Here is a 227061-nt window from a genome sequence, read left to right as displayed (position 1 = left end):
TGTCGACTTGCCAGCGCCGGTCGGGCCGAACATGAAGGTATGGCCCAGGTCCCGCACATGCAGGTTCAGGCGGAACGGTGTGGCACCGCTGGTCACGCAGTGCATCAGCGCTGGCGACAGGGGCGGGTAGAGCGGGCAGGGCGCATCGGCACTGCCGGTCCAGATGCTGCTGGTAGGCAGCAGGTCGGCCAGGTTGAGGGTGTTGATCAGTGGCCGCCGCACGTTTTCCACGCCGTGCCCAGGCAGGCTGCCAAGGTAGGCGTCGAGCGTGTTGATCGATTCGATGCGGGCGGCAAAGCCCATGCGCTCAATGGCTTTCTCGACCTTGCGGGCAGCTTCTTCCAGCTGGGCACGGTCCTCATTCATGAGCACCACCACACTGGTGTAGTACCCCTGCGCAACCAGGCCGCTATTGACTTCGGCAATCGCGTCGGCGGCGTCCTGCACCATGGCCAGGGCGTCCTGGTCGATGTTGCCATTGTTGGTATTGAATACCTGGTCGAAGAAGCCGCGCACTTTCTGCTTCCACTTCTTGCGGTACTTTTCCAGGTGCTGGACCGCCTCATGGGTGTCCATGAAAATGAAGCGGCTGGACCAGCGGTATTCGCAAGGCAGTTCAGCCAGCGCCGCGAGAATGCCGGGGGCTGACTCCAGCGGGAACCCTTCGATGGCCACTACCTGGACGAAGTTGCGACCAATTTTGGGTACTACGCCCCCCCAAAGTTCCTTGCCGCCGATGACAGCATCCAGGTACATCGGGTTGCTTGGCAGCAGGACCGGCTGGCTTACACCAGTGACACAGAACTGCACCCAGCTGAGCAGGTCGTCATGGGTGATCTCGGCACCTTCCTCGGTGACCATGCGGTTGCCTTTCAGGCGCGTCAACTTGAGCACCGAGGAAAGGCTGCCTTCAACGCCGAGACAGTCACGCTTGAATTGCTCGATCAGGTTACGTGTACGAGCCTTGGCGTCTGGCGGCGCAGTGTCGTCGTCGAACATCAGTTCAACGAATTTCTGTTGCGCCAGCATCGGTGGGAAATAGGTGAGGGTCAGCACGAAGTAACCTTCGTACATGGTCCCTAGCGATTCGAAGTACGCACGGCGTTCTTCGTCGATGGCTGCAGTCAGGCTGTCAGCGAAGTGCGAGACACCTTTCGCAGAGTAGTTCGACGCCGGACGGCGTACCGCATCGACGTGGATCATCCAGCCGTTACCCAGGCCGGCCAAGGCCTGGTTGATGCGCAGCGAAACCAGTTCGCGCTGCGCTTCGGTGCTGCTGGCGTTGTCATCACCGCGGTACAGCCAGGCGGCCATGAAGGCGCCGTTCTTGCCCACGATAACGCCATCGTCGACCATCGCCGCATGGTTTAGCAGGTCGGCGAGGCCAGCGTCTTTCGAGCGATGCTTCTTCAGCTTGAGTTCGGCATCCACCTGCAGCAAGCGCTGAACCAGCAGCAGTACCAGCAAAGCACCGAGGGCAGCGATGGCATACGCAATACCTTCGATCATTTGTATTGACTTCCCTGACTTGGAGGATTGTCCCTGAACGGCGTGCTACGCGCCGGGTAATAGGACTTGTAGCGGCGATGGCGCAGGTAGACGTGACGCATCTTCGGGTCGGCCTTGGCCATGACGCGGAGCACGAACAGGGCACCGAACCACAGCACCAGGCCGACCACGGTTGCCCGAACTTCCTGGGCACTGAAGATCAGCGCGAAGGCGAGCAACCCGGAAAACATCACCAGCTCGCGATCCCCGCCCATGAACAGGTTGTCCCGGTTTCCGGCCCGCCGGATGGGAATCGTGCGCAGGGTCATGGTTCAGACCTGACCTTGCACCGGACCATACTGCGGCAGCAGCTGCGCCAGCTCGGCGCTGGTGCCGAAGAAGGTGGTCATGATGTTGTTGGCGCCAACGATAAGTGCCATTACCAGCACCAGGAAGATCAACGTACGGAAGAAGCCATTGAGGTCACCGCCGAAGATCAGGACGCCCCCCGCGACCACAATGCCGATGATCGACAGGGCGAAAGCAACAGGGCCGGTAACCGATTGACGCAGAGAGGTCAGCCAGCTCTCATAGGGCAACGAACCACCGGTGCTGGAAGAGGCGAAGGCGTTTTCCGGAGCCACCATCACAGCCAGCATCAGGAAGCTGAAGGCCAGGTAACCGAAGGTTTGGGCGTTGAAGCGGAACAGCGAGGTACTGGCTTGCATGTGCGATATTTTCCTTAAAGGTTGCGCATGAGGTAACGGCCGTTTTCGTACCCGGAAACCTCGAGGATCTCCTGGACGCGACGGCCTTCTGGGGTTCTGGCGATGGAAATGACGACATGAACCGCTTCGCCAATCAGCGGCTCGATCTCGGCTGGGGCCGATTTGTTGCGGGAAACCAGGGACTTCAGACGGGTCAGCCCCTCGCTGGCGCTGTTGGCATGCAAAGTAGCCGCGCCACCGGGGTGGCCGGTGTTCCAGGCATCGATCAGGTCAAGCGCCTCTTCGCCACGCACTTCACCGACCAGGATGCGATCGGGGCGCATGCGCAGGGACGTTTTGAGCAGGTGGGTCATGCTCACGTCCACGGTGGTGTGGTACTGCACGAAATTCTTCGCCGCGCATTGAATCTCGCCGGTGTCCTCGATGATGAACACGCGCTCGCTGGGGAACTCGACGACCATTTCGTTGATCACCGCGTTGACCAAGGTGGTCTTGCCGGTACCGGTACCACCGATCACCAGGATGTTGCGGTGCTCGCGGATGGCGCGCTTGATCGCATCGCACTGGGCAGGCGTCATGATCGACGATTCGACGTACTGGTCGAGGGTGTAGATGGCCACTGCCTTCTTGCGGATGGCGAAAGTGGCTGCGCGCACGACCGGCGGCAGCTGGCCGGCGAAGCGCGAGCCGTCCAGCGGCCATTCGCCTTCGAGCAGTGGCTTGCTGCGGGTCACTTCCTTGCCATGGAAGCCGGCCACCGTCTTGATGATGGACTCGGCCTGCGCCGGGCGCAGGTCGCCAATGTGCTTCATCGGCTGGCCCAGCTGCTCGAGCCAGAGTTTGCCGTCACCATTGCACATCAGCTCGACGGTCTGAGGGTCGTTGAGCGCATCGATGATGAGCGGGCCGGCATCGCGCTCCAGCTTTTTCCTGGCGCGATCTTTCAAGCTGGCAGTTTCTGCAGTTTCCACACTTAATCGTCCATGAAAATGATGCCCGCCCCCATTCATGGGAAGGGCATTAAAGCTCCCTGCTGCAGCTCATCGAACTTGAGTGAATCGAAGCCTTCTTGGCTCCATCGAACTGGCGACCGAGCAAAAAATTCGCTGATCAATGAGCGGCCATTTAGAAAGGCGCGGAGATTACCGGAGCGAATTTTCCTACACAATTAGTACCAAAATGCCACCACGCTGCCCCACCAAGACCGCTCTGAAAGGGCTCAAAACCAAGGTTCTAGCGCTCTGTCGCATCAATTCGTAATGAAATTGCCTTCACGTTTTGCTAGAAAAACATGACGCAGTTCACATTTAACCGCGACGTATTCTTACCTGACTTGCGCATGAACTCGAGCAGTTCACCAATCAAGGTCATATTGTGATCACGCGTAACTGTTCAAAGATCAACAACCCATCAGAGCAATGGCAACTGGCCACCTGGAGGACTGAACTTCGTACAGTCAAGTACTTGGGAATCTCGCCCTTCGAAATCCAGTTTGCGCATGGTCTTGGCGAAGCGTTGAGCCAGCAATTCGGCAAATACCCCTTCACCGCGCATGCGCACACCAAACCGGCTGTCATACAGCTCGCCACCGCGGCTCTGGCGGATCAGGCTCAACACATGCGCCGCCCGCTGCGGGTAATGGTCCTGCAGCCATTGCTCGAACAACGGCGCCACCTCCAGCGGCAGGCGCAACATCATGTAGGCCGCGCTCTGCGCGCCAGCCTCCCTGGCCGCCTCCAGCAGGCGCTCCAGTTCACTGTCGTTGATCATTGGAATCATCGGCGAACACAACACGCCCACTGGCACCCCCGCCTCGCGCAACACGCGGATCGCTCGCAAGCGCGCCTTGGGTGACGCCGCACGCGGTTCCAGTACCCGTTTCAGGTCATCGTCCAGCGTGGTCAGGCTGATCATCACCCGCGCCAGGCGCTGGCGGGCCATCTCGGCCAGCAGGTCAAGGTCGCGCAATACCAGCGAACCCTTGGTGACGATGGTCACCGGGTGGCGAAAACGCAGCAGCACTTCGAGCAGGCGCCGGGTCAGCAGTTGCTCCCGCTCGATCGGCTGGTACGGGTCGGTATTGGAGCCCAGGTTGATCGGTGCACACACGTAACCCGGTTTGCTCAGTTGTTGCGCGAGCACCTCGGCGGCATTGGTCTTGGCAATCAGCTTGGTCTCGAAATCCAGGCCGGGGGAAAGGTCCCAGTAGGCGTGGGAAGGGCGGGCATAGCAGTAAATGCAACCATGCTCGCAGCCACGGTAAGGGTTGATGGAGCGGTCGAAGGGCAAGTCGGGCGAGGTGTTGCGGCTGATCACCGACTTGGCCATCTCTACCCGTACCTCGGTGCCCTGGGTTTGCGGTACCTCCTGGTACCAGCCGTCATCCTCCGCCACAGAATGGCTGGGGGCAAAACGGTTGTGCGGATTGTGCGCCGTGCCACGGCCCTTGTGTGGTACTGGTGGAATCATGGCTCACCCCAAATACTGTATTCATATACAGTATCGTGCATGCCTGATTCTTTCCAGCACCTCCGGTCAGCGGCCCCTCACTTCAGCCCGTGCCAACGCAGGTAAGGCAGCTGGCTCGCTTGCCGGCCAAGGAAAACCTCGATGCCTTCACGCAACGGGCGCGATGCTCCCGGGGCAAGCAGCGTCTCCTGCAGCGCCCTGCCTGTGGCCCGATCCAGCAGGCCTTGGGCCTCGAAGCGGGTGAACAGGTCGAAGGCGTGCACATCTGACCATAGATAGGCGTAATAGCCGGCGTCGTAGCCGTTCACCAGATGGTCGAAGGCATGCGCCGGGTGTTCGAAGTCGGCCAGGGGCCAGTAGCCACAACACTCACGGGCGTCGCCCAGGCGCTGCTCAAGGGACCGGCCATCATTCGGCGTGCCATGCAGGTCCAGGTCGAACAGTGCCAGGCTCAGATCGCGCGCGGTTTCCTCCACGCCTTGCTGCCGCAAGCGACGCAGGCACTCATCGACCCGCGCCCGGGTAAGCTGGCTGCCATCGCGCTGGTGCGACGAGATCGCCACCAGGTAATCCGCGTCCCAGACCCAGCGCTCGAACAGCTTGCCGAACAACTCCACGCCATCGGTGCCGAGTTCGGTGACGTTGGACATCACGTGGTTGGTCGTGCGCACCAGCAAGTGGTGCAAGGCATGGCCAAACTCATGGAACAGCTTGCGCAGTGACAGATGGTCCAGCAACGGCTGGCTACCCGGCAGCGCTGCTGGCACGTCGCTGTAGACCACCACCGAGGCCGCCTGGTAGATCCCCTCGGCATCGACCCGGCGGTTGCGAATGTAGGTAGTGAACACCGAGTCAGGCTGCTTGCCGGCATGCTGTACGGCGTCCAGGTAGAGGAAACCGATCAAGGCGTTGTCCTGCCACACCTCGAACGGTTGCACACTGTCATCCCAGGTTGCCAGCGGCCTGGCCTGCAGCGTCACGCCAAACAGCTTCTCCGCCAGTTGCTGCAACGCGCCTACCACAGCATTCAGCGGGAAGTATTCGCGCAAGGCTTCGGTGGAAAGCACCGAGCGCGACGAGGCCTGCAGGTAGGCAATGTCCCAGGGTTGGACGTTCCCCAGCCCCTTGGCTGCGGCCTGGCGCTGCATATCTGCGCGCCGCTGCAACATGGCCGGCCGTACATGGTCGGCCAGGTCATGAAGAAAGCCGTGCACCTGGGCAACCGAACCCGCGCTCTTCACATGCAGGCTCTGCTCCAGATGGCTGGCAAAGCCGAGCAGGTGGGCCTTTTCTTCCAGCAGCCTCGCCAGTTGCTCCAGGTGCGAGCGGTTGTCCTGCTGCAGGCCAAGGCCGACGCCTCGGGTGTTATAAGCCCGGTACACACGCTCACGCAGCTGCCGGTTGTCAGCATGCTTGAGCACGGCATCGGTGGTCACGCTTTCACACGCAATCAACCAGCCGGGTTTACCCGACTCCCGTGCCCTTGTAGCCAGCTCGTCACGGATACGTTGAGGTACACCGCTCAGTTCGGATTCATCCGTGACGCTCAGCCCTGGCCGGTTGATGTTGCTGCGAAACGCCTCGCGCGCAGCGCTAATCTGTTTCAGGAGTTCGGCCAGGCGTACCTTGCCTGCAGGGGCGAGCGATGCACCACTGGCGGTGAACTTGTCCAGATGCCAGCGCAACGTGGCGCGTTTCTGGGCATCCAGTTGCTTGCCGATGTCGCTGTTGGCCAAGCGCTCATACAGGGCCTGCAGTGCGGCGTTGGTGAACTTCTGTTCGAACCGCTCCGTGGCCTTGGCGAAGAACTCGATAATGGCCGCGGCCCAGGCTTCATCCCGATCAACCAATGGCGAGGCAGCGTACAACACCGCCAGCAGCTGGCTATCCAGCCCGTCCACCGCCAGCACCATGTCATCCCAGGTTGGCATGGCCTGCTGATCGAGGAGGATGCGTTCGATGCCTTGCTCGTGCGCCAACAGCACGTGTTCAAAGGCAACTTGCATGTTTTCAATGGTGATCGCCGGATAATCGACGGGGATATGGCTATTTTGCAGAAGTGGGTTGTCCATGGCGCAACACCTTGCTCGTAGAAAAGAGCAGGCGAGCTTGCATGGCCAGCGTGCAGCAGGTGGCCTGACTATCTACCACCCGGGCACGGCGCCCGGGCGGCACGACGGCTTTATTCAGCCGGCTTCTTCAGCTTCGGGTTGGGGAAGAACTGCACCGTCTGTACCTTGGCCGGCGCGGCTTTCGGTTCCAGATGGTTGACCCGGGTGCCGAGTTCCTTCGGCACCGACAAGCCCTGCTCGTTGAGGGTGTCGGTAAAGCCGCAGGCCACGCACTCGCGGTGTGGTACGCCGTCTTCGTTCCACATCATCAACTTGTCGCTCTCGCTGCACGCCGGGCATACCGCCCCGGCAATGAAGCGTTTCTTGGTCTTGTTCACGGCTACCTCGCTCATGCTGCAGCGTCCTCGCTCAGGCCACTATGGCGCAGCAAGGCATCAATGGAAGGCTCACGGCCACGGAAGTCGACGAACAGCTCCATCGGCTCGCGCGAGCCACCGCGTGCCAGTATCGCCTCGCGGAAGGCGCGACCGGTCTCGGCGTTCAGCACGCCTTCTTCCTCGAAGCGCGAGAAGGCGTCAGCCGACAGTACCTCGGCCCATTTGTAGCTGTAGTAGCCCGCCGCGTAACCACCAGCAAAGATGTGCGCAAAGCTGTTGGGGAAGCGGTTGTACGCCGGTGGGCGTATGACCGACACCTCGTCGCGTACGCCTTCGAGCACCTGCAGCACGCTGCGGCCGTCACCATGGGTGGCATGCAGCTCGAAGTCGAACAGCGAGAACTCCAGCTGACGCACCATCATCATGCCCGACTGGAAGTTCTTCGCCGCCAGCATCTTGTCCAGCAGGTCCTGGGGCAGGGGTGCGCCGGTTTCGTAGTGGGCGGAGATCAGGGCCAGGCCTTCCGGCTCCCAGCACCAGTTTTCCATGAACTGGCTCGGCAGTTCGACCGCGTCCCAGGCCACGCCGTTGATGCCGGATACACCAGCATGCTCGATGCGGGTCAGCATGTGGTGCAGGCCATGGCCGAACTCATGGAACAAGGTGGTGACTTCATCGTGGGTCAACAGCGCCGGCTTGCCGGGCGCGGCCGGGGTGAAGTTGCACACAAGGTTGGCCACCGGGCTCTGCAGCTGGCCAGCTGCGGTGCGGCGACGGTCACGCGCGCCATCCATCCAGGCGCCGCCACGCTTGTTGGCGCGGGCGTAGAGGTCGAAGAAGAAGCGGCCGACGTGCTGGCCGTTTTCCTTGATCTCGAACAGGCGCACGTCCGGGTGCCAGCTGTCGAAGCCCTTGAGCTCGGCGATTTCGATACCGTACAGGCGCTGCACGATGCTGAACAGGCCGTTCAACACCTTGTCGATCGGGAAGTAGGCGCGCAGCGCTTCCTGCGACACGCTGTAGCGCTGCTCGCGCAGCTTCTCGCCGAAGTAGCCGGCGTCCCAGCTGGCCAGCTCAGGGCAGCCCTGCTCCGCGGCGTAGGCCTTGAGCTGCTCCAGATCCAGGGCAGCGAACGGCTTGGAACGCTTGGCCAGGTCGCGCAGGAAACTCAGCACCTGGTCGCTGGACTCGGCCATCTTGGTGGCCAGGCTCAGCTCGGCGTAGTTCTTGTAGCCCAGCAGTTCGGCCAGCTCCTGGCGCAGGCCGAGGATTTCCTGCATCACCGGGCCGTTGTCGAACTGGCCAGCATTCGGGCCCTGGTCCGAGGCACGGGTGCAGTAGGCGGCGTAAAGCTCTTCGCGCAGGGCACGGTCGCTGGCGTAGGTCATTACCGCGTAGTAGCTGGGGAATTCCAGGGTGATCAGCCAGCCGTCGAGGCCCTTGGCCTGGGCGGCGGCGGCCATCTGCGCCTTGGCCGAATCGGTCAGGCCGGCCAGCGCGGCTTCGTCGGTAACGTGCTTGGTCCAGGCCTGGGTGGCGTCGAGCAGCTGGTTGGAGAAACGGCTGCCCAGCTCGCTGAGCTTGCTCTGCACTTCGGCGTAGCGCTGCTGTTTATCAGCCGGCAGGTCGATACCCGACAGGCGGAAGTCACGCAGGGCATGCTCGAGGATAGTCTTTTGCGCCGCGTCGAAGCCGGCGGCCTCCGGGCTGTCGATCAGCGCCTGGTAGGCTTCGAACAGCGCACGGTTCTGGCCCAGTTCGGTAGAGTAGGCGCTCAGCGCCGGCAGGCACGACTCGTAGGCTTCGCGCAGTTCCGCGCTGTTGCACACCGCATTGAGGTGGCTGACCGGGCTCCAGGCGGCGCCCAGGCGGTCGTTCAGTTCGTCCATGGCCAGCACCAGGCCGGCCCAGGTCGGGTTCTTGCCCTGCTTTTCGAGGATCTCGGCAATGGCTTTACGGTTGTCGGCCAGGATCGCTTCGATCGCCGGCAACACGTGTTCGGCACGGATTTGCGAGAAGGGCGGCAGATCGTAGGACTGCAGAAGCGGGTTGTTCGCACTCACGGTTTGGATACCTTGGCAGAAGAAACACTGCCCCATCTTAATTACAATCGACGCCGACCGCAGCAGGCAGCCTGCCTATCGGCACAGATGAGAGACGCTATCATGGCCATCCGAAGCTTCCAGCAACACACTCCGAAAGTTGGGCCCAGGGCCTTCGTCGACCGGTCGGCGGTAGTGCTGGGCGACGTGGAAATCGGTGAAGACAGCTCGGTCTGGCCGTTGACCGTGGTACGCGGCGACATGCACCGCATCCGCATCGGCGCGCGCACCAGCGTGCAGGACGGCAGCGTGCTGCACATCACCCACGCAGGTCCCTTCAACCCGGACGGTTTCCCGCTGATCATCGGCGACGAAGTGACCATCGGCCACAAGGTCATGCTGCATGGCTGCACCCTGGGCAACCGCATCCTGGTCGGCATGGGCAGCACCATCATGGACGGCGCCATCGTCGAGGACGAAGTGATCATTGGCGCCGGTAGCCTGGTGCCGCCAGGCAAGCGCCTGGCCAGTGGCTACCTGTACATGGGCAGCCCGGTGAAACAGGCCCGGCTGCTGAACGACCAGGAACACGCATTCTTCGCCTACAGCGCCAGCAACTACGTGAAGCTCAAGGACCAGCACCTGGCCGAAGGCTACGACCAACCTGAATGACCGCATTCGCGGGTAAACCCGCTCCCACAGGTACGGCGCCGGCCTTAGGCCCTGTGATATCCCTGTGGGAGCGGGTTTACCCGCGAAGAAGACCACGCAGCACTCAAGTGGAACTCAGTAAATGCACCAGCAAAACATCCTGTTCGACCTCGACGGCACCCTGACCGACCCTCGCCTGGGCATCACCCGCTCGATCCAGTACGCCCTGGCCAAACTGGGCATCGACGAGCCGGACCTCACCCGCCTCGAACACTTCATCGGCCCACCCCTGCTGCAGGCCTTCATGCAGTTCTACAGCTTCGACGAAGCCAAGGCCTGGGATGCGGTGAACTTCTATAGGGAACGCTTCAGCGTCACCGGCCTGTACGAAAACCTGGTGTTCGACGGTGTACCGGAGCTGCTCGAGGCCCTGAACGGCCAAGGCCGCACGCTGTACATCGCCACCTCCAAGCCGTGGGAGTTCGCCCGTGAAATCGCCCGGCACTTCGCCTTTGACCACCACTTCAAGGTGATCTACGGCAGTGAGCTGGACGGCACGCGCACCAACAAAGTCGAGCTGATTCGCCATCTGCTTGATGAAGAAGGGCTGGACCCGGCGCAGACCCTGATGATCGGCGACCGCAAGCATGACCTGATCGGTGCGCGCAGCAATGGTTTGCAGGCAGTGGCGGTGGGGTATGGGTTTGGTAGCCAGGAGGAGTTGATGGCGGAAGAACCGGCATTCCACTTTGCTACCTTGGCCGAGATGCATCAGGCATTTCTCAAGGCTTGATGGCCATTGGGGCTGCCTCGCAGCCCCAAAATCTCACCGGCTAACCATCAAGCGCCGCAACGCCGCCTTCCTCTCTTCGATCGGCAACCGCCCCAACTGCTCCACCCTCTGATAAAACCGCGCCCAATCCCCACCTACTTCGCGGAACACCGCCGCAAACGCCGGCACCCACTGGTCATACAGCCCGAACGGCAACAACTTGGCATTGTTCATCGGCCCATACATCCAGGCGTCATAACGCTTGTCGCCCCCCCACTGGCCATCCCGCAGCTGCCGGTATTCACGCCGCAAGCGCTCAAACTCCTCCTGCTTGGCCGCCCGCTTCTGCACATCATCCAGAGGCCCGGCATATATCGCCTGCAGCCGCTCGCGGCTGGCCAGCACCAACCGAATGAACTGCTCACGCTGCTGCCCCTGCTTCCCCCCAACCGCAGCAAGCCCACGCGCCACGCGCCATTGCCGCGTGCCTTCCTGCTCGACGAAGGAGGCAAACGACTCGTTGAACTCGGTGTCGTCCTGCACATAGAAGCGCTGGTGGGCGAGCTCATGGAAGATCAGCGTGGCCAGGCGCTCGTCGCTCCAGCCCACCATCGACGACAGGATCGGGTCGTCGAACCAGCCCAGGGTCGAATAGGCCTCCACACCGCCCACGTATGCATCCATGCCTTCCTGGCGCATCAACGCCGCCGCCCCACGCGCTGCGCCTTGCTGGTAATAGCCGCGATAGGCCACACACCCCGCGATCGGGAAGCAGTGAGTCACCGGCTGCAACGACAGCTCGGGGGTGGCGAACACATTCCACACCACGTAGGGCCGGCCAAGGTCGGCATACACCCGGTAGCTGCGGTTGTCCGGCAGCTTCAGCTGCTGGCTGGCAAATACCCGTGCCTGACTGGCATGTTCCAGGCGCGCGCGCAATTGCGCGGAGGTGGCCGGGTCGGCCACTACCTGCTCCACCGGCTGCCGTGCGCGCAGCAGCTGCCACTGGCCCTCGGCCAACTGCCCATAGTAGGCGGCGCTGCTGCAACCGTTCAGCAGGAGCACCGCCAGCAGCGGAACCAAACGGGTGAAAACAAGGTCGAGTGGCCCAGGACCTGAGCGCTGCATAAGAATAAGTCGAAGCATCCGGGACTGTCTGACTCGCTCAAGGCCGATTCACTCCAAGACTATCTCGCCAAGGGGGCGTTTCGCCATGCGTGCACTATTGGTCATCGGCTCACTGCTGTTGATATCCGCCTGTTCGACCTTGCCAGACCCAGACCCGAACCAGGCCTGGATCGACCTCACGCCCTACGACAACACCTCGCTGCACGCCGTGCAGGTAGATGAACGCGACTGGGCCGACAGCCGCTATTTCGAAGTACAGCCCGGCAGCCACGAGCTGACCGTGCGCTACCAGTTTCCGGTTACTCCCAGCAATATCGGCCCAGTCAAGGAGCCGTTGTGGCGTGATTGCCAGGTCAAGCTGACCTTCAAGGATTTCAGTGCCGGCCAGCGCTACCAGATGCAGGCTGGCAGCATCGGTTTCCGCCCCTGGATCAAACTCTACGACCATCAGCAGAAACTGGTTGGCCAGGGCTTGCCTGCAGGCTGCCAGCGCACCTGAACCGCACAAACGGCGCTATGCTTGTAGCGTGTAAACCGCAAGTGGAGACTTGCCATGCGCCAGCCCATGATGCTGATCGCCCTCAGTGCACTGGGGGCCTGCGCTAGCCCCTTGCCCCCCGTCGACCCCAAACAGGCCTGGGTCGACCTGTACACCATGACTCCCGGCAGGACGATCATGGCCGACCGCCTCGATGGCCAGCGCCTGGAGGATGGCCGTTACTTCCAGGTGACGCCGGGCAAGCACGAACTGGTAGTGCGCTTCGATTATGAGATCTACGGGGGCGGCCCCATGACCCAACCCAGGGACCGTACCTGCTACCTGACCGTACGCTTTGACAACTTCCGGGCCGGTGAACGCTACCGCCTGGAGGCTCGGGCGCCGGTGATGGAGCCGCAGGTGCTGCTGTATGACGGCAGCCGCAAGGTAGTGGTGAACGAGCCTAGCGAGGTGTTCTGCATTCCGTGACCTGGGGCTGCCTTGCAGCCCCGGGCTCTAGAACTTACTGATCATTCTTCTGATAAATGATCTTCTTGGATCCACCATCGCAGGTCCCGACGACCATGTTCTGGTCCTTGACCTCGCTGTTGGGCACGATTTCCAGGGTATAGGACGAAACCCCTTGGGCCTGGATCTTGGCCTCGATCTCGGCTTTGAGCTCCTCGCACGGCTTGACCGCCGCCAGCGCAGATGTGGCGACCAGGGAAGCCAACACGGCGAATGCTACGCGAATCATGAAACGGCTCCTGAAAGGGCAGCGTGCTGCCGACGCTGTTTAGACTACAGCAAACCGCTCTCATTGCACCGATTCCCTCAATCAGAGGCCAGCCGCCTACGGCAAGTTCATAATCGCAAGGCGAGCATTGAATCCGTCGAATGTGCCCATACAGAGTTGAAAAGGCCTATGGCCAAACACCTTTGCGGAGGCTCCATGACGCAGCTGCGTGACCTGAAGATTTCCACCCTCGACCTGGTACCGGTACGCGCCGACGCCGGCCCTGCGCAGTCGCTGCGCAACTCGCTGGACCTGGCGCAGCACGTCGAGCGCTTTGGCTACAACCGCTTCTGGGTGGCCGAGCACCACAACATGGACGGCATCGCCAGTTCGGCGACTGCGGTGCTGATCGGCTACCTGGCCGGTGGTACCTCGACCATTCGCGTGGGCTCTGGCGGGGTCATGCTGCCCAACCATGCGCCGCTGGTGATCGCCGAGCAGTTCGGCACCCTGGCCAGCCTGTACCCGGGGCGCATCGACCTTGGCCTGGGCCGCGCGCCGGGTTCCGACCAGATGACCGCCTACGCCCTGCGCCGCGACCGCGCCGGCGGCCCGGATGACTTCCCGGACGATGTCGAGGAACTGTCACGCTACCTCGGCCCGCGTACTGATGATCAAAAAGTGATCGCAGTGCCAGGGCACGACACCGAGGTGCCGATGTGGCTGCTCGGCTCCAGCCTGTTCAGCGCCCAACTGGCCGGCATGCGCGGCATGCCTTACGCCTTCGCCTCGCACTTTGCGCCGCGCTACATGCACGAAGCGATCCGCGTGTACCGCAACCACTTCAAGCCCTCCACCATGCTGGACAGGCCGTATGTGATGCTGGGCATCCCAATGGTGGTGGCGCAAACCGATGAAAAGGCCGAGTACCTGGCCACTTCGGTGTACCAGCGCATCCTCGCCCTAATTCGCGGGCAGAGCCTGATGCAGAAGCCGCCGGTGGAAAGCATGGATGGGCTGTGGCTACCCCATGAGCGGGATGCGGTGGGCAGCTTCCTCGGCCTGGCGATGATCGGCAGCCCGCAGAAGGTGCGGGCCAAGGTGGAAGTGCTGCTGGAGCAGACCGGCGCCGATGAGCTGATCTTTACCTGTGATCTGTATGAGCATGCGGACCGGATCCGGTCCTATGAACTGATGGCGCAGGCTCTCAAGACTGAGTGACCTTCTTCGCGGGTAAACCCGCTCCCACAGGGGTATCACAGGGCCTGAGACCGGCACCGTACCTGTGGGAGCGGGTTCACCCGCGAAGAATCCAACCCGTTAACCGCGACGGTACACAATTTCCTTGGTACCAGCCTCGCAACTACCAATTACCTTGCCTGCCGGGTCGCCCTTGTCGACGATCTCCAGCTTGTAGCCGGTGACCCCCTTGGCATCCAGCTTCGCCGCAATCTCCGCCTTGAGCTCCTCGCACGGCTTGCCCGCTGCCAGTGCACCACCCGCCAGGGTCATCAGGCCCAGCGCCAGAATCAGTTTGTTCATCACTCGCTTTCCTTGTGCAGATGAAATCAGAAAGGGCGCCCGCCAAGGCGCCCCCTTCCTGAATACCCCATCATGCCGGGCTCATCCAGCCCGACGGTGTTTCAGCTGTTGGCAATACGGAAGCCGACCTTCAGCGTGACCTGGAAGTGCGCCGCCTTGTTGTCACGGATATGACCACGGGTATCTATCACCTCGAACCACTCCAGGTGCTTGATGCTCTTGCCGGCTTCGGCCAGGGCATTGTTGATCGCCTCTTCGATGCTGGTGGTCGACGACCCCACCAGTTCGATCTTCTTGTAAGTGTGATGGTCGGTCATGAGCGCTCTCCTTGGATAACGGTGAGATTCAGCCTAGCAGCGCAGGCCGGGTTTACCTGCGAGCTGTCACCGCTGGTGAAAATTCGATCGCACTTTCGCTTCACCAGGCAGTCGCAACCTCTACAGCCCACAACGCGAAGGAGAGTCAACATGCACCGCAATTCGCTGCGTAAAACGTCCCTGGAAAGCATGGAAGCCGAAATCGAGAGCCTTCTGAAGACCCTGGAGAACCTCAAGCATGATGCTTCCGAAGAATCCCAGAAGTCGGTGAAGGCCATCCGCAGCAACGCCGAAAGCGCCCTCCGCCATTCCCGTAGCCTGCTGAGCGATGCCTACGAAGAAGTGAAACACCGTACCCGCCAGACCGGCATCGCCACCCGTGATTACGCTCAGGAACACCCCTACACCACGGCGGGTGTTGCTATTGGTGCACTGGGCCTTCTGGCAGCCTACCTGCTGTGCAAGCGCAACTAGACTAGGCGCCCTGCCGCGCCAGCTCCGCCCGTAACCACTGCGCCAGCTGCTCGGCGCGCCCGTCCGCGGCGCGCCGGGGCACCCACAGTGCCAGCGCTGCCGGGGTAGGTGAAAAGCCCCACGGCGCACTCAAACGGCCCGCCCGCAGGTCATCGGCAACCAGCGGCTGCGGTGCAATCGCCACACCCAGCCCGGCCACGGCCGCTTCCAGCAGGTAATACAGGTGCTCGAAAGCCTGGCCATAGTGGAGGGCCGCCGGCTCCAACCCCTGCTCCAGCGCCCAGGTCGGCCAGGCCTGCGGGCGCGAGGTGGTGTGTAGCAAGGCCTCGCCCAGCAAGGCCTTGGCCGGTGCGCCCTGCAAGCGCTCGAAACCGGCGAAATGCGGGCTGAGCACCGGCCCGATGCGTTCCTCGGCCAGCACATGCACCTGCATGTCCGCCGGCCACGGTGGCTCGGCATATACCAACAGCGCATCCAGCCCCGGCCGCCGCGGGTCGAGGTCGCCTTCGCCCGCCGACAGGTGCAGGCGCAGTTCTGGCAAGTCCGCCTGCAGCCGCCCCAACCGCGGGATGAACCAGCGCGCCAGCAGGCTGCCCGAGCAGCCCAGCACGAACGGCGCCTCGCTGACATCGTGGCTGAGCTCGGCACACACGCTGCGCAGCCGGTCGAAGGCTTCGCCACTGGCATCGCGCAGACGCACGCCGGCATCTGTGAGTTTGATGCCGCGCCCGTCCTTGACGAACAGCGCTACGCCCAGGTGCTCTTCGAGTACCTTGATCTGCCGGCTGACGGCGCCATGGGTGACGTGCAGCGCTTCGGCCGCCTGGCTGACGCTATTGAGCCGTGCGGTGGCCTCGAAGGCCCGCAGGGCGTTGAGGGGAGGGAGGTCGTGGGCCATATTACCTGTGAGTTTTTCTGACAAGTTTGCGCAATCTTATCGGTTTTCAGCCGGGCTTGCCGTGGTTAGAGTAAAGCCCATCACTCATCCATTACGCCCTGGAGCGCCCCATGACCCAGTCCCAATACCGCCCCGGCCCCGACGCCAACGGCCTGTTCGGCTCGTTCGGCGGCCGCTACGTGGCCGAAACCCTGATGCCACTGGTGCTGGACCTGGCCCGCGAATACGAAGCGGCCAAGGCAGACCCCAAGTTCCTTGAAGAGCTGGCCTACTTCCAGCGCGACTACATCGGCCGCCCCAACCCACTGTACTTCGCCGAGCGCCTGACCGAGCACTGCGGTGGCGCGAAGATCTTCTTCAAGCGTGAAGAGCTCAACCACACCGGCGCGCACAAGGTGAACAACTGCATCGGCCAGGTGCTGCTGGCCAAGCGCATGGGCAAGAAGCGCCTGATCGCCGAAACCGGCGCCGGCATGCACGGTGTGGCCACTGCCACCGTTGCCGCGCGCTTCGGCCTGCCTTGCGTGATCTACATGGGCGCCACCGACATCGAGCGCCAGCAGGCCAACGTGTTCCGCATGAAGCTGCTGGGCGCCGAGATCGTCCCGGTCACCGCCGGCACCGGCACCCTGAAGGACGCCATGAACGAGGCCCTGCGCGACTGGGTCACCAACGTCGACGACACCTTCTACCTGATCGGCACCGTGGCCGGCCCGCACCCGTACCCGGCCATGGTCCGCGACTTCCAGTCGATCATCGGCAAGGAAACCCGCGCCCAGCTGCAGGAGAAGGAAGGCCGCCTGCCAGACAGCCTGGTAGCCTGCGTCGGCGGCGGCTCCAATGCCATGGGCCTGTTCCATGAGTTCCTCGAAGAGCCAAGCGTGCAGATCATCGGCGTCGAAGCCGGTGGCCACGGCGTGCACACCGACAAGCACGCCGCCAGCCTGAACGGTGGCGTACCGGGCGTGCTGCACGGCAACCGCACCTACCTGCTGCAGGACGAAGACGGCCAGATCACCGACGCCCACTCGATTTCCGCCGGCCTGGACTACCCGGGCATCGGCCCGGAGCACGCCTACCTGCACGAAGTGAAGCGGGTCGAGTACGTCAGCATCACCGACGACGAAGCGCTGGATGCGTTCCACGCCACCTGCCGCCTGGAAGGCATCATCCCGGCCCTGGAAAGCTCCCACGCCCTGGCCGAGGCAATCAAGCGCGCACCGAAGCTGCCCAAGGACCACCTGATGGTCGTGTGCCTGTCGGGCCGCGGCGACAAAGACATGCAAACCGTCATGAACCACATGGCCGCCCAGGAGAAACAGGCATGAGCCGTCTTGAACAACGCTTCGCCGAGCTGAAGGCCGAAGGCCGCTCGGCACTGGTCACCTTCGTCACCGCGGGCGACCCGGGCTATGACGCCTCGCTGCAGATCCTCAAGGGCCTGCCGGCAGCCGGTGCCGACGTGATCGAACTGGGCATGCCGTTCACCGACCCGATGGCCGACGGCGTGGCCATCCAGCTGGCCACCCTGCGTGCTCTGGAAGCTGGCCAGACGCTGGCCAAGACCCTGCAGATGGTTCGCGAATTCCGTGTGGATAACCAGACCACACCGATCGTACTGATGGGCTACTACAACCCGATCCACCGCTTTGGCGTGGAAAAGTTCGTGGCCGAAGCCAAGCAAGCCGGCGTCGATGGCCTGATCATCGTCGACCTGCCGCCCGAGCATGATGCCGAGCTGGCGACCCCGGCCCAGGCCGCGGGTATCGACTTCATCCGCCTGACCACCCCGACCACCGACGACGCGCGCCTGCCGCGCGTGCTGGAGCGCAGCTCCGGGTTCGTCTACTACGTGTCGGTGGCCGGTGTGACCGGTGCTGGCTCGGCGACCACCGAGCACGTGACCGAAGCCATTGCCCGCCTGCGTCGGCATACTGATCTGCCGATCAGCGTTGGCTTTGGCATTCGTACGCCGGAGCAGGCTGCGGCCATTGCCCGCCTGTCGGACGGCGTGGTGGTGGGCTCGGCGCTGGTGGACAAGATTGCCCAGGCCAAGAGTGCCGAGCAGGCGGTGAACGATGTGCTGAGCCTGTGCTCGGCACTGGCTGACGGGGTGCGCGGCGCCCGCCGCTGATCCGCGTCGCCATCTTCGCGGGCACGCCTGCTCCCACAGGGACTACACAGATGCTGAAAACTGTGGAGGACCTGTGGGAGCGGGCGTGCCCGCGAAGAGGCCAGCACAGGCAATACAAAACTATCCCCCGAAAATCGACAAATCCAGCGACCGCACAGCCCCCATCCAGATCGCATGGTCCCGGTGGTCTGCCAGTTCATCCCCGGTCAGCGGGTGCATGAACACCACCAACCCCTTCCGATACAACGCCAACCAAGGCAACACCACCCCCACTACCTCCGGCCCGAACGCCAGCTGGCAGCTCCAGTCCGGGTGCGGCCCGACCGGTTGCTGGTGCATGCGCCCCATGGTCACGGGGAATAACCGCGAGGCCTCCTCGCACAGTTCACGGGCCTGCTCCATGGTCGCTGCGTCATAGTAGACGTGGGCGTGGTAACCCTTGATCCTCTGCACGATAACTCCTGATTGTGGTCCAATCATCACCACCAGCAAGGGGAGTGATGCCGTGAAAAACGCCGAAACCCCAGTATTCAAACTGGTCCTGTTCGGGCCTGAAAGCAGCCTGGGCAAGGCCCTGATGGTAGAGCTGCTGTCACGCCAGCACGAAGTCACCGCCGTGGTAGACGACCTCAACCGCCATGCCGCGCGCCCGGGCCTGCATTTCAAGATAGGCGGGCTGAGCGATGCCGACCAGGCGGAGCAGGGCGCGGCAGGCGGTTCGGCGGTCATTGCCCTGTTGTCGGCGCTGGCGCCGGGCGATCTGCCCGGGCAAGCCCGCATGAGCGAAGCGCTGGTGGCGGGGCTGAAGCGTACGACTATACGCCGGCTGTTGCTGGTGGGCGATTTCGATGTGCTGGATGAGCCGGGCAAGTACAGCGAGGCAGAGCGGGAATGTGTGGATCAGGTGGTCGACGGGTTACAGCGCAGTGCGTTGCGCTGGACCCTGATCAATGCACCACAAGAGGTCCCTGGGTTGGGGATGGAGCATTTTCGCAGCACCGAAGGTACGCTGGAGCCGGGGTTGGCTGAGCCGTTGCGGCGCCTGGCCAGGGTCGCGGCGGGGATGGTGGATATGCTGGAGCTGGATTTGCACCGGGGCGAGCATCTGAACTTCGTGGTCTAGATTGCCGGCGATGGACCGCAAAGCGGCCCCGGGGATGTCACAGGCTGCGCTCGCGCTCCAGCCAATCCACAAACCGCTGGATCAACGCCCCACGCCGCTTGCGTGGCGGCAACACCGCGTAATACCCGCGCGCCGAACGCAAACTCCCCTCCAACGGCCGGCACAACAACCCTTGCTCCACCAACCCATCCACCAGGTGCCCCCAGCCAATCGCCACCCCTTGCCCGGCAATCGCCGCCTGGATCAGCAACGTATAATTATCGAACCGCAACTGCCCCGCCGGCGGCGGGCTGGCCACGCCAAACCCGCGAAACACCCCCGCCCAGTCAAACCAGCGGCTAGCCTGCTCGCCCTTCAAATGCAGCAAGGGCAATCGTTGCAAAGCCACGGCTGACAAGGGTTTGCCATGAATCAGCCGGGGGCTGCATACCGGGAAGACTTCCTCATCGAACAGCCAGCGGCTCTCGCCCTGGTGAAAGCGCCCGTCGCCAAACAGCACCGCCACGTCGATGTCCGGGCGCAACATGCCCTGGCTGCGCTCACCGGTCACCAGGCTCACGTCCACTTGTGGATAAGCCTCGTGAAAACGCTGTAGCCGTGGCATCAGCCAGAACGCCGCAAAGGCGAAGTCGGTAGCCACCTGCAGCACTTCGCGCTGGCCACGCCCACTGGCCTGGGCAATACCGTCCTCCATGGCCTGCAGGCCCTGATGCACCTGTTCGAACAGCACCTGGCCAGCCTCGGTCAGTTCGATACCCCGGTAAATGCGATCGAACAACCGCGTGCCCAACTGTGCCTCCAGGCGTTTGACTTGCTGGCTCACCGCCGGCTGCGTGGTGCCCAGCTCCAGCGCCGCGGCGGTAAAGCCACGCAAGCGTGCAGCGGCCTCGAACACGCGCAAGGTATCCAGCGACAGCTCGGCAAGGTGCTCAAACATAAGCGCAACTAATCCCAGTCATTGCCCGCCATGGGCTTTACCCATGTTATCCACAGTCGCATCTTGGTAGGCAAGCGGTTCGCATAACCCTCAACGATGGAAGCCACCATGACGCGCCCGAATATCCTGTTCATCATGGCCGACCAGATGGCCGCGCCCTTGCTGCCGATCTACGCCCCTTCGCCGATCCAGATGCCGCACCTGAGCCGCCTTGCCGAACAGGCGGTGGTGTTCGACTCGGCCTACTGCAACAGCCCGTTGTGCGCGCCGTCGCGCTTCACCCTGGTCAGCGGCCAGTTGCCCAGCCGCATCGGCGCCTACGACAATGCCGCCGACTTCCCCGCCGATGTGCCGACCTACGCCCATTACCTGCGCCGCCTGGGTTACCGCACCGCGCTGTCGGGCAAGATGCACTTCTGCGGCCCGGACCAGTTGCATGGCTACGAAGAACGCCTGACCAGCGACATCTATCCGGCCGACTACGGCTGGGCGGTGAACTGGGATGAGCCAGACGTGCGCCCTAGCTGGTACCACAACATGTCCTCGGTGCTGCAGGCCGGCCCGTGCGTGCGCACCAACCAGCTGGATTTCGACGAAGAAGTGGTGTTCAAGGCGCGCCAGTATCTTTACGACCATGTGCGCGAGAACGATGGCCGGCCGTTCTGCCTGACCGTGTCGATGACTCACCCGCACGACCCGTACACCATCCCCAGGCGCTATTGGGATCGCTACGAGGGTGTGGATATCCCCATGCCCCGCGCCGAACTCGGCCAGGCAGAACTCGACCCGCACTCGCAGCGCCTGCTGAAGGTCTACGACCTGTGGAACAAGCCGCTGCCTGTGGACAAGGTCCGTGACGCACGCCGTGCCTACTTCGGCGCCTGCAGCTACATCGACGACAACATCGGCCTGCTGCTGCAGACCCTGGAGGAATGCAACCTGGCCGACGACACCCTGATCGTGTTCTCCGGCGACCATGGTGACATGCTTGGCGAGCGCGGCCTCTGGTACAAGATGCACTGGTTCGAGATGTCGGCACGGGTGCCGCTGCTGGTGCACGCGCCGAAGCGCTTCGCGCCAGCCCGGGTCAGCGCCTCGGTGTCGACCTGCGACCTGCTGCCGACCCTGGTCGAACTGGCTGGCGGCGCTGTGGATAACCACCTGCACCTGGATGGCCGCTCGCTGGTCGGCCACCTGCAAGGGCAGGGCGGCCATGACGAAGTGATCGGCGAATACATGGCCGAAGGCACCGTCGGCCCGCTGATGATGATCCGCCGCGGGCCGTACAAGTTCGTGTACAGCGAAGACGACCCGTGCCTACTCTACGACCTGGGCCGCGACCCGCACGAGCGGGAGAACCTCACCGGCAGCCCGGAGCACCAGGCGCTGCTGCAGGCATTTGTCGATGAAGCACAGCAGCGCTGGGATATCCCCAGCTTGCGCCAGCAGGTACTGACCAGCCAGCGGCGGCGCCGTCTGGTGGCCGAGGCGCTGGCCATCGGCAAGCTGAAAAGCTGGGACCATCAACCGCTGGTGGACGCCAGCCAACAGTACATGCGCAACCATATCGATCTCGACGACCTCGAGCGCAAGGCACGTTATCCACAGCCCGCCCCCCTGGATTGAGAAGAGAGGCCGCCATGCACAAGTTCTCCCCCGCCGTGTTCGCCCTGGCCCTGACCCTGGGCACCGCAACGGCCCACGCCGCCGACAGCGACGCGCAATGCAGCACCGTGAAGATGGCCGACCCCGGCTGGAGCGATATCGCTTCCACCAACGCCGTGGCCCGCCTGCTCCTGGAAGGCCTGGGTTACCAGGTGAAGGTCGACAGCCTGGCCGTGCCGATCATCTACGGCGGCCTCAAGGACGGCCGGGTCGATGCCTTCCTCGGCAACTGGATGCCGGCGCAACAGGGCTTCCATGACAAGTTCATCGCCAATGGCGATGTGCTGCAACTGGCGCGCAACCTGGAAGGAACCGAATTCACCCTGGCAGTGCCCGACTATGTGTGGAATGCCGGGGTGAAGGACTTCGCCGACCTGCAGAAACACGCCGATCAGTTCGACAAGAAGCTGTACGGGATTGGCTCCGGGGCACCCGCCAACCTGTCGTTGAAGGAAATCATCGACAAGAATGTATTCAACCTTGGCCAGTGGAAGCTGGTGGAGTCCAGCGAGCAGGCGATGCTTGCGCAAGTCGACCGGGCGGTGAAGAAACAGCAGTTCATCACCTTCCTCGGCTGGACGCCGCACCCGATGAACGTGAAGCTGAGGATGCATTACCTGAGCGGCGGGGAGAAGTGGTTTGGCAGCAAGGGCGAGGTGTATACCCTGACCCGCAAGGGTTATCCACAAGCCTGCCCGAATGCAGCCAAGCTGCTGGGTAACCTGAAGTTCACACTGGACATGGAAAACAGCATCATGGCCGAGGTTGTGGACAAGAAGATCAGCTTCGATGATGCGGCCAAGGCCTGGGTGAAGGCACATCCCGAGTTGCTGGAAGGGTGGTTGGCCGGGGTGACTACCAAGGCCGATGGCAATGCCCTGGAGGCCGTCAAAGCCAAACTGTAATCTCACAAGCAACACGCCATCCCTGTGGGAGCGGGCATGCCCGCGAAAAAGCCACCGCGGTGGATGGCACCGGCTTTGCCGGTGTTCGCGGGCATGCCCGCTCCCACAGAGTCCGCATTACATTAAGGATTGTGGATAACCCATGCATCGCCTCACTCACCTGCTGCCCTTCCTCACCTGGCTGCCCCGCCAATCGGGCCGCAGCCTGCGCCAGGACCTGCTGGTGGGCCTGAGCGGCGCAATCCTCGCCCTGCCGCAATCCATCGCCTACGCCCTGATCGCCGGCCTGCCCGCCGAATACGGCCTGTACGCCGCCATCGTGCCAGTGCTGATCGCCTGCCTGTGGGGCTCGTCCTGGCACCTGATCTGCGGCCCGACCGCCGCCATCTCCATCGTCCTCTACGCCAGCATCAGCCCGCTGGCCGTGGCCGGCAGCGCCGACTACGTCACCCTGGTGCTGCTGTTGACCTTCCTCGGCGGCATCTTTCAGTTGCTGCTGGGGCTTTTGCGCTTCGGCGCACTGGTCAATTTCGTCTCACATTCCGTGGTGCTCGGCTTCACCCTGGGCGCCGCTGTCGTCATCGCCCTGGGCCAGTTGCCCAACCTGCTGGGCATGGACCTGCCCAGCCAGGCCACGGCGCTGAAGACCGTGCAGGACCTGGCCAGCCATGCCGGCGAGGTCGACCTGCCTTCCTTGATTCTGGGTCTGGCCACAGTGGCGATCGGCGTGGCCTTCAAAGTCTGGCGCCCACGCTGGCCCAGCCTGTTGATAAGTCTGATTTTGGTGAGCCTGCTGGCCTGGTTGCTGCCCGGGTTCTTTGGCCATGTGCCGCGTGTGCCGGCATTCACCGGGCAGCTGCCACCCTTCAGCCCGCTGCCCTTGCTGGATGTGGAACTGATCCTGCGCCTGCTGCCCAGTGCAGTGGCGGTGGGCATGCTCGGGCTGGTCACGAGCTTGTCGATTGCCCGCTCGTTGTCGGCACGTTCGGAACAGTTGATCGACGCAGATCAGGAAATACGCGCACAGGGCCTGTCAAACATCGTCGGTGCGTTTTTTTCCGGTTACCTGTCTTCCGGCTCCTTCACCCGCTCCGGGCTGAGCTACGACGCCGGCGCCCGCTCGCCCATGGCCGGGGTATTCTCGGCGCTGTGGGTGGCGGTGTTTGCCGTTGCCGGAGCCGGGCTGATCGCGCACCTGCCGATTCCGGCCATGGCCGGCAGCATCCTGTTGATCTGCTGGGGATTGGTGGACCACCGGGGGATTCGCGCGCTGTTCCGGGTGAGCCGCTCGGAGTTTCTGGTAATGGCACTGACGGCGGCGGCGACCTTGTTGCTGGAATTGCAGACGGCGATCTATGCCGGGGTGCTGGCGTCGCTGTTCTTCTATCTGAAGCGCACGTCACGGCCACGGGTACAGCAGAGCCGTGAAGGTGATGCGGATATATTGCGGGTGGGCGGTTCGATCTTCTTTGGTGCGGCGCATTACCTGCAGGTGCGCTTGCAGCGCTGCCAGGGGCCGCATGTGGTGATCGATGCGCGGCAGGTGAACTTCATCGATTACTCGGGTGTGGATATGTTGCACCGTGAGGCGCGGCGGTTGCGGCGGGCGGGGGGGAGTCTGACCCTGCACCGGGCCAGGCCGCAGGTGATCGAGGAATTGCAGAAGCTGGAAGGGGTGGAGATGTGTCCGATCCGGTTTGAGGAGTGATAGCTGAGATCCTGGGGCTGCTTTGCAGCCCATCGCGACACAAGGCCGCTCCCACAGATCCAATGTGGGAGCGGCCTTGTGTCGCGAAAGGGCCGCAAAGCGGCCCCGACAATCTCAGCCCCGAGCCAGCTGCCGGCGCAACTCTGCCAAAACCGGCGCCGTATCCGGCCGTACCCCACGCCAGATAAAGAAGGCTTCAGCCGCCTGCTCAGCCAGCATCCCCAACCCATCCAGCACCTTGGCCGCCCCCAGCTTCTCAGCCCACTGGCAAAACGGCGTCGGCTCCTTGCCATACATCATGTCGTAGCAAACCGTGCGCCCGGCCTCGACCAGGCTGTCGGCAATCGGCGGCAACTCACCGGCCAGGCTCGCCGAAGTGGCGTTGATGATCACATCCACCGGCTCCTGCAACCAGGCAAACCCGCTGGCTACCACCGGCCCCAGTTCATCGAACTCACGCGCCAGCTGTTCGGCCTTCTCCACAGTCCTGTTGGCAATCACCAGCGACTGCGGCTTGTGCGCCAGAATCGGCTCCAGCACGCCACGCACGGCGCCACCGGCCCCCAGGATCAGAATGCGTTTGCCCGCCAGCTCGACCCCGGCATTCACCGTGAGGTCGCGCACCAGACCAGCGCCATCGGTGTTGTCGCCCTGCAGGGTGCCATCGGCCAACTTGCTCAGCGTGTTCACCGCACCCGCGCGCCGGGCACGCGGAGTCAGGCTATCGCACAGGCGGTAGGCCTCTTCCTTGAACGGCACGGTGACGTTGCCGCCGCGGCCTTGCTTGAAGAAGCCGCGTGCGCAGTCGCTGAACTCGTCCAGCGGCGCCAGCAGCGTGGCGTACTCCAGGTCCTGGCCGGTCTGTTCGGCGAACAGGCGATGGATCAGCGGCGACTTGCTGTGGCCGATAGGGTTACCAAAAACGACGTACTGGTCCATGACGGCTCCTTGATTATCCACAGGCTTATTGGCCGAGCCAGTCGCGGTCCTGCAGGAAGTACTCGGTCAGGCGCGCTTCTTCGCTACCGGGCGCGGCCTTCCAGTCGTAGCCCCAGCGCACCTGCGGCGGTAGCGACATGAGGATGGACTCGGTGCGGCCACCGGACTGCAGGCCAAACAGGGTGCCACGGTCGTAGACCAGGTTGAACTCCACGTAGCGGCCACGGCGGAATTCCTGGAACTCGCGCTGCTGCGGCGTGTAGGGCGTGTCCTTGCGACGCTGGACAATTGGCAGGTAGGCGTTGATGTAGGCATCGCCGATGGCGCGGATGAAGGCGAAGCAGGTGTCGAAGTCCCACTCGTTCAGGTCATCGAAGAACAGGCCACCAATGCCGCGTGGCTCGCCACGGTGCTTGAGGTGGAAGTAGCGGTCGCACCAGGCCTTGTAGCGCGGGTACACGTCGGCGCCGAACGGCGCGCAGGCCTGCTCGGCCACGCGGTGCCAGTGGATGCAGTCTTCTTCATTGCCGTAGTACGGAGTCAGGTCGAAGCCGCCGCCGAACCACCAGACAGCCTCTTCACCTTCCTTTTCGGCGATGAAGAAACGCACGTTGGCGTGGGAAGTGGGCACATGCGGGTTGTGCGGATGGATCACCAGCGACACGCCCAGGGCCTCGAAGCCACGGCCCGCCAGCTCGGGGCGGTGGGCACTGGCCGACGGCGGCAGACCGGCGCCGAACACATGGGAGAAGTTGACCCCGCCTTTCTCGATCACCTTGCCGTCGCCGATCACCCGCGTGCGGCCCCCGCCACCGGCCTCGCGCCCCCAGGCGTCCTCGACGAAGCGGGCGCCGCCGTCTTCTGTTTCGAGGGCAGAGCAGATGCGATCTTGCAGGTCGAGCAGGTAGGCTTTCACGGCCTCGGTGCGGCTAGTCATCGGGTCACCAGGAACGGGCAGGGAAGAATTCGCCGCGTAGCATACCACCGCCAGCCCACGCGCCGCAGTTGACGGCGATCATGCAAAGGCGTCCGATAGAAGGCCTTTCCCGATCACGACGACAGGAGTGCGAGATGGCCAAGCGTATCCAGTTCAGCCAGCATGGCGGCCCGGAAGTGCTGCAGTTTGTGGAATTCGAACCAGCCCCACCCGGGCCACAGCAGGTACGTGTGCGTAACCATGCGATCGGCCTGAACTTCATCGATACCTACTTCCGCAGCGGGCTGTATGCGCCGCCATCCCTGCCTTCGGGGCTGGGCACTGAAGCGGCTGGCGTGGTCGAGGCCGTGGGCGAAGGCGTGACCCGGCTGAAAGTGGGTGACCGTGTGGCCCATGCCGGCGGCCCGCTGGGCGCGTACAGCGAGGTGCATACGCTGCCGGAAGCCAACCTGGTGAAGCTGCCCGACAACATCAGCTTCGAGCAGGCAGCGGCGGTAATGCTCAAGGGTTTGACCGTGCAGTACCTGCTGAAGCAGACCTATGAGGTGAAGGCGGGTGACGTCATCCTGTTCCACGCAGCAGCTGGCGGCGTGGGTTCGTTGGCGTGCCAGTGGGCCAAGGCCTTGGGCGCCAAGCTGATCGGGACCGTGAGCTCTGCCGAGAAGGCCGAGCGGGCCAAGGCGCTGGGGGCGTGGGCGACCATCGACTACAGCCATGAGGACGTGGTCAAGCGGGTGCTGGAGCTGACCGACGGCAAGAAATGCCCGGTGGTGTATGACGGTGTGGGTGCCGACACCTGGCTGACCTCGCTGGACTGCCTGCAGCCTCGTGGGCTCATGGTGAGCTTTGGTAATGCCTCAGGCGCGGTGAGCGGGGTGAACCTGGGAATTCTGGCGCAGAAGGGTTCGCTGTATGTGACCCGACCGACGTTGGCGAGCTATGCCAACAATGCCGAGAATACCCAGGCCATGGCCGATGACCTGTTTGCGATGATTGGTAGTGGGAAACTGGTAGTGGATATCCAGCAGCGGTATCCGCTGAGTGAGGCGGCCAAGGCGCAGAGCGAGTTGTCGGCACGGCGTACGGTGGGGTCGACGGTTCTCTTACCTTGAGAGAAGTAGAATTCGGCTTATCAAGCCTATATATAAAATAAGAATTTTGGCAGTGGTATTGCTGCGTTTGATCGTTAAAACAGGCGAGCGGAGCAATACCATTGCCTTAATTCTTTGTCAAGAAAGCGTCACAACAATAATCAGGCGAACGCAAATTTCAGATAATAGCCTTCAGATCTCTTTTACACCCAGGGCGCACTTATAAGTACTTCCCGCTCCAACCATTACAGTCTTACCAGAAACCACGTAATTTTTTCCAGAAACATTTAAGTTAGAGTCTTTTTCTAGATGCTTGAACAGGAATTCCGCATCATTGACCGGAAGCGGCGTCCCTGGTACTCCACCACTCAACACCAGCACACTATATTCATAATTCATTTCAAAACGCCTCAGTTGTAAGTGCAGGTCAACTGTGTCTAATAAAACAAAACCAAACAACTGGCATTTTTAATAGTTCTCTATTTTCAAGTATTGTGTTAGCACAGAGTCAATACAGTTTGCCGATAGCAGCTAGGGAGTCGGCGCGCTGTGAGTGAGTCGAGCAAATTGGCGCATAGGGGTGAACTAGTACAATGATTTTTCCATCGCCGGATCGGTCAGCGAAAACCAGTTCAAAGGATGTATCCGGTCGTACACCGCGGTGAATGGCACCGGCTTTGCCGGTGTTCGCGGGTCAACCCGCTCCCACAGGTACTGCGTCGGCGTTGAATACGGCGCTATCCCTGTGGGAGCGGGCATGCCCGCGAACACGGGCGCAGCCCGTGCCAGGCACCGCGTTGGATTCTTCGCGGGCTCGCCCGCTCCCACAGGAGGTCCCGGCCAGGCCTGTGGGTATGAGTTAGCCTGGCCGAACGACTTCGCCTGTGGCCAGGTTGCGAATCACACTCGGGTTCTTCCTTCCACCCAAGGCCCCGCCCAGTACCAGATCCAGCTGCCCATGGAAGTATTGCTCCACCCGCAACCGGGTCTTCGCCGCCGGGCGCCCGCCCGGGTTGCACGAGGTGGAAATCAACGGCCCCACCAACGCGCACAGCTCACGCACCACCGGATGGTCGCTGACCCGCAACGCAACGGTGTCATGCTCCCCGGTCACCCACTCGGGCAACAGGTCCTGGTGCGGCACCAGCCAAGTGTTCGGCCCCGGCCAGGTGCTGCCCATGCGATCAATCCAGTCCTCGGGGAAATCCTCGAACAAAAAGTCAAACTGGCGGATATTGTCGGCGACCAGGATCAGGCCTTTATCCACAGGCCGGGACTTCAGCGCCAGCAGGCGATACACCGCGTCCTCGTTCCACGGGTCGCAGCCCAGGCCCCAGACCGCTTCCGTCGGGTAGGCAATCACTGCGCCCGCCCGGATCTCACGTGCGGCTTGTTGCACACGAAAACTGCTCACCATTTCTGTTACTCCGCCTAAATACCTTGCTGGTGAGCAGTGTACTTAGCCCGCGCGGGCAAACCAACGCCCGGCTTCATTGCTGACCCGGCCTTCCAGTTCTAGCTCGGTCAGCTGTGCCAGCACATCGGCCAACGGCTGCTCGCTGCAGTGGGCCAGGCTTTCGCTGGTCTGCGGCGCGGCATGCAGCAGGGCAAGCAGGGGATGGTCGAATTTGTCCACAACCGCAGGCGGCAGGTTCTGCCAGCCCTGCAGGCTTTCCGGATCTGTTCCACGCTCTCCACCAGCAGCGCACCGTCACGGATCAACTGGTGGCAACCCTTGGCCCCGGGGTGGTGAATGGAGCCCGGTATGGCATACACCTCGCGGCCTTGCTCGGCGGCCAGGCGTGCGGTGATCAGCGAACCACTGGCCAGGCTGGCCTCGACCACCAGCACGCCCAGCGACAGGCCACTGATGATGCGATTGCGCCGGGGGAAGTTGCCGGGCAGAGGCCCGGCATCCAGCGGGTACTCGGAAACCAGCGCGCCGCCATTGTCGATCATCGCTTGCGCAAGCGACTTGTGGCGCTGTGGATAAAGTTTTTGCAACCCCGTGCCGAGCACGCCAATCGTGCCGCCACCTGCCTGCAGTGCGGCCCGATGAGCGGCACCGTCGATGCCCACGGCCAAGCCGCTGGTGATGGTGAAACCCGCCTGCGCAAGGTAACGGGAAAATGCCGCAGCGGTGTCGAGCGCCGGGGGTGAAGCACGTCTGCTGCCCACAATTGCCAGCTGCGGGCGCTCGAGCAAGGCCGGGTCGCCAGCGACGAAAAGCAGCGGTGGGGCATCGTCGATTTCCGCCAATAGTGGCGGGTAGCCAGGGCCGTCCCACATCAGTAAATGTTGGCCCGGACGCTCTAGCCAGGCCATTGCGGCCAGTGCACCTTGACGTACTTCGGCACTGCGGCGGGCATCGATGGTGGCCTGTGGTATGCCCAATGCGCGCCAGGCGCCGGCCGGTGCGCACAGTGCCGACGAGGCACTGCCAAAGGCCTCCAGCAAGGTGCTAAAGCGACGCAATCCTGCTTCCGGCAGCCGGTGCAGGCGTAATCGCGCCTCCAGTTCGGCAGGCGGAAGAGGCGACGAATGGTAGGTCTGCATACGGATCATCCTTGATCGAAATGGGGCCATCGGCGTGGCACAAGCTGTGGATAACTTTGTTGATAACGCTTTGACAACCTGTCCATCGAATGGGCTATAAGCAGCCCTTGGAAACCCTAGCCGAGCTTTGCCAGGTGCTGAAATCCCCGTTTCCCTTTATTATGTGTGCTCAGTTTTCAACCGAACGCACAGTGACTGCCTGACCTTATGGCCATCTTGAACATTCTCGAATTCCCGGACCCGCGCCTGCGCACCATCGCCAAACCGGTGACGGAGTTCGACGACGCCCTGCGTCAGCTGATCGACGACATGTTTGAAACCATGTACGAAGCCCCTGGCATCGGCCTGGCGGCCACCCAGGTCAACGTGCACAAGCAGGTCGTGGTCATGGACCTCAGTGAAGACCGCAGCGAGCCGCGCGTCTTCATCAACCCCACGGTCGAAGAGCTGACCCATGACATGGGCCAGTACCAGGAAGGCTGCCTGTCGGTACCTGGCTTCTACGAGAACGTCGACCGCCCGCTGCGTGTACGGGTCAAGGCCCAGGACCGCGACGGCAAACCGTACGAGCTGGAATGCGAAGGCCTGCTGGCGGTGTGCGTGCAGCACGAATTCGATCACCTCAACGGCAAGCTGTTCGTCGACTACCTGTCGCAGCTCAAGCGCGACCGGATCAAGAAGAAGCTGGAAAAGCAGCACCGCCAGCAAGCCTGATCCCCACCTTCCAGAAGGCTTGCTCCGGCAAGCCTTTTTCTTTTTTGAAGCGAGAACTCCATGCGCATCGTCTTTGCAGGCACTCCAGAGTTTGCCGCCGAACACCTCAAGGCCTTGCTCGACAGCCCCTACGAGATCGTGGCCGTCTACACCCAGCCCGACCGCCCAGCCGGCCGCGGCCAAAAGCTGATGCCGAGCCCGGTCAAGCAACTGGCTGTGGCCCATGACATCCCGGTGTTCCAGCCGCCGACCCTGCGCAACGCCGAAGCCCAGGCCGAACTGGCCGCGCTGCAGCCGGACCTGATGGTGGTGGTCGCCTATGGCCTGATCCTGCCGCAAGTGGTGCTGGATATCCCGCGCCTGGGCTGCATCAACAGCCACGCCTCGCTGCTGCCACGCTGGCGCGGTGCCGCACCGATCCAGCGCGCCGTGGAAGCCGGCGACGCCGAGAGCGGTGTGACCGTGATGCGCATGGAAGCAGGCCTGGACACCGGCCCGATGCTGCTCAAGGTAGCCACCCCGATCAGCGCCGAAGACACCGGCGGCAGCCTGCACGACCGCCTCGCACAAATGGGCCCGCCGGCTGTAGTCCAGGCCATCGCCGGCCTGGCCGACGGTTCGCTGCACGGTGAAGTGCAGGACGATACCCTGGCCACCTATGCGCACAAGCTGAACAAGGACGAGGCGCGTATCGACTGGAGCCGCCCGGCCGTCGAACTGGAGCGCTTGATCCGTGCCTTCAACCCGTGGCCGGTGTGCCACAGCACTCTCGATGGCGAAAGCGTGAAAGTGCTGGCCGCCAACTTGTCCACAGCGGCAGGGGCCCCCGGCGAGATCCTCTCCGCCAGCAAGGACGGCCTGGTGGTCGCCTGCGGTGACCAGGCGCTGAGCCTGACCCGCCTGCAACTGCCTGGCGGCAAGGCGCTGAACTTCAGTGACCTGTTCAACAGCCGCCGCGAGAAATTCGCCAGCGGCAAGGTGCTGGGCCAATGAACCCTCGCCTCGCCGCCGCCCGTGCCCTTGCCGCTGTGCTCAGCGGCAAGGCCTCGCTGAACAGCTCGCTGCCGGCGCAACTGGACAAGGTCGATGAACGCGACCGCGGCCTGACCCAGGACCTGGCGTTCGGCACCGCGCGCTGGCAACCACGCCTCGACCTGCTGGCCGCGCAGTTGCTACAGAAGCCGTTCAAGGCAGCCGATGCCGATGTGCAGGCGCTGCTGCTGGTCGGCCTGTACCAGCTGTTCTACAGCCGTATCCCGGCCCACGCCGCCATCGGCGAGACCGTCGGCTGCGCCGACAAGCTGAAGAAGCCGTGGGCCAAGGGCCTGCTCAATGCCGTGCTGCGTCGCGCCCAACGCGAAGGCGAAGAGTTGCTGGCCGGCATGGAGCGCGACCCGGTGGTACGCACTGCCCACCCGCGCTGGCTACAGAAGTCGCTCAAAGCCTTCTGGCCGGAGCAATGGGAGGCCATCTGCGCCGCCAACAATGCCCACCCGCCGATGATCCTGCGGGTCAACCGCCGCCACCACAGCCGCGACGCCTACCTGGCACTGCTGGCCGAAGCGGGCGTTGGCGCCAGTGCCTGCCAGTACAGCCGTGACGGCATCGTGCTGGCCGAAGCCTGCGACGTGCGCGGCCTGCCAGGCTTTGCCGAAGGCTGGGTGAGCGTGCAGGACGAAGCCGCGCAGCTGTCCGCCGACCTGCTGGAGCTGGCCCCCGGCCAGCGCGTGCTCGACGCCTGCTGTGCACCGGGCGGCAAGACCTGCCACCTGCTGGAAGCCGAAGCCGGCCTGGCCCACGTGGTGGCCATCGACCTCGAAGCCAAGCGCCTGACCCGTGTGCGCGAGAACCTCGACCGCTTGCAGCTGGACGCCGAGCTGATTGCCTGCGATGCCCGCGACACTGCCAGCTGGTGGGACGGCAAGCCGTTCCAGCGCATCCTCCTCGACGCACCATGCTCGGCCACCGGCGTGATCCGCCGCCACCCGGACATCAAGCTGACCCGTCAGGCCGACGACATCCCTGCCCTGGCCACGCTGCAAGGCGAGCTGCTCGATGCCCTGTGGCCGACCCTGGAAGTGGGCGGCATGCTGCTGTACGCCACCTGCTCCAGCCTGCCGACCGAGAACACCGAAGTGATCGACGCCTTCCTCGCCCGCACCCCGGGCGCCCGTGAACTGGACCTGGCCACCGAAGCCGGCCTGCGCCAGCCCCACGGCCGCCAGTTGCTGGCCCAGGAGGGCGGCCACGACGGTTTCTACTATGCCAAGCTGATCAAGATCGCCGCCTCGCGCGGATAAGAACAAAAGGTAGGGAGTAGCGGATGAAGATCATCATCCTCGGCGCAGGCCAGGTAGGCGGTACGCTGGCTGAGCACCTGGCCAGCGAAGCCAACGACATCACCGTGGTCGACACCGATGGCGACCGCCTGCGCGACCTGGGGGACCGCCTGGACATCCGCACCGTGCAAGGCCGCGGCTCGCTGCCTACTGTGCTGCGCCAGGCCGGTGCCGACGACGCCGACATGCTGGTGGCGGTAACCAACAGTGACGAGACCAACATGGTCGCCTGCCAGGTGGCCTATTCGCTGTTCCACACCCCGACCAAGATCGCCCGGGTGCGCGAGTCGGCCTACCTGACCCGCGAAGAGCTGTTCGACAACGACCATATCCCGGTCGATGTGCTGATCAGCCCCGAGCAGGTGGTGACCAACTACATCAAGCGCCTGATCGAGCACCCGGGCTCGCTGCAGGTGATCGACTTCGCCGAAGGCAAGGCCCAGCTGGTGGCAGTGAAGGCGTACTACGGTGGCCCGCTGGTGGGCCAGCAACTGCGCCAGATCCGCGCGCACATGCCCAACGTCGACACCCGCGTGGCGGCCATCTTCCGCCGCGACCGCCCCATCACCCCGCGGGGCGACACGGTGATCGAAGCCGACGACGAAGTGTTCTTCATCGCCGCGAAGAAGGACATACGCGCGGTGATGGGCGAGCTGCGCCGCATCGACGAAACCAACAAGCGCGTGGTCATCGCCGGTGGCGGGCAGATCGGCGAACGCCTGGCCGAGGCCATCGAAAGCCGTTACCAGGTGAAGATCATCGAGATGAGCCCGGCCCGTTGCCGACACCTCTCCGACACCCTGGAAAGCACCGTGGTGCTGCAGGGCAGCGCCTCGGACAAGGACCTGATGCTCGAGGAGAACATCGCCGATGCCGACATCTTCCTGGCCCTGACCAACGACGACGAAGCCAACATCATGTCGTCGCTGCTGGCCAAGCGCCTGGGTGCGCGCAAGGTGATGACCATCATCAACAACCCGGCCTATGTCGACCTGGTGCAGGGTGGTGACATCGACATCGCCATCAGCCCGCAGTTGGCGACCATCGGCACCCTGCTGGCGCACGTGCGCCGTGGCGACATCGTCAGCGTGCACTCGCTGCGCCGCGGCGCGGCCGAGGCTATCGAAGCGGTGGCGCACGGGGATTCGAAGTCGAGCAAGGTGGTCGGCAAGGCGATCGAAGACATCGCCCTGCCGCCGGGCACTACCATCGGCGCGATCATTCGTGACGAAGAGGTGATGATCGCCCACGATGACACCATGATCGAGTCGGGCGACCATGTGATCCTGTTCGTTGTGGATAAAAAGCATATTCGGGATGTGGAGAAGCTGTTCCACGTCGGCTTGAGTTTCTTCTAGGAGCACAGGGCATGCGCGAATCGCTGGAGAAAATGCTGGCCAAGGGTGTGGATAACCCGTTGCTGAGGTTCGGGCTGGGCAAGGCCTGGCTGGATGAAGGCAATGGCGCTGAAGCGGCGGTGCATCTGGCGCGCTGCGTGGAACAGGACCCGAAGTACTCGGCGGCGTGGAAGCTGCTGGGCAAGGCGCATCAGCTGCAGGGTGACCTGGCGGCGGCGCGCAAGGCCTGGGAGGAGGGGATCGTCGCGGCGCAGGCCCATGGCGACAAGCAGGCCGAGAAAGAGATGACCGTGTTCCTGAAGAAGCTCAACAAGACATCAGGTTGACGCGATCCCTGTGGGAGCGGGTTCACCCGCGAATGCGATGCTGGATTCACCGACGCATTCGCGGGTAAACCCGCTCCCACAGGGGGACAGTGAAACAATCAATACCAGCGCGGCTCGCCAGCCGGGCGTTTCTTGAAGCGCTTCATGCTCCACATGTACTGGCTGGGGTACTCGCGCACATAGCGCTCGACCACCTTGCTCATTGCCGCCGCCGACACCGTCACGTCGGTGCTGTACATCTCTTCCGGCGCCGCCTCCAGAAACACCTTGAAGCCCGAACCATCCGGCAGCCGCAGGGCATGCAGGAACACCCCCACCGCCTTGCCCCCGGCCAGCATGTTCGGCACGAACTTGCTGGTCAGCGCCTGGGTGCCCAGGAACGGTACGAACACCCCCGCCGACTCCGCCGGCTCCGGGTCGGCAGGAATACCCACCTGGCCACCACGGCGCACTTCCTTGATCACGCTGAGGATGCCTTCCTTGGTCGAAGGCGCCACGCGGTTGCCCATCTGCACGCGCTGCTCGCGCAGCAGGTCATCCACCGCCTTCAGCTTCGGCGGGCGGTAGAAGATGATCGGTTTGCACTGGTTGCAGTAGAAGTGGTTCAGCACCTCCCAGTTGCCCAGGTGGCTGGTGATACCGACCACACCCTTGCCCGAAGCCAGGGCCTGCTCCAGCACTTCCAGGCCGTGCACTTCCTTGACCAGCTCCAGCGAGCGCTGCGGCGGCCAGATCCAGGCACAGGCACTTTCGACGAAGGATTTACCGATATCCTTCAACGCGCGACCCACCAGTTGCTCGCGTTCGACCGGGTCCATCTCCGGGAAGCATTTGGCCAGGTTGATACGCACGACATTGCGCGAGCCGTTGGGGATCTTCCACATCAGCCAGCCGATACCGGCGCCGACGCGCTGCACAGCGCCCCAGGGCAGCTTGGCAAACAGACGCAGCACCCCGACCATCAGGGCGCCCTTGAACTTTTCCACAGGCGAATTCCTTATTTCAGCAAGGCGCGCATTGTAACCCCTCAGCGCAACAAGGCGGCGTAGCGATCGCAATCGGTGGTGTGGTCCATGACCATGCCGGTGGCCTGCATGAAGGCGTAGCAGATGGTCGGGCCGACGAAGGTGAAGCCGGCTTTCTGCAGGGCTTTGCTCATTGCCTTGGCTTCATCGGTAACCGCTGGCACCTCGCTGCGCCCCGTGAAGTGGTTGATCTTCGGCGCCCCACCAACAAACGACCACAGCCATTCGACGGGGTTATCCACAGCCAGCCAGGCCTGCGCGTTACGCCTGGCAGCCTTGAGCTTGAGGCGGTTGCGGATGATACCGGCATCCTGCATCAGCTCCTCGATGCGTTCGTCGCTCATGACGGCGAGTTTCACCGGATCGAAGCCGTGCATCACCTCGCGATAACGCTCGCGTTTGCGCAATACGGTGATCCACGACAGCCCCGCCTGGAACCCTTCGAGCAAAAGCATCTCGAACAGCAACGCCGGGTCACGCTGTGGCGTTCCCCATTCCTGGTCATGGTAGGCCTGGTACAACGGATCGTCGGTACACCAAAAGCAGCGTGGCATAAGGCTCCAATGAGTAGAGGGCGAGGCGAATCAGGTTATACTCCCGCTCTTTACATCCGCATCCCCAGATACAGGTGAATTTCGTGAGCCAGCCTACGCCAGCCGTGCGTACCTTCCAAGACCTGATCCTCGCCCTGCAGAACTACTGGGCCGAGCAAGGTTGTGTGGTGCTTCAGCCCTACGATATGGAAGTAGGCGCCGGCACTTTCCACACCGCTACATTCCTGCGCGCCGTGGGTCCAGAAACCTGGAACGCCGCCTATGTGCAGCCTAGCCGTCGCCCTGCCGACGGGCGGTATGGCGAAAACCCCAACCGCCTGCAGCACTACTACCAGTTCCAGGTGGTACTCAAGCCCAACCCGGCCAACTTCCAGGAGCTGTACCTCGGCTCGCTGAAAGCCATCGGCCTGGATCCGCTGGTCCACGACATTCGCTTCGTCGAAGACAACTGGGAATCGCCGACCCTCGGCGCCTGGGGTCTGGGTTGGGAAATCTGGCTCAACGGCATGGAAGTCACCCAGTTCACCTACTTCCAGCAGGTAGGCGGCATCGAGTGCTACCCGGTCACCGGTGAAATCACCTACGGCCTCGAACGCCTGGCCATGTACATCCAGGGCGTCGACTCGGTGTACGACCTGGTGTGGGCCGACGGCCCGTTCGGCAAGGTCACCTACGGTGACGTGTTCCACCAGAACGAGGTGGAGCAGTCGACCTACAACTTCGAACACGCCAACGTCGAGAAGCTGTTCGAACTGTTCGACTTCTACGAAAGCGAAGCCAACCGCCTGATCAAGCTTGAGCTGCCGCTGCCGACTTATGAAATGGTCCTGAAGGCCTCGCACACCTTCAACCTGCTGGACGCCCGCCGCGCCATCTCGGTAACCGAGCGCCAGCGCTACATCCTGCGTGTACGTACCCTGGCCCGGGACGTGGCGCAAAGCTATCTGCAAGCCCGTGCACGCCTGGGCTTCCCAATGGCTACCCCTGAACTGCGTGACGAAGTGTTGGCTAAGCTGGAGGCTGCACAATGAGTGCTCAAGATTTCCTGGTAGAACTGGGCACCGAAGAGCTGCCACCCAAGGCCCTCGCCAGCCTCGGCGAAGCTTTCCTGGCCGGTATCGAGAAAGGCCTGCAGGCCGCTGGCCTGAACTACACCGGCAAGCAGGTATACGCCGCGCCGCGTCGCCTGGCCGTGCTGATCCGCCAGCTGGACGTGCAGCAGCCTGACCGCAGCATCAACATCGACGGCCCGCCCCTGCAGGCTGCTTTCAAAGACGGCGAGCCGACCCAGGCTGCCTTGGGCTTTGCCAAGAAATGCGGTGTGGAGCTGTCGGAAATCGACCAGAGCGGCCCCAAGCTGCGCTTCTCCCAGCACATCCCGGGCAAGGCCACCGCTGGCCTGCTGCCGACCATCGTCGAAGATTCGCTCAACGACCTGCCGATCCCCAAGCGCATGCGCTGGGCGGCCAGCCGTGAAGAGTTCGTGCGCCCGACCCAATGGCTGGTGATGCTGCTGGGCGACCAGGTGGTCGACTGCACCATCCTGTCGCAGAAGGCCGGCCGTGAATCCCGTGGCCACCGCTTCCACCACCCGGAAAACGTGGTCATCACCACCCCGGCCAACTACGTCGAAGACCTGCGCAAAGCGTACGTGCTGGCCGACTTCGCCGAGCGCCGCGAGCTGATCAGCAAACGTACCGCCGAGCTGGCCATGCAGCAGGAAGGCACAGCCATCGTGCCACCGGCGCTGCTGGACGAAGTGACCGCGCTGGTGGAGTGGCCAGTGCCGCTGGTGTGCTCGTTCGAGGAGCGTTTCCTCGAAGTGCCGCAGGAAGCCCTGATCACCACCATGCAGGACAACCAGAAGTACTTCTGCCTGCTGGACAGCGAAGGCAAGCTGCTGCCGCGCTTCATCACCGTGGCCAACGTCGAAAGCCGTGACCCGAAGCAGATCGTGCAAGGCAACGAGAAGGTCGTGCGCCCACGCCTGACCGATGCCGAGTTCTTCTTCAAGCAGGACAAGAAGCAGCCGCTGGAAACCTTCAACGAGCGCCTGAAGAACGTGGTGTTCCAGGCTCAGCTGGGCACCGTGTACGACAAGGCCGAGCGCGTTTCCCGGCTGGCCGCCTTCATCGCCCCGCTGATTGGCGGCGACGCCCAGCGCGCCGGCCGTGCCGGCCTGCTGTCGAAGTGCGACCTGGCCACCGAGATGGTCGGCGAATTCCCTGAGATGCAGGGTGTTGCCGGTTACTACTACGCGCTCAACGACGGTGAGCCGGAAGACGTGGCCCTGGCCCTGAACGAGCAGTACATGCCGCGCGGTGCTGGCGCCGAGCTGCCGCAGACCCTCACCGGTGCTGCCGTGGCCATCGCCGACAAGCTCGACACCCTGGTCGGCATCTTCGGCATCGGCATGCTGCCGACCGGCAGCAAGGACCCGTACGCCCTGCGCCGTGCTGCCCTGGGCGTGCTGCGTATCCTGATCGAGAAGCAACTGGACCTGGACCTGACCGGCGCGGTCGAGTTCGCAGTCAAGCAGTTCGGTGCCAAGGTCAAGGCCGCCGGCCTGGCCGAGCAGGTACTGGAGTTCATCTTCGACCGCCTGCGTGCACGCTACGAAGACGAAGGCATCGACGTGGCCACCTACCTGTCGGTACGTGCCCTGCAGCCAGGTTCTGCCCTGGACTTCGACCAGCGCGTGCAGGCTGTACAAGCCTTCCGCAAGCTGCCGGAAGCCGAGGCCCTGGCCGCGGTGAACAAGCGCGTGTCGAACCTGCTGAGCAAGGCCGAAGGCGCCATCGCCGATCACGTCGAGCCGAAGTACTTCGACAATGCCAACGAGTTCTCCCTGTACTCGGCCATCCAGCAGGCCGACCAGGCCGTGCAACCGATGGCAGCTGCACGCCAGTACAGTGAATCGCTGGCCCGCCTGGCAGCCCTGCGTGACCCGGTCGACGCCTTCTTCGAGGCAGTGATGGTCAACGCCGAGGACGCCAAGGTACGCGCCAACCGTTATGCCCTGCTCAGCCGCCTGCGCGGCCTGTTCCTGGGCGTGGCCGACATTTCGCTGCTGGGGTAAGCCTTGAAACTGCTGATTCTCGACCGTGACGGAGTCATCAACTACGACTCCGACGCCTACATCAAGACGCTGGACGAGTGGGTACCGATCCCTGGCTCGGTCGAAGCGATCGCGCAGTTGAGCAAGGCGGGCTGGACGGTGGCCGTTGCCACCAACCAGTCCGGCATTGCCCGTGGCTACTATGCGCTGGCAACCCTCGAAGCCATGCACGCGCGCCTGCGCGCGCTGGTGGCCGAGCAGGGTGGCGAGGTGGGTCACATCGTGTATTGCCCGCACGGGCCGGACGAAGGCTGCGATTGCCGCAAGCCCAAGCCTGGCATGCTGCGGGCGATTGCCGAGCATTACCAGGTCGGCCTGGAAGGCGTCTGGTTCGTTGGCGACAGCAAAGGTGACCTGGAGGCCGCCCTGGCCGTCGGTGCACAACCCGTGCTGGTGAAAACCGGCAAGGGCGAGCGGACCCTGGAAAAAGGCGTCCCGGAAACTACACTGATTTTCGACGATCTGGCAGCTATCGCCAGAGAACTAATTTAAACAGTGCGCCTTCGGGCGCATTTTTCTCAGGCGGGCATGCCCCGCAATGGTACAAGCCACTATGTCGATCCTGCAGGCGATCAGAATCTTTCTTTTTTACCTGCTGCTGGGCACCAGTTCGCTGCTGTGGTGCTCGCTGAGCTTCTTCGTCGCGCCGTTCCTGTCGTTCCCCAAGCGCTACAAGTTCATCAACGTGTACTGGTGCCGTTGCGCGTTGTTCCTGGTGCGCACCATCCTGGGTATCGACTACAAGGTCACTGGCGCCGAGAACGTGCCTGATGAGCCTTGCGTGATCCTGTCCAACCACCAGAGCACCTGGGAAACCTTCTTCCTTTCCCAGTACTTTTCGCCGCTGAGCCAGGTGCTCAAGCGCGAGTTGCTGTACGTGCCGTTCTTCGGTTGGGCCATGGCCATGCTGCGGCCGATCGCGATCAACCGCGATAACCCCAAGGAAGCTCTGCGCCAGGTAGCCAGCAAGGGTGATGAGCTGCTCAAGCAGAAGACCTGGGTGCTGATCTTCCCGGAAGGCACCCGCGTGCCATTCGGCACCATGGGCAAGTTCTCCCGGGGCGGTACCGCGCTGGCAGTGAATGCCGGGCTGCCAGTGCTGCCGATTGCCCACAACGCCGGCAAGTTCTGGCCGAAGACCGGTTGGGGCAAGCGCGCTGGCACCATCGAGGTGGTGATTGGCGAGCCGATGTACGCCAACGGCACCGGGCCACGGGCCATTGCCGAACTCAACGACCGCGCCGCGGCGTGGAACGAAGCGACCCAGCGGGCCATGGGTTCGCTGCCGCCAGCAGAGGAAAAACCCCAGGAGCAGATGGCCTGACCTTCTGTGGATAACTTGTGAACTGTTTTTGGATTAAATGCCTTAAGTGATCGCTAAGTGTTTGAATTAGCTGTTTATTTCTGTGTATGACATTTTTCTGAAAATCGTGCATAAGTTTTTCGGGGTATAAGAAAACCGGCTTTTACAGCCGGTTTTTTTATGGGATCGGTAGCAGGATTGCACCCTCTGTGGGAGAAGACTGTGGGAGCGGCCTTGCGTCGCGAAAGGGCCGCAAGGCGGCCCCGGCAATTCATGCATCACAGCTGAAATCCTGGGGCCGCTGGGCAGCCAATCGCGACACAAGGCCGCTCCCACCACAAGCGCTTCAGCGCCTGAGCATTTGGTGCAGGCCTTGAGCTGCGTCAGATCTTGTCGATATCCACATCCTTGGTTTCTTTCAGGCAGAAGATCCCCACCACCAGGCTGACCCCGGTCACCAGCACCGGGTACCACAGCCCGTAGAAGATATCCCCGGTATACACCACCAGCGCGAACGACACCGTTGGCAGGAAGCCACCGAACCAGCCGTTGCCAATGTGGTAGGGCAGCGACATCGAGGTGTAGCGGATACGGGTCGGGAACAGCTCGACCATTACCGCCGCCAGCGGCCCATAGGTCATCGTCGCGATCAGGATCATCGCCACGATCAGCACCACCACCATCACCTGGTTGACCTGAGCAGGGTCGGCCTTGGCCGGGTAGCCGGCCTGTTCCACCGCCGCACGCATGGCCGCTTCGTCGAAGCCGTTGATGGTCTTGTCACCGATGTTCACCACCACATCGCTACCGGCCACATCCACCGAGCTATAGGGCAGGCCCTGCTTGACCAGGAAAGTCTTGACCTTGTCGCACGGGCTGTCGAAACGCGCCTTGCCCACCGGGTCGAACTGGAAGGTACAGCCTTGTGGGTCGGCAGTGACCACGATCGGCGCCTGGCGGCTGGCCGCGTCGATTTGTGGGTTGGCGTAGTGGCTCAGCGCCTTGAACAGCGGGAAGTACAGCACCGTGGCCAGCAGCAGGCCGAGCATCAGGATCGGCTTGCGGCCAATACGGTCGGACAACCAGCCGAAGAACACAAAGAACGGCGCACCAATGACCACGCTGATGATCAGCAAGGTATTGGCCTGTGCCGGGTCCATCTTCAGCATCTGGGTCATGAAGAACAGCACGTAGAACTGCGCCGTGTAGAAGGTCACGGCTTGCCCGGCGTTAATGCTGAACAAGGCGGTAAGCACCACTTTCAGGTTCGGCCAGGAGGTGAACGACTCACGGATCGGCGACTTGCTGACCTTGCCTTGGGCCTTCATTTTCACGAAGGCCGGCGACTCGTGCATGCTCATGCGGATCCAGGTGGAAATCGCCAGCAGCACGATCGACAGCAGGAACGGCAGGCGCCAGCCCCAGGTTTCGAACTGGTCACCACTGATATAGCGGCTGCCCAGCACCACCACCAGCGACAGCAGCAGGCCGAGGGTGGCGGTGGACTGAATGAAGCCCGTGTGGAAGCCGCGCTTGCCGGGCGGCGCATGCTCTGCCACATAGGTGGCCGCACCGCCGTACTCACCGCCCAGCGCCAGCCCCTGCAGCATGCGCAGGACCACCAGGATGATCGGTGCTGCGATGCCAATGCTGGCGTAAGTGGGCAACAGCCCCACTGCGAAGGTGGACAGGCCCATCAGCACGATGGTGACCAGGAAGGTGTACTTGCGCCCGATCATGTCGCCCAGGCGGCCGAACACCAGCGCGCCGAACGGCCGCACCAGAAAACCGGCGGCAAAGGCCATGAGGGCGAAGATGAAGGCGGTGGTGTCGTTCACACCAGCGAAGAACTGCTTGCTGATGACCGCTGCCAACGCACCATAGAGAAAAAAGTCATACCACTCGAAAACTGTCCCGAGGGATGACGCGAAAATGATCTTGCGCTCTTCACGGCCGCTGGCGCTGCTGGCCGCCGCACCCTGCTCTTGGATGTAATCCGACATCGTTGCTGTCCTCGGCCCGCAGGCCACAGTGATTATTCTTGTTGTTCCACTGTCGGCAGCTTCTGACCGCTAGCTGCCGGTACTGCACGCACCCCGGGGTCAGGGCGTCGGTATCGCGTCTTCGTTCAGATAGGTCTGGGTAGCAGCTCCTTTGAGAATCAGTTGCGCCGCTTTCTCGGCGATCATCAGGGTGGGTGAACAGGTATTGCCGGAGGTGATCTGCGGCATGATCGAGGCGTCCGCCACGCGCAGGCCGGGGATGCCGTGCACGCGCAACTGGTTATCCACAACGTCCAGTTCGCCATTGCCCATGCGGCAGGTGCCGACCGGGTGGAAGATGGTGGTGCCGATCTTGCCGGCGGCTTCGAACAGCTCTTCCTCGGTTTGCAGGGCTGGGCCCGGCAGGTATTCCCTTGGGTCGAACGCGGCGAGGGCAGGGGCCTGGACGATGCGCCGGGTAAGGCGAATGGCATCGGCGGCGACGCGCAGGTCCTGGGGGTCGCTGAGGTAGTTGGGGTCGATCAGCGGCGTGCTGTTCATGTCGCTGCTGCGGATATCGATACGCCCGCGGCTGGCCGGGCGCAGGTTGCACACCGAGGCAGTAAAAGCCGGGAACCTGTGCAGTGGCTCGCCGAAGCGTTCAAGTGACAGCGGCTGCACGTGGTACTGCAGGTTGGCGGTGGCCTGCTCCGGGCTGGAACGCACGAATGCGCCCAGTTGGCTCGGCGCCATGGCCAGCGGGCCACTGCGGTCATAGAGGTAGCGCAGGCCCATGCCCATCTTGCCCCACAGGCTGTTGGCCATCTGGTTAAGGGTGCGGGTATTGCGGATCTGGTAGATCAGGCGCAGTTGCAGGTGATCCTGCAGGTTGCCGCCAACGCCTGGCATGTCGTGACGCACGCCGATACCCAGGCTTTCCAGCAGCTGTCGTGGGCCGATGCCGGAGCGCTGCAGGATACCGGGAGAGCCCACAGCACCCGCACAGAGGATGATCTCGCGACGTGCCGCAAACTCGTGCCAGGCCCCCTGCCAGAACGCCTTCACCGCCCGCGCACGGGTGTTGTTGAGCAGCACCTGGTCAACCTGAACGGCGGTCAGCACGGTGAGGTTGGGGCGGTCCTTGATCGGCCGCAGGAAGGCCTTGGAAGCGTTCCACCGTACACCGCTGCGCTGGTTCACCTGGAAGTATCCACAGCCCTGGTTGTCGCCGGTGTTGAAATCATCGATCTTGCCGATGCCGCTTTGCTCGGCGGCATCACGGAAGGCATCGAGGATTGGCCAACTGTAGCGCTGGCGCTCGACCCGCCATTCGCCGCCACCACCGTGGTGCTCGCTGGCGCCGGCAAAGTGGCTTTCGCTGGCCTTGAACAGCGGCAGTACGTCCTTCCAGGCCCAGCCGTCATTGCCTTGCTCGGCCCAACGGTCATAGTCGGCGGCCTGGCCGCGCATGTAGATCATGCCGTTGATCGAGGAGCAGCCACCCAGCACCTTGCCGCGTGGATAGCCCAGCGCACGACCGCCCAGGCCAGGCTGAGCCTCGGTCTTGAAGCACCAGTCGGTGCGCGGGTTGCCGATGCAGTACAGATAACCGACGGGGATGTGGATCCAGGGATAGTTGTCACGGCCACCTGCTTCCAACAGCAGCACGCGGCAGGAGGGGTCGGCGGACAAACGATTGGCCAGCAGGCAACCGGCGGGACCGGCCCCTACGACCACGTAGTCGAAGACAGAATCGGCTGATGGCATGTGCAACCTCGGGCCTGATTATTATTCTTGTCCCGATCCATCTTAGTGAGTAATTTCGTGGTGGAAACACGAGATTTCGCGCAGCCGCTGTGCGTTTTAGCACAGGGGTAAGTCTGTACCGGCCTCTTCGCGGGCACGCCCGCTCCCACAGGGATTGCGTTACCTTGTGGGAGCGGGCGTGCCCGCGAAGAGGCCGGAACGAACTGCCAAAAAGGATCAGCATGTTCGACTGGAACGATCTGCGGTTTTTCCTCGAGTTGCAGCGCAGCGGCCGCCTGCTTACCGCCGCCAAGCGCCTCAACACCACCCACAGCACCGTGGCCCGGCACATCGAGAGCATCGAGCAAAGCCTGGGTACTGCGCTGTTCGTGCAGCATGCCCAGGGCTATGAACTGACCCCCTCGGGCCAGGCCCTGCTCAAGCACGCCGAAGCCATGGAAAACGTCGCCCTGCTGGCGCAGGAAGAAATCACTCAGGCCATCACGCCGCTGGGCAAGATTCGCCTGGGGGTGACCGAAGGCATCGGCATCATGTTCTTCACCCCGCGCATGAATGCGCTGTTCGACCGCTACCCCGGCCTTGAAGTGGAGCTGGTAGCGGTGCCGCGCTTCGTCAGCATCCTCAATCGCGAGGCAGAGATCAGCATCCACCTGGAACGGCCCAACGCCGACCTGCTGATCACCCGCAAGCTCACCGACTATCGCCTGGCCCTGTACGCGAGCCAGGCCTACCTGGACCGCGCGCCACCGCTGCGCAACCGCGAGGACCTGGCCCGGCACAGCTGGATCGGCTACGTCGACGACTTGCTGTTCAGCCAGGAACTGCTGTTTCTCAACAGCTTCTGCCGGGCCCCCAACGTGGTGTTTCGCAGCACCAGCGTAATCGCCCAGCAAACCGCCGCCCGCGCCGGGCTGGGCATCGCCGTATTGCCCAACTACATGGCCCGCCACGACCCGACGCTGGTGCGCGTGCTGCCTGGCGAAACCATCCAGCGTAGCTACTGGATCTGCACCCGCCGCGAACTGCACAAGTCGGTGCGCCTGCGGGTAGTGTGGGACTACCTGCTGGCGCTGTGTGCGGCAGAACAGGGCGAGCTGTTAGCCCAGTAGCGCCTTGCCGGACAGCAGCAAGGCCGCAGCCCAACCGGCCACGGCAAACATCTGCTGCAAGCGCGGCCCGGCCAGCCTGGCCGCCAATGGCCGCGCCAGCAGCAGGCCGAGCACCGCGCCGCCGGCGAACGGGGCGCCAACCTGCCAGTGCATCACCCCTGCCAGGCTGGCGCTGACCACACTGCCGGTGGACACCAGGGCGATCACCGCCAGCGAGGTGGAGACGATGCTGGTCATGCGCAGGTTGGTGTAGCGGTTCAGGGCCGGGATGATGACAAAACCACCACCCACGCCCAGCAAGCCGGACAGCAGCCCGGACAATGCGCCGGTGAAGGCCAGGGCGCGCGCGCAGGGCAGGGTCCAGCGCAAACGGCCCTGCAGCGGGTTCAACACACAGGGTTCGATGTAGCGATGGGCGTCATTGCCTGCGCCGCGCAGTTCCTTGGCCGCCTTGCGCCAGATACGCACGCAGGCGTACACCAGCACCCCGGCGAACACCAATTGCAGTGGCGTGTTCGGCAGGCGGTGCGCCAGCATCAGCCCGAACGGCGCCGCTGCCACACCGATCAATGCGATGAACAGCGCTGCCCGGTAGCGCACCAGCCCCTGACGCAAGCCCAGCACAGCCCCCACCGCCGCTGCCATGCCTACGGCCAGCAGGCCGACCGGTGCCGCCTCGACCATCGACAGGCCCAGGCCGAACACCAGCAAAGGGACAGCGAGAATGCCACCGCCGGCACCGGTCAACGCCAGCACGGCACCGATGATCGCGCCCAGGCCCGCGCCTAATAATTGATGTTCGATCACTGCCCACCCTCGGCGACCAACTGCGGGCGCGCCAGCCACTCGCGGCCCTTGAGCATGCCTTTCCAGTACAAGGGTGGCAGCGCCTGTGCCTTGAGCAACCAGGCCAGACGCGTCGGTTTACGGCCATCCAGCAACCAGTTGGGGAAGCTCGGTGCCAGCTTGCCGCCATAGGTGAATTCGGCCAGGACGATCTTGCCGCGCTCGACGGTGAGCGGGCACGAGCCATAGCCATCGTATCGGGCCAGGGTGGGTAGCCTGCCCAGGGCCACCAGCACATTGTTGGCCACGACCGGCGCCTGCTTGCGGGCAGCGGCGGCGGTCTTGGCATTGCTGGTGTTAGCCACGTCCCCCAAGGCATGGACATTGGTGAAGTGGCGATGGCGCAGGGTGTGCGGATCGACATCGACCCAGCCGGCGCTGTCGGCCAATGGGCTTTCACGAATGAAGTCCGGTGCCACCTGCGGCGGTACCACGTGCAGCATGTCGAACGCCTCGATACGGGTTTCGCTGCTGCCATCGGCCAAGGTACGCGCGAAGGTGGCGCGCTTGTTCGGGCCATCCACGGCTACCAGGCGGTGGGAAAAATTGAGGTCCACAGCGTACTTCTCGATGTACTTCATCAAGGCGGGCACGTAGTCCGCCACACCGAACAACACCGCGCCGGCATTGAAGAAGCTGGCTTTTACGGCCCCCAGGTGACCGTGCCGCAGCCAGTGGTCGCAAGACAGGTACAGCGCCTTCTGCGGCGCACCCGCGCACTTGATCGGCATGGGTGGCTGGCAGAACAGGGCGCGACCTTGCTTGAGCTTCTGCACCAGCTCCCAGGTATAGGGCGCCAGGTCGTAGCGGTAGTTGGAGGTGACGCCGTTGCGGCCCAAGGTCTCGCTGAGGCCATCAATGGCCGCCCAATCCAGCTTGAGGCCAGGGCAGACCACCAGCTGTTCATAACTGATGGCGCAGCCGCCTTCGAGGAGGACCAGTTGGCCCAGCGGGTCGAACCCCTGCACCCGTGCCTTTATCCAGCGCACACCCCGCGGGATGATCGAGGCCATGGTACGAGCAGTGCTGGGTGCCTTGAACACGCCGGCACCGACCATGGTCCAACCAGGCTGGTAGTAGTGCACCTCGGCGGGGTCGATCAAGGTCACATCCAGCGACGGGTCACGGCTGATCAGGCTGGAAGCAGTGGCGATGCCGGCGGCACCGGCACCGACGATGACCACTTTGTGGTGGTCGGTATTGGCAGGGGACAACAAGGCAGACATGGCGGTAAATCCTGGAAATCTGGTTATGGGGCAGGGCGGTCACAGCTTGTTCAGCGGAATCTTCAGGTAGCTCACACCGTTCTCTTCCGGCGCGGGGAACTGGCCGCTGCGCATGTTCACCTGCACCGAAGGCAGGATCAGCACGGGCATGTCGAGGGTCTTGTCGCGGGCTTCACGCATGGCGACGAAGCTGTCCTCATCGACGCCCTGATGGATATGAATATTGCTGGCGCGCTGCTCGGCCACGGTGGTGACGTACTGCATGTCGCGGCCACCTGGCAGGTAGTCGTGGCACATGAACAGCCGGGTCTGGTCGGGGAAGGCCAGCAAGCGACGGATCGAGCGGTACAGGGTGCGAGCATCGGCCCCCGGGAAGTCACAGCGAGCAGTACCGTAATCGGGCATGAACAAGGTGTCGCCGACGAACACCGCGGTCTCGCCGGCGTCCTCGATCATGAAGCTCATGCACGCAGGCGTGTGCCCTGGGGTGTGCAGCGCGCGGGCATGCAGGTTGCCAATGCGGAAACCTTCCTCGTCTTCGAACAGCACATCGAACTGGCTGCCATCGCGGGCGAAGCCAGGCTCGGCATTGAACAAGGCGCCGAACACTTTCTGTACCTGGGTGATGTGGGCGCCGATGGCGGTATGGCCGCCGAGCTTTTCCTTCAAATAAGCCGCTGCCGAAAGGTGGTCGGCATGCACATGGGTTTCCAGCACCCACTGCACGCTGGCTTCAAGCTCGGCCACTCGCTGGATCAGGCGGTCGGCCGAGGCAGTGCAGGTGCGCCCGGACTTGGGGTCGTAATCCAGCACACTGTCAATCAATGCGCACTGGCGGGTTTCAAGGTCCATGACCAGGTAGCTGATGGTCGAGGTCGCCTGGTCGTAAAAGGCGTCCACGTGCAGGTTGTTGCCGATGATCATCACGTTCTCCAATTTATCCACCCGGCCTTGTACAGGCGCAGGCAGTGCCAGGAGGTTTATCAAGATGCATGCCAGGCATTTTCTCGCGAGCGGGCCAATGAAACCGGCCCGTTGCTGACAGTTGCCGATGACAGTGGCAGCGCGGCTGGCAGTCGACTGTCAGCCAATGGCAGTGTTTGGCAGTCCTTGTTACCCTGCGCCGGTCATCCAATCGGTGCCGTCATGCCTGAAGCCCATCCCCTCATCCTAGCCCTGGTTTCCTACCTTGAGCACGATGCCTTGCCAACCATCGTGCTGGATACCGACTACAACATCCTTGCCGCCAACGCGGCCTATCGCCGCCAGTTCGGTCGCCATGAGCAGGCGCCGCTGGGCGAAAAATGCCACAAGGTCTCCCACCACTATGCCGTGCCTTGCGACCAGGCCGGCGAGCATTGCCCGATGCGCAAGGCGTGGCACAGCAAGGTGCCGGAGCGGGTGCTGCACATTCATCACACGCCACGCGGCCCCGAGCATGTGGATGTCGAGCTGCGGCCGATCCTGGATGAACAGGGCAGGGTGGTGGCCTTTGTCGAACGCCTGACCAGCATCACCCTCGCGTCGGCGCAGCCCCAGGAGCAAGGGCTGGTCGGCCGGGCGCCAGCGTTCAAGGCGGCCCTGGCCAGCCTGCAGCGTGCGGCGCCGGCGCAGATCCCGGTGTTGCTGCAAGGTGAGTCGGGTACCGGCAAGGAGCTATTCGCCCGTGCGGTGCACATGGGCAGCCCCAGGGCCAACGGCCCGTTGGTGGTGGTCGACTGTACCGGCCTGACCGAGTCGTTGTTCGAGAGCGAGCTGTTCGGCTACGAGAAGGGCGCGTTCACTGGTGCCAACCAACGCAAGATCGGCCTCGCCGAAGCGGCGCATGGCGGCACGCTGTTTCTCGATGAAATTGGCGAAGTACCGCTGGCGATGCAGGTGAAACTGCTGCGCCTGATCGAGTCCGGCAGCTTCCGCCCGGTGGGTAGCCTGCGCACGGTGCATTCGGATTTTCGTCTTGTTTCAGCGACGCACAAACCACTCCGGCAGATGGTGGCTGATGGCACCTTCCGCGAAGACCTGTATTACCGCATCAGCGGCTTCCCGATCCGCCTGCCGGCATTGCGCGAACGTGTGGAAGATTTACCCCTGCTAGCGCAGAGCCTGTTGCAGCGCATGGCAGGCAAGCCGACGCCCAGGCTGAGCGACGATGCCTTGCAGCAGCTTGGCCTGCACCCATTCCCGGGCAACATTCGCGAGCTGCGCAACATTCTGGAAAGGGCGCGCCTGTTTGCCGATGACGGGCTGATCCGGCCAGAGCATTTGCCGGAGGATATCGGCCCGGCGGGGGTGATCAAGGCTGGTGGCCGGCGCAATCACCTGGGTGAGCTGGCGCAGGCACTGGAACAGTTCAAGGGCTCGCGCAGTGAACTGGCCCGTCACCTTGGCCTGAGTGAGCGCACGCTGTATCGCCGGTTGAAGGAACTTGGCCTGAATTGAGGCGTGGGCTGCGCCGGCCCTATCGCCAGCAAGCCGGCTCTCATAGAACTACACATAAATCATTGATTTAGCATGGCTCTGTGGGAGCGGGCGTGTCGAGCCGTCGAACCGCCGCGAAGCAGACGACGCGGTGTATGGCACCGGCTTCGCCGGTGTTCGCGGGCTTGCCCGCTCCCACAGGTATGGCGTTTCACGGACCTTTACCGGACCTTTACCTCTGCCCTGACATTAAGCGGGAAGGATTGTGGTCTGATCAGTAAACCGAACCTGGCAACCTGTCAGCTCCCGCCAGGCGTTAACATGCAGAGGACCGCATCAAATGAAAAAAACCCTGACCGTGATCTGCGCCGCGCTCATGCTCAGCGCCCCCTTGGCCAGCTTCGCGCAGCCGGGCCCACCTGATCGGCATGATGGCGGCCCTTCGCACCAAGGCAACCCGCCCCATGGTCAGCCACAGCACCAAGGCCGCCATGACAATGGCCGCGGTCCCGCTTACCGCGACCCGAACTTCCGCCCACAACAGGGCATGCCGGTCCCTCATCAACAGTGGCAACGTGGCCATGTGGTTGACCCGCACTACCGTGGCGACCGTTACTGGGTGACCGACTGGAAAGCACGCCACCTGTACGCGCCGCCACGTGAACACCGTTGGCTGTATGTGAACGGGGACTATGTGCTGGTGGCTATTGCCAGTGGTGTGATCGTCAACATCCTCAGCGGTTACTGATTTCTATAGACACTAAAAAGCCCGCTTCCGCGGGCTTTTTAGTGTCTGGCGATCTACACCGGATCAGAAGTCCAGGTTCGACACCGACAACGCGTTGCTTTCAATGAAGTCACGACGCGGCTCGACTGCATCACCCATCAGGGTGTTGAAGATCTGGTCGGCAGCGATCGCATCCTCGATGGTGACCTTGAGCATACGGCGAACGGTCGGGTCCATGGTGGTTTCCCACAGCTGGTCCGGGTTCATCTCACCCAGCCCTTTGTATCGCTGAATGGTGTGTCGCTTGGTGGTCTCGTTCATCAGCCAATCCAGGCCTTCCTTGAACTCGACGATTGCCTTGCGGCGCTCACCGCGCTGCACGTAAGCACCTTCGCCCAACAAGCTGGACAGCTTGGCACCAATGTTGACTACGGTACGGTAGTCATTGCTGCCGAAGAAGTCCCGGTTGAAGGTGACATAGCTGGCCAGGCCGTGGGAGGTAATTTCCACTTCTGGCAACCATACGTTGCGCTCTTTGTCTTCGCGCAGGCTGGCTTTGTAAACCAGGCCGGACTTCTGGCTGTTGTTCAGACGCTCCTGGAACTGGGCCAACCAGGCTTGCATCACAGCGTGGTCACCCAGCTGCTCCAGGCTCACCTCCGGCAGGTAGATGAAGTGCTCGGTCAGCTCTTCCGGGTACAAGCGCGACAGGCGCTTCAGGGTCTTCATGACGCTACGGAATTCATTCACCAGTGCTTCCAGCTGCACACCGGAAACCGCTGGCGCCGACTCGTCCAGGTGCAGGCTGGCATCTTCCAGGGCCGACTGGGTCATGTACTCTTCCATGGCCTCGTCGTCCTTGATGTACTGCTCCTGCTTGCCTTTCTTCACCTTGTACAGCGGTGGCTGGGCAATGTAGATGTAGCCACGCTCGACCAGCTCCGGCAGCTGACGGAAGAAGAAGGTCAGCAGCAGTGTACGGATGTGCGAACCGTCAACGTCAGCATCGGTCATGATGATGATGTTGTGATAACGCAGCTTGTCGATGTTGTACTCTTCGCGGCCGATACCACAGCCCAGCGCAGTGATCAGCGTGCCCACTTCCTGGGACGAGATCATCTTGTCGAAGCGCGCTTTCTCGACGTTGAGGATTTTACCCTTCAACGGCAGGATCGCCTGAGTACGACGGTTGCGGCCTTGCTTGGCCGAGCCACCCGCGGAGTCACCCTCCACCAGGTACAGTTCGGAAAGGGCAGGGTCCTTTTCCTGGCAGTCCGCCAGTTTGCCTGGCAAGCCGGCGATATCCAGCGCACCTTTGCGACGAGTCATCTCACGAGCTTTACGTGCCGCTTCACGGGCACGGGCCGCGTCGATCATCTTGCCAACGACGGCCTTGGCCTCGTTCGGGTTTTCCAGCAGGAAGTCGGCGAAGTACTTGTTCATCTCCTGTTCCACGGCGGTTTTCACCTCCGAGGAGACCAGCTTGTCCTTGGTCTGTGAGCTGAACTTAGGGTCCGGTACCTTCACCGAGATGATCGCGGTCAGGCCTTCACGGGCGTCGTCGCCAGTAGTCGCGACCTTGTTCTTCTTGGCCAGGCCTTCCTGTTCGATGTAGCTGTTCAGGCTACGGGTCAGCGAGGAACGGAAGCCCACCAGGTGAGTACCGCCGTCGCGCTGCGGAATGTTGTTGGTGAAGCACAGCAGGTTTTCGTTGAAGCTGTCGTTCCACTGCAGGGCGACTTCAACACCCACGCCATCGTCACGCTGGACGTTGAAGTGGAATACCTGGGAGTTGACCGGGGTCTTGTTGGTATTCAGGTATTCGACGAATGCGCGCAGGCCGCCTTCGTACTTGAAGAACTCTTCCTTACCGCTGCGCTCATCCTTCAGCAGGATGCCAACGCCCGAGTTGAGGAACGACAGCTCGCGGATACGCTTGGCCAGGATGTCCCAGCTGAAGTGAATGTTCTTGAAGGTTTCAGCCGATGGCTTGAAGTGGATGTGGGTACCAGTGCTTTCGCTGTCACCGACAACTGCCATCGGCGCCTGTGGAACACCGTGAACGTAGGTCTGTTCCCAGATTTTGCCGCTACGGCGAACGGTCAGTACCAGTTTCTCGGACAGGGCGTTCACAACAGAAACACCTACGCCGTGCAGACCACCGGATACCTTGTAGGAGTTGTCGTCGAATTTACCGCCAGCGTGCAGCACGGTCATGATGACCTCGGCTGCGGAAACGCCTTCTTCTTTATGCACGTCGACCGGAATGCCGCGACCGTTGTCGCGCACACTGATGGATTCGTCCGGGTGGATGATGACGGTGATGTCATCGCAGTGACCGGCGAGGGCTTCGTCGATCGAGTTGTCGACCACCTCGAAGACCATGTGGTGCAGGCCGCTGCCATCATCGGTGTCGCCAATGTACATGCCGGGGCGCTTGCGCACGGCATCCAAACCTTTCAGCACCTTGATGCTGGAGGAGTCGTACGTTTGATTTTCGCTCATGCATTCACTCCCGATGGTCGTGGGTCTGGGTGATACAGCCTTGTTCCACGTGGAACAAAGCAACTGGCGTTTCCGTCTGCCAGCCGTCCCTCAGTAATTCGTGATCTACACAGGTGATGAACACCTGGCAGCGTAATTCTTCAAGCAAGCGACACAGCGCGCGGCGATGCTGGTCGTCCAGTTCGGACGGCAAGTCATCCACGAGATAAATACAGTGACCGCGGCGAGCCTGACTAACGAGGTGGCCTTGGGCAATGCGCAATGCGCACACCACCAGCTTTTGCTGACCACGCGACAGGATGTCGGCTGCGTTGTTGGCAGCCAGACGAAGACGCAGATCAGCACGCTGCGGACCGGCCTGGGTGTGGCCCATCTGCTGATCGCGAAGGAGAGAGGAGGCGAGTACTTCTTGCAGTTCCCGGTCCTTGTCCCAGCCTCGGTAGTAGCTCAGGGTCAACCCGTCCAGCTCGACCAGTTCGCTCAGGGTTCGCTCGAAGACGGGCTTCAAGGCCTTGATGTAGTTGCGACGGTATTCATCTATTTCCGCGCTGGCCAGGCACAATTCCCGGTCCCAGGCGGCTTGCGAAGCTGGGTCAAGTGTACCATGCCGCAACCATGAGTTCCGCTGCCGCAGTGCCTTCTGCAGTCGTTGCCAGGCAGGCAGGAAACGAGGTTCCACGTGGAACACTCCCCAATCCAGGAACTGGCGGCGTATTTTCGGAGCACCTTCCAACAGGCGGAAACTGTCTGGGTTGATGAGCTGGAGCGGTAGCAACTCAGCCAACTGCGCTGCGCTGCGCGCGTTCTGCCCATCGATGCGAATAGTGAACTCCCCTTGCCGCTCCCGGGATACACCCAGGTTGCTGCTGCCACCCTCGGCTAATTGCACTTCGCCGAACACGGTACAGGCAGGCTGTTCGTACTGGATAACCGGGTTCAGGCGGGTGCTGCGGAATGAGCGCGCCAGCCCGAGCAAGTGCACGGCTTCAAGCACGCTGGTCTTGCCGCTGCCGTTGGCGCCGTAAAGGATGTTGATGCGGGGGGAGGGTGAGAGTGTCACCGGGTGCAAGTTGCGCACCGCGGTGACAATGATACGTCGAAGGGACATTTCGCCTGCTACGGGTTACAGGCGCATCGGCATGACAACGTAGGAAGAATCGTCATTGCCAGCTTCCTGCAGCAGCGCACTGCTGTTGGAATCGGACAGGATCAGACGAACTTGCTCGGTAGTCATCACGCCCAGCACGTCCAGCAGGTAGCTGACGTTGAAGCCGATTTCCAGCGAGCTACCTTCGTAGTCCACGCTGATTTCTTCTTCAGCTTCTTCCTGCTCGGGGTTGTTGGCCTGGATCTTCAGTTGGCCAGCAGCCAGTTGCAGGCGTATACCGCGGTACTTTTCGTTGGAAAGAATCGCAGTACGGCTAAAGGCTTCACGCAGCGCCTGGCGGTCACCGACCACCAGCTTGTCACCACCCTTGGGCAGTACGCGCTCGTAGTCCGGGAACTTGCCGTCCACCAGCTTGGAGGTGAAGGTGAACTCACCGGTGGTGGCGCGGATGTGGTGCTGGCCCAGGACGATGCTCACCATGCCTTCCGGGTCGGTCAGCAGGCGCGCCAGTTCGAGGATACCTTTGCGTGGCACGATGACCTGATGGCGATCATCCTGCTCGATGGGCGCGCTCATGGAGCACAGCGCCAGGCGGTGGCCGTCGGTGGACACAGCACGCAGGGTGTTGCGGGAAACCTCCAGCAGCATACCGTTCAGGTAGTAGCGCACATCCTGCTGGGCCATGGCGAAACTGGTGCGCTCGATCAGGCGGCGCAGCTTGCTCTGTTCCAGGTTGCAGGTCAGCGAGCCCGGGCCTTCTTCCACGGTCGGGAAGTCATTGGCTGGCAGGGTCGACAGGGTAAAGCGGCTGCGGCCGGCCTTGACCAACAGTTTCTGCTCGTCAACCTTGATATCGATCAGGGCATCGTTCGGCAGGCTTTTGCAAATGTCCATCAGCTTGCGCGCCGGGACAGTGATTTCGCCAGGCTCGGCCGGCTCTTCCAGTTGCACGCGGCCTACCAGCTCGACTTCCAGGTCGGTACCAGTCAACGACAGTTGCTGGCCTTGCACGACCAGCAATACGTTGGACAGGACCGGCAAGGTCTGACGGCGCTCGACGACACCGGCGACCAGTTGCAGGGGTTTCAACAGGGCTTCGCGTTGAATGGTGAAATGCATGGTCTAGTCCCTTGCCTTCAATTAGCTGCGCAGACGGCCATCAGGTCGTCAGCGTCCGCAGCAGGTTCTTGTAGTCCTCGCGGATGTCCGCGTCGGATTCCTTAAGTTCGTTGATCTTGCGGCAGGCGTGCAGCACGGTCGTATGGTCGCGACCACCGAACATGTCGCCGATTTCCGGCAGACTGTGGTTGGTCAGCTCCTTGGACAGGGCCATGGCTACCTGACGTGGACGCGCCACGGAACGCGAACGACGCTTGGACAACAGATCGGAGATCTTGATCTTGTAGTACTCGGCGACGGTACGCTGGATGTTATCCACACTGACCAGCTTGTCTTGCAGCGCCAGCAGGTCCTTGAGCGACTCACGGATCAGCTCGATGGTGATGTCGCGGCCCATGAAGTGCGAGTGAGCGATCACCCGCTTCAATGCACCTTCCAGTTCGCGGACGTTGGAACGGATACGCTGGGCAATGAAGAAGGCTGCGTCATGCGGCAGTTCGACCTTGGCCTGGTCGGCCTTCTTCATCAGGATTGCCACGCGAGTTTCCAGCTCTGGTGGCTCGACGGCCACCGTCAGGCCCCAACCAAAGCGCGACTTCAGACGCTCTTCCAGGCCTTCGATCTCCTTGGGGTAGCGGTCAGAGGTAAGGATTACCTGCTGGCCGCCCTCGAGCAAGGCGTTGAAGGTGTGGAAAAACTCTTCCTGCGAGCGCTCTTTACGGGCGAAGAACTGGATATCGTCGATCAACAACGCATCCACCGAGCGGTAGAAGCGCTTGAATTCGTTGATGGCGTTGAGCTGCAGCGCCTTGACCATGTCCGCGACGAAGCGCTCCGAATGCAGGTACACGACCTTGGCGTTCGGGTTCTTCTTCAGCAGGTGGTTACCCACAGCATGCATGAGGTGGGTTTTACCCAGGCCCACACCACCATAAAGGAAGAGCGGGTTGTAGCCATGCTTGGGGTTGTCGGCCACCTGCCAGGCAGCCGCGCGCGCCAGCTGGTTCGACTTACCTTCGACGAAGGTGTCGAAGGTGAAGGTGCGGTTCAGGTAGCTGGTGTGCTTGAGCGCGCCTTCAACTTGCACGGTGCGCTGTTCTGTCCGGGCACTGCCGGCCGTCGCCGGAGCCGGATCGGCCATGGCATCGAAGCTGTCACGCGAAGATGGCTCGGCCAGTTCATCGACCAGCACAGGCTCGGCCGCTGCCACGGCTACCGGTTCGACCACTGCCGGCACTGCCTTCTGTGTCTGGCTCTGCGCCTGGGTGTGCGCCAGCGAAGCGGCCACGGCGGCACTCACTGGTGCGTTGGGCGCCGCTCGTGGTGCCGAGCTGCGGCGGCTGCCGATCAACAAGGAAAGGGCAGGCGCAATACCGCTGCCGTTTTCGCCCAACAGCTCGAGCAAGCGCCCCAGGTACTTTTCATTGACCCAATCGAGAACGAAACGGTTAGGCGCATAGACGCGCAACTCGTCGCCTTCGGCTTCGACCTGTAGCGGACGGATCCAGGTGTTGAATTGCTGGGCAGGCAGTTCATCGCGCAGAAGCTCCACGCACTGCTGCCAAAGTTCCACTGACACGGATATCCCCTGAGTTTGAAAGCCGGATGAGGCAAAAACAAACCGCCATTGTACCGGTCGAGCGTTCAGTTATCCACATGTGGACACGCTAGGAACCATGACAAAACAGCCATTTATCGACCGAAACGACTTCGCGGCACTGTGAATAAGCCCTGTGGATAAGCGGTCATGAGCGCTATGCACAACCCTGGGGTCAGGCCTGTTGATAACTCGACTGTGGATAAGCGACGTTTTCATCCACAGCTTTTAACCACGAAGAAAACAAGCGCAGCACCGGTTGAGAACACAGTTGTAAAACTCTGTACAGCGCGTATTTTATGGCCTCAAGAAGGTTATCCACAGAAGGTTATCCACTTAAGATTTATAGATTCTTCAGAAAAGCTTTTTATATGTCTCTTCTTTTTTTTCATGTTGTCCCCAATTCGTGTGTCCGATCAAGCACCCCCTGGTGATGGACAAGCACGCACCGTCCATCACGTGCTCTATATGGAAAGACTGGTTGGAAATTGACCTACGGGCTTGCTTTCTCTAGAATCGCCGGTCTCTTAAAAAGGGGGCCATCCCGGCCCGTTGTCGACAAACCAGGTAATACGCCATGAAACGTACTTTCCAACCAAGCACCATCAAGCGCGCGCGCACCCACGGCTTCCGTGCCCGTATGGCTACCAAGAACGGCCGCGCTGTTCTGTCGCGTCGTCGTGCCAAAGGCCGTAAGCGTCTGGCCATTTGATTTTTCGGCACAGGTGGTGAGTCAGGACTTCAGTCGGGAAAAGCGACTGCTTACACCCCGACATTTCAAAGCGGTCTTCGACTCCCCAACCGGCAAGGTTCCAGGGAAAAACCTGCTGATCCTTGCTCGCGAGAACGGCCTCGATCACCCACGCCTTGGCCTGGTGATCGGCAAGAAGAGCGTCAAGCTCGCCGTTCAACGCAACCGCCTCAAGCGCTTGATGCGCGATTCCTTTCGTCTGAACCAGCAATTGCTTGCCGGGTTGGACATCGTGATCGTCGCGCGCAAGGGATTGGGTGAGATAGAAAACCCGGAATTGCACCAACACTTTGGCAAACTCTGGAAACGCCTGGCGCGCAGCCGGCCCGCTCCAGCAGCGACTGCCAATTCCGCAGGGGTAGACAGTCAAGATGCGTAAACTGGCGCTCGTTCCGATCCAGTTTTACCGTTATGCCATTAGTCCTCTGATGGCCAATCACTGTCGTTTCTTCCCCAGTTGCTCCTGTTACGCTTATGAAGCCATCGAAAACCACGGCCTCTGGCGTGGTGGGTGGCTAGCCGTTCGTCGCCTGGGGCGTTGTCATCCGTGGAACGACGGCGGTTTCGATCCCGTTCCTCCCGCTCCTTCCTCCCGAACTTCTTCGATAGCCGAGTAATCATGGATATTAAACGCACGATCCTGATCGTCGCCCTGGCAATCGTGTCCTACGTCATGGTCCTCAAGTGGAACCAGGACTACGGCCAGGCTGCCCTGCCGACTCAGAATACTGCTGCCAGCACTGTTGCCCCGGGCTTGCCGGATGGCGTACCGGCCGGTAATGCCGGCGCCAGCGCCGATGTACCAAGTGCCAACGCCGAAACCAGCGCAGCCGAACTGGCGCCGGTCGCGGTCAGCAAGGACCTGATCCGGGTCAAGACCGATGTCCTGGAGCTGGCTATCGATCCGGTCGGTGGTGACATCGTCCAGCTGAACCTGCCGCAGTACCCACGTCGCCAGGATCACCCGGACATTCCGTTCCAGCTGTTCGACAACGGTGGCGAGCGTGTCTACCTGGCACAAAGCGGCCTGACTGGCGTCAACGGTCCGGATGCTCGTCCTGCCGGTCGCCCGCTGTACGCTGCCGACAAGAAGGGTTACCAGTTGGCCGATGGCCAGCAGCAACTGGTGGTCGACCTGAAGTTCAGCGACAACGGCGTCAACTACATCAAGCGCTTCAGCTTCAAGCGCGGCGAGTACGACCTGACCGTCAGCTACCTGATCGACAACCAGAGCGGCCAGACTTGGAGCGGCAACATGTTTGCCCAGCTCAAGCGTGACGCCAGCTCCGATCCGTCGTCGAGCACCGCCACCGGCACCGCTACCTACCTGGGCGCCGCCCTGTGGACAGCTTCCGAGCCTTACAAAAAGGTCTCGATGAAGGACATCGACAAAGGTAGTTTGAAAGAAAATGTGTCTGGCGGCTGGGTTGCCTGGCTGCAGCACTACTTCGTGACCGCCTGGATTCCGGCCAAGTCGGACAACAACGTTGTCCAGACCCGCAAGGACAGCCAGGGCAACTACATCATCGGCTACACCGGCCCGGCCATCAGCGTGCCTGCTGGCGGCAAGGTCGAAACCAGTGCCATGCTGTACGCCGGCCCGAAAATCCAGTCCAAGCTGAAAGAGTTGTCCCCAGGCCTGGAACTGACCGTCGACTACGGCTTCCTGTGGTTCATCGCCCAGCCGATCTTCTGGCTGCTGCAACATATCCACAGCCTGCTGGGTAACTGGGGCTGGTCGATCATCGTGCTGACCATGCTGATCAAAGGCTTGTTCTTCCCGCTGTCGGCTGCCAGCTACCGTTCGATGGCGCGCATGCGTGCCGTTGCGCCGAAGCTCGCTGCACTGAAGGAACGCTTCGGTGACGATCGCCAGAAGATGTCCCAGGCGATGATGGAGCTGTACAAGAAAGAGAAGATCAACCCGCTGGGCGGCTGCCTGCCGATCCTGGTGCAGATGCCGGTGTTCCTGGCCCTGTACTGGGTACTGCTGGAAAGCGTGGAAATGCGCCAGGCCCCATGGATGCTGTGGATTACCGACCTGTCGATCAAGGATCCGTTCTTCATCCTGCCGATCATCATGGGCGCCACCATGTTCATCCAGCAGCGCCTGAACCCGACGCCGCCGGATCCGATGCAGGCCAAGGTGATGAAAATGATGCCGATCATCTTCACCTTCTTCTTCCTGTGGTTCCCGGCTGGTCTGGTGCTGTACTGGGTTGTGAACAACTGCCTGTCGATCGCACAGCAGTGGTACATCACCCGCAGCATCGAAGCAGCCAGCAAAAAAGCTGCTGCTTGACAGGCTACTGCGCTAGCCTGTGAATAAAAAACGCCCCCTAGTGGGGCGTTTTTGCTATCTGTCGTTTTTGTCGTAGAGGCTTTCGAGCATGAACACTGTGCGTGAAACCATCGCCGCCATCGCCACCGCCCAGGGCCGCGGCGGTGTGGGTATTGTCAGGTTGTCCGGCCCTCTGGCTGCCAAGGCCGGCCAGTTGATCACCGGCCGTACGCTTACCCCGCGCCACGCCCATTACGGCCCGTTCCGCGACGAGGAAGGGCTGGTACTGGACGAAGGCATCGCGCTGTTCTTCCCCGGGCCGAATTCGTTCACCGGCGAGGATGTGCTGGAACTGCAGGGCCACGGTGGCCCGGTGGTGCTGGATATGCTGCTGCAGCGCTGTGTACAAGTCGGTTGCCGGCTGGCCCGGCCGGGCGAGTTCAGCGAGCGTGCGTTCCTAAACGACAAGCTCGACCTGGCCCAGGCCGAAGCCATTGCCGACCTGATCGAGGCCAGCTCCAGCCAGGCCGCGCGCAATGCCCTGCGCTCGCTGCAGGGGGAGTTCTCCAAGCGCGTGCAATTCCTGACCGAGGCGTTGATTGCCCTGCGCATCTACGTCGAGGCGGCGATCGACTTCCCCGAGGAGGAAATCGACTTCCTCGCCGATGGTCATGTGCTGGCGATGCTCGATACGGTGCGCGGCGAGTTGTCCAAAGTACAGCGTGAAGCCGGGCAGGGGGCCTTGCTGCGTGATGGCATGACCGTGGTCATCGCCGGCCGGCCGAATGCCGGCAAGTCGAGCTTGCTGAACCAACTGGCCGGTCGGGAAGCGGCCATCGTCACCGATATTGCCGGGACCACGCGGGACATCCTGCGCGAACATATCCACATCGACGGCATGCCGCTGCACGTGGTCGATACTGCCGGCCTGCGCGACACCGATGACCATGTGGAAAAGATCGGCGTGGAACGCGCGCTGAAGGCCATTGGCGAGGCAGACCGCGTGTTGTTGGTGGTGGACTCCACCGCGCCTGAGGCCAGCGACCCGTTCGCCCTGTGGCCCGAATTTCTCGACCAGCGGCCAGACCCGGCCAAGGTCACGCTGATTCGCAACAAGGCCGACCTGAGTGGTGAACGGGTCGCGCTGGAGCAGTGCGATGACGGCCATGTGACGATCACCCTCAGTGCCAAAGGGGACGACGCAGGGCTGCAGCTGCTGCGCGACCACCTGAAGGCCTGCATGGGTTATGAACAGACGGCTGAGAGTGGTTTCAGCGCCCGCCGGCGCCATCTGGATGCCCTGCGCCAGGCCAGCGAGCACCTGGAGCATGGCCGCGCACAGCTGACCCTGGCTGGCGCGGGCGAGCTGTTGGCGGAAGACCTGCGGCAGGCGCAGCAGGCCCTGGGGGAGATTACCGGGGCATTCAGCTCGGATGATCTGCTGGGGCGGATTTTCTCCAGCTTCTGCATCGGCAAGTAATCCACAGCCAGGCAAGGCCAAGAGCCGCTCCTTCGGGAGCGGCTTTTTTTTTGCCCTCAAATTGTCAGGCGTACCGATTACCTGTGGGAGCGGGCATGCCCGCGAAAAGGCCCTTACAAGCACTGAATCTCGGTGACTGTACCGACACATTCGCGGGCTCGCCCGCTCCCACCTTGTCCATATCTGGCCCCAGCTCGGGGATGTCTTTCATTTTCAGGCTGAATACCGCGCGCAGGAGCCCTGTGGAAAACTCGCATTGAGCTCCGTTGATAAGCAGGCCTTTTTGCTGAGGACAAACCCGCTTGTGGGTAAACAGCCATTTAATCCACAGGCTAAATCGCGTTATCCATAGCCCTCATGGCACTCCAGCCACAGGGTTTAATTTTGCTCTATGCAGCATGGATAAAGGCCTGCATAACCTTATCCACAGATAGCCTTGTGCATAAGAATAAACATAAAAACAAAGCTTTTTTAAATTTTTCCTCTTTGATTTCTGTTGTCTGCCACTCATCCACAGACTGGTCAAATTTTGCTCAGACGGTTTCTTTAAAGGGGGGGAAGTCCCTATACTTGTCCGCTTACCTTCTCTATTCGCAAAACAGGCACGAGGTGCGTGGTGGATTTCCCTTCCCGTTTTGAAGTGATCGTCATCGGCGGCGGCCATGCCGGTACCGAGGCTGCGCTTGCGTCTGCACGCATGGGTGTGAAAACCCTGCTGCTGACCCATAACGTGGAAACCCTCGGTCACATGAGCTGCAACCCCGCCATCGGCGGTATTGGCAAAAGCCATCTGGTCAAAGAGATCGATGCCCTCGGCGGCGCCATGGCGCTGGCCACCGACAAGAGCGGCATCCAGTTCCGCGTTCTGAACAACCGCAAGGGCCCAGCCGTACGCGCTACCCGAGCACAGGCCGACCGCGCCATTTACAAGGCCGTGGTGCGTGAAATCCTGGAAAACCAGCCGAACCTGTGGATATTCCAGCAGTCCTGCGACGACCTGATCGTCGAGCAGGACCAGGTCAAAGGCGTGGTAACCCAGATGGGCCTGCGTTTCTTCGCCGAATCGGTGGTACTGACCACCGGTACCTTCCTCGGCGGGCTTATCCACATTGGTCTGCAAAACCATTCCGGTGGTCGCGCTGGTGATCCCCCTTCGATCGCCCTGGCCCACCGCATGCGTGAACTGCCGCTGCGCGTAGGTCGCCTGAAAACCGGTACCCCGCCACGCATCGACGGCCGTTCGGTGGACTTCTCGGTAATGACCGAGCAGCCAGGTGATACGCCGATCCCGGTCATGTCGTTCATGGGCAATGCCCAGATGCACCCGCGCCAGGTGAGCTGCTGGATTACCCACACCAATGCGCGCACCCACGAGATCATCGCCTCTAACCTCGACCGTTCGCCGATGTACTCGGGCGTGATCGAAGGTGTCGGCCCGCGCTACTGCCCGTCGATCGAAGACAAGATCCACCGCTTCGCCGACAAGGAAAGCCACCAGGTGTTCATCGAGCCGGAAGGCCTGACCACCCATGAGCTGTACCCCAACGGTATTTCCACTTCGCTGCCGTTCGACGTGCAGCTGGAACTGGTGCGTTCGATCCGCGGCATGGAAAATGCCCACATCGTGCGCCCGGGCTATGCCATCGAATACGACTACTTCGACCCGCGCGACCTCAAGTACAGCCTCGAGACCAAAGTCATCGGCGGCCTGTTCTTCGCCGGCCAGATCAATGGCACCACCGGTTACGAAGAAGCCGGCGCCCAGGGCCTGCTGGCCGGGACCAACGCCGCCCTGCGGGCGCAGGGCCGTGACAGCTGGTGCCCACGCCGCGACGAGGCGTACATCGGCGTACTGGTCGACGACCTGATTACCCTGGGTACCCAGGAGCCGTACCGCATGTTCACTTCGCGTGCCGAGTACCGCCTGATCCTGCGCGAAGACAACGCCGACCTGCGCCTGACCGAAAAGGGCCGCGAACTTGGCCTGATCGACGACCAGCGCTGGGCCGCTTTCTGCGCCAAGCGCGACGGCATCGAGCGCGAGGAACAGCGCTTGAAGTCGACCTGGGTACGCCCGAACACCGAGCAAGGCCAAGCCGTTGTGGATAAGTTCGGCACACCGCTCAGCCACGAGTACAGCTTGCTCAACCTGCTGGCGCGTCCGGAAATCGACTACGCCGGGCTGATCGAGGCAACCGGCGGCGAAGCGATCGATCCACAGGTCGCCGAGCAGGTCGAAATCCGCACCAAGTACGCCGGTTACATCGACCGCCAGCAGGATGAAATCGCCCGCCTGCGTGCCAGCGAAGATACCCGACTGCCTGTGGATATCGATTACTCGACGATTTCCGGCCTGTCCAAGGAAATCCAGGGCAAGTTGGGCCAGACCCGCCCGGAAACCCTGGGTCAGGCTTCGCGCATCCCGGGCGTGACCCCGGCGGCGATTTCCCTGTTGCTGATTCACTTGAAAAAACGCGGCGCTGGCCGCGAATTGGAGCAAAGCGCTTGAGTTCCCTGGTCACCCCGCAACACGCTGAAGAGTTGTCCACAGGTGCGCGCCAGCTCGGTGTCGAGCTGAGCGCCGAGCATCACGAAAAGCTGCTCGGCTACCTGGCCCTGTTGATCAAATGGAACAAAGCCTACAACCTCACCGCCGTGCGCGACCCTGACGAGATGGTGTCGCGCCACCTGCTCGACAGCCTCAGTGTCATGCCGTTTATCCACAGCGAGCGTGACAACTGGCTGGATGTCGGCAGTGGCGGTGGCATGCCCGGCATCCCGTTGGCTATCCTGCATCCGCACAAGCGCGTGACGGTGCTGGACGCCAATGGCAAAAAGACCCGCTTCCTGACCCAGGTGAAAATGGAGCTCAAGCTGGACAACCTCACGGTTATCCACAGTCGGGTCGAAGCCTTCCAGCCGGCACAACCGTTCAGCGGAATCATCTCTCGCGCCTTCAGCAGCATGGAGAACTTCACCAACTGGACCCGCCACCTGGGCGACACCGGGACGCAATGGCTTGCAATGAAGGGGCTGCATCCTGCCGATGAACTGGTAGCATTGCCCGCAGACTTCACAGTGGAAAGCGAGCAGGCCCTGACCGTTCCAGGTTGCCAGGGCCAGCGCCATCTGCTGATACTGCGCCGCAAGGCATGACTGGGAACACACGCAACAATGGCTAAGGTATTCGCAATCGCGAACCAGAAAGGTGGTGTGGGCAAGACAACCACCTGTATCAATCTCGCCGCCTCGCTGGCCGCGACCAAGCGTCGTGTGCTGCTGATCGACCTCGATCCGCAGGGCAACGCCACCATGGGCAGCGGTGTGGACAAGCACGAGCTCGAGCACTCGGTCTACGACCTGTTGATCGGGGAATGCGACCTGGCCCAGGCCATGCATTACTCCGAGCACGGTGGTTTCCAGTTGCTGCCGGCCAACCGTGACCTGACCGCCGCCGAAGTGGTGCTGCTGGAAATGCAGGTCAAGGAGAGCCGCCTGCGCAACGCCCTGGCACCGATTCGCGAGAACTACGACTACATCCTCATCGACTGCCCGCCGTCGCTGTCGATGCTCACGCTAAACGCCTTGGTCGCCTCCGATGGCGTGATCATCCCGATGCAGTGCGAGTACTACGCACTGGAAGGTCTCAGCGACCTTGTGGATAACATCAAGCGCATCGCCGCCCGGTTGAACCCGGAGCTGAAGATCGAAGGCCTGTTGCGGACCATGTACGATCCGCGTCTGAGCCTGAACAACGATGTCTCTGCGCAGCTGAAGGAGCACTTTGGCCCGCAACTGTACGACACGGTCATACCGCGCAACATTCGCCTGGCCGAGGCCCCGAGTTTCGGCATGCCGGCCCTGGCCTACGACAAGCAATCGCGCGGCGCGCTGGCTTATCTGGCCCTGGCTGGGGAACTGGTACGCCGTCAACGCCGTCAATCACGCACTGCACAAACAACTTAAGGAATCCGTATGGCCGTCAAGAAACGGGGTCTCGGACGTGGGTTGGATGCACTGCTCAGTGGTCCTTCCGTCAGCGCGCTCGAAGAGCAGGCTGTGAAGATCGACCAGAAAGAACTGCAACACCTGCCGGTCGAGCTGATCCAGCGTGGCAAGTACCAGCCACGCCGGGACATGGACCCGGAGGCGCTGGAAGAGCTCGCGCACTCGATTCGCAACCATGGCGTGATGCAGCCGATCGTGGTGCGCCCGATCGATGGCAACCGCTACGAGATCATCGCCGGTGAGCGCCGCTGGCGCGCCACCCAGCAGGCTGGCCTGGACAAGATCCCGGCCATGGTCCGCGAAGTGCCCGACGAAGCCGCCATCGCCATGGCGCTGATCGAGAACATCCAGCGCGAAGACCTCAACCCGCTGGAAGAAGCCCTGGCCCTGCAGCGCTTGCAGCAGGAGTTCGAGCTCACCCAGCAACAGGTGGCCGATGCCGTGGGCAAGTCGCGGGTAACCGTGGCCAACCTGCTGCGCCTGATCACCCTGCCCGATGCGATCAAGACCATGCTCGCCCATGGCGACCTGGAGATGGGCCACGCCCGTGCATTGCTCGGCCTGGAAGAACACCGTCAGGAGGAGGGGGCGCGTCATGTTGTCGCACGCGGCCTCACCGTGCGCCAAACCGAGGCACTGGTCCGTCAGTGGCTCAGCGACAAGCCTGATCCGGTCGAACCGAGCAAACCTGATCCGGATATCGCACGCCTTGAACAGCGGCTCGCAGAGCGTCTGGGCTCGGCCGTGCAGATCCGTCATGGCAACAAGGGCAAAGGCCAGTTGGTTATTCGCTACAACTCGCTTGACGAGTTGCAAGGCGTGCTTGCTCACATCCGTTGAAACAATTCCCGTTGTAGCGCGCAGTCGGAAATCACTACGAAGAGTTGAATAGGGGTTAATCCACCCCTATACTCTGCGCGCATTTTGTCGGCACAAATTATGCCAAGTCATAACTGACTTGTTGGTCGACTTCCGAGGAGCAGTTGTGATGGAAATCCGCACGCCAAACCGCCTGCCTTTCCATCGCTGGGCGGTTTTCCCGGTACTGCTGGCTCAATTCGTCGTACTGCTGCTGGCAACGTTGGTGTTGTGGCAGTGGAAAGGGGCGGTCAGTGGATATTCAGGCCTTTGCGGAGGTTTGATTGCCTGGCTACCCAATGTGTATTTCGCCTGGAAGGCTTTTCGCTTCAGCGGGGCCCGGGCGGCACAAGCCATCGTCAAGTCGTTCTACGCTGGCGAGGCAGGCAAGATGATTTTGACGGCAGTGCTTTTTGCACTGACCTTCGCAGGAGTGAAGCCACTGGCGCCGTTAGCAGTATTCGGCGTCTTCGTGTTGACCCTTTTGGTCAGCTGGTTCGCGCCCCTGCTGATGAATAAAAGACTTTCGAGACCTTAGGGCGTTTGAGGCAACCATGGCAGCAGAAACCGCTTCGGGCTATATCCAGCACCACTTGCAGAACCTGACCTACGGTCAACTACCAGACGGCAGCTGGGGCTTCGCCCATTCGGCTGCAGAAGCCAAGGCAATGGGCTTCTGGGCGTTCCACCTGGACACCCTGGGTTGGTCCGTCGCGCTGGGTCTGATCTTCCTGTTCATCTTCCGCATGGCGGCCAAGAAGGCGACTTCCGGCCAACCTGGCGGCCTGCAGAACTTCGTTGAAGTGCTGGTGGACTTCGTCAACGGCAGCGTGAAGGACTCCTTCCACGGCCGTAGCCCGGTAATCGCCCCGCTGGCGCTGACCATTTTCGTCTGGGTGTTCCTGATGAACGCCATCGACCTGGTACCGGTCGACTGGATTCCTCAGCTGGCCATCCTGATCTCCGGTGACCCGCACATTCCGTTCCGCGCCGTGTCGACCACCGACCCGAACGCGACCCTGGCCATGGCCTTCAGCGTGTTCGCCCTGATCATCTTCTACAGCATCAAGGTCAAGGGCCTGGGCGGCTTCATCGGTGAGCTGACCCTGCACCCGTTCGGCAGCAAGAACATCTTCGTGCAGATCCTGCTGATTCCGGTCAATTTCCTGCTGGAATTCGTCACCCTGATCGCCAAGCCGATCTCGCTGGCACTGCGTCTGTTCGGCAACATGTACGCCGGCGAGCTGGTGTTCATCCTGATCGCCGTGATGTTCGGCGCCGGCATCCTCTGGCTCAGCGGCCTGGGTGTGGTGCTGCAGTGGGCGTGGGCTGTGTTCCACATCCTGATCATCACCCTGCAAGCTTTCATCTTCATGATGCTGACCATCGTCTACCTGTCGATGGCCCACGAAGATAACCATTAAGACCGCCTGGCGTGTCTGATAGCCTTCTTCGCCTGTTCGGGGGGAGGGCTCAAAAAGTCCGCAAGGGCATGCTGTACCAAACGATTTGTTTTACCGCTTCAACTTAAAAACCTAACCAATACGACGTAAAAGTCGGGAGGAAAGATGGAAACTGTAGTTGGTCTGACCGCTATCGCTGTTGCTCTGCTGATCGGCCTGGGTGCTCTGGGTACCGCCATTGGTTTCGGCCTGCTGGGCGGCAAATTCCTGGAAGGCGCTGCTCGCCAGCCAGAAATGGTTCCAATGCTGCAGGTTAAAATGTTCATCGTTGCCGGTCTGCTCGACGCCGTAACCATGATCGGTGTTGGTATCGCTCTGTTCTTCACCTTCGCGAATCCGTTCGTTGGTCAAATCGCCGGCTAATCACTCGTTAACCACGAGTTGATAGCTGTGATGAACCAAAGACCGAGCGAGGTGTTGGCGTGAACATTAATGCAACCCTGATTGGCCAATCCGTTGCTTTTCTGATTTTTGTACTCTTCTGCATGAAGTATGTATGGCCTCCGGTCATCACTGCCCTGCAAGAGCGCCAAAAGAAGATTGCCGACGGCTTGGACGCTGCCAACCGCGCAGCTCGCGACCTGGAGCTGGCCCAAGAGAAAGCGGGTCAGCAACTGCGTGAAGCTAAAGCACAGGCAGCCGAAATCATTGAGCAAAGCAAGAAACGCGCTGCTCAGCTTGTCGAGGAAGCCCGTGATCAGGCCCGCGTCGAAGCTGACCGTGTGAAGGCTCAGGCTCTGGCCGAGATCGAACAGGAACTGAACAGCGCTAAAGACGCCCTGCGTGCCCAAGTGGGTGCCCTGGCTGTTGGCGGTGCTGAAAAGATCCTTGGCGCCACAATCGATCAAAACGCGCATGCGGAGCTGGTTAACAAACTGGCCGCTGAAATTTAAGCGAGGGCGATCATGGCAGAACTGACCACGTTGGCCCGACCTTACGCTAAGGCTGCCTTTGAGCATGCCCAGGCCCATCAGCAACTGGCCAATTGGTCAGCCATGCTCGGCCTGGCTGCTGCGGTGTCGCAAGACGACACCATGCAGCGCCTGCTCAAGGCCCCGCGACTGACGAGCGCAGAAAAGGCCGCCACGTTCATTGACGTGTGCGGTGACAAGTTCAATGCACAGGCACAGAATTTCATTCATGTTGCCGCGGAAAACGACCGTCTCCTGCTTCTGCCGGAGATTGCCGCCCTGTTCGACCTGTACAAGGCCGAGCAAGAGAAATCCGTGGACGTGGAAGTCACCAGTGCCTTCGCGTTGAACCAAGAACAGCAAGACAAACTCGCCAAGGTTCTCAGTGCACGGTTAGGCCAGGAAGTGCGCCTGCACGCGTCGGAGGATGCCAGCCTGATTGGCGGCGTCGTCATCCGCGCCGGTGACCTGGTAATCGATGGCTCGGTTCGCGGCAAGATCGCGAAACTGGCCGAAGCATTGAAATCTTGAGTTTGAAGGGGCAGCAGAGCAATGCAGCAACTCAATCCTTCCGAAATTAGTGAAATCATCAAGGGCCGCATCGATAACCTCGATGTGAGCTCCCAAGCCCGTAACGAAGGTACCGTTGTTTCGGTATCCGACGGTATCGTGCGGATCCACGGTCTGGCCGACGTCATGTACGGCGAAATGATCGAGTTCCCTGGCAGCGTATTCGGCATGGCCCTGAACCTGGAGCAAGACTCCGTAGGTGCAGTGATCCTGGGTGCCTATGACACCCTCGCCGAAGGCATGAGCGCCAAGTGCACCGGTCGCATCCTGGAAGTTCCGGTCGGCAAAGGCCTGCTGGGCCGCGTCGTCGACGCTCTGGGTAACCCGATCGATGGCAAAGGTCCTCTGACCACCACCGAAACCGACGCGGTCGAAAAGGTCGCTCCAGGCGTTATCTGGCGTAAGTCGGTAGACCAGCCTGTACAGACTGGCTACAAGTCCGTCGACGCCATGATCCCTGTCGGCCGTGGCCAGCGCGAGCTGATCATCGGTGACCGTCAGATCGGCAAGACCGCCATGGCCATCGACGCCATCATCAACCAGAAAGACTCCGGTATTTTCTGTGTTTATGTTGCTGTCGGCCAGAAGCGTTCCACCGTTGCCAACATCGTTCGCAAGCTGGAAGAAGCCGGCGCCCTGGCCAACACCATCGTGGTCGTTGCCAGTGCTTCGGAATCCGCCGCACTGCAGTTCCTGGCGCCATACGCCGGCTGCACCATGGGCGAGTTCTTCCGTGACCGCGGTGAAGACGCCCTGATCGTTTACGATGACCTGTCCAAGCAGGCCGTTGCCTACCGTCAGATCTCCCTGCTGCTGCGCCGTCCACCAGGACGTGAAGCGTACCCAGGTGACGTGTTCTATCTCCACTCCCGTCTGCTGGAGCGTGCATCGCGCGTTTCGGAAGAGTACGTCGAGAAGTTCACCAACGGCGCAGTCACTGGCAAGACCGGTTCCCTGACCGCCCTGCCGATCATCGAAACCCAGGCTGGCGACGTTTCCGCGTTCGTTCCGACCAACGTGATTTCCATCACCGACGGTCAGATCTTCCTGGAATCGGCCATGTTCAACTCGGGCATCCGCCCTGCAGTGAACGCCGGTGTTTCGGTATCCCGCGTAGGTGGTGCCGCTCAGACCAAGATCATCAAGAAGCTGTCCGGTGGTATCCGTACCGCTCTGGCTCAGTACCGTGAACTGGCTGCATTCGCCCAGTTCGCTTCCGATCTGGACGAAGCGACCCGCAAGCAGCTGGAGCATGGTCAGCGCGTAACCGAGCTGATGAAGCAGAAGCAGTACGCGCCGATGTCCATCGCGGACATGGCCCTGTCGCTGTACGCCGCTGAGCGTGGTTTCCTGACTGACGTAGAAGTCTCCAAGGTCGGCAGCTTCGAGCAAGCTCTGATCGCCTACTTCAACCGTGATCACGCCGAACTGATGGCGAAGATCAACGTGAAGGGTGACTTCAACGACGAAATCGACGCTGGCATGAAAGCCGGTATCGAGAAGTTCAAGGCCACCCAGACCTGGTAAGCCGCAGCGGGGGCTCAGGCCCCCGCTTGCTAACCTGATAGGTGATACATGGCAGGCGCAAAAGAGATTCGCAGTAAGATTGCGAGCATCAAAAGCACGCAAAAAATTACCAGCGCCATGGAGAAAGTGGCGGTCAGCAAGATGCGCAAGGCACAAATGCGCATGGCTGCTAGCCGTCCTTACGCGGAGCGTATCCGCCAGGTGATCGGTCATCTGGCCAACGCCAACCCGGAATACCGCCACCCGTTCATGATCGAGCGCCCTGTAAAGCGCGCCGGTTATATCGTGGTGAGCAGTGACCGTGGTCTGTGCGGTGGCTTGAACACCAACCTGTTCAAGGCCCTGGTCAAGGACATGAACGAAAACCGCGAACAGGGCGTGGAAATCGACCTGTGCGTGATCGGCAGCAAGGGTGCGACTTTCTTCCGCATCTTTGGCGGTAACGTCGTAGCCGCGATCAGCCACTTGGGCGAAGAGCCATCGATCAACGATCTGATCGGCTCCGTCAAAGTGATGCTGGACGCCTACCTGGACGGCCGTATCGATCGCCTCTCGGTGGTTTCGAACAAGTTCATCAACACCATGACCCAGAAGCCAACGGTCGAGCAATTGGTACCGTTGGTGGCAACCCCGGATCAGGATCTCAAGCATCACTGGGACTACCTGTACGAACCCGACGCAAAAGAGCTGCTGGACGGCTTGATGGTGCGTTACGTGGAGTCGCAGGTGTACCAGGCGGTGGTCGAGAACAACGCTGCTGAACAAGCGGCCCGGATGATCGCCATGAAGAACGCCACAGACAACGCCGGTGATTTGATCAAAGAGCTTCAGTTGATCTACAACAAGGCGCGTCAGGCTGCGATCACCCAGGAGATCTCGGAAATCGTCGGCGGCGCTGCCGCGGTTTAACGGTTCAAATATTCAGAGGATCCAGCTATGAGTAGCGGACGTATCGTTCAAATCATCGGCGCCGTCATCGACGTGGAATTCCCACGTGACGTCGTGCCGAGTGTTTACAACGCGCTGAAAGTACAAGGCGCGGAAACCACCCTGGAAGTTCAGCAGCAGCTGGGCGACGGCGTGGTTCGTACCATTGCGATGGGCTCGACCGAAGGCCTGAAGCGCGGTCTGGAAGTCGTTGACTCCGGCGCTGCCATTTCCGTTCCTGTTGGTAAGGCCACCCTGGGCCGTATCATGGACGTACTGGGCAACCCTATCGACGAGGCCGGCCCGATCGGCGAAGAAGAGCGTCGCGGTATCCACCAGCCAGCGCCTTCGTTCGCTGACCAGGCAGGCGGTAACGACCTGCTGGAAACCGGCATCAAGGTTATCGACCTGGTTTGCCCGTTCGCCAAGGGTGGTAAGGTTGGTCTGTTCGGTGGTGCCGGTGTCGGCAAGACCGTAAACATGATGGAACTGATCCGTAACATCGCCATGGAACACAGCGGTTACTCCGTGTTCGCTGGTGTGGGTGAGCGTACTCGTGAGGGTAACGACTTCTACCACGAGATGAAGGACTCCAACGTTCTCGACAAAGTAGCGCTGGTCTACGGTCAGATGAACGAGCCACCAGGAAACCGTCTGCGCGTAGCGCTGACCGGCCTGACCATGGCTGAGAAGTTCCGTGACGAAGGTAACGACGTTCTGCTGTTCGTCGACAACATCTATCGTTACACCCTGGCCGGTACCGAAGTATCCGCACTGCTGGGCCGTATGCCTTCGGCAGTAGGTTACCAGCCGACCCTGGCTGAAGAGATGGGCGTTCTGCAAGAGCGTATCACCTCCACCAAGGAAGGTTCGATCACCTCCGTACAGGCCGTATACGTACCTGCGGACGACCTGACCGACCCGTCGCCAGCGACCACCTTCGCCCACCTGGACGCCACCGTCGTTCTGTCCCGTGACATCGCCTCCCTGGGTATCTACCCGGCGGTCGACCCACTGGACTCGACTTCGCGCCAGCTGGACCCGAACGTGATCGGCAACGAGCACTACGAGACCGCTCGTGGCGTTCAGTATGTTCTGCAGCGCTACAAAGAGCTGAAGGACATCATCGCGATCCTGGGTATGGACGAACTGTCCGAAGCCGACAAGCAACTGGTAGCCCGCGCTCGTAAGATCCAGCGCTTCCTGTCGCAGCCGTTCTTCGTGGCCGAAGTCTTCACCGGTTCGCCAGGCAAGTACGTTTCCCTGAAAGACACCATCGCTGGCTTCAGCGGCATCCTCAAAGGTGACTACGACCACCTGCCAGAACAAGCGTTCTACATGGTCGGCAGCATCGACGAAGCGATCGAGAAAGCCAAGAAACTGTAATCCCGGCGCCCCGAAAGGGGCGCTAATCAGGTTGAGGCAAGCAGATGGCTATGACAGTCCATTGCGATATCGTCAGCGCGGAAGGAGAGATCTTCTCCGGCCTGGTCGAGATGGTAGTTGCGCACGGTAACCTGGGTGATCTTGGTATCGCTCCGGGCCACGCGCCGCTGATCACCAATCTCAAGCCTGGTCCGATCACGCTGACCAAGCAGGGTGGCGAGCGCGAGGTGTTCTACATCTCCGGTGGCTTCCTGGAAGTGCAGCCGAACATGGTCAAGGTACTCGCCGACACCGTGCAGCGTGCAGCCGACCTGGACGAAGCCTCCGCTCAGGATGCCGTCAAGGCAGCTGAGAAGGCCCTGCATGAGAAAGGCGCGGATTTCGACTACAGTGCCGCATCCGCACGTCTGGCCGAGGCCGCAGCCCAGCTGCGTACCGTCCAGCAGATCCGCAAGAAGTTCGGCGGTTAATTCCGCAGGCTTCATGTAGATTGAGAACAAGGGTAGCCATCGGCTACCCTTTTTCTTTTTTTGTAACCTATGAAACCGGTCATTTCACTGACCGCCCAGGATTGGTAGCCAGTAATGTCACTCGATATCGTTATTCTCGCCGCCGGCCAAGGCACCCGCATGCGCTCGGCGCTGCCCAAGGTGCTGCACCCGGTAGCCGGCAATTCCATGCTCGGCCATGTTATCCACAGCGCGCGCCAGTTGCAGCCGCAAGGTATTCACGTGGTTATTGGCCATGGTGCCGAGCTGGTTCGCGAGCGCCTTGCTGCTGACGACCTGAACTTCGTCATGCAGGATAAGCAGCTGGGTACCGGCCATGCGGTTGCCCAGGCATTGCCGGCGCTGACCGCCGACACCGTGCTGGTGCTGTACGGTGACGTGCCGTTGATCGAAGTAGAGACCCTGCAGCGTCTGCTGGCCAAGGCCAACGAGCAGCAGCTGGGCCTGCTCACGGTGACCCTCGACGACCCGACCGGCTATGGCCGCATCGTGCGCGACGAGCAGGGCAAGGTGACTGCCATCGTTGAGCACAAGGACGCCAACGATGCGCAGAAAGCGATCAAGGAAGGCAACACCGGTATTCTGGCCCTGCCAGCCGCGCGCCTGGCCGACTGGATGGGCCGCCTGTCGAACAACAACGCCCAGGGCGAGTATTACCTGACCGACGTCATTGCCATGGCAGTGGCCGATGGCCTGGTGGTGGCTACCGAACAGCCCCACGACCCGATGGAAGTGCAAGGCGCCAACGACCGTCGCCAGCTGTCCGAGCTGGAGCGCCACTACCAGTTGCGCGAAGGCCGTCGCCTGATGGCCCAGGGCGTGACCCTGCGCGACCCGGCGCGCTTCGATGTACGCGGTGAAGTGACCGTTGGCCGTGACGTGCTGATCGACATCAACGTGATTCTCGAAGGCAAGGTGGTCATCGAGGACGATGTGCAGATCGGCCCTAACTGCGTGATCAAGAACACCACCCTGCGCAAAGGCGCAGTGGTCAAGGCCAACAGCCACCTGGAAGGCGCCGTGATGGGCGAGGGCAGCGATGCCGGCCCGTTCGCCCGCCTGCGCCCGGGCAGCGTGCTGGACGCCAAGGCCCATGTGGGTAACTTCGTCGAACTGAAAAACGCCCACCTGGGTGAGGGTGCCAAGGCCGGCCACCTGACTTACCTGGGCGATGCCGAAATCGGTGCGCGCACCAACATCGGCGCCGGCACCATCACCTGCAACTACGATGGCGCCAACAAGTTCAAGACCGTGATGGGCGAGGACGTGTTCATCGGCTCGAACAACTCGTTGGTAGCGCCTGTGGAAATCATGGCTGGTGCGACTACTGCTGCCGGCTCGACCATCACCCAGACCGTGGAGGCAGGCGACCTGGCGGTGGCTCGCGCGCGCCAACGCAACATCTCGGGTTGGAAGCGGCCGGAAAAGATCAAGAAGAGCTGAGTTATACACAGCTGTTTCGATCGAAAGCCGACTTATGTGAATAAGTCGGCTTTTTTGTTGGTAGGTCGCACTCAATTACAGTCCGGCGCAATCCCTGTGGGAGCGGGTTCACCCGCGAACACCGGCGAAGCCGGTGCCAAACACCGTGTCTCGTTCTTCGCGGGTAAACCCGCTCCACAGGGCGCCAATTTGCCGTGAAGATTTATCCACAGCTTGACGAATCGTTCATCTTAGGTTTTGATTGCCATCATTATCTTTCGAAACGAAACTTAAGCGCTCATGTCGAAACGAAACACCCCGCAGCGGCGGCACAACATCCTGGCTTTGCTCAGCGAGCAGGGCGAGGTGAGTGTGGACGCTTTGGCCAAGCGTTTCGCAACCTCGGAAGTCACCATCCGCAAGGATCTCGCTGCCCTCGAAACCAATGGCCTGTTGTTACGGCGCTACGGTGGCGCGGTCCCGGTGCCACAAGAGCTGCTGGGTGAGCCCGCCCAGCCTGTGTCTTCTTATAAAAAGGCCATTGCCCGCGCCGCCGTCGCGCGTATCCGCGAACATGCGCGCATCATCATCGACAGCGGCAGCACCACGGCAGCCATGATCCCCGAACTGGGGCGCCAGCCTGGCCTGGTGGTGATGACCAATTCGATGAACGTGGCCCGCGCCATCTGCGATCTCGAACACGAGCCGGTGCTGCTTATGACCGGTGGCACCTGGGACCCGCATTCCGAGTCGTTCCAGGGCCAGGTGGCCGAGCAGGTGTTGCGCTCCTACGATTTCGACCAGTTGTTCATCGGCGCTGACGGTATCGACCTCGGCCGCGGCACCACCACCTTCAACGAACTTCTCGGGCTGAGCCGGGTCATGGCCGAAGTCGCCCGTGAGGTGATCGTGATGGTCGAATCGGACAAGGTCGGGCGCAAGATCCCCAACCTCGAGCTGCCCTGGGGCAGCGTGCACACCCTTATTACTGACGAACGCCTGCCCGCAGCGGCACGCGAACAAATTCAAGCCCGCGGCATCAACCTGATCTGCGCCGCGATCAGCCAGGAGCAATAAACCATGTGTGGAATCGTTGGTGCCGTCGCCGAGCGCAACATCACAGCCATCTTGATCGAAGGCCTCAAGCGTCTTGAGTACCGTGGGTACGACAGCGCTGGCCTGGCCGTCCTCACCCAGAACGGTGAACTGCAACGCCGCCGTCGTATCGGCAAGGTCAGCGAGCTGCAAGCCGCTGTTGCCGCCGAGCCACTGGCCGGCCAGCTGGGCATCGCCCACACCCGCTGGGCCACCCACGGTGCGCCGACCGAAGGTAACGCCCACCCGCACTTCTCGGGCAGTGATGTGGCCGTGGTGCACAACGGCATCATCGAGAACCACGAAGAACTGCGCGAAGAGCTGAAGGACCTCGGCTATGTCTTCACTTCGCAGACCGATACCGAAGTCATCGTCCACCTGATCCACCACACCCTGAAGAGCATCCCGGACCTGACCGATGCCCTGAAGGCTGCGGTGAAGCGCCTGCATGGCGCTTATGGCTTGGCGCTGATCAGCGCCAAGCAGCCTGACCGCCTGGTAGCTGCACGCAGCGGCAGCCCGCTGGTCATCGGCCTGGGCCTGGGCGAGAACTTCCTGGCGTCCGACCAGCTGGCCCTGCGCCAGGTCACCGACCGCTTCATGTACCTGGAAGAAGGCGACATCGCCGAGATCCGCCGTGACCAGGTCTCCATCTGGGACCAGGACGGGCACAAGGTCCAGCGTGAAACCGTGCAGTACCACGAAGGTGCTGAAGCCGCCGACAAGGGCGCCTACCGCCACTTCATGCTCAAGGAAATCCACGAGCAGCCAAGCGTGGTGCAGCGCACCCTGGAAGGCCGTCTGGGCAAGGACAACGTGATGGTCCAGGCTTTCGGCCCGAAGGCTGCCGAACTGTTCGCCAAGGTGCGCAACGTGCAGATCGTTGCCTGCGGTACCAGCTACCACGCCGGCATGGTCGCCCGTTACTGGCTGGAAAGCCTGGCCGGCATCCCGTGCCAGGTGGAAGTGGCCAGTGAGTTCCGTTACCGCAAAGTAGTGGTGCAGCCGGACACCCTGTTCGTCTCCATCTCGCAGTCTGGCGAAACCGCCGATACCCTGGCCGCGCTGCGCAACGCCAAGGAACTGGGCTTCCTCGGCAGCCTGGCGATTTGCAACGTCGGTATCAGCTCGCTGGTACGTGAGTCGGACCTGACCCTGCTGACCCTGGCCGGCCCGGAAATCGGCGTGGCCTCGACCAAGGCCTTCACCACCCAGCTGGTATCGCTGATGCTGCTGACCCTGGCCCTGGGCCAGGTGCGCGGTACCCTGGAAGCTGGCGTCGAAGCAGAGCTGGTTGAAGAACTGCGCCGCCTGCCGGCCCGCCTGGGCGAAGCCCTGGCCATGGACGCCACCGTCGAGAAAATCGCCGAGCTGTTCGCCGACAAGCACCACACCCTGTTCCTCGGCCGCGGTGCGCAGTACCCGGTGGCGATGGAAGGTGCACTCAAGCTCAAGGAAATCTCCTACATCCACGCCGAAGCCTACCCGGCAGGCGAGCTGAAGCACGGCCCGCTGGCGCTGGTGGACAACGACATGCCGGTGGTTACCGTTGCGCCGAACAACGAGCTGCTGGAGAAGTTGAAGTCCAACCTGCAGGAAGTGCGCGCCCGTGGTGGCGAGCTGGTGGTGTTCGCCGACGAGCAGGCCGGCATGACCAATGGCGAAGGTACCCACGTGATCAAGGTGCCGCACATCGCCGACGCCCTGGCGCCGATCCTGTACACCATTCCGCTGCAGCTGCTGTCGTATTACGTGGCCGTGCTCAAGGGCACCGACGTGGACCAGCCGCGTAACCTGGCCAAGTCGGTTACGGTCGAGTAAGCCAGAAGCCGGGGCGCTTTGCGCTCCGTCGCGACACAAGGCCGCTCTTACAGGAAATCGCGTTCTCCTGTAGGAGCGGCCTTGTGTCGCGGTAGGCTGCAAAGCAGCCCACGGCTATCTCGCATCAGATCTGCATCGCCATCCCGTCCACATTCATCGCTGCCTGGCGCAAGGCCTCGGAGCGGGTCGGGTGGGGGTGGCAGGTGAGGGCGATGTCTTCCGCCGAGGCCGAGAACTCCATGGCCACGCAGAACTCACCAATCATCTCGCTGACACTTGGGCCCACCAGGTGCACACCCAGCACTTCATCGGTCTCGGCATCGGCGATGACCTTGGCGAAGCCTTCGGTCTCGTGGTTGATCTTGGCGCGGCTGTTGGCCGTGAACGGGAACTTGCCGACTTTATAGGCACGCCCTTCGGCCTTGAGCTGTTCTTCGGTCTTGCCCACGGTGGCCAGCTCCGGGCGGGTGTAGATCACACCAGGGATAAGGTTGTAGTTGACCTCATGGGGCTTGCCGGCGATGCGTTCGATGCAGGCCACCGCTTCGTCTTCGGCTTTGTGCGCCAGCATCGGGCCGGAGGTGACGTCGCCAATCACCCAGATACCCGGCACGGCAGTGCGGTGGTGGTCGTTGCCGAGCATGCCGCGCTTGTCGGTCTCCAGGCCCACGCTTTCCAGGTTCAGCCCTTTGGTATAGGGGCGGCGACCGATGGCGACCAGTACGTAGTCAGCCTGCAGCGTTTCTGCGGTGCCGCCGGCGGCTGGCTCCAGGGTCAGGCTCACGCCATCGGCGCTGGCGCTGGCCTGGGTCACCTTGCTGCCCAGCTTGAATACCATGCCTTGCTTGGCCAAGGCCTTCTGCAGGGTCTTGGCGGTTTCTTCATCGGTGCCCGGGCAGATGCGGTCGAGGTATTCGATGACCGTGACCTGGCTGCCCAGGCGACGCCATACCGAACCCAGCTCGAGGCCGATCACGCCGGCGCCGATGACGACCAGGTGCTTGGGTACCTGTGGCAGCGACAGCGCGCCGGTCGAGTCGATGATGCGCTGGTTGTCGATGGTCACACCCGGCAGGGGTGTAGGCTCGGAGCCGGTGGCAATGACGATGTCCTTGGCCTGCAGTACGGTTTCGCTGCCGTCCTCAGCCTTGACCACGACCTTGCCGACGCCATCCAGGCGGCCCCAGCCCTTGATCCAGTCGACCTTGTTCTTGCGGAACAGGTACTCGATGCCCTTGGTCAGGCCGGTCACGCTCTCGTCCTTCTGCTTCATCATCTGGGCGAGGTTGAGGGTAGGTTTGACTTCGATACCGAGGTGGGCGAACTCGTCACCGCTGGCGGCTTCGTACAGCTCGGAAGCATGCAGCAACGCCTTGGAGGGCATGCAGCCCACGTTCAGGCAGGTGCCACCCAAGGTCGAGCGGCCTTCCAGGCAGGCTACGCTCAGGCCCAGCTGGCCGGCACGGATGGCTGCGTTGTAGCCGCCAGGGCCACCGCCGATGATCACCACGTCATAGGATTTCATGGGTTCAACTCCAGGATGAAGAAGCGCAAGAGGGGCACAAGGTTAAGCTGAGATGCAAAAATTGTATACAATCTGCTGTATGGATAAGATCAGTTGGTTCTAGACCATGGTCTGGTTTAGAGGAAACATCCCACGAATGAACTACTCTGATCCGGCGACGTTCGAAATATCAGGCGTCGTGGCCAAATACGGACAGGAGGGTCGTTCATGCTTGCGCAACTTCCACCGGCACTGCAGAGCCTGCATCTGCCGCTGCGGCTGAAACTGTGGGACGGTAACCAGTTCGATCTGGGGCCTAGCCCGCAGGTCACCATCCTGGTCAAGGAGCCGCAGCTGATCAGCCAGTTGAGCCACCCGAGCATGGACCAGCTGGGCACGGCATTCGTCGAAGGCAAGCTGGAGCTGGAAGGCGACATTGGTGAAGCCATCCGCGTATGCGATGAGCTGAGCGAAGCGCTACTGACCGACGAGGACGACGTTCCACCGCAACGGCGGGCCCATGACAAGAGCACCGACGCTGAAGCCATTTCCTACCATTACGATGTTTCCAACGCGTTCTACCAGCTCTGGCTGGATCAGGACATGGCCTACTCCTGCGCCTACTTCCGTGAGCCGGACAACACGCTTGATCAGGCACAGCAGGACAAATTCGATCACCTGTGCCGCAAGCTGCGGCTGGACACAGGTGACTACCTGCTCGACGTTGGTTGTGGCTGGGGTGGGCTGGCGCGTTTCGCTGCTCGCGAATATGGCGCCAAGGTGTTTGGTATCACCTTGAGCAAGGAGCAGCTCAAGCTTGGCCGCCAGCGGGTCAAGGCAGAGGGGCTGGCCGACAGGATCGACCTGCAGATTCTCGACTACCGCGACCTGCCTCAGGATGGCCGCTTCGACAAGGTTGTCAGCGTTGGCATGTTCGAGCATGTCGGGCATGCCAACCTGGCGCTGTATAGTCAGAAGCTGTTCGGTGCCGTGAGGGAAGGGGGCCTGGTGATGAACCACGGCATCACCGCCAAGCATGTAGATGGCCGCCCGGTCGGGCGTGGCGCAGGCGAGTTCATCGACCGCTACGTGTTCCCCCACGGCGAGCTGCCGCACCTGTCAATGATCAGCGCCAGCATCTGTGAAGCGGGGCTGGAGGTGGTGGACGTGGAAAGCCTGCGTTTGCACTACGCCAAGACTTTGCACCACTGGAGCGAGAACCTGGAGAACCAGTTGCACAAGGCGGCGGCGCTGGTGCCCGAGAAGACCTTGCGCATCTGGCGCCTGTACCTGGCCGGGTGTGCCTATGCCTTCCAGAAGGGCTGGATCAACCTGCACCAGATACTGGCCGTGAAGCCCTACGCCGATGGGCACCATGATCTACCCTGGACGCGTGAAGACTTGTATCGCTGAATTGCAACCAAGCACGCAAGCGCGACACCATACCCTGTGGGAGCGGGTTTACCCGCGAATGCGTCGGTACAGCCACTGACGTCTTCGCGGGTAAACCCGCTCCCACAAGGGCCGCGATACCTTGCGAGGTGCGCAGACGCATCACAGAATCGGCGAAATCAGCCGCGCAATCCGCATCCCCAGTTGCTGCAGCCGATGGGTATCGCGGCTGTCCTCCGCAGTAATTTCCCGTGCCTGTTCAAAGTCATTTATCAGCATGTTCTCGACCTGGTCGGCGAAGCCGCGGTCGACCGTCAGCAGGGTGATCTCGAAGTTCAGGCGGAACGAGCGGTTGTCCAGGTTGGCACTGCCGATCGCGCTGACATCGTCATCCACCAGCACCACCTTCTGGTGCAGGAAGCCCGGTTGATAGCGGAACATGCGTACACCCGCACGTACCGCTTCGAAGGCGAACAGGCTGGAGGCGGCATAGACGATGCGATGGTCTGGACGTGACGGGATCAGCACGCGCACATCGACCCCTCGCAGTACCGCCAGGCGCAATGCGGCGAACACCGCCTCGTCGGGGATGAAGTACGGGCTGGTGATCCACACGCGCCGGGTGGCTGAATGGATAGCCTCAAGGAAGAACAGCGAGCAGGTTTCCTGTGGGTCGGCCGGGCCGCTGGCCAAGGCCTGGCACAGCACGCCGTTATCCGGATAGTCGTCCGGCAGGATCAGCGGCGGTAGTTGGCGCGTGGCCCAGTACCAGTCCTCGGCGAACGACTCCTGCAGGCAGGCCAGCACCGGCCCGCTGATCTGCACATGGGTGTCGCGCCAGGGTGAGAGCTGCGGGTGACCACCGAGGTACTCATCGCCCACGTTGTGCCCGCCGATGAAACCGAGCAGGCCATCCACCACAACGATCTTGCGGTGGTTGCGGAAGTTCACCTGGAAGCGGTTGAACCAGCCACGACGGGTAGCGAAGGCATGGATCTGTACACCACCGTCGCGCAGCAGCTGGCTATAGCTGGCCGGCAAGGCATGGCTGCCGACGCGGTCGTACAGCACGAACACCTGTACCCCCTCGGCGGCCTTGCGCAGCAGCAGTTGCTGCAACGCCTTGCCCAAGCTGTCGTCATGGATGATGAAGAACTGCACCAGCACCACGGCGCGGGCTTTTTCGATGGCAGCGAAAATGGCATCGAATGTCGCCTTGCCATCGATCAGCAGCTTCACCTGGTTGTTGGCCAGGCAGGGCATGCGCCCGAGCTTGGGCATGGCGCGCAGGGCCGCATAGCTTTCCGACTCGCGGGCGGTGAGGGCTTCTTCTACCCAAGGCCGCCAGTTGAGGTTGGCCATGGCCACGTGCATTTCCTGGTTGGCCTGGCGCCGGGCTTTGATGTAGGCATAGAACGAGCGCGCACCGAAGATCAGGTAAGGGATCAGGGTGAGGTAGGGGATGAAGAACAACGGCATGGCCCAGGCGATTGCGCCCTGGGCAGTACGCACGGTGAACAGTGCGTGCAGTGCGGCGACGATACCCAGCAGGTGAACCAGGCCGAGTAGGTAACCGAAGAAGTAGGGGCTGTGGTAGTCCATATGCATCCTGCTGGCCGAGTACACTTGAGTAACAGAACACGTTCCCGGTCCGCCTTGCAACCTGCAGGTGGATTTGGCGTCTAAGGCTCAGCCCGGCCCGCTTGGCCGGCTTTTTTCCAGGAGCGTTCGTCCATGAAGATTCGTCTGCCACTGTTGGCGTTGGCCCTAGGTGTGAGCAGCCCGCTGGTGCATGCTCAGATGCTGCAGCCAGGTTTGTGGGAGCTGACCACCAGCAACATGCAGGTCGATGGCAAGCCGTTACCCGACATGGAGTTCATGCTCGGCCAGTTGAAAAACCTACCGCCGGAGCAGCGTGCGATGATGGAAGGGGTGCTGGCCAAACAGGGGGTGACTGTTGGAGGCAAGGGGGTGCGCTCGTGCCTGACGCCAGAACAGGTGGCAACCAACGATATCCCGCTGCAGGACCCGAAGTCAGGTTGTACCCAGAAGATCACCGACCGCACCGGCAATGTGTGGAAATTCCAGTTCAGTTGCCCCAAGGCACAGGGCAGTGGCCAGGCGACTTTCCTCAGTGACCGGGAGTTCACCACACAGGTCAATGGCACCTTCAACGCCTCGGGTGTTCAGCAGCAAGGCAGCATGAACACCCGTGCCGTGTGGCTGGGTAATGATTGCGGTTCGGTCAAACCGCGCAGCTGACATCCCATTGCCATTGGCTGGTCGCGACAGCGTCGTGGGCATGCAGGCTTTCTGCATGTTCCACGCGCAGCTTGAAGGCCGTGCTCCACTCTATTTGCCGTAGCGCCTTGTGCAGGCGTCGTGCGGCGTCTTCGCAGAACATCAGGTTCTGGCCGTTGGCCAAGGCAAAGGCTTGCTCGTCTGCGCGCTTTACCGCGGTCTGTACCGCTGTCCCCAGGCTGGCTTCTATGCGGTCGATCAGCTCGGTGATTGGCAGTACCTGCTGATTGCTGCGCAGCCTTACCCGGATTTGTGCGCTACTGCGTTGGCTATGGGGCGTCGCTACGATGCCTTCGGCGCTGCCAAGCCACTGCAGCACTGCAGATTTTTCGACCTGCTCAGCGCCGAAATGCGCCTGGAACTGCTGCTGAATCAGCTGCCGTGCAAGTGCAGCCGAGCATGGGCAGGTCGACGAGTAAGGCACGGAAACGGATAGTTCCACGTGGAACATTTCGTTTTCCATCCTTGCGTCGACTGTTACCGCATAGCTTTTCCAACCATCCAATGGGCTGACCAGGGCTGGCCTTTTCAGCAGATGGTCGAAGTGCAGGCGCAGATAAGCCGCAGAAGAAAGGCCTTCGTGGCTGCTCAGAAAGTGAGCCAGCAGTTGGCGCATGGCGAGCGGCGTCAGGGGCTGATGCTCCAGGGAAGCCAGGGCAAGGTAAAGCCGAGACATATGGATACCCCGTGAGCTGCCGTCTACCAGGCTTACACCGGCATCGATGGTTGCAGCCGCCGTGCGCCCTTCGAACTGCACAGGCAGGGCGATCCCGCACATACCCACCCAGTTCAACGGCAAGGCATATTCCTGGGATTGGGCGGCAATGTCGGGGAGCTTGAGCTGGTTCATTTGGCATTCCAAACAGAAGGGGAGCACGCGTCCGTCGAGAACGGGCTTGGCGAAATTGTATTGTTACTTTATAACATTATGCAATGCATCGTTTCGAATGCGCTCGCCTGAAGAGGTTTCGCCATGTCCAACCGTCTCCCTGTCACCGTGCTGTCCGGCTTCCTTGGCGCCGGCAAGAGCACTTTGCTCAACCATGTGCTGCGTAACCGCGATAACCTGCGGGTCGCGGTCATCGTCAACGACATGAGCGAAATCAACATCGACGCCAGCGAGGTGCAGCGCAACGTCAGCCTCAACCGTGCCGAGGAGAAGCTGGTGGAGATGAGCAATGGCTGCATCTGCTGCACGCTGCGTGAAGACCTGCTCGAGGAAGTGGCACGGTTGGCCGAAGAAGGGCGTTTCGATTATTTGCTGATCGAGTCCACGGGGATCTCGGAGCCGCTGCCGGTGGCCGAGACCTTCACCTTCCGTGACGAACAGGGCCGCAGCCTGTCCGACATGGCGCGGCTGGACACCATGGTCACCGTGGTCGATGGCCTGAACTTCCTGCGTGATTACCAGGCAGCAGACAGCCTGGCCAGCCGTGGCGAAACCCTGGGTGAGGAGGACGAGCGCTCAATCAGTGACTTGTTGATTGAGCAGGTCGAGTTCGCCGATGTGCTGTTGCTAAGCAAGATCGACCTGATCAGCCAGCACGAGCGCGAAGAGCTCATGGCCATTCTGCGCAGCCTCAATGCCCGGGCGCAGATCGTGCCCATGGTCATGGGCGAAGTGCCGCTGGCGCGCATCCTCGACACCGGCCTGTTCGACTTCGACCAGGCTGCCCAGGCACCGGGTTGGCTGCAGGAGTTGCGCGGCGAGCATGTGCCGGAAACCGAAGAGTACGGCATAGCCGCCACTACCTGGCAGGCCCGGCGCCCGCTTCATCCACAGCGCTTCTTCGACTTTATCCACACGCCCTGGAGCAATGGCCGACTGCTGCGTTCGAAAGGTTTTTTCTGGTTGGCCAGTAAGTACCAGGAGGCCGGAAGCTGGTCGCAGGCGGGCGGCATGATGCGCCATGGCCTGGCGGGCCGCTGGTGGCGTTTTGTGCCGCGCGAGCAGTGGCCACAGGATGTGGATAACACTGCTGCGATCATGAAAAACTGGGCTGCCGAGAGTGGTGACTGCCGTCAGGAACTGGTGTTCATCGGGCAGAATATCGACTTCGCAAAATTATCCACAGCACTCGATGCATGCCTGTTGACCGATCAGGAAATGGACTTGGGGCACATGGGCTGGTTGCGCCTGCCCGATCCGTTCGGCCCATGGCATGAGGAGGCGGCAGCATGAACCCCGCACGCAAGCCTGTGGATATCTTCCAGGTGTTCGGCGACACACCGCAGGTGCTGACTGAAGTGCTGCAGGATGGCGTGAACCTGGCGGTATGGCGCCGACGTTTGCCGCCGCAACTGGAGGACTTTGCCGCGCTGGTGGTCAGCCTTGGCCAGCCCTTGGCAGACCAGCGCGTCATCGATGTGGACGAGCAGCACATGCCGGTACTGACCGAGTTGATGCGCGAAGCGGCGGACTTGCACGGCTACGAGGCATTCGTGGCCGATGTGACCTGGCTGGTGGCGGCCTATACCTGCCTGGTAGGTGCGCGGCGGGTCGGTTTGCGCCTGCGGGTACTGGCTGGCCCCATGTGCCCGCGCTTTCATGTGGATAACGTGCCGCTGCGTCTGCTCACCACCTATACCGGTCCGGGCAGCGAGTGGTTGCAAGAGCACAGGAGTCAACGCGGTGAGTTACACGCAGCCCTACCTTCTGTGGATAACATCCAGCACCTGCAAGCTGGTGATGTGGCGGTGCTCAAAGGTGAGAAGTGGCAGGGCAACGAAGGTGCAGGCCTGGTGCATCGTTCGCCCTCGGGCCAGCAGGGGCGCCTGTTGCTCAGCCTTGACTGGCTGGCCTGACGGCGCATAGTGAGGCATCACCACTGCCCGAAGCCACCCATGCTGCAGAACATTCCCACCCACGTGATTGCCGGCCCGTTGGGGGCCGGCAAGACCACCCTGATCCGTCATCTGCTGGCCCAGCGCCCGGCCAATGAGCGCTGGGCTGTATTGATCAACGAATTCGGCCTGGTAGGCCTGGATGCCGCCTTGCTCAGCCGTGACGAAGACGGCATCGCCATCGGCGAGGTCGCAGGTGGCTGCCTGTGCTGCGTCAATGGCATGCCGTTCCAGGTGGGCCTGGGCCGGCTGCTGCGCAAATCCCGGCCTGACCGGTTGTTAATCGAGCCGTCCGGGCTGGGTCATCCCTTGCAGTTGCTTGCGCAGTTACAACAAGCCCCTTGGGCTGGAGTGCTGACAATACAGCCATTGTTGATGGTTGTGGATGCGCAGTCGATGGTCCGTAACGAGCGGCTTCCGGAGGCTCAACAGCAGGCGTTCGATGCTTCTGAAAGCGTTGTTTTCAACAAATCAGAGGTTGTGGATGAATATGCTAAGTTGTTAATAAATAATAGATTTTATGAAAAGAAAATATTCTGGACCGTCCAAGGGAAGCTGCCCTTGTCGGACCTTCCGGCTTTACCCAAGGGCAGTGTCGACAGCTCGTCTGTGGATAACATGATTGTTGACAATCTTGTAGATCCACTGGCAGCGCTATGGGCGGAGCCCGGCCAGCCGATCTGTCTTGCCCAGCAGGGAGAGGGGGGTTGGAGCATCGGCTGGCGCTGGCATCCCGGGCAGCAGTTTTATCCACAGCGGCTGCAGGCGTTCCTGCGTGCCTGGCCGTGGCGACGCGCCAAAGGGGTTATCCACAGCGTGGAGGGTTGGCAATCATTCAATGGCCTGAATGGAGACATGCCCACCTGGCAGCCCAGCGACTGGCGCAGGGATACTCGCATCGAGCTGATTTTCGATCAGCCGCAATCGCAACCCGCGTTGCAAGCCGGGTTGAGCGAATGCCGCGTCAGCTGATCAGTTGCGCCAGCGGTTGTGCTCCTGGCGCCACTGCTGCATCTCGATGACATTGTCGGCGCGGGGCGGGGTCTTGATCTCGAACGGGTAGGGCGCCAGTTCGATCTGCACACTGTGGGCGCCGAACTGGGTCACGGTACCGGGGTGGCGCTGCTCGCCGGTGACGGTGAATTCGAAGGCGTAGACGCGCGCCAGGCGCTTGCGGCCGTTGGCGTCACGGACAAAGGCGATACGCTTGAGTGCGACCGCATCGTCGAGCAGTTCGAGGTCGAGCTTGGCGCAATGCTGTTTGACCCGCTCCAGGGCTTTTTCGCGCAACCCGTGGTTGTGCCACAACCAGGCGCCTGCCGTGGCGACCAGCATCAGGACGAAGAGGTTTTCCAGGGTCAACATTTGCATATGCTCCAAACAGGTCGATCCAGCTTAACTGCGTCCCTGGCCTGTCGTACAGGTGGCAATCGAGTTCATACTGCGCTGCGCACAATCCCTGAAACAGCTTTGGAAACCTCCCGCATGAAACGTACCCCGCACCTGCTCGCCATCCAGTCCCATGTGGTGTTCGGCCACGCCGGCAACAGCGCCGCGGTGTTTCCCATGCAGCGTATCGGGGTCAATGTGTGGCCGCTCAATACCGTGCAGTTTTCCAATCACACACAGTATGGCCAGTGGGCGGGTGAAGTGCTTGCCCCGGCGCAAATTCCTGCGTTGGTGGAAGGCATTTCCAACATCGGCGAGCTGGGCCACTGCGACGCGGTGCTGTCCGGCTACCTGGGCAGCGCCGAACAAGGGCGGGCGATTCTGGCCGGTGTCGAGCGGATCAAGGCAGTAAACCCAAAGGCTTTGTACCTGTGCGACCCGGTCATGGGGCACCCGGAGAAGGGCTGCATCGTGCCAGCGGAAGTCAGCGAGTTCCTGCTCGACGAGGCGGCCACCACGGCTGACATCCTGTGCCCCAACCAGCTGGAGCTGGACAGCTTCTGTGGGCGCCGGGCGCAGTCGCTGGAGGACTGTGTGAACATGGCCCGTAGCCTGCTGCAGCGCGGGCCGCAGGTGGTGCTGGTCAAGCACCTGGCTTACCCCGGGCGTGCCGAGGACCAGTTCGAGATGCTGCTGGTGACCGCCGAGCACAGCTGGCACCTGCGTCGCCCGCTGCTGGCGTTCCCGCGGCAACCGGTGGGAGTGGGTGACCTGACCTCAGGCCTGTTCCTGGCCCGCGTGCTACTCGGCGACAGCTGGGTGCAGGCGTTCGAGTTCACCGCTGCAGCCGTGCATGAAGTGCTGCTGGAAACCCAGGCCTGCGCCAGCTACGAGCTGCAACTGGTGCGGGCCCAGGACCGCATCGCGCACCCACGGGTGCGCTTCGAGGCACAGTTGCTGGCGCTTTAAATGGCGTCGGTTTTCAGGTCCTGGTAGCGCTTTTCCAGTTCCTGGCGGATCTGCCGGCGCTGCTGGCCCTGCAGGAAGCGGCGCTTTTCTTCGCTGCTTTGCGGCTGGCGTGGCGGCACCGCCACCGGGCGACGGTTGTCGTCGACCGCGACCATGGTGAAGAAGCAGCTGTTGGAATGGCGTACCGAGCGCTCGCGGATGTTCTCGGTCACCACCTTGATGCCCACCTCCATCGAGGTGTTGCCGGTGTAGTTGACCGACGCCAGGAAGGTCACCAGTTCGCCCACGTGCACCGGCTCGCGGAAGATCACCTGGTCGACCGACAGGGTGACCACATAACTGCCGGCATAGCGGCTGGCGCACGCATAGGCCACTTCGTCGAGGTACTTGAGCAGGGTGCCGCCATGTACGTTGCCAGAAAAGTTGGCCATGTCCGGGGTCATCAGGACGGTCATGCTCAGCTGGGCGTTTCCAGGTTCCATAGTGTGCTCACGGTGAGGTTGCGCTGAATCGGGCGAATGGGGGGCATTATCTGCAGACACTTCTGTTCCCCTCTTTTGAATTTGCCTTCCTGGTACGGGACGTTGGCCGACGCTCCATCGTCACGCCGATCATGCCATCAGCGGCGCTTTTCCAGCCGATCTGTTTCTGCATATTGCATCGCCTTTTTGCGGCGGGGTGCGATGTTAACCTGACTACGCCCATGCAACATGGGCCTTTCCTGCATTCAAAACAGTATGTACTTGCTGCTCGCTCAGGGTTGCCTTGGCAGAGGAGCGGTCTGCCCAGGCATCCGGCAACAGACGAGAAAAGGAGTATCACGCCATGCATGCCATCAGCTTCATCCAGGACCTGGCTGTCATCATGCTGGTTGCCGGCGTGGTCACCGTTCTCTTTCACCGCCTCAAGCAACCCGTGGTGCTGGGCTACATCGTCGCCGGCTTCATCATCGGCCCGCACACCCCACCGTTCGGCCTGATCCACGACGAAGACACCATCAAGACCCTCGCCGAACTGGGGGTGATCTTCCTGATGTTCTGCCTGGGGCTCGAGTTCAGCCTGCGCAAGCTGTTCAAGGTAGGCGCCACGGCGTTCATCGCGGCGTTCCTGGAAATCGTGCTGATGATCTGGATCGGCTTCGAGATCGGCCGCTGGTTCGGCTGGAACACCATGGATTCGCTGTTCCTCGGTGCCATCCTGGCAATTTCCTCGACCACCATCATCGTCAAGGCGCTCAACGACCTGAAGATGAAGAACGAGCGTTTCGCCCAGCTTATCTTCGGCGTGCTGATCGTCGAGGACATCCTCGGCATCGGCATCATCGCTCTGCTGTCGGGCATCGCCGTCAGTGGCACGGTCAGCTCGGGCGAGGTGTTCTCCACTGTTGGCAAGCTGTCGCTGTTCATGATCGTCGCGCTGGTCATCGGCATCCTGCTGGTGCCGCGGCTGCTGGCCTACGTGGCCAAATTCGAAAGCAACGAGATGTTGCTGATTACCGTACTGGGCCTGTGCTTCGGCTTCTGCCTGCTGGTAGTGAAGCTGGAATACAGCATGGTGCTTGGAGCCTTCCTGATTGGCGCGATCATGGCCGAATCGCGCCAGTTGTTGAAGATCGAGAGCCTGATCGAACCGGTACGCGACCTGTTCAGCGCCATCTTCTTCGTCGCCATCGGCCTGATGATCGACCCCCAGGTGCTGATCGACTACGCCTGGCCGATCGTGGTCATCACCCTGGCGGTGGTGTTGGGCAAGATGCTGTCATGCGGCATGGGCGCGTTCATTGCCGGCAATGACGGGCGCACATCGCTGCGGGTGGGCATGGGGCTTTCGCAAATTGGCGAGTTTTCCTTCATCATCGCCGCGTTGGGCATGACCCTGCAGGTGACCAGCGACTTCCTCTACCCGGTGGCTGTGGCGGTATCGGCAATCACCACGCTGCTGACACCCTACCTGATCCGTGCCGCCGACCCGCTGTCGCTCAAGTTGGGCAAGGTAGTGCCCAGCCGCCTGGCGCGGGTGCTGTCGTTGTATGGCGAATGGTTGCGCAGCATCCAGCCGCAGGGCGAGAGCGCCATGCTGGCGGCGATGATCCGGCGCATCCTGTTGCAGGTGGGGGTGAACCTGGCGCTGGTGATCGCCATCTTCTTCAGTGGTGGCTACTTCGCCGGGCGTATCGGTAACTGGCTCAGCGAGTGGGTCAGCGATGCCAGCCAGCAGAAAGCGCTAATCTGGGGGGCAGCGTTATTGCTGTCGCTGCCGTTCCTGATTGCTGCCTATCGCAAGCTCAAGGCGCTGTCTATGCTGCTCGCGGAGATGGGCGTCAAGCCCGAAATGGCCGGGCGGCATACCCAGCGTGTGCGCCGAGTGATTGCCGAGGTGATCCCGCTGTTGTCGCTACTGGTGATTTTCCTGCTGCTGTCGGCGCTGTCGGCAAGCATTCTGCCGACCAGCGAGTTGCTGCTGGTGATTGCCGTGGTGGCTGCGGTGGTGGTGGCCTTGCTGTGGCGCTGGTTTATCCGCGTGCATACGCGCATGCAGATTGCCTTGCTGGAGACGCTGGAGAACAGCCGCGAGAATACGCACTGAAGGGGGCATGCTTCCTGCGCAAGATTTCACCGTCGTCCGAGGGGATGGAGCGGTAGCGATGTCGCCAGGCGCAGAAAGCCTGGCGATTTTAGCTACATTGATGGCACTGGGCCATAGATTTTCCTATTCCTGTGCCGGCCACTTCGCGGGTAAACCCGCTCCCACAGGGACTGCACAGGTGTTGAACATTGTGCAGTCCCTGTGGGAGCGGGTTTACCCGCGAAGAGGCCGGCACAGTCAGCATCAAATCAGAGGTTGGAATCAGCTCTCCAGCCAGACATCCCGCGCCCAGTGCCACACCGATTCCCAGCTGTCTTCGCCGACGATTTCCTCTTCGGCATCCCACAGCACCACGGTGCCGTCTTCTTCGACGCAGTAGTAGTTGTCGCCGTCCTGGCACAGCGGAATCAGGTCACGCGGCACGCCGGCATCCCAGGCGTTGGCGGCGACGTCGGGCAGGTAGGTATGCGACTGTGGGTCGGTAACGGTCACCGGCTCCAGTGAGCCATACACCACGTCACTGACGGTCAGCAGGAACTCTTTGAACACGAACGGAATGTTGATGAACAGCTCTTCTTCGATCTCGACCAGCAGGTCCTCGTCGGGAAGCTCAAGGGGCACCGGCACTGGCTCGTTGGCTTCACGGAGTTGTTCGATCACTTCTTCCACGGTTCGCTTCCTCTGACCTAGATGACAACGCTGCGCGTTATACCCTAGTAGGCCACTCCGGCAAAAGCAAAACCCCGGGACAGGCCCGGGGTTTTTTGTGCAGCACGCAGCGGTTAGCCGTTTTGACGGATACCGGCCACCAGCCAAGGCTGGTTTTCGCCCTGGGCGCGGACCATGTGCCAGCTTTCGCTGAACACTTCGCCCTGGTCGAAGCGCGAGTTCTTCGACACGCCACGGAAGGTCAGGGTGGCGTCGGTGCGGTCGGCGCGGTCGTCGACACCGTCCAGCTGCACATCGAGGTTGTCGATGTAGGTGGACTGGAAGCCATCACCCAGTTCAGCGCGCTCGCGCTTGAGGAACTCGAGCATCTGCGGGGTGACGAACTCGGCGATCTTGTCCATCTCGTTGGCGTCCCAGTGCTGCTGCAGCGCCTGGAAGTGGTTACGGGCGGCAGCGAGGAAGCTCTGCTCGTTGAACCAGGCCGGGGCGTTGATCACCGGGGCGGCTGCGGCAGCAGGTGCGGCCGAACCACCGAAGATCGACGGCTGGGCAGGCTGGGCGTGAGCTTCACGGTGCATTGGTGCATGGCCCGGCATGGCCATTTGCGGCTGCTGCTGGCGACGGCGCGCGGCGATGAAGCGGAACACCAGGAAGGCGATGAGCGCCACGATCAGGAAGTCCATGATCTGGAAGCCTTCGAAACCGTCGCCCATGAACATGGAAGCCAGCAGGCCACCGGCGGCGAGGCCGGCCAGTGGGCCCAACCAGCGCGAAGCACCGCTGGCGGCCGGGGCTGCACGGCCAGGTGCGGTCGGCGCGGCGGCAGGCGTGGTTGGCGTGGCCTGGCGGGTCTGGTGAATAGGCGCGGAGCCCGAGCTCTTGCCGCCGCCAAAGCGCTTGGCGTTGGCGTCCAGGCTCAGCGTCAGGCCGACGCAGAGCGCCAGAGCGATGCTAAGAAAACGTTGCATAAGTGGGATATCCCCTGTTGTGGATTGCACGCGCGTCATGGTGCACAGGTTCCCGGGCACATGACCAGCGACATAATGTTTCGAGCTTTTGCCTGAATGTTACAAACCTGCCACGACCGGCCCTCTGAATGCTGGCGCAATACCTGTAGGAGCGGGTATGCCCGCGAACACCGGCGAAGCCGGTGCCATACACCGAGTTGTCGGCTTCGCGGGCATGCCCGCTCCCACAGGTATTGCGCAGGCTTCTAAAACTTTGGGCAAGCCTCAACCAGGGCCTGCGCAGGCTTTTAGATGGCCTCGAGCTTGGCGTACCCCAGCATCAACCATTTGCTGCCTTCGGCAAAATTCACCTGCACCCGAGCCTGGGCGCCGGAGCCCTCGAAGTTGAGGATCACACCTTCGCCAAATACCGCATGCTGCACACGCTGGCCCAGGTTGAACGCGGTCTGCGGAATGCTGGCATTGGCGAACAGGTTGTTGTTCGTGGCCGTCTTGGCCCCGCCGAACGGGCGGCTGACACTGTTGGACAGACGCACTTCCTGAATCAGGCCCGCCGGAATTTCGCGTACGAAACGTGACACCTTGTTGTAGGTTTCGCTGCCATACAGGCGACGCGTTTCGGCGTAGGTCATGACCAGCTGGCGCATGGCGCGGGTGATGCCCACATAAGCCAGGCGGCGTTCCTCTTCCAGGCGGCCGGGCTCTTCCAGGCTCATCTTGTGCGGGAACAGGCCTTCTTCCATGCCCACCAGGAACACATACGGGAACTCCAGGCCCTTGGCGCTGTGCAAGGTCATCAGCTGGACGCTGTCTTCGTGCTCGTCGGCCTGGGCATCACCTGCCTCGAGCGAGGCGTGGCCGAGGAACGCCGAGAGTGGCGAGAGGTCGGCGTCTTCGTCGGTGGACTCGAAGTTGCGCGCTGCGCTGACCAGTTCCTCAAGGTTTTCTACCCGTGCCTGGCCCTTTTCACCCTTTTCTTCCTGGTGATAGATGATCAGCCCGGACTGCTCGATGGTGGTCTGGGTCATGGTATGCAGTGGCATGTCCACGACCTTGGCAGCCAACCCCTCGATAAGCTCGATGAACGCACCCAGGGCACTGGCGGCGCGGCCTTTCAGCGCCTTTGCAGCGAGCAGCTGGCACATGGCCTCCCACATCGACAGCTGGCTGTGGCGGGCGTGCTCGCGGATGGCTTCGACGGTTTTCTCGCCAATGCCACGTGGCGGTACGTTGATCACCCGCTCCAGGGCGGCATCGTTGCCACGGCCTTCGATCAGGCGCAGGTAAGCCATGGCGTTCTTGATTTCGGCGCGCTCGAAGAAGCGCTGGCCACCGTAGATGCGGTAGGGGATGCGCTCGCGCAGCAGGGCTTCTTCCAGCACCCGTGACTGGGCGTTGGAACGGTACAGGATGGCGATCTCGTTGCGCGCATTGCCCTGCTTGACCAGGCTCTCGATGGTTTCCACCACGTAGCGCGCTTCGTCGTGCTCGTTGTAGGCCGCGTACAGGGTAAGCGGCTCTCCTTCGCCCATGTCGGTCCACAGCTCCTTGCCCAAGCGCCCGCTATTGTTGGCGATCAGCGCGTTGGCTGCCTTGAGGATACCGCCGGTGGAGCGGTAGTTCTGCTCCAGGCGGATCATTTCGGCGTCGGGGAAGTCGGCAGTGTACTGGTGGATGTTCTCGATCTTGGCGCCGCGCCAGCCGTAGATCGACTGGTCGTCATCGCCCACCGCCATCAGGCTGTCACCGCCGCGCGCCAGCAGGCGCAGCCAGGCGTACTGCACGGCGTTGGTATCCTGGAACTCGTCCACCAGCACGTGGCGGAAGCGCCGCTGGTAGTGCTCCAGCAGGCCCGGGTGGTCGCGCCACAGGTCCAGGCCGCGCAGCAGCAACTCGGAGAAGTCGATGACCCCGGCGCGCTCGCAGGCCTGCTCGTACGCGGTATATACGTCGCGCATGGTCGACAGGAACAGGTCGCCCCCGGCCTGGATATGCTGCGGGCGCAGGCCTTCGTCCTTCTGCCCGTTGATGAACCACTGGGCCTGGCGTGCCGGCCATTTCTGCTCGTCCAGGCCCAGCTCGCGCATCACTCGCTTGATCAGGCGCTGCTGGTCGTCGCTGTCGAGGATCTGGAAGTTCTGCACCAGCCGTGCTTCCTGCCAGTGGGCCCGCAGCAGGCGATGGGCCAGGCCGTGGAAGGTGCCGACCCACATGCCCGCCGGGTTGATGCCCAGCAGTTGCTCGATCCGCTGGCGCATTTCTGCCGCGGCCTTGTTGGTGAAGGTCACCGACAGGATCGAGTGTGGCGATGCCTGCTCCACCTGGATCAGCCAGGCAATGCGGTGCACCAGCACGCGGGTTTTACCGGAACCGGCGCCAGCAAGCACCAGTTGACGCCCGAGCGTGGCCGCTACAGCCTGGCGTTGGGCATCGTTGAGGGAATTCAGCAGGAGGGAGAGGTCGTCTGTGCGCATCGGGCCATTCTAGGGCGCGGCAGGAATTGGGGCAAACTTCTACTGTATGAATATTCACCTGCCACATGCCCGTTCATCGAGCTGATGGCAGGTGCCAGGTCGCCGCTCGGGCGACCTGGCCGTCAGCGGCTCAGTCGACCGTCTCTATGTTGCGTATTTCGCAGCGCTGCGAACCGTCGCCATGAATGATTTCCACGGTTTTCCAGGGCGTGCCGCCTGCACGTTCGAACACCACGGTTTTTTCCGTCACCACTTGCGGGGTGATTGCGCCGCTATCCTGCAGTTGAAGCTCCAGCACTTCCCAGCCGCCCTTGTGGCGCACCTTGGGTTCGACCAGCACCGGCTCGATGGCCGGGCAGCCGACCATAACGGTGCCGTGAACCCTGAAAACCTGCTCGCCGTTGGCGATGTCATTGATTGCAACGAGGTTGGCGATAGTAGCCATTGTCTGCTCCTGTCTCGGGTTGAAAGTAGCGCCAGTGCGCAGGGGCTACTTTCTGCCCTTTCACCTGCCACAGGAGCAGGGCAGTGCTTCAGCTATGCCAGTGCCTGCCATGCCTGGCGAGCAAGCTGTTGGCTTGCTCCGGCCCGTTGCTGCCTGCCGGGTACGGTCGCGGCGCCTGGAAGTGCTCTTCACAGCCCTTGATGATCGGGTCGATCCAGGCCCAGGCCGCTTCCACTTCATCGCGGCGCATGAACAGCGTCGAGTCGCCCTCCAGCACATCCAGCAGCAGCCGCTCGTAGGCCTCCCAGCGGCGCGTCTGGCTGAACACCTGGGCCAGGTTCAGGTCCAGGTCCACCGGCTCCAGGCGCATGCCCTTGCCCGGGCTCTTGGTCATCATGCGCAGGCTGATGCGTTCGTCCGGTTGCAGCTGGATCAGCAGCTGGTTGACCTGGCCACCATTGAACAGCTCGTGGGGCACTGGCTTGAACTGGATGACGATCTGCGATGAGCGCCGTGCCATGCGCTTGCCGGTGCGCAGGTAGAAGGGCACGCCCGCCCAGCGCCAATTGTCGATGTGCGCCTCGATGGCGATGAAGGTTTCGGTGTCGCTGTCGTTGTCGACGTCCTTTTCGAAGTAATAGGCCGGCACTTCCTGGCCGCCGATGTACCCGGCGCCATACTGGCCGCGTACGGTCTTGTCCTGAACGTCCTGGCCAGAAATGGGCTTGAGGGCCCGCAGGATCTTCACTTTTTCGTCACGCACCGCTTCGGCCTCGAACTCTGCGGGGGGCTCCATGGCTACCAGGCATAGCAGCTGTAGCAGGTGGTTCTGCAGCATGTCGCGGGTCGCCCCGGCGCGGTCGTAGTAGGCGCCGCGGTTCTCTACCCCCAGGGTCTCGCAAACGCTGATCTGCACGTGGTCGACCTGGTTGTTGCGCCATACCGGCTCCAGCAGCGCGTTGGCAAAGCGCAGGGCCATCAGGTTCTGCACGGTTTCCTTGCCCAGGTAGTGGTCGATGCGGAATACCTGGTTTTCCTCCAGCACTGCGCCAATCGCTTCGTTGATGGCGGTAGCCGATTCCAGCGAGTGGCCGATCGGCTTTTCCAGCACGATGCGCGCTTCGGCGTCGGCCAGGCCGGCGTTATGCAGGTGCTTGGCAATCGGCACGAAGAGGTTGGGGGCGGTGGCCAGGTAGAAGATGCGCGTCAAGCCGCCGGGCTCGCCCAGGTAGCGCGCCAGGCGGCCGAAGTCGGCGCTTTGCGAAGCATCCATGGCGAAATAGTCGATCCGCGCGGAAAACCGCTGCCAGACCTCTTCTTCGAAGTCGTTGCGGGCGATCTGTGCCCGGCAATGGCGTTCGGCGAGCTTGAGATAATCGTTACGTGGCAAGTTGCGGCGCGCCAGCGCGATGATCCGCACGGCAGGGTCAAGACGGGCCTCGCGAAACAGGTGGTAGAGCGCCGGAAGCAATTTGTGCAGGGCCAGATCGCCGGTGCCACCGAAGACCAGAATGTCGCAAGGAATAGTCAAACCACCACTCTCCACGTTCGTTTAACTGGGCGGGTTGGCGTCCATGTAGTATAACTACAAGAAAGCTACAACCCGGCCAGCCGATCATAACCGAGTCCAGCCCGTGAATCTGTTGCAACATATCGCCCAATCGCGCCACCTGCTGCGCAAATCGGAACTGAAAGTGGCCGACCACGTGCTACTCGACCCGGCTGCCGTCATGCACAGTTCCATGGCCGACCTGGCGCACAGCGTGGGTATCAGCGAACCGACCATCGTGCGTTTCTGCCGCGCGATCGGTTGCTCGGGCTTCCAGGATTTGAAGCTGAAGCTGGCGCAGAGCCTGGCCGCGGGGGCCAGTTTCGGTCAGTTTGCCATCCATGAAGACGATTCGGTCGCCGACTACAGCCTGAAGATCTTCGACACCACGCTGCATACCCTGATGGAAGTGCGCGAGCACCTCGACCCGCAGGCGTTGCAGCAGGCGGTGACCGCCATGGCCCAGGCGCAGCGTGTGGAGTTCTATGGCTTTGGCGCTTCCGGTGCGGTGGCGGCCGATGCCCAGCACAAGTTCTTCCGCCTGTTGCTCAGCGCGGCAGCCTATTCCGACCCGCACATGCAGGCGATGTCGGCGGTGACCCTGAAGCCGGGCGATGTGGCAGTGTGCATTTCCCAGTCGGGCCGTTCCAAGGACTTGCTGATCACCGCCAACCTGGTCCGTGAGAGCGGTGCCAACCTGATTACCCTGTGCCCCAGCCAGACACCGCTGGCGGAGCTGTCGACGGTCAACCTGGCGATCGACGTGCATGAAGACACCGAAATCTATACCCCGCTGACCTCGCGTATCGCCCACCTGGTGGTGATCGACGTGCTGGCCATGGGCGTGGCCATGGCGCGCGGGCCGAGCCTGGTCAACCACCTGAAGAGCGTGAAGCGCAGCTTGCGCAGCCTGCGTTTGTCGCCCAAGTCGATCAAGGCTACCGACGACTGATTGTCGGTGCCTGTGCCGGCCCTTTCGCGGGTGAACCCGCTCCCACAGGTACTGCACCGTCCTTGAGGCTGGTGAGCACCTGTGGGAGCGGGTTTACCCGCGAAGAGGCCGGCACAGGTGCTATAAATTTCACTGTTTTGTCACCATTCCACAGCCAAACCGTAAACCATCAAGGCCAGTCTGAAACTCCCGCATCCTATCAGGGAGACAGGCAATGGCTCGTGACTTCGACGGTACGTACCAACCCAGCGCCAAGGCTCGCAAGCAGCAGGAAAAGGATCAGCGCCGCATGGAATACCGCCGCGCGATCGAAAGCTATTGCGACCAACGTCAACTGCTCCGCGACCTGGTGGACTACCCCGAGTTGCAAGAGCTCACGGTCTGGCAGGTGTCGGCGGCAACTTCCCCGAAAAACGCTCAACCAGCGCGCTGATCAACGCACGTTCGCTGCGGATAAATGCCTGGAAGGCCAAGGCCACCGGCGACTGCCGTTTGGCCTTGGACTGCACCACGCACCAGCTTCGGTACAGCGGCAGTTCCTCCACCGGCAGCTCCTTCAGCACACCGGTGGCCAGCTCCAGGTTGACCGCATGGCGGGTCAGCAGGGCAATGCCCAGGCCGGCGATCACGCACTCGCGTTGGGCGTCGGCCGAGGCCACTTCCAGGGTCTGGGTGAAGTGCACGCGTTTGTCCTTGAAGTATTCCTCGCAAGCCTTGCGCGTGCCCGAACCTTGTTCGCGAACCAGCAAGGTATGAGGCTCCAGGTCCTGCAGGCGCAGCTGCTCCAGCTTGCACAGCGGGTGCTCGGGCGGCGCCACCGCGACGATCGGGTTGTTGAGGAACGGCAGGAACTCCAGGCCCATGTCCTGCGGCACCATGGACATGATGATCAGGTCGTCGCGATTGTCCGACAGGCGGCGGATGGCCTGGGCGCGGTTGACCACAGTCAGGGTCAGGTTGACCTCCGGGTGACGCTGCTTGAAGGCCGCGAACAGGTGTGGCACGAAGTACTTGGCACTGGACTCGATCGCCAGTTTCAGCTGCCCCTGCAGTGAGCCCTGCATGTCCGAAAGCTGCATGTCCAGGCTCTCCAGGCGCCCGAAGATATCGTGGCTGGCCCGTTGCAGGGCCTCGGCAGCTTCGGTCAGGTAGAGCTTCTTGCCCACGTACTCGAATAGCGGCTGGCCGATCAGTTCTTCGAGCTGGCGGATTTGTAGACTAACGGCGGGTTGCGTCAGCGCCATCTCTTCCGCAGCACGGCTGTACGAACGCAAATCGCACACCTCGTTGAAGATCTGCAATTGACGCAAAGTCATACGCATCAAGGACTTACGCATTTTTATCCGCCCTTCGGCAACACCTTGTTACCGCACTATAAGCTTTTGCTAATACAGCCCCTAACAAATATTGATTTTTGTTTATCAACCTACAGCGCTAGGGTGAATGTGCGACTGGCCAGCAACGTCTGGTCACGCGCCGACCGGTAGAACCGGCTCGACTGTTCCTACGGCTTTGGGAAGACTCCAGTGATAAAAAAAATCCTGATCGCCAACCGGGGTGAAATCGCAGTTCGGATCGTCCGTGCCTGCGCCGAGATGGGCATTCGCTCTGTCGCGATCTATTCCGATGCCGACCGTCATGCCTTGCACGTCAAGCGCGCCGACGAAGCCCACAGCATTGGTGCCGAGCCGCTGGCCGGTTACCTGAACCCGCGCAAGCTGGTGAACCTGGCTGTGGAAACCGGCTGTGATGCACTGCACCCGGGCTATGGTTTTCTGTCGGAAAACGCTGAACTGGCAGAGATCTGCGCCGAGCGCGGGATCAAGTTCATCGGCCCGGCCGCCGATGTCATTCGCCGCATGGGTGACAAGACCGAAGCGCGCCGCACCATGATCGCCGCAGGTGTGCCGGTAACTCCGGGCACCGAAGGCAACGTTGCCGATATTCACGAAGCCCTGAGCGAAGGTGACCGCATCGGTTACCCGGTCATGCTCAAGGCCACCTCTGGCGGTGGCGGCCGTGGTATTCGCCGTTGCAACAGCCGTGAAGAACTGGAACAGAACTTCCCCCGCGTCATCTCCGAGGCTACCAAGGCCTTTGGTTCTGCGGAAGTGTTCCTGGAAAAGTGCATCGTAAACCCCAAGCACATCGAGGCGCAGATCCTTGGTGACAGCTTTGGCAACGTCGTGCACCTGTTCGAGCGCGACTGCTCGATCCAGCGCCGCAACCAGAAACTCATCGAAATCGCCCCGAGCCCCCAGCTCACCCCCGAGCAGCGCGCCTACATCGGTGACCTGGCGGTACGTGCGGCCAAGGCGGTGAACTACGAGAACGCCGGTACCGTGGAGTTCCTGCTCGCCGATGGCGAGGTGTACTTCATGGAAATGAACACCCGGGTGCAGGTGGAACACACCATCACCGAGGAAATTACCGGTATCGACATCGTCCGTGAGCAGATCCGCATTGCCTCGGGCCTGCCCCTGTCGGTCAAGCAGGAAGACATCCAGCACCGCGGTTACGCGCTGCAGTTCCGCATCAACGCCGAAGACCCGAAGAACAACTTCCTGCCCAGCTTCGGCAAGATCACCCGTTATTACGCTCCCGGCGGCCCGGGCGTGCGTACCGACACGGCGATCTACACCGGCTACACCATTCCGCCGTTCTACGACTCCATGTGCCTGAAACTGGTGGTGTGGGCGTTGACCTGGGAAGAAGCCATGGACCGCGGCCTGCGTGCCCTGGACGACATGCGCGTGCAAGGGGTGAAGACCACCGCCGCGTACTACCAGGAAATCCTGCGCAATCCGGAATTCCGTAGCGGCCAGTTCAACACCAGCTTCGTCGAAAGCCACCCGGAACTGACCAACTACTCGATCAAGCGCAAACCCGAAGAGCTGGCCCTGGCCATCGCCGCCGCCATCGCCGCCCACGCAGGCCTGTGAGGAACCCCATAATGTCCAAGAAAATTCACGTAACCGACACGATCCTGCGCGACGCCCACCAGTCCCTGCTGGCCACCCGCATGCGTACCGAAGACATGCTGCCGATCTGCGACAAGCTCGACAAGGTCGGCTACTGGTCGCTGGAAGTCTGGGGTGGCGCCACCTTCGACGCCTGCGTGCGCTTCCTCAAGGAAGACCCGTGGGAGCGCCTGCGCAAGCTGCGCGCGGCGCTGCCCAACACCCGCCTGCAAATGCTGCTGCGCGGTCAGAACCTGCTGGGCTACCGCCACTACAGCGACGACGTGGTCAAGGCCTTCGTCGCCAAGGCCGCGGTCAACGGTATCGATGTGTTCCGCATCTTCGACGCCATGAACGACGTACGTAACCTGCGCGTGGCCATTGAAGCGGTCAAGGCCGCCGGCAAGCACGCCCAGGGCACCATCGCCTACACCACCAGCCCGGTGCACACCATCGACGCCTTTGTTAACCAGGCCAAGCAGATGGAGGCCATGGGTTGCGACTCGATCGCGATCAAGGACATGGCCGGCCTGCTGACCCCGTTCGCTACTGGCGAACTGGTCAAGGCACTGAAGGCCGAGCAGTCGCTGCCGGTGTTCATCCACTCCCATGACACTGCCGGCCTGGCCGCCATGTGCCAGCTCAAGGCTGTGGAAAACGGTGCCGATCACATCGACACCGCCATCTCCAGCTTCGCCTGGGGCACCAGCCACCCAGGTACCGAGTCGATGGTTGCTGCGCTCAAGGGCAGCGAATTCGACACCGGCCTGGACCTGGAGCTGCTGCAGGAAATCGGCCTGTACTTCTATGCCGTGCGCAAGAAGTACCACCAGTTCGAAAGCGAGTTCACTGCCGTGGACACCCGCGTGCAGGTCAACCAGGTGCCGGGCGGCATGATTTCCAACCTGGCCAACCAGCTCAAGGAGCAGGGCGCCCTCAACCGCATGAACGAAGTGCTGGCAGAGATCCCGCGCGTGCGTGAAGACCTCGGCTTCCCGCCGCTGGTGACCCCGACCTCGCAGATCGTCGGCACCCAGGCGTTCTTCAACGTGCTGGCCGGCGAGCGCTACAAGACCATCACCAACGAGGTGAAGCTGTACCTGCAAGGCGGTTACGGCAAGGCCCCGGGCGTGGTCAACGAGCAGCTGCGCCGCCAGGCGATCGGTAGCGAAGAAGTGATCGACGTACGCCCGGCCGACCTGCTGAAGCCGGAAATGGCCAAGCTGCGTGCCGACATCGGCGCCCTGGCCCGTTGCGAAGAAGACGTGCTGACCTTCGCCATGTTCCCGGACATTGGCCGCAAGTTCCTCGAAGAACGCGAAGCCGGCACCCTGACCCCTGAAGTCCTGCTGCCAATTCCTGAAGCCGGCGCAGTGGCGTCCCATAGCGGCGAAGGCGTACCGACCGAGTTCGTCATCGACGTGCACGGCGAAACCTACCGCGTCGACATCACCGGCGTGGGCGTGAAGGCTGAAGGCAAGCGCCACTTCTACCTGTCCATCGACGGCATGCCGGAAGAAGTGGTGTTCGAGCCGCTCAACGAATTCGTCGGCGGCGGCAGCAGCAAGCGCAAGCAGGCCAGCGCCCCGGGCCATGTCAGCACCACCATGCCAGGCAACATCGTCGATGTGCTGGTCAAGGAAGGCGACATGGTCAAGACCGGCCAGGCCGTGCTGATCACCGAAGCCATGAAGATGGAGACCGAAGTGCAGGCGGGTATCGCCGGCAAGGTCGTGGCCATCCACGTGGCCAAGGGCGACCGTGTGACACCGGGCGAAATCCTGATCGAGATCGAAGGCTGAGATAAGCCTTCATCTACAAGCGGTTAACCTCTGGGGAGCGGAATGCTCCCCTTTTTTTATGGAGCGATATGCAATTTAATGCAGATTGCAGGCGCAAAAGCCGCCATATCTGCACTAAAATGCATAAACTGGGTGTGGTTCAGAAATACATCTGCACTATACTGCAGGCTGACGGCTGAGGCTGATCGAAGATATGCAGTAAATTGCAGGTGGCCAATGTACCGACTCACGCTCCAATTACATGACCAAGGTAAATGGCATGATGCTATTGCCATCGCCTTCGCCGAACCGGAAAGAAGCCTCTCCAGCCCTTGCGAGTTCGGATACACATCCAACTACGTCAAGGCCAATCTGCATGCTTACGACAGCCTGTTCAGCCTGGCGGCCAGTGCCAAGCTCCCGGTGGACTTTGGCTCTCATCGTCTACCGCATGCTCCTGCATTCCTTTACGACATAGCGCCTGCAGGGGCTGCGAAGCGTTTTCTGCTGAGGCATATCGGTCGTGAAAGACCGGCAGGCATGGGGGAAGACTTGTTTCTGCTAGGGCGCTCCACCCCAGCTCCGATTGGCAATATGCGCATCAGGGAGTCGGCTGAATTACTGGACCTTGCGGACCCCATCGGTTTTGCTCGCCAGGACGTCATCGTTCGCGATCAGCGTTTTCTGGAGTACGCCTACGAGCAGGGCGCGGCCATAGGTGGCGCGACAGGCGCCGGTGGAGAGGCGCCAAAGCTGCTGATGACCGAAGATGAAAACGGCCAGCTTTACCCGGACGCGGTGCTTGCGGATGAGGGGGCCTGTCGCCATTGGTTCATCAAGTTCGCCAGGCACCAGGCCTTGGCCGATGATCAGGAGATCCTGCGGGCCGAGTACCTCTATTACAGGGCGTTGCAGCAGCTTGGCATCGAGACGGTGGCCAGTGAACACATGGCGCTGGAAGAGGGAGCCAAGCCCAGCCTGTGGATGGAACGCTTCGACCGTCAGGTTACCGATCAGGGAGTACAGCGGTTTGCCGTGGAATCGATGTATTCCTTGTGTGGTGTAACCGAACCCGGTAGCCGGATGGGGCATTTGGAGGTGATCGAGACGCTCGTTGGCTTGTGGAAGATGGCCGGGCAGGGTAAAGAGGTGCCTGATCTGATCGCGGATTACCTGCGGCGCGACCTGATCAACAAGATCCTGGGTAACGCCGATAATCATGGACGCAATACAGCGATCATTCGTACCCGCGACACGGTGCGTCTTGCACCCATTTACGACTTGGCACCGATGGTGATGGATCAGGAGGGTGTAACCAGAACGACGAAGTGGCCCGCTTTGATCGAAAGAGCAGGCGAAATCGACTGGCACGCAGCCTGTGTTGCGCTGGCCGAATTCATCGATCCGGATGAGGCTTACCAGCGTCTGCGCCAGGAGGCCCGGCACCTATTGGCATTGCCCGATATCTTGTCCGGCCTTGGGCTCCCGGAGGCAGTGATGAATCACCCGGCGATTGCGCTGGGCAAGCTTGAGCGCCGGATGGCGGAGTGGGGGTTGGCATGACGGTTTCCATCGATGCCCGAGGTCTGATGATCGATGGCGTGCGCGAAGGTATTGCCGACGGCACAATCGAGTTGGGTACTGCTGTTCGCCGCCTGCGCGTAGAAGTAGCAAAGATGCAGCAGACCCAGTTTGCGCTGATGTGCAAGATTTCCGTGCGAACGCTCATTCAGATCGAGCAGGGGGACGGTAACCCCACGCTCAAATCGTTGAACGCAGTATTCAAACCGTTCGGTTTGCAGATGGGCGTCGTCAGGCGTGTGAGCCCGATCAGATAACCGGGCTTGCACCGATCGCGGGCCTGCCGGCCCGTGATCGGTTATGCCTATCCCCCCCTACGGCAGTCCTCAAGTGTCCGCACCTGGCCTTGCGGCCGCTGGTTCTCTTCACTCAACCAGCGCTCGAACGCGGCCGCCAGCGCCGGCCACTCATCATCGGTAATCGAATACCACGCCGTATCCCGATTGTGGTCCTTCACCACCAGGTGCTTGCGGAAAACTCCCTCGAACACAAAGCCAAACCGCTCCGCCGCACGCTTGGAGCGGGCGTTGGCGTTGTTGCACTTCCACTCCAGCCGGCGGTTGCCCAGTTCGAAGGCCGCCTTGCCCAGCAGGTACACCGCCTCGGTGCTCTTGGGCGTGCGCTGCATGGCGGCGCCGAAGGCGACGTGGCCGATTTCGATGCGGCCGTGGTCGGGCACGATCGACATCAGGCTGAGGATGCCCTGGGCCTGGCCGCTGGGGCGGTCGATCACGGTGTAGAACAGCGGGTCGCGGCCGGCGGCGTTGCCTTCCAGCCAGCGATCGAAGGCGGCACGTTCGGCGAACGGGCCATAGGGCAGGTAGTCCCACAGCAGCGGGTCGGCAGCCGGGCCTTGCAGCGCCTCCCAGAGGTCGTCGCCATGGCGCGCCGGGTCGAGCTTTTCCAGGCGGATGAAGCGGCCGTCGATGGGCTCGGCCTTGGGTGCTGCAGCGGGTTTCCAGTTCAATGCGTCGGTCATGTTCGGCTTAGAACTCTTTGCGGAATTGAATGAAGCCCGAGCGCTCGGCAACCTGCTGGTACAGGCTGATGGCGGTGGCGTTGGTCTCGTGGGTCACCCAGTACACCTTGCTGCAGTTGTCGGCCTTGGCTCTGGCGTAGACGTGCTCGATCAGCTGGCGGCCAATTCCCAGGCCGCGCTGCGCGCTGTCCACGTACAGGTCCTGCAGGTAGCAGGCGTTGCCGATGCTCCAGTTGGAACGATGGTAGATGAAGTTGACCATGCCCACCGCCTTGCCATCGACCCAGGCCAGGGCTGAATGGGTCGGTTCACTCGGGTCGAGCAGGCGTTGCCAGGTGCTGAGGCTGACCTCTTCGGCCAGTTCGGATTCATAAAAATGCAAGTAGGCCTGCCACAGGGCGTGCCAGGCAGCGTGATCTTCGGGGGTGACAGGACGCAGGGTAACGCTGGACATGGGCTGTTCCTTCAGAGTTGGCGCATATGCGCCGCGAGTTGGTTATCCAGGTAATCGGGGCTGGCGCTCAGGCCTTCACGCACGCCGGCAATGTCTTGCTCAGAGCGGTTCTGGCTGAGCTTGCGCGCGCCTTGCAGGCGAGCGATGGGCAGGCGGATGCCGACGATGGCGCGGAGCATGCCGTCGAGGTAGTCACGCGGGGCGTCGGTGACTTTCCACGGTTCGCTGCGGCCTTGTTCGTGGTGCTCGGTGAGGCGGCTGACAATGGCCAGCAGAGGCTCGGCGTCATGGATCACTTCTGCCGGGCCATAGGCGTGCACGGCCAGGTAGTTCCAGGTTGGCACCACCTTGGGGTTGTCGGCCTTGCTCGGATAGTAGCCGGGGCTGACATAGGCATCGGCGCCGGGAAACACCAGCAGGGCTTCGCCACCTTGCTCCAGGTCCTGCCACTGGCGGTTGGCCCGCGCCAGGTGGGCATAGACGGTGCCGAACTCGCCTTCGGCGATATCGACCAGCACCGGCAGGTGCGTGGCCAGCAGGCCTTGCTCACCGTGGCTGACAAGGATCGCCAGGCGGGTGTCGAGCATGTGCTGGTGCAGGCGCCCGAGGTCGTGTTCCTGATGGGGTTTGCTGTTGTACATGCTCGGTTCCCTTGTTCGATGGCACTATCCTAGGCAGGCTATTGGTTCATAGTAAGAGCCATTAATAGCTATTTTTATAGGTCCAATACCATGAGCGAGCGCCCCCTTGTGTTGCCTTTCGACCCTGCCGGGATCGCCCTCGATCGCCGCCGCGGGCTCAGCCAGCAGTTGTATCAGGCGCTGCGTGCGCGGGTGCTGGACGGGCGCCTGAGCAGTGGCACGCGGCTGCCGGCCACCCGAGATCTGGCTGCCATGCTGGCGCTGTCACGCAACAGCGTGGTGCGGGCCTATGACCAGCTGTATGCGGAGGGCTACATCGAAAGCCGGGTAGGCGACGGCACCTATGTCAGCCAGCTGCCGAAACTTTCCGCCGCCAAACTATCCACACAAGTATCCACAGGGTTATCCCGGCTGTTATCAACAGACTTATCCACATTTCCTTCGGAAAATACTGAGGATTTATCCAGCAGCCGACGTACCAGTGAGCCTTTGCAGCGCCTGAAAAGTAACCATTTGCCACCGCCAAGAAGCGGTGCACCGCGTGCTTTTCGCGTCGGTATTCCGGCGTTCGATTTGTTCCCGTTCGACGTCTGGGCCAAGCTGCAGGCGGGTTTCTGGCGCAACCCGGCTCCGGCGCAGTTGGGTTATGGCGACCCGGCGGGTGAGCCGCTGCTGCGCGAACTGATCGCGGCCTACCTGCGTCGCTCGCGTGGACTGACTTGTACGGCTGAACAAATTGTGATCACCAGTGGTGCGCAGCAGGCCATCAGCCTTTGTGCACAGTTGCTGTTGCAGCCGGGCGACGGCGTGGCTGTGGAAAACCCCGGTTACCGCGCAGCTGGGCATGCCTTTGCGCTGGCCGGTGGCAGGTTGCATGGCGTGCCAGTGGACGAGGACGGCATGGACTGTCGCCGGCTCGGGCAGCTGGCGGATTGCCGGCTGGCCTATGTCACGCCGGCCCACCAGTACCCGACCGGGGTGACCATGAGCCTGGCGCGACGCCTGGAATTGCTGGCCTGGGCCGAGCGCAGCGATGGCTGGATCATCGAAGACGACTACGACGGCGAATACCGTTACAGCGGTGCGCCCTTGGCCCCGCTTGCGGCGCTCGACCGGCATGGGCGGGTGCTATACGTCGGTACCTTCGGCAAGATCGCCTTTCCGGCGTTGCGCCTGGGCTACCTGGTACTGCCGGCGCAACTGGCGCAAGCGTTCAGCCAGGCCAGGGCGCTGGCGGTGCGGCATTCGGAGGTCAGTAGCCAGTGCGTGATGGCCGAGTTCATGGCACGGGGGCACTTCCAGCGGCATATCCGGCGCATGCGCAAGGCGGCGTTGAGCCGGCGAAATGTGCTCAAGGCCGGCTGGCCTGTGGATATTCCGGGGTTGGGTGGCATGCCGGAAGTGGCGGCTGGGCTGCATGTGAAAGTCGATGTGGATAACTTTGCGCGGGAGCAGGAACTGGTGGCCAAGGCTGAAGCGGTGGGGGTGGAGGTGACGCCGCTGAGCAATTTCTGGCTGGCGGACAGCGAGGTACCTGTGGATAAAAGGGCAGGGCTGGTGCTGGGGTTTGCAGCGGTGCCGGAGGGGGAGATTGCCGAGGCGTTGATGCGCTTGCGCAAGGCTTGGCGGCCTATTCGCGGGTAAACCCGCTCCCACAGGTATAGCGCCGGCCTCGAGTGCAGCGCAGACCCTGTGGGAGCGGGCATGCCCGCGAAGCAGGCGACTCAGGTTCCGGACTTGATCCGCGTCCAGGCCCTGGTCCGAGCCCGCTCGGCATCCCGCGCCAGGGGCTTGAGGGTATACAGCTTGGCCATCGCCTCCGCCGTCGGATACAGGTTGGGGTTGTTGCGAATCGCCGGGCTCACCTTGTCGGTCGCATCCTTGTTCGGGTTCGGGTAGCCGACAAAGTCGCTGATCGGTGCAATTACCTCGGGCTGCAGCAGGTAGTTGATGAATGCATGGGCATCTTCCGGGTTGGCCGCGTTTTTCGGAATCGCCAGCATGTCGAACCAGATCGGTGCACCTTCCTTGGGCAGGCGCATGTCCACCACCACGCCATTCTTCGCATCCCGGGCGCGGTTGGCGGCCTGCGAGAAGCTGCCGCTGTAGCCCACAGCCACGCAGATATCGCCGTTGGCGATGTCGGCCATGTATTTCGAGGAATGGAAGTAGGTGATGTGCGGGCGGATCTTCAGCATCAGCGCTTCGGCTTTCTTGTAATCAGCCGGCTTGTCGCTGTTCGGTGGCAGGCCCAGGTACTGCAATGCCAGCGGCAGAATCTCCGAGGGTGAGTCGAGCAGGGCCACGCCGCACTGCTTGAGCTTGGCGATGTTCTCTTCCTTGAAGATCAGATCCCAGCTGTCCACCGGGGCGTTGTCGCCGAGCGCAGCTTTGACCTTGGCCGGGTTGAAGCCGATCAGTACGGTGCCGTACATGTAGGGCACGGCAAACTTGTTGCCGGGGTCGTTGGCCTCGATCAGCTTCATCAGTGCCGGGTCCAGGTGCTGCCAGTTCGGCAGCTTGCTGCGGTCCAGCGGCTGGAACACCCCCGCTTCGATCTGCTTGGCGAGGAACACGTTGGACGGCACCACCACGTCATACCCGGAGTTGCCGGTCAGCAGCTTGGCTTCCAGCGCCTCGTTGGTGTCGAAGATGTCATACACCAGCTTCACCCCGCTGTCCTTCTTGAACTCGGTGAGGGTTTGCGGGGTGATGTAGTCGAACCAGTTGTACACCCGCAGGGTGCGCTGTTCGGCCTGGGCCTGCAGGGCACCGGTGAACAGGGTCGCGGCGATGAACGGGGCGAGCAGGCGCTTGAGTCGGACCATTATCGGGCTCCTGGCTGGGCGCGCTGGAAGCCTTCCAGCACATTGACTGCGTTGATACCGATTTCTTCCACAGCGTAGCCGCCTTCCATCACGAACAGGGTCGGCTTGCCGAGTCGGGCGATGCGCTTGCCCATTTCCAGGTAGTCCGGGCTGTCCAGCTTGAACTGCGAGATCGGGTCGTCCTTGAAGGTGTCCACGCCCAGGGAGATCACCAGCACGTCGGCGTCATAGGCGGCGATACGCTGGCAAGCGTCCTCCAGGGCGTCGCTCCAGGCGGCCCAGTCGCTGCCGGCCGGCAGTGGGTAGTTGATGTTGCAGCCTTGGCCGGCACCCTCGCCGGTTTCGTCGGCATAGCCGAGGAAGAACGGGAACTCGTCGCGCGGATCGCCGTGGATCGAGGCGAAGAACACATCGTTGCGGTTGTAGAAGATGTCCTGGGTGCCGTTGCCGTGATGGTAATCGACGTCGAGGATGGCGACCTTTCGCCGGCCCTGGTCGAGGAAGGCCTGGGCGGCGATGGCGGCGTTGTTCAGGTAGCAATAGCCGCCCATGACTTCGCCAGCCGCGTGGTGCCCTGGCGGGCGGCACAGGGCAAAGGCGGAATGTGCGCCTTGCTGAATCGCCGCCTGGGCGGTGAGGGCGACCTGGGCGGCACTGTAGGCGGCCTGCCAGGTGCCGGCGGTGATCGGTGCACCGGCATCGAAGCTGTAATAACCCAGTTCACCGTGCAGGCCGGTGGGTTTTACCTGGCGCAGTGTGCGTGCGGGCCAGGTGAACGGCAGCAGGTCGCCTTCCTGGCCCAGTGCGGCCCAGCGCGCCCAGGCGCCTTCGAAGAAGTTCAGGTAATCGGCGCTGTGGATGCGCAGCAAAGGGGCGCGGCCGAAGTCGGTGGGGCCCTGGATGTCGCCGAGGTTGCGCTTTTTGACCTGGTCGAGCACATGGTCGGCGCGTGACGGCATTTCGAAGCAGGGCATCAGCTTGCCGTCGATCAGCTCGCAGCGGCCGTGGTGCAGGCGGTGGTCATCGGAATAGATCGTCAGCATTGTTGTTCTCCGGTGGGTACTGGCGTGGGTCCATTCTCATGGGCGGGTCAGTGGGGGAGAACGACGCAAGTGGCCAAAAGGGGATCGATGTGGCCAAGCTCTTTGGCCAGGTTTTCCTGTACCGGCCTCTTCGCGGGCTTGCCCGCTCCCACAGGTACACCAGAATATTCAAGGGTTGTGGAGATCCTGTGGGAGCGGGCAAGCCCGCGAAGAGGCCGGTGCAGGTCAACCGCGAAAATGGCTGGGCGCGACACCACTCCAGCGCTGGAAGGCATGCCGGAAGCTGGCCGTCTCGCTGAAGCCCAAGGTCTCGGCAATCCGATAGATCGGCATCTGCTCATCGGCCAGCAACTGCTTGGCCCGTTCGAACCTCAGTTCATCCAGCAGCTGTTGATAACTGCTGCCCAGCGCCTGCAAATGCCGGCGCAGGGTGCGCGATGAGCAGTTCATCTGCCGCGCCAGCCCTTCCAGCCCGGGCGCTGCATCCAGTTGCTGCGCCAGCAGTTGGCGAATCCGCCCCAGCCAGGCCTGGCGGCCGGTGAACTCCAGGTTAAGGCGCCGGCAGCGTTCGCTCATGGCCTTGTGGGTAATCGGGTCGGCCAGCGGCAGTGGGGTGTCCAGCCAGCGCCGTTCGAAGGCAAAGGCATTGTCCTCGGCGTCGAAACCGACCGGGCACTGGAATGCTCCGGCATAGAGCGCGTGGTAGCCAGGCCGTGGGTGCTCGAAACGGGCGCCCAGCAGGGGCAGCGGGCGGCCGAGCAGGTCGTCGCAGATGACTTTCAGCGACACCAGGCAGAACTCGGCGTTGAAGGCGGTCAGCGCCGGGCTGTCGTGGTAATCGCTGGCGCTGAACCAGACGCGCTGGCCGTCGTCGAGCAAACGCAGCTTGAAGACTGTTCCCAGCAGTGCCGGATACTGCAGCGCCAGGCGCAAGGCGTCACCCAAAGTGGCACTGGAGAGCAGGGCGTAACCGAGCATGCCGTAGCACGACACATGCATGCGCCGGCCCAGTTCCAGGCCGATATCCTCGCGCCGGGCAACGGCGTTGGCGCACACCTGCAGTTCCTGCTGGGTGGTGATGCGCGCATCGGCATGGCCCAGGTCTGCCGGGCCGATGCCGCTGCCGGCCAGCAGCGCCGACGCCTCGCAACCGTCTGCCTGGAAGACGTTGAGGATCAGCGAAACCGCGTTGAGGGTGGTGAGGTGGCTGTGCAGCATGCTGGGTAATCCCGTTGGGCTGGGACGCATTATCGAGCAAGTTGTGTGCCGATAGGGCTGCAAGTCAGCCGCAAAATCCTGCAGGCGAAAAAAAAGGCCCGAAGCATAGGCTCGGGCCTTGGAAAGGTTGAGAGGTGTCTAGTCCCTCGACCTGGTGAGACTGTTTACAGCGACCTGGTTACGCCTTCAGCGGAACCAGACGGGGAGCGATCATGTTTTCCGGACGCAGGATGTCGTCGAGCATCGCGTCGTCCAGCAGCTTCTCTTCGCGCACCAGTTCCAGCACGCCGCGGCCGGTTTCCAGGGCAACGCGGGCGATACGGGTGGCGTTTTCGTAGCCGATGTACGGGTTCAGGGCGGTGACCAGGCCGATCGAGTGTTCGACCAGTTCACGGCAGCGCTGCTCGTTGGCGGTGATGCCGACGATGCAGTGCTCGCGCAGCATGTCCATGGCGCGTTGCAGCAGGCGGATCGAGTCGAAGATCTTGTAGGCGATCAGCGGCTCCATCACGTTCAGCTGCAGTTGGCCACCTTCGGCGGCGACGGTCAGGGCCAGGTCGTTGCCCATGATGGCGAAGGCCACCTGGTTGACGGCTTCCGGGATAACCGGGTTGACCTTGCCTGGCATGATCGAGCTGCCTGGCTGACGCGCTGGCAGGTTGATCTCGTTGATGCCGGTGCGCGGGCCGCTGGACAGCAGGCGCAGGTCGTTGCAGATCTTCGACAGCTTGACTGCGGTACGCTTGAGCATGCCGGAGAACAGCACGAAGGCGCCCATGTCGGAGGTGGCTTCGATCAGGTCGGCAGCTGGTACCAGCGGCTGGCCGCTGATGGCAGCCAGGCGCTGTACGGCCAGAGCCTGGTAGCCAGGGTCGGCGTTGATGCCGGTGCCGATGGCGGTACCGCCCAGGTTGATTTCGGTCAGCAGTTCCGGGGCCAGCGAGCGCAGGCGCTGCAGGTCTTCGGTCATGGTGGTGGCAAAGGCGCGGAATTCCTGGCCCAGGGTCATCGGTACGGCGTCCTGCAGCTGGGTACGGCCCATCTTCAGTACGTGATCGAACTCTTTACCTTTGGCAGCGAAGGCCTGGATCAGGCTGTCGAGGCTGGCCAGCAGGGCGTCGTGGCCCAGCAGCAGGCCCAGACGGATGGCCGTCGGGTAGGCGTCGTTGGTCGACTGCGCCATGTTCACGTCGTTGTTCGGGTGCAGGTACTGGTACTCACCCTTCTGGTGGCCCATGGCCTCCAGTGCGACGTTGGCGATGACTTCGTTGGCGTTCATGTTGGTAGAAGTACCAGCACCGCCCTGGATCATGTCCACCACGAACTGGTCGTGGTAATCGCCTTTGATCAGGCGGGCGCAGGCTGCGCTGATGGCAGCGTGCTTGGCATCGCTCAGGTGACCCAGCTCACGGTTGGCGTCGGCAGCAGCCTGCTTGACCATGGCCAGGGCCACGACCAGCTTCGGGTAGTGCGACAGCGGAACACCGGAGAGGTGGAAGTTGTTGGCAGCGCGCAGGGTCTGGATGCCGTAGTAGGCATCTGCAGGAACTTCAAGGGTACCCAACAAGTCTTTTTCGACGCGGAACGATGCAGCGGAGGACATGATGTATATCATCTCGATTTTGACCCGGCACATGCCGGAATGGCGCCAATCCTAGGCCTGAAGGTGATTTTGCGGCCAATGCTGTTGCACGCTAACCTATGCACAAACGGCATAGTGTTTCATGTGACGCCAATTGACATTCGAGCGTGTTCCATTTTGGTGCACGCCAGGAGATGTGCTTCGTGAACCTTGAAAGCAAATGGCTGGAAGACTTCAGCGCGCTGGCCGCCACCCGCAGTTTTTCCCAGGCGGCAGAGCGGCGTTTCGTCACCCAACCGGCCTTCAGCCGGCGTATTCGCAGCCTGGAAGCAGCCTTGGGCCTGCAATTGGTGAACCGTTCCCGCACGCCGATCGAACTGACCGAGGCCGGCCAGCTTTTTCTCGTCACGGCGCGTACTGTTGTCGACCAGTTAAGCGAAATTCTCCGCCATTTGCATCATCTTGAAGGGGGGCAGGGTGAGGTGGTGCAGGTGGCCGCGGCACACTCCCTGGCGTCGGGCTTTTTCCCGCGTTGGGTGGCCCAGTTGCGCAACGACGGGTTGAACATCGCCACCCGGCTGGTTGCGACCAACGTCGGAGATGCCGTGCATGCATTGCGCGAAGGTGGCTGCGACCTGATGCTGGCCTTCTATGACCCCGATGCCGCCCTGCAGATGGATGCCGAAATCTTCCCGTCGCTGCACATGGGTACCACTGAAATGTTGCCGGTGTGCGCCGTGGATGCCGACGGCAAGCCGTTGTTCGACCTGGAAGGCGAGGGCAGCGTGCCGCTGCTGGCCTATACCGCCGGCGCGTTCCTCGGTCGCTCGGTCAATTTGCTGCTGCGCCAGCGCAACCTGCGCTATACCACTGTCTATGAAACCGCCATGGCAGACAGCCTCAAGAGTATGGCGCTGGAAGGCATGGGCATCGCCTGGGTACCGCGGCTGTCGATGCGTGGCGAACTGGAACGGGGCGAACTGGCGATCTGTGGCGGTAGCCAGTGGCACGTGCCGCTGGAAATTCGCCTGTACCGCTGCGCACTGGTGCGCAAGGCCAATGTAAGGCTGTTGTGGCGCAAGCTCGAAGGGGCGGCAATGGTTGACCCGAAAGTCAGCCAAAGCCCCGAAAAATAAGGGCCGACAGTTGGTCGCCGGGGTGCCTTAAACGCACCACCTTACGGTATACTGCGCGGCCTTTCGACCGGATGCGTCCGGTCCTGATCAGCAAACAAGCCACGCCGGTCGTCCCGCGTGGCTTGTTGTTTTTTGACGCGCCCAAGGGCGCACAAGCGAAGAGGCTCGACGATGAGTGCACTGGTTGGCGTGATCATGGGCTCCAAGTCCGATTGGTCCACCCTTAGCCACACCGCCGATATGCTGGAAAAACTCGGCATTCCCTACGAAGTGAAGGTGGTTTCCGCCCACCGCACCCCGGATCTGCTGTTCCAGTATGCCGAGGAGGCTGAGGGCCGTGGCATCGAGGTGATCATCGCCGGTGCCGGTGGTGCAGCCCACCTGCCAGGCATGTGCGCCGCCAAGACCCACCTGCCGGTGCTGGGCGTGCCCGTGCAATCGTCGATGCTGTCGGGTGTCGATTCGCTGTTGTCGATCGTGCAGATGCCAGCCGGCGTACCGGTAGCCACCCTGGCCATCGGCCGTGCCGGTGCGGTCAACGCCGCGCTGCTGTCGGCCAGCATCCTCGGCGCCAAGTACCCGCAGTACCACGCGGCGCTCAAGCAGTTCCGCACGGAGCAGACCGACACCGTGCTGGACAACCCAGACCCGCGCCAGGCTTGAGGCTCAACCCATGAAGATCGGTGTAATCGGTGGCGGCCAGCTGGGCCGCATGCTGGCTCTGGCGGGTACCCCGCTGGGCATGAACTTCGCCTTCCTTGACCCGGCGCCGGACGCCTGCGCTGCGCCGCTGGGCGAGCACCTGCGTGCCGACTACGGCGACCAGGACCACCTGCGCCAGCTGGCTGACGAAGTCGACCTGGTCACCTTCGAGTTCGAAAGCGTCCCGGCCGAGACCGTGGCTTTCCTCTCGCAGTTCGTGCCGGTGTACCCCAGCGCCGAAGCGCTGCGCATCGCCCGTGACCGCCTGTTCGAGAAGAGCATGTTCCGCGACCTGGGTATTCCCACCCCGGCCTTCGCCGACATCCTCTCGCAGGCCGACCTGGACGCCGCGGTGGCCAGCATCGGCCTGCCGGCCGTGCTGAAAACCCGCACACTGGGTTACGACGGCAAGGGCCAGAAGGTGCTACGCACGCCTGAGGACGTGGTCGGTACCTTTGCCGAGCTGGGCAGCGTGCCGTGCCTGCTGGAAGGCTTCGTGCCATTCACCGGCGAAGTGTCGCTGGTGGCCGTGCGTGCCCGTGATGGCGAAACCCGCTTCTACCCGCTGGTGCACAACACCCACGAAAGCGGCATCCTGCGCCTGTCGGTCGCCAGCCAGGCGCACCCGCTGCAGGCCTTGGCCGAAGACTACGTGGGCCGCGTGCTCAAGCAACTGGACTATGTGGGCGTGATGGCCTTCGAGTTCTTCGAAGTCGACGGTGGCCTGAAGGCCAACGAAATCGCCCCGCGCGTGCACAACTCCGGGCACTGGACCATCGAAGGCGCCGAATGCAGCCAGTTCGAGAACCATCTGCGTGCCGTCGCCGGCCTGCCGCTGGGCTCGACCGCCAAGGTCGGCGAGAGCGCGATGCTCAACTTCATCGGTGAAGTGCCGGCGGTGGACAAGGTGGTTGCCATCGGTGACTGCCACCTGCACCACTACGGCAAGGCCTTCAAGGCCGGTCGCAAGGTCGGCCACGCCACCCTGCGCTGCCACGACATGGCCACCCTCGAGCGCAAGATTGCCGAAGTAGAAGCCCTGATCGACAACTGATCGAACTTCTGCCAGCGGCTTGCCCTCTGAAATGGCGACAAGCCAAAGCGCTGTCTAGGCTTTGGCTTGTTCCACTTTCACTGCAGAGGGATTGCCATGGGTATCATTGGAACCATCTTCATCGGCCTTATCGTCGGCCTGCTGGCCCGCTTCATCAAGCCGGGCGACGACAGCATGGGCTGGATCATGACCATCCTGCTGGGGATTGCCGGCTCCCTGCTGGCCACCTACGGCGGCCAGGCGCTGGGCATCTACCAGGCCGGGCAGGCTTCGGGTTTCCTTGGCGCGCTGGTCGGTGCCGTGATCCTTCTGGTGGTCTACGGATTCATCAAGAAACGCTGAATAGTGGTTAGAATGCCCGGCAATTCATTCGAGTTGCCGAGCATTTTCATGCGTGCCTTTTTCCTCGCTCCACTGCTGTTGGCCAGCGCCCTGGCCCATGCCGAACTGCCTGAAACCGACTGGCTGGAGCTGATGCCCGAGTCGGACCAGCAGGCGCTCGAGCAAATGCCCGAAATCGACCACAACTCGCCGGAAGCCATGGGCACCTTTACCGACAAGGGTGGCCTGAAGCAGAGCAAGGGCCTGCCGGCGGTGATGTACTCGACCAAGACCGTGGCGGCCATGAACGGCAAGGACATTCGCCTGGGTGGCTACCCGGTGCCGCTGGAGAGCGACGCCAAGGGCAACAGCACACTGTTCTTCCTGGTGCCGTACCCGGGCGCGTGCATCCATGTGCCGCCACCACCGCCTAACCAGCTGGTGCTGGTGCGCTACCCGAAAGGCCTGAAGATCGATGACATCTACACACCGCTGTGGGTCAGCGGCAAGCTGAAGGTGGAGAAGGTCAGCAATGACCTGGCCGATGCGGCCTATGCGCTGGATGCGGGGAAGGTGAGGGTGGTGGAAGACGCCGACCTCTGATTGCCTGCACCGGCCCCTTCGCGGGTAAACCCGCTCCCACAGGGTCTCCACAAACCTTGAGTATTGTGGAGACCCTGTGGGAGCGGGTTTACCCGCGAAGGGGCCCGCACAGGCACTGCAAGACTCAGATCATTTCACAGCCAATCCTGACCCCCAGCGAGCTGCTGGCTCCAGGCTTCAATTCCACCAGGTCATCCCACACATTCGCCGTCTCGATGCACAGCATCCGCTGCCACCCGTCAGCGGCCATGTCCGGCAGTTCCTTGGCCCGCTCGGTCCAAGGGTTCCAGATCACCGCCGAGCGCGACCCGCTGCTGGTCAAGGTAATTCGCCGGCTCCAATGTGGGTCGACAATGCTCAGTGTCTGCGGGGTTGCCAGGTAGATCCGGTCAGTCTCCCCGGCAAACCCCAGCGGCCCCTGCTGCTGGCGTTGTTCCCAGCCAGCCAGGGTCTCGATATAGCCCAGCCCTTCGACCCCTTCGACCCGCGCCTGGCGCACGTCACTGACCGCGAAGTAGCTGTGCAGGGCCTGGCTGATGGTAACGGGGGTATTGCCCATGTTGCAGCTGGTCAGGTTCAGCTGCAGGTCCTCGCCCAGCTCCACTACCAGCTTCAGCTCGACGTCATGAGGCCAGCCAGGCAGGTCACCCTGTGCTTCTGGCAGTTCGAATTCGATGCGCAGGCCGTCGCCCGCCTCCTCGATACCCAGCAATTGCCAGTCACGCGCGCGTGCCAGACCGTGGGCAGGCGCCTGCTCGCCGCTGTACATGGCCTGCACGGCCTGTGGGTTGCGTTGCAGGTTGCCGAACCACGGCCAGCACACCGGCACACCGGCGCGTACCGACTTGCCCTGACGGAAGATGGCCTGGTCGCTCAGCCACAGCAGCGGTGGCTGGCCAACGCGCTGGTAGCTGAGGATCTGCGCGCCCTGCTGGGCGATCAGTAGTTCGGCGTGGTCGCTGCTGATACGCCAGCAGTTGAGTTCGCCATGTTGCTCGGTTACGACCTGGAAGGTAGCCATTGCATTTATCTCATTGATTGCCAGTGGGCCTTGGACCCGGGCACATGCAATGAGTTTACCGCCGGCGTGGCTTAGCGACGAGGTACGGAGCGGGTGCGGCCACTGCCGTCGATGGCGACAAAGACGAACACGGCTTCGGTGACCTTGCGCCATTCGCTGGACAACGGGTCGTCGCTCCACACTTCGACCATCATCTGGATCGAGCTGCGGCCGATTTCCAGGGTCTGGGTATAGAACGACAGCTGCGCGCCGACGGCGACCGGTACCAGAAAGGCCATGCGGTCGATGGCTACGGTGGCCACGCGGCCGCCGGCGACACGGCTGGCCATGGCGGTGCCGGCCAGGTCCATCTGGGCGACCAGCCAGCCGCCGAAGATGTCGCCAAACCCGTTGGTCTCGCGCGGGAGTGCGGTGATCTGCAAGGCCAGGTCGCCTTGCGGGATTGGATCTTCTTGTTCGAGCTCAATCATGCGATGGGGCCTCTGACCCGTGACGCTTTTCGTTGGTGTGGCGCAAAGGCCGGGTAAACGATTCAGCTTGAAACATACTACGCCGATTTCGTTTCACTGGGCGGCCGTAGGGAAACTCTGCGAAACCGTCTGACAATAATGACCGGCGTTTTCGCACAACATCCCACGTTAGGAGCAACCTTTTCCTACGAATCGTCAGTATATAGAGCATAACGGCCAGCGACGACCGCGCATTCATGAATATGTGTAGGGATTTTGTATCGCTTTCGGCGCAGCTCAGCAATTTGCTATCTTCGCCTGTCTCCCAATCCAGAAGCCGCATGCCAAGCGGCCTGCATGCCCACAAAGAGAACAACGAGCGATGACTTCCGTGCCCAGCAGTATCGAGCAGCCTTCGCGGCCGCTGACCCGCAGTGACTACAAGACTCTCTCACTGTCCGCCCTGGGCGGCGCGCTGGAGTTCTACGATTTCATCATTTTCGTGTTCTTCGCCACGGTGGTCGGCAAGCTGTTCTTCCCGGCTGACATGCCCGAATGGCTGCGCCTGATGCAAACCTTCGGCATTTTCGCCGCCGGCTACCTGGCGCGGCCGCTGGGCGGCATCATCATGGCCCACTTCGGTGACCTGCTCGGGCGCAAGAAGATGTTCACCCTGAGTATCTTCATGATGGCCCTGCCAACGCTGATCATGGGCCTGCTGCCAACCTATGCACAGATCGGCATGTGGGCGCCGATCCTGTTGCTGCTGATGCGCGTGATCCAGGGCGCGGCGATCGGTGGCGAGGTACCGGGCGCCTGGGTGTTCGTGTCCGAGCATGTGCCAGAGCGCAACACCGGCTACGCCTGCGGCACGCTCACCGCGGGCCTGACCGCCGGCATCCTGCTTGGCTCGCTGGTGGCAACCCTGATCAACAGCGTCTACAGCGCGCAGGAAGTGGCCGATTACGCCTGGCGTATCCCGTTCCTGCTCGGCGGTGTGTTCGGCCTGTTCTCGGTGTACCTGCGCCGCTGGCTGCACGAAACCCCGGTGTTCGCCGAGATGCAGCAGCGCAAGGCGCTGGCCGAGGAGCTGCCGTTGCGCGCGGTGCTGCGTGACCATCGCGGCGCGATCATCCTGTCGATGCTGCTGACCTGGATGCTGTCGGCCGCCATCGTGGTGCTCATCCTGATGACCCCGGCGCTGCTGCAGAGCATCTACCACATCAGCCCCACCGACTCGCTCAAGGCCAACAGCCTGGCCATCGTGCTGCTCAGCTTCGGCTGCATCGGTGCTGGCAGCCTGGCCGACCGCTTTGGCGCGGGCCGGGTATTCGTGATCGGCAGCCTGCTGCTGCTGGCCAGTTCCTGGACCTTCTACCACAGCCTGCCGACCCGGCCCGAGCTGTTGTTCCCGCTGTATGCGGTGACCGGTTTGTGCGTGGGTGTGATTGGCGCGGTGCCTTATGTAATGGTCAAGGCCTTTCCGGCGGTGGTGCGCTTCAGCGGGCTGTCGTTCTCGTACAACGTGGCCTACGCGATCTTTGGCGGGCTGACACCGATGATAGTGACTGCGCTGCTGAAAGTGAGCCCGATGGCGCCTGCCTACTATGTGGCGGGGCTGTGTGCCGTTGGTCTGGTCGTGGGCCTGTACCTGCTCGCCAACAAGCGCTGATCTGCGCCACGGCTGCTGCCCTCTTCGCGGGCACGCCCGCTCCCACAGGGTTCACACAGCCCCTGTGGGAGCGGGCGTGCCCGCGAAGAGGCCGGACCTGCTTTTCGGTGATGGCCTTTCATCCAATTGTCATATTCAAGTCATATCGTATTCATGCGGCCTACAGATACTTGGGCCCGTTCCATCCAACACCCCAATATTCCTGCTAGGAGCAAGGCATGAAACTGAAGCGTTTGATGGCGGCCCTCACCTTTGCCGCCGCTGGCGTTGCAACCGCCAACGCGGTAGCCGCTGTCGATCCTGCGATCCCGACCTACACCAAGACCACCGGTGTTTCGGGCAACCTCTCCAGCGTCGGTTCGGACACCCTCGCCAACCTGATGACTCTGTGGGCCGAGGCCTACAAGAAGGAATATCCGAACGTAAACATCCAGATCCAGGCTGCCGGCTCCTCCACCGCGCCACCCGCGCTGACCGAAGGCACCGCCAACCTCGGCCCGATGAGCCGCAAGATGAAGGACGTCGAGCTGCAGGCCTTCGAGCAGAAGTACGGCTACAAGCCGACCGCCATCCCGGTCGCCGTAGACGCCCTGGCTGTGTTCGTACACAAGGACAACCCGATCAAAGGCCTGACCATGGCCCAGGTCGATGCCATCTTCTCTTCCACCCGCCTGTGCGGTGGCAAAGCCGACGTCAAGACCTGGGGTGACCTGGGCGTGACCGGCGACCTGGCCAACAAGCCAGTACAGCTGTTCGGCCGTAACTCGGTATCGGGCACCTACGGCTACTTCAAGGAAGAAGCCCTGTGCAAAGGCGACTTCAAGGCTAATGTCAACGAACAGCCTGGCTCGGCTTCGGTCGTGCAGTCGATCAGCTCCTCGCTGAACGGCATCGGCTACTCGGGCATCGGCTACAAGACCGCCAGCGTCAAGACCGTGGCCCTGGCCAAGAAGGAAGGTGGCGAATTCGTTGAAGACAACGAAACCAACGCCCTGAACGGCACCTACCCGCTGTCGCGCTTCCTGTACGTCTACGTCAACAAGGCCCCGAACAAGCCTCTGGCCCCGCTGGAAGCCGAGTTCGTCAAGCTGGTGCTGTCGCAAGCTGGCCAGCAGGTCGTGGTGAAGGATGGCTACATCCCGCTGCCGGCCAAAGTCGTCGACAAGACCTTGGCTGACCTGGGCCTGTCCCACGCAGGTAACGTTGCAAAAAAGTAAGTAACTGAGGGGGAGGCCGGTGCTGATGCCCGGCCTCTTCCACGAATTTCCAGTCCGAAGCCAGGGTTCCTGTGCGGCGGGCTTTCGTGCGTCACCATTTTGTAATGTTTTTGTCACACGGGACCGCTAGGGTGTGCGCATGAATGATCTGGCCAACTCCAACATGACCCAAAACTCCCAGCCCGTGCGGATTGATTTCAATACGCCGGAGTTGCAACGCAAGCGCCGCATGCGCGCGCTCAAGGACCGCCTGACCCGCTGGTATGTACTGGTGGGCGGGCTTGCCGTATTGGCGGCGATCACCCTGATCTTCTTCTATCTGGCCTATGTGGTGCTGCCGCTGTTCCAGGGTGCCGAACTGACCAGCAAGAAGGCCCTGGAGCCGACCTGGCTGCAACAGGATGCCGGCAAGCCGCTGATGATCGCGCTTGAAGAGCAGAACCTGGTGGGCATGCGCGTTTCGGACAAGGGTCAGGCACTGTTCTTCGATACCAAGACCGGTAACGAGCTCAAGCGTTTCGACCTGCCAGTGCCGGCAGGCACCCAGGTCACTTCGATCAGTGCCGACCAGCCGGGTAGCCCGCTGGTGGTGCTGGGCTTGTCCAATGGCCAGGCGCTGGTGTTCCACCACACCTACAAGATCACCTACCCGGACAACAAGAAAACCATCGCCCCCGGCATCGACTACCCGTACGGCGAGCAGCCGTTCGTGCTCGACGAGCAGGGCCGTGCGCTGGAGCATGTCAGCGTCAACGTCAACGGCGACACCCTGCTGCTGGCCGGTTCCACCGGCGCGCACCTGCAGGTAATCGAGCTGACCCGCACCGAAAACATGATGACCGAAGAGGTCACCACCGAGCAAAACCGCATCGTACTGCCGCAGATGACTGAAACGGTGAAGAACATCTTCATCGACCCGCGTCAGCAGTGGCTGTACGTGATCAACGGCCGTGCCACCGCAGATGTGTTCAACCTGCGCGACAAGAGCCTCAACGGCCGTTACAAGCTGTCTGACAGCGCCGACACCGAAATCACCGCCACCGCCCAGCTGGTCGGCGGCATTTCGCTGATCATCGGTGACTCCAAGGGCGGCCTGGCCCAGTGGTTCATGGCCCGTGACCCGGACGGCGAATCGCGCTTCAAGCTTATCCGCACCTTCCAGATGGGCAAGGCCGCGGTCGTGCAGATCGACGCCGAAGAGCGCCGCAAGGGCTTCGTCGCCCTCGACGCCGCAGGCAAGCTGGGCGTGTTCCACAGCACCGCGCACCGTACCCTGCTGGTTGAGCCGGCCGCCGAAGGCCCGGGCATCCTGGCCCTGTCGCCACGTGCCAACCGCATCATCATCGAAGAAGGCAGCAAGCTGCTGCCACTGAGCTTGCGCAACCCGCACCCGGAAATTTCCTTCAGCGCGCTGTGGGGCAAGGTGTGGTACGAGAACTACGACGCGCCGAAATACGTCTGGCAATCGACTGCTTCGAACACTGACTTCGAGCCCAAGCTGAGCCTGTCGCCACTGACCTTCGGTACCCTGAAGGCCGCGTTCTACGCGATGATCCTGGCGGCCCCGCTGGCGATTGCCGCGGCCATCTACACCGCCTACTTCATGGCCCCTGGTATGCGCCGCAAGGTCAAGCCGGTGATCGAACTGATGGAAGCGATGCCGACGGTGATCCTCGGCTTCTTCGCCGGCCTGTTCCTCGCCCCGTACCTGGAAGGCCACCTGCCGGGCGTGTTCAGCCTGTTCCTGCTGATGCCGCTCGGTATCTTGCTGGCCGGCTTCGCCTGGACCCGCCTGCCCGAGTCGATCCGCCTGCGTATCCCGGATGGCTGGGAGGCGGCGATCCTGATCCCGGTCATCCTGTTCACCGGCTGGTTCGCCCTGACCATGAGCCCGCACCTGGAGAGCTGGCTCTTTGGCGGCGACATGCGCCTGTGGATCACCAACGACCTGGGGATAACCTACGACCAGCGCAACGCCCTGGTCGTGGGTATCGCCATGGGCTTCGCGGTCATCCCGAACATCTACTCCATCGCCGAAGACGCCGTGTTCAGCGTGCCGCGCAGCCTGACCCTAGGCTCCCTGGCCCTGGGTGCAACGCCCTGGCAGACCCTGACCCGCGTGGTCATCCTCACCGCCAGCCCGGGTATCTTCTCGGCGCTGATGATCGGCATGGGCCGTGCGGTGGGCGAGACCATGATCGTGCTGATGGCCACCGGCAACACCCCGGTGATGGAACTGAACCTGTTCGAGGGCATGCGCACCCTGGCCGCCAACGTGGCCGTGGAAATGCCGGAATCGGAAGTCGGCGGCAGCCACTATCGCGTGCTGTTCCTGGCCGCGCTGGTGCTGCTGATGTTCACCTTCGTCATGAACACCTTGGCCGAGCTGATTCGCCAGCGTCTGCGCAAGAAATACTCGTCGCTTTGATAGAAAGGTAGCGATCCGTGAAAAAGGATTCCCTCAAAGGCTGGTTCAAGAGCGGCGCCCCAGGCGTCTGGATGAGCGGCGGCGCGGTGGCCATGGCCGTGATCATGACCGTTGGCCTGCTGGCGGTGATTGCCGTGCGCGGCCTGGGCCACTTCTGGCCGGCCGATCTTGTCCAGGCCACCTACAAGGTGCCGGGCCAGGCCGATCACGTCGTCATTGGCGAAGTGGTGCAAAAGGAAGAAGTGCCCCGTGCCCGCCTGAAGGGCGCCGGCCTTCCAGTGCCTGACCAGGGCCCGGAGTTCATGACCCGCGAGCTGATAAAGGTGGGCAACCGCGACCTCAACGGCAGCGACTTCACCTGGGTGGTCGGCGACTGGCTGGTCGACGAAAAGCACCCGACCGACCTGATCGCCCTGGAGCGCCGCGAGTGGGGCAACTTCTACGGCTACCTGGTCAGCGTCAAGGAAGAAGGCCGCGTGGTCGCCGAAGGCGCTGCCGCCTGGAACGAGCTCCAAGCCCGTCTCAAGCGCGCCAACCAGCTCAACAGCGAACTGCAAAGCCTCGAGAAGAAAGACATCGGTGCCATCAACCATGGCCTCGAGCGCCTGCGTCTGCAGGCGCGCAAGCTGGAGCTGGAGGGCAAGCTGGACGCCGCCGCCCAGGCCGACATGGACGCCGAGCGTGCCGAGCTTAACAGCCGCTACAAGGCCATCGAAGACCGCCTGACCGGCCTGCACCAGGCCTTCGCCCGCGACAGCCTGGTGGCCCGCGATGGCGACGGCCGTGAAGTGGAAATCAACCTCAGCAAGGTGGTGCACGCCATCCAGCCGAACGCCATGTCGGGCTTCACCAAACTGGGCACCTACTTCACCAAGGTCTGGGAGTTCCTCAGCGATGACCCGCGTGAAGCCAACACCGAGGGCGGTATCTTCCCGGCCATCTTCGGTACCGTGATGATGACCCTGATCATGGCCGTGATCGTCACCCCGTTCGGTGTGCTGGCTGCCGTGTACCTGCGCGAATATGCCAGACAGGGCCCGGTGACCCGCCTGATCCGCATCGCGGTGAACAACCTGGCCGGTGTACCAGCGATCGTCTACGGCGTGTTCGGCCTGGGCTTCTTCGTCTACGTGCTGGGTGGCTCGATCGACCGTCTGTTCTTCCCTGAAGCACTGCCGGCGCCAACCCTGGGTACCCCGGGCCTGTTGTGGGCATCGCTGACCCTGGCGCTGCTGGCCGTGCCGGTGGTGATCGTGGCCACCGAGGAAGGCCTGGCGCGCATCCCGCGTACCGTGCGCGAAGGCTCGTTGGCCCTGGGTGCGACCAAGGCCGAGACCCTGTGGAAGATCGTCCTGCCGATGGCCAGCCCGGCGATGATGACCGGCATGATCCTCGCCGTGGCCCGCGCCGCCGGTGAGGTGGCGCCGCTGATGCTGGTGGGTGTGGTGAAGCTGGCGCCGTCGCTGCCGGTGGACGGTAACTACCCGTACCTGCACCTGGACCAGAAGATCATGCACCTGGGCTTCCACATTTATGACGTCGGCTTCCAGAGCCCCAACGTCGAAGCCGCACGGCCGTTGGTATACGCCACGGCGTTGCTGCTGGTGCTGGTGATCGCGGCCCTCAACCTCTCGGCCGTGTGGATCCGCAACCACCTGCGCGAGAAGTACAAGGCCCTCGACAGCTGATCCTGATTGCAAGCGTGCCGCCCGTGAGCCGGGCGGTACTTTGAAACGAATTGTTAGCGTATGGAGTTGACCATGCAGCAAGAATCCCATACCCACGGCATCGACATGTCTGCCCTGGGCCGCGACAAGCAGGGCCTGCGCCTGGCCGAAGAAACCGTAGCCATCGAAGTGCCGGGCCTGAGCCTGTTCTACGGCGACAAGCAAGCGCTGTTCGATGTGCAGATGAATATCCCCAAGCAGCGCGTGACCGCCTTCATCGGGCCGTCCGGCTGCGGCAAGTCGACCCTGCTGCGCACCTTCAACCGCATGAACGACCTGGTTGACGGCTGCCGCGTGGAAGGTGCCATCAACCTGTACGGCAACAACATCTACCGCAAGGGCGAAGACGTGGCCGAGCTGCGCCGCCGTGTGGGCATGGTGTTCCAGAAGCCCAACCCGTTCCCCAAGACCATCTACGAAAACGTGGTCTATGGCCTGCGTATCCAGGGCATCAACAAGAAGCGCGTGCTCGACGAAGCGGTCGAGTGGGCGCTGAAGGGCGCGGCCCTGTGGGACGAGGTCAAGGACCGCCTGCACGACTCGGCACTGGGCCTGTCCGGTGGCCAGCAGCAGCGTCTGGTCATTGCCCGCACCATCGCCGTGGAGCCGGAAGTGCTGCTGCTCGACGAACCGTGCTCGGCACTGGACCCGATCTCGACACTGAAAGTCGAGGAACTGATCTACGAATTGAAATCCAAGTACACCATCGTCATCGTGACCCACAACATGCAGCAGGCGGCCCGTGTTTCGGACTACACCGCGTTCATGTACATGGGCAAACTGGTCGAATTCGGGGATACCGACACCCTGTTCACCAACCCGGCGAAGAAGCAGACCGAAGACTACATCACCGGTCGCTACGGCTAGCAGCCGCTCGGGACAGGTGCCTGGCCCCTGTGGGAGCGGGTTTACCCGCGAAGCAGGCGCTGCGGTGTCTGGCACCGGCTTCGCCGGTGTTCGCGGGTGAACCCGCTCCCACAGGATGTGTTTGCCAGGGTGGGCCAGGGTATGACACGAACAAATTGAAGCTTGCAGCTTCTTCGCGGAGCGAACGATGATCAACAAAGAAAGCCTTACGCATCACATTTCCCAGCAGTTCAACGCCGAGCTCGAAGAGGTGCGTAGTCACCTGCTGGCCATGGGCGGCCTGGTCGAAAAGCAGGTCAACGACGCAGTTACCGCGCTGATCGAAGCCGACTCGGGCCTGGCCCAGCAAGTGCGCGAAGTCGATGAGCAGATCAACCAGATGGAGCGCAACATCGACGAGGAGTGCCTGCGCATCCTCGCCCGTCGTCAGCCGGCGGCCTCCGACCTGCGCCTGATCATCAGCATCTCCAAGTCGGTGATCGACCTGGAGCGCATCGGTGACGAGTCGACCAAGATCGCCCGCCGCGCCATCCAGTTGTGCGAGGAAGGCGAGTCGCCGCGCGGTTACGTCGAGGTGCGCCACATCGGTGACCAGGTACGCAACATGGTCCGCGACGCGCTGGACGCCTTTGCCCGCTTCGACGCCGAACTGGCACTGTCGGTGGCCCAGTACGACAAGACCATCGACCGTGAATACAAGACCGCCCTGCGTGAGCTGGTGACCTACATGATGGAAGACCCGCGCTCGATTTCGCGGGTACTGAGCGTGATCTGGGTGCTACGTTCGCTGGAGCGCATCGGCGACCATGCGCGCAACATCTCCGAGCTGGTGATCTACCTGGTGCGCGGTACCGACGTGCGTCACATGGGCCTCAAGCGCATGACGGCAGAAGTGCAGGGCACCGCTGTCGCTGACGGCGAAAACGCTAATGTTCCGGCTGAACCTGACGATAAGTAAGGTTGCTCCCGAGCATCGACGCCCGGCCTTGGCCGGGCGTTTTCGTTTGCGGTCGAGGAGCCGGCAGGCACCCGCGAACGATGTGAAGAAGTCCCGGCGTGACCAGGTTGTAGCAAATGGCCATTATTCGGCAGTAGGCTAGTCGGGATTCAGAAGGAGTATCGATGAGTAAAGTGAATGTGCTGGTCGTGGATGACGCCCCGTTTATCCGTGACCTGGTCCGCAAATGCCTGCGTAATGCCTTCCCGGGCATGACCATCGACGATGCCGTCAACGGTCGCAAGGCCATGGCGATGCTGGGCAAGGAAGCGTTCGACCTGGTCCTGTGCGACTGGGAGATGCCGGAAATGTCCGGCCTGGAATTGCTCACCTGGTGCCGCCAGCAGCCTGCGATGAAGAACCTGCAGTTCATCATGGTGACCAGCCGTGGCGACAAGGAAAACGTCATCCAGGCGATCCAGGCGGGCGTTTCCGATTTTGTCGGCAAGCCGTTCACCAACGAGCAGCTGCTGACCAAGGTGAAAAAGGCCTTGGCCAAGATCGGCAAGCTCGACAGCCTGATGGCCAGTGGCCCGGCGCGGATCAATTCGGCGTTCGCCAATGACTCGCTGAATGCGCTGACAGCCGGCAAGCCTGAAGCGGTGAAGGTCGCGGCGCCAGCGCCGGCACCCGTACCCGCCAGGCCACTGGCCAGTGCCCCCAGGCCCGCTGCCCCCGCGCCGACTGGCCGCGGCCAGGGCCAATTGCGCCTGGCCAGCGGCATGCAGCCGTGCGTGATCAAGGCGCTGAGCCTGAAAGAGGCCCTGCTGGTGGTGCGCCGTGGCGAAGTGCTGCCGCAGGTGCTGGAGGGCGCGGTGCTGGACCTGGAGCAGGGCGAGAGCGCCGAAGTCGCACGCCTGAACGGCTACCTGCATGCCATCGCGGCACTGGAGCCCAAGCCCGACAGTGACTGGTTGCAACTGACCTTCAAGTTCGTCGACCAGGATGCCCAGAAGCTCGACTACCTGTCGCGGCTGATTGCCCGCGGGACGGCGCAGAAGCACTTCACCCCGGGCGCCTGATCCCAGCCTCACACCGCGCTTTTTGTAGGAGCAGCCTTGTGCTGCGAATGGGCTGCGAAGCAGCCCCGGCAATGCTTGCGGCGGCATTGCTACCTGGTGGCTGCTTTGCAGCCCATTCGCAGCACAAGGCTGCTCCTACAAAAAAGCTGCGCATCCCAGGGCCATCCGACCAACTGTCATACCCGCCACAAAACCCGCTGCTAGGCTTCGACAGATCATAACTGTCAAAAAGCCACTATCATGCCCGCCCGCCTGCTGCTGTTCTGTGCACTGCTCATGGCCTCGGCGTCGAGCCTGGGCATGACCATCTACGAGATCACCGACGATGGCCGTGTGACCTCCTATTCCGACCGGCCTGGCCCCGGTGCCAAACCCTTGGTACGGCGGGTACCCATGGTCGAAATGCCCGAAGGCCAGGTGCTGCTGAACGCGATTACCTTCAACGGCGGCGTGAGTTTTTCGGCCCGCAACCAGCTGCATGTGCCGGTGGAGGTGGAGTTGCGCCTGGACAACCTGGTGAACGCACAAGGTGGCAATGCCCCGCGTATCGTGCGGCGGGTGCTGCCGCCGCGCACCACGCAAATGCTCAGCGTGCTCAGGGGGCGGCCCGGGATGCTGCTGAACTACCGCTCGACCCTGCTGCAAGCCATGGGCGACCCGGGCAAGCGGCCGCAGGGTTTCCGTTATGCCTTTCCCTGGCTCGGCGGGCCGTTCCGCGTGACCCAAGGCCCCAATGGCCGAGTCAGCCATTTTGGGCCCAAGGGGCGCTATGCCATGGATATCGCCATGCCCGAAGGCACCACCATCATCGCGGCGCGGGAAGGGGTGGTGGTGAAGACGGAGAACAGCCAGAGTGGGCGCGGGCCCAACCCGTCGGGCAATTTCGTCAGGATCCTGCACCCGGATGGCACCATGGGCGTGTACTTGCACCTGATGCGCGGTTCGGTGGTGGTGGCGGAGGGGCAACGGGTGCGGCAGGGGCAGATGCTGGCCAGGTCGGGCAATACTGGCAACAGCACCGGGCCGCACCTGCATTTCGTGGTGCAGCGCAATGTGGGGTTGGCACTGGAGTCGATACCTTATCGGTTCGACAGGCCGATCAGCGGGTTGCCTGACTTCACTGCGGGTAACCCTTGATCCGTGCCGGCTTCTTCGCGGGCGAGCCCGCGAATGGCCCTCAATCCAGCTTGAGCACCTTGGCCAACACGATCTTCGGCCCTTTCATCTTCTTGATGATGATGCGCAGGCCTTCGACCTCCAGCACTTCCTCTTCTTCAGGTACGCGCTTGAGCGTCTCGTAGACCAGACCGGCCAGGGTTTCTGCCTCGATGTGGTCAAGGTCGACGCCCAGCAGGCGCTCGACCTTGAACAGCGGCGTATCGCCACGCACCAGCAGCTTGCCCGGCTGGTAGGCGAGGATGCCGCGCTCGGTCTTGCGGTGCTCGTCCTGGATGTCGCCAACCAGCACTTCCAGTACGTCTTCCATGGTCAGGTAGCCAATCACCTTGCCATCGGCTTCCTCCACCAGCACGAAATGCGCGCCGCCTTTGCGGAACTGCTCCAGCAACTGCGCCAGCGGCATGTGCCGCGACACGCGCTCCAGCGGCCGGGCCAGGTCGTCCAGGTCGATGGTTTCGGGTAGGTGTTCGAGTTCGGCCAGCTCCAGCAGCAGGTCCTTGATGTGCAGCAGGCCGGTGAACTCCTCGCGCTCGGCGTCGTACACCGGGTAGCGGCTGAACTTGTGGCGGCGCACCAGGGCCAGGATCTGCTTCAGCGGCGCATGGGCGTCGATGATGACCATGTCCTCGCGCGAGTTGGCCCAGTCGACCACCTCCAGCTCGCCCATTTCCACGGCCGAAGCCAGTACGCGCATGCCCTGGTCGCTCGGGTCCTGGCCACGGCTGGAGTGCAGGATCAGCTTGAGTTCTTCACGGCTGTAGTGGTGCTCGTGGTGCGGGCCGGGCTCGCCCTGGCCGGCAATGCGCAGGATGGTGTTGGCACTGGCATTGAGCAGGTAGATGGCCGGGTACATCACCCAGTAGAACAGGTACAGCGGCACGGCGGTCCACAGCGACAGCAGTTCGGGCTTGCGGATGGCCCAGGACTTGGGCGCCAGCTCGCCGACCACGATGTGCAGGTACGAGATGACGAAGAAGGCGACGAAGAACGAGATCGCCTTGATCAGCTCGGGCGTGTCCACGCCCACGTATGCCAGCAGCGGTTCGAGCAGGTGGGCGAACGCCGGTTCACCGACCCAGCCCAGGCCCAGCGAGGCGAGGGTGATGCCCAACTGGCAGGCCGACAGGTAGGCGTCGAGCTGGTTGTGTACCTTGCGCAGGATGCTGCCACGCCAGCCATGCAGCTCGGCGATGGACTCGACGCGGGTGGCGCGCAGCTTGACCATGGCGAACTCGGCGGCAACGAAGAAGCCGTTGAGCAGCACCAGGAGCAAGGCAAAGATGATCATGCCGAAATCGGCGAATAACGAGGTGAGGCTGATACCAGGGGAAGGGTCCATGATGGAGTTTTTACGGGGTCCGTCTTCAAGATAGAGAGAAAAAAAGTGCCAGCTCTTGCTGGCACAGGGGGTCCAATGTAGCGGCTGGGGCCGTAAAAGCAAAGGGTGGCGGACTTATTGCGGCCCCTGTGGGAGCGGGCGTGCCCGCGAAGGGCCGCGCAGCAGCCCCGATCTCAAGCCTTGCCGTTAGCCAATTGTGCCGGTGCAAAGTGACAGGTAAAGGTACTGCCATGCCCCGGCACGCTGCTGATCTCCAGCTTGCCGCGGTGGCGCATCAGCACATGCTTGACGATCGCCAGCCCCAGCCCGGTGCCGCCGGTATTCGACGCACGGCTGGAATCGACCCGGTAGAAGCGCTCGGTCAGGCGCGGCAGGTGCTTGGCATCGATGCCCACCCCCGAGTCCTGCACCGACAGGTGTGCGCCCTGGGCATCGGCCCACCAGCGAATACGGATGCTGCCTTCGTCCTGGGTGTACTTCACCGCGTTGAACACCAGGTTGGAAAAGGCACTGCGCAGCTCCGACTCGCTGCCCTTGAGCTTCACGCCGGGTGTGGCTTCCAGAGTGATGCGCTGGTTGCGTGGCCCGGACAGGGCCTGAGCGTCGTTCTTGATCGCGGTGAGCAAGGCATCGACTGCCACCGGCTGGTTGTCCGACGGGTAGTCGGTGGCCTCCAGCTTGGCCAGCAGCAACAGGTCGTTGAGCAGCGTCTGCATGCGCGAGCCTTGCTGGCTCATTTGCTGCAGGGCTCGGCTCCAGCGCGGGTTCACGTCCTCGACGTTGTCCAGCAGGGTTTCCAGGTAGCCGGTGATCACCGTTAGCGGCGTGCGCAGCTCGTGGGACACGTTGGCGACGAAGTCCTTGCGCATCTGCTCCAGCTGGTGGATGCGGGTAACATCGCGCACCAGCATCAGGTGCTCGTTGTTGCCATAGCGGGTGATGTGCAGCTGCACGCGCATGCGGTCGTTGATCGGCGAGGGGATTTCCAGCGGTTCGAGGTAGTTCTCCGCCTCGAAGTATTCCTTGAAGCGCGGATGGCGCACCAGGTTGGTCACCTGCTGGCCGCCGTCCTGTGGGGTCTTGAAGCCCAGCAGTGTCTCGGCGGCGCGGTTCCACCATTCCAGGTTGCCGTCGCTGTCGAGCATGATCACCGCGTCACGCAGCGCAGCGGTGGACTCCTGCACCCGGTCGATCACCGCCTGCAGGCGACCGCGCACGCGCTGGTCGCGACGTTGCAGGTGGTAGATGCTGTCGAACACCTCGCCCCACAGGCCGTAGCCATCGGGCGGTGCTTCGTCGGGTTGGTGGTTGCGCAGCCAGTCATGCAGGCGCAGCAGTTGCTTGAGGGTCCAGCCCAGGTACAGCGCCAGGCCGGTGGCCAGGCTCCAGCCATAGTAGCCGCTGACCAGCCCGCCGATCAGGCAGACGGTGATCAGCAGCAGCAGGTGGCGAATCAGGGTCGCGTGCCAGTTCTGGTTCAATTGACGGTCCTTGTACAACGACGTGCGGCTTGGCGCTTTTCAGCTCGATCAGCTCTTGGTCGAGAAGCGGTAGCCGGTGCCCCGGACGGTTTGTACCAGATTTTCGTAGGCTTCACCCAGCGCCTTGCGCAGGCGGCGGATGTGCACGTCGACGGTGCGCTCCTCGACATAGACGTTACCACCCCACACCTGGTCCAGCAGCTGGCCACGGGTGTAGGCGCGCTCCTGGTGGGTCATGAAGAACTGCAGCAGTCGGTATTCGGTGGGGCCCATTTCGGCGGGCTTGCCGTCGATGGTCACGCGATGGCTGATCGGGTCGAGCAGCAGGCCGCCGACTTCGATCGGTGCCTCGCTGTCGCTCGGGCCGGTGCGGCGCAGCACGGCTTTCAGGCGGGCGACCAGTTCACGTGGCGAGAACGGCTTGGTGATGTAGTCGTCGGCGCCCACTTCCAGGCCCTGGATCTTGTTGTCCTCTTCACCCTTGGCGGTGAGCATGATGATCGGGATGTCGCCGGTCAGCTCGTCGCGCTTGAGGCGGCGGGCCAGCTCGATGCCGGAGGTGCCCGGCAGCATCCAGTCGAGCAGGATCAGGTCCGGTTTGCGGTCGACGATGATCGCGTGGGCCTGTTGGGAATTTTCCGCTTCCAGGCAGTCATAGCCGGCCATTTCCAGGGCAACGGCGATCATCTCGCGAATCGGCGCTTCGTCGTCGACGATCAGAATGTTCCTGCCAACCATGCTCAAAACCTCTCCTGGATACGGTGTCTTGGCCCGCATTAGATAACGGAATTATTGCAGCTGTGTGACAGGGTGTTGGCCGTTCTGGCGACATTCCGTGACTGAACTAGGCTTGAAAGGGCCGCAATCGTGGCAACCCGAACTCAATCCCCCCGAATCAATGGTGAATCCAATGACACGACAAACGCTGAGCTGGATGGCCCTTTTCACTGCGCTGGCGCTCCCGGGGGTGGCCTTGGCCGACCATGCGATGGAGAAGGGCGGGATGTTGGTCGATCATGCCGGCATGACCCTGTACACCTTCGACAAGGATGCGGGTGGCAAGTCGATGTGCAATGGCGAATGCGCCGCCAACTGGCCGCCGCTGATGGTCAAGGGCGGTGAAATGGCTGCGGGCAAGTGGACCCAGGTCAAGCGTGACGACGGCTCGATGCAGTGGGCCTACGATGGCAAGCCGCTGTATACCTTCGTCAAGGACAAGAAGGCCGGTGATATGACCGGTGACGGCATGAAGGACGTCTGGCACGTCGCCAAGCCCTGAGATCCCGGGGCCGCTTCGCGGCCCATCGCCGGCAAGCCAGCTCCCACAGGTTGTGTGCAAGCCTTGATGGCAGCGCTGTACCTGTGGGAGCTGGCTTGCCGGCGATTGGGCCATCAGCTTCAGCGCAATGCGTAATCCAGCACCACCCCGATGAACACCAGCATCCCCGCCCAGTGGTTGTGCAGAAACGCCTTGAAGCACGATTCCCGGTCCAGCTTGCGTGTCGACCAGTACTCCCAGGCAAAGCACGCCGCCGCGCCCAGTAGCCCCAGATGGAACCAGCCACCCAGCTCGAAGCGGTTGCCGGCCAGCAACAGGCAGCCCAGCGACAGCAGCTGCAAGGTCAGAATGATGGTGCGGTCGGCGTCGCCGAACAGGATCGCGGTCGACTTCACGCCAATCTTCAGGTCGTCATCACGGTCGACCATGGCGTAGTAGGTGTCGTAACCCACCGTCCACAGCAGGTTGGCGATATACAGCAGCCAGGCGCTGGCCGGCAGCTCGCCACCCGCTGCGGTGAAGGCCATGGGAATGCCCCAGGAATATGCCGCCCCCAGCACCACCTGCGGGTAATAGGTGTAGCGCTTCATGAACGGGTAACAGAATGCCAGTGCCACCGCGCCGAACGACAGCCACACCGTGCGGCTGTTGGTGCACAGCACCAGCAGGAAGCTCACTCCGACCAGGATGGCGAACAACGCCACTGCTTCGCGCGGCCGGACCCGGCCACTGGCCAGGGGGCGGTCGGCGGTGCGCTTGACGTGACCGTCCACCTTGCGGTCGGCGAAGTCGTTGATGCAGCAGCCTGCGGCGCGCATCAGCACCACGCCGAGGCCGAAGATCAGCACGTTGGCCAGGGTTGGTGAGCCGTTGCCGGCAATCCACACCGCCGACAAGGTCGGCCACAGCAGCAGGTAGATACCAATCGGCCGGTCCATGCGGCTGAGCTGGACGAAGTCCCAGGCCCGTGGGTGCAGGCGGTTGAGCGACTTGAGCAGTTGCAGGTACATCAGCGGTTTTCCTCCTTGGCCGCTTGCCACAATGCTGGCAGAAATACCTCTGCCACCAGCAGGTCCAGGCCGTCACGCTCGAAGCGCGAACGGCGGCCCCACAGCGCCGCATGGGCGGCTTCGCTCGGTAGCCAGGCCTGTGGATAACTGCACACCTCGATGGGGTGGCGGATGAACGCCTGGTCGCAGAACAGCAGCTCGCCCAGCGAGCGGCTGCCCAGGGTTTCCAGGTCCAGCCCGCCGCGCTCCAGGGCGCTGCGGCTGGCGACGCTGCGGGCGAATACCCAGGGTTGGCCATGGCCGCGCAGGTACACTTCACGCACCCAGCCCTCGGCACCGGCGGCGATGCCCAGTGCCTGGCATTCGTCATCGCGCAGCGGCTGCCAGCCCTCGAACAGCGGGGTGACGGAGAAGTGATCGTTGGACAGGCGGGTCAGGCGGCGGGTCAGCGAGCCCTCGTCGAACAGCCAGTCAAGGGTGGGCTGGTCGATGTCGGTCGCCAGCCGTGAATACGGCAGCCACGCGACAGCGGCTGCTTGCGGGGATTCGTACGACACGTCGGTCTGCTTGTTACAACCAGAGAGGCGGCGAGCTTAGCATGATTGCCCCGACTGCTTGCATACTGCTGGCAGGGCCGCTACAAAGCCCCACGAATTGCGCGCTGGCCTCTTCGCGGGCGCGCCCGCTCCTACAGGTTATGCACAACTCCTGTGGGAGCGGGCATGCCCGCGAAGAGGCCATCAGCAGCAACACAAAGCCCCAGCCTGAACCGAGGAAACCCACCCCCATGAAAAAGTGGCAATGTATTGTCTGCGGCCTGATCTACGACGAAGCCGAAGGCTGGCCCGACGACGGCATCGCCCCCGGCACCCGCTGGGAAGATGTGCCTGAAGACTGGCTGTGCCCCGACTGCGGCGTCGGCAAGAGCGACTTTGAAATGATCTCCATCGGCTAATCGAGGAAAGCACGACATGACGTCCCCTGTGGTAATCATCGGCACCGGCCTTGCGGGCTACAACCTGGCCCGTGAATTTCGCAAGCTCGATGCGCAGACGCCGCTGCTGCTGATCACCGCCGATGACGGCCGCTCCTACTCCAAGCCCATGCTGTCCACCGGCTTTGCCAAGCAGAAGGACGCCGATGGCCTGTGCATGGCCGAGCCGGGCGCCATGGCCGAGCAATTGAACGCCGAGATCCGCACCCATACCCGCATCAGCGGCATCGACCCGGGCCACAAGCGCCTGTGGATTGGCGAGGAGGCGGTGGAGTACCGCGACCTGGTGCTGGCCTGGGGCGCGCAGACCGTGCAGGTGCCGATCGAAGGCGATGGCGGCGATCGGGTGTTCCCGATCAACGACCTGGAAGACTACGCGCGCTTCCGTGCCGCCGCCGTCGGCAAACAGCGCGTGCTGATCCTCGGTGCCGGCCTGATCGGCTGCGAATTCGCCAACGACATGAGCCTGGGCGGCTTCCAGGTCGATGTGGTGGCGCCGTGCGAGCAGGTCATGCCGACCCTGCTGCACCCGGCCGCTGCGAATGCCGTGCAGGCCGGGCTGCAAGGCCTGGGCGTGCGCTTTCACCTGGGCCCGGTACTGACCCGCCTGCAGCAGGTGGGCCAGGGCCTGGAGGCACACCTGTCCGATGGCAGCGTGATCGCCTGTGACTTGGTGGTTTCGGCCATTGGCCTGCGCCCGCGCACCGACCTGGCCGCCGCTGCCGGGCTGCAGACCAACCGCGGCGTCCGCGTGGACCGCCAGCTGCGTACGTCCCACGCCAATATCTTTGCCCTTGGCGACTGTGCCGAGGTCGATGGCATCAACCTGCTCTATGTGATGCCGCTGATGAGCTGTGCCCGCGCCCTGGCGCAAACCCTGGCCGGCAAGCCGACAACGGTCGCCTACGGGCCGATGCCGATCACCGTGAAAACCCCCGCCTGCCCGCTGGTGGTTTCGCCGCCGCCCCAGGGCCACGAAGGCACCTGGCAGGTGGAGGGGCAGGGCAGTGACCTCAAGGTGCTCTGCCTTGATGCCGACGGCAAGCTGCTGGGCTACGCCCTGACCGGGGCGGCCGTGATGGACAAGCTGGCCCTGAATCGCCAGCTGCCGGCCGTAATGGCGTAAATAGCTGGCGTTCTGTCGGATTTATCCTGTTGTTGCTTGCACAATGGCCGCCCAGATACTGGCGCGGCCCCGGTGCACGTGCCATTCTCACTTCCGTCTGCCGCAGATTAGAGCCTGCGGTGCCTTGAGCGCTGCTCCCAGGGCAGCACGGCATAACAACAAGAATTCCGTCAAAGAGGCTTCACTATGCGCAAACCAGAACTCGCCGCCGTCATCGCCGAAAAGGCCGATCTGACCAAGGAAAAGGCCAATCAGGTTTTGAACGCGATTCTCGACAGCATCACGGGTGCCCTGGACAAGGACACCGTGACTTTGGTCGGTTTCGGCACCTTCGAAAAACGCCATCGCGGTGCGCGTACCGGCAAGAACCCGCAGACCGGTGAGCCGGTCAAGATCAAGGCCAGCAATACCGTGGCCTTCAAGCCAGGCAAGAACCTGCGCGACAGTGTCAACGCCCCCGTCAAGCCGGCCAAGAAAGGCAAGTGATCGCTCCCTGACAACCCCAGTGTCAGCCAAACGGGCGCCCCAGGGCGCCCGTTGTGCTTTCTGCAGGCAAAATGTTTCGAACTTGCATAAATAGTTCTGTAAAAGGATAAACTGCGCGCCTTAGTCACTTTTAATTCGAGGCGCGTTGATGAAGTTCCGCTTTCTTCTCTGGGCCATGGGGCTGTTGATGGCCAGGGCCAGCCGTAACAACCCGGCGTTCCAACAGCAGCTCAAGGGCAAGGACCTGGTGTTCCAGATGCAGACCCTGGATGGCAAGGTCGCCCGGCACTTCATCGTCAACAACGAACGCATCAGCAGCAAGGGCGGCGCGCACCCGCAGCCGGCGTTCGCCATTGCCTTCAAGGACGCTGCCTATGGCTTCGCCACCCTGCAGGCGGGTAACAAGCAGTTGGCGTTCATGCAGGGGATTCAGGACAAGCACATCCAGATCAAGGGCAACCCGGCGCTGGTGATGTGGTTCCAGGGGTTGATGAAGTACCTGAAGCCGAAAAAGAAGGGCTGAAACCCAACGGGGATGTTGACGCTTTACCTGTGGGAGCGGGCATGCCCGCGAAACAAACGACGCGGTGTATGGCACCGGCTTCGCCGGTGTTCGCGGGCACGCCCGCTCCCACAGGTTACGCGTTAATGCTCAATGCGGTGCCTGGAACTGCGAAGCCAGCTCGCGCAGCAGGTTCTCGGCCTCAAGTACCTTGTTCACCACTTCCTCGGCCTTGTCCCGGGTAATCCCCAGCCGCTCCAGCAGCTCGTCAGGAATCTCCTGCTGCGGCCCCGAGCCAATCCCCCGCGAGCGCAGCAGGCGGGTGGCCAGGCATACCAGGTTGGGGAATGCCGAATACTCGCCTTCATAGGCCGGGTCGTGCTGGAAGCGCAGCGCGGTGGACAGTTCTTCCGGCATGTCCCACAGCTTCATCAGCCAGGCTCCGATCTGTTCGCGGCTGATGCCCAGCAGGTGTTGTTCCACGTAGGTGTGGCACAGGTGCGGGTTGACCTCCAGGTGGCGACAGATCAGCGAGAAGTGCGGCGGAAACACGTGCGCCAACAGCAAGTAGCCGAAATTGTGCAGCAGCCCGGCTAGGTAGGTCAGGCCAGCTTCCGGGCGTTCGGCGCGCGGCATGGCACGGGTCAGGCCATCGATGACAGCAGCAGTGTAGATCGACTGCTGCCAGTACGGTGTGGCCTGCTGCGGGTGGTCTTTCGGCAGGCTCAGGGTCTTGCCCAGCGCGAGGCCCAAGGCCAGGTTGATCACCAGGTCGAAACCCAGTACCCGTACGATGGCATCTTCCACAGAGCGAATCTTGTAGGTCGAGCCGTAGTAGGGCGATGCCGCCCAGCTCACCACCTGTGCCGCCAATGCCGGGTCGGTTTCGACCACGCCAGTGATGTCATCGACACTGGCGTTGGGGTCTACCCGCAGCTTGATGATCTTTTGCGCGGTGTCGGCCAATGGCGGGATTTCGATGGTTTCTTCCAGGCGCTTCTGAATGCGCCTGGCGGTGAAGGCCTGCACTGCCTGGGTGATTTCCCGGGTGTCGTCATCGGGGCGGTCGAGGTTGGGGCTGATGGCCTCGACCTCCTGGCCGAAGCTGCTGGCGCTGGCCTTGACCAGCATGCGCTTGAAGTGCGCGCGCTCGATTTCCAGCAGCAGGCCGGCTTCACCGGACTGGATGAACACGCTATCGGCGTCGAGCAGGCTCTTTTCGTACTGGCACGGCGAGCTGGTCAGCGCCGGGATACCCGGCAGGGCCTTGAGCTGATGCTTGTCCAGCATCTGCTTCAGGCGCGGCACCGACACCGCCGTGAGCTTGCGCCCGGTCAGTTCGGCCAGGCGGTCAAGGTCCAGCAGCTGGCTCTGCGGGAACAGTACCATCAGGGCGCCGACCTCGTCATCGAGCAGCACGGCCTGTACCCGCGACGCTGGCGGCAGGTGCGGATGTTCGACCACCTCGCGGTAGGCTACGCCGAGTTTGTCGAGCAGCAGCCGGATGACCGAGGGAGCGTGTGGGGTTGCGGTTTCCAGGGCAACTTCAGTCATGGTCCGTATCCACTGATTCTTTTAAACGCAAAGTATAACCAGCCTCGGGGCGAAACTGGATCCATTATGGGACTAGCGTCACACTTGGCCATATTGCTGGCCATGGCGCAGCCAGCGGTCGAGCAGTGGGCTGACGTGCTCCGGCCAGCGTGCGATCAGGGCCTGGGCGGCGTCGCGCACGGCCGGCAGCAGGTCGGCATCGCGCATCAGGTCGGCGACCTTGAACTGCAGCAGGCCGGTCTGGCGGGTGCCGAGCATCTCGCCGGGGCCACGCAGCTCCAGGTCTTTCTCGGCGATGATGAAGCCGTCGTTGGTTTCCCGCATGATCCCTAACCGTTCGCGGCCGATCTGCGACAGTGGCGGGTGGTACAGCAGCACGCAATGGCTTACGGCGCTGCCCCGGCCAACCCGGCCGCGCAGCTGGTGCAACTGGGCCAGGCCCAGGCGCTCGGGGTTCTCGATGATCATCAGGCTGGCGTTGGGCACGTCCACACCCACCTCGATGACCGTGGTGGCGACCAGCAACTGCAGGTTGCCGGCCTTGAATTCGGCCATGATCTCAGCCTTTTCCGCCGGCTTCATGCGACCGTGGATCAGCCCCACCCGCAGTTCGCCCAGGGCGCTGCCCAGCTCCTCGTAGGTGCTTTCGGCGGCCTGGCAGGTCAGTTCTTCGGATTCTTCGATCAGGGTGCACACCCAGTAGGCCTGGCGCCCTTCGGCGCAGGCGGCGCGTACCCGCTCGACCACTTCGAAGCGGCGGCTGTCGGCCACCAGCACGGTGTTCACCGGGGTGCGCCCGGGCGGCAGTTCGTCGAGCACCGAGGTGTCCAGGTCGGCGTAGGCGCTCATGGCCAGGGTGCGCGGAATAGGCGTGGCGGTCATGATCAGCTGGTGCGGGCACAGCTCGCCGGCCACGCCCTTCTTGCGCAGGGCCAGGCGTTGCTGCACGCCAAAACGGTGCTGTTCATCGATGATCGCCAGGGCCAGGTGCTTGAACTTCACCTCTTCCTGGAACAGCGCGTGGGTGCCGACCACCATCGCTGCACCGTTGGCGATCTGCTCCAGGGCGGCTGCCCGGGCCTTGCCCTTGAGCTTGCCGGCCAGCCAGGCCACTTCGATGCCCAGCGGTTCGAGCCAGCGCTTGAAGGTGATGTAGTGCTGTTCGGCGAGGATCTCAGTGGGCGCCATCAAGGCCACCTGGTAGCCGGCCTCCAGGGCCTGCAGCGCGGCCAGGGCGGCGACCACGGTCTTGCCGGCACCCACGTCACCCTGCACCAGGCGCATCATCGGCTCGTGCTGGCTGAGGTCGTAGGCAATTTCGTTGGCCACCCGCTGCTGCGCGCCGGTCGGCTGGAAGCCCAGGTTGGCCAGGTATTGCGCCTGCAGGCGCTTGGCCTTGGGCAGTACTGGCGCGCGCAGGCTGCGCAGGCTTTCGCGCAGGCGTTGCTGCGACAGCTGGTGGGTCAGCAGCTCTTCGAAGGCCAGGCGGTGCTGGGCCCAGTGCTGGCCTTCGGCAAGCTCGTCGAGGTCGGCGTCGGCCGGCGGGTTGTGCAGGTAGCGGATGGCATCGTCCAGCGGCGCCAGCTGGTAGTCCCGGGCCAGTTCGTCGGGCAGCCAGTCCGGCAGGCTGCGCGGGCCGAGCAGGCCCAGGCTCTGCTGGCACAGCAGGCGCAGGCGTTGCTGGGTAAGGCCTTCGGTGGACGGGTAGATCGGCGTCAGGGTCTGCTCGACCGGTGGCGGCGGCTCGTCGCCATTCAGCGCGCGGTATTCCGGGTGGTAGATTTCCAGGCCCGACGCGCCGGGGCGGGCTTCGCCGTAGCAGCGCAGGTGGGTGCCACGCTTGAGGCCTTCCTTCTGCGCGTTGCTGAAGTGGTAGAAGCGCAGGCTCAGCACGCCGCTGCCGTCACCCAGGCGCACCACAAGACTGCGGCGCTTGCCCATGGTCACGTCTGCGCCGCTGACCACGCCTTCGATCACCGCATCCTGGCCCGGACGCAGCTGGCCGATCGGCACCACGCGGGTGCGGTCCTGGTAGCGCAGCGGCAGGTGGAACAGCACGTCCTGCAGGTTCTCCAGGCCTACCTTGGCGAGTTTCTCCGCCATGGTCTCGCCAACCCCCTTGAGTACCGTGACCGGGACCTTCGACAGCTCACTCATGACTCAGGCCGGTTGTTCCACTGGGGCTTTGGCGACCGAGCACAGGCGGATCGAGTCGGCGAGGATCTCGATGGCCTTCGGCCGCGGGAAGCTGGCGCGCCAGGCGATGGCCACGGTGCGGAATGGCGCCGGTGCGGTCAGTGGGCGGACCTCGATGACGCCGGGGGCGTAGTGGTGGCTGTGCACCGCCGACAGCGGCAGGATCGATACGCCAAGGCCCGAGGCCACCATGTGACGGATGGTTTCCAGCGAGCTGGACTCGACCGTGGTGTGCCTGGAGCCTTCTCCGCCCTTGTTCAGCGTTGGGCAGGCTTCCAGTACCTGGTCGCGGAAGCAGTGGCCTTCACCGAGCAGCAACAGGCTCTTGTCGTTGAGCATGGCGGTGTCGATGGTCTTTTTCGCCGTCCACGGATGGTCGGCCGGCATCAGGGCGCAGAACGGCTCGTCGTACAGCGGCAGGGTCAGCACGTCGGCTTCGTTGAACGGCAGGGCGATGATCACTGCGTCCAGTTCGCCGTTGCGCAGCTTTTCGCGCAATACGTGGGTGAAGTTTTCTTCGATGTACAGCGGCATCTGCGGCGCCACACGGTGCAACTGCGGGATCAGGTGCGGGAACAGGTACGGGCCGACGGTGTAGATGGCACCGACCTTGAGCGGGGCGGTCAGCTGGTTCTTGCCGGCCTGGGCCAGTTCGCGAATGCCCTGGGCCTGCTCCAGTACCTTCTGCGCCTGGGCGACGATGCTTTCGCCGACCGGGGTCAGGCGTACCGCGCTCTTGCTGCGCTCGAAAATCAACACGCCAAGCTCATCCTCGAGCTTCTTCACACCGACCGACAGGGTCGGCTGGCTCACATGGCAGCGTTCGGCGGCATGGCCGAAGTGCTGTTCCTGGGCGAGTGTGACGATGTAGCGTAATTCTGTGAGGGTCATAACGTGCGTCCATGAAGTTGCGGGCCCAGCATAGCGGCTGCAATCGATAGACGCACGTTATCAGACTTGCCGATTTGTGACAGAAACAAAAGTCTCAGCGGCGGTCCAGCGAGTAGACGAACGGTGCCACGACTTCGATCGTGCCGTTGTTCAGCAACTCGGGTGGCGGCTTGGGTACCGTGCCGGCCCGACGGATCATTTCCAGGGTCGCCCGATCCAGGGCGGCACTGCCCGAGCCACCGGCCATGGAATACGACACCACCTTGCCTTCGGCGTCGACCACGAAGCGCAGGCGGTTGATGCCCTGCAGGCCGCGACGGCGCGCGTCTTCCGGGTAGCGCTTGTACTTGGCCAGGTGACGCAGCAGGTCGCTCTGCCAGGTCGGCAGGGCGTTGCTGTTGGACGCAATGCTCGGCGCCGGTGCCGCGGACTTCTGCGGTGGCGTGTTGCTGGGCGGTGCGTCTACCGTTTGCTCGGTCGGCGGTGCTTCCTTCGGCGGCTCAGGCTTTTTCTCGGGCTTGGGCGGCTGCGGCTTGGCCTTCGGCTTGGGCGGCTTGGGAATGGCGATCTTGGGTTTGGGAGCCTCGGCCAGCTTCGGCAGCGGCGGTTCCTCGACCGGTGCCGGTGGCTGCGGGGCCGCTTTCGGAGGTGGTGGTGGCGCAGGCTCCGGCAACGGTGCCAGCTCGACCATCATGGCTGCCGGGGGCAGTTCGATGGCCTGGGGCACTGACCAGTTGAGCGTCAGCAGCACGGCGACCACGTGCACGCCCAGCACGATCGCCAGGCTGCCACCGTAGCGCGCCATGTTCGAGCGCGTTTTTGTCATTTCTTGGCTGCCGTCTCGAGACCTACCAGACCGACTTTCAGGTAGCCGGCCGCGCGCATGTTGTTCATCACTTCCATCAGGTCACCGTAATCCACGCCTTTGTCAGCCTGGAAGAAGATGGTGGTTTCCTTGTCGCCCTTGGTCTTGGCATCGAGCATCGGGCCAAGCTGGTCGGGGGCAGGGACCTGATCGTCGCCGACGTACAGCTTCTGGTCGGCCTTGACGCTGACGAACACCGGTTTCTCGGGCCTCGGCGCCGGCTTGGCGGTCGAGGCCGGCAGGTCGACCTTGATGTCGACCGTGGCCAGGGGGGCTGCGACCATGAAGATGATCAGCAGCACCAGCATCACGTCGATGAACGGCGTAACGTTGATTTCGTGGTTTTCGGCGAGGTCGTCGCCACCTTCGTTGAGATGCAGGCCCATGGCTTACCCCACTTTCACCATGTGCGGGGCAACACGCTCGCTGCCCTGGTGGTCCAGGTCACGGCTGACCAGCAGCAGCACCTGGGCGGAGGCGTCGGACACCTGGGCCTTGTAGCCGGCGATGGAGCGGGCGAAGACGTTGTAGATGACCACGGCCGGGATCGCGGCAACCAGGCCCAGGGCGGTGGCCAGCAGGGCTTCGGCGATACCCGGGGCAACCACGGCCAGGTTGGTGGTCTGGGTCTTGGCGATGCCGATGAAGCTGTTCATGATGCCCCATACGGTACCGAACAGGCCGACGAACGGCGCAGTGGAACCGATGGTGGCGAGTACGCCGGTGCCGCTGCTCATGGTACGGCCGCTGGCGTGTACCAGGCGCTCCAGGCGGAAGCTGACGCGCTCCTTGATGCCTTCTTTCTCACGGGCGTTGGCCGACAGGCGCATCTCTTCGAGGGCGTCGTGGACCAGGGTGTGGGCCAGGGTGCCTTCCTTGTTGGAAACGTCGCTGGCTTCCTTGAGGCTGGCGGATTTCTTCAGCAGGGCGATTTCACCACGCAGGCGGCGCTTGGCGCCCATCAGCTCGAAGCCTTTGGCGATCCAGATGGTCCAGGTGATGATGGAGGCGATGGCCAGGCCGATCATGACCGCCTTCACCACCACGTCGGCGTTCTTGTACATGCCCCATGGGGACAGGTCGTGGGCCATGCCCAGCGAGGTGTCTTCAACCAAAGCTTCGACGCTTGGGTCTACCGCGACCGGGGCATCAGCCGGGGTGGCGGCAACTGCGCTGGCAGCCGGCGCTGCGGCTGGAGCAGCTGGAGCAGTAGCGGCAGCCGGCGTGGCGGCATTGGCGGTTGGCTCATCGGCCATGGCCACCGGGGCCAGCACCAGGCTGAGCGTCAGCGCGGCGATGGCGCGCCAGGCGCGCGACGGGGTTGGCGAAGCGGAAGGTTGAGTACGTGTCATGCTGGCCGGACCTGATGAAGAATAGAGTGAACGTTCTCCAAGGCCTCGAGGTAGGCCGAGAACAATTTGGCGGCCATTATTGCAAGTAATTCTTGTTAACAAAAGTAATCTTGTTGCTTTTTTCGCCTATGGTCTAGCTACCCATCGTGTAGCGTGGGCGGGCTGATCAATTGGTCCAGGGAGTTTAGAGATGTCAGGCCTTTCCGTGATGGTGGTGGGTTGTGGTGATGTAGGCGGGCGTCTTGCCCGGCAAATGCTTGCGCGCGGTTGGCAGGTGTGCGGCCTGCGTCGCTCGATCGGGCAGTTGCCTGCGGGTGTCGTGCCGGTGGCTGCAGACCTGTCCGAGCCCTCCATTCCCGCCGCCTGGCCGCAGCGTGCACCGGACTACCTGGTGTACTGCGTGGCGGCCAGCCAGCACGACGAGGCGGGTTACCAGGCGGCGTATGTTGATGGTTTGCGCCATGTGCTGGCCTGGCTGGCCGAGCGCGGCCAACGCCCACGGCGCCTGCTGTTCGTGTCCAGCAGCAGCGTGTATGCACAGAAGGACGGCGAGTGGATCGAGGAGGGCGCGGCCACCGAGCCTGAAGGCTATTCCGGGCGGTTGATGCTGGAGGCTGAGCGGCTGGCACTGGCCAGTGGCATCCCGGCTAGCGTGGTGCGCCTGACCGGCATCTATGGCCCCGGCCGCGAGTGGCTGCTCAGTCAGGTGCGCCAGGGCTACCGCGTGGCCGAGGAGCCTCCGCTGTATGGCAACCGTATTCATGCCGAGGACGCCGCCAGCCTGTTGGCGTTCCTGTTGCAGGCCGATGCCGATGGCAAGGTGCTGGACGACTGCTACATCGGCGTCGACGACGACCCGGCGCCGCTGGCCGACGTGGTGGCCTGGCTGCGGGCGTACATGGGGGTAACCGAATGGTCGGATGAGCAGCGGGTGCGGCGTACTGGCAGCAAGCGCTGCAGCAATGCCCGGGCAAGGGCGTTGGGCTGGGCGCCGGTGTATCCGAGTTACAAGGAAGGCTATGCCGCAATCCTGAAAGGCGTGCGCTGAGTCTACCGGCCTCTTCGCGGGTAAACCCGCTCCCACAGGTGCACCGCTGGTTTCAAGCCTGGCGGTGTACCTGTGGGAGCGGGTTTACCCGCGAAGAGGCCAGTGTGTTCGGCCGCTATTCAGCAGGTCTCAGCTGCGCTCCAGCACCCATTGGCGCTTGCCTGCTGCCAGTTCCGGCATTTCATCCGGCTGCGCACGGTTCACCGCCTGGAAGATCTCCAGCTTGTCGCCATCGCGCTTGATGATGAATGGCGCGCCACGCTGGTTGCGCTCCAGCCACAGGCTGTCATTGCTGCCACCCATGGTCGCGCAATCACCCGCCAGGCACAGGGCGAAACGGTCTGGCCCCGGCAGGCCGGTGACGTTGCCGGTGTCGCTGAAGCGCACGGTGGCACCTTTGCCCTGGCCTTCGACGACCTTCCAGTCGCCGCCCAGATAGGCCTGGTACAGCGCCTTCTCGAAGCTGCTGCCCAGTGGTGCGTTGGCCGCCGCCGGCGCTTTGGCGCGTACGAAGGTCTGCTTGCTGCCGCTTTGGTCGACAGCCTGCAGTTCGTCGCCATCGAGCGACAGTTGCTCGGTCTGGCCGCCCTGGAAGCTGGCCTGCCATTGCTTGTCGGTGGCGCTCAGCTGGCCGTCGGCCGCTTCGAAACCATTGCTGTAGCTGGCCTGCTGGCTGGCGACGTCGAGCTTCCACTCGAACACCGGGCCGTGCTCATTGAGCGCCTGGCGCAGGCTGCCGCCCTTGACGGCCGCAGTGATGGCGTCCTGGTTGATCCAGGTGCCGTTGAAATCTTCGGGTTTGTGGCTGGCGCAGCCGCCCAGAAGCAGGGCTGCCAGCGCGAAGGGCAGTGCTTGACGCATGACGGGGTAACCTTGCAGAGAAGGGAAGGTGACGGGCAGGGCGCCCGTCACCGGGGCATCATTCGATGACCAGGATGGCGTCCATTTCGACCTGGGCGCCTTTCGGCAGCGCGGCAACGCCGATGGCGGCGCGGGCCGGGTACGGCTGCTCGAAGTAGCGGCCCATCACCTCGTTGACCTTGGCGAAGTGGCTCAGGTCGGTGAGGAAGATGTTCAGCTTGACGATGTCCTTGAACGAACCGCCAGCGGCTTCAGCCACGGCCTTGAGGTTCTCGAACACCTGTACGGTCTGGGCTTCGAAGCCTTCGACCAGCTCCATGGTCTTCGGGTCCAGCGGGATCTGGCCCGACATGTACACGGTGTTGCCGGCCTTGATCGCCTGCGAGTAGGTGCCGATGGCGGCAGGGGCCTTGTCGCTGTTGATGACGGTCTTGCTCATGATGACTCCTTGCGGTTGGCGGACTACGTACGCATGCGGGTGATGCGGACCACACCGGTCAGGGTACGCAGCTTCTTGATCACACGCGCCAGGTGCACGCGGTCGTGCACGCTGACCACCAGTTGGACCACGCTGATACGGCCGTCGCGTTCGTCCATGCTGATCTTCTCGATGTTGCCGTCGGCGGCGTTGACACTGCTGGCCAGCAGGGCAATCAGGCCGCGCTGGTGCTCCAGTTCGACACGCAACTCGACATTGAATTCACCGGTGATGTCCTTGGCCCAGGAGAGCTGTACGCATTTCTCCGGGTTGTGGCGGATTTCACTGATGTTGCGGCAGTTTTCCAGGTGCACGACCATGCCCTTGCCGGCTGACAGGTGGCCGACGATCGGGTCTCCCGGGATCGGCGTGCAGCACTTGGCGTAGCTCAGCACCAGGCCTTCGGTACCGCGGATCGCCAGCGGGCCTTCCGGTGCCGGCAACTGCTCGCCTTCGGCCGACAGCAGGCGGCGCGCGACCACGTAGGCCATGCGGTTGCCCAGGCCGATGTCTTCGAGCAGGTCTTCGATCAGTTCCAGGCGGTACTCGGCGAGAATCGCCTGGATACGTTCCTGGGGGATTCTCTCCAGGCTGCTGTCGAAGCCGGTGAGCACCTTGTTCAGCAGGCGTTCGCCCAGGCTGATGGACTCGGAGCGACGCTGCTGCTTGAGCGCGTGGCGGATGTGCGTGCGCGCCTTGCCGGTAACCACGAAGTTGAGCCAGGCCGGGTTCGGCCGTGCGCCCGGGGCGCTGACGATTTCCACCGTGGAGCCGCTTTGCAGCGGTTCGGACAGCGGCGCCAGGCGGCGGTTGATGCGGCAGGCGATGCAGCTGTTGCCGACGTCGGTGTGCACCGCGTAGGCGAAGTCGACGGCCGTGGAGCCTTTGGGCAGCTCCATGATGCGGCCTTTGGGCGTGAACACGTAGACCTCGTCCGGGAACAGGTCGATCTTCACGCTCTCGATGAATTCCAGCGAGTTGCCGGCACGTTGCTGCAGTTCGAGGATGCCCTTGACCCACTGGCGGGCACGGGCGTGGCTGCCCTTGGGCTGCTCGTCGTCGTTGGACTTGTACAGCCAGTGCGCAGCGATGCCGTTGTTGGCCATCTCTTCCATCTCGCGGGTGCGGATCTGGATTTCGATGGGCACGCCGTGCATGCCGAACAGCGTGGTGTGCAACGACTGGTAGCCGTTGGCCTTGGGGATCGCGATGTAATCCTTGAAGCGACCGGGCAGCGGCTTGTACAGGTTGTGCACGGCGCCGAGCACGCGATAGCAGGTGTCGACCTTGTCGACGACGATGCGGAAGGCGTACACGTCCATGATCTCGTTGAAGGCGCGGCGCTTGCCACGCATCTTCTTGTAGATGCCATAGAGGTGCTTCTGCCGGCCGCTGACCTCGCCCGCGATGCCGTCGGCGGCCAGGCAGTTGGCCAGCGAGTGCTCGATCTTGGCGACGATCTCTTTGCGGTTGCCGCGTGCGCTTTTCACTGCCCGGTGGATCAGTGACGAGCGCATCGGGTGCATGGCCTTGAAGCCGAGGTCCTCGAACTCCACGCGCACGGTGTGCATGCCCAGGCGGTTGGCGATGGGGGCGTAGATCTCGAGGGTTTCCTTGGCGATGCGCCGGCGTTTTTCGCCGGACAGCACCTCCAGGGTGCGCATGTTGTGCAGGCGGTCGGCCAGCTTGACCAGGATCACGCGGATATCGCGGGCCATGGCCATGGCCATTTTCTGGAAGTTCTCGGCCTGCGCCTCGGCCTTGGTCTCGAAGTTCATCTGGGTCAGCTTGCTGACCCCATCGACCAGTTCGGCCACGGTCTCGCCAAACTGCTGGCTGAGGGCTTCCTTGGCGATGCCGGTGTCTTCGATCACGTCGTGCAGCATGGCCGCCATCAGGCTCTGATGGTCCATGTGCATGTCGGCGAGGATGCTGGCCACGGCCAGCGGGTGGGTCACGTAGGGCTCGCCACTGCGGCGGCGCTGCCCATCGTGGGCCTGTTCGGCGTAGAAATAGGCGCGCCGGACCAGGTTGACCTGTTCCGGGCCAAGATAGGTCGACAGCCGTTCGGCCAAGGCTTCTATACCCGGCATGGGTTCACCTCCTGCCGAGGAAGGGGGCCTTGCGCCGTGCGACTTCGACCTGGCATCAATCAGACAGCCTCGTTGTTCTCGTCCTCGAACGCGGCGAACACCGGATCCTCGGTGACGATCTCTTCAGCGGCGATGAACTCGTTGGTGACGATGCCTTCGGCGATTTCACGCAGGGCAACAACGGTCGGCTTGTCGTTTTCCCACGCAACGCGTGGCTCTTTGCCGCCGGTCGCCAGCTGGCGAGCGCGCTTGGTCGAGAGCATGACCAGCTCAAAGCGGTTATCCACGTGTTCCAGGCAGTCTTCAACAGTTACGCGGGCCATGGTCTTCCTCAGTAGCAATTGCGGTGGGCGTGCAGCCCAATAGTGGGCAGGCGGACTCGATAGTTTAAAAAATCACCAGCCAATAGGGAAGCGCTGTTTTGTCGGGTGGTTACCTTCAAGCCCTGTATTGCCTTCTTCGCGGCTAAAGCCGCTCCCACAGGGACCGCATTGTTCTCAGGTTCATCACCGCACCCTGTGGGTGCGGCTTCAGCCGTGAAAGGGCCGGAACAGACACCCTATCACTTGAGCTTGACGATAACCTCAGAGCATCGCGTCACGCAACCGCGGGGTCAGCTCCTCGAACAGGGTCTGCACCGAGCGCAACGCCCGGCAATCGGGCCGGGTCAGCAGCCACAGCTGGGTGTCGCAACCCGGCAGCGGCCCGCTCAGCGCATCCACCCCGGGCAGCGCGTGCACCATGTAGTCCGGCAACGCCGCCACGCCGAGCCCGGCCGTGACCAGCTGGGCGATGGTCGACATGCCGCTGCACTGGTAGCGCGGGCTCAACCCCGGGTGCTGCTGGTTGCGCCAGACCACCGTGGGGTGGTCCTGCATCGAGTCGTCGGGGGCGATCCACGGCACGCTGGCAGGTGACTCGGCCAGGCGCTCGCGCCACTGCGGTTGGCCGCAGACCACGTAGGAGGTGGACCCCAGGTTGCGGCCCACCAGGTGCTCCGGCGGCGTGTTGGTCAGGCGCAGGGCAATGTCGGCATCGCGCCGGCTGAGGTTGGCGAAGGTATTGGAGGTGCCCATTTCCAGCGACAAGGCCGGGTAGTTGGGCATGAACTCGGCCAGCGCCGGCAGCAGCAGGCTGTGCATCACCGCTTCGGTACAGGTCAGCCGCACCGTGCCGCTGACCACCTGCTCGCCACTGGTCATGGCGATGCGCGCCGCCTCCAGCGCCTGCTCGGCGCGTTCGGCCTGCTCGGCCAGGGCCTGGGCGGTGTCGGTCGGCAGGTAGCCCTTGCGGCTCTTGACGAACAAGGCGGTGCCCAGCGCCGACTCCAGCCGGCGGATCGAGCGGAACACCGTCGACACGTCGACCTTGAGCAGCTCGGCAGCCTTGGCCAGCGAGCGGCCACGTTCCAGGGCCAGGACCAGGGAAAGGTCGGCATGGGTAATCTGATATTGCATTGGTGCACGCTCTGCTTGCCGAATTGCCAATGTCTGTTGCGTTTTGGCCATTTTATAGTGGAACGGCCCCCGGGAATCAATGCGCCCGGTCGGGTAACCAGTCCCCACGATGGGAAAGTGAAAAGAACAACAGCTGCAACCATCGTCGCCCATGAGGCGCCAGCCGTATCCCCACATCGCCGCAGCAAATCAAAGGATGTACAGCCATGACGTCGGTAACCCCGTGCGCCAGTTCTTCCAGCGAGATGAATGACTTCCTCCAGGCCCATCCGGACACGCAGTACGTCGACCTGCTGATCTCCGACATGAACGGCGTGGTACGTGGCAAGCGCATCGAGCGGGCCAGCCTGCACAAGGTGTACGAGAAGGGCATCAACCTGCCGGCATCGCTGTTCGCCCTGGACATCAACGGTTCCACCGTCGAGAGCACCGGCCTTGGCCTGGACATCGGCGATGCCGACCGCATCTGCTTCCCGATCCCCGGCACGCTGTCGGACGAGCCGTGGCAGAAGCGCCCCACCGCCCAGCTGCTGATGACCATGCACGAGCTGGATGGCCAGCCGTTCTTCGCCGACCCGCGCGAAGTGCTGCGCCAGGTAGTGAGCAAGTTCGACGACCTGGGCCTGGATATCTGCGCCGCGTTCGAGCTGGAGTTCTACCTGATCGACCAGGACAACCTCAACGGTCGCCCGCAGCCGCCGCGCTCGCCGATTTCCGGCAAGCGCCCGCAGTCGACCCAGGTGTACCTGATCGACGACCTCGACGAATATGCCGACTGCCTGCAGGACATGCTCGAAGCGGCCAAGGAGCAGGGCCTTCCCGCCGACGCCATCGTCAAGGAAAGTGCCCCGGCACAGTTCGAGGTCAACCTGCACCATGTGGCCGACCCACTGAAGGCCTGCGACTACGCGATCCTGCTCAAGCGCCTGATCAAGAACGTCGCCTACGACCATGAAATGGACACCACCTTCATGGCCAAGCCCTACCCGGGCCAGGCAGGCAATGGCCTGCACGTGCACATTTCCTTGCTGGACAAGAAAACCGGCAAGAACATCTTTGCCAGTGACGACCCGCTGCAAAGCGATGCGCTGCGCCACGCCATCGGTGGCGTGCTGGAAACCATGCCGGCGTCGATGGCCTTCCTCTGCCCGAACATCAACTCCTACCGCCGCTTCGGTGCGCAGTTCTACGTGCCCAATGCGCCAAGCTGGGGCCTGGACAACCGCACCGTGGCCGTACGCGTGCCCACTGACAGCAGCGACAACGTGCGTCTCGAGCACCGCGTGGCTGGTGCCGACGCCAACCCGTACCTGATGCTCGCGGCGATCCTCGCTGGCGTTCACCACGGCCTGACCAACCAGGTCGAGCCCCAGGCACCGATCGAAGGCAACTCCTACGAACAGCTGGAGCAGAGCCTGCCGAACAACCTGCGCGATGCCCTGCGCGCGCTGGACGACAGCGAAGTCCTCAACCAATACATCAGCCCGGACTACATCGATATCTTCGTGGCCTGCAAGGAAAGCGAACTGGCCGAGTTCGAAGTGTCGATTTCCGACCTCGAGTACAACTGGTACCTGCACACGGTGTAAGCCCATGAGCGCAAATGCGGTCCCCTTGATCGGCGTCAGCGCCTGCCGCCAGCAGGTGGGGAAGAACTCGTCGCACACGGTAGGCGACAAGTATGTCGAGGCGGCCGGCTTTGCCGGCTTGCCACTGATCTTGCCGGCCCGTGACGGGGGCAGCGACACGCAGGCGCTGCTGGCCCGCCTGCACGGCATTGTTTTTACCGGCTCACCTTCAAATATCGAACCGCATCATTACAATGGCGCCCCCAGCGCGGCAGGTACCCGGCACGATCTGGCACGCGATCGCCTGACCCTGCCGCTGCTGCAGGCGGCCATTGCCGCCGGCGTGCCGGTGTTCTGTATCTGCCGTGGCTATCAGGAACTGAACGTGGCCCTGGGCGGCAGCCTGCACCAGCGCGTGCAGGAACTGCCCGGCTACCTTGACCACCGTGAACCTGAGGACGCACCCCTGGAGGTGCAATACGGCCCTCGTCACCCTGTCGGCATCGAGCCTGGCGGGATGTTCGAGCGCCTGGGCCTGGCTGAGCAGTTCGAGGTCAACTCGCTGCACAGCCAGGGCATCGACCGCCTGGCCCCGGGCCTGCGCGTCGAGGCACGGGCCCCGGATGGCCTGATCGAAGCGGTGTCCATGCCTGCGGCGCCGGGCTTTGTGCTCGGCGTGCAGTGGCACCCGGAGTGGCGATTTACCGAAAACCCGGTCTCGCTGCGCCTGTTCCAGGCGTTTCGCGAGGCCTGCATTGCCTACGCAGCACGGGAGGGCGCACGGCAGGAGGCATTCTGACGTCACCCGAAGGTCTCGGATGACTTGTTCCCGGCAGCAAGCTTTCAATGAGTGAAAGCGGGCCTTGTACGCAAGGCCTGTGAAAACAATTCCAAAATTTACGGCAAATACTCATGAGCAATTACACAGAAGCCGGCCGCCCACCCGATGTGGCGGCCGACGCGGGCAATACCCAGCGCAGCAAGGGCCTGGCCACAGGCCGGCTGGGCTTGCTGGCCAGCGTGGTGCTGGGCATTTCCACCATCGCCCCGGTCTACACCCTGACCGGCGCCCTTGGCCCGACCGTGCGTGAAGTGGGTGCGCACCTGCCCGCCGTGTTCATCGTCGGCTTCCTGCCGATGCTGCTGGTGGCCTTGGGCTACCGCGAACTGAACTCGGCGGAGCCGGACAGCGGTACTTCGTTTACCTGGTCGGCGCGTGCCTTCGGCCCGATGATCGGCTGGATCGGCGGCTGGGGCCTGGTGGTCGCCACCACCATCGTGTTGTCGAACCTGGCAGGGGTGGCGGTCGATTTCTTCTACCTGTTCCTTGGCCAGATCACCGGCAAGCATGAGCTGGCGGCATTGGCCGACAACCTGCTCATCAACATAACCACTTGTTGCGTGTTCATCGCCTTGGCGGTGTGGATCTGCTGCCGCGGCATGACCACCACCATGACCGTGCAGTACGGCCTGGTGGCCCTGCAGTTGCTGGTGCTGATCGGCTTCGCCTTTGCCGCTTTCGGCGAAACCACCGCGCCGCCACCGCTGGAATTCGATTTCGCCTGGTTCAACCCGTTCGGCGTCGAGTCGTTCTCGGCCTTCGCCGCCGGGCTTTCGCTGTCGATCTTCATCTTCTGGGGCTGGGACACGTGCCTGACCGTCAGCGAAGAGTCGGTGGGCAGTGAAGAGGTGCCGGGCAAGGCTGCCACCTGGACCGTGATGTTGATCCTCGGCCTGTACCTGTTTACCGCCATCGCCACCCTGCAGTTTGCCGGTATCAGTGAAACTGGCCTGGGCCTGAACAACCCGCGCATCCAGGAAAACGTGTTTGCCCACCTGGCCGGCCCGGTCATGGGGCCGCTGGCGATCCTGATGTCCATCGCCGTGCTGGCCAGCACGGCGGCTTCGCTGCAGTCGACCTTCGTGGCGCCGGCGCGCACCCTGTTGGCCATGGGTTACTACGGCGCGGTACCGCAAAAGTTCGCCAGCGTCTGCCCGCGTTCGCAAACCCCGCGCTACGCCACCATCTGCGCCGGCCTGGCCGCAGGCTTGTTCTACGTGACCATGCGTACCCTGAGCGAGAACGTGCTGGCCGATACCATTACCGCGCTGGGCATGATGATCTGTTTCTACTATTCGCTGACCGCGTTCGCCTGCGTCTGGTATTTCCGCCACAGCCTGTTCGACAGCCTGCGCCACTTCATCATGCGCGGCCTGTGCCCGCTGGTGGGTGGGGTGATCTTGTCGGTGATCTTTGCGCGTACCGCCATCGACAGTGCCTCGCCGGACTTCGGTAGCGGCTCCCATGTGGGCGGGTTGGGGCTGGTGTTCGTGATTGCCGCGATCATCTCGGTGCTCGGCATCGCGCTGATGATGCTGTCGCGCATGCGCGCGCCGGCGTACTTCCTGGGGGCTACCCTGCGTCAGCAGGCTACCTTGCCACTGCAGGAATAAGGCTGGGGGCGCTTCGCGCCCCATTCGCAGCACAAGGCTGCTCCTACAATGGCGCGATGTACGCCGTCGATGTAGGAGCAGCCTTGTGCTGCGAATGGGCTGCAAAGCAGCCCCATGCGGTCTTTCAGGAGAGCAGTTCTTTCAGAAGCCCGCTGTTGCGCTGCTGCTGCTTCTTCAACACCAGGCGATTCGAGCGGAACACCGCTTTCAAATCCTCCAGCGCCACGTCGAAGTCATCGTTGATGATCACGTAGTCATACTCGTCGTAGTGCACCATCTCGCTGACCGCTTCCTTCATGCGCCCGGCGATGATCTCTTCGCTGTCCTGCCCGCGGCCGTCCAGGCGCTGGCGCAGGGCTTGCTGGCTTGGCGGCAGGATGAACACCGACAACGCCTGCGGCATCAGCTTGCGCACTTGCTGGGCGCCCTGCCAGTCGATTTCCAGGATCAGGTCGTAACCCTGGTCCAGGGTCTGCTGCAGCGCGCTGCGCGAGGTGCCGTAGAAATTGCCGAACACCTCGGCGTGCTCCAGGAAGTCGCCTTGGGCGATCAGCGCCTTGAATTCCTCGTGGACGACGAAGTGGTAGTTCACCCCGTGCTGCTCGCCCGGGCGCATGGCGCGGGTGGTGTGCGAGACCGAGACGCGGATTTGCTGGTCGTCCTTGGTCAGGGCGGTGACCAGGCTGGTCTTGCCGGCGCCCGAAGGAGCCGAAACGATGTAGAGGGTGCCGCTGCTGTGGTTCATGGTCGGGGTGGCCTTACTCGATGTTCTGTACTTGTTCACGCATCTGTTCGATCAATACCTTCAGGTTGACCGCCGCTTGCGTGCTGCGTGGGTCGAAGGCCTTGGAGCCGAGGGTGTTGGCCTCGCGGTTGAGTTCCTGCATCAGGAAGTCCAGGCGCCGGCCGGCGGCACCGCCACCCTTGAGCACCCGGCGCACTTCGGTGACGTGGGTGCTGAGGCGGTCGAGTTCCTCGGCCACGTCGCTCTTCTGGGCCAGCAGCACCATCTCCTGCTCCAGGCGTTGCGGGTCGAGTTCGGCCTGCATGTCGCCGAAGCGGTCGAGGATCTTCTGCCGCTGCGCCGCCAGCATCTGCGGCACCAGGGCGCGCAGGGTGGTGACTTCGCTGGCCATGTTGTCCAGGCGCTCGTTGATCAGCCGGGCCAGTTCCTGGCCTTCACGCTGGCGCCCGGCCTTGAGCTCGGCCAGCGCTTCATCGAACAGTGCCATGGCTTCGCTATTCAGTGCCTGCGGGTCGCTGGCGTCGGCCACCAGCACGCCAGGCCAGGACAGCACCTCCAGCGGGTTCAGGGGGGCCGGCTGCTTGATCAGGCCGGCCACTTCCTCGGCGGCGGCAACCAGCTGTGCTGCGCGCTCGCGGTCCACCTTCAGCGGTTTGCCGTTGCTGTCTTCGTTGAGGCGCAAGGTGCATTCCACCTTGCCCCGCGACAGGCCCTGGCGCAGGCCTTCACGCACGGCGCCTTCGAGGTCGCGCAGGGCCTCGGGCAGGCGCAGGTGCGGTTCCAGGTAACGGTGGTTGACCGAGCGCAGCTCCCAGACCAGGGTGCCTTGGCTGCCGGCGCGCTCGACACGAGCAAAAGCGGTCATGCTGTGCACCATGGGGAGTACCTCGCGTAGATGAATGAACGGTGGGAGCCTCTCGGCTGCAAGGCGCAGGATTGTAGCGCAGTGGGGCCTTGGCGCCCAATCCACCCATGTTACCGACGGGTGGCCTGGCCAGTAGGAAAAGGCGACGGGCAGTGCCGGGCGCGACAATAGGCATGTCTTCCCCGGGCTGCGGGCTCTATAATGCTCGGCAGATTCAAAGTCCCAGTACAGGTATCCCAGATGAAACGTCCAAGTGGTCGCGCCGCCGATCAGCTCCGCTCGATCCGCATCACCCGCAACTACACCAAGCACGCCGAAGGGTCGGTACTGGTCGAGTTCGGTGACACCAAGGTCATCTGCACGGTCAGCGTGGAAAACGGTGTGCCGCGCTTCCTCAAAGGCCAGGGCCAAGGCTGGCTGACCGCCGAATACGGCATGCTGCCGCGCTCCACCGGCGAGCGTAACCAACGTGAAGCCAGCCGTGGCAAGCAGGGTGGTCGCACCCTGGAAATCCAGCGCCTGATCGGCCGTTCGCTGCGCGCCGCGCTGGACATGAGCAAGCTCGGTGACATCACCCTGTACGTCGATTGCGACGTGATCCAGGCCGATGGTGGCACCCGTACCGCCTCCATCACCGGTGCCATGGTCGCCCTGTGCGATGCCCTGGCGGTGATCAAGAAGCGCGGTGGCCTGAAGGCCGGCAACCCGCTCAAGCACATGATCGCCGCCGTGTCGGTGGGCATGTACCAAGGCGAAGCGGTGCTCGACCTGGACTACCTGGAAGACTCTGCCGCCGAAACCGACCTGAACGTGGTCATGACCAGCGCCGGTGGCTTCATTGAAGTGCAGGGTACTGCCGAAGGCGCGCCGTTCCAGCCTGAAGACTTCAATGCCATGCTCGCCCTGGCACAGAAGGGCATGAGCGAGATCTTCGAACTGCAGCAGGCGGCACTGGCCGACTGAACCCAGCCAGGGAGGTGCGGGGCATGAGCGAATCGAACCTGTCGATCACCCCGCCCAATGCCGAAATCCGGCAATGGGCGATGTTCTGCCACCTCTCCGCGCTGCTGGGCCTGGTGGTGCCGCTCGGGCACCTGCTGGGCCCGCTGGTGCTGTGGCACCTCAAGCGTGAGCAAGACCCTTTCATCGACGCCCAGGGCAAAGAGGCGCTGAACTTTCAGATCAGCGTGACCATTGCCGGCTTCATCTGCTTCCTGCTGATGTTCGTGTTCATCGGGCTGGTGCTGTTCGCCATGCTGATGGTCGCGGTGATGATCCTGATCATCATTGCGGCGGTGCGGGCGAATGAGGGCAAGCCGTATCGCTACCCGATGATCTGGCGGCCGATCAAATAGCAATTGGGGCTGCAAAGCAGCCCCAATTGCGTTTAGATGGTCAACGTCCAGTCATAGTCGACGATCAGCGGCGCATGCTGGGAGAAGCGCGGCTGACGCGGCAGGCGGGCATTGCGTACGAAGCGGCGCAGGCCCGGGGTGAGGATCTGGTAGTCGAACCGGTAGCCCAGGTTGAGCATCTCGGCCTGCTCGTTGTCCGGCCACCAGCTGTACTGGTCGCCTTCACGGCTGACTTCGCGCAGGGCATCGACGTAACCCATCTCGCCAGTGATCGCATCCATCCAGGCGCGCTCCGGCGCCAGGAAGCCCGGCGACTGCTGGCTGTCACGCCAGTTCTTGATGTCGAGCTTCTGCTGCGCCACGTAGAACGAGCCGCAGTAGATGTACTCGCGACGCTTGCGACGCTGTTTGTCCAGGTATTTGGCGAAGTCGTCCATCAACTTGAACTTCTGGTTCAAGTCTTCGTCGCCGTTCATGCCCGAAGGCAGCAGCAGGCTGGCAATACTGACTTTGTCGAAATCTGCTTGCAGGTAACGCCCGTAGCGGTCGGCTGTCTCGAAGCCCAGGCCGGTGATGACTGCCTTGGGCTGCATGCGCGAATACAGGGCCACACCACCTTGGGCAGGCACCTCCGCGTCGCAGGCATAAAGGAAATAGCCATCGAGCTGGAAAGCTGGGTCATCGAGTTCAAAGGCCGAGGCGCGGGTATCCTGAAGGCAGATGACGTCGGCATTCTGGGCTTGCAGCCAGCTGAGCAAACCACGCTCGGCCGCAGCCTGAATGCCATTTACGTTCACACTGATGATCCGCATAAATGGCCCCAAAAATCTCGTGCGTGTATGATACCCGAGCTCAAACCATTTAGCTAAATCCGTGGTGTCCGGGACTATCCATGCAGCCGTATCAGCGCGACTTCATCCGTTTTGCCATCGATCGCGGGGTACTGCGTTTCGGTGAATTCACCCTGAAATCGGGGCGTACCAGCCCGTATTTCTTCAATGCCGGCCTGTTCAACACCGGTTCCGCCCTGGCCGAACTGGGGCGTTGCTATGCCGCAGCCATCGTCGACAGCAAGATCCCGTTCGATGTGCTGTTCGGCCCGGCCTACAAGGGTATCCCGCTGGCAGCGACGACTGCCGTGGCCCTTGCCGATCAGCATCAGCTCGACGTGCCATGGTGCTTCAACCGCAAGGAAGCCAAGGACCACGGCGAAGGCGGCAGCCTGGTCGGTGCACCGCTGGCCGGTGACGTGCTGATCATCGACGACGTGATCACCGCCGGTACCGCCATTCGTGAAGTCATGCAGATCATCAATGCCCAGCAGGCCAAGGCCGCCGGCGTGCTGATCGCGCTGAACCGCGAAGAGCGTGGCAATGGCGAGCTGTCGGCGATCCAGGAAGTGGAGCGCGACTTCGGTATCCCGGTGGTCAGCATCGTTTCGCTGACCCAGGTGCTGGAGTTCCTGGCCGATGACCCGCAGCTGAAGCAGCATCTGCCGGCTGTCGAGGCTTACCGGGCGCAGTACGGTATCTGATTCGAGGCCCGGAAATGAAAAAGGCGACCTTCGCATGAGGGTCGCCTTTTTTGTTTCACCTGTTCCGGCCTCTTCGCGGGTAAACCCGCTCCCACAGGATCTCCACAGCCCTCAAAGGCGGTGCTGTACCTGTGGGAGCGGGTTTACCCGCGAAGAGGCCGGAACAGGTTAACGATCAGCGCTGCTTGCGGTTGGTAATCAGGGTACCCACGCCGCTGTCGGTGAAGATCTCCAGCAGCACCGCATTCGGCACGCGGCCGTCGATGATGTGCGAGCTGTTCACACCGCCCTGCACCGCATCCAGCGCGCACTTGATCTTCGGCAGCATGCCGCCGTAGATGGTGCCGTCGGCGATCAGTTCGTTGACCTGCTCGGTGGTCAGGCCGGTCAGCACCTCGCCCTGCTTGTCCATCAGGCCGGCGATGTTGGTCAGCAGCATCAGCTTCTCGGCCTTCAGCGCCTCGGCTACCTTGCCCGCCACCAGGTCGGCGTTGATGTTGTACGACTCACCGTTGGCACCCACGCCGATCGGCGCGATCACCGGGATGAAGTCGCCCTTCACCAGCATGTTCAGCAGGTCGGTGTTCACGCTCACTACTTCGCCCACGTGGCCGATATCGATGATTTCCGGGGTGGTCATTTCGGGCGTCTGGCGGCTGACGGTCAGCTTGCGGGCGCGGATCAGCTCCGCGTCCTTGCCGGTCAGGCCGATGGCGCTGCCGCCGTGGCGGTTGATCAGGTTGACGATGTCCTTGTTGACCTGGCCACCCAGCACCATCTCCACCACGTCCATGGTCGCCGAGTCGGTGACGCGCATGCCGTCGATGAAGTGGCTTTCGATCGACAGGCGCTTGAGCAGGTCGCCGATTTGCGGGCCACCACCGTGGACCACCACCGGGTTGATGCCCACAGCCTTCATCAGCACGATGTCACGGGCGAAGCCGGTCTTGAGCTCCTCGCTTTCCATCGCGTTGCCGCCGTACTTGATCACCAGGGTCTTGCCGACAAAGCGGCGGATGTAAGGCAGTGCTTCGGACAAAACCTCGGCTACATGGGAAGCGGCATCGCGATCGAGGGTCATGCAGGGCTCCTGTAAGGAACAGATAGTCGGTCAGAACGGCAGTTGCAGCTCAGGCTCAACCCGCAGCAACTGAGTACGGAAAACATCCTTGATACGTTGCAATTCGGCGTCGCTGTCGGCCTCGAAGCGCAGCACCAGCACCGGGGTGGTGTTGGAGGCGCGAACCAGGCCCCAGCCGTGGGCATAATCCACCCGCACACCGTCGATGGTGGTCAGGTTGGCGTCGCCCCAGTCGGCGTCGCGTTGCAGTGCATCAATGATGCTGAATTTACCCTCGTCGGTCACATCAATATTGATTTCCGGCGTGGAAATATCGTTCGGGAAGGCGGCAAACAGGTTTTCGGCGCTCTGCCCGGTCTTGCTGAGGATCTCCAGCAGGCGCGCGGCGCTGTAGATGCCGTCGTCGAAACCGTACCAGCGTTCCTTGATGAAGATGTGACCGCTCATCTCGCCGGCCAGCAGCGAGCCAGTCTGTTTCATCTTCTTCTTGATCAGCGAGTGGCCGGTCTTCCACATCAGCGCGCGGCCGCCGTGCTGCTCGATCAGCGGGGTCAGGCGGCGGGTGCATTTGACGTCGAAGATGATCTCGGCACCCGGGTTGCGCGACAGCACGTCCTGGGCAAACAGCATCAGCAGGCGGTCGGGGTAGACGATGCTGCCGGTGTTGGTCACTACGCCGACGCGGTCGCCGTCACCGTCGAAGGCCAGGCCGATGTCGGCGCCGGTTTCCTTGACCTTGGCGATCAGGTCTTCGAGGTTTTCCGGCTTGCCCGGGTCCGGGTGGTGGTTGGGGAAGTTGCCATCGACCTCGCAGAACAGCGGGATCACTTCGCAGCCCAAGGCTTCGATCAGTTGCGGCGCAACCACGCCAGCGGCGCCATTGCCGCAGTCCACCACCACCTTGAGCTTCCTGGCCAGCTTCACGTCGTCGACGATCTGCTGGAAGTAGCGGTCGAGGATCTCGACCTTTTCCACGCGGCCTTCGGCCAGGGTCAGGTCATTGGTTTTCAGGCGGGTCAGCAGGGCCTGGATCTGTTTGTTGGCCAGGGTATCGCCGGCGATGACGATCTTGAAGCCGTTGTAGTCCGACGGGTTGTGGCTACCGGTCAGCATCACACCCGACTTGCCGGCCAGCACGTTGGCTGCGTAGTACAGCGCCGGGGTAGGCACCAGGCCGACGTCGCTGACCTGGCAGCCGGCATCGACCAGGCCCTTGATCAGCTGTTCGACCAGCATCGGGCCGGACAGGCGGCCGTCGCGGCCGACCGAAACCTGCGGTTCGCCTTGGGCCAGGGTCTGCGCGCCGATGGCGCGGCCGATCCAGTAGGCGGTTTCGGCGTGAAGGGTTTTGCCGACCACGCCGCGAATGTCATACGCGCGGAAAATGCTGTCTGGCAGTGCGGCGGGGACCAGGTGGGCCATGTCGTTCATCTCTGGAAGCTCCATTAGTCAAAGGCTTTCTGGGCAGGCGCAAACTGAACGCTTGGACGGTGGTTTCGCCAGAGAGTTCGCCATCCTTGGCCTGAACGGTCATTTCTCGGCTCAGTGGCTGCCGGAGTGGCCGAAGCCGCCAGCGCCGCGCTGGCTTTCATCGAACGCTTCGACGATGTCGAAATGGGCTTGTACCACCGGTACCAGCACCAGCTGGGCGATGCGCTCGCCAACGGCGATGGTGAACGGGGTGCTGCCGCGGTTCCAGCACGACACCATCAACTCGCCCTGGTAGTCCGAGTCGATCAGCCCGACCAGGTTGCCCAGCACGATGCCGTGCTTATGGCCCAGGCCCGAGCGCGGCAGGATCACCGCCGCCAGGCCCGGGTCGCCGATGTAGATCGACAGGCCGGTGGGAATCAGCAGGGTCTGGCCTGGCTCGAGGACGGTGTCCTCCTTGAGCAGGGCGCGCAGGTCCAGGCCGGCGGAGCCGGGGGTGGCGTACTGCGGCAGGGGGAATTCGGTGCCCAGGCGTGGGTCGAGGATCTTGGCTTGAAGAGCGTGCATGTAACTTATTGAACCTGATTGAGCCGTTCGGCGATGAAGGCGACCAGTTGCCGGGCGATCTTGCCCTTGCTGGTCTGCGCGAAGAGGGTCTGGTGCTGCTGGCGGTCGATCACGGTCAAGGCGTTTTCTTCGCTGTTGAAGCCGATGCTGGGGTTGGCCACATCATTGGCGACGATCAGGTCGAGGTTCTTGTCCTTGAGCTTGCGCGTGGCGTAATCGAGCAAGTGTTCGGTTTCGGCGGCGAAGCCGACGCTGAACGGGCGGTCGGCGCGGCCAGCGAGGGTGGCAAGGATATCGGGATTGCGCACCATCTGCAGCAGCATGCCGTCGCCGGTCGTAGGATCTTTCTTCAGTTTTTGCGTGGCAACGACTTCCGGGCGGTAGTCCGCGACCGCCGCCGAGGCGATGAACAGGTCGCACGGCATGGCCGCTTCACAGGCTGCGAGCATGTCCCGCGCGCTGACCACGTCGATACGGCTGACCCGGTCGGGGGTCGGCAGGTGCACAGGGCCGGTGACGAGGGTGACCCTAGCCCCGGCTTCGGCGGCCGCTTCGGCCAGGGCGAAGCCCATCTTGCCGGAGCTATGATTGGTGATGTAACGCACCGGGTCGATGTTTTCCTGGGTCGGGCCGGCGGTGATCAGCACGTGCTTGCCGGTCAGTGCCTGGCGCTTGAAGCTTTCCGCGGCACACCAGGCCAGGTCGGTGGCTTCGAGCATGCGGCCCAGGCCGACGTCGCCACAGGCCTGGCTGCCGGACGCCGGGCCGAACACCTGGATGCCACGGCTCTTGAGCAGTTCGAGGTTGGCCTGGGTGGCCGGGTCGCGCCACATGGCCTGGTTCATGGCCGGGGCCACGGCGACGGTAGCGTCGGTGGCCAGTACCAGGGTGGTCAGCAGGTCGTCGGCCATGCCTTGGGCCATGCGCGCCATGAGGTCGGCGGTGGCCGGGGCGATCAGCACCAGATCGGCCCACTTGGCCAGTTCGATATGGCCCATGGCCGCTTCGGCGGCAGGGTCGAGCAGGTCCATGTGCACCGGGTGGCCCGACAGCGCCTGCAGGGTCAGCGGGGTGATGAACTCTGCACCACCACGGGTCATGACGACGCGCACCTGCGCGCCGTGCTCCAGGAGTCGGCGAATCAGTTCGGCGCTTTTGTAGGCGGCAATGCCGCCACCCACGCCGAGAACGATGCGCTTGCGATACAGCCGCTGCATAGGCTTGCCTTTTTCCAGTGAGAGCGGGCGGCGACGTTTGGGAATGCCTGCGGCAGAACGTCGCATGTACGAGGCGAAATAGATTAACACAGGGCCGAAATGGGCCGCAGCAAGGGCAGAGGGGCGGGATGAATTTCAGGGAGTGGCCGGCTGAAGAGCGGCCGAGGGAGAAGTTGTTGCAGCGCGGGGCGGCAGCGCTGTCGGATGCCGAACTGCTCGCCGTGCTGTTGGGGTCGGGGGTTGCCGGGCGTAATGTGCTGGACCTTGCGCGGGGGCTGCTGGTGCGTTTTGGCGGGCTCAGGCAGTTTCTCGAGGCGGATCGCGAAGCTGTGTTGCGCGAGCCGGGCATCGGTGCTGTTAAATACGCGCAGCTACAGGCGCTTTTGGAGATTGGCCGGCGTTATCTGGATGAGAGCATCGAGCGCGCAACGGCTCTCGAAGGCCCGGCGGCGGTGCGGCGCTATCTCAAGGCCATGCTGCGGCATGAGGCCAGTGAAGTATTCGGTTGCCTGTTTCTGGATACCAAGCACCGGCCGTTGGCGTTCGAGATCCTGTTCAGGGGCACGATAGACCGGGCGAGCGTCTACCCGCGGGAGGTAGTGCGGCGGGCATTGCTGCACAACGCAGCGGCGTTGATCCTGTGCCACAACCATCCTTCAGGCAACAACGAGCCGAGCCAGGATGATGTGCATTTGACCTTGTCGTTGAAACGGGGGCTGGCGTTGATTGATGTGCGGGTGCTGGACCACATCATCATCGGTGACGGGGAGCCGCTGTCGATGGTCGAGCATGGGTGGATTGTGGCTTAGGCACTTGTGCTGCCTGTTCCGGCCTCTTCGCGGGCTTGCCCGCTCCCACAGGTATCGCACCAACCTTGAGTGTTGTGCCGTCCCTGTGGGAGCGGGTTTACCCGCGAAGAGGCCGGTGCAGGCTTACTTGGTCACTGACACCTTGCTGAAATCCAGCCGCCCGAACGGGCTCACCTGATACCCCTCCACCCCTTGGCGCAGCAGGGCCGCCGCCGTCGGGTGCGCCAGCGGCACCCACAGCGCCTGCTGCTGAATCAAGGTTTGCGCCTGCTGGTAAAGCCGGCTGCGCACACTCTGGTCGTTGGTGGTACGCCCGGCGCTGATCAACTGGTCCAGGCGGCTGTCGCAGAAACGTGCGAAGTTGGTCCCCGACTGCACCGCGGCGCAGGAAAACTGCGGGCTGAGGAAGTTGTCCGGGTCGCCGTTGTCACCTGCCCAACCCATGAACAGCAGGTCATGCTCGCCCGCCTTGGCACGGCGGATCAGCTCGCCCCACTCGATCACGCGGATCTCGGCCTTGATGCCAATCTTGGCCAGGTCGGCCTGCAGCATCTGCGCACCGAGGCTGGGGTTGGGGTTGAGCAGGCTGCCCGACGGGCGGGTCCAGATCGTGGTGCTGAAGCCTTCGGCCAGGCCGGCCTTGGCCAGCAGGGCCTTGGCTTTCTTCAGGTCCAGCGGGTAGCCGGGCAAGTCCTTGGCGTAGCTCCAGGTGTTGGGCGGGTAGGGGCCGTTGGCGGCTACCGCGGAGTCTTCGAACACGGCCTTCAGATAAGCCTGCCTGTCGAAGGCCAGGTTGATGGCCTGGCGCACTTCCGGCTTGTCCAGCGGTGGGTGCTGGCTGTTGATGGCGACGAAGGCGGTCATGAAGGCCGGGGTGGTGACCACCTTGAGGTTGCCGTCCTTGCCAGCTTCGGCGATGTCCAGCGGCTTGGGCGACAGGGCCACCTGGCACTCGCCGCGCTTGAGCTTCTGCAGGCGCACGTTGGCATCGGTAGTGATGGCGAAGATCAGCGGGTCGACCGCCGGCTTGCCGGCGAAGTAATCAGGGTTGGCGCGGTAGCGCACCAAGGCGTCCTTCTGGAAGCGCTGGAAGATGAACGGCCCGGTACCGACCGGCTGGCTGTTGAGTTTCTCCGGCGTGCCGGCCTTGAGTAGATCGTCGGCGTACTCGGCGGAGTAGATCGAGGCGAAGCCCATGCTCAGGGTGGCCAGGAACGTGGCGTCCGGGTGGTTGAGGGTGAAGCGCACGGTGTTCGGTGCCGGCGCCTCGATCGCCTTGATCAGGCTGCCCAGTTGCAGTGACTGGGCATGCGGATAGCCGCCCGGTGCGGTCTTGTGCCAGGCATGGGCGGGGTAGAGCATGCGCTGGAAGCTGAACAGCACATCGTCGGCATTCAGTGCGCGGCTTGGCTTGAAGTAGGTAGTGGTATGGAATTTCACGTCATCGCGCAGGGTGAAGTCGTAGACCAGGCCATCAGCCGATACCGTCCAGCTGGCCGCCAGGCTCGGCACCACCTTGCCTTGCGCTGCGTCGAACTCCACCAGGCGGTTCATCAGCACATCGGCCGTGGCGTTGGTGGTGGTCAGCGAGTTGTACTGCACCACGTCGAAGCCTTCGGGGCTGGCCTCGCTGCAGACACTCAGCGGGGCGGCCTGGGCAACGCCGGCGGCGAACAGGGCGCTTGCGGCGAACAAGGAGTTGAACAATAAGGAAAGGGCGGCAGCACGCATAGTGGCTCCTTGGCTGTCAGTGGCCCATCTGCCAGTGCAGTCTGGAAAAGGCCTACCCTAGTGTGCCCGTCGGGAAATGACCACACCCTTTTTTACAAAATTGGCGACGAGCGGTCGACGGCTGGCGGGGCCTGCCGCTATGCTGGCCGGGCGCGTCGGGGCTCGTGTCAATATTCATCTAATGTTGTTGCGGCCGAGTCTTTCTGGTATAAAGCAGCGCTCTTTTCTAGGGGCTCGGCCTGTCGCATCAGCGAATGCGGCCGATAAGACCTCCAGAATCACGGCGCCCAGGCGCCAAAGACTGAGAGATTAAGCGGCCAACCCATGCCGGGTTGGGCATGTGGTTTTAGAGGGCTGAGTCATGTCGAGAGTCTGTCAAGTTACTGGTAAGGGTCCAGTAACCGGGAACAACATTTCCCACGCAAACAACAAAACCCGTCGTCGTTTCCTGCCGAACCTGCAGCACCACCGTTTCTGGGTTGAATCCGAGAAGCGTTTCGTGCGTCTGCGCGTATCTGCCAAAGGCATGCGCGTCATTGACAAGCGTGGTATCGACGTAGTGCTGGCCGAGCTGCGTGCTCGCGGCGAAAAGTTCTAAGGAGAACGTCATGCGTGAATTGATCCGTCTGGTTTCGAGTGCTGGCACTGGCCACTTCTACACCACCGACAAGAACAAGCGCACCACTCCGGACAAAATCGAGATCAAGAAATACGATCCGGTTGTTCGCAAGCACGTGGTGTACAAGGAAGCCAAGATCAAGTAATTGATCGGCGACCTGAAAAAACCCGCATCCGAAAGGACGCGGGTTTTTTTTTTGCCTGCTCGGGCCTCTTCGCGGGCTTGCCCGCTCCCACAGGTACATCACAGCCCCTGAGACCAGTGAAATCCCTGTGGGAGCGGGCAAGCCCGCGAAGAGGCCGGCACAGCCTCAGATCATTTCTGCTCGAACATCACATAGATCTTGCGGCAAGGCTCCAGCACCTCCCAGGTGCCCTTGAACCCTGCCGGAATGACAAACCGGTCACCGGCACGCAAAGTCTTGGCCCCACCGTCCTGGTCGCGCAGCACCGAAACGCCCTGGACGATCTCGCAGTACTCATGCTCGGTGTAGTTCACCGTCCATTGCCCCACCTCGCCTTCCCACACGCCCGAGGCAAACTGCCCGCACGGGCTGGAATAATGGTTGTAGACCGCCTGGTCGGGCTCGCCCTTGAGGATTTTTTCCGCCGCCGGGCGGTAGCGTTCGGCCTCGGTAATGACCTGTGCGAAGTCGATGATGCTGTCGATGCTCATGGTGCGGCTCCTGTTGTTGTTTAATAAAATGCACATCAGTAGGCTTTTGAGCCTTCTGTGTCAAATATATTGATAGTTTACCCGGGCTGGTTTAGGGTATCGCTTGCCAGTGTGCGCTCGTCGCCCGGCCAGAATTCTGACAACGCCTGTGAGTCCTCAGTGCGGCGTTGCACCTAAACAAGAGGAGGAGTTTCGTATGACCACCCTGACTCGTGCGGACTGGGAACAACGTGCCCAGCAACTGAAGATCGAAGGCCGTGCCTTCATCAACGGCGAATACACCGATGCCGCATCCGGTGAAACCTTCGAGTGCCTGAGCCCGGTCGACGGACGCTTCCTGGCCAAGGTTGCCAGCTGTGACCTGGCCGATGCCAACCGCGCTGTGGAAAACGCCCGTGCCACCTTCAACTCCGGCGTGTGGTCGCAGCTGGCCCCGGCCAAGCGCAAGGCCAAGCTGATCCGCTTCGCCGACCTGCTGCGCAAGAACGTCGAAGAGCTGGCACTGCTGGAAACCCTGGACATGGGCAAGCCGATCGGCGACTCCTCCAGCATCGACATCCCGGGCGCGGCCAATGCCATCCACTGGACTGCCGAAGCCATCGACAAGGTCTACGACGAAGTCGCCCCGACCCCGCATGATCAGCTTGGCCTGGTTACCCGCGAAGCGGTGGGTGTGGTCGGTGCCATCGTACCGTGGAACTTCCCGCTGCTGATGGCCTGCTGGAAGCTTGGCCCGGCCCTGGCCACCGGTAACTCGGTAGTGCTCAAGCCGTCCGAAAAATCGCCGCTGACTGCCATTCGCATCGCCCAGCTGGCCATCGAAGCCGGTATCCCGGCTGGCGTGCTGAACGTGCTGCCAGGCTACGGCCACACCGTGGGCAAGGCCCTGGCCCTGCACATGGACGTCGACACCCTGGTGTTCACCGGTTCGACCAAGATCGCCAAGCAGCTGATGATCTATGCTGGCGAATCGAACATGAAGCGCATCTGGCTGGAAGCCGGTGGCAAGAGCCCGAACATCGTCTTCGCCGACGCCCCGGACCTGCAAGCTGCCGCAGAAGCTGCCGCTAGCGCCATCGCCTTCAACCAGGGCGAAGTGTGCACCGCAGGCTCGCGCCTGCTGGTCGAGCGTTCGATCAAGGATAAGTTCCTGCCAATGGTGGTCGAGGCCCTGAAGGGCTGGAAGCCAGGCAACCCGCTGGACCCACAGACCACTGTCGGTGCCCTGGTCGACACCCAACAGATGAACACTGTGCTGTCGTACATCGAAGCCGGCCACAAGGACGGCGCCAAGCTGCTGGCCGGTGGCAAGCGCACCCTGGAAGAGACCGGCGGCACCTATGTCGAGCCGACCATCTTCGACGGCGTGACCAACGCCATGCGCATTGCCCAGGAAGAAATCTTCGGCCCAGTGCTGTCGGTGATTGCCTTCGACACCGCTGAAGAGGCCGTCGCCATTGCCAACGACACGCCGTATGGCCTGGCCGCTGGCATCTGGACCTCGGACATCTCCAAGGCCCACAAGACCGCCCGTGCCGTGCGCGCTGGCAGTGTCTGGGTCAACCAGTACGACGGCGGCGACATGACCGCGCCGTTCGGTGGCTTCAAGCAGTCGGGCAACGGCCGTGACAAGTCGCTGCATGCGCTGGAGAAGTACACCGAGCTGAAGGCGACCTGGATCAAGCTGTAATCCCAGGGGGCCGCTTTGCGGCCCATTCGCGGCACAAGGCCGCTCCTACAGGGGCATGCGTTTCCCTGTAGGAGCGGCCTTGTGCCGCGAATGGGCTGCAAAGCAGCCCCAAGAACTCAAGAGGTCAAGGATGCGTTGGGGGACCTACTTCGCCGTACTGGCATCGGTGCTCAGTGTCGGGCTGGCGCTGGGCGTGAGCATGCCGCTGGTGTCCCTGCGTCTGGAAGCCTGGGGCTATGGCAGCTTCGCTATCGGCGTAATGGCCGCGATGCCGGCGCTGGGTGTGCTGGCAGGTGCCAGCCTGGCCAGCCGCCTGGCCGGCTGGGTCGGTGTGCCCTCGGCCATGCGCATATGCCTGTGGGGCGGCGCGCTGTCGATCGGCCTGGTGGCACTGCTGCCCAGCTACCCATTGTGGCTGCTGTTGCGGCTGATGATCGGCATGTCCCTGACCGTGGTGTTCATCCTCGGCGAAAGCTGGATCAACCAACTGGTGGTCGAGCAATGGCGTGGCCGCTTGGTGGCGCTGTATGGCAGCAGCTACGCCCTCAGCCAGCTGGCCGGCCCGCTGGTGCTGGGCTTTCTCGGCTCGGATGACGACTTCGGCTTCTGGGCCGCGACCGGCCTGCTGCTGTTGGCGCCGCTGATTCTCCTTGGGCGTGGTGGTGCGCCCAGTACAGAGGCCTGCAGCGTCACCTTCGGCGACCTGTTCGCCTTCTGCCGGCGTTTGCCGGTGATCGCCTGGGCCATTGCCCTGTTCGCCTCGTTCGAGGCGATGATCCTGACCTTGTTGCCGGTGTACTGCCTGCAGCAGGGCTTCAGCACCGAAATCGCCCTGTTCATGGTCAGTACCGTGGTGGTGGGCGACGCAGTGCTGCAGCTGCCCATTGGTGCGCTGGCCGACCATATGTCGCGGCGCACCCTGTTCACCGGCTGCGCGGTGACCTTGCTGTTGTCCAGCCTGGCGATTCCGCTGTTGTTGCACACGCCGGCGATCTGGCCGTTGTGGGTGTTGTTCGGCGCCAGTGCGGGGGGCTTGTTCACCTTGTCGCTGGTGCTGATCGGCGAGCGCTACCGCGATGATGAGCTGGTGCGGGCCAATGCCCATGTGGCGCAACTGTGGGGCATTGGCTGCCTGCTCGGGCCATTGTTGGCCGGGGCGGGGGGCCAGTGGATCAGCGGGCATGCGTTGCCGTTGCTGATGGCTGCGGGGGCTGCGGGGTTGGTGGTATTGACCCGGCGGCGCGGGGCCTTCGAGCCTGCTTCTGCCTGATGGATTTTTGAGGCCGCTTTGCGGCCCATCGCGACGCAAGGCCGCTACAACATCTTCTCCAGGCCAACCGCCTTGCTGATCCAGGCATTGAACCGCCGCCACATCCCGCCCGGTTCGGACGTGAGCATGCGCCGCCTGCCATTTTCCTCGGTTACCCACACCATCTGGTTACCCACCAGCGTCGGCTGGTAGCTCAAGGCCGGGGCCATGCCCTGTACCGCCAGCGCGCGGGTGTACTCGGCCAGCTCCGGGCTGTCCACCAGCACCCCGACCTCGGTATTCCACAACACCGAGCGCGGGTCGAAGTTGAACGAGCCGATGAAGGTCTTGCGCCGGTCGAACACGATCGCCTTGCTGTGCAGGCTCGAGTCCGAGCTGCCATGGAAGCTCACGCGGTGCCGGGCGCTCGGGTCGCCGGGTTGGCGGCGCAGCTCGTACAACTGCACGCCGTGCTCCAGCAGCGCTCGCCGATACGGCGCATAGCCACCATGCACGGCCGGCACGTCGGTGGCTTCCAGCGAGTTGGTCAGCAGCTTGACCGAGATGCCCGCGTCGGCGCTGTGGGTCAGGTACAGCAAGCCGGATTCGCCGGGTACGAAGTACGCCGATACCAGAATCAGCTCGTGTTGCACCATGCCCAGGTCTGGGGCCAGTTGCTGGGTCAGCAGTAGTTGCGGGTCCGGTTCGTCATCGGCCAGCACTTTACTCGGCGCATCCCACAGCGCCTGGGCATGGGCCCAGATCAGCTCGTTGCGCCACACATCCAGGCGCGGCTGCGACTGGTAGGCCATCAAGCGGTCATACAGGGCTTTGCGCTGGGTCCTGGCCTCGGCCAGCGACACTTCCAGGCGGTGGCGGCTGGCGCGCAGGTCACTGGCGTCCGGGTCACGCCAGAGGAAGTCGGTAATCGGCCGGCTCAGGGCGCTGTTCCAGTACTGGTCGAAACTGTGGCTGAGCTGTTCGGCCACCGGGCCGACGCCCAGCAAGTCGATGTCGGTGAAGTTGAGGTTGGGCTCGGCATCGAAATACTCATCGCCCAGGTTGCGCCCGCCGACGATGGCCATGCTGTTGTCCACCAGGAACAGCTTGTTGTGCATGCGTCGGTGCTGGCGCGACAGGTTGAACAGGCGGCCCACGGCGCGCGTCACGCCTGTGCTGCGGCCCAGGTGCAGCGGGTTGAACACGCGGATCTGGATGTTCGGGTGGGCATCGAGGGTGCCCATGATGACGTCCAGGCCGTCGCTGGTGGTGTCGTCGAGCAGGATGCGCACACGCACGCCACGGTCGGCTGCGCGCAGCAGTTCATGCACCAGGGCACGGGTGCTGAGGCCATCGTGGACGATGTAGTACTGCAGGTCGATGCTCGCCTGGGCGTTGCGGATCAGTTCGGCGCGGGCGCGGAACGCCTCGTTGCTGTTGGGCAGCAGGCGAAAGCCCGAGCGGCCGCCGTAGGGCGCGGCCTGGCGCAGTACCGAGCGGCCGAAGGCCGAGTCGTTGGCCGGCAGCGCCTGGCTGGTTTCGCGTGGCGTGCCGACGCTGGCACAGCCGGCAAGGCCGAGCAGTAGCACCAGCAGCAGAGGCAGGGCTCGCTGGAGTCTCAAGGGTGGATCGTCCTGTGCTGCAAAGGCTTAATGGGTTGGACCGTGGCGGGCGGCGCAAAGTTACGCGCCGGCGCGTTCTTCATCCAGTAGACGAAGGGCGGTTTCACCAACCTTGCGCACGGCGGCTTCGATCTGCGGTGTCGGCCGCGCGGCGAAGTTCATGCGCAGGCAGTGGCGGAACTTGCCCGAGGCCGAGAAGATGCTGCCCACGGCAACCTGCACGTCCTGCTCCAGTAAAGCCCGGTTCAGGCGCAGCGTATCGAAATGTTCGGGTAATTCCACCCACAGCATGAAGCCGCCCTGGGGCCGGCTGATCCGGGTGCCCGCCGGGAAGTAGCGGGTCACCCAGTCGCTCATCAGGTCGCGGCCACGCTGGTACTGGCTGCGCATGCGCCGCACATGGGGCTGGTAGTGCCCGCCGGCGATGAAGTCGGCAATCGCCAACTGCGGCTGGCTGGCCGTGCTGCCGGTGCTGATGTACTTCATGTGCAGCACCCGCTCCAGGTAACGCCCGGGTGCTACCCAGCCTATCCGCAGGCCGGGGGCCAGGGTCTTGGAGAACGAGCTGCAGAGCAGCACGCGGCCATCGTCGTCAAACGACTTGAGGGTGCGCGGGCGCGGGTAGGTGTAGGCCAGGTCGCCGTAGACATCATCTTCCAGGATGGCCACGTCGTAGCGCTGGGCCAGGCTCAGCAGGGCCTTCTTGCGGGCCTCGGGCATGATATAGCCGAGCGGATTGTTGCAGCTGGGGGTGATCTGGATGAGCTTGATCGGCCACTGCTCCAAGGCCAGTTCCAACGCCTCCAGGCTGATACCGGTGACCGGGTCGGTGGGGATTTCCAGGGCTTTCATGCCCAGGCCTTTGAGAGTCTGCATGGCGCCGTGGAAGCTGGGGGAGTCGACCGCGACGATATCGCCCGGCTCGCACACCGCGCGGATGCTGCATGAGAGCGCCTCATGGCAGCCGGTGGTTATCACCAGGTCCGCCGGGCCCAGGCGGCAGCCGGAGTCGAGCATCAGCCGGGCCACCTGTTCGCGCAGGGCCAGGTTGCCGTGGATGTTGTCGTAGTACAGGCCGGGCATGTCCTGCCGCCGGCTTAGCTGGGCGAGGCTGCGCAGCAGTGGCTTGAGGGTGGGGCTGTCGATGTCGGGCATGCCGCGGCCGAGCTGGATCACGCCCTGGCGTGGGGTGCTGCGCACCAGTTCCAGCACCTGCTCCCACTGCGAAATGTCCACCGGGCGCTGGGCCGGGCGGCTGACGGCGGGCAGGGCCGGCAGGTGGCGGTGGTCGTTGACGAAGTAGCCGGACTTGGGCCGGGGCGAGACCATGCCGCTGTCTTCCAGCATGCGGTAGGCCTGCTGCACGGTGCTCAGGCTGACCCCGTGCTCCACGCTCAGAGCGCGTACCGACGGCAGGCGCTGGCCGGGACGGTACAGGCCCTGTTCGATACGGGCGCCAAGCAGTTCGGCGAGGTTCAGGTAAAGGGTCACGGCATACTCCTGCGTTGCTTTGGCATAGCGACCGGTACAGTTGCGGTGAAAATACAGCATTCAGTCGGCCGACGGCCAATTCTGTATGGGAATAATAAGGCTGTATTGGATCTGTATTGCCGGTGCTGCCGACGCGCATGCTTTCTCCACGGTATCGACTGAACGAGAGGATGCGGTGATGGGTGGCATGAGCGATGTGCGCTTGCAACTGTTGGCCAAGGAGCTGGAAGCCGGGCAGCAAGCCAAGGTGTTCAACGCGCCGGAAGGGTTGGGGCGTTGGGGGCTGATGCTGCATCGCTGGCATACCCGCAGGGCGCTGCTGCAGTTGACCGATGACGAGTTGCGCGATGTCGGGCTGAGCTGGGAGCAGGCCCTGACCGAGGGGCGTAAGCCCTTCTGGAAGGACTGATGCGATCTTTGTGGGAGCGGCCTTGTGTCGCGAAAGGGCCGCACAGCGGCCCCAGGATATTTGCATCACTGCATGAATTGCCGGGGCTGCTTCGCAGCCCTTTCGCGACACAAGGCCGCTCCCACAAGGGGCAGTGTGCAGCTTTCAGACCAGCTCTTTCAGGCGATGCCACAGCATCCCCAACGCCAGCAGCGGCGAGCGCAGGTGCTTGCCGCCGGGGAAGGTGATGTGCGGCACCTTGGCGAACAGGTCGAAACGCCCGCTTTCCTGGCCACTGATGGCCTCGCCCAGCAGGCGTGCGGCCAGGTGGGTGGCGTTGAGCCCATGGCCGGAGTAGGCCTGGGCGTAATACACGTTCGGCTGGCTGGCCAGGCGGCCAACCTGCGGCAGGCGGTTGGCGCCGATGCCGATCATGCCGCCCCACTGGTAGTCGATGCGCACATCGGCCAGTTGTGGGAACACCTTGAGCATCTTCGGCCGCATGTAGGCGGCGATATCCTTCGGGTCGCGGCCTGAATAGTGGCAGGCACCGCCGAACAGCAAGCGGTTGTCGGCGGACAGCCGGTAATAGTCCAGCGCCACACGCTGGTCACACACCGCCATGTTCTGCGGCAGCAGCGAGCGAGCGCGCTCTTCGCCCAGCGGCTCGGTGGCGATGATGTAGCTGCCGGCCGGCAATACCTTGCCGCCCAGCTCGCGGTTCAGGTTGTTGTGGTAGGCGTTGCAGCACAGCACCAGGGTCTTGGCGCGCACCCGGCCCTGGGCGGTGTGCACCTGCACTTGCGGGCCGTAGTCGATGCGGGTGACTTCGGACTGCTCGAACAGCTTCACGCCCAGGCGGCTGGCCACGGCCGCTTCGCCCAGGGCCAGGTTGAGCGGGTGCAGGTGGCCGGAGCCCATGTCGACCAGCCCGCCCACATAGCAGTCAGCGCCGACCACGCTGTGGATATCGTCCTTGCCCACCAGGCGCAATTCATGGGCGTAGCCCAGGCTGCGCAGTTCTTCGGCGTCTTCGGCAAAGCCCAGCAGTTCGGCAGGCTTGTTGGCCAGGTCGCAGTAACCCCAGGTCAGGTCACAGGCAATGGCATGCTTTTCGACCCGCTCGCGGACGATCTGCACGGCTTCCAGGCCCATCAGCTTCATGCTGCGTACGCCATCCTCGCCGATCACCGGGAGGAATTGTTCCAGACCGTGGCCGACGCCACGGATCAGCTGCCCACCATTGCGCCCGCTGGCGCCCCAACCGAGCTTGCGGGCTTCCAGCAGGATGACCGAGAAGCCGCGTTCGGCCAGTTCGATGGCCGTGTTCAGGCCCGAGTAGCCGCCGCCGACGATACACACGTCGGCGCTGTGCTCGCCTTGCAGGAAGGAATGGTCAGGGTGTGGCGCGCTGCTGGCGGCGTAATAGGAGGCGGCGTGCTGCGCGCTGTGGATCATTGGGCAGGTCCTGAGGCTGGTGGGCTGAGGGGAGGAGGATAAGCCGGGGTAGGGTGGTGGGCAACAAGGCGAGGACTGCGCCCTCGTTCGCGGGTAAACCCGCTCCCACAGGGACAGCGCAATGCCTGGTGCATCCACAATCCTGTGGGAGCGGGTTTACCCGCGAATGGGCCTATAATCGAACTTATCTATTAACTTTGTACCCAGCCATGTCCTGCAACCGCCACAAGATCCACTTCCTGCGCGAACTCATCCCTTCATTCGAGTGCGAGCCCGGCTGCCACGACTGCTGCGGCCCGGTCACCACGTCGGCGGAAGAAATGGCCCGCCTGCCGCGCAAGTCCCAGGCCGAGCAGGACGCCGCCCTGGAGCGCCTGGACTGTGTGCACCTGGGCCCCAACGGCTGCACGGTGTATGAAGAGCGCCCGATGATCTGCCGCCTGTTCGGCACCACTCCGCGGCTGGCGTGTCCGCGTGGTCGTGGCCCTGAACAGATGATCGAGCCCGCCGCCGAGCAGTTGGTCCACCAGTTCATTGCCACCACCCGCCAAGTGCTGGTTTGACCTCAGTCCGGGATCGGCAGGCAAAGGCTCTCCTTCACCTCTTCCATCACGATGTAGCTCTTCGATTCACGCACATGCGGCAGCTTCAGCAGGATGTCGCCAAGCAGCTTGCGGTACGAGGCCATTTCGGAAATACGCGCTTTCACCAGGTAGTCGAAGTCACCTGAAACCAGGTGGCATTCCAGTACGTGGGGCAGCTTCAGCACCGCACGGCGGAACTCTTCGAAGGTGTCGCCGGACTTGTAGTCCAGGCTGATTTCCACGAACACCAGCAGGCTGCCCTTGAGGTGCTGCGGGTTCAGGCGGGCGTTGTAGCCCATGATGATGCCCTCGCGCTCCAGGCGGCGGACGCGCTCGGTGCAAGGGGTGGTGGAAAGCCCGACTTTCTCGCCCAGTTCGGTGAAGGAAATCCGCCCGTCGTTCTGCAGGATACGCAGGATGTTACGGTCGATCTTGTCCAGTTCACGCTTGCTCTGGTGCTGGGTTCTCATAGGGGATGCCCCTCCGTGAAAGGCGATTTTGCCGAGAATTCTCGCCAATAATAGGCTTTTATATAGTGAATTGCACTGCCCTCAAATTCCTATACTGCGCGCATTCATGCCATTTCAATAAAAGTCTGCGGCGCGCCGCGTGCGAGGGATAAAACGATGCGAGTTCTGGTACTTGGTAGCGGTGTGATCGGAACCGCCAGTGCCTACTATCTGGCCCGGCAAGGTTTCGAAGTAACGGTGGTCGATCGCCAGCCGGCGGTGGCCATGGAAACCAGCTTTGCCAACGCCGGCCAGATCTCGCCCGGCTATGCCTCGCCCTGGGCCGCCCCTGGCGTGCCGCTGAAGGCCATCAAGTGGCTGCTGGAGCGCCACGCGCCCCTGGCCATCAAGCTCACCGGCGACGTCGACCAGTACCTGTGGATGGCACAGATGCTGCGCAACTGCACCGCCAGCCGTTACGCGGTGAACAAGGAGCGCATGGTGCGCCTGTCCGAGTACAGCCGTGACTGCCTCGACGAGCTGCGCGCCGAAACCGGTATTGCCTACGAAAACCGCAGCCTGGGGACTACCCAGCTGTTCCGTACTCAAGCTCAGGTAGATGCTGCGGCCAAGGATATTGCCGTGCTGGAACAGTCCGGCGTGCCTTACGAGCTGCTCGACCGCGACGGCATTGCCCGCGTCGAACCGGCCCTGGCTGGCGTCAAAGACATCCTGGCCGGTGCCCTGCGCCTGCCCAACGACCAGACTGGCGACTGCCAGCTGTTCACTACCAAGCTTGCCGAAATGGCCGTGAAGCTGGGCGTGGAGTTCCGCTTCGGCCAGGACATCCAGCGCCTGGACTTCGCGGGTGACCGCATCAATGGCGTGTGGATCGACGGCAAGCTGGAAACCGCCGACCGTTACGTGCTGGCGCTGGGCAGCTACTCGCCGCAGATGCTCAAGCCGCTGGGCATCAAGGCCCCGGTGTACCCGCTGAAGGGGTACTCGCTGACCGTGCCGATCACCAACGGCGACATGGCCCCGACCTCGACCATTCTCGACGAGACCTACAAGGTCGCGATCACCCGTTTCGACAACCGCATCCGCGTCGGCGGCATGGCTGAAATCGCCGGTTTTGACCTGTCGCTGAACCCGCGTCGGCGCGAAACGCTGGAGATGATCGTCAACGACCTTTATCCTCGCGGCGGTGATCTGAGCCAGGCAAGCTTCTGGACCGGCCTGCGCCCGGCGACCCCGGACGGTACCCCGATCGTCGGTGCCACGGCGTTCCGCAACCTGTTCCTGAACACCGGTCACGGCACTTTGGGCTGGACCATGGCGTGTGGCTCCGGTCGCCTGCTGGCCGACCTGATTGCGCGCAAGAAGCCGCAGATCAGTGCCGAAGGCCTGGACATTTCCCGTTATGGCAACAGCCCGGAAGTGGCCAAGCACGGGCAGACTGCGCCGGCTCACCAGCAGTAAGTCTGCCTGTACCGGCCTCTTCGCGGCTAAAGCCGCTCCCACAGGGATCGTATGTTCCCGGACATTGTGTGGTCCCCTGTGGGAGCGGCTTCAGCCGCGAAAGACCCAAAACCGATTTCAACCCGAACCACCATAAGGCATGCCGCCATGCGTCCCGCCCGCGCCCTGATCGACCTCCAGGCCCTGCGCCACAACTACCGTCTGGCCCGTGAACTGACCGGTGCCAAAGCCCTCGCCGTGATCAAGGCTGACGCCTACGGCCACGGTGCCGTGCGCTGTGCCCTGGCCCTGGAGGCCGAAGCCGACGGCTTTGCCGTGGCCTGCATCGAAGAGGCGCTGGAGCTGCGTGCCGCCGGTATCAAGGCCCCGGTACTGCTACTCGAAGGTTTCTTCGAAGCCAGCGAACTGGCCCTGATTGCCGAGCACGACCTGTGGTGCGTGGTGCACTCGCTGTGGCAGCTGGAAGCAATCGAGAAGACCCAGGTGCACAAGCCGCTCACCGTCTGGCTCAAGCTCGACAGCGGCATGCACCGTGTCGGCCTGCACCCCAAGGACTACCACGAGGCCTACCAGCGCCTGCTGGCCAGCGGCAAGGTCGTGCGCATCGTGCTGATGAGCCACTTCGCCCGCGCCGACGAGCTGGATGCCGACGCCACCGCCCAGCAGATCGCCGTGTTCGAGGCCGCCCGCCAGGGCCTGGCCGCCGAGTGCAGCCTGCGCAACTCGCCCGGCGTGCTGGGCTGGCCGCAGGCCCCCAGCGACTGGGTGCGCCCGGGCCTGATGCTGTACGGTGCCACACCGTTCGAAGTGGCCCAGGCCGAGGCCGAGCGCCTGCAACCGGTGATGACCCTGCAATCGCGGGTGATCAGCGTGCGCGAGCTGCCCGCCGGGGAGCCGGTGGGCTATGGCGCCAAGTTCGTCAGCCCACGGCCAACCCGCGTTGGCGTGGTCGCCATGGGCTATGCCGATGGCTACCCACGGCAGGCGCCCAACGGTACCCCGGTGCTGGTCGCCGGCAAGCGCACCCAACTGATCGGCCGGGTGTCGATGGACATGCTCAGCATCGACCTGACCGATGTGCCGGAAGCCACCGTCGGCAGCCCGGTCGAACTGTGGGGCAAGCATGTGCTGGCCAGCGAAGTGGCCGCGCACGCGGGTACCATTCCCTACCAGATTTTCTGCAACCTCAAGCGGGTACCGCGGGACTACATCGGCGAATGACACGCTGAAGCGGACAGGTTGAGGGGCGGTGTGTTGTAAATACTGAACGGCATTGCCATGATATCGTTCACATCCACCCCCTTTTCCACCGTTTCAGGAGGCTCCAGCTTTGGACGTCGGCGAACGACTGCAAGCCATCCGCAAGCTCAAGGGCCTGTCCCAGCGTGAACTCGCCAAGCGTGCCGGCGTGACCAACAGCACCATCTCGATGATCGAGAAGAACAGCGTGAGCCCGTCGATCAGCTCGCTGCGCAAGGTGCTGAGCGGCATTCCCATGTCCATGGTCGAGTTCTTCTCGGTCGAGCTGGAACCTGAAAGCCCCACGCAGATCGTCTACAAGGCCCATGAGCTGATCGACATCTCCGACGGTGCGGTGACCATGAAGCTGGTCGGCAAGTCGCACCCCAATCGTGCCATCGCCTTTCTCACCGAGGTGTATCCACCGGGTGCCGACACGGGGGCCGAAATGCTGACCCACGACGGGGAAGAAACCGGCATCCTGCTTGAAGGCCGCCTGGAGCTGGTGGTCGGCAACGAGATCTTCATCCTTGAAGAGGGCGACAGCTACTACTTCGAAAGCACCCGCCCGCACCGCTTTCGCAACCCGTTCGACCGGCCGGCGCGGTTGATCAGTGCGGCGACGCCTTCAAACTTTTGATCCAGCGCAGTGCATTGATTCGGCAATACCCCTTTCCCGTGTAGGGTCGTTTCACGGCCTCTGGGTTCCCGCTATACTTTTCAACGCTCGCCGATCCGTGGCCGCGAGCGTGATTAGCCACCATGAGGGTGTTCGCGTGAACCAAATCAAGAAGATGCTGGCCGTACCAGCAGCCGTATTCGCCCTCTGGGCAATGAGCGCAACCGCTGCGACCAACGATGACATCGCCAAGCGCCTGGAGCCGGTTGGCCAGGTGTGCGTCCAGGGCCAGGAGTGCAAGGGCATGGAAGTGGCCGCTGCCGCAGGTGGCGGTGGTGCCAAGACGCCGGACGAGATCATCGCCAAGCACTGCAATGCCTGCCATGGCTCCGGCCTGCTCGGCGCGCCGAAGATTGGCGATACCGCAGCGTGGAAGGAACGCGCCGACCACCAGGGCGGCCTGGATGGCATCCTGGCCAAGGCCATTACCGGCATCAACGCCATGCCGCCGAAAGGCACCTGCGCGGATTGCTCGGATGACGACCTGAAAGGGGCGATCAAGAAGATGTCCGGGCTGTGAGAGACAGCTGAATTGCATGAGGCCCGCCATCAATGGCGGGCTTTGTTTTTTGTGGTGCCTGTGCCGTCCCTTTCGCGGCTAAAGCCGCTCCCACAGGTACAGCACAAGACTCGCACAGGCAACCAACCCACCAAAGCCCATGTCCAACCCCTGAACCCATGGATGTCTCAGGAGGCCCCGATGCACCTCTGCTCCATCGACCAGGCCGTCGAGCAAGTCCTGTCGCGCCTGCCAGCCCACATCCACATGGGCCTGCCGCTGGGCCTGGGCAAGCCCAATGCTTTCGTCAACGCCCTCTATGCCCGTGTACGCGAGCTTCCCGAGCGGCAACTGACCATCTACACCGCCCTGTCCCTCGGCCGCCCATCACTGGGCGATGGCCTGCAGCGGCGCTTTCTGGAGCCCTTTGTCGAGCGCGTTTTCGCCGATTACGAAGAGCTCACTTACCTCGCCGACCTGCGCAACGACAGCCTGCCGCCGAAAATCCGCGTGGAACAGTTCTTCATGCAGCCCGGCAGCCTGCTGCACAGCGCGTCGGCCCAGCAGAGCTACATCAGCAGCAACTACAGCCACGCCGCGCGCGACATCAACGCCAAGGGCCTGAACCTGATCGCGCAACTGGTGGCCGCCACCCCCGAGAGGCCCGTGCACCTGAGCCTGGCCTGCAACCCTGACATCACCCTCGACCTGCTGCCGATGATCGCCAAGCGTCGCGCCGCCGGCGAAACCATCCTCATGCTCGGTCAGGTGCATGCCGAACTGCCTTACATGCCGGGTGATGCCGAGCTACCCATCGATGCGTTCGACCTGCTGATCGATACAGCCGAGCAACGCCGCCTGTTCTCCACGCCGAACATGCCGGTCAACACCCAGGACCATTGCATCGGCCTGCACGCCAGCAGCCTGGTACACGACGGCGGCACCCTGCAGATAGGCATTGGCGCCATGGGTGACGCACTAACTGCTGCACTGCTGGCGCGCCAGGGTGACAACGCCGGCTATCGTGCCGTGCTCGACGCGCTGGATATCGGCCCGTGGAAAGCGCTGATCGAACGGGAAGGGGGCCTGGATCCCTTCGCCCAGGGCCTGTACGGCTGCAGCGAAATGTTCGTCAACGGCCTGCTGGCTTTGGCTGATGCGGGCCTGTTGCGGCGCCCGGCGGATGAGCAGGGTGCAGCAGTGCTGCATGGCGGTTTCTTCCTCGGCCCCCAGGCGTTCTACCAGCGCTTGCGCGACATGCCGCTGGAACAGCGCGCACGGTTTGCCATGACGCGTATCAGCTTCATCAACGAGCTGTACGGGCAGGAGCAGCTCAAGCGTCGCCAACGCCGCGATGCGCGCTTCATCAACACCGTGTTCGGCATGACCCTGCTTGGCGCCGGGGTGGCCGACCAGTTGGAGGATGGCCGGGTACTCAGTGGCGTGGGCGGGCAGTACAACTTCGTCGCCCAGGGCCACGCGCTGGAGGGCGGGCGTTCGATCCTGCTGCTGCGCAGCTGGCGTGAGGCGGGCGGGGAGGTAACTTCGAACCTGTTCTGGAACTATGGCCATTGCACCATCCCCCGGCACTTGCGCGATATCGTGGTGACCGAGTACGGCATCGCCGACCTGCGTGGGCAGACCGACAGTGAGGTGATTGCGCGGTTGCTGGCGGTATGCGATTCGCGGTTCCAGCAGGGGCTGATCGAGCAGGCAAAGGACGCCGGCAAGCTGGCCAGGGATTTTCAACTGGAGGCGCGCTTTACCGACAACACGCCGCAGCGGCTGGAGGCGATCAGGGCGCAGCACTCGCGGTTGTTCCCGGAGTATCCGCTGGGCACGGACTTGACGGCTGAAGAACGGGATTTGCTGCGGGCGCTGAACTGGCTGAAGAGCAAGTTCAAGCTGAGCGAGGTGCTGGAGCTGGGCAAGGCAGCGCTGGATGCGCCGGGGCCGGAGGGCTATGCGAGGCATCTTGTGCGGATGCAGCTGGACCAGCCGCAGGGGCTGAAGGAAGAGCTTTACCAGCGGTTGCTGCTGGCGGGCTTACAGGCTGCAAAATAAGCGCTCGGACATACTGTCCCCTGTGGGAGCGGGTTTACCCGCGAATGCGATGGCGCATCCCAAATCGCCTTCGCGGGTAAACCCGCTCCCACAGAGATCGCGTAGCGGCCTTATTCGATGAAGGACACCACACCACCTTCCAGCGACTTCACCCGGGCCAGCGATTCAACGCGGTAGCCCTGGCTGTCCAGCTCGGCACGGCCGCCCTGGAACGACTTCTCGATCACGATACCCAGGCCGGCCACGGTAGCCCCGGCTTGCTTGATGATCGAGATCAGCGCCTGCGACGCCTTGCCGTTGGCCAGGAAGTCGTCGATCACCAGCACGCGGTCGCTGCTGTTGAGGTGACGCGGCGAGATGGCCACGGTGTTCTCGGTCTGCTTGGTGAAGGAGTACACCGAGGCGGTCAGCAGGTTCTCGGTCAGGGTCAGCGACTGGTGCTTGCGGGCGAAGATCACCGGCACGCCCAGCTTCAGGCCAGTCATCACCGCCGGGGCAATGCCCGAGGCTTCGATGGTGACGATCTTGGTCACGCCCGCGTCCGCGAACAGGCGGGCGAACTCGTCACCGATCAGCTGCATCAGCGCAGGGTCGATCTGGTGGTTGAGAAACGCGTCGACTTTGAGAACCTGATCGGAAAGCACGATGCCTTCTTCGCGAATCTTCTGATGCAGTGCTTCCACTGTGGTATTCCTCGATGTAACAAAGGTGGCCGCAAATGGCGGCAAATTTAAAGAGTAATGGTTGATCAGCGTTTGAGCATTGCCCGGATATCGGCCAGGGCGTTGTTGCCCCGTGCGGCCTTTACCTCGACCGGCGCATCGTCCAGGCCTTCCCAGGCCAGGTCTTCCGGTGGCAGTTCATCGAGGAACCGGCTGGGCGTGCAGTCGATGATTTCTCCGTACTGCTTGCGCTTGGCGGCGAAGGTGAAGGCCAGGGTCTGGCGCGCGCGGGTGATACCCACGTAGGCCAGGCGGCGTTCCTCTTCGATGGTGTCGGCCTCGATGCTGGAGCGGTGCGGGAGAATTTCCTCTTCCATGCCCATGATGAACACGTAGGGGAATTCCAGGCCTTTGGAGGCATGCAGGGTCATCATCTGCACACCTTCGGCGTTCTCTTCCTCTTCCTGCTGGCGCTCGAGCATGTCGCGCAGCACCAGCTTGCCGATGGCGTCCTCGATGGTCATGTCACCCTCTTCGTCTTTTTCGAGGGTGTTCTTCAGCGCTTCGACCAGGAACCAGACGTTGCTGATGCGAAATTCTGCAGCCTTGTCGCTGGCGGTCTGCTGGCGGATCCAGTTCTCGTAGTCGATATCGCGGATCATCTCGTGCAGCGCGGCAATCGGGTCTTCCAGGGCGACCTTGTGGCGCACACCGTCCAGCCAGTGCTTGAAGCGCTGTAAACGCTCGGTGTAGCGGGCGTCCAGGTGCTCACCGAGGCCCAGTTCCTCGCTGGCGGCGTACATCGAAATCTTGCGCTCGGTGGCGTAGTTGCCGAGTTTTTCCAGGGTGGTGGAGCCGATTTCGCGGCGCGGTACGTTGATCACTCGCAGGTAGGCGTTGTCATCGTCCGGGTTCACCAGCAGGCGCAGGTAGGCCATCAGGTCCTTGACCTCCTGGCGGCCGAAGAAGCTGTTGCCGCCCGACAGGCGATATGGCACCTGGTGGTGCTGCAGCTTCAGTTCGATCAGCTTGGCCTGGTAGTTGCCGCGGTAGAGGATGGCAAAGTCGCTGTACGGGCGGTTGGTGCGCAGGTGCAGGGTGAGGATTTCCATGGCCACGCGTTCGGCCTCGGCTTCCTCGTTCTTGCAGCGGATGACGCGGATCTCGTCGCCCACGCCCATCTCGCTCCACAGCTGCTTCTCGAACGCGTGCGGGTTGTTGGCGATCAGCACGTTGGCGCAGCGCAGGATGCGGCTGGTGGAGCGGTAGTTCTGCTCCAGCATCACCACTTTCAGGGAGGGGTAGTCCTCCTTGAGCAGCATCAGGTTTTCCGGCCGGGCGCCACGCCAGGCGTAGATCGACTGGTCGTCGTCACCCACCACGGTGAACTGGTTGCGCATGCCGATCAGCATCTTCACCAGCAGGTACTGGCTGGCGTTGGTGTCCTGGTATTCGTCCACCAGCAGGTAGCGCACGCGGTTTTGCCAGCGTTCCAGCACATCGGGGTGCTCCTGGAACAGCTTGACCGGCAGCAGGATCAGGTCGTCGAAATCCACCGCGTTGAACGCCTTGAGCGTGCGCTGGTAGTGGGTGTAGACGATGGCGGCGGTCTGCTCGCGCGGGTTGCGCGCCTTCTCCAGGGCCTCTGCGGGCAGGATCAGATCGTTCTTCCAGGCACCGATCATGTTCTTGATCTCGTCGATGCCGTCGTCGCCGGAGTATTCCTTCTGCATGATGTCCGACAGCAACGCCTTGATGTCGGACTCGTCGAAGATCGAGAAGCCCGGCTTGTAGCCCAGGCGCTCGTGCTCCCTGCGGATGATGTTCAGGCCCAGGTTGTGGAAGGTGCACACCGTCAGGCCACGGCCTTCCCCCGGACGCAGCAGGGTGCCGACCCGTTCCTTCATCTCGCGTGCGGCCTTGTTGGTGAAGGTCATCGCCACGATGTACTGGGCACGGATGCCGCAGTTCTGGATGAGGTGGGCAATCTTGCGCGTGATCACGCTGGTCTTGCCCGAGCCTGCACCGGCGAGCACCAAAAGAGGGCCGCCGACATAGTCACGGGCTTCTTGCTGCCGGGGATTGAGTCGGGACATGCTAGAAACCGGGGGTCGCCAGAAAATAGCCGCGCATTCTAACAGGCATGGGGCGATTGTGGCGCGACCGTCTGACGTCTGAGTCAAATATGTAAACGGGATTTGCCGGCTGGCGCAGTTTCGCGCAGGATGCACGACAAAATACGTCGGGATGCTACGCCCGTAAAAACATGTATTAAAGTGAAAATCATTTCCATTAATGCAGTAGCATACCTGGCAGTTTCCGTTGCACCGTGAAGCCCTAAGGAGCCCGCTTGTCCACGCCTGTCGAACCATTGCGTTTGCTGCTGTTGGCCGATGAGCCGGAATGGGCCGCGCTGCTACGCGCGTGCATGCCTGCCCTGGGTGGCAGCGCCGTGCTGCTGACGGCGCCAAACTGGGAGGCGGTCGACAGCCTGTTCAACCAGGACCGCCAGGCTGTCGTGCTGGCAACCCCGGCCCTGCAGCCGGCGCCCGGGCGCTGCGAGTTGCCGACCATCCTGCTGCTCGACCACGAGCCCCAGGTTGCGCCCAGCGCCGTCAGTGACTGGCTGGTGCATGACCAGCTCAATGCCGACACCTTGCGCCGCTCGCTGCGCCATGTGCGCGAGCGCGGTGTGCTGGTGGCCACCTTGCAGCGTCTGGCCGAGCAGGACCCGCTGACCGGTATCGCCAACCGCCAGGGTTTCCAGGCCTTGCTGACCGCGCGCCTGGCCGAGAACGACGGCCGCGGCCTTGCCCTCGGCCATCTGGACCTGGACAACTTCCGCCATGTCAACGATGCCCTCGGCCACCAGAGCGGCGACCGCCTGATCCTGCAGGTGGTGGCGCGCCTGAAGCAGCAACTGGAGGCGGGCGACCAGCTGGCGCGGCTGGGCAGCGACGAGTTTGCCCTGCTGATCGACACCCGCCGCGACCCCAACCGTGCCGAATGGATTGCCGAGCGGATTGTCGAGGCGTTGGCCGAGCCCTACTGGATCGACGGTGAAAGCCTGCTGCTGGGCTGCAGCCTGGGCCTGGCCCATGCCCGCGCCCAGGGTGGCGCCGACCCGCTGATGTGGCACGCGCACATCGCCATGCGCCAGGCCAAGGGCAGCCAGGGTTGCACCTTCCATGTGTTCAACGAACGCATCAACCGCAACGCCCGTAGCCTGGCCGACCTGGAAAGCGAACTGCGCCGCGCCCTGCGCCGTGACGAGCTGGAGCTGCATTACCAGCCGCGGTTGAACCTGGCCGACGGGCGTATCGTCGGCCTCGAGGCGCTGGTGCGCTGGCGGCATGCCGAGCGCGGCCTGTTGCCGCCCAGCGAGTTCGTGCCGCTGGCCGAGCAGAGCGGCCTGATCGTGCCGCTGGGCTACTGGGTGATTTCTCGTGCCCTGCATGACATGCAGGCGCTGTGCGAACGCGGCCTGGAGCCGCTGCACATGGCGGTCAACCTGAGCTTCCGCCAGTTCCAGGACAGCCAACTGCTGGCGACCTTGAGCCGCCTGATTCTCGAGCATGGCGTGGATGCCCGCTGGCTGGAGTTCGAGCTGACCGAAACGGCGGTGATGCGCCGCAACGAGCTGGTGCGCCAGACCATGGACGCCCTGGGGCGCCTGGGCGTGCGCTTCTCGCTCGATGATTTCGGTACCGGGTTCTCTTCGTTCGTGCACCTGAACAGCCTGCCGATCACCTTGCTCAAGGTGGACCGCAGCTTTGTCGCGGAAATGGAAATGCGCGAGGAGAACCGCAAGCTGGTACACGCCATGATCAACCTGGCGCACAACCTCAACCTTGAAGTGGTGGCCGAAGGGGTGGAGAGTGAAGAGCAGATGGCGTTGTTGCGCGGGTTTGGCTGTGACCAGGTTCAGGGTTTCCTGGTCAGCAAGCCGCTGCCGGTGGGGGAGTTGATGGAGTTCTTGCTGCAGGCGACCGGCTGCCAGTTGGGCGCAGCCCTTTAGGGCCCTTTCGCGGGTGAACCCGCTCCCACAGGCTTTGCACAGGATTCAGACCCTGCGCAGTCCCTGTGGGAGCGGGTTTACCCGCGAAGAGGCCCGCAAGTCAGGCCGAAGCCGTAGCCGCGCCACCCATCCCGGCCTTACCCAAAAGCCGCTTCATGCGCCACTCAAAGCCAAAGGTCAGCGCCACCGCCGCACACGCCAACCCCAACGCCAGCCCCCACCACACTCCGACCGCACCACCGCCCAGGTTGAAGGTGAACAGCCAGGCACTCGGCGCCCCCACCAGCCAGTAGCACACCAGCCCGATCAGGAAGGTGGTCTTGGCATCCTTCAGCCCACGGATCGAGCCCATCGCAATCGTCTGCATGCCATCGAATAGCTCGAACCACGCCGCCACCATCAGCAACTGCACCGCCAGCTGGAAGATCGCCGCAAATGCCGGGTCGTCACGGTCGATGAACAGCCCCACCAGCGTATCGGGCAGCAGCCAGAACAGCGCGGCGAAGGCAAACATGATCATCGCCCCGAAGCCGATGCCCACCCGCCCGGCGCTGCGCGCTGCCAGCAGGTTGCCGGCGCCGTAGTACAGCCCCACGCGCATGGTCACCGCATACGACAACCCGGTCGGCACCATGAACGCCGTGGAGACGATCTGCAGGGCGATCTGGTGCGCCGCCAGCTCGGTACTGCCCAGCACGCCCATGCACAGCGCAGCGAAGGCGAACAGGCCGACTTCCACCATGTAGGTGCCGCCAATCGGCAGGCCCAGCCGCCACAGCTCGCGCAGGGCCGGCAACGACGGGCGCGACAGGCCCTTGCGCAGCGGGTAGGCGGCATAGGCCGGGTGCCAGCGGATATACAGCGCCAGGGCAATGGCCATGCCCATCGACACCACCGCGGTGACCAGGCCGATGCCCATCAGGCCTAGCTTGGGCAGGCCGAACATGCCTTCGATCAACGCTACGTTGAACAGGTAGTTGAGCACCGTGCCGACCAGGCTGATGACCATCACCGGGGTCGAGCGGCCCAGCGCGCTGGTGAAACCGCGCAAGGCCATGAAGGTCAGGTAGCCGGGCAGGGCCAGTGGCAGCAGGGTGAGGAATTCGGCGGCCGAAGCAACGTTCTCGGGCTTTTGCCCGAACAGCAGCAGTACCGGCTCCAGGTTCCACAGCACCAGCGCAGCGAACAGCGCCAGGCCCCAGGCCAGCCACAAGCCGCCCTGCGCCAGGCGGGTGGCACCGTCGATGTCGTTGGCGCCCTTGCGGATCGCCACCAGGGTGCCGACCGCAGCGATCACGCCCAGGCAGAAGATCGACACGAACGAGTAGCTCGCCGCGCCCAGGCCGCCGCCGGCCAGGGCTTGCGGGCTGATGCGGGCCATCATCAAGGTATCGGTCAGCACCATCAGCATGTGCGCCAACTGCGAGGCAATCAGCGGCCCGGCCAGGCGCAGCAAAGCCTTGAGTTCTGTGGTGGGCGCGACATGCATGGGGCAGTCCTTTTCCTGGGGTGATCAACGAAGGGCGATTCTGAGGCTTTGGTCAACTTTGCACAAAAGGATAAAAGCGATCATTGGCATGAGTCTGACTCATGCATATATGCTTTCCGGTGATTCGCTCCACAGCCCCTTATGGCAGGTACCTCATGTCCCGTCAGCTCCCCCCGCTGTATGCCCTGCGCGCATTCGAAGCCGCTGCGCGGCTAAGCTCCTTCACCCGTGCCGGCGAAGAGCTGTCGATCACCCAGAGCGCGGTCAGCCGGCATATCCGCACGCTGGAGGAGCACTTTGCCTGCCGCCTGTTCGTGCGCAGCGGCCGCAGCCTGCAACTGACCGAAGCGGCGCGGGTGCTGCTGCCCGGTGTGCGCGAAGGCTTTGCCGCGCTGGAGCGGGCTTGCGATACCTTGCGCGGTGAAGATGACATCCTGCGCATGAAGGCCCCCTCGACCCTGACCATGCGCTGGTTGCTGGCGCGTCTGAGCCGCTTTCGCCATTTGCAGCCTGGCAATGAAGTGCAGCTGACCAGCGCCTGGATGGATGTCGACCATGTGGACTTCAACCAGGAACCGTTCGATTGCGCGGTGTTGCTCAGCGACGGCGTGTTCCCGCCGGACTGGGAAGTGCGCAAGCTGTTCCCGGAGTTGCTGATCCCCGTGGGTGCGCCAGACCTGCTCGACGAGGAACCCTGGGACGAGCGCCGGCTGGCCTGCATCGAGTTGCTGCACCCCACGGTGGACAAGCGCGACTGGCGGGAGTGGCTGGAGCGCATGGGGCTGAGTGACAAGGTTTCGCTCAAGGGCGGGCAGGTGTTCGACACCCTGGAGCTGGGCATGATTGCCGCGGCGCGTGGCTATGGCATTTCCATGGGCGATTTGCTGATGGTGGCCGAGGATGTGGCACAGGGGCGCTTGAGCCTGCCGTGGCCGACGGCGGTGCCCAGCGGGATGGATTATTACCTGGTGTGGCCGCGCACTCGGCCAGGGGGCGAGCGGTTGCGGCGTTTGAGCGCGTTTCTGGAAGAGGAGGTGGCGGCGATGGATTTGCCGGATGTGCAGATTCTGCCGCCCCTCTGATCGCTTGTACCGGCCTCTTCGCGGGTAAACCCGCTCCCACAGGTCAAGCGTAGGCCTGTGGGAGCGGGTTTACCCGCGAAGAGGCCGCAATGCCTTACATCGAGCCCAGATTCAGAGCCTGTGCACACGCCTGCAGCGACCGGCGCTCACTCTGTGCATACAACGCCAGCTCATCCTGTACCTGCAGCCCCAGCGCCTCTTCGAACGCGTCGCGGTTGGCGTTGCTGCCGTACTCGGCCTGCGCATCGTCACCCAGGTTGGACTGGAAGATCCCCGCCGCGCTCACCGGCAGGAAGTCCTCGTACACCAGCGCCTCGAAGTGCACATGGCCAGCCTCGATCAGCCCCTCCAGTGTGGTCGGGCGGTCATCCTGGTCGCGCGCGGCCAGGCCTTTTTCGGTGGCGAAGTAGCGGAAGTAGGACAGGCCCTGTTCACGCATCTGCGCCAGGTCATCCGGGAATTCGGCAAAGGTGTCCTTCAACAACGCCATGTAGCGTTCGGCATTGGCCTCGGCCGGGGCGCCACCCAGGGCGGCGCGGGTGGCGTCGAGCAGTTTGTCGTACAGCTGGCGACCTTTCGGCGTCAGTGCCGCGCCGCGTTGCTCGATTTCGCCGAAGCGCGCGGTATGGCTGCCTTCGCTGCCCTGCTGGTCGCTGAACGCAACCTTTTCCTGCAGGGCCTTGAAGCTGGTCTGGCGCAGCAGGATCGGGTGACGGCGGGTGGGCGGACCTTCGACCACGGCCTTCGGCGGGATGCCTTTGGCCGGCATGCCGATCTGGATTGCATCGATGTCCAGGGTGCGCGGGGTCAGGTGGTTGATGTGCGGGCCCTTGAAGGCCACCACATCGGCGATCAGGCGGTGCTGGTCGTGCAACTGCTGGTACTGCTCGGCAGTGACGGTGGCGTCATGGTGCCAGCGGAAGGTGTGCAGCGCTTCCTGTACGAACGCCTCGGCATCGACGGCGTTCAGGCCGCCATCGCGCTCGCACTGGGCGATCAGTTCGAGGGCGCGGGCGGTGAAGATCTGGCGCTTGGCCAGGATGCTTTCGGCCAGCTGGCGCAGCTGTGGGTTGTCGATCAGCTCCAGGCGCAGTAGCGAGGTGAATACGCGGAACGGGCTGACGTGCAGCGACTGCTCGTGCACCGCGCGGAAGGCGGTGGAATGCACCGGCACGCCGGCGGAGCTGAGGTCGTAGTAGCCGACCGGCTGCATGCCCATGACCGCGAACAGCCGGGCGATGGTGGCCAGCTCTGCGGCGGTGCCGACGCGGATGGCACCATGGCGCTCCTGGTCCAGGCGCTCGATTTCGCCGGTCCAGCGCAGGGCCTCGGCAACCTCGGGTTGCTGGGCCATGACTTGCTGGTTGATTTCGCTCACCAGCTCCAGCAGCGTGCCGTACAGGGGCACTTCCTGTTTGTACATGAGCGACATGGCGGCAGAGAACTGCGCGCGGATGCTGTCGGGGCTGACGAAATCGTTGGCGGGCATCGCTAGCTTCCTGGTTGGGTTCGGACGCTTACATGAAAGCTGGGAATGCACTTGGCTCACAAGCGAAAAAAAGTGAGTGTGTCATTCCTTTTTTGATCGACCTCAAGGGCCCTTTCGCGGGTACCTCACAGGGCTCAGGCCTTGCGCGATACCTGTGGGAGCGGGTTCACCCGCGAAGAGGCCATCAAGCCTGAAGCTGCTCGCGAATCCACTCCACCAATGCCCTCACCTTGGGCACCTCCGCCGCATGCTCGGCATACGCCAGGTAATGCGCCCCGGCACTGCGCATCGCATGGTTCCAAGGTACCACCAAACTCCCCTCGGCCAACTCCTTCGCCGCCAGGTAGCGCGGCACCAACGCCACCCCGCACCCGGCCTGCGCCGCGCTCAAGGCCATATAGAACGTATCGAAGCGCGGCCCGTGGTAGGCGCTGACGCTCTGCAAGCCCAATTCCAGGAACCACTCGTGCCAGGCCTCGGGCCGCGAGGTGCTCTGTAGCAGCACCAGTTCGGCCAGCTCCCCGGCATCATTCAGTTCACGCCCGGCCAGCAGCTCCGGCGCACATACCGGCACCACCTCTTCACGGAACAGTTCCACGCAGGTGGCCCCCGGCCAGGTGCCCTGGCCATAGAAAAACACCACGTCCGCCGAGCCCTGCAGCAGGGCGAACGGCTCCATCTCGTTGCGAATGTCCAGGTGGATGTTGCCGTGGCGTTTGCCAAAGCCCTTGAGGTGCGGGATCAACCAGCGCACGCCAAAACTCGGTTGAGTGGCTACCTTCAGTATCTCGGTCTGCTCGCCGTAGGTGAGCACGTAGCGGCTGGACATGTCGACCTGGGTGAGGATCTTGTTGACCTCGGCCAGGTACAGGCTGCCCGCCGGCGTCAGCTGCAGGCGGCGGCGGATACGCAGGAACAGGTGATGGCGCAACATGTCTTCAAGCTGCGCCACCTGCTTGCTGACCGCACTCTGGGTCAGGTGCAGCTCTTCGGCGGCACGGGTAAAGCTCAAATGGCGGGCTGCAGCTTCAAAGCACTGCAGGGCGGTCATGGAGGGCACCAGGCGTTTGGACATAGCGGTCTCTGCGGCTCAAATCATTACCTGACGGAATGATATGCGGAATAAAGGTCGTTTGTTGTACCTATGTGATCGGATTAATACTGATCCACATCATTTTTCCACCCCATCACCCGATGTAGGAGAAGCACAAATGGTTGCTGGATTGCTCGAGCGCCTTGGCGTTGCCGCCGAGGCTTACACCCAGGGCGACTACCCTGTTCACACGCCGATCGACGGCAGCCAGATCGCCTCGGTGAAACTGCTCGGCAAGGCCGAGACCATCGCCCGCATCGATCAGGCCCAGAGCGCCTTCGAAGCCTGGCGCAGCGTGCCGGCCCCGCGCCGTGGCGAGCTGGTGCGCCTGTTCGGCGAAGTGCTGCGTGAGCACAAGGCCGACCTCGGCGAGCTGGTATCGATCGAAGCCGGCAAGATCACCCAGGAAGGCCTGGGCGAAGTGCAGGAAATGATCGACATCTGCGACTTCGCCGTTGGCCTGTCGCGCCAGCTGTACGGCCTGACCATCGCTTCCGAGCGCCCTGGCCACCACATGCGTGAAACCTGGCACCCGCTGGGCGTGGTCGGCGTGATCAGCGCCTTCAACTTCCCGGTCGCAGTCTGGGCCTGGAACACCGCCCTGGCCCTGGTCGCCGGTAACTCGGTGGTGTGGAAACCGTCCGAGAAGACCCCGCTGACCGCCTTGGCCTGCCAGGCGCTGTTCGAAAAAGCCCTGAAAGCCTTCGGCGATGCCCCGGCTGGCTTGGCACAACTGGTGATCGGCGGCCGTGAAGCCGGCGAAGCCATGGTCGACGACCCGCGCGTACCGCTGGTCAGCGCCACCGGTAGCACCCGCATGGGGCGCGAAGTCGGCCCACGTGTGGCTGCCCGCTTCGGTCGCAGCATCCTCGAACTGGGCGGCAACAACGCCATGATCCTGGCCCCGAGCGCCGACCTCGACCTGGCCGTGCGCGGCATCCTGTTCTCCGCAGTCGGCACCGCCGGCCAGCGTTGCACCACCCTGCGCCGCCTGATCGTGCACCGCTCGATCAAGGACGAAGTGGTTGCCCGCGTAAAAGCCGCCTACGGCAAGGTGCGTATCGGCGACCCACGCAAGGACAACCTGGTGGGCCCACTGATCGACAAGCAGTCGTTCGACGCCATGCAGGGCGCGCTGGCCAAGGCCCGCGACGAAGGTGGCCAGGTGTTTGGTGGCGAGCGTCAGCTGGCCGACCAGTACCCGAACGCCTACTACGTGTCGCCTGCCATTGCCGAAATGCCGGCGCAGAGCGACGTGGTGCGCCACGAAACCTTCGCCCCGATCCTGTACGTGCTGGCCTACGATGACTTCGAAGAGGCCCTGCGCCTGAACAACGAAGTGCCACAAGGCCTGTCGTCGTGCATCTTCACCACCGACATCCGTGAAGCCGAACGCTTTCAGAGCGCCTCGGGCAGCGACTGCGGCATCGCCAACGTCAACATCGGTACCAGCGGCGCCGAGATCGGCGGTGCGTTCGGTGGCGAGAAGGAGACTGGCGGTGGCCGTGAGTCCGGTTCGGATGCCTGGAAAGGCTACATGCGTCGCCAGACCAACACCGTGAACTACTCGCGCGAGCTGCCGCTGGCGCAGGGTATCGTGTTCGACTGATCGGCTGATGCTGCATGGCCGGGGGCCTGGCCCCCGGTTCGCGGGTAAACCCGCTCCCACAGGTACAACACAGTTTTCGAAACCTGTGATGCACCTGTGGGAGCGGGTTTACCCGCGAATGGGTCGCACAACGGCCCCAAACAAGAACAAATTGCTGGAGCCGGGCCATGTCCGAACTGCGTCAAGAATGCTTGTGGGAATTCGTCAGCAAACCGACCGTCGCCGCCCAGGCCCTGGCCGGTGAGCACAAGGCCGATGTCTGCGTAATCGGTGGCGGCATTACCGGCCTGTCGGCGGCCATCCACCTGCTCGAACAGGGCAAGTCGGTGATTCTGCTGGAGGCCTGGAAGATCGGGCACGGTGGCTCCGGGCGCAACGTCGGCCTGGTCAACGCGGGCACCTGGATCCGCCCCGACGATGTCGAGGCCACTCTCGGCCAGCAGCAGGGCAGCCGCCTGAACAAGGTCCTCGGTGAAGCGCCGGCTGAAGTGTTCGCCATGATCGAACGCCTTGGCATCGATTGCCAGGCCCAGCACAAAGGCACGCTGCACATGGCGCACAACGCCACCGGTATCGCCGACCTCGAGGCCCGCCACGAACAATGGCGTCGCCGAGGTGCCGACGTCGAGCTACTGACCGGCGCCCAGTGCCAGGAATACTGCGGCACCGACAAGATTTCCGCCGCGCTGCTCGACCGCCGCGCCGGCACCATCAACCCCATGGGCTACACCCAGGGCCTGGCCGCAGCGGTGGCACGCCTGGGCGGCAAGCTGTTCCAGCAGTCTTCGGTCGAAGGCCTGGAGCGTGACGGCGATGCCTGGCGGGTGAAGACCGCACGCGGTTCGGTGCGCGCCGAGAAGGTGGTGATTTCCACCGGCGCCTACACCGAAGGCGACTGGAGCAACCTGCAGAAGCAGTTCTTCCGTGGCTATTACTACCAGGTGGCGTCCAAGCCGTTGCAGGGTGCTGCAGCCGACAAGGTGCTACCACATGGCCAAGGCTCGTGGGACACCCGCACCGTGCTCAGCAGCATCCGTCGCGACGACCAGGGCCGCCTGCTGCTCGGCAGCCTGGGCCGGGTCGACAACAAGCCGGCGTGGTTCGTGCGCAGCTGGGCAGACCGGATCCAGAGCCACTACTACCCCGAGTTGGGCAAGGTCGAGTGGGAAATGCACTGGACCGGCTGCATCGACTTCACCCCCGACCACCTGATGCGGCTGTTCGAGCCGGCGCCGGGGCTGGTGGCGGTGACCGGGTACAACGGGCGGGGTAATACTACCGGGACCGTGATTGGCCGGGCGTTTGCCGAGTTTTTGCTGAAGGGGGAGGCGGACAGCCTGCCGATTCCGTTCTCGCCGATGAAGGGCGTGAGTGCGCCCTCGCTGCGGACGGCGTTCTATGAGTCCGGGTTCTCGCTGTACCACGCGGGGCAATGTTTGAGAGTTGTGTTGTAAGTACTGGCCTCTTCGCGGGTAAACCCGCTCCTACAGGTACTGCGCAGCGTTCTGAGTGTGCGCGGTCTCTGTGGGAGCGGGTTTACCCGCGAAGGGGCCAGCACAGGCTTACTTGTGCAACCAGCTGAGGAAGCCGCCTTTCTTGATCGAAACCGGTTTTTGCAGCAACAACGACTCCCGGTTCTGCCGCCGGAACCGCTGCAACTTGCTCAACGCCGTCTGCACATCGCCGCGTTGCACCAGGCAGCTCTTCACCTGTTCCTTGTCGATCCGATACAGCACGCAACCGGTCAGCGTGCGGAACTCGGCCAGCGAGTCCTCCTCGTCGACGATCCCCTCGATCCCCAGCACCTCGCCTGGCCCCATGCGCCCGGCCTCGACCAGCTTGTCGCCATCGCGGATCGACGCCGAAACCACTCCGCTGCCAATCACCAGCAAATGATCGGAGTGCTCGCCCACCCCCAGGATCACCTGGTCCGCCAGGTATTCCACGGTCGTCATGCGCTGGCTCAGCGCATCGCGCTCTTCACTGCTCAGTGAGCGGAACACCCGCACCTCGTCCAGCACCTCGCGCTGGCGGCTGCGGGGTGGCATGGCCAGGTCGGCGTTCCACATCACCCCGCTGGCCTCCAGGTGGCGGTGGGCCAGGTCGAACAGCTGGTTGCGCGCGTCGCCCTTGGCGCCTGCATCGGCCACGAAACCACTGGCTTCGTACTCCACGGACTCCAGCGTCGAGGCTTTCACCGTCACCTTTGGTTTTGGCGTTGCAAGAATGGCACTCACGCCTTGCAAGGCCTTTTCCAGCGCATCGAACACCCGCTTGGGCCGCACCTTGGCCGGCACCACCACGCTGATCGACACCCCGTGTACATCGGCCGGGCGGCTGTGGTTGAGCAGCCGGGCCTTGGCCGCCACCGAGTTGGGGATCACCGCCAGGCTGCCGGTGCTGGTGAGCAGGCGGGTGGCGCGCCAGTCGATTTCCAGCACCTTGCCGTCGGTGCCGTCGATGGAGATCGAGTCGCCAATCTGATACGGCCGCGTGGTGTTCAGGATGATGCCACTGAATACGTCGGCCAGTGTGCTCTGCAGCGCCAGGCCGATGACGATGGCCATTACCCCCGACGTGGCCAGCAGGCCCTTCACCGGCAACTGCAATACATAGCCTGCGGCAGCGACCACGGCAGCCAGGAAGATCAGCGCGCCCAGCACATCCTGCAGCAAACGCCCGCCGTGGCTGCCACGGGCACCCAGCAACAGGCCGAACACCACCGTCACCGTGCGCGCACCGAACAGCCACCAGCCTATCGCCAGTACCGTGGCAATCAGGTTGCGCGAGACATCATCAGGCCAGGGTGGCGGTTGCAGCGGGCTCATGCCGGCGGCCACCAGCACCGAGCTGAACAGCAGGAACAGCACCAGCCGCGCGCCTATGCGCCAGGCCCGCTGCTGTAGAGGTATCAGTTGCCAGAGCACAAGGTCGAGCAGGATCAGGGCAGTGCCGAGCAGCAACGGGTATGACTGGATGAACGCCAGCATGGTGGTCTCGGGTAAGGGGAGGGCTGTGGGTAGTAATAGAGCAGGTTGGCCGGGCAGGCAATGGGGCCTGTGCCGGCCTCTTCGCGGCTAAAGCCGCTCCCACAGGTACTGCGCACGATTCAAATCCAGCGCAATCCCTGTGGGAGCGGCTTTAGCCGCGAAAGGGCCGGTACAGCCCACACAAAACCATCGTTCATAAAACAGAACGCTAGAGCCAAAAACTGCTATCTACCGCCAAAAAGGTCATGGTTTTAATCTTCTCCCATCAACGCGAAACACCCCACTTACTGAAAAAATCAAAACCCTTGGGAGCAACGACCATGACCAACTTCAAATACAACCGCCTGAACAAAGACGACGCCGCTGTCCTGCTGGTCGACCACCAGGCTGGCCTGCTGTCCCTGGTCCGTGACATCGAGCCGGACGCGTTCAAGAACAACGTGCTGGCCCTGGCCGACCTGGCCAAGTTCTTCAACCTGCCGACCATCCTCACCACCAGCTTCGAGCAAGGCCCCAACGGCCCGCTGGTACCAGAGCTGAAAGCCCTGTTCCCGGACGCCCCGTACATCGCCCGCCCAGGCCAGATCAACGCCTGGGACAACGAAGACTTCGTCAAGGCGGTGAAGGCCACCGGCAAGAAGCAACTGATCATCGCCGGCGTGGTGACTGAAGTGTGCGTAGCCTTCCCGGCGCTGTCGGCCCTGGAGGAAGACTTCGAAGTGTTCGTGGTCACTGATGCCTCCGGCACCTTCAACGCGATGACCCGCGACGCCGCCCACGACCGCATGAGCCAGGCCGGCGCACAACTGATGACCTGGTTCGGCGTGGCCTGTGAGCTGCACCGCGACTGGCGCAACGACATCGAAGGGCTGGCGGCGCTGTGCTCCAACCACATCCCGGACTACCGCAACCTGATCACCAGCTACAACGCTTTCAACGCCAACAAGTAAGCCTGATGCGCGGGCACCGCAAACCGGTGCCCGCCAAGGCAGCACACCTGTCCAATCCTGCGCCCGTCCGCCGTTGCACAGTGGATGCGGGCAAGCTCATCCCAAGGAACGCCGATGAACACCGCACCCCAAGACAACCGCAACGTGGTGACCCTGGTCATCCAGCACAAGGTTCGCGCCGCGTCGCTGGCGGCCTACGAAGCATGGCTCAAGCGCACGGTCAGCACCGCGCGCCGCCAGCCGGGGCACCTGGACGTCAACGTCATCCGCCCTGACGACGGCGGGCTGCATTTCACCACCGTGGTGCGCTTCGCCGATGCCAGCCTGCTGCAGGCCTGGGTCAACTCGGCCGAGCGCCAGACACTGGTCAGCGAAGTACTGCCGCTGCTCGAGGGCGGTGACCACACCCAGGTGCACGACGACCCGGAGTTCTGGTTCACCCCGCCGAGCACCAACGCAGCGCAACCGCCGCGCTGGAAGCAGGCGCTGCTGACCTATCTGGTGATCTGCCCGATGACCATGATCATTCCACACCTGCTGGCGCCGCTGTTTGCACGCTTCCCGCAGTTGGGGGGCGCGATCACCAGCAACCTGATCGTCAACCTGTTCGTCATCCTGCCCGTGGTGTTCTACATCATGCCTTGGGTAACCCGCCGCTGCGCCAACTGGCTGCGCGGCTGAGCCAGGCCTTTACCTCGACATTTTCAAGGAGATACCGACATGAGCACGTTCGTTACCCGCGATGGCACTTCGATCTACTTCAAGGACTGGGGCAGCGGCAAGCCTGTGCTGTTCAGCCACGGCTGGCCACTGGATGCCGACATGTGGGATTCGCAGATGGAATACCTGGCCAGCCGCGGCTACCGCGCCATCGCCTTCGACCGCCGTGGTTTCGGCCGTTCGAGCCAGCCGTGGAGCGGCTACGACTACGACACCTTCGCCGATGACATCGCCCAGCTGATCGAACACCTCGACCTGCGTGATGTGACCTTGGTGGGCTTCTCGATGGGTGGCGGTGACGTCAGCCGCTACATCGCCCGCCACGGCAGCGAGCGGGTGGCCGGGCTGGTGCTGCTGGGCGCGGTAACGCCGGTGTTCGGCAAGCGTGACGACAACCCTGAAGGTGTCGACCTGTCGGTGTTCGAGGGTATCCGCGCCGGCCTGCGTGCCGACCGCGCGCAGTTCATCGCCGATTTCGCCGCGCCGTTCTATGGCATCAACCATGGGCAGCAGGTGTCCCAGGGGGTGCAGACCCAGACCCTGAACATCGCGCTGATGGCGTCGATCAAGGGCACTTTGGATTGCGTGACCGCCTTCTCCGAAACCGACTTCCGTCCGGATATGGCCAAGGTCGATGTGCCGACTCTGGTGATCCACGGTGATGACGACCAGATCGTGCCGTTGGAGAGCACCGGCAAGCGGGCGGCGGAGCTGATTCGCGGGGCTGAGCTGAAGGTGTATGCGGGGGCGCCGCACGGGTTTGCGGTGACTCATGCACAGCAGCTGAATGAGGACTTGCTGGCATTCCTCCAGAAGTAATTGTGGGAGGCATTCGCGGGTAAACCCGCTCCCACAGGGGATACCACAGTCTTACAGGCCTGTGGTGTCCCTGTGGGAGCGGGTTCACCCGCGAAGAGGCCAGCCCAGGCAGCACAAATGCCGAACGGGGCTAACCTTCAACCACCCACCGCACATCCATCCAAGCCTTGCCCCTACACCAACCGGCATGCTCTGCAGTTGCGCCTGCCGCCGCCGCACCCAGAGACGGAGAACCCCATGTCCCAGGACCGCAACGACAAGACCCGTCGCCAGTTCCTCGCCACCAGCACCGTGCTCGGTGCCGCCGGCGCGCTCTGGTCCGCATTGCCTTTTACCGGTTCCGCTTACGCATCCACCCAAGGAGGTTCCATGACCGCCGACCTGATCCTGTTCAACGGCAAACTGCACACCGTTGATCGTGAAAAGCCCACCGCGACCGCCGTCGCCATCAAGGATGGCCGTTTCATCGCCGTGGGCAACGACGCTGAGGCCATGGCCCACAAGGGCGCCACCACGCAGATCATCGACCTCAAGCAGCGCACGGTCATCCCCGGCCTGAACGACTCGCACCTGCACCTGATCCGGGGTGGCCTGAACTACAACCTGGAACTGCGCTGGGAGGGCGTGCCTTCGGTGGCCGATGCCCTACGCATGCTCAAGGACCAGGCTGCACGTACGCCCACCCCGCAGTGGGTGCGCGTGGTCGGTGGCTGGAACGAGTTCCAGTTCGCCGAAAAACGCATGCCCACCCTGGAAGAAATCAACCAGGCCGCGCCGGACACCCCGGTATTCCTGCTGCACCTGTATGACCGTGCATTGCTCAACCGCGCCGCACTCAAGGCTGTCGGCTACACCAAGGACACCCCCAACCCGCCGGGCGGCGAGATCCAGCGCGACAAGTTCGGCAACCCGACCGGCATGCTCATCGCCCGCCCCAACGCGATGATCCTCTACGCCACCCTGGCCAAAGGGCCGAAACTGCCGCTGGAATACCAGGTCAACTCCACCCGCCAGTTCATGCGCGAGCTCAACCGCCTGGGCCTGACCAGTGCCATCGATGCCGGCGGCGGCTACCAGAACTACCCGGACGACTATCAGGTGATCCAGGAGCTGGCCGACAACAACCAGCTGACCGTGCGCATTGCCTACAACCTGTTCACCCAGAAGCCCAAGGAAGAGCTGGACGACTTCCGCAAGTGGACCTCCAGCGTGAAGCTGCACAGCGGCACCGACTTCCTGCGCCACAACGGCGCCGGTGAAATGCTGGTGTTCTCTGCCGCCGACTTCGAGGACTTCCTCGAACCGCGTCCGGACCTGCCGCAGACCATGGAGCAAGAGCTGGAACCGGTGGTGCGTCATCTGGTCGAGCAGCGCTGGCCGTTCCGCCTGCACGCCACCTACAACGAATCGATCACGCGCATGCTCGACGTGTTCGAGAAGGTCAACCGCGACATCCCGTTCAATGGCCTGCCGTGGTTCTTCGACCACGCCGAAACCATCACCCCGCAGAACATCGAGCGCGTGCGTGCGCTGGGCGGCGGTATCGCCATCCAGGACCGCATGGCCTTCCAGGGTGAGTACTTCGTCGACCGCTACGGCGCCAAGGCTGCCGAGCAGACCCCGCCGATCAAGCGCATGCTCGACATGGGCGTGCCGGTGGGTGCCGGTACCGATGCCACCCGCGTGTCCAGCTACAACCCGTGGACCTCGCTGTACTGGTTGGTCAGCGGCAAGACCGTCGGCGGCATGGAGTTGTACCCGGAAGGTCTCAGCCGTGACACGGCGCTGCAACTGTTCACCCAGGGCAGCGCCTGGTTCTCCAGCGAGCAGGGCAAGAAGGGCCAGATCAAGGTGGGCCAGCTGGCCGACCTGGCGGCGCTGTCGCTGGACTTCTTCAGTGTCGATGAAGAAGCGATCAAGGGTATCGAGTCGGTGCTGACCGTGGTCGATGGCAAGGTAGTGTATGGCGCGGCGGAATTCGACAAGCTCGGCCCGCCCCAGGTGCCGGTGCTGCCGGAGTGGTCGCCGGTGACCAAGGTGCCGGGCCACTGGCGCGTGGGCACGCCGTCGCTGGCAGCCGCCGTGCACCAATGCAGCGGGCCATGCGGGGTGCATGCGCACAGCCATGAAAAGGCGCGGCATTCGAGCGTGCCGGTGAATGACTACCAAGGCTTCTGGGGCGCGCTGGGTTGCTCGTGCTTCGCGTTCTAAGCTGAGCTGATGAAAAGGGGGGCCAGTTATTGGCCCCCTTTTTTGTTCCTTCTGTGCTGGCCTCTTCGCGGGCTCGCCCGCTCCCACAGGTACACCACAGCCCTCAGGCTCTGTGCGATCCCTGTGGGAGCGGGCGAGCCCGCGAAGAGGCCGGAAAGGCCAACATCAATGGTGAGCCTTGTGCTCCCCACCCGCCAACAGATGCCGAATCTTCACCTCAACCCCATCGGTCTGCAGCATCCGCACCCGCGCCTCGATCTTCAGCTCACCCCGGGTTACCCGGTGGTGATGCCGCAAATGCTCCAGCCACGACTCCTCGAAGAAAAACTCCAGCCACACCGCCGGGTCCGCACTGTCGCGCATCAACCCCCACGACAATGCGCCATTGCGCTTGCGCATCGCCTCCAGCTCTCGCGCTGCCTGCTGGAACGCCTCGGCCTTGGCCGGGGCGACGTGGTACTCCACGGTGACCATCACCGGCCCGCTTTCCTTGTCCATGTCGTCGCTCAGCAGCGGCACCGGCCAATGCAGTGACGGCGTCAGCTCCTCGGCTGCGGTTTCCGGCAGCGTCACCTTGCAGGTCAGCAGCGTGCCCAGCGCCAGGCCACCTGCAGCCAGCAGCAGGCTCGAGGTGATCGTTGCATGGCTGGCCAGCGTGCCCCACAGCAACCCGCCGCAGGCCATGGCACCAAAGAAGATCAGGATGTACACCGACAACGCCCGCGCCCGCACCCAGGCCGGCACAGAGGTCTGCGCCGCCACCTGCAGGTTGGACAGCACGGCAATCCACGCCGCGCCGCTGAGCAGCATTGCCGGCAGTAGCACGTAGAAGTTGCGCACCAGCGCCAGGGCCAGCAGGAACAGGGCATACAGCAGGCTGGCGAGCAGCACCAGGCGGTCGCGGCTGATGCGTTCGCGCAGGCGTGGCAGCAAGGTGGCGCCGGCCACCGCGCCGATGCCGATGGCCGCCAGCAGCACGCCGAAATCGGCGGCGGTGCCGTGCATCTCGCCACGCACGATCAACGGCAGCAGCGAGGTGCCGGCGCTGGCACAGAAAAAGAACGCCAAGGCGCGCAACATCACCGCCTGCAAGGGTTTGGCACTGCGCGCGAAACGCAGCCCGGTGCGCATGGCGCCGACGAAACGCTCGGCTGGCAGCAGCGGCTCCTTCACCTCGCGCTTCCACAGGAACAGCACAAGGATCACCCCGGCGAACGAGATGGCATTCAGAGCGAAGGTCAGCCATGGGCCAACCATGCTCACCACCACGCCCGCCAGGGCCGGGCCAATGGCGCGCGACACGTTGATACCGACACTGGAAAGCGCCACCGCATTGGCCAGGTCGTCCTTGCCCACCAGTTCCGGTGTCAGCGCGCTCCAGGCCGGCATCATCAGTGCCGTGCCGATGCCCAGCGCCAGGGTCAGCACCAGCAGCAGGGTGACGTTCATCAGCCCGAGCAGGGTCAGGGCCGCCAGCGCCACTGCCACCGCGGACATCCACAGTTGCACCAGCAACAGGTAGCGGCGCTTGTCGACGATATCCGCAGCCGCACCGGCCGGCAGGGCAAGGAAGAACATCGGTAGCGAGCCGGCTACCTGGATCAGGGCCACATGCAACGGGCTGGCCGACAGCGTGGTCATCAGCCAGCCGGCGCCCACCTCGTGCATCCATGTGCCGATGTTGGAGGCGATGGTGGCAATCCACAGCATGCGGAAGGTGGTGTTGCGCAATGGGCTCCAGGCGCCTGAAGGGGACGTGCTCATGTCAGAAGCTGCCTTTGAGGGGGTATTCGATGATCAGGTAGATCCGGTCGATATCATCGCCGGCCTGGGCCTGGTTGGCGCGGTGGCTGACGTGGGAAAACGCCAGGCTCAGGTCCTTGGCGGCGCCCGACTGCACCACGTATTTCAGGTCGATGTCGCGCTCCCAGTGCTTGCCGCCGTCGCCGTACTGGCCCACATAGGCGCCGTCCGCCGGGGCATGGCTGCCGTCGATGCCACGGCCGCTGACGTAGCGGCCCATCAGGCTCAGGCCGGGGGCGCCGAGGGTGGCGAAGTTGAGGTCGTAGCGCAGTTGCCACGAGCGCTCGCCGGGGCCGTTGAAGTCGGCGTACTTGATCGAGTTGGCCAGGTAGATGGAGTCGCCGCCGACGAAGTCGAACGGGGTGTCGCCCTCGACCTTCTGGTAGGCCAGGCTCAGCGCCTGGGCGCCGAAGCTATACCTGGCCAGCAGGCTGTAGGCGAGGGTATCGATTGCCCCGGCACTGGCATTGCCGGTGTCGCGCGTCTTGTACAGGTTGCCGTCCAGGCGCCAGTTGCCCTCGGCCAGGTTCAGGTTGAGGTAGGCCTGGCGCCAGGTATCCTCCAGCTGGCCAGCGTACAGCGCGCCACCGAATGGCCCGTCGGGAGCGAACGCGGCACCGGCCAGGCTGATGGCGCGCTTGTCGGTGGTAGCGCCGTAGCCGCTGAAATCATCATGGCTGGAGCTGTTGTCCTGGTTGTTGAAGGCAGTGAAGCGCCCGGCCTGCAGGCGCCAGTCGGGCAGGTCGGTGTTGTCCAGGAGCCAGCCGGTGGCGTATTCCGGGTGCAGGCGTTTGTCGCTGGTGTCGAACACCGGGGTTTCCACGGTCATTTCGCCGTAGCGTAGTTGGGTGTTGCCCAGGCGCAGCTTGAGTGCGGCGCCGGCGCTTGAGTAGTCGGACTCGGAGCGGCCATCGCTGTCGCGCGGCAGCAGACCAGTGCCGGCATGGCCGCGGCCGCCGTCGAGCTTGAGGCCGAGAAAGCCATGGGCATCGATGCCGACGCCGAGCGTGCCCTCGGTGAAGCCGGAGCGGACTTCGCCAATGAAGCCTTGGGCCCACTCCTGGCGGTAGTTCTGGCCGCTGCCGGAGGGCGAGCGGAAGTCGCTGTGCAGGAAGTAGTTGCGGCTGAGCAGTGACCAGCCGGGTTCGTCAGCCTGGCTGAGCGCCGGGTACAGGGCGAGGGTGGCGAGCAGGGCGCGGCCTGGTCCGGGGGTGGCGCGGATCATGGGGGCTCCAGGGGGGATGATCCGGGATTGTGGATGAAGGATAGGCAAGGGGGCTTGTATGTGTGTGCTCTGGCTGGTTTTGCCTGTGCCGGCCTCTTCGCGGGCATGCCCGCTCCCACAGGTACTGCACAAGCCTTGGGGCTAGTGGTGATCCTGTGGGAGCGGGCAAGCCCGCGAAAGGGCCGGCACAGGCGGCAACCGGCTCAAGCCATGTCGCTGATCGCAAACTCCTCGGCCAGATGATCGATCAGCGCCCGCACCGACGGCAGCAAGCCCCGCCGCGACGGGAAGATTGCGTGCACGATGCCGCAACGCGGGTGCCAGTCCGGCAACAACTCCACCAGCCGCCCCGCCGCCAGGTCCTCACGCACCGCCACCCGCGGCAGGTGCGCAATACCCACCCCCGCCACCACGAAATGGCGCAGGGCAAACAGGTCGTCCGTCACCATGCGCGGTGTATGCGGGATGACGATGCTGCGGCTGCTGTCCTCACCCTGGAACAGCTCCCACTGGTATTCGCGCTGGGCACTGCCCCAATGCACGCTGGGCAGCGTGCCCAGCAGCTGTGGGTCAAACCCCTTGGGCAGTTGCTCCAGGTACTGCGGCTGGCCGACCAGGCACTGGGTACTGTTGCTCAGTACCTTCATCACCATGTCGGTATTCTCCAGCGGCGGAAAGCGCACCCGCAGGGCGATGTCGAAACCTTCGTGCAGCAGGTCGACACGGCGGTTGGTGCTCTCGATGAACAGCTCCACCTGCGGGTACTTGAGCATGTAGCGGGTCAGCATCGGCCCGACCCAGGAATTGAGCAGGGTGGTCGGGCAACTGATGCGCACCAGGCCGCGCGGCTCGCTGCGGTTGCGCTCGATGATCTCTGCCGCACCCTCGGCTTCCACGCGCATGGCCAGGCAGCGGTTGTAGTAGGCCTGGCCAATCTCGGTGAGCGAGCAGTGACGGCTGGTGCGATGCAGCAGACGCACGCCCAGGCGGTCTTCGAGGTCGGCGATGCGCCGGCTGAGCTTCGATTTGGGCATGTCCAGCGCCCGGCCAGCCGGGGCGAAGCCACCGTGCTCGACTACCTGGGTGAAGTAGTAGAGGGAGTTGAGGTCTTCCAATGATCGGTCTCCAGGTACTTGGTTGCCTGTGCCGGCCCTTTCGCGGCTAAAGCCGCTCCCACAGGTACTGCACAGGGCTCAAGCCCGGCGCCATCCCTGTGGGAGCGGCTTTAGCCGCGAAGAGGCCGGCACAGCCCCTGCAAATCTATCGTTCATAAATCAGAACGCTAAAGCCAAATTCTGCTATCTACCGCCACAAAGGTGATGATTTTAATCTGTGCCCATCAACGCGAAACACCCCCGAATGCTGAAAAATTCATAACCCTCAGGAGCACAGACCATGAGCAAATTCACCTACAACCGCCTGAACAAAGACGACGCCGCTGTCCTGCTGGTCGACCACCAGGCTGGCCTGCTGTCCCTGGTCCGTGACATCGAGCCGGACGCGTTCAAGAACAACGTGCTGGCCCTGGCCGACCTGGCCAAGTTCTTCAACCTGCCGACCATCCTCACCACCAGCTTCGAGCAAGGCCCCAACGGCCCGCTGGTACCAGAGCTGAAAGCCCTGTTCCCGGACGCCCCGTACATCGCCCGCCCAGGCCAGATCAACGCCTGGGACAACGAAGACTTCGTCAAGGCGGTGAAGGCCACTGGCAAGAAGCAGCTGATCATTGCCGGTGTAGTGACTGAGGTCTGTGTAGCGTTCCCGGCACTGTCGGCCCTGGAAGAAGAGTTCGAAGTGTTCGTGGTGACCGATGCTTCCGGCACCTTCAACGAAATGACCCGCGATGCTGCCCATGACCGCATGAGCCGCGCTGGCGCGCAAATGATGACCTGGTTCGGCGTGGCCTGTGAGTTGCACCGCGACTGGCGCAACGACATCGAAGGGCTGGCGGCGCTGTGCTCCAACCACATTCCGGATTATCGCAACCTGATTACCAGCTACAACGCGCTGACTGCGGGTAAGTAACAGCCCGTTAGTTGAATGCAAAAAGGCCGGCTTCCTCTATAGGGCGCCGGCCTTTTGTGTTTGCTGTGCCTGCCTCTTCGCGGGCTTGCCCGCTCCCACAGGAGTACCACAGGCTCTGACACTGTGCAGTACCTGTGGGAGCGGGCAAGCCCGCGAAGGGGCCGGAACAGACAACATCAATTCATGGGCTGCGACTCAATCCCATCCAGCAATGCCTCAACCAATCCTTCTGCCATTTCGAGCGCATTCAGGTTGCTCCAGAACAGGCTCTTGCCGGTTTCATCCAGGTGTTCCAGGGCTTTGTAGCCACAGTCGTAGGCGCCGCGCAGGTACTGGGCGACATGCACCAGGGCGTCGTGGGCAGAGACGCCCGGGTTTACTGTGAACAAAGGTGGATGGCCGGCATCGCAGCGGCTGAAAGCGCGCTCTTTGGTGTCGGGAAGAGGTGGATTGGGGACAATTTTTTTCATAGCCAAACTCCGATAGAGGTTGGCCGGCACCATCCGTTTCCACGCGAAGGGTGGCGGCTGCACGCGGGGTGGAAAGCCAGGCTATCGGAACCCCGGCAGGCCATTCGGCCTCCCGCGCGCAGCTGCCATGACAACAGCTATTCCGATTTACCTGCCGGGTTTCCACACCCGATCGCTGAACCGACAGCGACCCGGCAAGCCTAGAGAGCAGGCTTTCCCCGGACAATCAGACGGGCTTCGACAAGGTGCGTAGGATAATTCGTCAGATGGTGTGGCTGAGTAGGAAATGGCTCGCAACGAAGTAGGATGCTGCTGATATTTTTGTGCACTGGGTCCGCTGCGCGGCCCTTCGCGGGCACGCCCGCTCCCACAGGAAGAGCGCAAGCCTGGCAAGCGGTGCAGTACGTGTGGGAGCGGGCGTGCCCGCGAAGGGCCGCGCAGCGGACCCAGACAATCTCAAGCCAAAAATACAAAAGAGGGCCTGAGCCCTCTTCCTGAATCGATGCGCCAACCCTCAATCCGCATCCGAATCAAACAACCGCTCCAATTCCGCCCGGGCCTCCTTGGCCGTCTGCATCACCTTGGCCCGGTCATCACGCACCTGCCCCTGGGCGACCAGCACTTCTTCGTCATGCTGGGTAAACCGCGCAATCCGGTCCGCCGCCTGCGCCTCGCTCAACCCCAACCCCACCAATGCCCGGCGGGTCATCTCCAGGCTGGAGTAGAACGTCTCGCGAATCGGCTCGGCGCCGACATCCGCCAACTTGTGCACATGCTGGCGGTTACGTGCGCGGGCCAGCACTTTCAGGTGTGGGTACAGGCGTTTCACCCGTTCCGCGGTGTGAATGGCAGCTTCCGGGTCATCGATGGTGATGATGAAGTATTCCGCCTCGCCCACCTTGGCCGCATGCAGCACTTCCGGGCGCAGCGGGTCGCCGTAGAACACGGGGACCTGTTCGAACATACGGGTCATCTCGATGGTGTCCACCGAGGTTTCCAGGGCAATGAACGGAATCTTCTGTGCCCGCAGGATGCGTGCGACGATCTGGCCCATGCGGCCCATGCCGACGATCACCACCCGAGGCGTGTCAGTCTGGATCTGCTTGTAATGCTCCGGCACTTCACGCACCGGTTGCGGGCGCTTGAGGGCGTGGGCGCAGCCAATCATCAGCAGCGGGGTAATGGCCATCGACAGGGTGATGGTCATCAGCAGCAGGTCGTAGGTCTGGGTGTCGAACAGGCCCTGGTCCTTGCCCAGCTTGAACACCACGAAGGCGAATTCGCCACCGGCAGCCAGCACCATGCCCAGGCGCAGTGCGCTGGCACTGTTCAAGCCACCGGCCAGGCGCCCGACGCCGATCAGCAGTACCAGCTTCACGGCCACCAGCAGCAGGGTCAGGCCCAGCAGCACCAAAGGCATTTCCAGCAGCAGGCGCAGGTTGGCGCCCATGCCGACGCTGATGAAGAACAGCCCCAGCAGCAGGCCCTTGAACGGTTCGATCTGCGATTCCAGCTCGTGGCGGTATTCCGAGTCGGCCAGCAGCAGGCCGGCGAGGAACGCACCCAGGGCCATGGATATACCGGCTTCTTCCATCAACCAGGCGGTGCCAATCACCACCAGCAGTGCGGTGGCGGTGGACACTTCCGGCAAGCCGGTGCGGGCCACGGTGCGGAACACCGGGCGCAGCAGATAGCGGCCACCGACGATGACCACGGCAATGCTGGCGAACACCTTCAGGCCGTGTTGCAGGCTGTCGCCGTGGCTGGTGTCCGGGCCGCTGGCGGCCAGTAGCGGAACCAGGGCGATCAGCGGGATTGCGGCGATGTCCTGGAACAACAGGATGGCGAACGCCAGACGGCCATGGGGCGCGTTGAGCTGCTTGCTTTCGGCCAGGCTCTGCAGGCCGAGGGCGGTGGACGACAGCGCCAGGCCGAGGCCGAGCACGACGGCCGCCGGCAACGACTGGCCGAAGCCGAACAGGGCGATGGCACCGATCACCGCGCCGGTCAGCAAAACCTGGGCGGTGCCGACGCCGAACACGGACTTGCGCATCAGCCACAAGCGCTTGGGCGACAGCTCCAGGCCAATGATGAACAGCAGCAGGACCACGCCCAGCTCGGAAATGTGCGCCACGCTTTCGGTGTCGCGGATCAGGCCCAGTGCCTGCGGGCCAATGATTACGCCAGCAAGCAGGTAGCCGAGCACGGCCCCCAGTTGCAGGCGCTTGGCCAGGGGGACGGCGAGGACAGCGGCAAGCAGGAAGATCACCGCGGTTTGCAGAAGGCTGCCTTCGTGTGGCATGGGCTCGTACTCCATGAGCTGCCGGGGCAGCGTCAGATCAGTTTGGCGGACAATTCTGGTGAATGTGGGGGTGCCAGACAATCTGCTGCGAGGAAGACACATTGTCCTGAATCAGGTGACAGTCGTGCTGGCCTCTTAGCGGGTGAACCCGCTCCCACAGGTACAGCGGTGTCTTCAAGCCTGCCCAACACCTGTGGGAGCGGGTTCACCCGCGAAGAGGCCGGCACAGGAAATCTGCATACTCAACTGCCACCAAACTGCGCCCGATACTGCGCCGGCGTCATGCCAATCCGCTCGCAGAACACCTTGCGCAAATGCCGGTCACTGCCAAACCCGCACTGCGCCGCCACTACCTTCAACGGAAGGTCGGTGCCTTCCAGCAGCTTGCGCGCCCTGTCGATCCGCGCATTCTGCACGTACTGCAGCGGCGTGATCCCCACCTCGCGCTGAAAGGTACGGGCAAAGTTGCGCCCGCTCATGGCCACCAGGTCGGCCATTTTCTGCACGGTGAAGGCTTGCTCGATATGGTCGACGATGTACGCCTGCACCCGGGCAATCGGCGAATCATCCCGCGGTATAGCCGCCAGCAGTGGCCCGTAAGGTGTTTGCCCGCCCTGGCGATGGCGGGCGACCAGCAGCACCTTGGCCACTTCCAGGGCCAGTTCCTTGCCGTGGTCCTCGGCAACCACCGCCAGTGCCAGGTCGATGCCAGCGGTGATGCCGCCCGAGGTAATCAGGCAGCGATCGATCACGTAGATCTGCTCGGTCTCGACCTTGGCCTCGGGGAACGCCTGTGCCAGGCGCTCCACGTAGTTCCAGTGGGTGGTGCAGCGATAGCCGTCCAGCAGCCCGGCCCTGCCCAGCAGGAATACCCCGGTGCAGATGGCGCCGAAGCGTTTGGCCCGGCGCACGGCCTGGGGCAGCCAACGCTCGATGCCTGGCAGGGCGATGTCATAGGCCCCTGGGCCGCCTGGCATCAGCAACAGGTCGACCGCTTCCGGCAAGTCCTCCAGGCGCAGGTCGGCTACCACTTTCAGTCCGCATGAGCCGCGCACCGCCGTTTGCCCCTCGGCCAGGGTCAGCAAACGGTATTGCCGCTCGGCAGGCAAGAACCGGTTGGCGATGGCGAAGGCATCCATGGGGCCGGTGACATCCAGCAACAGCACGTCATTGAACAGCACCATGGCCACGGTGCGGTGGGCGGATTTTTCCTGCATGGCTCTTTTGCCTTGAATGCCGGCCGCCATTAGCGGCCTGAAGCTGAATACGAAATGCATCTTAGGGTATCGGCAAAACGGCCAGGGCCAGCAGTGCACAATTAACAACTATTCAGGCTTGGCTCAGGACTTTGTCATGTGCCGGGGGCGAGACTTTCTGCATTGAACAGGAGAGTCGCCATGCACCCCGGGAAGCCCCAAGCGCCGCAGCAAACCGTCGGCGCACTGACGCCTGCGCGGTTGCGCAGGGCCAAGGAACTGATGTTGCACAGCCCGTTGTCGATCATCGAAATCGCCGGGGTATGCAACCTCACCCGCAGCCACTTCTCCCGCGCGTTCAAGGTCAACACCGGCCTCTCGCCCCAGGCCTGGCGCCTGCTGGCGCGCATGGAAAAGGCCAAGCGCCTGCTTGCCACCGAGGCGCCGATCACCCACGTGAGCCTGGAATGCGGCTTCTGCGATCAGGCCCATTTCACCCGTGCCTTCAGCCGCCTGGTCGGCCAGCCGCCCAAGGCCTGGCGTCAGGCGCAGGTCCACCCTTAAGCCGAACCTATCCGCCGGTATAGCCCCTTGTAGACAGTGCCGGCCCGTTTTCCCAACCCAAGGAGTCACCCCGATGAGCCAACCCGATTACAAGCGCCTGAACAAAGACGACGCAGTGGTGCTGCTGGTCGACCACCAGACCGGCCTGATCTCGCTAGTGCAGGACTTCTCGCCCAACGAGTTCAAGAACAACGTGCTGGCCCTGGGCGATCTGGCCAAGTTCTTCGGCCTGCCGACCATCCTCACCACCAGCTTCGAGCAAGGCCCGAACGGCCCGTTGGTGCCCGAGCTGAAAGAGATGTTCCCGGATGCGCCCTACATTGCCCGCCCTGGCCAGATCAACGCCTGGGACAACGAAGACTTCGTCAAGGCGATCAAGGCCACTGGCCGCAAGCAGCTGATCATCGCCGGCGTGGTGACCGATGTGTGCGTGGCGTTCCCGACCCTGTCGGCGCTGGCAGAAGGTTTTGAAGTGTTCGTGGTGACCGATGCTTCGGGCACCTTCAACGAAACCGTGCAGCAGGCTGCCTGGGTGCGCATGACCCAGGCGGGTGCACAGATGATGAACTGGTTCTCGGTGGCCTGTGAGCTGCACCGCGACTGGCGCAACGACATCGAAGGGCTGGGTAACCTGCTGTCGCAGCGCATTCCCAACTACCGCAACCTGATGAACAGCTATGCGGCCTTGAGCGCCCGTTGATGTGAACCTGTACCGGCCTCTTCGCGGGCACGCCCGCTCCCACAGGGATAGCGCACAGCTTGAGAGCTGCACGGTTTCTGTGGGAGCGGGCGTGCCCGCGAAGAGGCCGGTACAGGCTAAGAATGATTCACAGGTAGAGTGAGGCGAATCCGGCACCCGCCCAGCTCCGACACCAATGCCTGCAACTCCCCACCATGAGCCTGCACCACCGAGCTGCAGATTGCCAAACCCATCCCCATGCCGCCGATCTTGGTGGTATGAAACGCATCGAACACCCGCTCACGCTCATCCGCAGCTATCCCCGGCCCGTTGTCGTCCACGCACACCTCCACATCATCCCCGACCACCGCCAACGCAATGCGCAGCACCCCATCGCTGCGATACCCCGCCAGCGCCTCCAGGCCATTGGTAATCAGGTTGAACACCAACTGCTGCAACTGCACCGGGTCGGCCATCACGCTCACCCCTGCCTGCAACCGCGTCTGCACGTCCACCGTGCCCTTGGCGGCATCGGCCGAGGTCAGGCGCACCACTTCGCGGATCAGTTCGTCCAGCTTCACCGCCTTGAGTTGCATTGGTGACTGCTTGGCCAGTGAGCGCAGCGCACGCACGATATTGGCGGCCCGTTCGCTGTCGTTGCGGATGTCCTCCAGACCGGCAATCGCCTCTTCCAGGTCGGGCTTGGCGCGCTTCAGCCAGCGCAGGCTGGCAGCGGCATTGGAAGCGATGCCCAGCAGCGGCTGGCTGATCTCGTGGGCGATGGACGCCGACAGCTCGTTCATCACCTGCAGTTGCGCGGCGCGCGCCAACTCCGCGCGAGAGCGGCGCAACTCGGCCTCCATCTGGGCGCGGGTCTGGTTGTCTTCGGCCAGGCGCGTGTAGAACTTGGCAGTCTGCAGCGACACTGCCGCCTGCGAGGCGAGAATTTCCAGCATGGCCAGGCGCTGGCCACCGAACAGGTTCGGCACCAGGCGGTTTTCCAGGTACACCAGGCCGATCAGCACGCCCTGGATCACCAGCGGCAGGCATAGCACCGAACGGGCGTTGCGCGCCTGCAGCTGCTCGCGGAAGGCCTCGGGGCAATCGCGCTGGGCATCATTGAGCACCAGCGGCTTCTTGGTGCGCATGGTGGCGTTGACGATCGACAGCGGCGCCTGGGTCATGAACTTCTGGCAGTCGTCCATGCTTACGTGCAGCCCGCCGTCGTCGATGTGGGCGAGGGCAGCCATCTGGAATTCGGCGCCGCTGACGATCAACAGTGCACCATGATCGGCGCCGGAGTGCTGGGTCAGGTGGCCCATCAGGGTTTCGATCAGGCCTTCAAGCAGCACTTCCTCGGACAGTGCCCGTGCTGCTTCGATGCCGACTTCCAGGTCGAGCTTGGCCTGGTGGGTGGCGCGGTAGGTTTCCTGGATCGGCTGGGTGCGCAGGAACGGGTGCAAAGCCTCCAGCTGGTGCACCTTGCCGGTCGCGCCCCAGATATGGAAACAGTCACGGGCAATACGCAGGTGCAGGTTGGCGCCGGAGATCAGGCCGCTGGGGATGCACACCTCGGCCAGCTGTTCGTGGGCCAGCGCCTGCTCGTGGATGAAACCGGCGGCGGTGGCGGCGATCTGTGCCTGGTCGAAGCAGCGGATGGCGGCCAGGCCGTCGCCCTCGAGCTTGGCGATCACGCCTTCGATCAGCAACAGCTTGTTGCGGAAGGTGGCCGGGTTGAAGCTGGCCCAGCGGTCGAAGCGCTCGCGCAGGGCCTGCAGCTCGCGCAGCTTGTCGGCCAGGCTGCCAGCGGCCTCGGGGCTGCCCAGGGCCAGGCCGCGGAACAGGTGATAGTCGGCCAGGTTGATGTGCGCCGGTGCCGCCCAGGTATTGTCTCCGGCCAGTGCCAGGTTGCGCATGGCCTGCGGGATGTTGCCCAGGTAGAAGGCGCTCATGCCGGCCAGCAGGTACTGGAAGAACCGCGTGGTGGGCGATTTCGAGACTGCGCCCGCGGCCGGGCAGGGCGTGCCGCTCAAGTTGGCGATGAATGCTTGCTGGGCCTGCAGGATCTGCTCGATATCGCGGTAGCCATGGCGGCGTACGGTGGCCTGGCCTTGCGCCACTTCCTCGACCACGTCCGGCAGGCAGCGGCCCATGAACAGCGAGTCGGAAACCAGGTGGTTGCAGGCATAGCAGCTCATCGCCAGGTCGCCGCTCAGGCGCACCGAGTCGACCGCGTCCAACGCGGTGCGGCGGGCGAACTCCATGGGCGAGGTCCAGGCGCTGACCTGGTCCAGGGCCAGTAGCGCGCTGGTCAGGTCGGCCTCGAAACCGTGCCGCTCGATCAGCTTGAGCGCGGCCAGGCAACAGGCATGGCCGTCATGGTAGGCGCCGAAATGCTCGGCAATCATCACCCCGTACCAGGCCATGCCGTAGGTGCTGCCCGGGGCAGCGCCGTGCAGCAGCGACAGCTCCATGAGCTTGGCCAGGTGCAGGAAGCAGATGTCGTCCTTTACGAAAAACGATGATGACAGGGTGGCCAGCAGGCTGATCGCAACCGTCACTTCCTCCGAATCGGTGCACGGCAGCGACTCCAGGCAGTGCCGGCCTTTCTGTTCGACCAGAGCCTGTACCCGGGCATGACTGGCTTCGATCTGTTGCCAGTCACCCCCCCGCACCGGGCTTGTACCCAGCAAGTCCAGGCCGGAGAGGGCGCTGTCGATGGCCGCCTGATAGTCGCCGCGCAAGGTGTAAAGCAGAGCCTGCAGCCGGCACACCCGCGCCTGGTCCAGCGTCGAGCGTGCGCGCTGGCGGCATTCAGTGATGCGGGCCTCGGCCGCGATCATTCGCGACAGTTGCATGTCGCACTCCGTCGCCATGCAGGCGATGGCAAAGCCATGCGTGGCGCGGCTTTCCAACGTGGCGCCGTGGTGCAGCAACTGCTCGGCCGTATGCAGGTAGCCAGCGGCCTGCTCGAAGGCGCCGTCGTCGCGGGCGCGTGATGCTGCTTCGCGTAAAAGCTGCAGGAACGCTTCGCAGTCGTCCGCTGCAAACCCGTATGGGCTGGCGCGTTGCAGCTGGTTGGCGAGCTCGAACAGCACCTCGTGCAAGTCATCTTGCCAGGCGTGGCGCATGGCCAGGGCAATATGTGCATGCAGCGAGGCACGCTCGCACTCGGGCGTGAGAGCGTACGCGGCCTCCATCACCCGCTCGTGGGCGAAGCCCAGGCCGTTCTGGCCCGGTTGCAGGAAACCCGCGCCAATCAAGGCTTTCAACGGTTCGCCGGGCACTTTGGCGAGGACTTGGTGAAGCAGGCGTTCATCGCAGCGGCTGCCCGCAGCGCCAGCCACCCGCAGCAGGTCGCGCTGCGGCGCCGGCAGGCGCGCCAGGCGTTGGATCAGCAGGTCGGCGACATTGTCGGAATAGCGGTGGCGGGCCACGGCCTGCAGGCACCATGACCAGCGCATGGCCTGGGTGTCGAAAGTGAACAGCTGGTCCTCGACCATGGCCCGGAGGATCTGATTGATGAAGAACGGGTTGCCCGCCGTCTTGCCGTGCACCAGTTCGGCCACTTGCAATGCGTCCTCGGGGCCGACGTGGTAGCGCTCGCCGATCAGCTCGGTCACCGCGCCCACGTCCAGGGGCCGCAGGTTCAGCGTGGTGCTGCGCACCGTTGCTGGTAGGGCAAGGGGTGTACTGCCGGCTGGCGCATCATTGCGCCGGGCGAAGATCAGCAACAGGTTGCCGGGTGCGTGAGCCAGCAGTTGCGCCAGCAGCTGCTGGCTGGCGTCGTCGGCCCACTGCAGGTCATCGAAGAACAGCACCAGCGGCTGGCCGGGGCGGCTGAAAACCTGCAGGAATTCGACGATCGCCCGCAGCTCCTTCTGCAGCGCCAGGCGCGTGGGCTTGGCTGGCAGTTCGGGCAGGGGGCCGAGGATCAGTTGCAGGTCTGGCGCCAGCTTGCCCAGCAGCCGGCCGTGGCCTTTGATGCGGCGCAGGATCTCGCGGCGCAGGGTGTCGAGGTCCTGGCTGTTCTTGGCCAGCAACTGGGTGGTCAGCGCGCCGAGAATTTCGACCCAGGGCGCGTAGGACACGGCCTGGGCAACGCTGTTGCACTTGCCGATGGCCCAGTAGCCTTTGGCGTTGGCCTTGAGAGCTGCCTCGACCAGGCTCGACTTGCCCATGCCGGCGGCGCCGTTGATAAACAGGGCATGTGGATTGCTGTCGCGGTGCAGGGCCTTGAGCAGCAGGGCAATGGCTTTCTGTTCGGCGCAGCGGCCATACAGGCGTGCGTGGCTGGGCGTGACCGGGTCGGCACAGCCTGGTTCGAAGTCTTCCATCGTCTTGCTGGCAGCCCACTGCCGCTGACAGTGGGCCAGGTCCACCGCCAGGGCGCGGGCACTCTGGTAGCGGGCATCCGGCTCTTTGGCCAAGGCCTTGGCCAGGATCCGGCTGAGGGGTTGCGGCACATTGCTGTCCACTTCGCAGGCCGCTCGCGGCTGCACACCGGCATGCAACTGGCGCCAGTGCTGGGTGTCGCGCCCGGCCAGCGGCAGTTCGCCCAGCAGTAGCTGGTAGAGGATCGCGCCCAGGGCATAGATGTCGCTGCGTCGGTCGCTGCTGCTGCCGTGCGGGCAGACCTGTTCCGGCGCCAGGTACGCCCAGTTGCCGAGCGGGGTGCCCTGTTCGCTGATCAGCTCCGCCGGGTCGGCGCGAAAGCAGCCCAGCCGCACCCGCTGATTGGCGTGCAGGCACACATGCTCGGGCTGCAGCGCGCCGTGCAGTACATTGCGTTCGTGGGCCTGGGCCAAGGCATTGGCCGCGTTCACCGCGATCTCGAGAAACGGCGCCAGGGCCGTCGGGCCTTCAGCGATCAGGTCAGCGAGGGAGCGGTCGGCCGGGTACACCAGCAGCGGGCCTTCGGCCGAACGTACGAACGCCGAGGGGATCACCGCCCACTGCGGGTCCAGTTGCAGGCGGTAGTCACGCTCCAGGCGCTGGCAGGCGGCTGGGGCCTCGCGCGGGGCGCGTACGGCTATCCAGGCCTGGTGGGTGGCAGGGTCTTGAAGACGGAAGTAGCTGAGCTCACCTTCCTGGCCGAGCGCGCTGATATCGCACCGGTTCAGCCAGCCCTCATCCACCGACTGGTCGTAATCGATGGGCCTGTGGGCAAGGCGTTCATCGAGCATAAAGCACCCCCTGCTAGCGACATCATGAAGCGCGAGTATACGCAGCCAGCCCAGTACGGATGCGGGCTGCAGCCGGCCTGGCAGGAACGGGCACGCTGTTGTCCGTTATCGTCCCCTGGGGGCTGGCGGGCTTTTGTATAGTCCTCAAGCCAACCTATCCCTCGGGATAATTGTCTGAATGCGTACGCAGGCCTAGGCTGGCGGGGCTGCGAAAACGCCTGTGCCCGCGCGAGGAAGCCATGATCCGAATCGGTAATGCCCAGGTGTCGCTGGAACGGCGCGAAGCCTTTGTTGACGGCAAACCGGTCCTGTTGGGCGGGCGTGCCTTCGAGGTGCTGGCCACGCTGATCAGGGCCAATGGCCGGGTGGTCGGCAAGGACGAATTCTTCAGCCAGGTGTGGGCCGGCACGGTGGTCGAGGACAACAACTTGCAGGTGCAGGTGTCTTTGCTGCGCAAGGCCTTTGGCGACCGCGGCCTGATCCAGACCGTGCCGCGCCGGGGCTACCGCCTGGCCGCCGAGATCAGCCTCGAAGTACCTGGCAAGGCGCTGGAAAAGTCGCCGTTGTGCGCTGTGGCCGACACTGTCGAGCTGTTCGATGAGCGCTTGAGCGTGCCGGTGCTGGTGGTGGATGACGACCCGTCGGTGCGCACGGCGTTGGGCCGTCTGCTGCGCTCGCAGGACATCCCGCATCATTTGTTCGCCAGTGCCGAGGCACTGTTCGAGGCCCGCCTGGCAACCCCCTATGCCTGCCTGTTGCTGGACATGCACCTGCCCGATACCAGCGGCCTGGAGGTGCAGGACGCGCTGCGCCGGCTGGCGCTGCCCTGGCCGATCGTGTTCATGACCGGCTTCGGTACCATCCCGATGACCGTCCAGGCCATGCGCGCCGGGGCCGTGGAGTTCCTGACCAAGCCGTTCGACGAAGACCAGCTGCTGACACTGTTGCAGGCGGTGCGCACACGTGCCGTGACGGAAGGGCGCAAGTGGCGCCATGCGCGGCAGGTCGAGGAAAAATACCAGCGCCTGACCCAGCGCGAGCGCCAGGTGTTCTCGTTGGTGGTCGGCGGCCTGTCGCACAAGCAGATCGCCAGGCAGATCGGCACCAGCGAGGTGACGACCAAGGTGCACAAGAAGAACATCATGAACAAGATGCAGTCCCGTTCACTGCTGGAGCTGGTGGCCATGCACAACGTCATCGGGTTGCAGCCTGAGGGCCTGGGCGGCGCATGAGCAGAGCGGTGTGCATCGTCGACGACGATGCGTCGGTGCGCAAAAGCCTGGCCAACCTGCTGCGTTCGGCAGGGCTCGAGACTTTGTCGTTCGCTGCGGGGGACCTGTTCCTGGCCTCGGCATTGGCACGGCAGGCGGGGTGTGTGCTGCTCGATCTGAAGATGCCTGGGATGAGCGGGCTGGCGGTGCAACGCGAGCTGGCCCGGCTGGGATGGCGTTTGCCGGTGATCTGCATGTCGGCGCATTGGGATGAAGGGGCGGTGCGGGCGGCGATGGCGCTTGGGGCAATGGTGTGCCTGGGCAAGCCATTTTCCGAAGAGGTGCTGCTGAAGGTGGTTGAGGATGCTTTGATGGGCAGCCAGTGAGGCCTGTAGCGGCCCTTTCGCGGGTGAACCCGCTCCCACAGGTACTGTGCTGGTCTCAAGAACTGTGCAGTACCTGTGGGAGCGGGCAAGCCCGCGAAGAGGCCGATAGCTTTAACAGCCATCTCAGCACACTTGCGCAATCAATATGCTTGTAGCGAGGTAATGCTCGCCGGGTTGATCAATTAGCGAGACCGTTGCCATGCCCCGCCTGACGCCCTTCCTCGACCCCCAATCCCCGCCTCTGATTGCCACCGGCCTGTTGTTCATGCGCGTGATGGCTGCCTTGTTGCTGCTGTTTGTCCACGGGCTGCCCAAGCTGCTGGACTGGAGTGGAGAGTTGCAGCGCATTGAGGATCCCTTTGGGCTGGGGGCCCCACTGACCTTGGGGGTGGCGGTATTTGCCGAGGTGGTTTGCCCCCTTTTGCTGGTGCTGGGGATTGCCGCACGCCTGGCTTGCCTGCCGGTGCTGGCGGTATTGCTGATAGCGCTGCTGGTGGTGCACCCGGACTGGACGCTGGAGCAGGGGCAGTTTGCCTGGTTGCTTGTGGCGCTCTATGGCGGGCTGGCGTTGACCGGGCCCGGCGGGTATTCGGTTTCCGGGCTTTTCTGGCAGAACAAGGTTGCCTGATTGAGCGTGGGGCCGCGTTGCGACCCATCGCCGGCAATCTAACTGCTCCCTGGCCGGTACTGCAGCGCCTCGGCAAGATGCGCCCGGCCAATTGCCTGGCTACCCTCCAGATCCGCCAGCGTTCGCGCCACCTTCAGCAACCGGTGTGCCGCGCGCAACGACAGGGACAGCCGCTCACAGGCCCCCTCCAGCCAAGCCTGGTCCGCCGCCGCCAACCCACAATGGCGGCGCAATCCCTCAAGGTCGAGAAACGCATTCGCACACCCCTGCCGCCGCTGTTGCACCTCGCGCGCTTCGGCCACCTTGGCCGCGACATCGGCACTGGTCTCGCCGCAGGGCTGGTTGTTCAGCGTGGTGCTCTCCCGGGCCACGGTCAGGTGCAGGTCGATACGGTCCAGCAGCGGCCCGGACAGCTTGTTGCGATACCGCGCGATCTGCTCGGTGCTGCAGCGGCAGCGGCCGGTGGGGTCGCCCAGGTAGCCACAAGGGCAGGGGTTCATTGCCGCCACCAGTTGGAAACGTGCGGGGAAACGCACCTTGTCGCGGGCCCGGGCAATCACGATCTCGCCCGACTCCAGCGGCTCGCGCAGCACTTCCAGCACGCGCCGCTCGAATTCCGGCAGTTCATCCAGAAACAGCACCCCATGGTGGGCGAGGGTGATTTCGCCCGGTTGCGGCCGGCTGCTGCCGCCGACCAGCGCCGGGCCGGAAGCGGAGTGGTGCGGATGGCGAAAAGGCCGCTGTGGCCAGCTGCTCAGTGGCGTATGGCCGCTGACCGACTGGATCGCCGCCACTTCCAGTGCTTCGTGCTCGTCCAGCGGTGGCAGCAGCCCCGGCAGGCGGCTGGCGAGCAAGGTCTTGCCGGTACCGGGAGGCCCGGTGAACAGCAGGTTGTGCGCCCCGGCCGCCGCTAGCAGCAGTGCGCGCTTGGCCGCCAGTTGGCCCTGCACCTCGCTCAGGTCCGGGTACGGGCGTTGCTGCAGGATCAGCCCGTTGGCGGCATACGGCGGTAACGGCACCTGGCCGTTCAGATGGGCGACCAGCTCCAGCAGATGCCCCACCGCATACACCACCAGCCCGCCTGCCAGGCTGGCTTCCTCGGCGTTCTCCCGTGGCACCACCAGTGCCCGGCCGGCTTCGCGTGCCGCCAGTGCCGCGGGCAACACGCCCTGCACCGGGCGCAAGTTGCCAGACAGCGCCAGTTCACCCAGGCATTCGACTTCGGCAAGGGTGGCCGTTGGCACCTGGCCATCGGCGGCGAGAATGCCCAGGGCAATGGCCAGGTCATAGCGCCCGCCATCCTTGGGCAGGTCGGCGGGGGCGAGGTTCTGGGTGATGCGCCGCTGCGGGTAGTTCAGGCCTGAGTTGACGATGGCGCTGCGTACCCGGTCCTTGCTCTCTTTGACCGTGGTTTCCGGCAGGCCGACCAGGGTGAGATGGGGCAGGCCATTGGCCAGGTGGGTTTCGACGCTGACCGCCGGTGCCTGCACGCCCACCTGGGCGCGGCTGTGGACGAGGGCTAGGGACATGGACGCTCCGTTGTCGCTGAAAAGGGCCGCTTCCTGCGGCTTTGCAAGAATAGCGAGCGCGGCCCGGAGCGGCGCAAGAAGTGTGCGTCGTGATTTTTCAGGCAGGGATTGCCCCTGCATTCTCACCCCGTTAGGTTCGTGCCTGCTGTACGCCCGAGGGACTCAGGCGCGTACATAGACCCAGGCGGTCAGGCCCGAAGCGAGGGTGACGGCCACGCGCTTGTAGTCGGCGACTTCATAGCGGTCCGCTGCCGCCAGCTCTTCTTCGCTGATCTGGAAGACCATGCCGGCCACGCTGTCGTCGGCCTGGCTGCTGGGGGTAACGATAGGGTGATGGGACTTACCGCTGGCTGCCAGCACGGCCGGGTCGGTGATCTCGACCCAGTCCTGGCGGTAGCCCAGCATGCGGTCGGTCTGCCCGCTCAGTTCGCGGCCGAAGTTGGCCAGTTGCACGGCCTTGTCCTGCAGGGTGCCGTAGGAAAACAACAATACCGGGTAAGCGCTGGAGGGCTGCATTCACTCATCCTGTGGGGGCGGGTCAAGCCGGGCTTCCAGCTCGGCTACTTGTTTTTCCAGGGCCTCGAGGCGTGCACGGGTGCGCGCCAGTACGACCATCTGGCTGTCGAATTCTTCGCGGCTCACCAGGTCCAGCTTGCTGAAGGCACCTTGCATCAGCACCTTGAACTGGCTTTCCAGTTCGGCGCGGGGCTGGGCGGTATCACTGCTGAACAGGCGCGAGGCCTGGTCGCTCAGGGCGTCGAGAAGGGCTTTGGGCGCAAGCATGGGGCTGTCCACTGAAACTGAGAAATGGCCGGCAGTGTAGCACGGGCGAACCTGGCACCAGATTGCACATTTTTCGAGCAACGCGCCAGGTGGGCGTGCACCGAAATTGTGCATGTTTTCCATGCTGGCGACTGGCCAATCCCGACCAATTCACATAACTCACTGTTTTCCCGTGCGTTGGCAGAACTGGCAAGGTTTCTGCAATGACCCGTATGAGCCATGCACTGATGCAGTTCCTTGTGACCAGGCAGTGCGCACGCGGAGCCGGATGCCGACGACGCGTTACAAAGCCAAGCGCTGCGCTTAGACTTGAGACGGGTTTGTTTTCCTGGGGCAAGTCCACCAAATCGGGAGAGAGTTTCATGAAGCTAGTCACAGCCATCATCAAGCCGTTCAAGCTGGACGACGTGCGCGAGTCGCTGTCGGAAATCGGCGTGCAGGGCATCACCGTCACTGAAGTCAAAGGCTTCGGTCGGCAGAAGGGCCACACCGAGCTGTATCGCGGTGCTGAATACGTGGTCGATTTCCTGCCCAAGGTGAAGATCGATGTCGCCATCGACGACAAGGACCTTGATCGGGTAATCGAAGCCATCACCAAGGCAGCCAACACCGGCAAGATCGGTGACGGCAAGATTTTCGTGGTGAATCTGGAGCAGGCGATCCGTATCCGTACCGGCGAAACCGATACCGACGCGATCTAAGCAGCAACAAAGCCTCACCAAACCCAACGCCCCAGGAGAAAACAACATGACTCTGCGTAAGATCGCAGGGCTAGGAGCCCTATTGTCCCTCGTAATGCCCGGGCTTGCCCTGGCCGAGGAAGCTGCCCCAGCGCTGAACTCCGGCGACACCGCCTGGATGCTGACCGCAACGGCGCTGGTGCTGTTCATGACCATTCCGGGCCTGGCCCTGTTCTATGGCGGTATGGTGCGTTCCAAGAACGTGCTGTCGGTGATGATGCAGTGCTTTGCAATCACTGGCCTGATGAGCATTCTCTGGGTCGTCTATGGCTACAGCATGGCCTTCGATACCACCGGTATGGAAAAGGGCGTGCTCAACTTCAATTCCTTCGTCGGTGGCTTCTCCAAGGCGTTCCTCAGCGGCGTCACGCCCTCGAACCTGACCTCGGCTGCCGCACTGTTCCCTGAAGCGGTATTCATCACCTTCCAGATGACCTTCGCCATCATCACCCCGGCATTGATCGTCGGTGCCTTCGCCGAGCGCATGAAGTTCTCCGCGATGCTGGTGTTCATGGGCATCTGGTTCACCCTGGTCTATGCGCCGATCGCGCACATGGTCTGGAGCGGTGACGGTGCGCTGATGTGGGACTGGGGCGTGCTGGACTTTGCCGGCGGCACCGTGGTGCACATCAACGCCGGTGTCGCGGGTCTGGTCTGCTGCCTGGTGCTGGGCAAGCGCAAGGGCTACCCGACCACCCCAATGGCCCCGCACAACCTGGGCTACACCCTGATGGGCGCGGCCATGCTGTGGATCGGCTGGTTCGGCTTCAACGCAGGCTCTGCCGCTGCCGCCAACGGCACCGCCGGCATGGCCATGCTGGTTACCCAGATCGCCACCGCCGCTGCGGCCCTGGGCTGGATGTTCGCCGAGTGGATCGGCCACGGTAAACCGAGCGCCCTGGGCATCGCCTCGGGTGTGGTCGCCGGCCTGGTCGCCATCACCCCGGCTGCCGGTACCGTGGGCCCGATGGGCGCCCTGGTGATCGGCCTGGTCTCGGGCGTGATCTGCTATTTCTGCGCCACCAGCCTCAAGCGCAAGCTGGGCTATGACGACTCGCTGGACGCCTTCGGCGTGCACGGTGTCGGCGGCATCCTCGGTGCGATCCTCACCGGCGTGTTCGCGGCACCGGCGCTGGGCGGCTTTGGCGCGGTCACCGACATCGGTGCCCAGGTCTGGATCCAGGCCAAGGGTGTGATCTTCACCGTGGGCTACACCGCCATCGTCACCTACGTGATCCTCAAGGTGCTGGATGTGGTGATGGGCCTGCGGGTCAGCGAAGAAGAAGAGTCGGTCGGCCTCGACCTGGCTCAGCACAACGAGCGCGGCTACAACCTGTAACTGCGACGCGGTAAAAACTTGCCCGGCTTGCCGGGCATTTTTTTGCCAGATTTTTAGCATTTCCCGCACGGCAAACGGTTTATCCGACACGTTCGCGACGTAGGCAGAAAACTTACAAAACGCAGAGCATTCATGGTGCTTTGTTTTTTCCGCTGGCGCGCTAGAATGCGCGCCGAAGGGTGTTTGACGAGTTGTTCACACGCTTCGCCAGCCTTTGCTAGGCTTGCCAATAGCGTGTGGCCAGCAGGGGCTAAAGGATTTGTCAGGTCCTGCCAGGAGCAGGGCCTGTTGGGTGCCGCCTCCCATCAGGAGCGCCGCCCCTAGGGCAGTGGCCTAACCCACGGCCAGTTGAATTTTCACTGGTGGCTGCCGATCTACGGCTGCACTGGTCTATAACTAACCTGCTTTTCGCAAGTCATGAGGTAGAACATGAGCGACGACGATCTGGAAAATGATGACCTCGAAGTAGGCGACGAAGACGAGGGCGATGAAGGCCTCGAAGCGGCAGCCGACGATGGCGCCGAAGACGCTGGCGATGACGACAGCAGCCCGGCACCCGTTGCCAAGGGCAAATCCAAGGCGGCGGTCTCGGTAGACGAGATGCCGAGCATGGAAGCCAAGCAGAAGGAGCGTGACGCCCTGGCCAAGGCCATGGAAGAGTTCCTCGCTCGCGGTGGCAAGGTTCAGGAAGTCGAGGCCAACGTGGTCGCCGACCCGCCCAAGAAGCCGGACAACAAGTACGGCAGCCGCCCTATCTGAGTGGCTGATCCAAAAAAGCCCGCCGTCGCTGCGGGCTTTTTTGTGCCTGTGGGTTTTGTGTTGCCTGTGCCGGCCTCTTCGCGGGCTCGCCCGCTCCCACAGGGATCGCGCAGAAGCTGAGAGGGCAGTGAACCTGTGGGAGCGGGTTTACCCGCGAATGGGCCGCGCAGCGGCCCCTGTCAGCGCCAGCGCGCGAGGACGTCGGGCAACTGCGACAGGCGCTGAATCTCGGCATCCGGCGCCTGCTCGCCTACCCAGGGCTTGCCCAGGGGGTTGAACCACACCGCCCGCAGCCCGGCACGCTGGGCACCGGCGATGTCATCTCCGGGGTGGTCGCCAATGTGCACCGCCGCGCTGGCCTCCACGTCACCGCGGCGCAGGGCTTCGAGGAACGGCGCCGGGTCCGGCTTGCCGATGCCGAGGTCCTCGGCACACAGGGCAAAGCGGAAATAGTCCGCCAGCCCCAGCCGACTCACATCGGCATTGCCGTTGGTGACCACGCCCAAGGTGTAGTGATGGCGCAGGATCTCCAGCACCGGCTGCACCTCCGGGAAAATCTCTACCTGGTGTCGGGCATGCAAGAACACTTCGAAGCCTTCATTGGCCAGTTCCTGCGCATGCTTCTCGCTGTAGCCGACTTCTTCCAGTGCATGGAACAGCACCCGTCGGCGCAGGGCGCTGATACGGTGCTTCAGGCCGGGTTCGGCTTGCACCAGGCGCTCGCGGATGGCGAACAGGTGCTCCACCGGCACGCCGCCAAGGATTGGGGCGTTGGCTTCGAGCCAGTCGCGCAGCACGACTTCCGCGCTGGCGATCACCGGCGCGGTATCCCACAGGGTGTCGTCGAGGTCGAAGGTGATCAGCTTGATGCTCATGAGTCTGTGCCTTTGCTGCGTTTGGCCCGAGGGTGGGCGCTGTCGTACACCGCGGCCAGGTGCTGGAAGTCCAGGTGGGTGTAGATCTGCGTGGTGCCGATGTCGGCATGGCCGAGCATCTCCTGCACCGCGCGCAGGTCCTGGGACGATTCCAGCACATGGCTGGCGAAGGAATGGCGAAGCATGTGCGGGTGCAGGTGCTGGCCTAGCTCGCGCTCACCGGCCGCCTTTACCCGTTGCTGAACGGCCCGTGGGCTGATGCGGTTGCCCTGGCGGGTGATGAACACCGCGCGGTCGCGCGGGTTGCCGATGCCGCGCAGGCGGTACCAGGCCTGCAAGGCCTCGCGGGCCTTGCGGCCAACCGGTAGCACGCGGGTCTTGCCGCCTTTGCCCAGCACCTGCACCAGGCCGGCGGCGAGGTCGAGGTGATCGAGGTCGAGGTTGGTCAGCTCGGACAGGCGCAGGCCCGACGAATAGAACAGTTCGAGGATGGCCTGGTCGCGACGGGCGATAAAGTCATCGTCGACACCGCCATCAAGCAGTTGCAGGGCGCGGTCGGTGTCCAGCACTTTGGGCAGCCGGCGTTCGCCCTTGGGCGCGCTCAGGCCGCTGGCCGGGTCGTGCTGGCACAGGCCTTCGCGGTTGAGGTAGCGGTACAGGCCGCGAACCGCCGACAGCAGCCGCGCCAGGCTGCGCGAGGACTGGCCATGGTGGTGCTGGCGGGCGATCAGCTGGCGCAGCTGCTGGATCTGCAGCGCCTGCCAGCCGGCAATGCCGTGTTCCTTGCAGTAGGCGACGACCTTGTCCAGGTCGCGACGGTAGCCCAGCAGGGTGTGCTCGGACACCTGGCGCTCGTTGCGCAGGTGTGCGCAATAAGCCTCCAGCTTGCGTTCCATCAGCGTACCGGGCGCAGGGTCTGGGTAAGGCGTGGCACAACGCGGCCAAGTACTTCGGCGATGTAGCCGAGGAACAGGGTGCCGACGCTGCTCTTGTAGTGTTGCGGGTCACGGCTGCCGATCGCCAGCACCCCGTGCAGGCCCTGGTATTCCAGGGCCGCCACGGCGCTGGAGCCCACTTCCCGGCGCTGTTCTTCACCGAACAGGAAGGCCAGTTCGTGCTCGCGCAGGTTGCCGCTGACCGTCTTGCCGCCGCCCAGCAGGGCTCCGATGGCCTGTTGCGCTTCGGCGTTGCTGACCCAGCGCCCGACCGGCGCGACGTTTTCGCCGAACAGGATCAGGCTGACGAAGGGCACCTGGAACTCCTGGCGCAGGCTGTCTTCGACCGCCATCACCACTTCTTCCAGGTTGCCGGCGTCGAGCAGGTCGAGGATCAGCCGGCGGGTCTTGTCGAACAGCCGGTCGTTGTCGCGGGCTACATCCATCAGTTGCGACAGGCGGTGGCGCATCTCGATGTTGCGGTCGCGCAGCAGCTTGAGCTGGCGCTCCACCAGCGACACGCTGTCGCCACGCTGGTGGGGGATGCGCTGTTCGATCAGCAGCTCGTCGTGTTCGGCGAAGAAGGTGGGGTGGGCGCGCAGGTAGGCGACCACCGCTTCGGCATCGAGCTCAGCGGACTGCTGGGGTACAACCTGGGGCTGATCGGTCATGGCGGTTACTCGCTTAGAGACGAACCTGTCCTTCGTAGACGCGTACGGCCGGGCCAGTCATCACAACGGGCTTGCCGGGGCCGGCCCATTCGATGTGCAAGCGGCCACCGGGCAGGTCGAGGGACACCGGGGAGTCCATCCAGCCCTGGCTGATCGCTGCCACGGCGGCGGCGCAGGCGCCAGTGCCGCAGGCCTGGGTTTCGCCCGCGCCGCGTTCCCACACGCGCAGGTTGGCGCGGTGGCGG

Annotated in this window: 213 protein-coding genes and 2 pseudogenes (2 of these 215 only partly in view); 115 read left to right on the top strand and 100 right to left on the bottom strand. The window is 63.1% G+C overall.

Annotation, left to right across the window (positions count from 1 at the left end; all coding sequences use genetic code 11):
* The 8 genes from A4C63_RS08820 to prlC all read right to left on the bottom strand — a co-directional run.
* Window positions 1–1509 carry the 5' portion of a VirB4 family type IV secretion/conjugal transfer ATPase gene (locus A4C63_RS08820; protein ID WP_063912334.1) on the bottom strand. The gene continues 1050 nt to the left of window position 1, outside the view, so the window shows 1509 of its 2559 coding nt (coding positions 1–1509); it begins with the start codon at window positions 1507–1509; its stop codon lies beyond the left edge, outside the window.
* The gene (locus A4C63_RS08815) at window positions 1506–1817 is read right to left on the bottom strand and encodes a conjugal transfer protein TrbD (RefSeq protein WP_063912333.1); all 312 of its coding nucleotides are present in this window, start codon (window positions 1815–1817) and stop codon (window positions 1506–1508) included. The genes A4C63_RS08820 and A4C63_RS08815 overlap by 4 nt, the downstream gene beginning before the upstream one ends.
* Before the next feature lie 3 nt (window positions 1818–1820).
* Entirely contained in the window at window positions 1821–2216 is a 396-nt protein-coding gene (trbC, locus tag A4C63_RS08810; RefSeq protein ID WP_082888283.1) for a conjugal transfer system pilin TrbC, read from the bottom strand.
* 14 nt (window positions 2217–2230) lie between these two features.
* The gene (trbB, locus tag A4C63_RS08805) at window positions 2231–3187 is read right to left on the bottom strand and encodes a P-type conjugative transfer ATPase TrbB (protein ID WP_256202908.1); all 957 of its coding nucleotides are present in this window, start codon (window positions 3185–3187) and stop codon (window positions 2231–2233) included.
* 439 nt (window positions 3188–3626) lie between these two features.
* Window positions 3627–4685 (bottom strand): PA0069 family radical SAM protein, encoded by a 1059-nt coding sequence (locus A4C63_RS08800; protein ID WP_063912331.1) that lies wholly within the window; start codon window positions 4683–4685, stop codon window positions 3627–3629.
* A gap of 77 nt (window positions 4686–4762) precedes the next feature.
* The gene (locus A4C63_RS08795; RefSeq protein ID WP_063912330.1) at window positions 4763–6757 is read right to left on the bottom strand and encodes a M3 family metallopeptidase; all 1995 of its coding nucleotides are present in this window, start codon (window positions 6755–6757) and stop codon (window positions 4763–4765) included.
* A gap of 110 nt (window positions 6758–6867) precedes the next feature.
* Window positions 6868–7149 carry a YheV family putative zinc ribbon protein gene (locus A4C63_RS08790; RefSeq protein ID WP_063912329.1) on the bottom strand — a complete coding sequence of 94 codons (282 nt, stop codon included), beginning with the start codon at window positions 7147–7149 and terminating at the stop codon, window positions 6868–6870.
* Window positions 7146–9233 (bottom strand): oligopeptidase A, encoded by a 2088-nt coding sequence (prlC, locus tag A4C63_RS08785; protein ID WP_063912328.1) that lies wholly within the window; start codon window positions 9231–9233, stop codon window positions 7146–7148. The genes A4C63_RS08790 and prlC overlap by 4 nt, the downstream gene beginning before the upstream one ends.
* A 66-nt stretch (window positions 9234–9299) precedes the next feature.
* Here prlC and A4C63_RS08780 point away from each other — a divergent pair, with 66 nt between their 5' ends.
* Together A4C63_RS08780 and A4C63_RS08775 are read left to right on the top strand one after the other, a co-directional pair.
* Window positions 9300–9848, top strand: coding sequence for a gamma carbonic anhydrase family protein (locus A4C63_RS08780; protein WP_063912327.1), 549 nt, complete (start codon window positions 9300–9302; stop codon window positions 9846–9848).
* 121 nt (window positions 9849–9969) lie between these two features.
* Window positions 9970–10620 carry an HAD family hydrolase gene (locus A4C63_RS08775; protein WP_063912326.1) on the top strand — a complete coding sequence of 217 codons (651 nt, stop codon included), beginning with the start codon at window positions 9970–9972 and terminating at the stop codon, window positions 10618–10620.
* Between the two features lie 33 nt (window positions 10621–10653).
* On the opposite strand, the gene A4C63_RS08770 is transcribed toward A4C63_RS08775, so the two are convergent.
* On the bottom strand, window positions 10654–11727 hold the full coding sequence (locus A4C63_RS08770) for an aminopeptidase (protein ID WP_063912325.1): 1074 nt from the start codon (window positions 11725–11727) through the stop codon (window positions 10654–10656).
* Window positions 11728–11812: 85 nt separating this feature from the next.
* Between A4C63_RS08770 and A4C63_RS08765 the strand changes: the two genes are divergently transcribed.
* The gene (locus A4C63_RS08765; RefSeq protein ID WP_063912324.1) at window positions 11813–12226 is read left to right on the top strand and encodes a hypothetical protein; all 414 of its coding nucleotides are present in this window, start codon (window positions 11813–11815) and stop codon (window positions 12224–12226) included.
* Between the two features lie 54 nt (window positions 12227–12280).
* Window positions 12281–12694: a hypothetical protein gene (locus tag A4C63_RS08760; protein ID WP_063912323.1), complete on the top strand. Its 414-nt coding sequence runs from the start codon at window positions 12281–12283 to the stop codon at window positions 12692–12694.
* A 34-nt stretch (window positions 12695–12728) separates the two neighbouring features.
* Here the strand turns inward: A4C63_RS08760 and A4C63_RS08755 are convergent, their stop codons facing one another.
* The gene (locus tag A4C63_RS08755) at window positions 12729–12962 is read right to left on the bottom strand and encodes a DUF1161 domain-containing protein (RefSeq protein WP_063912322.1); all 234 of its coding nucleotides are present in this window, start codon (window positions 12960–12962) and stop codon (window positions 12729–12731) included.
* A gap of 195 nt (window positions 12963–13157) precedes the next feature.
* Here A4C63_RS08755 and A4C63_RS08750 point away from each other — a divergent pair, with 195 nt between their 5' ends.
* Entirely contained in the window at window positions 13158–14162 is a 1005-nt protein-coding gene (locus A4C63_RS08750; RefSeq protein WP_063912321.1) for an LLM class flavin-dependent oxidoreductase, read from the top strand.
* Window positions 14163–14261: 99 nt separating this feature from the next.
* On the opposite strand, the gene A4C63_RS08745 is transcribed toward A4C63_RS08750, so the two are convergent.
* A complete protein-coding gene (locus A4C63_RS08745; protein ID WP_003261041.1) occupies window positions 14262–14483 on the bottom strand; it encodes a DUF1161 domain-containing protein in 222 nt (73 codons plus the stop codon).
* Window positions 14484–14584: 101 nt separating this feature from the next.
* Complete coding sequence (locus A4C63_RS08740) at window positions 14585–14800, bottom strand: dodecin (protein ID WP_013970282.1); 216 nt, start codon at window positions 14798–14800, stop codon at window positions 14585–14587.
* Window positions 14801–14950: 150 nt separating this feature from the next.
* Between A4C63_RS08740 and A4C63_RS08735 the strand changes: the two genes are divergently transcribed.
* Window positions 14951–15274: a YqjD family protein gene (locus A4C63_RS08735; RefSeq protein WP_063912320.1), complete on the top strand. Its 324-nt coding sequence runs from the start codon at window positions 14951–14953 to the stop codon at window positions 15272–15274.
* A 1-nt stretch (window position 15275) separates the two neighbouring features.
* On the opposite strand, the gene A4C63_RS08730 is transcribed toward A4C63_RS08735, so the two are convergent.
* On the bottom strand, window positions 15276–16172 hold the full coding sequence (locus A4C63_RS08730; RefSeq protein WP_063912319.1) for a LysR family transcriptional regulator: 897 nt from the start codon (window positions 16170–16172) through the stop codon (window positions 15276–15278).
* Window positions 16173–16282: 110 nt separating this feature from the next.
* On the opposite strand from A4C63_RS08730, the gene trpB reads away from it, so the two are divergent.
* A complete protein-coding gene (trpB, locus tag A4C63_RS08725; RefSeq protein WP_063912318.1) occupies window positions 16283–17500 on the top strand; it encodes a tryptophan synthase subunit beta in 1218 nt (405 codons plus the stop codon).
* On the top strand, window positions 17497–18306 hold the full coding sequence (trpA, locus tag A4C63_RS08720) for a tryptophan synthase subunit alpha (RefSeq protein WP_063912317.1): 810 nt from the start codon (window positions 17497–17499) through the stop codon (window positions 18304–18306). Before trpB ends, trpA begins: the two co-directional genes overlap by 4 nt.
* Before the next feature lie 120 nt (window positions 18307–18426).
* On the opposite strand, the gene A4C63_RS08715 is transcribed toward trpA, so the two are convergent.
* Entirely contained in the window at window positions 18427–18759 is a 333-nt protein-coding gene (locus tag A4C63_RS08715; protein WP_063912316.1) for a DOPA 4,5-dioxygenase family protein, read from the bottom strand.
* Window positions 18760–18811: 52 nt separating this feature from the next.
* On the opposite strand from A4C63_RS08715, the gene A4C63_RS08710 reads away from it, so the two are divergent.
* Window positions 18812–19429, top strand: coding sequence for an NAD(P)-dependent oxidoreductase (locus A4C63_RS08710; protein ID WP_063912315.1), 618 nt, complete (start codon window positions 18812–18814; stop codon window positions 19427–19429).
* A 37-nt stretch (window positions 19430–19466) separates the two neighbouring features.
* Here the strand turns inward: A4C63_RS08710 and A4C63_RS08705 are convergent, their stop codons facing one another.
* The gene (locus A4C63_RS08705; protein WP_063912314.1) at window positions 19467–20366 is read right to left on the bottom strand and encodes a LysR family transcriptional regulator; all 900 of its coding nucleotides are present in this window, start codon (window positions 20364–20366) and stop codon (window positions 19467–19469) included.
* A gap of 108 nt (window positions 20367–20474) precedes the next feature.
* Here A4C63_RS08705 and betC point away from each other — a divergent pair, with 108 nt between their 5' ends.
* From betC to A4C63_RS08690, 3 genes are all read left to right on the top strand, one after another.
* Window positions 20475–21992, top strand: a complete 1518-nt coding sequence (betC, locus tag A4C63_RS08700; protein WP_063912313.1) for a choline-sulfatase — start codon at window positions 20475–20477, stop codon at window positions 21990–21992.
* A 14-nt stretch (window positions 21993–22006) separates the two neighbouring features.
* On the top strand, window positions 22007–22936 hold the full coding sequence (gene choX / locus A4C63_RS08695) for a choline ABC transporter substrate-binding protein (protein ID WP_063912312.1): 930 nt from the start codon (window positions 22007–22009) through the stop codon (window positions 22934–22936).
* A gap of 142 nt (window positions 22937–23078) precedes the next feature.
* A complete protein-coding gene (locus tag A4C63_RS08690) occupies window positions 23079–24644 on the top strand; it encodes a SulP family inorganic anion transporter (RefSeq protein WP_063912311.1) in 1566 nt (521 codons plus the stop codon).
* Window positions 24645–24758: 114 nt separating this feature from the next.
* On the opposite strand, the gene aroE is transcribed toward A4C63_RS08690, so the two are convergent.
* A complete protein-coding gene (aroE, locus tag A4C63_RS08685; RefSeq protein ID WP_015268442.1) occupies window positions 24759–25583 on the bottom strand; it encodes a shikimate dehydrogenase in 825 nt (274 codons plus the stop codon).
* Window positions 25584–25608: 25 nt separating this feature from the next.
* Window positions 25609–26520: an oxygen-dependent coproporphyrinogen oxidase gene (gene hemF, locus A4C63_RS08680; protein WP_063912310.1), complete on the bottom strand. Its 912-nt coding sequence runs from the start codon at window positions 26518–26520 to the stop codon at window positions 25609–25611.
* Between the two features lie 134 nt (window positions 26521–26654).
* Here hemF and A4C63_RS08675 point away from each other — a divergent pair, with 134 nt between their 5' ends.
* Window positions 26655–27632, top strand: coding sequence for an NADPH:quinone reductase (locus tag A4C63_RS08675; protein ID WP_063912309.1), 978 nt, complete (start codon window positions 26655–26657; stop codon window positions 27630–27632).
* A gap of 171 nt (window positions 27633–27803) precedes the next feature.
* Here A4C63_RS08675 and A4C63_RS26255 read toward each other — a convergent pair whose 3' ends face one another.
* The 3 genes and pseudogenes from A4C63_RS26255 to dprA all read right to left on the bottom strand — a co-directional run bounded on the left by A4C63_RS26255 (window position 27804) and on the right by dprA (window position 30167).
* Window positions 27804–28010 (bottom strand): hypothetical protein, encoded by a 207-nt coding sequence (locus A4C63_RS26255; protein WP_156510855.1) that lies wholly within the window; start codon window positions 28008–28010, stop codon window positions 27804–27806.
* A 460-nt stretch (window positions 28011–28470) separates the two neighbouring features.
* Window positions 28471–29028: an L-threonylcarbamoyladenylate synthase gene (locus A4C63_RS08670; RefSeq protein ID WP_023660948.1), complete on the bottom strand. Its 558-nt coding sequence runs from the start codon at window positions 29026–29028 to the stop codon at window positions 28471–28473.
* A 42-nt stretch (window positions 29029–29070) separates the two neighbouring features.
* Window positions 29071–30167: pseudogene (dprA, locus tag A4C63_RS08665) on the bottom strand (DNA-processing protein DprA).
* Between the two features lie 207 nt (window positions 30168–30374).
* On the opposite strand from dprA, the gene def reads away from it, so the two are divergent.
* The 5 genes from def to A4C63_RS08640 are packed head-to-tail and all read left to right on the top strand — an operon-like array spanning window position 30375 to window position 34904.
* Window positions 30375–30881 carry a peptide deformylase gene (gene def / locus A4C63_RS08660; protein ID WP_051097836.1) on the top strand — a complete coding sequence of 169 codons (507 nt, stop codon included), beginning with the start codon at window positions 30375–30377 and terminating at the stop codon, window positions 30879–30881.
* 60 nt (window positions 30882–30941) lie between these two features.
* On the top strand, window positions 30942–31874 hold the full coding sequence (gene fmt / locus A4C63_RS08655; RefSeq protein ID WP_063912308.1) for a methionyl-tRNA formyltransferase: 933 nt from the start codon (window positions 30942–30944) through the stop codon (window positions 31872–31874).
* Window positions 31871–33181, top strand: a complete 1311-nt coding sequence (rsmB, locus tag A4C63_RS08650) for a 16S rRNA (cytosine(967)-C(5))-methyltransferase RsmB (protein WP_013970265.1) — start codon at window positions 31871–31873, stop codon at window positions 33179–33181. Before fmt ends, rsmB begins: the two co-directional genes overlap by 4 nt.
* 23 nt (window positions 33182–33204) lie before the next feature.
* Window positions 33205–34578: a Trk system potassium transporter TrkA gene (trkA, locus tag A4C63_RS08645; RefSeq protein WP_013970264.1), complete on the top strand. Its 1374-nt coding sequence runs from the start codon at window positions 33205–33207 to the stop codon at window positions 34576–34578.
* A gap of 11 nt (window positions 34579–34589) precedes the next feature.
* Window positions 34590–34904 carry a tetratricopeptide repeat protein gene (locus A4C63_RS08640; protein ID WP_061550195.1) on the top strand — a complete coding sequence of 105 codons (315 nt, stop codon included), beginning with the start codon at window positions 34590–34592 and terminating at the stop codon, window positions 34902–34904.
* 98 nt (window positions 34905–35002) lie between these two features.
* On the opposite strand, the gene A4C63_RS08635 is transcribed toward A4C63_RS08640, so the two are convergent.
* The gene (locus A4C63_RS08635; protein WP_063912307.1) at window positions 35003–35890 is read right to left on the bottom strand and encodes a lysophospholipid acyltransferase; all 888 of its coding nucleotides are present in this window, start codon (window positions 35888–35890) and stop codon (window positions 35003–35005) included.
* Window positions 35891–35931: 41 nt separating this feature from the next.
* Window positions 35932–36483, bottom strand: a complete 552-nt coding sequence (locus A4C63_RS08630) for a DNA-3-methyladenine glycosylase I (protein WP_063912306.1) — start codon at window positions 36481–36483, stop codon at window positions 35932–35934.
* An 83-nt stretch (window positions 36484–36566) separates the two neighbouring features.
* On the opposite strand from A4C63_RS08630, the gene glyQ reads away from it, so the two are divergent.
* Genes glyQ through A4C63_RS08610 form a run of 4 tightly spaced genes read left to right on the top strand, consistent with a single transcriptional unit; the run spans window position 36567 to window position 40925 of the window.
* Window positions 36567–37514, top strand: a complete 948-nt coding sequence (glyQ, locus tag A4C63_RS08625) for a glycine--tRNA ligase subunit alpha (protein WP_023377955.1) — start codon at window positions 36567–36569, stop codon at window positions 37512–37514.
* Window positions 37511–39562, top strand: coding sequence for a glycine--tRNA ligase subunit beta (gene glyS, locus A4C63_RS08620; protein WP_063912305.1), 2052 nt, complete (start codon window positions 37511–37513; stop codon window positions 39560–39562). The genes glyQ and glyS overlap by 4 nt, the downstream gene beginning before the upstream one ends.
* A 3-nt stretch (window positions 39563–39565) precedes the next feature.
* Window positions 39566–40093: a D-glycero-beta-D-manno-heptose 1,7-bisphosphate 7-phosphatase gene (gmhB, locus tag A4C63_RS08615; RefSeq protein WP_025337180.1), complete on the top strand. Its 528-nt coding sequence runs from the start codon at window positions 39566–39568 to the stop codon at window positions 40091–40093.
* A gap of 46 nt (window positions 40094–40139) precedes the next feature.
* The gene (locus A4C63_RS08610; RefSeq protein WP_063912304.1) at window positions 40140–40925 is read left to right on the top strand and encodes a 1-acyl-sn-glycerol-3-phosphate acyltransferase; all 786 of its coding nucleotides are present in this window, start codon (window positions 40140–40142) and stop codon (window positions 40923–40925) included.
* A gap of 362 nt (window positions 40926–41287) precedes the next feature.
* Here A4C63_RS08610 and A4C63_RS08605 read toward each other — a convergent pair whose 3' ends face one another.
* On the bottom strand, window positions 41288–42907 hold the full coding sequence (locus A4C63_RS08605) for an MFS transporter (RefSeq protein WP_063912303.1): 1620 nt from the start codon (window positions 42905–42907) through the stop codon (window positions 41288–41290).
* A 99-nt stretch (window positions 42908–43006) separates the two neighbouring features.
* Window positions 43007–44653 (bottom strand): GMC family oxidoreductase, encoded by a 1647-nt coding sequence (locus A4C63_RS08600; RefSeq protein WP_063912302.1) that lies wholly within the window; start codon window positions 44651–44653, stop codon window positions 43007–43009.
* Between the two features lie 221 nt (window positions 44654–44874).
* Here A4C63_RS08600 and A4C63_RS08595 point away from each other — a divergent pair, with 221 nt between their 5' ends.
* Window positions 44875–45762 carry a LysR family transcriptional regulator gene (locus tag A4C63_RS08595; RefSeq protein WP_063912301.1) on the top strand — a complete coding sequence of 296 codons (888 nt, stop codon included), beginning with the start codon at window positions 44875–44877 and terminating at the stop codon, window positions 45760–45762.
* Here the strand turns inward: A4C63_RS08595 and A4C63_RS08590 are convergent.
* The 3 genes from A4C63_RS08590 to A4C63_RS08580 are packed head-to-tail and all read right to left on the bottom strand — an operon-like array spanning window position 45751 to window position 48758.
* On the bottom strand, window positions 45751–46569 hold the full coding sequence (locus tag A4C63_RS08590; RefSeq protein WP_063912300.1) for a sulfite exporter TauE/SafE family protein: 819 nt from the start codon (window positions 46567–46569) through the stop codon (window positions 45751–45753). The two genes, A4C63_RS08595 and A4C63_RS08590, sit on opposite strands and share 12 nt — an antisense overlap.
* A complete protein-coding gene (locus A4C63_RS08585; RefSeq protein ID WP_063912299.1) occupies window positions 46566–47834 on the bottom strand; it encodes an FAD/NAD(P)-binding oxidoreductase in 1269 nt (422 codons plus the stop codon). The genes A4C63_RS08590 and A4C63_RS08585 overlap by 4 nt, the downstream gene beginning before the upstream one ends.
* 39 nt (window positions 47835–47873) lie before the next feature.
* Window positions 47874–48758, bottom strand: a complete 885-nt coding sequence (locus tag A4C63_RS08580; RefSeq protein WP_063912298.1) for an MBL fold metallo-hydrolase — start codon at window positions 48756–48758, stop codon at window positions 47874–47876.
* Between the two features lie 222 nt (window positions 48759–48980).
* On the opposite strand from A4C63_RS08580, the gene A4C63_RS08575 reads away from it, so the two are divergent.
* Together A4C63_RS08575 and A4C63_RS08570 are read left to right on the top strand one after the other, a co-directional pair.
* Window positions 48981–50273, top strand: coding sequence for a sigma-54-dependent Fis family transcriptional regulator (locus A4C63_RS08575; protein ID WP_063912297.1), 1293 nt, complete (start codon window positions 48981–48983; stop codon window positions 50271–50273).
* 319 nt (window positions 50274–50592) lie between these two features.
* Window positions 50593–51000 carry an RcnB family protein gene (locus A4C63_RS08570; RefSeq protein ID WP_063912296.1) on the top strand — a complete coding sequence of 136 codons (408 nt, stop codon included), beginning with the start codon at window positions 50593–50595 and terminating at the stop codon, window positions 50998–51000.
* A 63-nt stretch (window positions 51001–51063) separates the two neighbouring features.
* Here the strand turns inward: A4C63_RS08570 and gyrB are convergent, their stop codons facing one another.
* From gyrB to dnaA, 4 genes are read right to left on the bottom strand one after another with little or no spacing between them, the layout of a single operon-like run.
* Window positions 51064–53484, bottom strand: coding sequence for a DNA topoisomerase (ATP-hydrolyzing) subunit B (gene gyrB, locus A4C63_RS08565; RefSeq protein ID WP_063912295.1), 2421 nt, complete (start codon window positions 53482–53484; stop codon window positions 51064–51066).
* 4 nt (window positions 53485–53488) lie between these two features.
* Entirely contained in the window at window positions 53489–54592 is a 1104-nt protein-coding gene (gene recF, locus A4C63_RS08560; RefSeq protein WP_063912294.1) for a DNA replication/repair protein RecF, read from the bottom strand.
* A 15-nt stretch (window positions 54593–54607) separates the two neighbouring features.
* Window positions 54608–55711 (bottom strand): DNA polymerase III subunit beta, encoded by a 1104-nt coding sequence (gene dnaN, locus A4C63_RS08555; RefSeq protein ID WP_003260019.1) that lies wholly within the window; start codon window positions 55709–55711, stop codon window positions 54608–54610.
* 40 nt (window positions 55712–55751) lie between these two features.
* A complete protein-coding gene (gene dnaA, locus A4C63_RS08550) occupies window positions 55752–57290 on the bottom strand; it encodes a chromosomal replication initiator protein DnaA (protein WP_063912293.1) in 1539 nt (512 codons plus the stop codon).
* A 168-nt stretch (window positions 57291–57458) separates the two neighbouring features.
* Between dnaA and A4C63_RS26250 the strand changes: the two genes are divergently transcribed.
* The 22 genes from A4C63_RS26250 (at window position 57459) to glmS (ending at window position 78317) form a co-directional block, all read left to right on the top strand.
* Window positions 57459–57800 carry a hypothetical protein gene (locus A4C63_RS26250; protein ID WP_156510854.1) on the top strand — a complete coding sequence of 114 codons (342 nt, stop codon included), beginning with the start codon at window positions 57459–57461 and terminating at the stop codon, window positions 57798–57800.
* Window positions 57801–57885: 85 nt separating this feature from the next.
* Window positions 57886–58020 (top strand): 50S ribosomal protein L34, encoded by a 135-nt coding sequence (rpmH, locus tag A4C63_RS25455; RefSeq protein WP_003253163.1) that lies wholly within the window; start codon window positions 57886–57888, stop codon window positions 58018–58020.
* Between the two features lie 13 nt (window positions 58021–58033).
* Complete coding sequence (gene rnpA / locus A4C63_RS25450; protein ID WP_082888282.1) at window positions 58034–58438, top strand: ribonuclease P protein component; 405 nt, start codon at window positions 58034–58036, stop codon at window positions 58436–58438.
* Complete coding sequence (yidD, locus tag A4C63_RS25445; RefSeq protein ID WP_015268406.1) at window positions 58431–58676, top strand: membrane protein insertion efficiency factor YidD; 246 nt, start codon at window positions 58431–58433, stop codon at window positions 58674–58676. Before rnpA ends, yidD begins: the two co-directional genes overlap by 8 nt.
* A 2-nt stretch (window positions 58677–58678) precedes the next feature.
* On the top strand, window positions 58679–60361 hold the full coding sequence (gene yidC / locus A4C63_RS08540; RefSeq protein WP_063912291.1) for a membrane protein insertase YidC: 1683 nt from the start codon (window positions 58679–58681) through the stop codon (window positions 60359–60361).
* A gap of 88 nt (window positions 60362–60449) precedes the next feature.
* Entirely contained in the window at window positions 60450–61820 is a 1371-nt protein-coding gene (gene mnmE, locus A4C63_RS08535) for a tRNA uridine-5-carboxymethylaminomethyl(34) synthesis GTPase MnmE (protein ID WP_063912290.1), read from the top strand.
* A 616-nt stretch (window positions 61821–62436) separates the two neighbouring features.
* Window positions 62437–64329: a tRNA uridine-5-carboxymethylaminomethyl(34) synthesis enzyme MnmG gene (gene mnmG, locus A4C63_RS08530; protein WP_063912414.1), complete on the top strand. Its 1893-nt coding sequence runs from the start codon at window positions 62437–62439 to the stop codon at window positions 64327–64329.
* Window positions 64326–64976 carry a 16S rRNA (guanine(527)-N(7))-methyltransferase RsmG gene (rsmG, locus tag A4C63_RS08525; protein WP_003260025.1) on the top strand — a complete coding sequence of 217 codons (651 nt, stop codon included), beginning with the start codon at window positions 64326–64328 and terminating at the stop codon, window positions 64974–64976. The genes mnmG and rsmG overlap by 4 nt, the downstream gene beginning before the upstream one ends.
* 18 nt (window positions 64977–64994) lie before the next feature.
* Window positions 64995–65786: a ParA family protein gene (locus tag A4C63_RS08520; RefSeq protein WP_012274913.1), complete on the top strand. Its 792-nt coding sequence runs from the start codon at window positions 64995–64997 to the stop codon at window positions 65784–65786.
* A 9-nt stretch (window positions 65787–65795) separates the two neighbouring features.
* Window positions 65796–66668: a ParB/RepB/Spo0J family partition protein gene (locus tag A4C63_RS08515; protein ID WP_003260029.1), complete on the top strand. Its 873-nt coding sequence runs from the start codon at window positions 65796–65798 to the stop codon at window positions 66666–66668.
* A gap of 148 nt (window positions 66669–66816) precedes the next feature.
* Window positions 66817–67224, top strand: coding sequence for a F0F1 ATP synthase subunit I (locus tag A4C63_RS08510; protein ID WP_008092225.1), 408 nt, complete (start codon window positions 66817–66819; stop codon window positions 67222–67224).
* 16 nt (window positions 67225–67240) lie between these two features.
* Window positions 67241–68110, top strand: coding sequence for a F0F1 ATP synthase subunit A (gene atpB / locus A4C63_RS08505; RefSeq protein ID WP_054901223.1), 870 nt, complete (start codon window positions 67241–67243; stop codon window positions 68108–68110).
* Window positions 68111–68254: 144 nt separating this feature from the next.
* Window positions 68255–68512, top strand: a complete 258-nt coding sequence (gene atpE / locus A4C63_RS08500; RefSeq protein ID WP_003097235.1) for a F0F1 ATP synthase subunit C — start codon at window positions 68255–68257, stop codon at window positions 68510–68512.
* 59 nt (window positions 68513–68571) lie between these two features.
* A complete protein-coding gene (locus A4C63_RS08495; protein ID WP_003260032.1) occupies window positions 68572–69042 on the top strand; it encodes a F0F1 ATP synthase subunit B in 471 nt (156 codons plus the stop codon).
* Between the two features lie 12 nt (window positions 69043–69054).
* Window positions 69055–69591, top strand: coding sequence for a F0F1 ATP synthase subunit delta (locus A4C63_RS08490; protein WP_003253191.1), 537 nt, complete (start codon window positions 69055–69057; stop codon window positions 69589–69591).
* Between the two features lie 21 nt (window positions 69592–69612).
* Window positions 69613–71157, top strand: a complete 1545-nt coding sequence (gene atpA, locus A4C63_RS08485) for a F0F1 ATP synthase subunit alpha (RefSeq protein WP_063912289.1) — start codon at window positions 69613–69615, stop codon at window positions 71155–71157.
* 48 nt (window positions 71158–71205) lie between these two features.
* Window positions 71206–72066, top strand: a complete 861-nt coding sequence (gene atpG / locus A4C63_RS08480) for a F0F1 ATP synthase subunit gamma (RefSeq protein WP_013974905.1) — start codon at window positions 71206–71208, stop codon at window positions 72064–72066.
* A 27-nt stretch (window positions 72067–72093) separates the two neighbouring features.
* On the top strand, window positions 72094–73470 hold the full coding sequence (gene atpD / locus A4C63_RS08475) for a F0F1 ATP synthase subunit beta (protein ID WP_013974904.1): 1377 nt from the start codon (window positions 72094–72096) through the stop codon (window positions 73468–73470).
* Window positions 73471–73514: 44 nt separating this feature from the next.
* Entirely contained in the window at window positions 73515–73940 is a 426-nt protein-coding gene (locus A4C63_RS08470) for a F0F1 ATP synthase subunit epsilon (RefSeq protein ID WP_023383131.1), read from the top strand.
* 114 nt (window positions 73941–74054) lie between these two features.
* Window positions 74055–75422 (top strand): bifunctional UDP-N-acetylglucosamine diphosphorylase/glucosamine-1-phosphate N-acetyltransferase GlmU, encoded by a 1368-nt coding sequence (gene glmU, locus A4C63_RS08465; RefSeq protein ID WP_063912288.1) that lies wholly within the window; start codon window positions 74055–74057, stop codon window positions 75420–75422.
* A gap of 279 nt (window positions 75423–75701) precedes the next feature.
* The gene (locus tag A4C63_RS08460; RefSeq protein WP_063912287.1) at window positions 75702–76478 is read left to right on the top strand and encodes a DeoR/GlpR family DNA-binding transcription regulator; all 777 of its coding nucleotides are present in this window, start codon (window positions 75702–75704) and stop codon (window positions 76476–76478) included.
* 3 nt (window positions 76479–76481) lie between these two features.
* A complete protein-coding gene (gene glmS / locus A4C63_RS08455; RefSeq protein WP_063912286.1) occupies window positions 76482–78317 on the top strand; it encodes a glutamine--fructose-6-phosphate transaminase (isomerizing) in 1836 nt (611 codons plus the stop codon).
* Between the two features lie 124 nt (window positions 78318–78441).
* Here glmS and lpdA read toward each other — a convergent pair whose 3' ends face one another.
* Entirely contained in the window at window positions 78442–79842 is a 1401-nt protein-coding gene (gene lpdA, locus A4C63_RS08450; protein WP_063912285.1) for a dihydrolipoyl dehydrogenase, read from the bottom strand.
* 207 nt (window positions 79843–80049) lie between these two features.
* Here lpdA and cfaB point away from each other — a divergent pair, with 207 nt between their 5' ends.
* A complete protein-coding gene (cfaB, locus tag A4C63_RS08445; protein WP_063912284.1) occupies window positions 80050–81234 on the top strand; it encodes a C17 cyclopropane fatty acid synthase CfaB in 1185 nt (394 codons plus the stop codon).
* A gap of 141 nt (window positions 81235–81375) precedes the next feature.
* Here the strand turns inward: cfaB and cls are convergent, their stop codons facing one another.
* Window positions 81376–82815, bottom strand: a complete 1440-nt coding sequence (gene cls / locus A4C63_RS08440) for a cardiolipin synthase (RefSeq protein WP_063912283.1) — start codon at window positions 82813–82815, stop codon at window positions 81376–81378.
* A 132-nt stretch (window positions 82816–82947) separates the two neighbouring features.
* Between cls and A4C63_RS08435 the strand changes: the two genes are divergently transcribed.
* Window positions 82948–83475: a DUF3617 domain-containing protein gene (locus A4C63_RS08435; protein ID WP_015272374.1), complete on the top strand. Its 528-nt coding sequence runs from the start codon at window positions 82948–82950 to the stop codon at window positions 83473–83475.
* Here A4C63_RS08435 and folE2 read toward each other — a convergent pair.
* Window positions 83459–84364 (bottom strand): GTP cyclohydrolase FolE2, encoded by a 906-nt coding sequence (folE2, locus tag A4C63_RS08430; RefSeq protein WP_063912282.1) that lies wholly within the window; start codon window positions 84362–84364, stop codon window positions 83459–83461. The two genes, A4C63_RS08435 and folE2, sit on opposite strands and share 17 nt — an antisense overlap.
* 123 nt (window positions 84365–84487) lie before the next feature.
* On the opposite strand from folE2, the gene zigA reads away from it, so the two are divergent.
* From zigA to A4C63_RS08415, 3 genes are read left to right on the top strand one after another with little or no spacing between them, the layout of a single operon-like run.
* A complete protein-coding gene (zigA, locus tag A4C63_RS08425) occupies window positions 84488–85696 on the top strand; it encodes a zinc metallochaperone GTPase ZigA (protein ID WP_063912281.1) in 1209 nt (402 codons plus the stop codon).
* Complete coding sequence (locus tag A4C63_RS08420) at window positions 85693–86319, top strand: DUF1826 domain-containing protein (RefSeq protein WP_063912280.1); 627 nt, start codon at window positions 85693–85695, stop codon at window positions 86317–86319. The genes zigA and A4C63_RS08420 overlap by 4 nt, the downstream gene beginning before the upstream one ends.
* Before the next feature lie 39 nt (window positions 86320–86358).
* Entirely contained in the window at window positions 86359–87330 is a 972-nt protein-coding gene (locus tag A4C63_RS08415) for a GTP-binding protein (protein ID WP_063912279.1), read from the top strand.
* On the opposite strand, the gene A4C63_RS08410 is transcribed toward A4C63_RS08415, so the two are convergent.
* Entirely contained in the window at window positions 87331–87723 is a 393-nt protein-coding gene (locus tag A4C63_RS08410) for a DUF3301 domain-containing protein (protein ID WP_013974846.1), read from the bottom strand.
* A gap of 120 nt (window positions 87724–87843) precedes the next feature.
* Here A4C63_RS08410 and pdxY point away from each other — a divergent pair, with 120 nt between their 5' ends.
* A complete protein-coding gene (gene pdxY, locus A4C63_RS08405; RefSeq protein ID WP_063912278.1) occupies window positions 87844–88716 on the top strand; it encodes a pyridoxal kinase PdxY in 873 nt (290 codons plus the stop codon).
* Here the strand turns inward: pdxY and A4C63_RS08400 are convergent.
* Window positions 88713–89198 (bottom strand): acyl-CoA thioesterase, encoded by a 486-nt coding sequence (locus tag A4C63_RS08400; protein ID WP_016712753.1) that lies wholly within the window; start codon window positions 89196–89198, stop codon window positions 88713–88715. The two genes, pdxY and A4C63_RS08400, sit on opposite strands and share 4 nt — an antisense overlap.
* Window positions 89199–89541: 343 nt before the next feature.
* Between A4C63_RS08400 and A4C63_RS08395 the strand changes: the two genes are divergently transcribed.
* Complete coding sequence (locus A4C63_RS08395; RefSeq protein WP_063912277.1) at window positions 89542–91302, top strand: cation:proton antiporter; 1761 nt, start codon at window positions 89542–89544, stop codon at window positions 91300–91302.
* Window positions 91303–91563: 261 nt separating this feature from the next.
* Here the strand turns inward: A4C63_RS08395 and A4C63_RS08390 are convergent, their stop codons facing one another.
* From A4C63_RS08390 to zwf, 5 genes are all read right to left on the bottom strand, one after another.
* Window positions 91564–91971 carry an SMI1/KNR4 family protein gene (locus A4C63_RS08390; RefSeq protein WP_013974843.1) on the bottom strand — a complete coding sequence of 136 codons (408 nt, stop codon included), beginning with the start codon at window positions 91969–91971 and terminating at the stop codon, window positions 91564–91566.
* A 113-nt stretch (window positions 91972–92084) separates the two neighbouring features.
* A complete protein-coding gene (locus A4C63_RS08385; RefSeq protein ID WP_063912276.1) occupies window positions 92085–92939 on the bottom strand; it encodes a Tim44 domain-containing protein in 855 nt (284 codons plus the stop codon).
* A 287-nt stretch (window positions 92940–93226) separates the two neighbouring features.
* Window positions 93227–95413: a DNA helicase II gene (uvrD, locus tag A4C63_RS08380; RefSeq protein WP_063912275.1), complete on the bottom strand. Its 2187-nt coding sequence runs from the start codon at window positions 95411–95413 to the stop codon at window positions 93227–93229.
* Window positions 95414–95543: 130 nt separating this feature from the next.
* A complete protein-coding gene (locus tag A4C63_RS08375) occupies window positions 95544–95858 on the bottom strand; it encodes a hypothetical protein (RefSeq protein WP_063912274.1) in 315 nt (104 codons plus the stop codon).
* Window positions 95859–95946: 88 nt separating this feature from the next.
* Window positions 95947–97389, bottom strand: coding sequence for a glucose-6-phosphate dehydrogenase (gene zwf, locus A4C63_RS08370; protein WP_063912273.1), 1443 nt, complete (start codon window positions 97387–97389; stop codon window positions 95947–95949).
* A 103-nt stretch (window positions 97390–97492) separates the two neighbouring features.
* Here zwf and hexR point away from each other — a divergent pair, with 103 nt between their 5' ends.
* On the top strand, window positions 97493–98359 hold the full coding sequence (gene hexR / locus A4C63_RS08365; RefSeq protein WP_011536461.1) for a transcriptional regulator HexR: 867 nt from the start codon (window positions 97493–97495) through the stop codon (window positions 98357–98359).
* Window positions 98360–98573: 214 nt separating this feature from the next.
* Window positions 98574–98792: a PA3496 family putative envelope integrity protein gene (locus A4C63_RS25435; RefSeq protein WP_082888281.1), complete on the top strand. Its 219-nt coding sequence runs from the start codon at window positions 98574–98576 to the stop codon at window positions 98790–98792.
* On the opposite strand, the gene A4C63_RS08360 is transcribed toward A4C63_RS25435, so the two are convergent.
* Entirely contained in the window at window positions 98734–99696 is a 963-nt protein-coding gene (locus tag A4C63_RS08360) for a LysR family transcriptional regulator (protein ID WP_063912272.1), read from the bottom strand. The genes A4C63_RS25435 and A4C63_RS08360 overlap by 59 nt on opposite strands.
* Before the next feature lie 189 nt (window positions 99697–99885).
* Here A4C63_RS08360 and A4C63_RS08355 point away from each other — a divergent pair, with 189 nt between their 5' ends.
* The 4 genes from A4C63_RS08355 (at window position 99886) to A4C63_RS08340 (ending at window position 104938) form a co-directional block, all read left to right on the top strand.
* Window positions 99886–101301: an acetyl-CoA carboxylase biotin carboxylase subunit gene (locus A4C63_RS08355; protein ID WP_016712746.1), complete on the top strand. Its 1416-nt coding sequence runs from the start codon at window positions 99886–99888 to the stop codon at window positions 101299–101301.
* 11 nt (window positions 101302–101312) lie between these two features.
* On the top strand, window positions 101313–103121 hold the full coding sequence (gene oadA / locus A4C63_RS08350) for a sodium-extruding oxaloacetate decarboxylase subunit alpha (RefSeq protein ID WP_063912271.1): 1809 nt from the start codon (window positions 101313–101315) through the stop codon (window positions 103119–103121).
* Between the two features lie 216 nt (window positions 103122–103337).
* On the top strand, window positions 103338–104663 hold the full coding sequence (locus A4C63_RS08345) for a type II toxin-antitoxin system HipA family toxin (protein ID WP_063912270.1): 1326 nt from the start codon (window positions 103338–103340) through the stop codon (window positions 104661–104663).
* Window positions 104660–104938, top strand: coding sequence for a helix-turn-helix transcriptional regulator (locus A4C63_RS08340; RefSeq protein ID WP_063912269.1), 279 nt, complete (start codon window positions 104660–104662; stop codon window positions 104936–104938). The genes A4C63_RS08345 and A4C63_RS08340 overlap by 4 nt, the downstream gene beginning before the upstream one ends.
* A gap of 47 nt (window positions 104939–104985) precedes the next feature.
* Here the strand turns inward: A4C63_RS08340 and A4C63_RS08335 are convergent, their stop codons facing one another.
* From A4C63_RS08335 to A4C63_RS08325, 3 genes are read right to left on the bottom strand one after another with little or no spacing between them, the layout of a single operon-like run.
* A complete protein-coding gene (locus tag A4C63_RS08335; protein ID WP_063912268.1) occupies window positions 104986–105660 on the bottom strand; it encodes a GNAT family N-acetyltransferase in 675 nt (224 codons plus the stop codon).
* Between the two features lie 7 nt (window positions 105661–105667).
* Window positions 105668–106114, bottom strand: coding sequence for a GNAT family N-acetyltransferase (locus A4C63_RS08330; protein ID WP_063912267.1), 447 nt, complete (start codon window positions 106112–106114; stop codon window positions 105668–105670).
* 11 nt (window positions 106115–106125) lie between these two features.
* Entirely contained in the window at window positions 106126–106755 is a 630-nt protein-coding gene (locus A4C63_RS08325) for an FMN-binding negative transcriptional regulator (protein WP_063912266.1), read from the bottom strand.
* A 90-nt stretch (window positions 106756–106845) separates the two neighbouring features.
* Between A4C63_RS08325 and A4C63_RS08320 the strand changes: the two genes are divergently transcribed.
* On the top strand, window positions 106846–108399 hold the full coding sequence (locus A4C63_RS08320; protein ID WP_063912265.1) for a PLP-dependent aminotransferase family protein: 1554 nt from the start codon (window positions 106846–106848) through the stop codon (window positions 108397–108399).
* An 80-nt stretch (window positions 108400–108479) separates the two neighbouring features.
* On the opposite strand, the gene A4C63_RS08315 is transcribed toward A4C63_RS08320, so the two are convergent.
* The 4 genes from A4C63_RS08315 to aspA form a co-directional block, all read right to left on the bottom strand.
* On the bottom strand, window positions 108480–109583 hold the full coding sequence (locus A4C63_RS08315) for a polyamine ABC transporter substrate-binding protein (RefSeq protein WP_063912264.1): 1104 nt from the start codon (window positions 109581–109583) through the stop codon (window positions 108480–108482).
* Entirely contained in the window at window positions 109583–110626 is a 1044-nt protein-coding gene (locus A4C63_RS08310) for a histone deacetylase family protein (RefSeq protein WP_063912263.1), read from the bottom strand. The genes A4C63_RS08315 and A4C63_RS08310 overlap by 1 nt, the downstream gene beginning before the upstream one ends.
* Window positions 110627–110851: 225 nt before the next feature.
* On the bottom strand, window positions 110852–111844 hold the full coding sequence (locus A4C63_RS08305) for an AraC family transcriptional regulator (RefSeq protein WP_063912262.1): 993 nt from the start codon (window positions 111842–111844) through the stop codon (window positions 110852–110854).
* A 178-nt stretch (window positions 111845–112022) separates the two neighbouring features.
* Entirely contained in the window at window positions 112023–113447 is a 1425-nt protein-coding gene (gene aspA, locus A4C63_RS08300; protein WP_063912413.1) for an aspartate ammonia-lyase, read from the bottom strand.
* A gap of 182 nt (window positions 113448–113629) precedes the next feature.
* Between aspA and A4C63_RS08295 the strand changes: the two genes are divergently transcribed.
* The 5 genes from A4C63_RS08295 (at window position 113630) to A4C63_RS08275 (ending at window position 117242) form a co-directional block, all read left to right on the top strand.
* Window positions 113630–114562 (top strand): LysR substrate-binding domain-containing protein, encoded by a 933-nt coding sequence (locus tag A4C63_RS08295; protein WP_161797629.1) that lies wholly within the window; start codon window positions 113630–113632, stop codon window positions 114560–114562.
* Window positions 114563–114733: 171 nt separating this feature from the next.
* Window positions 114734–115225: a 5-(carboxyamino)imidazole ribonucleotide mutase gene (purE, locus tag A4C63_RS08290; protein ID WP_003253304.1), complete on the top strand. Its 492-nt coding sequence runs from the start codon at window positions 114734–114736 to the stop codon at window positions 115223–115225.
* Between the two features lie 10 nt (window positions 115226–115235).
* Complete coding sequence (locus A4C63_RS08285) at window positions 115236–116318, top strand: 5-(carboxyamino)imidazole ribonucleotide synthase (RefSeq protein WP_063912261.1); 1083 nt, start codon at window positions 115236–115238, stop codon at window positions 116316–116318.
* Between the two features lie 96 nt (window positions 116319–116414).
* The gene (locus A4C63_RS08280; protein WP_063912260.1) at window positions 116415–116660 is read left to right on the top strand and encodes a GlsB/YeaQ/YmgE family stress response membrane protein; all 246 of its coding nucleotides are present in this window, start codon (window positions 116415–116417) and stop codon (window positions 116658–116660) included.
* A 48-nt stretch (window positions 116661–116708) separates the two neighbouring features.
* Window positions 116709–117242, top strand: coding sequence for a DUF3299 domain-containing protein (locus A4C63_RS08275; RefSeq protein WP_371033897.1), 534 nt, complete (start codon window positions 116709–116711; stop codon window positions 117240–117242).
* A 124-nt stretch (window positions 117243–117366) separates the two neighbouring features.
* Here the strand turns inward: A4C63_RS08275 and A4C63_RS08270 are convergent, their stop codons facing one another.
* Together A4C63_RS08270 and A4C63_RS08265 are read right to left on the bottom strand one after the other, a co-directional pair.
* Window positions 117367–118263 (bottom strand): D-hexose-6-phosphate mutarotase, encoded by an 897-nt coding sequence (locus A4C63_RS08270; RefSeq protein ID WP_063912258.1) that lies wholly within the window; start codon window positions 118261–118263, stop codon window positions 117367–117369.
* A 71-nt stretch (window positions 118264–118334) separates the two neighbouring features.
* A complete protein-coding gene (locus tag A4C63_RS08265) occupies window positions 118335–118733 on the bottom strand; it encodes an acyl-CoA thioesterase (RefSeq protein WP_003253317.1) in 399 nt (132 codons plus the stop codon).
* 361 nt (window positions 118734–119094) lie between these two features.
* Here A4C63_RS08265 and A4C63_RS08260 point away from each other — a divergent pair, with 361 nt between their 5' ends.
* From A4C63_RS08260 to A4C63_RS08225, 8 genes are all read left to right on the top strand, one after another.
* Entirely contained in the window at window positions 119095–120384 is a 1290-nt protein-coding gene (locus A4C63_RS08260) for an MFS transporter (RefSeq protein WP_063912257.1), read from the top strand.
* 218 nt (window positions 120385–120602) lie between these two features.
* On the top strand, window positions 120603–121601 hold the full coding sequence (locus A4C63_RS08255; RefSeq protein ID WP_063912256.1) for a phosphate ABC transporter substrate-binding protein PstS: 999 nt from the start codon (window positions 120603–120605) through the stop codon (window positions 121599–121601).
* A gap of 139 nt (window positions 121602–121740) precedes the next feature.
* A complete protein-coding gene (locus A4C63_RS08250) occupies window positions 121741–124029 on the top strand; it encodes an ABC transporter permease subunit (protein WP_063912255.1) in 2289 nt (762 codons plus the stop codon).
* Window positions 124030–124100: 71 nt separating this feature from the next.
* On the top strand, window positions 124101–125717 hold the full coding sequence (gene pstA, locus A4C63_RS08245; RefSeq protein ID WP_172827501.1) for a phosphate ABC transporter permease PstA: 1617 nt from the start codon (window positions 124101–124103) through the stop codon (window positions 125715–125717).
* A gap of 72 nt (window positions 125718–125789) precedes the next feature.
* Window positions 125790–126623, top strand: coding sequence for a phosphate ABC transporter ATP-binding protein PstB (gene pstB / locus A4C63_RS08240; protein WP_063912253.1), 834 nt, complete (start codon window positions 125790–125792; stop codon window positions 126621–126623).
* Between the two features lie 187 nt (window positions 126624–126810).
* Window positions 126811–127581, top strand: coding sequence for a phosphate signaling complex protein PhoU (gene phoU, locus A4C63_RS08235; RefSeq protein ID WP_063912252.1), 771 nt, complete (start codon window positions 126811–126813; stop codon window positions 127579–127581).
* A 164-nt stretch (window positions 127582–127745) separates the two neighbouring features.
* Entirely contained in the window at window positions 127746–128642 is an 897-nt protein-coding gene (locus A4C63_RS08230; RefSeq protein ID WP_063912251.1) for a response regulator, read from the top strand.
* A 240-nt stretch (window positions 128643–128882) separates the two neighbouring features.
* Window positions 128883–129779 carry a M23 family metallopeptidase gene (locus A4C63_RS08225; protein ID WP_063912250.1) on the top strand — a complete coding sequence of 299 codons (897 nt, stop codon included), beginning with the start codon at window positions 128883–128885 and terminating at the stop codon, window positions 129777–129779.
* Between the two features lie 40 nt (window positions 129780–129819).
* Here A4C63_RS08225 and A4C63_RS08220 read toward each other — a convergent pair whose 3' ends face one another.
* The 3 genes from A4C63_RS08220 to phoB form a co-directional block, all read right to left on the bottom strand.
* A complete protein-coding gene (locus tag A4C63_RS08220) occupies window positions 129820–131160 on the bottom strand; it encodes a hemolysin family protein (RefSeq protein WP_063912249.1) in 1341 nt (446 codons plus the stop codon).
* 173 nt (window positions 131161–131333) lie between these two features.
* Window positions 131334–132641, bottom strand: a complete 1308-nt coding sequence (phoR, locus tag A4C63_RS08215) for a phosphate regulon sensor histidine kinase PhoR (protein ID WP_063912248.1) — start codon at window positions 132639–132641, stop codon at window positions 131334–131336.
* Between the two features lie 48 nt (window positions 132642–132689).
* A complete protein-coding gene (phoB, locus tag A4C63_RS08210; RefSeq protein WP_003253341.1) occupies window positions 132690–133379 on the bottom strand; it encodes a phosphate regulon transcriptional regulator PhoB in 690 nt (229 codons plus the stop codon).
* 172 nt (window positions 133380–133551) lie between these two features.
* On the opposite strand from phoB, the gene A4C63_RS08205 reads away from it, so the two are divergent.
* Window positions 133552–133920 carry a hypothetical protein gene (locus A4C63_RS08205; RefSeq protein ID WP_063912247.1) on the top strand — a complete coding sequence of 123 codons (369 nt, stop codon included), beginning with the start codon at window positions 133552–133554 and terminating at the stop codon, window positions 133918–133920.
* A gap of 119 nt (window positions 133921–134039) precedes the next feature.
* Here A4C63_RS08205 and ubiA read toward each other — a convergent pair whose 3' ends face one another.
* Window positions 134040–134930, bottom strand: coding sequence for a 4-hydroxybenzoate octaprenyltransferase (ubiA, locus tag A4C63_RS08200; RefSeq protein ID WP_063912246.1), 891 nt, complete (start codon window positions 134928–134930; stop codon window positions 134040–134042).
* Window positions 134930–135487, bottom strand: a complete 558-nt coding sequence (locus A4C63_RS08195) for a chorismate lyase (RefSeq protein ID WP_063912245.1) — start codon at window positions 135485–135487, stop codon at window positions 134930–134932. The genes ubiA and A4C63_RS08195 overlap by 1 nt, the downstream gene beginning before the upstream one ends.
* 230 nt (window positions 135488–135717) lie before the next feature.
* On the opposite strand from A4C63_RS08195, the gene A4C63_RS08190 reads away from it, so the two are divergent.
* The 4 genes from A4C63_RS08190 (at window position 135718) to A4C63_RS08175 (ending at window position 138059) form a co-directional block, all read left to right on the top strand.
* On the top strand, window positions 135718–135885 hold the full coding sequence (locus A4C63_RS08190) for a rubredoxin (protein ID WP_003253349.1): 168 nt from the start codon (window positions 135718–135720) through the stop codon (window positions 135883–135885).
* A 16-nt stretch (window positions 135886–135901) separates the two neighbouring features.
* A complete protein-coding gene (locus tag A4C63_RS08185) occupies window positions 135902–137050 on the top strand; it encodes an NAD(P)/FAD-dependent oxidoreductase (RefSeq protein WP_063912244.1) in 1149 nt (382 codons plus the stop codon).
* Window positions 137051–137236: 186 nt separating this feature from the next.
* A complete protein-coding gene (locus tag A4C63_RS08180) occupies window positions 137237–137536 on the top strand; it encodes an HU family DNA-binding protein (protein ID WP_013974808.1) in 300 nt (99 codons plus the stop codon).
* A gap of 148 nt (window positions 137537–137684) precedes the next feature.
* Complete coding sequence (locus tag A4C63_RS08175; RefSeq protein ID WP_063912243.1) at window positions 137685–138059, top strand: SCP2 sterol-binding domain-containing protein; 375 nt, start codon at window positions 137685–137687, stop codon at window positions 138057–138059.
* 129 nt (window positions 138060–138188) lie between these two features.
* Here A4C63_RS08175 and A4C63_RS08170 read toward each other — a convergent pair whose 3' ends face one another.
* From A4C63_RS08170 to exbB, 6 genes are all read right to left on the bottom strand, one after another.
* Window positions 138189–139592 (bottom strand): aminoacyl-tRNA deacylase and HDOD domain-containing protein, encoded by a 1404-nt coding sequence (locus A4C63_RS08170; RefSeq protein ID WP_063912242.1) that lies wholly within the window; start codon window positions 139590–139592, stop codon window positions 138189–138191.
* Between the two features lie 78 nt (window positions 139593–139670).
* Entirely contained in the window at window positions 139671–141749 is a 2079-nt protein-coding gene (gene recG / locus A4C63_RS08165) for an ATP-dependent DNA helicase RecG (protein ID WP_063912241.1), read from the bottom strand.
* Window positions 141750–141752: 3 nt separating this feature from the next.
* Entirely contained in the window at window positions 141753–142679 is a 927-nt protein-coding gene (locus A4C63_RS08160) for a hydrogen peroxide-inducible genes activator (protein ID WP_063912240.1), read from the bottom strand.
* 94 nt (window positions 142680–142773) lie between these two features.
* Complete coding sequence (locus A4C63_RS08155; protein ID WP_016489831.1) at window positions 142774–143505, bottom strand: energy transducer TonB; 732 nt, start codon at window positions 143503–143505, stop codon at window positions 142774–142776.
* Window positions 143502–143930 carry a TonB system transport protein ExbD gene (gene exbD / locus A4C63_RS08150; RefSeq protein ID WP_013974803.1) on the bottom strand — a complete coding sequence of 143 codons (429 nt, stop codon included), beginning with the start codon at window positions 143928–143930 and terminating at the stop codon, window positions 143502–143504. Before exbD ends, A4C63_RS08155 begins: the two co-directional genes overlap by 4 nt.
* Before the next feature lie 3 nt (window positions 143931–143933).
* On the bottom strand, window positions 143934–144896 hold the full coding sequence (gene exbB / locus A4C63_RS08145; RefSeq protein ID WP_063912239.1) for a tonB-system energizer ExbB: 963 nt from the start codon (window positions 144894–144896) through the stop codon (window positions 143934–143936).
* Between the two features lie 190 nt (window positions 144897–145086).
* On the opposite strand from exbB, the gene A4C63_RS08140 reads away from it, so the two are divergent.
* Window positions 145087–145944 (top strand): SDR family oxidoreductase, encoded by an 858-nt coding sequence (locus A4C63_RS08140; protein WP_063912238.1) that lies wholly within the window; start codon window positions 145087–145089, stop codon window positions 145942–145944.
* 129 nt (window positions 145945–146073) lie between these two features.
* Here the strand turns inward: A4C63_RS08140 and A4C63_RS08135 are convergent, their stop codons facing one another.
* From A4C63_RS08135 to A4C63_RS08115, 5 genes are all read right to left on the bottom strand, one after another.
* Entirely contained in the window at window positions 146074–146805 is a 732-nt protein-coding gene (locus tag A4C63_RS08135; RefSeq protein WP_063912237.1) for a hypothetical protein, read from the bottom strand.
* Window positions 146806–146863: 58 nt separating this feature from the next.
* A complete protein-coding gene (locus A4C63_RS08130) occupies window positions 146864–147244 on the bottom strand; it encodes a RidA family protein (RefSeq protein ID WP_009684531.1) in 381 nt (126 codons plus the stop codon).
* 23 nt (window positions 147245–147267) lie between these two features.
* A complete protein-coding gene (gene spoT, locus A4C63_RS08125; protein WP_063912236.1) occupies window positions 147268–149376 on the bottom strand; it encodes a bifunctional GTP diphosphokinase/guanosine-3',5'-bis pyrophosphate 3'-pyrophosphohydrolase in 2109 nt (702 codons plus the stop codon).
* A 59-nt stretch (window positions 149377–149435) separates the two neighbouring features.
* Complete coding sequence (rpoZ, locus tag A4C63_RS08120) at window positions 149436–149699, bottom strand: DNA-directed RNA polymerase subunit omega (protein WP_003253383.1); 264 nt, start codon at window positions 149697–149699, stop codon at window positions 149436–149438.
* A gap of 261 nt (window positions 149700–149960) precedes the next feature.
* Window positions 149961–150833, bottom strand: a complete 873-nt coding sequence (locus tag A4C63_RS08115) for a LysR family transcriptional regulator (protein WP_013974798.1) — start codon at window positions 150831–150833, stop codon at window positions 149961–149963.
* A gap of 206 nt (window positions 150834–151039) precedes the next feature.
* Here A4C63_RS08115 and A4C63_RS08110 point away from each other — a divergent pair, with 206 nt between their 5' ends.
* The 3 genes from A4C63_RS08110 (at window position 151040) to A4C63_RS08100 (ending at window position 154855) form a co-directional block, all read left to right on the top strand.
* Window positions 151040–152422, top strand: coding sequence for a glutamine synthetase family protein (locus A4C63_RS08110; RefSeq protein WP_015272334.1), 1383 nt, complete (start codon window positions 151040–151042; stop codon window positions 152420–152422).
* Between the two features lie 4 nt (window positions 152423–152426).
* Entirely contained in the window at window positions 152427–153200 is a 774-nt protein-coding gene (locus A4C63_RS08105; RefSeq protein WP_063912235.1) for a gamma-glutamyl-gamma-aminobutyrate hydrolase family protein, read from the top strand.
* A gap of 113 nt (window positions 153201–153313) precedes the next feature.
* The gene (locus A4C63_RS08100; RefSeq protein WP_063912234.1) at window positions 153314–154855 is read left to right on the top strand and encodes an APC family permease; all 1542 of its coding nucleotides are present in this window, start codon (window positions 153314–153316) and stop codon (window positions 154853–154855) included.
* 124 nt (window positions 154856–154979) lie between these two features.
* Here the strand turns inward: A4C63_RS08100 and gmk are convergent, their stop codons facing one another.
* Together gmk and A4C63_RS08090 are read right to left on the bottom strand one after the other, a co-directional pair.
* On the bottom strand, window positions 154980–155600 hold the full coding sequence (gene gmk / locus A4C63_RS08095; RefSeq protein WP_063912233.1) for a guanylate kinase: 621 nt from the start codon (window positions 155598–155600) through the stop codon (window positions 154980–154982).
* A gap of 13 nt (window positions 155601–155613) precedes the next feature.
* Window positions 155614–156477: a YicC/YloC family endoribonuclease gene (locus A4C63_RS08090; protein ID WP_063912232.1), complete on the bottom strand. Its 864-nt coding sequence runs from the start codon at window positions 156475–156477 to the stop codon at window positions 155614–155616.
* A gap of 228 nt (window positions 156478–156705) precedes the next feature.
* On the opposite strand from A4C63_RS08090, the gene rph reads away from it, so the two are divergent.
* Window positions 156706–157428: a ribonuclease PH gene (gene rph, locus A4C63_RS08085; protein WP_013974792.1), complete on the top strand. Its 723-nt coding sequence runs from the start codon at window positions 156706–156708 to the stop codon at window positions 157426–157428.
* Window positions 157429–157451: 23 nt separating this feature from the next.
* Window positions 157452–157820 (top strand): DUF4870 domain-containing protein, encoded by a 369-nt coding sequence (locus tag A4C63_RS08080; protein ID WP_003258195.1) that lies wholly within the window; start codon window positions 157452–157454, stop codon window positions 157818–157820.
* A gap of 32 nt (window positions 157821–157852) precedes the next feature.
* On the opposite strand, the gene A4C63_RS08075 is transcribed toward A4C63_RS08080, so the two are convergent.
* Window positions 157853–158632, bottom strand: coding sequence for an exodeoxyribonuclease III (locus A4C63_RS08075; RefSeq protein ID WP_003253401.1), 780 nt, complete (start codon window positions 158630–158632; stop codon window positions 157853–157855).
* Window positions 158633–158712: 80 nt separating this feature from the next.
* Here A4C63_RS08075 and pyrE point away from each other — a divergent pair, with 80 nt between their 5' ends.
* Entirely contained in the window at window positions 158713–159354 is a 642-nt protein-coding gene (gene pyrE / locus A4C63_RS08070; RefSeq protein ID WP_003253405.1) for an orotate phosphoribosyltransferase, read from the top strand.
* Between the two features lie 175 nt (window positions 159355–159529).
* On the opposite strand, the gene argB is transcribed toward pyrE, so the two are convergent.
* The 4 genes and pseudogenes from argB to coaBC form a co-directional block, all read right to left on the bottom strand.
* Complete coding sequence (gene argB, locus A4C63_RS08065; RefSeq protein WP_003258198.1) at window positions 159530–160435, bottom strand: acetylglutamate kinase; 906 nt, start codon at window positions 160433–160435, stop codon at window positions 159530–159532.
* A gap of 30 nt (window positions 160436–160465) precedes the next feature.
* Window positions 160466–161833: pseudogene (locus A4C63_RS08060) on the bottom strand (phosphomannomutase/phosphoglucomutase); the annotation flags it as partial.
* Window positions 161834–161977: 144 nt separating this feature from the next.
* On the bottom strand, window positions 161978–162433 hold the full coding sequence (gene dut, locus A4C63_RS08055; protein WP_063912230.1) for a dUTP diphosphatase: 456 nt from the start codon (window positions 162431–162433) through the stop codon (window positions 161978–161980).
* A gap of 5 nt (window positions 162434–162438) precedes the next feature.
* The gene (coaBC, locus tag A4C63_RS08050) at window positions 162439–163650 is read right to left on the bottom strand and encodes a bifunctional phosphopantothenoylcysteine decarboxylase/phosphopantothenate--cysteine ligase CoaBC (RefSeq protein WP_012274821.1); all 1212 of its coding nucleotides are present in this window, start codon (window positions 163648–163650) and stop codon (window positions 162439–162441) included.
* 128 nt (window positions 163651–163778) lie between these two features.
* Here coaBC and radC point away from each other — a divergent pair, with 128 nt between their 5' ends.
* Window positions 163779–164459 (top strand): DNA repair protein RadC, encoded by a 681-nt coding sequence (radC, locus tag A4C63_RS08045; RefSeq protein WP_063912229.1) that lies wholly within the window; start codon window positions 163779–163781, stop codon window positions 164457–164459.
* Between the two features lie 123 nt (window positions 164460–164582).
* On the opposite strand, the gene A4C63_RS08040 is transcribed toward radC, so the two are convergent.
* Window positions 164583–166190 (bottom strand): ABC transporter substrate-binding protein, encoded by a 1608-nt coding sequence (locus tag A4C63_RS08040; protein WP_063912228.1) that lies wholly within the window; start codon window positions 166188–166190, stop codon window positions 164583–164585.
* A gap of 361 nt (window positions 166191–166551) precedes the next feature.
* On the opposite strand from A4C63_RS08040, the gene rpmB reads away from it, so the two are divergent.
* Window positions 166552–166788, top strand: coding sequence for a 50S ribosomal protein L28 (gene rpmB / locus A4C63_RS25420; protein ID WP_003258972.1), 237 nt, complete (start codon window positions 166552–166554; stop codon window positions 166786–166788).
* A gap of 10 nt (window positions 166789–166798) precedes the next feature.
* On the top strand, window positions 166799–166954 hold the full coding sequence (rpmG, locus tag A4C63_RS08030) for a 50S ribosomal protein L33 (RefSeq protein ID WP_003253507.1): 156 nt from the start codon (window positions 166799–166801) through the stop codon (window positions 166952–166954).
* Window positions 166955–167124: 170 nt separating this feature from the next.
* On the opposite strand, the gene A4C63_RS08025 is transcribed toward rpmG, so the two are convergent.
* A complete protein-coding gene (locus A4C63_RS08025) occupies window positions 167125–167484 on the bottom strand; it encodes a cupin domain-containing protein (RefSeq protein ID WP_063912226.1) in 360 nt (119 codons plus the stop codon).
* A 196-nt stretch (window positions 167485–167680) separates the two neighbouring features.
* On the opposite strand from A4C63_RS08025, the gene A4C63_RS08020 reads away from it, so the two are divergent.
* Window positions 167681–169174: an aldehyde dehydrogenase gene (locus A4C63_RS08020; RefSeq protein WP_063912225.1), complete on the top strand. Its 1494-nt coding sequence runs from the start codon at window positions 167681–167683 to the stop codon at window positions 169172–169174.
* Window positions 169175–169304: 130 nt separating this feature from the next.
* A complete protein-coding gene (locus tag A4C63_RS08015) occupies window positions 169305–170444 on the top strand; it encodes an MFS transporter (RefSeq protein ID WP_063912224.1) in 1140 nt (379 codons plus the stop codon).
* A 44-nt stretch (window positions 170445–170488) separates the two neighbouring features.
* On the opposite strand, the gene A4C63_RS08010 is transcribed toward A4C63_RS08015, so the two are convergent.
* Window positions 170489–172045, bottom strand: coding sequence for a phospholipase D family protein (locus tag A4C63_RS08010; RefSeq protein ID WP_063912223.1), 1557 nt, complete (start codon window positions 172043–172045; stop codon window positions 170489–170491).
* Window positions 172046–172105: 60 nt separating this feature from the next.
* Window positions 172106–173536 carry a PLP-dependent aminotransferase family protein gene (locus tag A4C63_RS08005; protein WP_172827494.1) on the bottom strand — a complete coding sequence of 477 codons (1431 nt, stop codon included), beginning with the start codon at window positions 173534–173536 and terminating at the stop codon, window positions 172106–172108.
* Between the two features lie 178 nt (window positions 173537–173714).
* On the opposite strand from A4C63_RS08005, the gene A4C63_RS08000 reads away from it, so the two are divergent.
* Entirely contained in the window at window positions 173715–173945 is a 231-nt protein-coding gene (locus A4C63_RS08000) for a DUF1127 domain-containing protein (RefSeq protein WP_063912221.1), read from the top strand.
* Between the two features lie 144 nt (window positions 173946–174089).
* Here the strand turns inward: A4C63_RS08000 and A4C63_RS07995 are convergent, their stop codons facing one another.
* Window positions 174090–175382, bottom strand: a complete 1293-nt coding sequence (locus A4C63_RS07995; protein ID WP_063912220.1) for an FAD-binding oxidoreductase — start codon at window positions 175380–175382, stop codon at window positions 174090–174092.
* A 209-nt stretch (window positions 175383–175591) separates the two neighbouring features.
* Here A4C63_RS07995 and A4C63_RS07990 point away from each other — a divergent pair, with 209 nt between their 5' ends.
* On the top strand, window positions 175592–175945 hold the full coding sequence (locus A4C63_RS07990; protein ID WP_013974780.1) for a YkgJ family cysteine cluster protein: 354 nt from the start codon (window positions 175592–175594) through the stop codon (window positions 175943–175945).
* Window positions 175946–175947: 2 nt separating this feature from the next.
* On the opposite strand, the gene dadR is transcribed toward A4C63_RS07990, so the two are convergent.
* Complete coding sequence (dadR, locus tag A4C63_RS07985; protein WP_003258963.1) at window positions 175948–176436, bottom strand: transcriptional regulator DadR; 489 nt, start codon at window positions 176434–176436, stop codon at window positions 175948–175950.
* A gap of 156 nt (window positions 176437–176592) precedes the next feature.
* Between dadR and dadA the strand changes: the two genes are divergently transcribed.
* From dadA to A4C63_RS07960, 5 genes are all read left to right on the top strand, one after another.
* A complete protein-coding gene (gene dadA / locus A4C63_RS07980; RefSeq protein ID WP_063912219.1) occupies window positions 176593–177897 on the top strand; it encodes a D-amino acid dehydrogenase in 1305 nt (434 codons plus the stop codon).
* 147 nt (window positions 177898–178044) lie between these two features.
* Entirely contained in the window at window positions 178045–179118 is a 1074-nt protein-coding gene (gene alr / locus A4C63_RS07975) for an alanine racemase (RefSeq protein ID WP_063912218.1), read from the top strand.
* Window positions 179119–179227: 109 nt separating this feature from the next.
* Window positions 179228–179776: a cupin domain-containing protein gene (locus A4C63_RS07970; RefSeq protein ID WP_013974777.1), complete on the top strand. Its 549-nt coding sequence runs from the start codon at window positions 179228–179230 to the stop codon at window positions 179774–179776.
* A 154-nt stretch (window positions 179777–179930) separates the two neighbouring features.
* The gene (locus tag A4C63_RS07965) at window positions 179931–180335 is read left to right on the top strand and encodes a cytochrome c5 family protein (RefSeq protein WP_038408395.1); all 405 of its coding nucleotides are present in this window, start codon (window positions 179931–179933) and stop codon (window positions 180333–180335) included.
* A gap of 180 nt (window positions 180336–180515) precedes the next feature.
* Window positions 180516–182378 (top strand): acetyl-CoA hydrolase/transferase C-terminal domain-containing protein, encoded by a 1863-nt coding sequence (locus A4C63_RS07960; protein WP_063912217.1) that lies wholly within the window; start codon window positions 180516–180518, stop codon window positions 182376–182378.
* 110 nt (window positions 182379–182488) lie between these two features.
* Here A4C63_RS07960 and A4C63_RS07955 read toward each other — a convergent pair whose 3' ends face one another.
* Window positions 182489–183061, bottom strand: coding sequence for a xanthine phosphoribosyltransferase (locus A4C63_RS07955; RefSeq protein ID WP_003253535.1), 573 nt, complete (start codon window positions 183059–183061; stop codon window positions 182489–182491).
* A 65-nt stretch (window positions 183062–183126) separates the two neighbouring features.
* Complete coding sequence (gene rep / locus A4C63_RS07950; protein ID WP_063912216.1) at window positions 183127–185136, bottom strand: DNA helicase Rep; 2010 nt, start codon at window positions 185134–185136, stop codon at window positions 183127–183129.
* Between the two features lie 254 nt (window positions 185137–185390).
* On the opposite strand from rep, the gene A4C63_RS07945 reads away from it, so the two are divergent.
* Entirely contained in the window at window positions 185391–187058 is a 1668-nt protein-coding gene (locus tag A4C63_RS07945) for a bifunctional diguanylate cyclase/phosphodiesterase (RefSeq protein ID WP_063912215.1), read from the top strand.
* 100 nt (window positions 187059–187158) lie between these two features.
* On the opposite strand, the gene A4C63_RS07940 is transcribed toward A4C63_RS07945, so the two are convergent.
* Window positions 187159–188547 carry a NorM family multidrug efflux MATE transporter gene (locus A4C63_RS07940; RefSeq protein ID WP_063912214.1) on the bottom strand — a complete coding sequence of 463 codons (1389 nt, stop codon included), beginning with the start codon at window positions 188545–188547 and terminating at the stop codon, window positions 187159–187161.
* A 155-nt stretch (window positions 188548–188702) separates the two neighbouring features.
* On the opposite strand from A4C63_RS07940, the gene A4C63_RS07935 reads away from it, so the two are divergent.
* Window positions 188703–189629 (top strand): LysR substrate-binding domain-containing protein, encoded by a 927-nt coding sequence (locus tag A4C63_RS07935; RefSeq protein ID WP_063912213.1) that lies wholly within the window; start codon window positions 188703–188705, stop codon window positions 189627–189629.
* A gap of 94 nt (window positions 189630–189723) precedes the next feature.
* Here A4C63_RS07935 and A4C63_RS07930 read toward each other — a convergent pair whose 3' ends face one another.
* Together A4C63_RS07930 and A4C63_RS07925 are read right to left on the bottom strand one after the other, a co-directional pair.
* The gene (locus A4C63_RS07930) at window positions 189724–191118 is read right to left on the bottom strand and encodes a VOC family protein (protein ID WP_063912212.1); all 1395 of its coding nucleotides are present in this window, start codon (window positions 191116–191118) and stop codon (window positions 189724–189726) included.
* A gap of 184 nt (window positions 191119–191302) precedes the next feature.
* Window positions 191303–192193 (bottom strand): LysR family transcriptional regulator, encoded by an 891-nt coding sequence (locus A4C63_RS07925; protein ID WP_063912211.1) that lies wholly within the window; start codon window positions 192191–192193, stop codon window positions 191303–191305.
* Between the two features lie 136 nt (window positions 192194–192329).
* Here A4C63_RS07925 and A4C63_RS07920 point away from each other — a divergent pair, with 136 nt between their 5' ends.
* Together A4C63_RS07920 and A4C63_RS07915 are read left to right on the top strand one after the other, a co-directional pair.
* On the top strand, window positions 192330–193820 hold the full coding sequence (locus tag A4C63_RS07920) for an aldehyde dehydrogenase family protein (RefSeq protein WP_003253547.1): 1491 nt from the start codon (window positions 192330–192332) through the stop codon (window positions 193818–193820).
* A gap of 167 nt (window positions 193821–193987) precedes the next feature.
* Complete coding sequence (locus A4C63_RS07915) at window positions 193988–195274, top strand: FAD-binding oxidoreductase (RefSeq protein WP_063912210.1); 1287 nt, start codon at window positions 193988–193990, stop codon at window positions 195272–195274.
* 108 nt (window positions 195275–195382) lie between these two features.
* On the opposite strand, the gene A4C63_RS07910 is transcribed toward A4C63_RS07915, so the two are convergent.
* Window positions 195383–196810 carry a mechanosensitive ion channel family protein gene (locus tag A4C63_RS07910; protein WP_063912209.1) on the bottom strand — a complete coding sequence of 476 codons (1428 nt, stop codon included), beginning with the start codon at window positions 196808–196810 and terminating at the stop codon, window positions 195383–195385.
* Between the two features lie 320 nt (window positions 196811–197130).
* On the opposite strand from A4C63_RS07910, the gene ycaC (A4C63_RS07905) reads away from it, so the two are divergent.
* The 4 genes from ycaC (A4C63_RS07905) (at window position 197131) to A4C63_RS07890 (ending at window position 201510) form a co-directional block, all read left to right on the top strand.
* Entirely contained in the window at window positions 197131–197760 is a 630-nt protein-coding gene (ycaC, locus tag A4C63_RS07905) for an isochorismate family cysteine hydrolase YcaC (RefSeq protein ID WP_063912208.1), read from the top strand.
* A gap of 114 nt (window positions 197761–197874) precedes the next feature.
* Window positions 197875–198441, top strand: a complete 567-nt coding sequence (locus A4C63_RS07900) for an antibiotic biosynthesis monooxygenase (protein WP_082888279.1) — start codon at window positions 197875–197877, stop codon at window positions 198439–198441.
* Between the two features lie 39 nt (window positions 198442–198480).
* A complete protein-coding gene (locus A4C63_RS07895; RefSeq protein ID WP_063912206.1) occupies window positions 198481–199299 on the top strand; it encodes an alpha/beta fold hydrolase in 819 nt (272 codons plus the stop codon).
* Window positions 199300–199668: 369 nt separating this feature from the next.
* Complete coding sequence (locus tag A4C63_RS07890) at window positions 199669–201510, top strand: amidohydrolase (RefSeq protein ID WP_161797614.1); 1842 nt, start codon at window positions 199669–199671, stop codon at window positions 201508–201510.
* 165 nt (window positions 201511–201675) lie between these two features.
* On the opposite strand, the gene A4C63_RS07885 is transcribed toward A4C63_RS07890, so the two are convergent.
* The 3 genes from A4C63_RS07885 to A4C63_RS07875 form a co-directional block, all read right to left on the bottom strand.
* The gene (locus A4C63_RS07885; RefSeq protein ID WP_063912204.1) at window positions 201676–203274 is read right to left on the bottom strand and encodes an MFS transporter; all 1599 of its coding nucleotides are present in this window, start codon (window positions 203272–203274) and stop codon (window positions 201676–201678) included.
* Between the two features lies 1 nt (window position 203275).
* The gene (locus A4C63_RS07880; RefSeq protein ID WP_063912203.1) at window positions 203276–204538 is read right to left on the bottom strand and encodes an OprD family porin; all 1263 of its coding nucleotides are present in this window, start codon (window positions 204536–204538) and stop codon (window positions 203276–203278) included.
* A gap of 203 nt (window positions 204539–204741) precedes the next feature.
* The gene (locus tag A4C63_RS07875; protein ID WP_046613664.1) at window positions 204742–205653 is read right to left on the bottom strand and encodes a LysR substrate-binding domain-containing protein; all 912 of its coding nucleotides are present in this window, start codon (window positions 205651–205653) and stop codon (window positions 204742–204744) included.
* Window positions 205654–205933: 280 nt separating this feature from the next.
* Between A4C63_RS07875 and ycaC (A4C63_RS07870) the strand changes: the two genes are divergently transcribed.
* Complete coding sequence (ycaC, locus tag A4C63_RS07870; protein WP_063912202.1) at window positions 205934–206563, top strand: isochorismate family cysteine hydrolase YcaC; 630 nt, start codon at window positions 205934–205936, stop codon at window positions 206561–206563.
* Between the two features lie 176 nt (window positions 206564–206739).
* Here ycaC (A4C63_RS07870) and A4C63_RS07865 read toward each other — a convergent pair whose 3' ends face one another.
* From A4C63_RS07865 to A4C63_RS07855, 3 genes are all read right to left on the bottom strand, one after another.
* Window positions 206740–207033 (bottom strand): hypothetical protein, encoded by a 294-nt coding sequence (locus tag A4C63_RS07865; protein ID WP_015272306.1) that lies wholly within the window; start codon window positions 207031–207033, stop codon window positions 206740–206742.
* A gap of 514 nt (window positions 207034–207547) precedes the next feature.
* On the bottom strand, window positions 207548–209335 hold the full coding sequence (locus A4C63_RS07860; RefSeq protein WP_063912201.1) for a monovalent cation:proton antiporter-2 (CPA2) family protein: 1788 nt from the start codon (window positions 209333–209335) through the stop codon (window positions 207548–207550).
* Between the two features lie 242 nt (window positions 209336–209577).
* Window positions 209578–210552 (bottom strand): GlxA family transcriptional regulator, encoded by a 975-nt coding sequence (locus A4C63_RS07855; protein WP_063912200.1) that lies wholly within the window; start codon window positions 210550–210552, stop codon window positions 209578–209580.
* A gap of 180 nt (window positions 210553–210732) precedes the next feature.
* Between A4C63_RS07855 and A4C63_RS07850 the strand changes: the two genes are divergently transcribed.
* Together A4C63_RS07850 and ycaC (A4C63_RS07845) are read left to right on the top strand one after the other, a co-directional pair.
* A complete protein-coding gene (locus A4C63_RS07850; RefSeq protein ID WP_063912199.1) occupies window positions 210733–211095 on the top strand; it encodes an AraC family transcriptional regulator in 363 nt (120 codons plus the stop codon).
* A 73-nt stretch (window positions 211096–211168) separates the two neighbouring features.
* Complete coding sequence (gene ycaC, locus A4C63_RS07845) at window positions 211169–211795, top strand: isochorismate family cysteine hydrolase YcaC (protein ID WP_004375560.1); 627 nt, start codon at window positions 211169–211171, stop codon at window positions 211793–211795.
* Between the two features lie 116 nt (window positions 211796–211911).
* On the opposite strand, the gene A4C63_RS07840 is transcribed toward ycaC (A4C63_RS07845), so the two are convergent.
* Window positions 211912–216960 carry an ATP-binding sensor histidine kinase gene (locus tag A4C63_RS07840; RefSeq protein ID WP_063912198.1) on the bottom strand — a complete coding sequence of 1683 codons (5049 nt, stop codon included), beginning with the start codon at window positions 216958–216960 and terminating at the stop codon, window positions 211912–211914.
* A gap of 239 nt (window positions 216961–217199) precedes the next feature.
* Between A4C63_RS07840 and A4C63_RS07835 the strand changes: the two genes are divergently transcribed.
* The 3 genes from A4C63_RS07835 (at window position 217200) to A4C63_RS07825 (ending at window position 219185) form a co-directional block, all read left to right on the top strand.
* Window positions 217200–218192: a response regulator gene (locus tag A4C63_RS07835; protein WP_063912197.1), complete on the top strand. Its 993-nt coding sequence runs from the start codon at window positions 217200–217202 to the stop codon at window positions 218190–218192.
* A complete protein-coding gene (locus A4C63_RS07830) occupies window positions 218189–218557 on the top strand; it encodes a response regulator transcription factor (protein ID WP_172827493.1) in 369 nt (122 codons plus the stop codon). The genes A4C63_RS07835 and A4C63_RS07830 overlap by 4 nt, the downstream gene beginning before the upstream one ends.
* A 199-nt stretch (window positions 218558–218756) precedes the next feature.
* Entirely contained in the window at window positions 218757–219185 is a 429-nt protein-coding gene (locus A4C63_RS07825; protein WP_063912195.1) for a DoxX family protein, read from the top strand.
* Window positions 219186–219223: 38 nt separating this feature from the next.
* Here A4C63_RS07825 and A4C63_RS07820 read toward each other — a convergent pair whose 3' ends face one another.
* The 3 genes from A4C63_RS07820 to A4C63_RS07810 all read right to left on the bottom strand — a co-directional run bounded on the left by A4C63_RS07820 (window position 219224) and on the right by A4C63_RS07810 (window position 221497).
* The gene (locus tag A4C63_RS07820) at window positions 219224–220714 is read right to left on the bottom strand and encodes a YifB family Mg chelatase-like AAA ATPase (protein ID WP_063912194.1); all 1491 of its coding nucleotides are present in this window, start codon (window positions 220712–220714) and stop codon (window positions 219224–219226) included.
* Window positions 220715–220876: 162 nt separating this feature from the next.
* Window positions 220877–221230, bottom strand: coding sequence for a gamma-glutamylcyclotransferase family protein (locus tag A4C63_RS07815; RefSeq protein WP_063912193.1), 354 nt, complete (start codon window positions 221228–221230; stop codon window positions 220877–220879).
* Window positions 221231–221497 carry an accessory factor UbiK family protein gene (locus A4C63_RS07810; RefSeq protein ID WP_063912192.1) on the bottom strand — a complete coding sequence of 89 codons (267 nt, stop codon included), beginning with the start codon at window positions 221495–221497 and terminating at the stop codon, window positions 221231–221233. It lies immediately after the preceding gene.
* 362 nt (window positions 221498–221859) lie between these two features.
* On the opposite strand from A4C63_RS07810, the gene glnK reads away from it, so the two are divergent.
* The 3 genes from glnK (at window position 221860) to sutA (ending at window position 224335) form a co-directional block, all read left to right on the top strand.
* Window positions 221860–222198 carry a P-II family nitrogen regulator gene (gene glnK, locus A4C63_RS07805; RefSeq protein WP_002555808.1) on the top strand — a complete coding sequence of 113 codons (339 nt, stop codon included), beginning with the start codon at window positions 221860–221862 and terminating at the stop codon, window positions 222196–222198.
* Between the two features lie 46 nt (window positions 222199–222244).
* The gene (locus A4C63_RS07800) at window positions 222245–223576 is read left to right on the top strand and encodes an ammonium transporter (protein ID WP_063912191.1); all 1332 of its coding nucleotides are present in this window, start codon (window positions 222245–222247) and stop codon (window positions 223574–223576) included.
* 429 nt (window positions 223577–224005) lie between these two features.
* A complete protein-coding gene (gene sutA / locus A4C63_RS07795; protein WP_063912190.1) occupies window positions 224006–224335 on the top strand; it encodes a transcriptional regulator SutA in 330 nt (109 codons plus the stop codon).
* A 179-nt stretch (window positions 224336–224514) separates the two neighbouring features.
* On the opposite strand, the gene A4C63_RS07790 is transcribed toward sutA, so the two are convergent.
* The 4 genes in view from A4C63_RS07790 to dapF are tightly spaced (at most 13 nt apart) and all read right to left on the bottom strand, a layout consistent with a single transcriptional unit that may run on beyond the window.
* Entirely contained in the window at window positions 224515–225210 is a 696-nt protein-coding gene (locus A4C63_RS07790; protein ID WP_063912189.1) for an HAD family hydrolase, read from the bottom strand.
* Window positions 225207–226106: a tyrosine recombinase XerC gene (gene xerC / locus A4C63_RS07785; protein WP_063912188.1), complete on the bottom strand. Its 900-nt coding sequence runs from the start codon at window positions 226104–226106 to the stop codon at window positions 225207–225209. Before xerC ends, A4C63_RS07790 begins: the two co-directional genes overlap by 4 nt.
* Window positions 226106–226816, bottom strand: coding sequence for a DUF484 family protein (locus A4C63_RS07780; protein ID WP_063912187.1), 711 nt, complete (start codon window positions 226814–226816; stop codon window positions 226106–226108). Before A4C63_RS07780 ends, xerC begins: the two co-directional genes overlap by 1 nt.
* A 13-nt stretch (window positions 226817–226829) precedes the next feature.
* Window positions 226830–227061 carry the final stretch of a diaminopimelate epimerase gene (gene dapF / locus A4C63_RS07775; protein WP_063912186.1) on the bottom strand. 599 nt of this gene lie beyond the right edge of the window, so the window shows 232 of its 831 coding nt (coding positions 600–831); its start codon lies off the right edge, out of view — the gene reads right to left on this strand; the stop codon is at window positions 226830–226832.

The sequence above is a fragment of the Pseudomonas sp. p21 genome, from assembly GCF_001642705.1.
In the GTDB taxonomy this organism is placed as follows: Bacteria; Pseudomonadota; Gammaproteobacteria; order Pseudomonadales; family Pseudomonadaceae; genus Aquipseudomonas.
The sequence above is the reverse complement of the archived record's forward strand: the minus strand, read 5'-3'. Positions and strand labels throughout refer to the sequence as shown.

Bases quoted from the DNA above. Each gene is read 5' to 3' on its own strand.
- A4C63_RS08815 (WP_063912333.1), bottom strand. From the start codon at position 1,817: ATGACCCTGCGCACGATTCCCATCCGGCGGGCCGGAAACCGGGACAAC.
- trbC (WP_082888283.1), bottom strand. From the start codon at position 2,216: ATGCAAGCCAGTACCTCGCTGTTCCGCTTCAACGCCCAAACCTTCGGT.
- A4C63_RS08800 (WP_063912331.1), bottom strand. From the start codon at position 4,685: ATGATTCCACCAGTACCACACAAGGGCCGTGGCACGGCGCACAATCCG.
- A4C63_RS08795 (WP_063912330.1), bottom strand. From the start codon at position 6,757: ATGGACAACCCACTTCTGCAAAATAGCCATATCCCCGTCGATTATCCG.
- A4C63_RS08790 (WP_063912329.1), bottom strand. From the start codon at position 7,149: ATGAGCGAGGTAGCCGTGAACAAGACCAAGAAACGCTTCATTGCCGGG.
- prlC (WP_063912328.1), bottom strand. From the start codon at position 9,233: ATGGGGCAGTGTTTCTTCTGCCAAGGTATCCAAACCGTGAGTGCGAAC.
- A4C63_RS08780 (WP_063912327.1), top strand. From the start codon at position 9,300: ATGGCCATCCGAAGCTTCCAGCAACACACTCCGAAAGTTGGGCCCAGG.
- A4C63_RS08775 (WP_063912326.1), top strand. From the start codon at position 9,970: ATGCACCAGCAAAACATCCTGTTCGACCTCGACGGCACCCTGACCGAC.
- A4C63_RS08770 (WP_063912325.1), bottom strand. From the start codon at position 11,727: ATGCAGCGCTCAGGTCCTGGGCCACTCGACCTTGTTTTCACCCGTTTG.
- A4C63_RS08765 (WP_063912324.1), top strand. From the start codon at position 11,813: ATGCGTGCACTATTGGTCATCGGCTCACTGCTGTTGATATCCGCCTGT.
- A4C63_RS08760 (WP_063912323.1), top strand. From the start codon at position 12,281: ATGCGCCAGCCCATGATGCTGATCGCCCTCAGTGCACTGGGGGCCTGC.
- A4C63_RS08755 (WP_063912322.1), bottom strand. From the start codon at position 12,962: ATGATTCGCGTAGCATTCGCCGTGTTGGCTTCCCTGGTCGCCACATCT.
- A4C63_RS08750 (WP_063912321.1), top strand. From the start codon at position 13,158: ATGACGCAGCTGCGTGACCTGAAGATTTCCACCCTCGACCTGGTACCG.
- A4C63_RS08745 (WP_003261041.1), bottom strand. From the start codon at position 14,483: ATGAACAAACTGATTCTGGCGCTGGGCCTGATGACCCTGGCGGGTGGT.
- A4C63_RS08740 (WP_013970282.1), bottom strand. From the start codon at position 14,800: ATGACCGACCATCACACTTACAAGAAGATCGAACTGGTGGGGTCGTCG.
- A4C63_RS08735 (WP_063912320.1), top strand. From the start codon at position 14,951: ATGCACCGCAATTCGCTGCGTAAAACGTCCCTGGAAAGCATGGAAGCC.
- A4C63_RS08730 (WP_063912319.1), bottom strand. From the start codon at position 16,172: ATGGCCCACGACCTCCCTCCCCTCAACGCCCTGCGGGCCTTCGAGGCC.
- trpB (WP_063912318.1), top strand. From the start codon at position 16,283: ATGACCCAGTCCCAATACCGCCCCGGCCCCGACGCCAACGGCCTGTTC.
- trpA (WP_063912317.1), top strand. From the start codon at position 17,497: ATGAGCCGTCTTGAACAACGCTTCGCCGAGCTGAAGGCCGAAGGCCGC.
- A4C63_RS08705 (WP_063912314.1), bottom strand. From the start codon at position 20,366: ATGTTTGAGCACCTTGCCGAGCTGTCGCTGGATACCTTGCGCGTGTTC.
- betC (WP_063912313.1), top strand. From the start codon at position 20,475: ATGACGCGCCCGAATATCCTGTTCATCATGGCCGACCAGATGGCCGCG.
- choX (WP_063912312.1), top strand. From the start codon at position 22,007: ATGCACAAGTTCTCCCCCGCCGTGTTCGCCCTGGCCCTGACCCTGGGC.
- A4C63_RS08690 (WP_063912311.1), top strand. From the start codon at position 23,079: ATGCATCGCCTCACTCACCTGCTGCCCTTCCTCACCTGGCTGCCCCGC.
- aroE (WP_015268442.1), bottom strand. From the start codon at position 25,583: ATGGACCAGTACGTCGTTTTTGGTAACCCTATCGGCCACAGCAAGTCG.
- hemF (WP_063912310.1), bottom strand. From the start codon at position 26,520: ATGACTAGCCGCACCGAGGCCGTGAAAGCCTACCTGCTCGACCTGCAA.
- A4C63_RS08675 (WP_063912309.1), top strand. From the start codon at position 26,655: ATGGCCAAGCGTATCCAGTTCAGCCAGCATGGCGGCCCGGAAGTGCTG.
- A4C63_RS26255 (WP_156510855.1), bottom strand. From the start codon at position 28,010: ATGAATTATGAATATAGTGTGCTGGTGTTGAGTGGTGGAGTACCAGGG.
- A4C63_RS08670 (WP_023660948.1), bottom strand. From the start codon at position 29,028: ATGGTGAGCAGTTTTCGTGTGCAACAAGCCGCACGTGAGATCCGGGCG.
- def (WP_051097836.1), top strand. From the start codon at position 30,375: ATGGCCATCTTGAACATTCTCGAATTCCCGGACCCGCGCCTGCGCACC.
- fmt (WP_063912308.1), top strand. From the start codon at position 30,942: ATGCGCATCGTCTTTGCAGGCACTCCAGAGTTTGCCGCCGAACACCTC.
- rsmB (WP_013970265.1), top strand. From the start codon at position 31,871: ATGAACCCTCGCCTCGCCGCCGCCCGTGCCCTTGCCGCTGTGCTCAGC.
- trkA (WP_013970264.1), top strand. From the start codon at position 33,205: ATGAAGATCATCATCCTCGGCGCAGGCCAGGTAGGCGGTACGCTGGCT.
- A4C63_RS08640 (WP_061550195.1), top strand. From the start codon at position 34,590: ATGCGCGAATCGCTGGAGAAAATGCTGGCCAAGGGTGTGGATAACCCG.
- A4C63_RS08630 (WP_063912306.1), bottom strand. From the start codon at position 36,483: ATGCCACGCTGCTTTTGGTGTACCGACGATCCGTTGTACCAGGCCTAC.
- glyS (WP_063912305.1), top strand. From the start codon at position 37,511: ATGAGTGCTCAAGATTTCCTGGTAGAACTGGGCACCGAAGAGCTGCCA.
- A4C63_RS08610 (WP_063912304.1), top strand. From the start codon at position 40,140: ATGGTACAAGCCACTATGTCGATCCTGCAGGCGATCAGAATCTTTCTT.
- A4C63_RS08605 (WP_063912303.1), bottom strand. From the start codon at position 42,907: ATGTCGGATTACATCCAAGAGCAGGGTGCGGCGGCCAGCAGCGCCAGC.
- A4C63_RS08600 (WP_063912302.1), bottom strand. From the start codon at position 44,653: ATGCCATCAGCCGATTCTGTCTTCGACTACGTGGTCGTAGGGGCCGGT.
- A4C63_RS08595 (WP_063912301.1), top strand. From the start codon at position 44,875: ATGTTCGACTGGAACGATCTGCGGTTTTTCCTCGAGTTGCAGCGCAGC.
- A4C63_RS08585 (WP_063912299.1), bottom strand. From the start codon at position 47,834: ATGTCTGCCTTGTTGTCCCCTGCCAATACCGACCACCACAAAGTGGTC.
- A4C63_RS08580 (WP_063912298.1), bottom strand. From the start codon at position 48,758: ATGATCATCGGCAACAACCTGCACGTGGACGCCTTTTACGACCAGGCG.
- A4C63_RS08575 (WP_063912297.1), top strand. From the start codon at position 48,981: ATGCCTGAAGCCCATCCCCTCATCCTAGCCCTGGTTTCCTACCTTGAG.
- A4C63_RS08570 (WP_063912296.1), top strand. From the start codon at position 50,593: ATGAAAAAAACCCTGACCGTGATCTGCGCCGCGCTCATGCTCAGCGCC.
- gyrB (WP_063912295.1), bottom strand. From the start codon at position 53,484: ATGAGCGAAAATCAAACGTACGACTCCTCCAGCATCAAGGTGCTGAAA.
- recF (WP_063912294.1), bottom strand. From the start codon at position 54,592: ATGTCCCTTCGACGTATCATTGTCACCGCGGTGCGCAACTTGCACCCG.
- dnaN (WP_003260019.1), bottom strand. From the start codon at position 55,711: ATGCATTTCACCATTCAACGCGAAGCCCTGTTGAAACCCCTGCAACTG.
- A4C63_RS26250 (WP_156510854.1), top strand. From the start codon at position 57,459: ATGAGCGCTATGCACAACCCTGGGGTCAGGCCTGTTGATAACTCGACT.
- rpmH (WP_003253163.1), top strand. From the start codon at position 57,886: ATGAAACGTACTTTCCAACCAAGCACCATCAAGCGCGCGCGCACCCAC.
- yidD (WP_015268406.1), top strand. From the start codon at position 58,431: ATGCGTAAACTGGCGCTCGTTCCGATCCAGTTTTACCGTTATGCCATT.
- yidC (WP_063912291.1), top strand. From the start codon at position 58,679: ATGGATATTAAACGCACGATCCTGATCGTCGCCCTGGCAATCGTGTCC.
- mnmE (WP_063912290.1), top strand. From the start codon at position 60,450: ATGAACACTGTGCGTGAAACCATCGCCGCCATCGCCACCGCCCAGGGC.
- A4C63_RS08520 (WP_012274913.1), top strand. From the start codon at position 64,995: ATGGCTAAGGTATTCGCAATCGCGAACCAGAAAGGTGGTGTGGGCAAG.
- A4C63_RS08515 (WP_003260029.1), top strand. From the start codon at position 65,796: ATGGCCGTCAAGAAACGGGGTCTCGGACGTGGGTTGGATGCACTGCTC.
- A4C63_RS08510 (WP_008092225.1), top strand. From the start codon at position 66,817: ATGGAAATCCGCACGCCAAACCGCCTGCCTTTCCATCGCTGGGCGGTT.
- atpB (WP_054901223.1), top strand. From the start codon at position 67,241: ATGGCAGCAGAAACCGCTTCGGGCTATATCCAGCACCACTTGCAGAAC.
- atpE (WP_003097235.1), top strand. From the start codon at position 68,255: ATGGAAACTGTAGTTGGTCTGACCGCTATCGCTGTTGCTCTGCTGATC.
- A4C63_RS08490 (WP_003253191.1), top strand. From the start codon at position 69,055: ATGGCAGAACTGACCACGTTGGCCCGACCTTACGCTAAGGCTGCCTTT.
- atpA (WP_063912289.1), top strand. From the start codon at position 69,613: ATGCAGCAACTCAATCCTTCCGAAATTAGTGAAATCATCAAGGGCCGC.
- atpG (WP_013974905.1), top strand. From the start codon at position 71,206: ATGGCAGGCGCAAAAGAGATTCGCAGTAAGATTGCGAGCATCAAAAGC.
- atpD (WP_013974904.1), top strand. From the start codon at position 72,094: ATGAGTAGCGGACGTATCGTTCAAATCATCGGCGCCGTCATCGACGTG.
- A4C63_RS08470 (WP_023383131.1), top strand. From the start codon at position 73,515: ATGGCTATGACAGTCCATTGCGATATCGTCAGCGCGGAAGGAGAGATC.
- glmU (WP_063912288.1), top strand. From the start codon at position 74,055: ATGTCACTCGATATCGTTATTCTCGCCGCCGGCCAAGGCACCCGCATG.
- A4C63_RS08460 (WP_063912287.1), top strand. From the start codon at position 75,702: ATGTCGAAACGAAACACCCCGCAGCGGCGGCACAACATCCTGGCTTTG.
- glmS (WP_063912286.1), top strand. From the start codon at position 76,482: ATGTGTGGAATCGTTGGTGCCGTCGCCGAGCGCAACATCACAGCCATC.
- lpdA (WP_063912285.1), bottom strand. From the start codon at position 79,842: ATGAAATCCTATGACGTGGTGATCATCGGCGGTGGCCCTGGCGGCTAC.
- cfaB (WP_063912284.1), top strand. From the start codon at position 80,050: ATGCTTGCGCAACTTCCACCGGCACTGCAGAGCCTGCATCTGCCGCTG.
- cls (WP_063912283.1), bottom strand. From the start codon at position 82,815: ATGGACTACCACAGCCCCTACTTCTTCGGTTACCTACTCGGCCTGGTT.
- A4C63_RS08435 (WP_015272374.1), top strand. From the start codon at position 82,948: ATGAAGATTCGTCTGCCACTGTTGGCGTTGGCCCTAGGTGTGAGCAGC.
- folE2 (WP_063912282.1), bottom strand. From the start codon at position 84,364: ATGAACCAGCTCAAGCTCCCCGACATTGCCGCCCAATCCCAGGAATAT.
- zigA (WP_063912281.1), top strand. From the start codon at position 84,488: ATGTCCAACCGTCTCCCTGTCACCGTGCTGTCCGGCTTCCTTGGCGCC.
- A4C63_RS08420 (WP_063912280.1), top strand. From the start codon at position 85,693: ATGAACCCCGCACGCAAGCCTGTGGATATCTTCCAGGTGTTCGGCGAC.
- A4C63_RS08415 (WP_063912279.1), top strand. From the start codon at position 86,359: ATGCTGCAGAACATTCCCACCCACGTGATTGCCGGCCCGTTGGGGGCC.
- A4C63_RS08410 (WP_013974846.1), bottom strand. From the start codon at position 87,723: ATGTTGACCCTGGAAAACCTCTTCGTCCTGATGCTGGTCGCCACGGCA.
- pdxY (WP_063912278.1), top strand. From the start codon at position 87,844: ATGAAACGTACCCCGCACCTGCTCGCCATCCAGTCCCATGTGGTGTTC.
- A4C63_RS08400 (WP_016712753.1), bottom strand. From the start codon at position 89,198: ATGGAACCTGGAAACGCCCAGCTGAGCATGACCGTCCTGATGACCCCG.
- A4C63_RS08395 (WP_063912277.1), top strand. From the start codon at position 89,542: ATGCATGCCATCAGCTTCATCCAGGACCTGGCTGTCATCATGCTGGTT.
- A4C63_RS08385 (WP_063912276.1), bottom strand. From the start codon at position 92,939: ATGCAACGTTTTCTTAGCATCGCTCTGGCGCTCTGCGTCGGCCTGACG.
- uvrD (WP_063912275.1), bottom strand. From the start codon at position 95,413: ATGCGCACAGACGACCTCTCCCTCCTGCTGAATTCCCTCAACGATGCC.
- A4C63_RS08375 (WP_063912274.1), bottom strand. From the start codon at position 95,858: ATGGCTACTATCGCCAACCTCGTTGCAATCAATGACATCGCCAACGGC.
- A4C63_RS25435 (WP_082888281.1), top strand. From the start codon at position 98,574: ATGGCTCGTGACTTCGACGGTACGTACCAACCCAGCGCCAAGGCTCGC.
- A4C63_RS08360 (WP_063912272.1), bottom strand. From the start codon at position 99,696: ATGCGTAAGTCCTTGATGCGTATGACTTTGCGTCAATTGCAGATCTTC.
- oadA (WP_063912271.1), top strand. From the start codon at position 101,313: ATGTCCAAGAAAATTCACGTAACCGACACGATCCTGCGCGACGCCCAC.
- A4C63_RS08345 (WP_063912270.1), top strand. From the start codon at position 103,338: ATGTACCGACTCACGCTCCAATTACATGACCAAGGTAAATGGCATGAT.
- A4C63_RS08340 (WP_063912269.1), top strand. From the start codon at position 104,660: ATGACGGTTTCCATCGATGCCCGAGGTCTGATGATCGATGGCGTGCGC.
- A4C63_RS08335 (WP_063912268.1), bottom strand. From the start codon at position 105,660: ATGACCGACGCATTGAACTGGAAACCCGCTGCAGCACCCAAGGCCGAG.
- A4C63_RS08330 (WP_063912267.1), bottom strand. From the start codon at position 106,114: ATGTCCAGCGTTACCCTGCGTCCTGTCACCCCCGAAGATCACGCTGCC.
- A4C63_RS08325 (WP_063912266.1), bottom strand. From the start codon at position 106,755: ATGTACAACAGCAAACCCCATCAGGAACACGACCTCGGGCGCCTGCAC.
- A4C63_RS08320 (WP_063912265.1), top strand. From the start codon at position 106,846: ATGAGCGAGCGCCCCCTTGTGTTGCCTTTCGACCCTGCCGGGATCGCC.
- A4C63_RS08315 (WP_063912264.1), bottom strand. From the start codon at position 109,583: ATGGTCCGACTCAAGCGCCTGCTCGCCCCGTTCATCGCCGCGACCCTG.
- A4C63_RS08310 (WP_063912263.1), bottom strand. From the start codon at position 110,626: ATGCTGACGATCTATTCCGATGACCACCGCCTGCACCACGGCCGCTGC.
- A4C63_RS08305 (WP_063912262.1), bottom strand. From the start codon at position 111,844: ATGCTGCACAGCCACCTCACCACCCTCAACGCGGTTTCGCTGATCCTC.
- aspA (WP_063912413.1), bottom strand. From the start codon at position 113,447: ATGTCCTCCGCTGCATCGTTCCGCGTCGAAAAAGACTTGTTGGGTACC.
- purE (WP_003253304.1), top strand. From the start codon at position 114,734: ATGAGTGCACTGGTTGGCGTGATCATGGGCTCCAAGTCCGATTGGTCC.
- A4C63_RS08285 (WP_063912261.1), top strand. From the start codon at position 115,236: ATGAAGATCGGTGTAATCGGTGGCGGCCAGCTGGGCCGCATGCTGGCT.
- A4C63_RS08280 (WP_063912260.1), top strand. From the start codon at position 116,415: ATGGGTATCATTGGAACCATCTTCATCGGCCTTATCGTCGGCCTGCTG.
- A4C63_RS08275 (WP_371033897.1), top strand. From the start codon at position 116,709: ATGCGTGCCTTTTTCCTCGCTCCACTGCTGTTGGCCAGCGCCCTGGCC.
- A4C63_RS08270 (WP_063912258.1), bottom strand. From the start codon at position 118,263: ATGGCTACCTTCCAGGTCGTAACCGAGCAACATGGCGAACTCAACTGC.
- A4C63_RS08265 (WP_003253317.1), bottom strand. From the start codon at position 118,733: ATGATTGAGCTCGAACAAGAAGATCCAATCCCGCAAGGCGACCTGGCC.
- A4C63_RS08260 (WP_063912257.1), top strand. From the start codon at position 119,095: ATGACTTCCGTGCCCAGCAGTATCGAGCAGCCTTCGCGGCCGCTGACC.
- A4C63_RS08255 (WP_063912256.1), top strand. From the start codon at position 120,603: ATGAAACTGAAGCGTTTGATGGCGGCCCTCACCTTTGCCGCCGCTGGC.
- A4C63_RS08250 (WP_063912255.1), top strand. From the start codon at position 121,741: ATGAATGATCTGGCCAACTCCAACATGACCCAAAACTCCCAGCCCGTG.
- pstA (WP_172827501.1), top strand. From the start codon at position 124,101: ATGAGCGGCGGCGCGGTGGCCATGGCCGTGATCATGACCGTTGGCCTG.
- pstB (WP_063912253.1), top strand. From the start codon at position 125,790: ATGCAGCAAGAATCCCATACCCACGGCATCGACATGTCTGCCCTGGGC.
- phoU (WP_063912252.1), top strand. From the start codon at position 126,811: ATGATCAACAAAGAAAGCCTTACGCATCACATTTCCCAGCAGTTCAAC.
- A4C63_RS08230 (WP_063912251.1), top strand. From the start codon at position 127,746: ATGAGTAAAGTGAATGTGCTGGTCGTGGATGACGCCCCGTTTATCCGT.
- A4C63_RS08225 (WP_063912250.1), top strand. From the start codon at position 128,883: ATGCCCGCCCGCCTGCTGCTGTTCTGTGCACTGCTCATGGCCTCGGCG.
- A4C63_RS08220 (WP_063912249.1), bottom strand. From the start codon at position 131,160: ATGGACCCTTCCCCTGGTATCAGCCTCACCTCGTTATTCGCCGATTTC.
- phoB (WP_003253341.1), bottom strand. From the start codon at position 133,379: ATGGTTGGCAGGAACATTCTGATCGTCGACGACGAAGCGCCGATTCGC.
- A4C63_RS08205 (WP_063912247.1), top strand. From the start codon at position 133,552: ATGACACGACAAACGCTGAGCTGGATGGCCCTTTTCACTGCGCTGGCG.
- ubiA (WP_063912246.1), bottom strand. From the start codon at position 134,930: ATGTACCTGCAACTGCTCAAGTCGCTCAACCGCCTGCACCCACGGGCC.
- A4C63_RS08190 (WP_003253349.1), top strand. From the start codon at position 135,718: ATGAAAAAGTGGCAATGTATTGTCTGCGGCCTGATCTACGACGAAGCC.
- A4C63_RS08185 (WP_063912244.1), top strand. From the start codon at position 135,902: ATGACGTCCCCTGTGGTAATCATCGGCACCGGCCTTGCGGGCTACAAC.
- A4C63_RS08180 (WP_013974808.1), top strand. From the start codon at position 137,237: ATGCGCAAACCAGAACTCGCCGCCGTCATCGCCGAAAAGGCCGATCTG.
- A4C63_RS08175 (WP_063912243.1), top strand. From the start codon at position 137,685: ATGAAGTTCCGCTTTCTTCTCTGGGCCATGGGGCTGTTGATGGCCAGG.
- A4C63_RS08170 (WP_063912242.1), bottom strand. From the start codon at position 139,592: ATGACTGAAGTTGCCCTGGAAACCGCAACCCCACACGCTCCCTCGGTC.
- recG (WP_063912241.1), bottom strand. From the start codon at position 141,749: ATGAGTGAGCTGTCGAAGGTCCCGGTCACGGTACTCAAGGGGGTTGGC.
- A4C63_RS08160 (WP_063912240.1), bottom strand. From the start codon at position 142,679: ATGACCCTCACAGAATTACGCTACATCGTCACACTCGCCCAGGAACAG.
- A4C63_RS08155 (WP_016489831.1), bottom strand. From the start codon at position 143,505: ATGACAAAAACGCGCTCGAACATGGCGCGCTACGGTGGCAGCCTGGCG.
- exbD (WP_013974803.1), bottom strand. From the start codon at position 143,930: ATGGGCCTGCATCTCAACGAAGGTGGCGACGACCTCGCCGAAAACCAC.
- exbB (WP_063912239.1), bottom strand. From the start codon at position 144,896: ATGACACGTACTCAACCTTCCGCTTCGCCAACCCCGTCGCGCGCCTGG.
- A4C63_RS08140 (WP_063912238.1), top strand. From the start codon at position 145,087: ATGTCAGGCCTTTCCGTGATGGTGGTGGGTTGTGGTGATGTAGGCGGG.
- A4C63_RS08135 (WP_063912237.1), bottom strand. From the start codon at position 146,805: ATGCGTCAAGCACTGCCCTTCGCGCTGGCAGCCCTGCTTCTGGGCGGC.
- A4C63_RS08130 (WP_009684531.1), bottom strand. From the start codon at position 147,244: ATGAGCAAGACCGTCATCAACAGCGACAAGGCCCCTGCCGCCATCGGC.
- spoT (WP_063912236.1), bottom strand. From the start codon at position 149,376: ATGCCGGGTATAGAAGCCTTGGCCGAACGGCTGTCGACCTATCTTGGC.
- rpoZ (WP_003253383.1), bottom strand. From the start codon at position 149,699: ATGGCCCGCGTAACTGTTGAAGACTGCCTGGAACACGTGGATAACCGC.
- A4C63_RS08115 (WP_013974798.1), bottom strand. From the start codon at position 150,833: ATGCAATATCAGATTACCCATGCCGACCTTTCCCTGGTCCTGGCCCTG.
- A4C63_RS08110 (WP_015272334.1), top strand. From the start codon at position 151,040: ATGACGTCGGTAACCCCGTGCGCCAGTTCTTCCAGCGAGATGAATGAC.
- A4C63_RS08105 (WP_063912235.1), top strand. From the start codon at position 152,427: ATGAGCGCAAATGCGGTCCCCTTGATCGGCGTCAGCGCCTGCCGCCAG.
- A4C63_RS08100 (WP_063912234.1), top strand. From the start codon at position 153,314: ATGAGCAATTACACAGAAGCCGGCCGCCCACCCGATGTGGCGGCCGAC.
- gmk (WP_063912233.1), bottom strand. From the start codon at position 155,600: ATGAACCACAGCAGCGGCACCCTCTACATCGTTTCGGCTCCTTCGGGC.
- A4C63_RS08090 (WP_063912232.1), bottom strand. From the start codon at position 156,477: ATGGTGCACAGCATGACCGCTTTTGCTCGTGTCGAGCGCGCCGGCAGC.
- rph (WP_013974792.1), top strand. From the start codon at position 156,706: ATGAAACGTCCAAGTGGTCGCGCCGCCGATCAGCTCCGCTCGATCCGC.
- A4C63_RS08080 (WP_003258195.1), top strand. From the start codon at position 157,452: ATGAGCGAATCGAACCTGTCGATCACCCCGCCCAATGCCGAAATCCGG.
- A4C63_RS08075 (WP_003253401.1), bottom strand. From the start codon at position 158,632: ATGCGGATCATCAGTGTGAACGTAAATGGCATTCAGGCTGCGGCCGAG.
- pyrE (WP_003253405.1), top strand. From the start codon at position 158,713: ATGCAGCCGTATCAGCGCGACTTCATCCGTTTTGCCATCGATCGCGGG.
- argB (WP_003258198.1), bottom strand. From the start codon at position 160,435: ATGACCCTCGATCGCGATGCCGCTTCCCATGTAGCCGAGGTTTTGTCC.
- dut (WP_063912230.1), bottom strand. From the start codon at position 162,433: ATGCACGCTCTTCAAGCCAAGATCCTCGACCCACGCCTGGGCACCGAA.
- coaBC (WP_012274821.1), bottom strand. From the start codon at position 163,650: ATGCAGCGGCTGTATCGCAAGCGCATCGTTCTCGGCGTGGGTGGCGGC.
- radC (WP_063912229.1), top strand. From the start codon at position 163,779: ATGAATTTCAGGGAGTGGCCGGCTGAAGAGCGGCCGAGGGAGAAGTTG.
- A4C63_RS08040 (WP_063912228.1), bottom strand. From the start codon at position 166,190: ATGCGTGCTGCCGCCCTTTCCTTATTGTTCAACTCCTTGTTCGCCGCA.
- rpmB (WP_003258972.1), top strand. From the start codon at position 166,552: ATGTCGAGAGTCTGTCAAGTTACTGGTAAGGGTCCAGTAACCGGGAAC.
- rpmG (WP_003253507.1), top strand. From the start codon at position 166,799: ATGCGTGAATTGATCCGTCTGGTTTCGAGTGCTGGCACTGGCCACTTC.
- A4C63_RS08025 (WP_063912226.1), bottom strand. From the start codon at position 167,484: ATGAGCATCGACAGCATCATCGACTTCGCACAGGTCATTACCGAGGCC.
- A4C63_RS08020 (WP_063912225.1), top strand. From the start codon at position 167,681: ATGACCACCCTGACTCGTGCGGACTGGGAACAACGTGCCCAGCAACTG.
- A4C63_RS08015 (WP_063912224.1), top strand. From the start codon at position 169,305: ATGCGTTGGGGGACCTACTTCGCCGTACTGGCATCGGTGCTCAGTGTC.
- A4C63_RS08000 (WP_063912221.1), top strand. From the start codon at position 173,715: ATGGGTGGCATGAGCGATGTGCGCTTGCAACTGTTGGCCAAGGAGCTG.
- A4C63_RS07995 (WP_063912220.1), bottom strand. From the start codon at position 175,382: ATGATCCACAGCGCGCAGCACGCCGCCTCCTATTACGCCGCCAGCAGC.
- A4C63_RS07990 (WP_013974780.1), top strand. From the start codon at position 175,592: ATGTCCTGCAACCGCCACAAGATCCACTTCCTGCGCGAACTCATCCCT.
- dadR (WP_003258963.1), bottom strand. From the start codon at position 176,436: ATGAGAACCCAGCACCAGAGCAAGCGTGAACTGGACAAGATCGACCGT.
- dadA (WP_063912219.1), top strand. From the start codon at position 176,593: ATGCGAGTTCTGGTACTTGGTAGCGGTGTGATCGGAACCGCCAGTGCC.
- alr (WP_063912218.1), top strand. From the start codon at position 178,045: ATGCGTCCCGCCCGCGCCCTGATCGACCTCCAGGCCCTGCGCCACAAC.
- A4C63_RS07965 (WP_038408395.1), top strand. From the start codon at position 179,931: ATGCTGGCCGTACCAGCAGCCGTATTCGCCCTCTGGGCAATGAGCGCA.
- A4C63_RS07960 (WP_063912217.1), top strand. From the start codon at position 180,516: ATGCACCTCTGCTCCATCGACCAGGCCGTCGAGCAAGTCCTGTCGCGC.
- rep (WP_063912216.1), bottom strand. From the start codon at position 185,136: ATGTCCCGACTCAATCCCCGGCAGCAAGAAGCCCGTGACTATGTCGGC.
- A4C63_RS07940 (WP_063912214.1), bottom strand. From the start codon at position 188,547: ATGCATGTCGCGCCCACCACAGAACTCAAGGCTTTGCTGCGCCTGGCC.
- A4C63_RS07935 (WP_063912213.1), top strand. From the start codon at position 188,703: ATGTCCCGTCAGCTCCCCCCGCTGTATGCCCTGCGCGCATTCGAAGCC.
- A4C63_RS07930 (WP_063912212.1), bottom strand. From the start codon at position 191,118: ATGCCCGCCAACGATTTCGTCAGCCCCGACAGCATCCGCGCGCAGTTC.
- A4C63_RS07925 (WP_063912211.1), bottom strand. From the start codon at position 192,193: ATGTCCAAACGCCTGGTGCCCTCCATGACCGCCCTGCAGTGCTTTGAA.
- A4C63_RS07920 (WP_003253547.1), top strand. From the start codon at position 192,330: ATGGTTGCTGGATTGCTCGAGCGCCTTGGCGTTGCCGCCGAGGCTTAC.
- A4C63_RS07915 (WP_063912210.1), top strand. From the start codon at position 193,988: ATGTCCGAACTGCGTCAAGAATGCTTGTGGGAATTCGTCAGCAAACCG.
- A4C63_RS07910 (WP_063912209.1), bottom strand. From the start codon at position 196,810: ATGCTGGCGTTCATCCAGTCATACCCGTTGCTGCTCGGCACTGCCCTG.
- ycaC (WP_063912208.1), top strand. From the start codon at position 197,131: ATGACCAACTTCAAATACAACCGCCTGAACAAAGACGACGCCGCTGTC.
- A4C63_RS07900 (WP_082888279.1), top strand. From the start codon at position 197,875: ATGAACACCGCACCCCAAGACAACCGCAACGTGGTGACCCTGGTCATC.
- A4C63_RS07895 (WP_063912206.1), top strand. From the start codon at position 198,481: ATGAGCACGTTCGTTACCCGCGATGGCACTTCGATCTACTTCAAGGAC.
- A4C63_RS07890 (WP_161797614.1), top strand. From the start codon at position 199,669: ATGACCGCCGACCTGATCCTGTTCAACGGCAAACTGCACACCGTTGAT.
- A4C63_RS07885 (WP_063912204.1), bottom strand. From the start codon at position 203,274: ATGAGCACGTCCCCTTCAGGCGCCTGGAGCCCATTGCGCAACACCACC.
- A4C63_RS07880 (WP_063912203.1), bottom strand. From the start codon at position 204,538: ATGATCCGCGCCACCCCCGGACCAGGCCGCGCCCTGCTCGCCACCCTC.
- ycaC (WP_063912202.1), top strand. From the start codon at position 205,934: ATGAGCAAATTCACCTACAACCGCCTGAACAAAGACGACGCCGCTGTC.
- A4C63_RS07865 (WP_015272306.1), bottom strand. From the start codon at position 207,033: ATGAAAAAAATTGTCCCCAATCCACCTCTTCCCGACACCAAAGAGCGC.
- A4C63_RS07860 (WP_063912201.1), bottom strand. From the start codon at position 209,335: ATGCCACACGAAGGCAGCCTTCTGCAAACCGCGGTGATCTTCCTGCTT.
- A4C63_RS07855 (WP_063912200.1), bottom strand. From the start codon at position 210,552: ATGCAGGAAAAATCCGCCCACCGCACCGTGGCCATGGTGCTGTTCAAT.
- A4C63_RS07850 (WP_063912199.1), top strand. From the start codon at position 210,733: ATGCACCCCGGGAAGCCCCAAGCGCCGCAGCAAACCGTCGGCGCACTG.
- ycaC (WP_004375560.1), top strand. From the start codon at position 211,169: ATGAGCCAACCCGATTACAAGCGCCTGAACAAAGACGACGCAGTGGTG.
- A4C63_RS07840 (WP_063912198.1), bottom strand. From the start codon at position 216,960: ATGCTCGATGAACGCCTTGCCCACAGGCCCATCGATTACGACCAGTCG.
- A4C63_RS07835 (WP_063912197.1), top strand. From the start codon at position 217,200: ATGATCCGAATCGGTAATGCCCAGGTGTCGCTGGAACGGCGCGAAGCC.
- A4C63_RS07830 (WP_172827493.1), top strand. From the start codon at position 218,189: ATGAGCAGAGCGGTGTGCATCGTCGACGACGATGCGTCGGTGCGCAAA.
- A4C63_RS07825 (WP_063912195.1), top strand. From the start codon at position 218,757: ATGCCCCGCCTGACGCCCTTCCTCGACCCCCAATCCCCGCCTCTGATT.
- A4C63_RS07820 (WP_063912194.1), bottom strand. From the start codon at position 220,714: ATGTCCCTAGCCCTCGTCCACAGCCGCGCCCAGGTGGGCGTGCAGGCA.
- A4C63_RS07815 (WP_063912193.1), bottom strand. From the start codon at position 221,230: ATGCAGCCCTCCAGCGCTTACCCGGTATTGTTGTTTTCCTACGGCACC.
- A4C63_RS07810 (WP_063912192.1), bottom strand. From the start codon at position 221,497: ATGCTTGCGCCCAAAGCCCTTCTCGACGCCCTGAGCGACCAGGCCTCG.
- glnK (WP_002555808.1), top strand. From the start codon at position 221,860: ATGAAGCTAGTCACAGCCATCATCAAGCCGTTCAAGCTGGACGACGTG.
- A4C63_RS07800 (WP_063912191.1), top strand. From the start codon at position 222,245: ATGACTCTGCGTAAGATCGCAGGGCTAGGAGCCCTATTGTCCCTCGTA.
- sutA (WP_063912190.1), top strand. From the start codon at position 224,006: ATGAGCGACGACGATCTGGAAAATGATGACCTCGAAGTAGGCGACGAA.
- A4C63_RS07790 (WP_063912189.1), bottom strand. From the start codon at position 225,210: ATGAGCATCAAGCTGATCACCTTCGACCTCGACGACACCCTGTGGGAT.
- xerC (WP_063912188.1), bottom strand. From the start codon at position 226,106: ATGGAACGCAAGCTGGAGGCTTATTGCGCACACCTGCGCAACGAGCGC.
- A4C63_RS07780 (WP_063912187.1), bottom strand. From the start codon at position 226,816: ATGACCGATCAGCCCCAGGTTGTACCCCAGCAGTCCGCTGAGCTCGAT.